Below are 226473 nucleotides of genomic sequence, written 5' to 3'. Positions count from 1 at the left end.
CGGTGCCTGTCTGCAAGAACATCTGGTGAATGCCCTTTGCATTTGCTGATCAGGAGGCAAGTGGTGAATAAAATAGCCTGGATTCTGGCGGGGGCCCTGCTGTTGCCATGGGCATACGTATCTGCCCAGCAAGGTGGCATCAGCGTGCAGCTTGATGCTTTCAAGGTAAGTGTCGCGGCTGGAGGAGGCAGAGAAGTCCTCACGCCAGCCGAAGCTGTTCTGCCGGGAGACACGCTGGAGTACCGCGCCGTGTACAAAAATAACGGCAAGACGCTGGCGCGCAATGTCGAAGCGACGCTGCCTATTCCTGCCGGCAACACGGCGTATCTCGCTGATTCCGCCTCGCCGCGCAATCCCTTGGCCAGCTCAGATGGCAACCGCTTCGAGGCCATGCCGCTGAAGCGCATCGTGATCGGGCAGGACGGGCAACGTCAGACCCAGATCGTTCCGCTTTCCGAATACCGGGCCCTGCGCTGGAAACTCGGCGATCTCGCTGCCGGTGCCAGCATGACCGTGACTACGCGCGTCCGCATCGCCACGCTTGAGAGTGCCGGATCGGGGCCCGCCGCCAGTGACGCGGGCAGGAAGGCGGGCGGCAATGTGGCAACGCGTTGATTCTTCCAGACGGTCTGGCGTGAGGCGCTTGTGCGCCATACTCCTTGTGCTCGCCCTGTGCCTGATGGCGCTGCCGTTTGCCGATGCGGCGCCGGTAGCCGGCACCAGCATCGGTAACCAGGCATCTGCAACCTACTCGGACAGTTCGGCGACCGTGCGCACGGTCACCAGTAATAGCGTGGTCACCATCGTGCAGCAGGTGGCCAGCCTGACGCTCGGCTCCAATGGCGCCAAGCAGGTGTCATTGGGTGGGCTCGTGACCTATCCCCATACCGTCACGAACACGGGTAATGGCAATGACAGCTTCAACTTGTCGACATCGAACAGCGGCACGTTCAGTTTCCTGACTGTCACGATCTATGCCGACGTCAACGGCGATGGTGTTCCGGATAGCACTACACCCATCACCAGCACCGGCAGCATCGCGCCGGGTGGCACATTCAACTTTGTGGTTGTCGGCGTGGTCCCGCCCACTGCCGTGGCAGGCAATACCAACAGCCTCGTGGTGACGGCGGCAAGTGCGCTGACCCCGGCGGTGACGGCAAGCAATACGGACACGACAACGGTTTCGGGCAACGCCGTCATCAACGTCACCAAGTCCATCGATCTTGCGGCCGGTCTGGCCGGCAGCGGGCCGCGCACGTTCACGCTGACCTATACCAACACCGGTAACTCCACGGCGACCAACCTCACGCTGACCGACGTGATTCCGTCCGGCATGACTTACGTGGGTGGATCGGGCCGCTGGAGTGGTTCGGGCGCTACCGTATTGACGGATGCCAACAGCGCCGACAATCAGAGCGGCATCGTGTACGACTACGCGATCACGCTGGCGACACGGGTTACCGCAGTGATTGCGTCCGTACCCGCCGGTGCGTCCGGTACCCTGAGCTTTCAGGTCAACATCAATGGTGGATTGGCGCCCGGCGCGAATCCGGCCACCTTGAACACGGCACAGTTCAGTTACAACGATGGCGCGGGCGTCATTCCGGCTGCGTCGACCAATGCCGTCCAGTTCGTCGTGACCTCGGTAGGTGCGGTCTCCGTGACTGGCGCAACGGTGGCGTCGGCGACGCAAGGCAGCACGGTCAGTTTCTCGAATCTGGTCACCAACACCGGCAACGGCTCGGATAGCTTCGACATCACGCTGGGCACCAGCACTTTCCCGACAGGCACTACATTCGTGTTGTATCGCGCCGATGGTGTCACGCCGTTGGTCGACAGCAATGGCAATGGCATTCCCGACACGGGGCCGCTGGCCGCTGGAACGAGCGTCACGGTCGTGCTGAAGGCCATCTTGCCGGCGGGTGTCAGCGGCGTCGGCCCGTTCAGCATCCCGAAGATCGCCACCTCGAGACTTGATCCGACGAAAACTGCGTCGGGCAATGACATCCTGACCGCCATATCGGCAAACACGGTGGACATCACCAACAATGCGCCCTCCGGTGTGGGTGCGCTGGGTGTCGGGGCCGGCCCTGAGGTCACGGCCGTCGCAACGAACACGGTCGTGCCGGGCGCGACGACGCGCTTCACCCTTTACGCCTCCAACGGCAGCACGACGGCCGATACCTTCAACCTTCAGGCCAGCACGAGCAGCAGCTTCGCGTCGGTCACGTTGCCGACGGGCTGGAGCGTGGTGTTCCGCGACCTCAATGGCGCGGTGATTACCAATTCCGGTGTCGTCAACGCGGGGGGCAACGCGCTTGTCTATGCCGATGTGACCGTGCCTGTCGGCAGTTCGGCGTCGACCACCGATCTGTACTTCCGCGCCCTCTCGCCCGTCTCGGGGGCGGCGGACACTGTGCACAATGCAGTCATCATCTCCGGCCTGCGCGGCATTACGCTGACGCCGAACAACAGCGGGCAGGCCTATCCGGGCGGGAGCGTGGTCTACCGCCACACCCTCACCAATAGCGGCAATGTTGTCGAGGGCAATGGCACGACCGGCCAGGTCTCCTTCGCCGTCAGCAATACCGCGCCAGGCTTTGCCGCCACTATCTACTGGGACAAGAACAACAACGGTGCGCTGGACGCGAGCGATCCGATCGTGACCAGCACTGCCGACTTCACCGGGGGCACGGGCGGCGCGAGCACTGCGGCTGGTCTCGATCCCGGTGAGAGCGCGGTCGTTTTCGTGAAGGTACTGGCCGCGGCAAGTGCCACGCCGGGGACCGTCGATACGGCCACCCTGGTTGCCACCGTGAGCGGCACGATCAGCGGAGTGAGCCCGCCCAGTGCCGTCAGCGCGACGGACAGTACTGCAGTCATTCCAGGGCAGCTGCGTCTGGACAAGCTGCAGGCGCTGGATGCGGCCTGCGACGGTACGGCAGATACGGCCTTCAGCAACGTCAACATCACCACCGGTGCGCTGCCCGGTGCCTGCATCCGCTACCAGATCACGGCGACCAATGCCGGCGTTGCAGACGTAACGGGTGTCATCGTCAGCGACGCAACGCCTGCGAATACGACGTATCACGCGACGATTGCAGCGGCGACGAGTCAAGGCAGCATCAGTGCCCCCTCAGGCGGCACGGCGGGCACCATACAGGCCACGGTGGGCACCATGACACCGGGCCAGGTCGTCGTGGTGAGTTTCGGCGTACGCATCAATCCGTGATGTCGCGGCGGATAGCTGACCGCCCGCATCGGCCCGGCCCTGATGATTGCCAACGACGACGAGGCCCGGTCTTTCCGCAAAATATGTCAACGGTATATATTCGACCGTGCGGCCGGGGCCCGGCTGAGTCGCTGCATGCTTCACATCATCGGCACACTCGCGCTGTTGCTGGGGGTGCAGGTTGCGAACGCAGCACTGCCGGCCGGTACGCGCATTGATAGTCAGGCGACCCTGCGTTACATCGATGATGCAACCGGCACGGCGAAGGTCCTGCAATCGAATGTCGTCACTGTCATCGTTCAACCGGTGGAGGGCGTCGCCCTGACCAGCAACCAGAGCATCTTCCGGCCGCCTGGCTTTGCTGTCAGCCTCCCGCACCGCCTGCGCAACAGCGGCAATGCGCAGAACACCTTCAGCCTGTCGGTGAGCAATCAGGCGGGCGATGACTTCGATCTCGGCGGCCTGCAGGTGATACGTGACCTCAACAGCAATGGCCAGGCCGACGCAGGTGAGCCTGCGATCGCGAGCATCAGCCTGGCACCCGAAGAGGCGGCTGATCTGTTGATCAGCGGTACCACGCCTGCGGTGAATACCGGTGTGGCCAGGCTGGTCCTGCGCGCCACGGGCAGCATGGGCAGCCATGCCGAGAACAGCGATAGCGTCACTGTCGTCGACGGTGCCGTGCTCAATGTCGTGCAGAGCGTATCAACCCACGCGCCCGCGCCGGGGCAAGTGGTGGCTCTGCAACTGGGTGTGCGTAACCTGGGGCGCGTCGCCGCGACCGGCATGGCCATCGACGTGGACGGGGCGCCGCATTCCATGGTGCTACTGAGTGTGCCGCTTCCCGCCAATACCAGCCTCTGGTCGGCGGACCCCGAGCCCGGCAGCCTGCTGCTGTACCACCGCATCGGGTCGCCGCAGCCGAGCTTCAGTGCCACGCCGCCGGAGGATCTGAGCCAGGTCGACATGATCGCCTATGCCTTCAGCAGCTTCTCCCCCGGCACCATCTTCAGCTTCAGGATGCTGATACGCGTCAATGCCAATGCGGCCGGTCCCATCGACACGACGGCACGCGTTCAGTACTACGATGGCATGAGCGCTCACGGCACGACGGCCTGGTCCAATACCGTCGTGATGTCCGTTGCGCCGCGCGTCAGCATAAATTACTTCACCACGCCTGAATTCAACACCGAGCAGAGCCGCACCACGCTGGGCTCGCCGATGTTCGTGCAGGCCGACGCGGCTGCATGCAACAAGGACATTGCTGTCGCCGAGACCGTGACCATCAAGCTCCAGTCGAGAATGAGCGGCGACATCGAGACCACGCGCGCCGTGGAGACCGGGCCCAACACCGGCATGTACCGGATCTGGCCACCCCTCTCCACGATCAACATGGCCACCCACAACGTGGCACCGGATGATGGCTGGCTGCAGACGGCGCGCGGCGACATCGTCACTGCGCTCCTGCCGGATTGCGGAGCGGGGCAGGCACAGGCCAGCTTGCTCATCGATCCCGCCGGCGTCGTCTTCGACAGCCGCTCCAACGCGCCGATTGCCGACATGCAGGTACAGCTGATCGATGTGAGCGGCGCCGCGAACGGCGGCGTTGCAGGCGGGCCGGCACGCGTCTTTGCGGCCGACGGCGTGACGCCGGCGCCCAACCGGGTCACCACCGGCGCCGACGGGCGCTACGAGTTCCCGCTGGTGGGGCCCAGCACCTACAGGCTGCAGCTGGAAGAGCCGGGCTATATCGTCCCCTCCGTCGTGCCACAGCAGAAGTTGCCGGCTGACCGCATCATCGATCCCGAAGGCTCCTACGGGCGCAACTTCCCCGTCAGCATGGCGACCGGCGCGGTGATGCTCGATGTGCCGGTGGATAGTCCCAGCGGTGGTCTGCTGGTCGACCTCACGGCGTCGCGTGCCATGGCCGAGATCGGCGACTTCGTCGACTACACCGTACGCGTCAAGAACGTCAGCGGCGTGGCGCTGCCGCGCCTGAGCATGCGTACGGCCTTGCCGCCCGGCTTCATCTTCCAGCCGGGCTCGGTACGGCGCGACGGCGAGACCGCCAGGGATCTGAGTGGGCCGAATACCGCACTTGCCGCGCCGCTCGGAAGCCTGGCCAACGACGCCACAACCCAGCTGACCTACCGCGCACGCATCGGCCCGGCGACCAGTACCGGCAATGCGGTAGTCAGCGCGCAGGCAGCCAATGCGAGACCGGCACTGGGTAGCAACCTGGCCACCGCCACCGTGCGTGTCGAAGGCGGAGTGTTCGACAACAAGGCCTTCGCCCTCGGCAAGATCTACGCAGATTGCAACAGCAATGGCCTCCAGGACGCAGGCGAGCCAGGCATTCCCGGCGTGCGCATCTGGCTGGAAGACGGTACCTGGGTCATATCCGATGGCGAAGGCAAGTACAGCTTCTATGGTCTTTCGCCGCGCACACATGTTGCGAAGGTCGACGCCACGACCTTGCCGATGGGGGCACAGCTCGCAGCGCTCGGCCACCGCAATGCTGGCGACGGCAACAGTCGTTTTCTTGACCTCAAGAACGGTGAGTTGCAGCGTGCGGATTTCGCCGTCGGCGGCTGCCTGCCAGCCGTCATGAGCGAGATCATGAACCGTCGTACGCGGGCTCAGACGGCAACCAGCGAGGTCGAAGCGGGCTCGCGCGCGCAGCTCACGCTTGACGCGCCCCAGCAGCCCGCACTGTCGGCGCTGGCGAGCGGTACGATCGGCATGGCGGGCAGCAACGCCAGCAACAATCCAAACGGCATGGCGTCGCGCCCGATCACCAGCCCGGCAACAGCAGACCCCGCGGCGCAGGGCGCAGCCAGATCGCCAGCACCGAGTCTGGTTGACGCCGTCGCGGTGCTCGACAACAAGCTTGACTTCGTCGAACTCGCGGATCGCCACACCACCTTGATGCTGCAGACCACGCTGCGCATCAAGGGGCCAATGGGCCCGCGGCTGCGCCTGCGCGTCAACGGTGAAGAGGTGGCAGAGTCGCGCGTCGGCATGCGCATCGAGCAGGCAGAGCACCAGCTGCAGGCGGCCGAGTATTTCGGTGTGAGTCTGCGACCCGGCGAGAACCTGTTGCAGCTCGAGCAACTTGGCGACGACGGTGTGCCGCAGGCCACGCGCCAGCTGACGCTGATTGCGCCGGGTGATCTGGCACGAATCATCATCGAGCCTCCCGTGGCTGCACTGGCCGACGGCAGCGACGTGACGAAGATCATTGTGCGTCTCGAGGACGCGCGCGGCGTACTGGTCAGCGCGCGCACCTCGCTGACGCTCGAAGCCAGTATCGGTGAATGGATGGTGACCGATCTGGACACGCTGGAGCCCGGCACGCAGGTCTTTCTCGAGGGCGGGCGGGGCGAATTCATCCTGCGTTCGCCGCAGACGCCAGGCGACGGGCAGGTGCGCGTGTCGAGCGGCAGTCGCAAGGCCGACGCCGTCGTCAGCTTCATGCCACCGCTGCGCGATCTGCTGGCCAGTGGCCTCATTGAAGGCGTGCTCAGTCGCAAGAAGCTCAGTGTCGGCGCCATGCAACGTGCCAATGGCAACGACGGCTTCGAGCAGGAGATCACGCATTTCTCGCGTACGGCCGGCGGCAACACGGCTGCTGCCCGCACTGCCCTGTTCCTCAAGGGCAAGGTCAAGGGCGAGTACCTGCTGACCCTGGGCTACGACTCCGACAAGGACACGCGGGAGCGCCTGTTCCGCGACATCCAGCCGGACCGCTTCTACCCCGTGTATGGCGACGCATCGGTCAAGGGTTTCGATGCGCAGTCCACCGGCCATCTCTATGTGCGCATAGACAAGGGCAGGTCGTGGTTGCTGTATGGCGACTACGTCACGAGCAACAGCCTGCAAGACCCGGCGCGCAATCTTGCTGCCTACAACCGCAGTCTCAATGGCTTGCGTCAGCACTACGAGAATGGCCGCCTTGCGGTGGATGGCTTCCTGAGCCGGCAGACGAGTCGCCAGCAGGTGCTGGAAGTCCGTGCCAACGGTACGTCCGGCCCGTTTCCGATTGCCGCGGGCAACCTTGTCGTCAATAGCGAACGCATCGAGATCATCACGCGTGATCGCAGTCAGCAATCGCAGGTGTTGAGCACGGTGCCGCTGGTGCGCTTCTCCGACTACACCCTCGAAGCACTGAGTGGCAGCCTGCTGTTGCGCCAGCCCGTGCCCAGCGTCGATGCAGACCTCAATGACAATTACATCCGCATCACCTACGAGGTGGATGAAGGCGGCAGCCAGTTCTGGGTGGGTGGTGTCGATACGCGTGTGATGATCGTCGACAACGAACATCTCAAGCTGCAAGCCGGTGTCGTGGCTGTGGAAGACCGCGACCCGAAAGATCCCAACCGGCTGAGCGGGGTCAACATCAGCGCGCGCAGCGGCGATGTAATCCTGGTCGGCGAAGTGGCGCGCACCGATCGTGACAGCATCGGTGCCGGCAACGCGCAACGCATTGAAGTCAAGAAAGAGAGTGGCGATCTGCAAGGCCGTCTGTACGTCGGGCGCTCCGACCAGGCCTTCAACAATCCCTCGTCAACGCTGACGCAGGGCCGGGCCGAGTTTGGTGGCAAGCTCGCCTACAGTCTCGACGAGCGAACACGCCTGGTGGGCGCTGCCATCAGCACGCGCGATGACTCGCGCGGCACCCATCGCAAGGAGCTCCTTGCCGGCGTCGAGCGCAACTTCGACAACAAGCTGAAGCTCGAAGTCGCGCTGCATGAATACGAGGAGAGCAGCGGTACGCGGCAAGTGCAGACGCAGGAGACGACCAGCGTGCGCGTCAAGCTGACCGCGCCCGTGCCGGGTGTGCCCGAGGCCAGTGTCTTCGGCGAGGTCGAGCAGGCCGTGGGTGACAGCGAGCGGCGCATGCTCGCCGTCGGGGGCGACTATCGCCTCGCCAGCAGGCTGCGTCTGTACGGCCGCTACGAATTCGTTTCATCGCTGGCCAGCTACACCGATATCGACACGCAGCGTCGCAATACGGCCGTGGTGGGCATTGACTCGGAGTACATGAAAGACGGCAGGGCCTTCAGCGAGTACCGCGCGCGCGATGCCATCACCGGGCGCGAGGCTGAGGCGGCAATGGGCTTGCGCAACCAGTGGAAAGTGGCCGAGGGGGTCGCGGTCAACACCAGCTTCGAGCGTATCAATTCGATAGAGGGGCGCGACAACGCCCAGCGTGTGGCCGCGACCGCACTCACGGGTGGCGCCGAGTACACGCGCAACCCGAACTGGAAGGTCACCGGCCGCGTCGAGTGGCGCACCAGTACGAGCAGCGAATCCTTTCTCAATACTCTCGGCTTCGCGCGCAAACTCAACGAAGCCTGGACCTTTCTCACGCGCAACATCTACAACCAGGTGGACAGCAAGACGAATGACGTTGGCGATCGTCGTCAGGAGCGCTTCCAGACCGGCTTTGCCTATCGCGATGTGGTCACGAACGTATGGAATGCGCTGGGCCGCTACGAGTACAAGAACGAGCGCGACACGACCTTGCTGAGCGGCTACCAGCGCAGCGTTCACATCCTCTCGACCCATGCCAATGCGCAACTCGCTCGCCCGCTGCTCGTGACGGGTCGCTACGCCGGCAAGATCGCGCGGGAAAGCTTCGCTGGCCTCGAGGGCCGCAGCATCACGCATCTGCTCAGCGCACGCTCGACCTACGACATTGGCCAGAAATGGGATGCCTCGCTGCAGGTCAGCCGCCTGTTCTCGCCCGGCAGCGGTAGTGCACAGTCCGCACTCGGGGGCGAGCTTGGCTATCTGCTGCAGGAAAGCCTGTGGCTATCCGTTGGCTACAACGTCCTCGGCTTCAATGACCGGGACCTCGTCAGCGAGAGCAGCGACACGGCGCGTGGCATCTACATGCGGCTGCGCTTCAAGTTCGACGAGAAACTGTTCGAGCAGTTTTGAGGAATCAGATGCACGACATCATGCACAGCGACAGCGTAGCAATGCCATGCGTGCCCGGCCGGGTGCGTAGCGTGCTGCGCGCCCTCTGCATGATCGTGCTCACCGCACTGGCCCTGTGCCACAGCCCGGCGACGCGCGCAGCCTGTACCGTCGGTGCATGCGTCACGGCGGGCGCGCGACTGGCCAGCGTCGACTCCACACGCGGCGCGCTACTCAACGCGCTGCTCGGCAACCTGCTCGGCAGCACCGTGAATCTCACTGTCGCTGACTGGAACTCGCTGGCGCAGACCAACCTCAATCTGGCGAACTTCATGAATGGCCTGCAGGCGCAAACGACGACGGGCAGCCCTGCTGCCGCGCTCGGCGCCAATGCCACCTTGCTCAAGGTTTTCAATGCCGCCGCGCTCGGTGCAAGCGCGGATGGCAGCACCGCAGCAGCCTCGATTCTGGGCGTGCTGGCGCCCCAGGTCAGCGCGCTCAGCGGCACCTTCATGCTGGGCGACATGCTCAAGCTCACCCTGCCAAGCGGCATGCTGGCAAGCAGCAGCATCAACGCACTCGACCTCGTGACCGGCACCGTCGAGCTGTTCAACTACAGCAATGTGGCGGCGACAAGTGTGCCCGTTGCGATCAATGTAACCGGCGCCGCGCTCGGCCTGTCCGGCACGCTGAGCAGCGTCAAACTCTCTGCAAAAGTCATCGAGGCGCCGGTAATCGTCTGCGGCGCGGCAGGCACGACCTTCCACACAGCCGCAATCCGCGTGAAGCTCGACATGACCCTGGTCAGCATACCGCTCAATCTGGGCGGCCTGCTGGGCCTCTCCGGCATCACCGCGATCAGTGCCGACATCGCACAGCTGGGTGTCTACGTCGAGGTCGCCCGTGCCGACGGCGTCATCCAGTCACTGAATGCGGTCGCCAATTCACTCGTCGTGCGCGCCACGCCGGGCGTGGCGGACATCTACATCGGCTCGATCACGGATGCCAATTTCTGGAATCGCAACCGCGCGCTCTCGTTCGCTGACGTGAGCTTCGGCACCATCGGTTCCTTGAGCGTGACGGTGCTCGTAGTCGTCCCGGTCATATCGAATACCAGTCTGCAGATCCGCACCTACGCCCGCGGGCAGTCACCGTTCTTCACCGACCTCAGTTTCTCGCCGCCGTGGCCGCAGACAAAAACCGCATCGACCTCCGCCCTGTTTCTCAACAACATGCTCAACGATCTGGTCGTCACCAATCTGCAGGTGCAGCTCTCTCCCAGCCTGCTGGGTCTCGATGCGGTCATCACCGTGCCCGCCAAGCCCCTGATCAGCGCCGCACTCAACACCACGCTGGGCAATCTGCTCCCCAATCTTGTCGATCCGTTGTTGCAGACGCTCGGTATCCGCATCGGCGCGGTCGACGTCACCGTGAGCGGCATGGGCAGCTTCTGCAGCCTGAGCGGCTACGCCTACAGCGACCTCAACCATAACGGCGGCAAGGATGGTGTCGAGGCGGGCTGCGGCACGGCGATATGGGCCAAGCTCGTACCTGCTTCAGCACCTTCGGGCCCCGCCACTGACGTGGTCAGCGTGAACACAAGCACCGGTGACTACAGCTTCTCGAATGTCATGACAGGGACCTACACGGTACTGATTGACAACAACGCAACGCTCAGCGACGTGACAGCCGGCAAGCCAACGGGCTGGCTCAATACCGAGACGCCGACGGGCGCACGCAGCGTCACCATGGCGACCGCCGATGTCAGCAACCAGAACTTCGGCCTGTTCAACGGCAGCCAGATCAGCGGCACGGTGTTCAAGGACAACGGCATCTCCTCCGGAACGGCCAACAACGTCGTCAAGGATGGCGGCGAGCAAGGGCTTGTCGGCGTCGCCATCAAGCTCACCGACAATGCCGGCACCACCACCTACGATGTGGCAACGACCAGTACGGCGGGCGCCTACACGCTGTGGGTGCCGCCTGCGGCCGGAGCAACGGCGCTGAAGATCACGGAGACAAATCCCCCGGTGTACATATCCACGGGTGGTAATGCAGGCAACACAGGAGGCACTTACGCGCGCGCTACCGATACGGTGAGCTTCACGCATGTCAGTGGCAGCACCTACACCGGGGTGAACTTTGCCGATGTACCCGACAACGCCTTCAGCGGCGACAACAGCCAGACCGTGCTGCCCGGCGCCGTCGCATTCCATCCGCACGTGTTCATTGCCGGCAGCGCCGGCCAGCTGACGCTGGCGCTCAGCGGCACGGCCAATCCGGTGCTGGTGTGGACGTCCTTGCTCTACCGCGACACCAACTGCAATGGCGTGCTCGACACGGGCGAGGTACCTGTGACCGGCGCCATCACCGTGGCCGCCGATGACAAGCTGTGCTTCATCGTGCGGACACAGGCGCCTGCCACGGCGCCGTACAACGCCCAGTACTCCCAGACACTCAGCGGCAGCTTCACCTACGCCAATAGCGTGCTGACCTGGGCCGGCGCGCGCGGCGACGTGACCCTCACCGGCTCCGCCACCGACTCAGGCCTCGTCCTCACCAAGAGCGTCGACAAGGCCACCGCCCTCCCGGGCGAGACGCTGACCTACACCATCCGTTACGAGAATCGCAGCAGTGGCGTGCTCAGCAGCCTGAAGATCAATGACATGACGCCGTCCTACACCGTCTATGCCTCAGCTGGCTGCGGCAGCCTGCCGGTCGGGATCAGCGCCTGCGTCGTCACGACCCATCCCGCTGTCGGGCTGACGGGGGCCTTGCTGTGGACCCTCACCGGCAACCTCACGCCGGGCGCATTCGGCCTGGTCAGCTTCAGCGTGGTGGTGCAGTGAGTTCGGCAGGCGGCTGGAGTGCCTGGTATTGCGCCACGTCGAGCAGCTACACTTCTTGACGGAGGGAGGGCCGCCACATGCCTATGCAGAAGCTCAAACCAGCAGAGAACCCGGATGCGTACGTTGCATCCTTGAGTGCCTGGCGACGTGATTACGTGGAGGCCTTGCGTGCCGCGGTGCTGGCTGCGGGAGTGCTCGACGAGCGCATCAAGTGGGGGCATCTCGTGTACTTTTCGAACGGGCCGGTGCTGCTCATCCGTGCGGAGGAAGAACGCGTGCTGTTCGGCTTCTGGCGCGGGCAGCGCTTGCGTGGCATCGAACCGCGCCTGAAGCCGGGTGGCAAGTACGAGATGGCGACCCTGGTGCTCGTGGAAGGTACGCCGCTGGAGCGCTCGACGGTGGTCGAGCTGGTTGATGCAGCTGTCGCCTTGAATGCGTCGTTGGGTGATCCGACGCAGATCGCCTCGTAGCCTGCTCAGCGTGGCGCGGGGGGCAGGCCGACGCGGATGTGCTCGGAAAAGTTCGCCTTGCCGTCGGCCTCGATGGCGCGCTGGGTGACGTTGCTCAGGCGCACCAGTTCGTCGCGCGGCAGGCTGGTATTGATGCTGCCTTTCTCGTACAGCAACTCCGGCAGATGGCTGTTGGCGTAGATGCGCCAGTCGCCGAGCACCGAGACGCCGAAGACTTCGCGCACGATGCCGAAGATGACGGTTGTGCAGTTGGTGGTGAAGGCGTTGTACCAGCGTGGCTTGTCGTTCAGCGCGTTGATCTTGGCGATGTAGCCATCTAGCAGACGCCGCGCCGAAGCAGGGTCGGCGCGCAGCGGGTAGAGGGACACATGTTCGCCGCGATGGGCGGCACGTACGCCGATCACGTCGCGCTCGTCGGCCACGACGTAGTAGAGCTCGAACTGGCGGAAGAAGCCACCGATGGCGGAATAGACCTCGCCTTTTTCCTTGCGCGTCTCGACGGAGATGGCCAGTGGCGGGCCGTCGGCGAAACGCCAGCTCATGATGGTGTGCACGATCGGTGGCGCGTCCCAGTCAGAGAGGAACAGGTCCATGCCGACGATCTTGTCCATGTCATATCGACGCGTCTCCCAGCGTGCTTCGTAGTCCGTGTCGCCGGGGCCGCGGTAGTGGAAGTCGCGCACGTTGTCGATGGTGAGGACCTTGCCTGCGACATGGGCACGCGGCAGGCGGGATACGTCTTCGAGCCAGTCGCGATCGTTGCTGGGCTTGAGAGACAGCCACCACACCAGCACCACGGCAAAGAGCAGCAAGACGGCGAGCACGCCGCGGCGGAAAGGGCGCACGAAGACCAGCAGGGCGGGCACTACCAGTGCATACGCCGCTGCCAGCAGCGGCAGGGGCGAGTCGTACCACAGGGCGGCGCAAGCCCAGAGCGTGGACGGGAGTACGCCAAACAGCAGGAACAGACCGGTAGCGAAGTAACCAAGCGCGCGCGCCATCATTGCATCCTGTTCTTGCGGGTCATGAGTTGAGTGGGCATGTGCGGGGTCCTCAGGCAATCTCGAAGATCGCGTCTACTTCCACCGCCGCGCGGCGTGGTAACGAAGCGACGCCCACGGCGGTGCGTGCATGCCTGCCCTGTTCGCCGAGCAGGGCGACGAACAGGTCTGACGCGCCGTTGATAGCCATGGGCACGAATTCATATTCCGGATTGCAATTGACGAAGCCGCCGACGCGCAGACAGCGCTGTACGCGATCCAGATCGCCTCCGCAGGCGAGCTTGAGGCAGGCCAGCAGGTTGAGGGCACACAGCCGCGCGGCCTTGATACCGTCGTCGAGCTCGTACTCACGACCGAGCTTGCCGACATAGGGCACCGTGCCGTTCCACTCGCAGACCTGGCCGGCGAGGAAGACTGTTGTTCCCTGTACGGTCCACGGCACGAAATTGGCAATGGGGCTTGGCGGCGTGGGGAGTTCGAGGCCCAGCTCGGCCAGGCGCTTTTCGATGCGGCTCATGTGCTTGATGCTCCGTGCAGACATTCAAGACGAGACCTTACACGCACCAGGCAGGCCCGGAAATGCGAAATGTGTTATCAATCGAGCCGGATATCCCTCTGAATCGATCCGCTTCCGGAAGCTGTCTTGCCCAATCCACCTCTTGACGATGCGCAGCACGACGCCGTAGCCGCGCCTGAAACCCTCGATGACTCCCTGCAAGACGCGGATGCGGGCCAGGCCGGCGAGGCCATAGCCGCGCATCTGGCACGTTTCAACGCACGCCTGATCCACGCCAACGAGAGCGTCGCCATCGAGGTGAGTGGTGAGTTGCCCGGTCTGCTGACGGAGGATGAGGCCTTGCCCTTCCGCCTCGTGCCCGAGCAGGGCGTGCTCGCGCGCATCGCCAAGTGGCGGCGCTTCACACCGGAGCAGCGCCTGGTCCTCGTGCAGGAGCGCCTCAACGAGACGACGCTGGACGCGCTGCATACACAGATCGCCGACTTCGTTGCGCACATCCAGCGCCGCGCATTCCGCGCCGGGCTCGACGCGACAGCTTTTCTTGGCGCCTTGCAAACCGGGCGCGAGCTGGTCGGCCGACGCTTCCGCGTGGTCGAGGACCGACTCGACGAAGCGATCCACCGCAAGCAGGAACAGACACATGCCGAGGCGGCCATGCAGTCCGTGCCGCTGGCGCGCTACCCGGAGTCGTTCGAGCTCGCGGCAGGCATGCGTCGACGCTTCGTCGCCATCCTCGGCCCGACCAATTCCGGCAAGACGCACCAGGCCATGGAGGCGCTGGCTCAGGCGAAGACCGGCGTGTACCTCGCACCGCTGCGCCTGCTGGCGCTGGAGAACTACGAGCGCCTCGCCGAGCAGGGCATCGCCGTGAGCCTTGTCACCGGTGAGGAGAGGCGAGTCACCGAAGGTGCGACCCACGTGGCGAGCACGGTCGAGATGCTCGACACGACGCGCGCCATCGAAGTCGCCGTCATCGACGAGATCCAGATGCTCGAAGACCTCGAGCGCGGCTCGGGCTGGACGGCCGCCGTATGCGGCGTGCCGGCGAAGACGGTGTACCTGCTCGGCGCGCTTGCTGCGCGTCCTGCTGTCGAAGCGCTGGCGCAACGCCTCGAATGCCCGCTGGAAGTCATCACCCTGCAGCGCAAGTCGCCGCTGGAAATGGAAGTCCAGGCCGTCGCCAGCCTTGGCCACCTGCGCCATGGCGATGCGGTCATCGCCTTCTCGCGCCGCGAGGTGCTGGACTGGGCGGCGAATGTCTCCAAGGCGGGCCTCAAGGTCGCGACCATCTACGGCAATCTTTCGCCCGAAGTGCGCCGCGCGCAGGCACAGCGCTTCCGCGATGGCGAGGCGGACGTCGTTGTCGCGACAGATGCCATAGGCATGGGCCTCAACATGCCGATCCGCCGCGTCGTGTTCACCACCGCGAAGAAATACGACGGCATCTCCGAAGACTTACTGCCGGCCTGGCTGGCGCAGCAGATTGCCGGGCGTGCAGGTCGCTACGGCATCCACGAAGCGGGCCACGTCGCCGGCTTCGACGACTCGACGCATCGCCACATCAGCCGGCTCATGAAGCAGCACCCGTCGGATCTGCCTGAACGGGGCTTCTTCGTCACGCCTTCACTCGAACAACTCGAGAACATCTCGCGCGCCACCCACGAGAAATCGCTGGCGAGACTGCTCGAACTGTTCTCGCGCAATATCGACCTCTCCGACGACTTCTTCCTGCCCGGCAATCTTACGGAGCAGATCGAGCGCGCGTACTGGCTCGACCAGTTGCGCCTGTCGCTGGCGCAACGCTTCACCTTCTCGCTGGTGCCGATCTCAAGCCGTGTCGCCATGCTCAATGACGCCTGGCAGGGCTGGGCGCGCAACGTCGCCAATGGCAAGGCATGCTGGCTGAGCGCCGACCTGGAAGGCTTCGAGCACGCGCGCTTTCCGCTGCAGGCGGCGGAAGATGCCTGCAAGAAATACTCGGCTTACGCCTGGCTCGGCTATCGCCTGCCGGACTTCTTCCCCGACGCGGAAGCTGCCGTGGCGATCGCGCGCGAGACCTCGGAGAAAGTGGACCGCATGCTGGCCAGCCAGAATAACAGCCAGCGGCGCGCGACCGTGCGCGATGACCGTTCGGCCCCGAAGCGTCGACATGTTCGGGGTAACGACCAGTCGCGCGGCGGTCACCTGCGCGCGCGGCGCGGGCGGTGATAAGCGGCGTCCCATCATGCCGTCATTCCCGCGAAAGCGGGAATCCAGCGTCGTTCAGCAGCCCTGGGTAAAGTCACTGGATTCCCGCTTTCGCGGGAATGACGGGGAGCCCGGTGTTTGCCAGGAGGCGTTACTGCGTGGCCGCCGCAAAGGCAGCGGCATAACGCGCAGAGAGTTCACCCAGAAAGGCTGTGTGCTCGCGCTCCATGCTGCGATAGGCGTCGATCAAGCCAAGCCCATACGCCGTCAGCCGCGTGCCGCCGCCGGCCTTGCCGCCCTTGGCGCGGATGACGACCGCCTCCTTTGATACGCGGTTCATCGCATCGACGGAATCCCAGGCGGCCTTGTAGGCCATCTTCATCGACTTGGCCGCTTCGCTGATCGAGCCGCTGTCGCGGATGCGTTCGAGCAGTTCGATGCGGCCACGGCCGACAAAGGCGTTGCCTTCGTGCTCGATCCAGAATCTGCCGCCGATGTTCATGTCCTTGCCTCCGTGCAATCTCATGTCGCGTCCTGCGATTGGAACACACGTGCGAGCCAATCCCGCCAGAGTTGGCGCGCGACGTGTTCGAGTGCGGGGCCGTAGCGGTAGCTGTCGGCACGAAGTTGCGCGACGTCGATGCCGGCACTGGCCAGTTCGCAGGCATGGCCGACGTACCAGCGCTCGAGGCCTCGCACCGTGACTTCGGGATGGAATTGCAGGGCCAGTGCGTGTTCGCCGAGAGCGAAGGCCTGGTTGGGATAGCGGTCCGTCGCCGCGAGCTGCGTCGCACCTTCGGGGAGCGAGAAGGTGTCGCCATGCCAATGCAATACCTTGAGGCCCGGTGCCAGCAGGGGGGCGAACCAGTCGTGCGCGGCGACGTCGGCACCCGCTGTCAGTGGAAACCAGCCCAGCTCCTTGCCCTGCGTGCCGGGATGCACGCTTGCGCGCAGCGCTGCAGCCATTAGCTGCGCGCCGAGGCAGATGCCAAGTGTCGGACGCCTGTCTGCGAGACGTGCGCGGATCATGGCGATCTCTTCGGCGATGAAGGGATAGGCCTCCTGCTCGTACACGCCGATCGGCCCGCCGAGGACGACCAGCAGGTCAGGCTCGTGCGCGGCCAGCGCCGGGAAATCCGCGGTGCAGGCATCGACCATGTCGATGTAGAAACCCGCCTGCAACAACTCCGCTTCCAGTGAGCCGAGGTCTTCGAAAGCTACGTGAGTCAGTACCAGCGCAGTACGCATCGCAATCCTTCTGTCATGTGTTGTTCTCCCTTGGGTGTCGTGCGCACGGCGGCAGGGCACCGCGCCTTCGACTGCCCTGCCACCGTGCGCGGGGACCTGCTTCGGCCCCTGAAACCTGCCATCGCGACTCCCACCTATTCCTTTTCTTATCAGTGACATAGATCTGGTCAAGCAGCCATCCGAGCCGATGGTCTGTGTTTTGCTTGGTAGACCGATATATGCGAACAAATATAACGCAACCTTCGTCAGGTCGGGTCCGATTACTTCGCACCAGCAAGCACATGCCTTGCCACGCGGGCGCCGCACGTGACGAACCGGCAGATCAAGTCAGTCTGCCCGTACTGCGGCGTGGGCTGCGGCATCGTCATGGAAGTGGCGGACAAGCGCGTCATCAAGGTCGTCGGCGACAAGACGCACCCGACCAACTTCGGCCGCCTGTGCACCAAGGGTTCGACTTGCGCGCAGGCCATTACCGAATCCGGCCGTATGGAAAGCGCGTACATGCGCAAGGATCGCAGCCACGAGCCGGTGCGCGTCGGCATGGATGCCGCCATCGGCGAGACCGCCCGACGCCTGCGCGCGATTCTCGATGCGCACGGGCCGGACGCGCTGTCGCTCTATGTCTCCGGCCAGATGTCGCTCGAGGCGCAGTACCTCGCCAACAAGCTGATGAAAGGCTTCATCGGAAGCAACAACATCGAGTCGAACTCGCGCCTGTGCATGGCCAGCGCGGGCAGCGGCTACAAGCTGTCGCTGGGTGCCGATGGCCCGCCCGGCTCGTACCAGGACTTCGACAAGGCCGACCTGTTCTTCGTCATCGGCGCGAACATGGCCGACTGCCATCCCATCCTGTTCCTGCGCATGATGGATCGCGTCAAGGCCGGCGCGAAGCTGATCGTCGCCGACCCGCGTCGCAACACCACGGCTGACAAGGCCGGGCTGTTCCTGCAGATCAAGCCCGGCACCGACCTTGCGTTGCTCAACGGCTTGCTGCATCTGCTGGTGAAGGACAGCCACACGGATGCGGCCTTCATCGCGCAATACACCGAGGGCTGGGAGGCGATGCCCGGCTTCCTCGAAGACTACCCACCGGAGAAGGTCAGCGAGATTACCGGCATTCCCGAAGCAGACATCCGCAAGGCCGCGCAATGGATCGGCGAGGCACCGGAGTGGATGAGCTGCTGGACCATGGGTCTCAACCAGAGCACTCACGGCACCTGGAACACCAACACGATATGTAATATGCATCTCGCCACCGGTGCCATCTGCCGGCCCGGCAGCGGCCCGTTCTCGCTGACCGGCCAGCCGAATGCCATGGGTGGCCGCGAGATGGGCTACATGGGGCCGGGCCTGCCGGGCCAGCGCTCGGTGCTGGCCGACGGCGATCGAGAGTTCATCGAGAACATGTGGAAAGTGCCGGCAGGCACGCTGCGCCGCGATGTCGGTGGTGGCACGGTCGCCATGTTCGACGACATGCGTGCGGGCAGGATCAAGGCCTGCTGGATCATCTGCACCAACCCGGTGGCGACGGTGCCGAATCGCGCCAAGGTCATCGAAGCGCTGCAGGCCGCCGAGCTGGTCATCACGCAGGACGCCTTCCTCGACACCGAGACCAATCGTTATGCCGACATCCTGCTGCCCGGCGCGCTGTGGGCCGAGGCCGAAGGCGTGATGATCAACTCCGAGCGCAACCTCACGCTCATGCAGCAGGCGGTCGAACCGCCGGGCGAGACGCTGCCTGACTGGCAGATCATCGCGCGCGTCGCCTGCGAGATGGGCTACGCGGAAGCGTTCACGTATGCCTCCGCCGCCGAAGTGTTCGAAGAGATCAAGCAGGCCTGGAATCCGAAGACCGGCTACGACATTCGCGGTGCGAGCCATGCGCGCCTGCGTGAAGGGCCAATGCAATGGCCGTGTGCGGATGCGGCGCAGGATCGCAACCCACTGCGCTACCTGAACGACGGCGTGAGCCAGAAACTCATGCAGCATGACGATGGCACGTGGCCGAAAATCGTCTTCCCGACCGAGCACGGCAGGGGCGTTTTCCTGCCGCGCCCGCATGTCGATCCGGCAGAGATGCCGGGCAAGCAGTTTCCCTTCGTACTCAACACCGGTCGCCTGCAGCACCAGTGGCACACCCTGACGAAGACGGGAAAGATCGCCACGCTCAACAAGCTCAACCCCGGCCCCTTCGTCGAGATTCACCCGGAAGACGCGGTGGCACTCGACGTGCGCGACAAGGATCGTGTCGAGATCCGCTCGCAGCGCGGCAAGGCGATCCTGCCGGCCGTCGTCACAGACCGCGTGCGCCCCGGAAACTGCTTCGCGCCGTTTCACTGGAACGATGTGTTCGGCGAAGACCTCGCCATCAACGCCGTCACCAGCGACGCCATTGATCCCATCTCGCAGCAACCCGAATTCAAGTTCTGCGCCGTCGCACTGACGCGCGTCGCGGCACAAGACATTGCATCCTCCGATATCAATACCAAGACCCGCGCGGACAACGCTGTCCCCGCATGCGCCAGCGCAGGCGCGTCGACCACTGCTTCACAGGAGCTCGACACCATGCAGATCAACGCATTTGCCCGCTTGCTGGGCCTCGACGCCGCCGCTGGCGTCACGCTGACCGCCAACGAACAGATCTACCTGCAGGGCTACCTGCTCGGCATGAACACTGATGAGGGCCGACGTGCCGGCGGCGTGCCAACCCTGCCCGCTACCGCACCGCTGGAGCCGGCCAAGCGCTTGTTGCTGGACGGAGTACTCGCTGGCTTGTTCGCGCGTACCTGGCTGCCCGAAGGCGCGCCACCCGCAGGCCTGCCCGCGCCGATGTCGACGCAGATCGCAAGCACCGCGCAGACCGTGCTCGTGCTGTGGGCTTCGCAGACCGGCAACGCCGAAGGCTTTGCCGCGCAGTGTGCAGACAAGCTCGCCGCGACTGACCGCAAGCTGCGCGTCGCCGGCATGGATACCGTCAAGGCTGGCGAGCTTGCCGACGCCGACAGCATTCTCGTGGTCACCAGCACCTTTGGCGACGGCGATCCGCCCGACAACGGCGCGGTGTTGTGGAACGCACTGCAAGCCGACGACGCACCGCAGCTGGCGGGCAAGCGTTTCGCCGTGCTGGCTTTCGGTGACTCGAACTACGACCAGTTCTGCGGTTTCGGTCGCAAGCTCGACGCACGTCTCGAAGCGCTCGGCGCACAACGCACCGCGCCGCGCGTGGATTGCGAACCGGAATTCGAAGAGTCGGCGAAACAATGGCTCACCGCTGTGAGCGCAGCCCTCGCAGCGAGCACGCAGACGGTATTGCAGCCCATCATGGCGCTTGCCGAGGGCGGCGATATCGCGGCGCCGGCCGAGATCGCGACGAGTAGCGCAGCGTGGACGCGCCAACGCCCCTGGCAGGCGCGTGTGCTCGTCAACCGCTTGCTGAATGGCGAAGGCGCCGAGAAGGAAACGCGCCAGTACGCGTTCGACCTGCAGGGCAGCGGCATCGAATACGAGGCTGGCGACGCGCTTGGTGTGTGGCCAACGAATTGTCCGGCGCTCGTTGGCGACCTGCTTTCGGCCTTGCGCCTGAGCGCAGCGAGCAACGTGAGCGTCAGGGACCATGGCGAAATGTCGCTGTCCGACGCACTGTCGCGCCACTTCGAGATTGCGCGCATCACGCCCGAGTTGCTGCGTTTCGTCTGCGAGCGCTCGCAGAGCCGGCAACTCGCCGCACTGCTCGCGGAAGACCGCAAGGAAGAGCTGAAGAAATGGCTGTGGGGCAGGCAGATCGTCGACCTGTTGCTGGCCTTCCCCTTCAGCGTCAGCGCGGGAGAATGGCTGGGTGCGCTCAAGCGCCTGCAACCACGTCTCTACTCCATTGCCTCAAGCCCGAAAGCGCATGTCGGCGAAGTGCATCTCACCGTGTCGACCGTGCGCTATGCCTGCGAAGGCCGCACACGCAAAGGCGTCAGCTCGACCTTCCTGGCCGATCGCAGCAGCGAGGCGCTAGCTCCGATCTTCGTGCAGAAGTCCGCGCACTTCCATCCACCGAAAGATCCGCAGGCGCCGATGATCATGGTCGGCCCCGGCACGGGCGTCGCGCCGTTCCGCGGCTTCCTGCACGAGCGTCAGGCCACCGGCGCAACCGGAAAGAACTGGTTGTTCTTCGGCGAACAGCGCGCCGCCACCGACTTCTACTATCGCGACGAACTGGAGGCCTTGCAGAAGCAGGACGTGCTGCATCGTCTCGACACCGCCTTCTCGCGCGACCAGACCGAGAAGATCTACGTGCAACACCGCATGCAGGAACAAGGCGCGGAGCTGTGGCGCTGGCTCGAAGACGGCGCCCACTTCTACGTCTGCGGCGACGCCAGCCGCATGGCCAAGGATGTGGACGCGGCCCTCAAGAGTGTCGTGCAGACGCATGGTGGTCTCGACGCCGAAGCGGCCAGCGCCTACGTCGCGAAGATGGCGACGGACAAGCGCTATCTGCGCGACGTGTATTGAACGAAGGCTACCAACGCAAACGGCACCCGAAGGTGCCGTTCATGGCCATTGCGGGGAGGTTTTACCCTTGGGCCATGCGCTGCTTGCGACGACGTGAAAGCTGCAGCGCGAGAAGGGCGATGCTCGCCAGGGCCAGGCTTTGCGGCTCAGGAACTTCGCTGTCGTCGACGACTCGAGCGAGGCTCCAGACGGCATACACCTGGGAATCGTTGGTGGTGGTGTCCACGAACGGCAGGAGGCCTGCGACCTGCTGGTATCCGTATTGGTGCATGCCGTAGGCTTCAGACAGGCGATAGGCATAGTTCACGACCGAGTTCTGAACGGTGCCAAACGCCGTAATGATGGAACAGCTGTCCGGGTATTCGCAGCCACTTATTGACGCTGGCGGAACGTAGAAACTCGGGTCGCCAGGATTGGTGAGGATGGAGAAGAGCGCTTGACTCGCCGCTTCGGCCTCTCCGAAATTCGCGAACGTGAAACTCGCGCAACCCGAGAACAGTGCGTTGCAGGAGCCATCTACAAAGCGGACGTCGTAGAGCACCCCCGAGACATCGACGCTGTTGGCGCCAATAAACTCCCCGCCCTGGGTCAGCAGCACGGGCGTTGCAAAACACGCTGGCGTCGTAAGGACGAGAAGAGCGAACAACAACTTCCGAAGATGAAACATGGAGCCCCCTGCAAGACGAGAAAGTGGAATACCGGGCCAAAGCAAATATGGTGCCCCGCTCAAAGCAGGTGTGCAGGAACGGCGAGAAGTCAGGCCTTCGCAAGAAGAGGCGATAGCGAGTTCGTGAGTCGCGCCCGATGAACGTAAAGATCGCCGACATCGCTCATGCAAACAATTCGGTCAGCGGGATTGGCGGGCGTGATCGCGCAGGCAAAGGGTTCCATATCGCGAACGGCCTCTGAGCACGACTGACTCAGGTGGAGTGCGTATGCTCGTGATGCGCGTCGGGAAAATGCGCGTGGGTGTGGCGCATCGGTTCGTGACGATGATGGTGGACATGCGGCGCATCGCCTTGTGGCATGTCCTCTTCAGCATGTGCGTGTTGATGATGTGCGTCATGAACATGCGGATGCGCGTGCGCCAGCGCCTCATGTGCATGCAGGTGCTCATGATGCTCCGTGAGGTGCAGCACGACACCGGCTGCCATGAGCCCACCTGCAATGGCCAGCGACATCGTCAGCGGCTCTCCCATGAGCATCGACAAAGCGGCACCCAGGAATGGAGCAACCGAGAAGTAGGCGCCCGTTCTCGCTGAGCCCAGATGCCGCAAGCCCACCACGAACAAGGTCAGGCTGATGCCATAGGCGCCCAAACCTACCGCCATCGCCGTGAGTGCAGACGACCATGGCGGCAGCGCCGCGCCGAGCCGGACCGCCAGCAGCAGATTGACGACGCCAGCGGCCAGGCCTTTGATGGCTGCGATCCACGTCGCATCATTGAGCGATACCTTGCGCGTGAAATTGTTGTCCAGCCCCCACGCCAGACAGGCGCCGATCACCGCGAGCGCGGGCCACATGCCGGACCACGAGAGTGTGCCGGGCCAGCTCAGCACCAGCGACCCGGCAACGATGGACAACATGCCGAGCACGATGCGGCGATCGAAGTTCTCCTTGAAGACGAACCATGCCAGCAGCGCCGTCAGCACGCCTTCCGCGTTGAGGAGCAATGAGACGCTGGCGGCCGGCATTGCGCTCAGGCCGGACATCAACAGCACCGGCCCGACGACGCCACCTGAAAGTATCGCAGCAGCCAGCCAGGGCCATTCGCCTGACGCCAGCCGCACGGGCGCCGCGCGGCGGAGTTGGCGGTATGCCAGCAGGCCCAGACCCGAGCCCAGGTAGAGAAGCCCTGCAAGCATCCATGGGTTGATGCTGCCCAGCAATTGTTTGGCAAGTGGTGTCCCCGCGCCGAACAGCAGGGCTGCGCAAAGTGCTGCCAGAACGCCGGGTTGTGCTTTCAGGAATTTCATCGCGAATCAGCCGAAAGTAAATGCGAAGGCCTGCACACCGGGATCGAGGAATTCGATCTCGAATGTCATTTCCTTCATGTCGCCGCTCTGCCGCACGAGCTGGTAGAGGCGCTGTGCAGTGACGGTGCCGGCGCCGTCCTTGTCGGTGTCGTCGCCATGACTGGCGCCCGGCGCAGCGCCGTCGAGCCGTACGCGGAAGCGCACCGGTTTGCCGTCTGCACCCGGGCCGAGGACGAGGTGCAGGTCGCGCGCCTTGAAACGATAGGTGATGCTGCCGGCATTACCGGCGAGGGTCGCGTTCTCGCTGCCGACCTTCCAGTTGCCGGTGAGGCTCCAGTCGTTCAGCGCGTAGGCCGTTGCGGGCGCATAGACGTGCGCCTGGTCCTTCACCTGTCCGCCGCGCGAAACAAAATTCTCGGCGCGCGCGTAGCCGACGTAGGTTTCGGGTGAGCGCACGCTCTTCCAGTCCGACTGCATGCCCACGCCTTCCGTGTCGGCGTTGACGTAGCCCTGCTTCACGTTTGCGTTGCCGGCTTCGGCCAGCAGTTTCTGGATCGCTGCTTCGGTCTGTTCGTATTCACCTTCGCCGACGTGGCGATGGCGGATGCGACCCTGCGCATCGGCAAGGTAGTGCGCGGGCCAGAAGTTGTTGTCGAAGGCGCGCCACAGCGCGAACTTGTTGTCGATGGCGACAGGATAGGTGATGCCGAGTTTCTTCACGGCAGCGCGCACGTTGTCGATGTCTTTCTCGAAGGCGAATTCGGGGGCGTGCACGCCGATGATCACGAGACCCTGATCGCGATACTTGTCGGCCCAGGCACGCAGGTAGGGCAGGGTGCGCAAGCAGTTAATGCAGGAGTAGGTCCAGAAGTCGACGAGCACCACCTTGCCGCGCAGGGCTTCATTGGTGAGCGGTGGCGAGTTGAGCCATTCCACCGCGCCGGCGATGGAGGGCAGCGTGCCATCGACGGGCAGGGCCTGGGCTGCATCTGCAGGTGGCTTGGCAGCCATCATCATCGAGCCACCCGCGCTCTCCGGGCTCTTTTCCGGCGCGATGCGCGCGACGAGGGCCTGCTCGATGCTGCTGGTGCGCGCCAGCGACAGCTCCGCCAGCACGCCCGTGTCGAGCCCCAGCGCGATGGCGACGACACCGGCCAGTACGGCGACACCCAGCCCGCGGCGGATCCACTCGCCGGCGCCGAGGCTGCGCTTGAGCGCCGCGAATACCTTGCCGCCGACCAGCAGCGCCAGCGCCAGTGACGTCGCAGCGCCGAGCGCATAGGCGAGCAGCAGTAGCGAGGTCTGCGTGTTGGCGCCCTGCAGCGCGGCACCGGTGAGGATCAGGCCGAGGATAGGGCCTGCGCATGGCGCCCACAGCAGGCCCGTGGCGAAGCCGAGCAATAGCGAAGGCACGACGGAGGAGCGACCCTCACGTGTCGCCTGCGATGAACGCTCGGAGAGGCGCGTGCCGAGCGCCACCAGCGGCCGCGTCAAGCGGTCGGAGAGCGTCGGGAACAGCAGCGTCAACCCGAAGAAGCCGAGCAGGATGATGGCCAGCACGCGGCCATACTGATTGACCTGCACCGCCCAGCCACCGCCTACCGCTGCCAGCGTCGCGATCAGCGCGAACATGATGGCCATGCCCAGCAGCAGGGGCAGGCTGCTGCGCATGAACGGCTGACCGGCGCGTGCGAAAACGAAAGGCAGGACGGGCAGGATGCAGGGACTGAGGATGGTCAGTACCCCGCCGGCATAGGCGAGCAACAGCAGGATCATGGAGCTTCCCGATTCAAGGATCGGCGCAGTTTAAACCCCCTGCCGGTCTCTACACCTGCAGATAGCCCCTGCCTGGAACGCGCTCTTCGTACAACTGCCGTTGTGCGCTACGCATTGCGTGAGCGCAGCTGGTCATCCCGTGTGGGCGGGATGGCTGTCGTGGCCCCGGCTGGAGCTCAGGCTCCGGTTTCTGCAGAGAGCGCCGCGCTGACCTCGGCCGGTGTTTCGAAATCGACGCGCGGCAGGCTCTTGAGCGCCTCGCGCATCTCTTCATCCGCTCCGGATTTTTCCGCCATGCGCAGTACGTCGTCGCGCGTGGCGGGGTAGTCGAGGTCCTTGATGTACTTCTGGATATCGATCGCGAGTGCTCTGCCCATGGGTGCTCCTTGTCAGGGTTCTCCGGGTGTTGCGCTGGCGCGCGGCGTCCTCTGTTGGGCGCTAGCCGCGCAGGGATTTCAGGGCGCCGCCCCACGCGACCACCTGATCGAGCATGGCCTTGACGTTGTTCTCGTGATGCGCCGCCGGCTTGAACACGCTGAAGTTCTCGAAGTCGGTGAAGAGCGACAGCATCACCTGGGCGCGCACATCCGCTATTTGTAGTTCACCCATCACGAGGCGCAAGTGCTCCACCGCGCGTGCGCCGCCGGCGCTGCCGTAGGAGACGAAGCCGGCGGCCTTGTTGTTCCATTCGGCATATATGAAGTCGAGCGCATTCTTCAGCGCGCCGGAGGTGCCGTGGTTGTACTCGGGTGTGACGAAGATGAAGGCGTCGAAGCCTGCGATCTTCGCGGCCCACTTCTTCGTGTGCTCCTTCGAGTACTGGCCCATGGAAGGTGGCACCGGTTCGTCGAGCAGTGGCAGATTGAAATCCAGGAGGTCGACCAGCTCGTAGCTGGCATCCGTGCGCTGGCTGGCGAGGCCATGTACCCATTTGGCAACGGCCTCACCGTTGCGGCCGGGGCGGGTACTACCGATGATGATTGCGACTTTGATCATGAACACTCTCCTGTGGGGTCCGGCTTGCCTGTATGCGGATGAGTCTGTCACCGCTGCGCCACTGCTTCGGTACGCAAACAAACACAGCAAGCTGCGGCACGTCGTGTGCTGCTATCACGGTATAGCTCAAACAAGGAGACAGTCATGGCACATCACGACACCAGCAATGCAGAAACGGCACACCACGACGCCCGGCTCGGCACGGCCATCGGCGCAGCGAGCGGACTTGCCTCCGGTGCGCTGGCCGGTGGCGTAGCGGCCGGCCCGGCAGGCGCAATCGCCGGCGCGACCGTGGGCGCGGTGGTAGGCGGCATAGGGACGCGCCTGCTCGCCGAGGACTTCGACGTCACCCCGGTCGACAGCCACTGGCGCGACCGTTTTGCGCGCGAGCCTTATTACGAAGACGGTCTGGCCTACGACGACTACGCGCCGGCCTACCACCTCGGCGCAGCGGCTCGCATCCGCCACCCCCAAGCCAGCTTCGAGGAAGCAGAGGCAGCCATGGAGGCCGAGTACATGGGCCTGCGCGGCGAATCGAAGCTCGCCTGGGAGCGTGCCAGCAAGGCCGCGCGCGCGTCGTTCCACACCACGTACTTCTGACAGCCCGTTCCCGATCCTGCCTGCGTTGCCGCGACCCGGTTGCGTGGCAGACCAGAACTTGCCGTCATTGCCGCGAAAGCGGGAATCCAGCGTCGTTTGGAAGCATTGGTAAAGCCACTGGATTCCCGCTTTCGCGGCAATGACGGTGCAGTGCGGTTCATAGCCCGGATGAAGCGCAGCTAGCAGTCCGGGCTTTCCGCCCTCGGCGATCGCAAAAATCCGTGTCGCCAGAGCGTTTCAGGTATCAGGGCGCTTGCGGGCAAGATCTCGTTTCTGATCTAATCATTAGATATCTAATGATTAGAGATCGTTTATGTCCACGCTGGAAGAACGTTTTGCGCGTGCCCTGCACAGCACCACCCGTGTCTGGCGCCTCGCGCTAGACCGCCGCCTGAAGGATCTGGGCCTCAGCCAGGCCGGCTGGATGACCATTGCCATCGTTGCCAAGGCCGAGGCGCCGCTCTCGCAGATCGAGCTGGCGCAGCGCGTCGGTGTCGAGGGCTCGACCATGGTCGCCATGGTCGACCGCCTCGTGAAAAGCGGCCTGCTGGAGCGTCAGCCCTCACCCAGCGATCGTCGTGTGCGCTTCGTCGTGCTCACCGAGCCCGGCAACCAGACTTACGCGCGCGTCAAGGCGGAGGCGGATGCGTTCCGCATGGAAGTCATGGCGGGCGTGGATGCGGACGCGCTGCGCGTCGCAGCCGAGCTGCTTGAACACATCGAACAGGTCGTGAGCGCAGCCGTATGAGTGATGTAGCGCTCGCTACTGGCGACGCAGCAAAGCCCGTCAATCGCGTCATGATCACCATCTCGATCATGCTCGCCACCATCATCCAGGCGCTCGACGGCACCATCGCCAACGTCGCGTTGCCGCACATGCAGGGCAGCCTGTCAGCCTCGGCCGACCAGATCACCTGGGTGCTCACCTCCTTCATCGTTGCTGCTGCCATCGCCACGCCACTCACCGGCTGGCTGTGCGATCGCTTCGGGCAGAAAAACATCTTCCTCGCCTCGGTCGCCGGTTTCACTGTCGCCTCGGTACTGTGCGGCCTCTCCATGTCACTCGGCGAGATCGTCGCCGCGCGCCTGCTGCAAGGCATCTTCGGCGCCGCGCTGGTGCCGCTGTCGCAAGCGACCCTGCTCGACATCAACCCGCGCGAGAAACACGGCTCGGCGATGGCCGTGTGGGGCATGGGGGTGATGATCGGCCCCATCCTCGGGCCCACGCTGGGCGGTTGGCTCACCGACAGCTACAACTGGCGCTGGGTGTTCTTCATCAATGTGCCGGTCGGCGCGCTGGCCTTCTATGGCATCTGGAAGTACATCCATGGCGTGCCGGCGGCGCGCAAGATGCGCTTCGACATGTTCGGTTTCGCTACGCTGAGCCTCGCCATCGGCGCGCTGCAGATGCTGCTTGACCGTGGTGAGCAGAATGACTGGTTCGCGTCGCGCGAGACCTGGATCGAAGCGATCCTGCTGGCGATGAGTTTGTCATACTTAATCGCCCACACGGCCTTCAGCCCGCCCGGCAAGTCCTTCTTCGACTACCGCCTGCTGAAGAACCGCAACTACGTCACCGGCCTGCTGTTCATTTTCATCGTCGGCATGGTGCTGTTCGCCACGCGCGCGCTCACGCCGACGATGTTGCAAGGCCTGATGGGCTACCCGGCGAAGATCGCAGGCCTCGTCACCGCACCGAGCGGGCTGGGCACCATGTTCGCCATGCTCATCGTCGGGCGGCTCGTCGGCAAGGTGGATCTGCGCCTCCTGCTGGCTACCGGTTTCGGCATTACCGCCTTCTCGTTATGGCAGATGAGCCAGTACACGCTGGTGCTGTCGCCGAGCAATATCGTGTGGCCCGGCGTGATCCAGGGCGTGGGTCTTGGCCTCGTCTTCGTGCCGCTCAGCGCGGCCACCTTCGCCACCCTGTCGCCAGAGATGCGCGCCGAGGGCACGGCCATCTACAGCCTGATCCGCAATATCGGTAGTTCCATCGGCATCGCTCTCGTGCAGACCCTGCTGGTGCGCAACACGCAGACGATGCACGCCTCGCTCGCCGAACACGTCACCAATGCCAACGTCGCCCTGCACGACCCCGGCATCGCACCGATCTACAACTTCGCCAGCGGCGACAGCATCACCGCGCTCAATGCGGAGATCACCCGTCAGGCCTCGATGATCGCCTACGTCGACGACTTCTGGCTGATGCTCATCCTCACCGTCTGCGTCATCCCGCTTCTCCTGCTGGTCAAGACGCCGGCGAAGAAGGGCCCGGTCGAGATCGATCATGCGGCCCTGGAATAAGCACCCGAAACGGAACACCTGTATGACAAAACCATTCATCAAGCGCTCTCTTGTCGCACTCTGCGTGCTGGCCGTTGTCGGCTGCGCGCAGATTCCCGAAGACAGCAATGCCTTGCCGCAGCGCGACGCCGCCAGCGCCCAGCTCGCTGCCGACATCAAGCTGGCGCGCGAAGGCTGGCCTGCCGCGCAGTGGTGGACGCGCTTCAATGACCCGCAACTCGATGCGCTCATGATGCGTGCCCTGCAGGATGGCCCTTCGCTGCAGGTCGCCGCTGCGCGCATCGCCAGCGCGCAGGCGTCCCTGCAACTCGACAATGCCAACAACGGCAACGACATCGCCTTCAAGGGCGGCGTCAATCGCCAGCGCTACTCCTCCAATGGATTGTTTCCTGCGCCCATCGGCGGCGCTTACTTCAGCGACTACAACCTGCAGCTGATGGCCACGCATGACTTCGACTGGTGGGGCAAGCGTCGCGCGCAGATCGCCGCCTCCCTCAGCGAGGTGAGCGCGCGCCGTGCCGAATACGCGCAGGCCGAGCAGACCCTCGCCGCCGCCGTTGCGCAGAGCTACTTCAACCTGCAGGCAGGCTGGGCGCGCCTCGACAACCTGCAGCAGATGAAGGTGGCGCAACGCGCCCTCGTCGCCGACCGGCAGAAGCTCATCGCCAACGGCCTCGCCACCAGCGACGAACAGCGCAAAGCCGAGAGCGACCTCAACGCGCTGAACCGCGAGAGTGTCGGCATCGAGACGCAAATCACGCGCGAGCGCGAAGCCCTGCGCGCCCTCGTCGGCGTCGACAACAAGGCGCTTGCCGACATCACGCCACGTCCTGTGCCTGACGAAACCGCGACCTTGCCGAGCTCCTTGGGTCTGGAGCTGCTGGCACGCCGCCCCGACCTGCAGGCGGCACGCGCGCGTGTCGAAGCGGCACTGAGCCGCATCGAGGTCAGCAAGGCGGCCTTCTACCCTGACATCAGCCTCACCGGTGCGATTGGACTCGATTCGCTCTCGCTCGACAAGCTGATGCAGTACACCAGCCGCACGCCCTTCATCGGCGCCACGCTGACCCTGCCCCTGTTCAACAGCAACACCCTGCAGGCGCAACTGGGCATCGTGCGCGACCAGCGCAACGAGTTGATCACGGACTACAACCAGTCCGTCATCAACGCCATCCGCGATGTCGCGCAAGCCGCTGCAAGCGTGCAAGGCATCGAGCAGCAGCAGCGCGAGCAGATGGAGGCCAGTCGTCTCGCGCGCGACAACCAGCGCAGCACGCAAGCCCGCTTCAACCAGGGGTTGGCCGCCAACAGCAACCTTACCAACGCGCAGCTCGCAGTATTCGAACAGCATGACCAGGACCTGCAGCTGCGCGCTCAGGCCGTGCTGGCGCAGATCAGCCTGATCAAGGCCCTCGGCGGCGGCTATCGCGCTGCTGACAACACCACAACCTCGCAACAGGCCGCAGCACCGCAAACCACGAGGTAAGCGAAAGCATCGACATGAGTACTCCAGACCCCATTCCGCAAAATGCGAAGCGCCGCATCGTCCTGATCGGCATCACCCTGCTGTTCATCCTCGCCGGCATCGCCTACGCGATCTACTACAGTCTCGTGCTGAGCCAGGAAGAAGAAACCGACAACGCCTACGTCGGCGGCAATCTCGTCACCCTGACTTCACAGGTCACCGGCAACGTGCAGGAGATCCGCGCCGACGAAACGCAGATGGCCACCGCCGGCGCCGAGATCGTGCGACTCGACGGCACCGATGCCGAAGTCGCCCTGCGTCAGGCCGAAGCGAAACTCGGCAATACCGTGCGCCAGCTGCGCAGCCGCTACGCCGACGTCTCGCAGTATGAGGCGGACATCGCGCGCAAACGCCTCGCCGTGCAGACGGCCGAAGACGATCTCGCGCGCCGCTCGCCGCTCGCTGCCGACCACACCGTCTCCGCCGAGAGCGTGGCCCATGCACGCCAAGCCGTCGCCGACGCGCAAGCCGCACTCGCCGTCAGCATCAAGCAGGCCGAAGCCTCACGCGCCGGTCTCAGCGGCGTCAACATTGCGCAGCACCCCAGCGTGCTCGCCGCCAAGGCCGACTTCGTACAGGCCTGGCTCGCCATGCGCCGCAACGCCATCCTCGCGCCCGTCTCGGGCTACGTCGCCAAGCGCAGCGTGCAGGTCGGCCAGCGCGTCACGCCGGGTGTCGCTCTCATGTCCATCGTGCCGCTCGACCAGCTATGGGTCGACGCCAACTTCAAGGAATCGGAGCTGCAGAACATCCGCGCCGGCCAGCCCGCCGAGATCGAAGCCGACGTCTACGGCAGCAAGGTGAAATACCACGGCAAGGTCGTTGGCATGTCCGCCGGCACCGGCAGCGCCTTCTCGCTGCTGCCCGCGCAGAATGCCTCCGGCAACTGGATCAAGGTCGTGCAGCGCGTCCCCGTACGCATCGCCCTCGATCCGAAGGAACTCGTCGAGCATCCACTGCGCATCGGCCTGTCGACGACCGTTACTGTCGGCACCCACGATCGCCAGGGTGCCATGCTCGGTGCGCCCATGCCTGCCACGCCGGTCTACGCGACGCAGACCCTGAGCCAGCCGGTGAAGGATGCTGACGGCATTGCCGACGGCATCATCGCGAAGAACCTTGCTGGCTAGTCAGGTCGAGCGTCACATCTCGCAAGCCGCCGCTTCGTCGACCGGACGCAGGCGGCCGTTCTCGAAGTGCAGCACGCGCTGCATATCGCGCAGAGAACGCGTGCGATGCGCGATGGCGATCAACACCGCGTCCGTGCGCATGCTCGTCAGGATGCCCTGCATCACACGGTCTTCCGTGCCGTCGTCCAGCGCCGAGGTTGCCTCGTCGAGGATCAGGATGTCGGGCTGCCGGTAGAGCGCCCGGGCGATGCCGATACGCTGGCGCTCGCCGCCAGACAGGGCGTGGCCACGCTCACCGAGCATCGTCGTCGCGCCTAGCGGCAAGCGGGCGAGCAGGGCGCCCAGATCGGCCGCGACACAGACCTGCGCGAACAGCGCTTCGTCGACTTCGCGCATCAACGTGATGTTGTCGCGTAGCGAGACATTGAACAGCTCGACATCCTGCAGGACGACGGCGATGTGTTTGTCGAGCTGGTCTGGTGCGACATCGGTGTTGCGCACCTCGTCAAACGTGATCGTTCCGGTCGCGGGTGCGTACAGGCCCAGCATCAGCTTGATCAGCGAAGACTTGCCGCTCCCCGAAGGGCCAGCGATGCCGATGCGTTCGCCGCGTGTCAGTGTGAAGCTTACGTCGCGCAAGGCTGGCCGGTCGTGCCAGTCGTAGTGCAGGTTGCGTACGTGGATGTGCTGCCAGTCCGGCGGGAACTGCGCGCTGCTCCGTGGCTGTGCCTCCTCCTTGTGATGAAAGAGTGGCATCAGACGCATCAGTTCTGCATAGCGCTCGACCATGGCCTGCAGGCGATCCGTCAGTGCATTGGTACTGGAGCGCAGGCTGTTGAAGTACTGGATGTAGGTTACGACGAAGCCCAGCGGCACGAGCGCGTGCAGGCTGGCCCATGAGACCGCACCGAGATAGACGCCGAACGAGATGCCCATGTGCAAGTGGAAGCTGAGCGCCTTGCGCGTGTTGATCGCCACGCGTTCATGTCCGAGCGCCTTGGCCGTCGCCTCTTTGCTGGCGACAGCATTGCGCACCATGCCGCTTGCACCGGTCGCCTTGATGGTGAGCATGTTCGTTGCACCTTCCACGATCACGCCGCTGGCGTTCTCCAGTCCGCTGTTGATACGCGAGCTGAGCTGCGCGATCTTCCCGTCGTAGTGGCGTTCGATCAGGAACATGCCGCTCACGAAGTAGACGCCGAACAGGATGAACCAGGGGCTGATGAAGGCGCAGGCCATGACCACGCCGAGCATTGCCGACAGTGGCGAAGCGATCTCGTTGTGGAAGTTTCCCCAGTCGCGCACGGCGTCCGAACCCGTGATCAGGCGCTGCACCTTGTTGCCGGCGGATTCCTGGTGATGCCAGCTCATCGAGAAGCCGACGAGGCGCTCGAAACCCCATACGCGTGCGCGATAGCGACAGTTCAGCGCGATCTGGCCGAGCACGCGTTTGCTGCGCAACCTGAACCACGCGACGATGCCGCGCGAGCTGGCGAGGGCGAGGATTAGCAGGACGATCGGCAGCACGCGGTCGCCCGGTTTCCAGGAGATCAGCATCGTGATCAGCACGCCATTTAGAAAGGGTTGCAGCAGCTCGCCGGTCTCGGTGATCAGCACGATGGGCACGTGGATGAAATAGCGCCGCCGGTCTTCGGCGAGGAAGAACAGCATGGCGTGCGCGATGCGACGTACGGGATTCTCAGTGTCCATGAATGATTTTGGAATGTCGTGAGGTGAATGAACGCCCTGCGCAGGACAACAAAAAAGTATCATTGCCCCTCCTGCCGGCCTTAACCGGAATTGCCCGGTTTGTGAGCCGGCGCGCGCCGGAACCGTCATGTCATGAGCATCAACATCGAACGACAGCTACGCCAGATCAGACGCTTCGGCACGCTGGCGCGCTACATCGACACGCACCTCGACGACGAACTGACGCTCGCGCATCTGGCCGAGGTGGCGAGCATTTCGCGTCATCGTCTCGATAGCGGTTTCCACGGCTACGCCGACGAGACGCCGATGAGTCGGGTCTGGCGTTTGCGCCTGTTGCGTGCTCGCCAGCAGATCATTGCGGAACCCACGCGCCCCTTGCTGGAGGTCGCCATCGATGCGGGCTATGGTTCGGCGCAGGCTTTCAGTCGTGCTTTCCGGCGCCTGCACGCGCAGATGCCATCCGCATTCCGTGAGCAGGCTTTGGCGACGCGGCCTGCCCTGCGCATCGAGACACTCCCCGAGATGCGCACGCAATGCGTGCCCTTCAGCGGGCAGAAAGTCGACATGAAGCATGCGTCGGATGAACTGCGCGCGCGGGCCATGGCATGTGGCATGGAACGGGACCGGCGGTTCGGCTGGGCCGTGAATGTCGAAGCCAATCTGTACGCCGCCGCGAGCGTTCACGTGGATGTCGAGGCGTCGCTGCTGCACGCGCCACTCGGCCAGAAGATCGCCGGGCTGGACGAAGGCAGGATCGCGGGTGGCGCCTATGCCGTCTTCCGCTTCCACAACGACATGCCGACACCGTCTGCCGCCGTGCTCACGGCGCGCATCGAAGAAGAGAGTGGCTGGCGCGTGAAGGAAGGTCCCTGGTTGCGCCGCTGCCGGAACCTGCAACACCTGCCCTCATTCCTCGATCGCCGTTTCGAGATCTACATCCCGGTTCGGGCCGGGCGCGGAAAGGCGGCCATGTCTGTGCAGGACTTCATCCTCGAAAGATAAGCGGGGTTACGTGGCAAAGAGAGAGCGACGCGTCATGCAGCCCGCTCGTCGCCCGCGACCCTCAAATGCGCCTTGTCATCCCAGCTGGTGACGGACCAGGCCGTGCCATCGTGCTGCAACCAGTTGAGCGCGCCATTGCCGAGGCGCCAGGTGCGTTCCACGTGGAAGGGGATGTTGCTTGCGAGGCGGTACAGCATGTCGAGCACACCGCCGTGCGTCACGATGAGCACGCTCTGTCCGGCGTGGTGCGCCAGCACTTCATCCAACACGGCACCGACGCGTGAGGCGAACACATCGACGCTTTCGCCGCCGGGTGGTTCGTAATCCGGGCGACGCGATTTGAGCCTGCCGTAGGCGGCCGGATACTGGGCGTCGGCTTCCGCGGGCGTGAGGCCTTGCAGCAGACCGAGGTTGCGCTCACGCAGACGCGGTTCTGACCGGATTGCCAGCCCGAGGCCAGCACTGATGGGCTCGGCCGTCATGCGCGTGCGTGACAGGTCGGAGCTATACAGGGCGTCGAAATGGCGCCCCTGCAGCGTGGCTGCAGCTGCTGCCGCCTGCTGCATGCCCAGTGAGTTGAGGGGGATGTCGATCCAGCCTTGCAGGCGGGCAATGACATTCCAGTCGGTTTCGCCGTGGCGGATCAGGCAGAGTCGGGTCAGCATGCGTGGCAGAGCGGTGAGTGTTGGTGCGGGCGGATGATTATGCCTCAAGCATCAGCCGTGCCCCGGCAACAGCTTCTGCACCAGCGGATGCAACACTTTCTTCTCCGTACCGATGGCGAAGAAATACTCTTCCACCCCCTCCGATTCGCCCACGCGTTTCACTTCGTACTTCTTGACCAGCTCCTCGTGCATCAGTGCCGCGACGGGGTAGACGCCCATGCCGCTGGCGCCGAAGGTGTTGAGCAAGGCGCTGTCTTCGAACTCGCCGACGACGCGCGGGCGGATGGCGTGGCGCTCGAACCATTGATCGAGGCGCAGGCGCACCGCTGCATGTTTGGTCGGCAACAGCACGGGCAACTCGGCGAGCGATTGCGGGAAGTTCTTCTGCGCAGCGGCTTGCAGCGCGGCGGGCGCGTACCAGGCGATCGGCGATGAGCCGAGGGAGTGGCTGTAGAGCTTGAGATTGGGGTTGGGGGGCGCGGCGCGGTCCGCAAGGACGACGTCGAGGCGGTGCAGGGCGAGGTCGCCGAGCATGTCTTCGAAGTCGTCTTCATGACACACGAGGCGCAGGTTGGGCTCCTGCATCACGGGCTGCAGCAGGCGGCGCACGGCGAGCTTGGGCAGGCCGTCCGAGATGCCGACGGCGAGGCGCACCGAGGGCGCGCTGATCGCGTCGTGGATTACGGCGGGGAGTTGCTCACCGAGCTGGAAGATCTGGTCGGCCTGACGCATTGTGGCGATGCCTGCTTCGGTCAGCACCAGGCCGCGCCCGACCTGCTTGAGCAGGGTGTGGCCCAGCTCGCGTTCGAGTTCACGCACCTGCGTGCTGACGGTTTGCACCGCCATGTCGAGGCGCGCGGCGGCACGCGCCATGCCGCCTTCCTTGGCCACGACCCAGAAGTAGTACAGATGCCGGTAGCTGAAGGGTTGGCTCATGGGCTTGCAGTCATTGTCAGGTTTATCGGAACGGTCGTTTCGCTATTCTCTGCTTTTTACGCAGGCGGCGACGCACTATGTTGCAACTGTGGTCCGGTAATGGAGATGTCAGGTGCTGGTGCTTTTCGAATCCCGTCACGCAGAGGGCGCGCAATGGCGTGAGTTGGCTGTGCGGCGCGTGAGGTTTGTCCTGCGCCGCCTCACATGGTTCATTCCGCGGGCGAGGGTGAAGTTGTTCAGCGCGAGCCCTCCGGCTGACAGCCAGCAGAGCGGCGACACCTTCTGCCATCTCGAGCTCAGGACCGGTCGCGGTGGCATCGTCGTGATCACGTCGCGCGCGGCGGACTGGCGTGCCGCACTCGACGCGGCTCTGGCAAGAGCGGCACGCGCAATGCTGCGTATCTGGAAATTCGGAATTACTTACACCCGCGCGCCGCGCTTGCGTGCACGTGGTCATGGCAAACGCTGATCAAGGCGTTTTTACTGCAGGAGAAACATCATGGACAACATCAGACGTATCAACCGGATCCGCTCCGCGACCGGTCGTGACATCGGCAGCAACGAGTGGGGCGGCGCGGCGGTCCTGCGCGACAACCGTGTGCTGCGCAATACCTATGGCCTGCTGGCGCTGACCCTGCTGTTCAGCGCTGCGGTGGCGGGCGTGAGCGTCGCCCTGGCCTTGCCTGCGCCGGGCATCATCATCACGCTGGTGGTGTACTTCGGCCTGCTGTTCGCCATCCACAAACTGCAGAACAGTGCGGGCGCCTTGCCCGCCGTATTCGCGCTGACCGGCTTCATGGGTTACACCCTGGGCCCGCTGCTGTCGCGCTCGCTCTCGCTGCCCGGCGGCAGCACGATCGTGGCGATGGCACTTGGCGCAACGGGCGTGACCTTCCTTGCGCTGTCGGCCTACGTGCTCACCACGAAGCGTGATTTCAGCTTCATGGGCGGCTTCCTGTTTGCCGGCATGATCATCGCGTTGCTGGCCGGTCTTGGCGCGGTCTTCTTCCAGATCCCCGCGTTGGGCCTCGCTGTCTCGGCCGTGGTCGCCTTGCTGTCCGCAGGCCTGATCCTGTTCGAAACGAGTCGTATCGTGAATGGTGGCGAGACCAATTACGTGCTCGCCACGGTGAGCCTCTACGTGTCGGTGTTCAACCTCTTCACCAGCCTGCTGCAGCTGTTCGGCTTCATGAGTTCGGACGACTGAGTGCAGTGATTCCGACGTGCGGGTGCCGCCGGCACCCGCATGCAGCGAACCAACAGGAGAGAAACCAGATGCGTAGCTACCCCCTTAACAGCCCCCAAGCCGCCGCCCGCATCGTTGCGCTGGCCATGCTTGCCGATGGCAATCTCAGCAAGGCAGAACTCGATGCCCTGGCCGAGTCAGGCGCGGAGGCGCAGCTTGGTCTGCGCGCCGGTGAATGGCATGACGTCGTCGATGCTTTCTGCGAGGACCTCATGTCGAACACGCATCAGACGCTAGGCGGTGCCTGCAAGATCGATCCACGTGCGCTGACTGCATTGATGGCGGAAGTGGAAGACGACGATTTGCGCAGGAAGGTGCTCGACTTGTGTGTCTCCGTCGTTGATGCCGATGCGGAGATCGTCGAAGAAGAAATGATCGTGCTGTGTGCCGCCGCAAAGCACTGGGCTGCGCGCAGTGAGATTGCCTGCGCCGCATGAAGCTCGCAGGCGTGCGCGGCGGGACAGCGTTGGTTAGGCGTTACTTGCCCATGAAATAGCGACGCCGGAGGTCCTTGCGGCTGTCCTTCTTGAAGTGCAGGGCCACCCAGTCGGAGTCTTCCTTCAGAAAGCCGGCATCCGGATCGTTCGTGCCGGCCTTCTTCATCTTCTCCACGATGTAGCGTGCGTACAGATGGTCGAAGATGCGCATGAACTCGCCGAAGTAGATATCGGCGACGCGCGTATTGCCGCGGATGACGACCATATTCTCGTCATTGGCGAACTGTGAGGCCCCGCTGAAATTGGCCGTGCCGGTGACGACCTTCGGATCCTTTCCCAGTGGATCCACCAACATGAATTTGTCATGTATATACAGATTCTTGTTGAAGCCGCTCAGCTTCTCTCCGATAAAGTTCGCCATGTCGCCGTCTTCAAGCTTTGCGCCTGCGGCGATCACGGTGTTGCGCGCCTGGTCGATCCTCGTTTCCTGTTCCTCCTCGATGTTCTTGTCGAACACCGCGTAGCGAAGGGTCTTGCCGGGTTGCTCCAGCACCTTGCCGAAAACCGGGTCGAGATTGAAGGCGAAGGTCATGCAGAGGATCTGCTGTGCTGAACCCATCAGATCGGCGTACCAGTGCAGGGTTTCCTGCGTTTCCTTGTCGTCACGCGGGCTGAACAGCGTGAGCATGCGGTCCGCCGGGGGCTCAGCCTGGGGCACGGGTGTTGGCTCGATGCGCAGGTTTTCCGCAACCAGCGGCGCGCGTGTGACATCCGGCGCGGCGAGTCGCTCCCAGTAGTCCAGATAACGCTGGGCCAGTACGTTGTCGCGTATGACGTGGCCAACATTGGAGTGACCGAAGATGCCGCCTGCGGAGATATTCGTCGAGCCGGTCCATACGGCGACCGGCTTGTTCTTGTGAATGAGCACGATGAACTTGTTGTGGCGGATGCCGGCGCGTGACTTCTGTGGTGTGCACAGCGTCTTGATGCCGGCCTTGGCAATCATGGCCTCGTTCTCGTCCTTGTAGCTCTGGGCTTCGTAGCGGATCGCCACGTCGGCGCCTGCGGAACTCGCAGCGGCGAAAGCCTGGCCAACCGGCAGGTAGCGGAATTCATACAGCATGGCGCGCAGCTTGTAGTCGGCTGCATCGGCTTTCGCTGCCAGACCGATGAAGTTGGTGAGGGCTTCGAACAGCCCTCGCGACAGCCATCGCATCTGCTCGGAGTCAGGCTTGCTCTCATCGGGTTTGGTCTTGCCGAACTTGCGCGCGTAGGCCTGTGACCCTGCTGCGCCGCGATTGAAGTAGATATCGTGCGTCGTCTTGCGCGAGGCAAGCTTGACCTGTTCGGCTTCCGTCGTAATCTGCACGGTCGTTGCAGATTTAGTGTCCAGCTCGAGCAATTTCGGTTTGCCATAGACGGGCACCACCTTGTAGCGATAGCTCGTGGCGGGCTTGACGGTGTAGTCACCCCACTGGAATGACTGCACGGGGTGTTCCGATGTCGGCAGCGGCGTACCCGGCGCGACCCCCTCGTCCTTGAACTTGAAGCGTTTGATGCCACGCAGGAAGTAGCGCTCGATGATCGCGCCGTTTCTCAACTCGGCGCGCTCTATCGCAAAGCCGATCAGCCCCTGGCGTTTGGCGCTCTGTCCCGCCACGAAGTCCCACGACAAGGTCACCACATGCAGGCCGCCGATGGCGCGCACGGCGAGTACGGATCCTTCCTTGAGATTGCGCATGCGTTTCCCCTTGTCGATGCAGCAGTCGGCGGCCGATCGTGTATGCCGGTCTGGCACTCAGCAGTCCAGCACGCATGCCGGCAAACGGCTCATGGAGTGCCCGCAAGGGCATGCGGACCTGCGCTGAGGTCCGTCGCGTGGCCGACGAGGAAGCTGCGCAGGGATGCGCTATGGCCAGCGAGGTGTGCGGAGGAGGGGGACGCCCCCGCAGAGGCAGGGGCGTGAGCCAGAAATCAGGCCTTGATCTCGAGCGGCGGAAAGGACTTCACCAGATCATCGACCGCCTTGACCTGCGTGAGGAAGGGCTCGAGCTTGTCGAGCGGCAGCGCACTCGGGCCGTCGCACTTGGCGTTGGCAGGGTCGGGGTGTGCTTCGAGGAACAGGCCTCCAAGGCCCAGCGCCATACCCGAGCGTGCCAGTTCCGCAACCTGCTCGCGACGGCCGCCGGAAGCCGCGGCACCAGCCTCGCGCTGCTGCAGGGCGTGGGTCACGTCGAAAATGACAGGCAGATTGCCGGTGACCTTCTTCATTACGCCGAAGCCGAGCATGTCGACCACCAGATTGTCGTAGCCGAAGCAGGTGCCGCGATCGCAAAGGATCAGCTGCTCGTTGCCGGCTTCCTGGAACTTCTCGACGATGTTGAGCACTTGCGGCGGGCTGAGGAACTGCGGTTTCTTGATGTTCACGACGCGGCCGGTCCTGGCCAGTGCCACGACCAGATCTGTCTGGCGCGCGAGGAAGGCGGGCAACTGCAATACGTCGATCACTTCGGCCGCCGGTGCAGCCTGCCACGGCTCGTGTACGTCGGAGATCACAGGCACGCCGAACTCATCCTTCACCGCTTGCAGGATCTTCAGGCCCTCATCGAGGCCCGGGCCGCGATACGAATGGATGGAGGAGCGGTTGGCCTTGTCGTAGCTGCCCTTGAAGACCAGCGGAATGCCCAGCTTGCGCGTGACGCGCACGTACTCTTCGGCGCAGCGCAGGGCGAAGTCTTTCGACTCCAGCACGTTGACGCCGCCGAACAATACGAAGGGCTGGTCGTTGCTGATATTGATGGCGGAAGTGATGGCAACGTTTTTCACGGGTGTTCCTCGCTATTCAAATCAGGTATCTGGAATTCTGGCGTCAGGCGTGACGGGCTGCGCTGACTATTGCGCGCGTAAAACCGGCGCGCAACGAATTCGATGGGCAGGTGTGCAGTGTACGGCCTCTCGTCTGCAGCACGAAACGGATTGCATCGGCCGTGATTCTACCGCTGTAACGCAGCGTCAAGTCTTTGCATACGTTACCAATCGTCTCTCGCGCGTCCCTTGCCATGCCGCCGGACAGCCCGCGTTTCACGTCCGGAAACGGTGCTTGCCCCGCCGCTCTGCTGCTGCCGCCGGGCTTCGCCGCCATGGCAGTCACGACCTTTCTGCCCACAAGGACATATCTCCCTCTGACCTTCTCTCCTATAGTCGGAGCACCCACGTCTGCCACCCTGTCCGTGGCACATCCACAATCCCGGAGACAAGCCCATGAAACTGTCAAAACCAACTGTCGGCCCCATCGTGGGTTACACGACGTCCAGCGATGCGCGCGTGTGGTTTCGTGGTCAGTTCGAGGCAGTCGTAGGCGGCTATCGACGTTGCTTTGGCGCCGTGCAGTGGGGCGAGAAGGGGAAGCCGGCTTCGACGAAGCAGGTGAAGGTGGGCAAGCTGTCGCCGAACTTCGACATGACCGGCGTGTACCCGCTGACCGGGCTCAAGCCCGACAAGGAGTACGAATACAAGGTAGGTTGGTTCCTCGCGGATGCCGATCTGGATTCAGCGCGGGCGATGCCGCAGTTCGACTGGGACGCGCTCGAGACCTACTCCTTCCGCACGGCGACGGACAAGGTGTCGGCCACGCGCTCTTACGCCGTAGGCTCCTGTCGCTATCTGCTGCGCCTGTTCGGCGGGCTGATCTTCGATGACCGCGGCGACAAGACCTTTGATTCCATCCTGCGCCAGCATGAGCAGAACCCCATCAGCGCGGTGCTGATGATAGGTGACCAGATCTATGCCGACGACCTGAACTTCGTCGCGCCGGACGAGACGCTCGACAAGTTCCTCGCGCGTTACCAGACCGTGTTCTCGCAGGAGCACGTCAGTCGCCTGATGAGTCGCGTGCCGACCTACATGATCCTCGACGATCACGAGATCGAGGACAACTGGCCGAACAAGGCAACCACCAAGGACATGACGACGACCTATCCGCATGCCATTCACGCGTACCAGGTGTATCAGGCCAGCCATAGTCCGGTATTCGAGATGGACAGCTCGGGCTGGATCACGGGCACGCCGACGCGCTTCTGGTACAACTTCTCCGATGGCTGTGCCGACTGGTTCGTGATGGATGTGCGTACCGAGCGCATCTGGAACACCGACCCGGCGCAGCGCCAGATGATCAAGAAAGGACAGATGGCCGCGTTGCTCGCCTGGCTGTCGGACGGCTCGGGGCGCGCCAAGATGGTGGTGTCGTCGGTGCCCTTCATCCCGGACCTGACCAGCGATGCTGACGACAAATGGGGCGCTTACCTGCCGGAGCGCACGCAGATCCTCGATCACATACTCAAGAACAAGATCCGCAAGGTGAGCTTCGTGTCAGGCGATGTGCATTGCTCGTTCACCGCGCAGCTGACCTCGCCGAGCGACCCGGACTTCAAGGTCTTCAGCATCATCTCCTCTTCCTTCTTCTGGCCCTATCCGCACATGGAGCAAAGCGACTTCGTGCTGAAGGGGGCCTTGACCGTGCCAGCCACGGCAGTGAATCAGTACGTGATCGGCAAGGCCTCGCAGATGTATTCCACCGACAACTTCGCGCGTCTCGATATTGCGCCGGACGGGGTGACGGTGAACTACTTCGGTCGCAAGGGCGAGTCGCTGGGCAAGGCGGTCAAGCTGGCGTTCTGATACGCGGTGTTCGCGTGGCGGGCCACTTCAACGAGAGGGTTGGTCGCCACGATCGGGCCCGTGCCATCTCCCCCGTTGCGCGGGGGCAAGATCGCATGACCTAGCGCGCGAATCGTTCGCCAGAGTAGCCGGTCGCGGTGACGAGTTTCGGCATGCCCTGCAGCATGCCTTCGTCGCGAATGCCATCATCACATCCGAAGCTGCCCCAGATGATGCCTCCAGGTGGGCTGACGGGTATGTCGGCGTCGGTCCGCATCGCTTCTTCGAAGCCCAGACCAATGGCGGCCACTTTCAGGCCGCTATAGATGACGTTCAATCCTGTGCCGCCGAAGGCGACGATGTTCTTGGCCTCCAGGCTTTCCCGTTTTGCAACCTGCCAGCGGGATTTCAGGTAGTACTCGGCATCGCGGCCGATCTCGTCATGAGGGCCTGTGCGGGCCTTCTCCGCCAGATCCTGTGCGGTCTCCAGTACATCCACGACGGTCGGGCTTCCTTTCGCACGAATGGCGCTCTGGAATGCGGCTTCGATGTACCGGTTGATCCGCTGCGTGACCAGGACATTGTGGGCCCTGAGGGATAGAAGCCAGGAGGCGGCAGAGTCCGCCGCGGCATTGCCAGGTTGCGTCATGTGCATTCTCTCGATGGGTGAAGAGGGCGGTGCTGGACACACGCTGCAATTGAAGCGCTTGCCACGCGTACCACCTGTGTCGACCGGAACAGCGATGAGCGGGTGCTCGATTACCTTTAACCAACATAGACGTCGGCCTGCACAAAAAGGTATTGCTGCCTGAAAGGGTGTATCAGGAGAGAACGATGGTGCGCATGCCGATGTCGATTCGACATCAGCAGGCGCGCGCCTTCGCGGGCATGACGGAACAAGGGGAGCTTTCGCTCCCCTTCCATCAAAGACCGGAGTCTGCGTCCGGGTCGGGCTTGCTCAGCGCGTGGCGCACGCTGACGATCTGGTAGACGCCGCCGAAGATGGTTTGCTTGCGCCAGGTGAAGCGTTCCGGGTGGCTGGCGAAGCTGGAGATTTCGCGTTTCCACAGGGCGTTCGCGAAAGGCTCGAGGGCGTGGTTCACCCAGCTCAGGATGTAGCGTATCGGTTGCCACAGCGCAGGGCGGTGATAGTCGATGAACAGCGCTTCACCATTCTCCGGCAGCTGGTTGAGCATATTGTCGATGATGCGATGCTTGCAGTCGTCCGGCACCTCATGCAACAGGAAGAAGCTGCAGATCAGGTCGTAATCCTTGTCGACACGGTAGAGGCCGGCATCGGCGTGGTGGGTGTGTGCCCAGTCCATATTGCGCAACTTGGCGTGGCCGTGCGCGATCTGGATCGGTGTGACGTCAGTCAGCGTGAACTCGCCGGCAGGGCCGACACATTCAGCGGCGCGGCGCACCAGATCGCCGTATACGTGTGCCAGTTGCCAGACACGCATGCCGGGCTGGATGCGCGACAGGTAGGCGCGGATCAGGCGCTGGTCGTTGCCGAACAGCAGTGTCTTGACGACGATGTTGCGGTCGAGCCAGCGCACCCAGCGCGGGTTGACGTAGGCCCAGTCATAGACCTCGGTCATGTAGGCGGGCAGGGGTGGCTTGCTTGTCTTCGTGGTCTTGCAGGTACCTTCGTAAGTTGTATCGGTCATTGCATTCCGGATGCATCAAACATCCGCCTGTAGTCTATGGAGTGCGCAAAGGGGTGACACCGTGCGCGGCGGCGGGGCGCTGCTCAGTGCCCGGCGGTTGATGGAGAGGCTGCTTCCTGCAGGCCTTCAGGGTTGAGGATCAGGACGTGTTTCTGGTTGATCTTGATCAGGCCGACGTCATGGAAGCGCGACATGACACGGCTGACGGTCTCGAGCTTGAGCCCGAGGTAGCTGCCGATTTCCTCGCGCGTCATGCGCAGGTGGAATTCGGTTGCCGAGTAGCCACGTGCGCGGAAGCGGCGCGACAGATTGACGAGGAAAGTTGCGACGCGTTCTTCGGCGCGCATGCTGCCGAGCAAGACCATCACACCCTGTTCGCCGACGATTTCGCGGCTCATGATGCGGTGGAACTGTTTCTGCAGTCCGGCGATCTCGCGTGAGACTTCTTCTAGGCGCGAGAAGGGGATGGCACACACCTCGCTGTCTTCCAGCGCGATCACATCGATGATGTGGCTGTTGGTGCCGATACCGTCGAGACCGATGATCTCGCCCGACATCTTGAAGCCCGTCACCTGGTCGCGGCCGTCTTCGGTGGCGATGCAGGTCTTGAACGAACCACTTCGTACAGCGTAGAGCGATTTGAACGGCTCGCCGGCATGCTGCAGGCTCTCGCCTTTCTTGACGCGGCGGCGTGTCGTGACCAGGCCATTGATCTTCTGTACCTCGTCCTGAGCCATGCCTTGCGGCAGGCAGAGTTCGCGCAGATTGCAGTTGGTACAGCGCACTGCGAGATCCCGTGAGGCGCACGATGCGTCGGTGTGGCGGGTGACGTCGATGGTGACTTGCATGATGTGTTCCTCGTTGGCTCGGGTCATGTTGATGGTCAGTGAGGACGGTGCAGTGGGAGCGCTTCCCTGATGCGCTCGAACTCTTCCGTCTTGTCGAAAAACCAGCGCGCACCTGCATCCATGTAGAAGCGGCGGTACTGGGGCGTAGCGTGATTGGTGAGTACGATGAATTCGATTCCCGGAGCCTGTGGATTGACCGCACGCAGCACCTCGATGCCGCTGCCGCCGATCAGCTGGATGTCCAGCACGACGCAGTCAGGCTGCGTCTCGAAGATGCCCTGGACCGCAGTGGCGGGCGTATCAGCCTCGCCGACGACATGTACGTCGTCGATGCTGTTGAGCAATTCCACCAGCCGGGCACGGATGGCCGGCGAGTCTTCGACGATGAAGACGCTGGTGCTTGCGCTGCGGGTTGGGCTACTTGAGTTCATGGCTGCAGTTTGGTCTGCAGCGGCTCCACCCACCATCAGGGACGGCTGGAATGCAGCGTCGGGAAAGGCTGATTCGAGATGGGAGATTGTCGGGCAGGGGGTAGGAATTGCCCTACACGCCGGCCCCGTGCCCAGCCATGCAGCGTCGGTGGGCGCACTGCACCAGCAGCCATCGCCATCCCGTCTTTCGCCTGGCTGACGAGCTCCGGGAAGCCATGCTTACCCGGACTGCATTGCTCCCGGCGCGCGGCCTGTTGATCCACGTCAAGGGCGTGCGGCCACTACGGCCTACCTTGAAGGCGTGAACAACATTTTCCGCTTTCAAGGAGCTCATCATGTACAAACATCTACTTGTCCCCACTGACGGATCCGATCTGTCGCAGGGCGCCGTCACCCAGGCCGTGCAACTGGCACGCACGCTCGATGCGCGCATCACCGTGCTCTACGTACAGGCCGAATGCCCCAAGCCCATGGGTGGAGAGGCCTTCACCATGGGGCCGTTCAGGGAGGAATTTCTGCGTGCGACGGCCGCAGCGACCAATGCCGTGTTCGAAAGCGCCAAGTCCGTGATCGCCGGCTCCGGCGTGAACTGCAAGTACGTCACCGCGACGAGCGATGCTCCCTGGGAGGTCATCATCTCGACGGCGCGTTCCGAAGCCTGCGACCTGATCTTCATGGCCTCGCATGGGCGGGGTGGCATCGCCGGCTTGCTGATCGGCTCGCAGACGCACAAGGTGCTCGCGCACTGCAAGGTGCCGGTGCTGGTCTGCAGGTAGAGCGGATGAGTACGCTGCATCAAGCCGCCTGAGGGCGGCTGGCGGAACCTCCGCAGGAGTTCCGCCCTACGCTTCTTCGCCCAGCGGCAACCACAGCTCGACGATGGTGCCGAGGCCGGGTGTGCTACTGATCTGCGACTGGCCGCCGAGCAGGTAGGCGCGTTCGCGCACGCCGAGCAGGCCGTGCGAGTTGCGCTTGCGCGGGCTCTCCAGCGAGAAGCCGCTGCCGTTGTCCTGCACGCGCAAGTGCACCTTGTCGGCACCGCGTTCTATCAGTACGTCGACGCGGCTGGCGTTGGCGTGCTTGGCGATATTCGTCAGCGATTCCTGCAGCACGCGGAACACGGCCGTGGCATAGGGGTCCTCGAGATCGAGTTCGCCCTGAATGACAACGTCACACTCGGCGGAAGAGCGCTGGGTGAACTCCTGGATCACCCATTCGACCGCGGCCGCCAGGCCCAGGTCGTCGAGCATCAGCGGGCGCAGGTCGGCCGAGATGCGGCGCGTGGCGGCTACCGTCTGGTTGAGCATGGACTCGATGCGCGCGATGCGCTCGGCCATGTGATGGCTTTCGGCCGGCACCTCGTGGCGTAGCGCAATCACATCCATCTTCAGCGCGGTCAGCGATTGCCCCAGCTCGTCATGCAGCTCGCGTGCGATGCGGCTCTTCTCCTGCTCGCGCACCGACTGTGCCAGTGCAGCCAGCTCGCGCAGCTCTTCCTTCGACTGGCGCAGCGCAGCCTCGGCGTGCACGCGCTCGGTCACGTCGCGCAGGATCACCGTGTAGAGCTTTTCCTCGCCTTCGCCGGAATGGGCAATCGACGCCTCCACCGGAAACTCCTCGCCATTGGCGCGCAGTCCGTACAGCACCATCGGGCCGCCCATGCGACGCGTCGTCGCACCGGTCTTGCCGAAGCGTTCGACATGCCCTGAATGCGTGGCGTGGAAGCGGCGCGGGATCAGCAGGTCGAGGGGTTGCCCCATGGCGCTCTCGCGTGGGTGCAGGAACACCAGTTCGGCCGCCTTGTTGTAGATCACGATGCGCTGGCGCGCGTCGACCGCCACGATGGCATCCATGGCCGACTCCAGCACACCGGATACCAGCAGATTCAGTTTCTGTTGGTCGAATTTATCCACGAAGACTCCAGCGAGAGGGATGGGCAACGAGCATTGGGAGAGTCGAAAACACTTGCAGGTGCACGATTATAGGCGGCGCTGCCGATTGCCCGTCAGCGTCGCGCTTCGCTATAGTCGGGACTGCCCTTCCGACAGTTCGCCATGACCGACATCAAACCCGCCCGCATTCTCGTTGCCGACGACCACACCCTCATGCGCGAAGGCCTGCGTCGCATCATCGAGGGCGCGCCCGACATGCTGGTGGCGGCCGAGGCCACCAATGGCCAGGAAGTCATTGCCCACGTGCGCAAAGGCGAGCTCGACCTGGTGCTGCTCGACCTGTCCATGCCGGGCAAGAGCGGCGTGCCCCTGATCAAGCAGATCAAGGAAGAGTTCCCCAAGCTGCCGGTGCTGGTGCTCACCATGCACCAGGAAGACCAGTACGCCGTGCGCTCCATCCAGGCGGGTGCCTCGGGTTATCTCACCAAGGAGAGCGCTGGCACCGAGCTGCTCAACGCCATTCGCCGCGTCGCCGGCGGGCGTCTCTTCATCAGCCCCGAGGTGGCCGAACAGCTCGCCATGAACGCAATGCCCGGCAGCAACAAGGAGCTGTCGCACAAGGCCTTGTCCGACCGCGAGTTCGAGGTCTTCCGCATGATGGTCGAAGGCATCTCGGTGACCGACATCGCCGAACAGCTGAACCTTTCTGCCAAGACCGTCAGTACACACAAGGCGCGCATCCTGCAGAAGATGAACATGCAGTCGCTGGCGCAGCTGGTGCGCTACGCGGTCGAGCATGGTATTGCAGGCGAGCGCAGCGCCAGCGAAGACTGAGTCGCTTCCCCTTTTTCCGGTCACGCAGAAACCCTCGCGAGAATCGCTGCGCCTTGATCTGGCTCAGATCCTTGCAGGGCCAGTAGTGCAAGATCAGTTGGCGAAAACTGCCGCGCATGCTCACTCTCGTGGGCGCGAGGCGACAGACCAACGCCCGGCGGCGCAGCACGTCCATGACTTGCGTGCGGAGCAAGGTCCGGGCTCTTGCAGGAGGGGACAGCATGACTTGCAAACTGAATGTCGACGCCTTGCTGGCACACACACCGATCTTTGGCGACCTCAATGTCGCGCGCCGCGTGCGGATCGCACAGACGGGGCGTGAGCTGCAGGTGGCCAAGCATCGCTTCGTGTTCCGTCGTGGCGATACGGCGGGGGGCTTGTACGTGGTGGCCAGCGGCCACATCAAGCTCTCCATACCTTCGCCGGGTGGCAACGAGAAGGTGCTGGAGTTCTTCGGGCCGGGCCAGCTCTTCGGTGAGTCCGGCATGTTCCTCGAGCGCCCCTATATGGTCGATGCGCAGGCGCTGGAGGACAGCGTACTGGTATGCATTGCGCGTGACGACATCTATGCCGCGCTGGAGCGCGATCCGGTGTTGTCGCGCTACATGCTGATGAACCTGGCACGGCGCATGGATGCGCTGGTGGAGGACATCGAGGCGGTCAATCTGCAGAGCGCCTCGCAGCGTCTTGCCTGCTTCCTGCTACGGCAGCCACGCGATGGCGCATGCACGCGCTTTCCCTATTCCAAAGGCATCGTGGCATCGAAACTCGGGCTCTCGCCGGAGACCCTGTCACGCCTGTTGCACCAGTTGTCGAGCGCCGGCCTGATCTCGGTGCACGGCCGCATGGTGACGATCCATCAGCCGGAGGCCTTGCGCCTGCAGCAGGTCGCGAGTTGAAGGGCTGCCCCACAGGCATGCAGGTCGGAAAAGCGCAGCGCCTTCCGACATTTCGGCCGTACCCGTATGCCCGAGCCTGGCCGACCATGAAGATGCCCGAAGGCGCTGCGCTTTTCCAGCCTACGCGCCGCTGAGCCACGCCGGGCGTTCAGTGGCGTCGAGCCAGTTCTTCACGATGAGGCCGAGGTCGGTGTCGCCGGAGATCTTCAGCCGGCGCTGGAAGAACAGGGTGTCGGCATCCATCGTGCCGCGCGCCAGGCTGGCGAAGTCGGCGAGGCGCGCGCCGATCTCGAGGTCCATGCTCTGTGTGTTGCTGGCGTGCCATTGCGGACGGAAGCGACCTTGACGGCAGCTGAAGCAGCAGCGCAGGCCAAGGTCTTCGATGCTGATGCCGAAGCTGCGCCCGTCGAGTTGGGGAGGCGGCTGCAACCACTGCATATGCCGGGCGAATTCGAGTGCGGCCACCAGATGCGCGGAGACGAAACCGGCGGGCAGGTGACGTCCAAGGCTGGCGAGGGGACGCAGCAGGTCTGTGCTGTCTGGCGGGCGAGGGGGCATGAGGCTCAGATGACTCCCAGTTGCTTGATGCCGGCGTCGCCATGCCAGTAGCCGTTGCAGCGGCCGATGCCGGCGGGTGGCGCGACGCGTTCGGCGGGCTGGCTGGCACGCAGTGCATCGAGTGCCGTGATGGCTGCGAACGTGCCTTGCGATTGCGGGCTGACACGCAGGACGTCTACGCCCAGTTGCGCCAGTGCGGGTGCCTGATCGAGCAGGTCGAGACAGGCGGCTGATTGCGTCTGCACGCCATTGATGGCGAGGAAGGCCTGTGACTCGCGCGTACGCAGATCAAGACCGTCTGGAAACTCGAGGCAGCGGAACTGGCAATCGTCCTTGTTGAGGCGGAAGTGGCGCGCCGTGAAGCAGCGCGCCGAGAACGCCAATGGCATGCGGCCCCAGACCATGGCTTCGATCTCGAGTCCGGGTGGGGTCTCGGCCATCAACTGGTTGAGGACGGCACGGCTGATTTCGAGCGGCACCACCGCGCGGGTGGCGCCGCAGCCCTGCAGCCAGCGCAGCGTGTCACCGTTGTAGGCGTTGAGGTGCGGTCCGGCCACGAAGGGCTGACCCTTGCGCGCAGCAACCGCGCCGGTCTCGCCCGCTTCGACGGCGTAACCGTCCTGCTCGCAGAGCAGGCGCATGGCGCTGGCCTCGGCCCCGGTTTCGATGAGGGTGCGCGTCGATAACACGACTTCCTTGCCGGCTTCGCGCAGCATTGCAGCGAGGTCGAGCCAGTCGGTGCTGCGCAGTTCGTGACGCCGGCTGCATACGGTCTCGCCGAGATAGACGATGTCGGCTGGCGAGCTGGCCAGTTGCAGGTAGAAGTCGAAGGTCTCCTGGCGTGACCAGTAGTACAGCAGCGGCCCCACCGAGATGCGGTAGGCGCAGGTCGGGTATGACTTGCGGGTGTCGTGTGGCGTCGTCATTTCCATGGTCGGTCGAATGCTCCCTGGGTGACTTGCGAGCCTTCGGCGTGGCGTGCCAGCGCGGCCTGCCATTCGGGGCGCGCCGAGAAGCGCGCCGGGTCGGCCTGCAGGCTGTCGAGTGCGGTACGCAGCGTGGCGGTGACCTGGCCGACGTAGGCCGGGCTGCGCTGGCGGCCCTCGATCTTGAGGGCGGCGACGCCCATCTCGTGCAGCCGTGGCAGCAGGCTCAGGGCGTTGAGGCTGGTGGGCTCCTCGAGTGCGTGGTCCATGGTGTGCTCACCATTGCTCGAGACCTCGAAGCGCCCCTTGCACAACGTAGGGTAGGCGGCGTGTTCGGTCGGCCCGTAACGGTCGATGAGAATGTCGCTGAGCCGCGCCTCGAGCTGGTTGCCGTCGTTGTACCAGCGTACGGCGTGGGCGGGCGAGCACACGCCCTTGTTGTTGGGCGAGTCGCCGGTCGCGTAGGACGACAGCAGGCAACGGCCTTCGGCCATCACGCACAGGCTGCCGAAACCGAAGACCTCGATCTCGACGCTGGTCTTGCGGATCAGCTTCTCGATCTCGGCCAGGGTCAGCACGCGGGGTAGCACCGCGCGGCGGATGCCGAACTCCGCGCGCATGAATTCGATGGCATCGGCATGCGTGGCCGAGGCCTGTACCGACAGATGCAGGCGCAGATCGGGATAGCGCTGGCTGGCGTAGGCGAGCAGGCCGGGGTCGGCGAGGATCACCGCGTCGGCACCGCTGTCATGGGCGACGTCAACGGCGGCGCGCCAGTCCGAGGAGCGCCCGGCTTGCGGAAAGGTGTTGATCGCGAACAGCACCTTGCGGCCCAGGCCGTGGGCCAGCGCGACACCGCTGGCGAGTTCGCCGGCGCTGAAGTTCAGGCCGGAGAAATTGCGCGCATTGGTCGCATTCTGCAGACCGAGGTAGACCGCGTCGGCGCCGGCGTTGAGGGCCGCCTTGAGCGCGGCAAGGCTGCCGGCAGGGGCGACGAGTTCGATGGGCGGGCGGGTGGCAGGGCTTGTCATGGTGTTGACGCTAGGCCCGTCGTGGCCACCCGGCCTTGTCCGGGATCAAGCTCTGGCGCGTTGTTGCAGCGGCTGGCCGGGCATTCCGGGTGTGGCGCACCCGCCACGACGGTTTGCCCGACAGCGGCAGTACCGCGCCCGGGTTTGATGCAGATCAAAGCTCGCGCCGCGCCCCGCGGTAAGGTGCGTTGGGGTGGTTTGCGTGTAATCCCCACGTCAGACTCTTGCTATAAATACTGAAACCATCGCAACGTCATCCAGCCAGCCAGTGCCAGCCGATACCGTTCTCGACCCTCCTCTGCTGAGCCGTGACGATGCCTCCCGGGCGCCCCTGACGCCGCGTGCGCCTGGCGCGGCGCCGGCCGGGGACTATCGCGCCCTCGATGTGGCCGAGGTACAGGCGCAGTTCAGCCGCCCTACCGGCACGCCGCACCAGATCGAATCCTGGCTGCTGGTCGAAGGCATGACCTGCACGAGCTGCGCGCAGGGTATCGAGCGTCGTCTGGCGGCGCGGCCCGGCGTGATCTCGGTCGATGTGAATGCGGCGGCAGGCCGTGCGCGTCTTGTCTGGGATGCGCAGCAGGTGCGCCTGTCCACCTTGTTCGCCGATATCGCCGCGCTCGATTACCGACCCTTCCCGGTACAACAGATCGGCACCGACCTGACGCGTCGCGACGAGCGCCGCAAGGCCCTGTGGCGCCTCTTCGTGGCCGGCTTCTGCATGATGCAGGTGATGATGTATGCCGCACCGGCCTACTTTGCGGAGCCCGGTGACCTCACGCCCGACATGGAGCGCCTGCTCAAGTGGGCGAGTTGCGTGATGAGTTTGCCGGTGCTGCTGTTCGCCGCCACACCCTTTTTCAGCAGTGCCTGGCGCGACCTGCAGGCGCGCCGCGTCGGCATGGACGTGCCTGTGGCATTAGGCATCGTCATCACCTTCGTGGCCAGCACGGCATCGCTGCTGCACCCCGGCGGCGAGGCCTACTTCGACTCGCTGACCATGTTCGTGTTCTTCCTGCTTGGCGGCCGCTATCTGGAGACGCTGGCGCGCGGCAAGGCTGCGTCCAGCCTCGAGAGCCTGACCACGCGCCTGCCCGACAGCGTCGAGCGTTTCGACGACTGGCCGACCGCGCATGCCGGCGAGCACGTGGTGCTGCACCAGTTGCGTGTCGGCGACGTGCTGCGCGTTGCCGTTGGCCAGGCCTTTCCTGCCGATGGCGTGGTGCTGGCCGGCAGCTCGGCCGTCGACGAGGCGCTGCTGACCGGCGAGGCCCGGCCGATTGCCAGACAGGCCGGCGATGCCGTCGTGGCCGGCAGCTACAACCTCGAAGCGCCGCTGGTGATGCGTGTCGAACGTCTGGGGGCCCAGTCGCGCTTTGGCGAGATCGTGGCGTTGATGGCGCGTGCTGCGAGCGAGAAGCCGCGCCTGGCGGCGCTGGCCGACCGGTATGCCAGCAGCTTTCTGATTGCCGTGCTGCTGCTGGCAGCGCTGGCAGGCATTGCCTGGTCCTTCGTCGATCCCGCGCGTGCCGTATGGGTTGCCGTGTCGGTGCTGGTCGTGACCTGTCCCTGCGCCTTGTCGCTGGCTACGCCGGCGGCGGTGCTGGCCACCAGCGGCCTGCTGGCGCGGCGCGGCGTGCTGGTGTCGCACCCCGCAGCGCTGGAGGCACTCGCAGGCGCCGGGCGCGTGGTGTTCGACAAGACCGGCACGCTGACCCACGAGCAGTTGGCCCTGGTCGCGCTGGAGTGCCTGCGCGAAGGCATGGGCCGTGACCGTGTGCTGGCCCTGGCGATGGCGATGGATGCGGGCTCGCTGCATCCGGTGGCGCGCGCCCTGCAGCGCGTGGCATTGCCAGAGTGCGAGGCTCCGGGCCTGACGGCTGTGCGCGAGGTGCGCGGGGCGGGCGTCGAGGCGGTTTCGGGCGAGCACGTCTATCGGCTCGGCTCGGCAGCTTTTGCATGGCCACAGTGGGCCGATCGTGCGACACATGCCCGCGGCGGCGTCACCGTGCTGCTGGCCGATGAGCGCGGGCCGATTGCCGTCCTGCGCTTCGACGAACATCTGCGTGACGACGCCTGCGCCAGCGTGGCGGCCCTGCGCGCGCAACAGGTCGAGGTGAGCGTCCTGTCCGGTGACCGCGATATCAACGTGCGTACGGTGGCGGCCTGGGCCGGCATCGACGATGCGCGCGGCGCGCAGACGCCGGAGGACAAGCTGGCCGTCGTCACCGCCTGGCAATCGGGCAGCGTGCCTGCGCAGTGCATCGTGATGGTCGGCGATGGCATCAATGACGGGCCGGTGTTGTCGCGCGCCGATGTCTCCATCGTCATGGGCAGCGGTGCGCCGCTGAGCCAGTCCGACGCCGACCTGGTGTTGCTCTCCAACCGTCTGGCTGATGTGCCGCTCGCCATTGCTGAAGCACGGCGCATGGGGCGCGTAATCAAACAGAATATTTTCTGGGCTGCGGGCTATAACTTGATCTGTGTGCCGCTGGCACTGTTCGGCCTGCTGCCGCCCTGGCTCGCGGGGCTCGGCATGGCCAGCAGCTCGCTGCTGGTGGTGCTCAATGCCTTGCGCCTGGCCCGACCTGCCGTGCCCCTCACTGCGAAGGAGTCGTGACGATGGACATCCTGTTCCTGCTGATTCCCGTGTCGGTGATCCTCGCGCTGTCCTTCGTCGTCGTCTTCTACTGGGCGCTCAAGGAAGGACAGTTCGAAGACCTCGACCGACCCGGTCGCGCGATCCTCGATGACGATGACGGATAGATGGTGCGGCGCGCGCCTGCGCGTATCGAGCCGGCCGCGACCATGACGCGTTGCATGAATTCCCGCACGCTTCACTTTGCTTGATCTGCATCAATTTCTTCACCCCCATGCATTGCGACACTGCGTGGGAATCTGGAAAAAGCTTCGGACAAAGCTTCACAAGGCTGACACATGACAAATACCGTGACCGCAGAGCAGTTCAACTACCGCGTCGTCAGGCAGTTCTCCATTGCCTCCATCCTGTGGGGTGTGGTCGGCATGCTGGTCGGCGTGATCATCGCCGCCGAGCTGACCTGGCCCGACATCAACATGGGCATCTCCTGGCTGTCGTACGGCCGGCTGAGGCCGCTGCACACCAATGCGGTGATCTTCGCCTTCGGCGGCTGTGCGCTGATGGCGACTTCCTTCTACGTCGTGCAGCGTACCTGTCAGGTGCGACTGTTCATGGGCAAGCTGGCGGAGTTCGTGTTCTGGGGCTGGCAGGCGGTGATCGTGCTGGCGGCCATCACCCTGCCGCTGGGCTACACCAGCGGCAAGGAATACGCGGAGCTGGAGTGGCCGATCGACATCCTCATCGCGCTGGTCTGGGTGGCGTATGCCGTCGTGTTCTTCGGCACCATCGGCATTCGCCGCGTGAAGCACATCTACGTCGCCAACTGGTTCTTCGGTGCCTTCATCCTTGCCGTGGCGCTGCTGCACATCGTGAATAGCGCGGCGATGCCGGTATCGTTCTGGCATTCGTATTCGGCCTACGCTGGCGTGCAGGACGCGATGGTGCAGTGGTGGTACGGCCACAACGCGGTGGGCTTTTTCCTTACCGCCGGCTTCCTCGGCATGATGTATTACTTCATCCCCAAGCAGGCCGAGCGGCCGGTGTATTCCTACCGCCTCTCCATCGTCCACTTCTGGGCGCTGATCTTCACCTACATGTGGGCCGGCCCGCACCACCTGCACTACACGGCACTGCCGGACTGGACGCAATCGGTCGGCATGGTGTTCTCGCTGATCCTGCTGGCGCCCTCGTGGGGCGGCATGCTCAACGGCGTGCTGACCATTTCGGGCGCCTGGCACAAGCTGCGCGACGACCCGATCCTGCGCTTCCTCATCGTCTCGCTGTCCTTCTACGGCATGGCGACCTTCGAGGGCCCGATGATGTCGATCAAGACTGTCAACGCCCTGTCGCACTACACCGACTGGACGGTGGGGCATGTGCATTCCGGTGCGCTCGGCTGGGTCGGCTTCGTCACCATGGGCAGTCTCTACTACCTGATCCCGCGCATGTTCGGCCGCGAGAAGATGCACAGCATCAAGGCCATCGAGCTGCACTTCTGGATCTCCACCATCGGCGTCGTGCTCTACATCGCCGCCATGTGGATCGCCGGCGTCATGCAGGGCCTGATGTGGCGTGCGGTGAATCCTGACGGCACGCTGACCTACACCTTCGTCGAGTCCGTGAAAGCCACCTTCCCCTTCTACGTGGTGCGTCTGCTTGGCGGTGCGCTGTACCTGTTCGGCATGCTGGTCATGGCGTGGAACGTGTGGATGACTGCACGCGCAGGCAAGGCAGTCGAAGCGCCGATTCCAGCCCCCCAAAAACTTGCGCACGCCTGAGGACCGACATGGCTTTCACACACGAGAAAATCGAAACCAATAACTGGCTGATGATTGCGCTCATCCTGGTGGTGATCGCAGTCGGCGGTCTCGTCGAAATCGTGCCGCTGTTCTTCCAGCGCTCGACCACGGCGCCAGCGCCCGGCCTCAAGCCCTACACCTCGCTGCAACTGGCAGGGCGCAACATCTACGTACGGGAAGGCTGCTACAACTGCCACTCGCAGATGATCCGCCCACTGCAGGCCGAGACCCTGCGCTACGGCCACTACTCGACCGCGGGCGAGTTCGTCTATGACCACCCCTTCCAGTGGGGCAGCAAGCGCACCGGTCCGGATCTGCAACGCGTCGGCGGACGCTACACGGACGAGTGGCATCGCATCCACCTCAACAACCCGCGCGACCTGGTGCCGGAGTCGAACATGCCGGCGTACTCGTGGCTGAACGATGCACCGCTCAAGCCGGCCGAGGCTGAAGCCAGCATGCGCGCCATGCGCCGTCTTGGCGTGCCCTATACCGATGCCGACCTGGCCGGCGCGGCAAAGGCTGTCGAGGGACACAGCGAGATGGATGCCGTTATCGCCTATCTGCAGGTGCTTGGCACCGCAGTGAAGTAAGGGAGGCTCTCACATGGACATCAACACACTCCGCGCCATCGCCACGCTCATCTGCTTCGGGCTGTTCATCGGCATCGTCTGGTGGGCCTATCGCGGCAAGAACGCCGAACGCTTCAACGAGGCTGCGATGCTGCCATTCGCGCTGGACGAGTTTCCCGAGCAGCGCACTGCAAGCCATGTCGAACAGAAGCGGGAAGGACAACAACGATGAGTGATTTCGTCAGTGATTTCTGGGCCTACTACGTTGGCGTCGCCGTCATCGTCAGCATCCTGGCCTGTGCCTGGCTGCTGTGGATCGTCAGCCGCAAATCACCCAAGCCCACCACCTGGGACGAGGTCAAGGCTGCGGGCGACGGTAGCGGTACGACCGGCCACATCTGGGACGAGGATCTGCAGGAGCTCAACAACCCGCTGCCGCGCTGGTGGGCCTGGCTTTTCATCATCACCATCCTCTTCAGCTTTGCCTACCTCGTGATCTACCCCGGTGTCGGCAGCTATGCCGGCAGCGCCGGCTGGTCGACGCAGAAAGCGTATGAGGCCGAGAAGCAGGCTGCGGATGCGGCCACGGCACCGCTCTATGCGAAGTTCGCCAGCCTGAGCACCGAGCAACTTGCCGCCAGTGGCGATGCCATGGCCATCGGCGAGCGCCTGTTCATGAACAACTGCGCGCAGTGTCACGGCTCGGACGCGCGTGGCAGCAAGGGCTTCCCCAATCTGGCTGACAAGGACTGGCTCTACGGTGGCACGCCAGAGAAGATCCACGAGTCGATTGCCAAGGGCCGGCGCGGCACCATGCCGGCGATGGGGGCGGCGGTCGGTTCGGCCGATGACGTCGTCAATCTCGCCAACTACGTGCTGTCGCTGTCGAAGAGCGGCAACGATTCGGCCAAGGCAGCAATGGGGCGTGACAGCTTCGCGCCTTGTGCGGCCTGTCATGGTCCCGAGGGAAGGGGCAACGAAGCGGTGGGCGCGCCGAATCTCACCGACAACATCTGGCTGCATGGCTTCGGTGCCGACAACATCATCTCGGCCATCAACAAGGGCCATGCCAGCAACATGCCGGCGCATGAGGGCAAGCTGACGGCGGCGCAGATCAGCATCCTCACCGCCTACGTCGGGCAGCTGTCGAATCCCGTCGTGACGACGGCTTCCGCGGCGCCGGCAAAGTAGGCGCTGGAGCCAGCATGGCGGTGCGCTCGAAACGCAAGGTAGTCCCCATCGTTCCGGTCGAGCCGGAGCAGGCGTCGCTGTACGAGGCGCATCAGAAGGTCTACCCGCGTTCGGTGAAGGGCCGCTTCGCATCGCTGCGCTGGCTGTGCGTGTGGCTCACGCAGATCGTCTTCTACGGCCTGCCCTGGCTCTACTGGAACGACCGCCAGGCGGTGGTCTTCGATCTTGCTGCGCGCAAGTTCTATATTTTCGGCCTCGTGCTGTGGCCGCAGGACTTCATCTACCTCACCGGCCTGCTGGTGGTGTGCGCGCTGTCGCTGTTCCTGTTCACCGCGGTGGCAGGGCGCGTGTGGTGCGGCTATGCCTGTCCGCAGACGGTCTACACCGAGATCTTCCTGTGGATCGAGCGCCACACCGAGGGTGACCGCGCGGCGCGCATCAAGCTCGATGCGGCGCCGTGGTCGGCCAACAAGTTCGCGCGCAAGTTCGCCAAGCAGATGGCATGGATAGGCTTCGCGCTGTGGACCGGCTACACCTTCGTCGGCTACTTCACGCCGATACGCCTGCTCGGCGCCGAGATGCTGAACTTCGCGCTCGGCAGCTGGGAGGTCTTCTGGGTGCTGTTCTACGGCTTCGCCACTTACGGCAATGCCGGCTTCCTGCGCGAGCAGGTGTGCAAGCACATGTGCCCGTACGCGCGCTTCCAGGGCGCGATGTTCGACAAGGACACGCTGATCGTTACCTACGATGCCGAGCGCGGCGAGCCACGCGGCGCGCGCTCACGCAAGGAGACGGAAGTGAGCGTCAGCGGTGCGGACTGCATCGACTGCACGCTGTGCGTGCAGGTCTGCCCGACCGGCATCGATATCCGTGACGGCCTGCAGGTCGGCTGCATCGCCTGCGCGGCCTGCATCGATGTGTGCGACACGGTGATGGACAAGGTCGGCACGCCGCGCGGCCTGATCCGCTATGCGACCGAGCGCGAGCTGAGCAACCACGTTGCACCGGCACAGCACGTCAGCGAGATGTTCAAGCGCCTCGTACGCCCCCGCGTGGTGCTCTACAGCGTCGTGCTCGGTGTGCTGAGCATTGCGCTGCTGACCAGCCTGCTGGTGTTGCGCAAGCCGTTCCGCGTCGACGTGATCCGCGACCGCGGCGCGCTGGCGCGCGTCACCGAGAGCGGCTTCGTCGAGAACACCTATCGCCTGCAGATCATGAATGCCAGCGAGCATCCGCAACGCTTCAGCATCGAGGTCAGCGGCGTACCCGGATTGCATGTCGCGTCGGACGACAGCATCCTCGTCGCGGCGGCCGACAGTCGCTCGGTTGCCGTGCGCCTGCAGACACCGCAGGACAAGGGCCGACCCGGTTCGAACCCGATCCGCTTCCACATCACCGCAGGGCCGCCCGACGATGCGGGTGCACCATCGATCAACGAGAAATCGGTATTCCTGGTGCCGCTGTAAGGCGCGCCACTGACACGGAGACAGACCATGAATTCCGCAGCTACTGACGAAGTACACGCGAACGGCGCACCGTGGTGGCGACAAGGCTGGTGCTGGCTGGTCATCGCCGGCCCGCTGGCGGTCGTCATCGCCGGCAGCATCACCATCGTGATTGCCTATAGCGATGCCGACACGCTGTCGCCGGTGTACATCAGCGAGCATGTGCGCATGCAGGCCGATCGCCGCGTCGCCAACAGCCTTCTGCCGGCCGAGGCTGTCAGCAAAGGCGCAGTCGTACATTCCGGCGCGACAAAATAAGCGCAAGCCTGACGAGAGGGGAGACGCAGATGCTGACACCGAGCAAACTGGCCCGTGCTGCATGGCCCGCTTTCCTGATGGCCTGCGTGCTGGAGCTGGTCATCTTCGCCATGGTCGATCCATCCGACGTGCAGTGGATGGGTCACCCCCTCGAGATCAGTCGCAGCAGCGTGTATTCGCTCGGCTTCTTCCTGTTCTGGGGCATCTGCTTCGCGGGCAATGTGCTGATGATGTTCCTCAATTGCTCGACCTGTCCGGAGGCCAGCCGCAACCCGCTACGCTAATGCCGTAAGCATTCTTCGAGATGCCTCTTGACCAGCATCAAGCCCTTCGGCGCGACTTTGCGCCAATGTCGGCATTGGAACAGGACGCGCCGAACGAGGGCTCCATCATGAAAGAAATCCGCAGCATGCAATCCTTGAGCACCACCGATGCCGAACCCCTGGCGGAACAGGCTCATCCGTCACGACTGGCCGCGCTCGACACCGGCCTGCTGCAGCGCTTTGACATTTCCGGCCCGCGCTACACCTCGTATCCGACCGCAGACCGCTTCATCGAGGCTTTCGACAGCCGCACGCTGGAGAGCTGGCTGCACGCGCGCAGCGTCGGCGCGCGCGCCACGCCTCTGTCGGTCTACGTGCATGTGCCGTTCTGCGAGTCGCTGTGCCACTACTGCGCGTGCAACAAGATCATCACGCGCGACCACGCCAAGGGCACGGCCTACCTCGACGATCTGGCGCGCGAGATCGCGCTGTACCGCGGGGTCTTCGCGTCCACCTCAGCCACGGCGGCGAAGCCCGTCGTCTCGCATCTGCATCTCGGTGGCGGTTCGCCGACCTTCCTCTCCGACGCGGAGCTGGCGCGCCTGATAGGGCTGATCGGCAATGCCTTCCAGCTCGACACGGGTGACGCGGGCGAACGCTCGATCGAAGTCGACCCGCGCACGGTCAGCCGCGAGCGCATGGCGGCGCTTGCCGCCCTCGGCTTCAATCGCGTGAGTTTTGGCGTGCAGGATTTCGATGCCGATGTGCAGCGCGCCGTGCACCGCGTGCAATCCACGCAGCAGGTGTTCGACCTCGTCGCGGCCTCGCGTGAACTCGGCTTCCGGTCCACCAACATCGATCTCATCTACGGCCTGCCCCGCCAGACCAGTGCCTCGTTCAAGACCACGCTCGACACGCTGCGCGCGCTGCGCCCCGACCGCATCGCCCTGTATGCCTACGCCCATCTGCCGGCACGCTTCAAGCCGCAACGGCGCATCGTCGATGCCGAGCTGCCGCGGGCCGAAGACAAGGTGCGCATGGTGCAGCAGGCCATGGAGGCGCTGCTGGCGGATGGCTACGTCTACATCGGCATGGACCACTTCGCGCTGCCCGATGACAGCCTCGCCATTGCCAAGGCGCAAGGGCGCCTGCATCGCAACTTCCAGGGTTACACCGACCAGCCCGATGGTGATCTGATCGGTCTCGGCGTCTCGTCCATCAGCAAGATCGGCCCGACCTACAGCCAGAACGCCAAGACCATCGCCGAGTATCGTGACTTCCTCGCACAGGAGCGCCTGCCCGTCGTCAAAGGCATCGAGCTGTCGGCCGACGACATCCTGCGGCGAAGCCTCATCATGGCCTTGATGTGCCAGGGGCGCGTCTCCATCGAGGCGATGGAAATCGCCCACCTCATCGATTTCCGCAAGACCTTTGCCAGCGAGCTGCAGGAGCTGGCACAGTTCGAAAACCTGGGCCTCATCGAATGCAGCGACGAGTGGCTGCAGGTCACCGAGCGCGGCTGGTACTTCGTGCGTGCCATCGCCATGGTGTTCGACCGCTACCTGCGCGCCTCGCAAGAGCACGCGCGCTTCTCGCGCATCCTCTGACAAAGCATGTGAAGGCCGTATGAACCTCGCATTGATCCTCTCCGGCGCAGCACTCGGCCTCGCCAGCGGAGGTCACTGCATTGCCATGTGCGGCGCGGGCAGTTCGTACCTGCTCGGATCAGGGGCGGCCCGTGCGCCGCGTGAGACCGTCTCACGTCTGGGCGCCTTTCATGGCGGCCGCGTGGCGGGCTATGCCCTCGTCGGTGCCTTGCTTGGCGGTACGGCAGCGGCATTCCATGCGCTCACCGAATGGGTGGCGCTGCTCAGGCCGCTGTGGACCATGGCCAACACGGTGATGTTCCTGCTCGGTGCAGCGCTGTTGATCACAGCGCGTCAGCCGCAGATCCTCGTCGCGATTGGTGAAAAGGCGGGGCGCTGGCTGCGCGGCGCGTCGGGCAAGGGCGAGCAGCGCGTCGTGCTGCATCCACGCCTGTCGCTCGCCGACTCTCCTCTCGCCGGCCAGCCTGTCTCGGGCGTGGGCAGCTCGTCGCGCGATACGCAGCGCTCCGCCAGGAGAGGGCTGGGGGTCGGCCTCAGCTGGGCCTTCATCCCGTGCGGGCCGCTGTACTCGGCCTGGACTCTGGCCCTGTTCGCGGGCGATCCGCTGTCAGGCGCGCTGACGGCCGTGGCCTTCGCCAGTGCCTCAGGCATGCAGCTGGCATTCGCGCAGTGGTGGCTGGCACGCTTCGGGCGTGCGCAGGGTGACAAGCGGGCCGCGCAAGGCAGCCGCTGGGACAAGCTCGGCATACGCTTTGCGGGTGCGGCACTGTGCCTGTCGGCGGGCTACTCCATCGCCATGCTGGCCCGCGGTGGCGAGGGCATGGGCTGGTTCTGCCTCTAGCCATGGCTCGCAATGCGCCGGCAGCCTGAAACTCCGTCATTGCCGCGAGCGCAGGAACGACAGACCAACCGCCGCGCAGCTGACACGCACGATTCCGAATAGCCCGCAGGCTGAACCGAAGAGCAAGAGCGAGTACCAGACATGAACACTATCAACACCGTAGTCATCCCTGGCTTTGAAGATCCGCGAGCCATGCTGTTGGCTTGTCACGACAAGGTGCGGCATTTCGCGCGCCTCGCCGCGCGGCTGGAAGCACATGTCGCCGACAAGGGCGCCGACAGCGAGGCCAGCCATGCCGCGAAAGGCATCCTGCGCTACTTCAATCTGGCCGCACCACTGCATCACGACGATGAGGAGCTGGACCTCTTCCCGGCCCTGCGCGGGCTTGGCAGCAGCGAACTCGACAGCGCCATCAACCGGCTCGAGTCCGAGCACGAAGAGCTGGCTGCACTCTGGGCCTCCATCCGTCCCTGGCTCGAAGCGACCGCACACAATGAACTCGTTGCGGCACCCGCCAGCGTCACCGAGTTCGCGCGGCGCTACGTGCTGCACGCCGGTGCCGAAGAGACCGAAGTGTACGGCGCCATGGCCGATCTGCCGCCCGAAGTCATCGCTGCCATCGGTCGCAGCATGTGCGCGCGCCGCGGTTTGAGTTGAGCCGGCGTTGGGCGTATCGCTCGCAAACTTGATCGCGGTCAAGGCCGCGTGACGTGAACCTCCGTAGCCTGTAGGTCTACTTCTCCCTACAGGCACTCGCCCATGTCGTTCAAACCTCTCGAAATCGTTGGCCGTAAGTTGTTGCCCATCGTGCAGGGCGGCATGGGGGTCGGCATTTCGGCACATCGTCTCGCCGGTGCGGTGGCGCATGAGAACGCCGTCGGCACCATCGCCAGCATCGACTTGCGTCACCACCATCCCGACCTGCTCGAGCAGACCCACAAATGCCGTGACGGCGCGCTGATCGACCGCGTCAACCTCACCGCGCTCGACCGCGAGATCAAGAGCGCCCGCGAAGCCTCGCAAGGCAAGGGCTTGATCGCCGTGAACGTCATGAAAGCCGTGCGCGACTACGCCAACCTCGTGCGTCAGGCCTGCGAGAGTGGTGCGGATGCAATCGTCATGGGTGCGGGCCTCCCCATCGACCTGCCGGATCTCACCGCGAATTTCCCCAAGGTCGGCCTCATCCCCATTCTCTCCGACTCGCGTGGCGTCGGCATCGTGCTCAAGAAGTGGTTGCGCAAGGGCCGCAAGCCCGACGCCATCGTCATCGAGCATCCCGCGCATGCGGGCGGGCATCTCGGCGCGAGCACCGTCGAGGGACTACGCGACGAGCGCTTCGAATTTGACCGCGTGCTCGGCGAAGTGCAGGAGCTCTACAAGGAACTCGAACTGGGCCAGGATGCACCACCGTTGATCGTCGCTGGTGGCATCGACAGTCACGAGAAAGTGCGCCACTGGCTCACCAACGGAGCCTCTGCCGTGCAGCTCGGCACCGCCTTCGCCGTGACCCTGGAAGGCGACGCCCACCCCGAATTCAAGCGGACGCTGATGGAAGCCACGCCGGAGAGCATGGTCGAATTCACCAGCGTCGCCGGCCTGCCTGCACGCGCCGTTGCCACGCCCTGGCTCACCAATTACCTGCGTCGCGAAGCCGACCTGCAGAGCAAGGCCAAGGCCGACCCGCGTCGCTGCACGCAGCGCATGGACTGCCTGACCCAATGCGGCCTGCGCGACGGCCTCGGCAAGATCGGCCAGTTCTGCATCGACCTCAAACTCGCCGCTGCCGTGCGCGGCGAAACCGACAAAGGCCTCTTCTTCCGCGGCGGCGGCCGCCTGCCATTCGGCCAGTCGATGCGCTCCGTCAGCGAGTTGATCGACTACCTGATGACGGGGCGCATGCCGATGCTGGCTGCAGAACCGTCGGGCGCCCACGCCCTGACCTGAACGACTGATTGCGCTGCGCCTCGCTGAAGCGGTGCCGGATGCGCCTGGTCCTGGATGGCGGCCACTCGGCCAATGCGGAAATTGGCTTAGGCGTCAGCGAGCGACCGCTCTTGGGGCCTGACCGGTCGCGTGGCCAGGGAGATCAACGTGGAGGTGAGGTGCGGCCGGAGCGAAGCACGGGGAAGTACAAGCGCAGCTTATGGCCGTCTCGCTCGACTGTAGAGTTAGGCGCATCTGTGGAAAAGTTGAGAAAGAAGTAGGATTCTTCCATGTGACACTTGCCCCAATTCATCTAGTTCTTCGTTGCCGACTGAAGCATGAAATATACAGTGTCTCTTATTTCATCATTTGAGAGAGACAACCCGCCTCTGGCTGGGTGGGCACCAACCCCAAGAATTGTGTTTTTTGTGAGCGTGGGCAGTCCTTTTTTCGCCAACTTTTGCCATGCTTTCCGGTCAGTAAGTTTTGGGGCACCCGCTGCTCCTATAGCGTGGCAGGCCTCGCAACTTTTCCCATACAGAGTCTGCCCGTTGGCGAAATTGAGCGGCCCTAAGGATGACTCTGCAGTAGAGAACACAACTGGCAACAGGTTGTTCTGACTAATACTCAAACTACCGGGGTCTGGAGGGAAGAAATACTGTTCGTTCATGCGCATGAAATCTGTACCTCCCGCGCCTCCGTTGGAGATATAGGCTTCCAACAGCTTACGAATTTTGGGAGTAAAAGTTTTCTCCTTGCTCGCGGACAAAACGTAAATCGCATATGCAGCCTCCGGTGAACCTTTGGCAGAAGCACTTTCCAGTAAGGCTAGCGCTTCCGTCTCGTTCTTCTGAACGTATTTTCCGAAGTAGAGCATGATCGCTAATTGGTACTGAGACTTAAGATCCCCTCGCTCTGTCGCTCGGCGCCATTCCATCTCGGCCCCTTCAAAATTCTTCTGTTTGAATGCATCTAGCGCATCTAGCGCATCTTCGTAGCTCGCATAGACCGATCCAGCGTGAATTAGAAGAAGTAGCGAAAGAAGCCGAAGAGCGTTCATCTTTAGATTGCCCAGAACATGTGTCTTCTGTGGTCGAGGAGCTAGTCGCCTAACGTAGAGGTAAGGGGCGAAGACTGCGCAGCAGGCGGAGTCCAGCGGAACGAAGTGGAGCGGCCTTGACCGCCGGGTTAGCGTGCTTCACGGCGCAACTCTTCTAGCATGTACTCACAGGCAGCTGCTTCGGTTGGGAACTGCCCCAAGATAGCCTCATTTCCTCGCTCGTAAAAAGAAACGAACCATTCATCTCCGCGCCTTTCAAGGCAAACACGCTCATTTTTTGTGCTGCCGTTCAGCGAGTACAGGCGGGACGGAATGCCCAAGCTTTGAAGTTCTTTCGAGAGCTGAAGTACATCCATCTCAGGGGTCACTCGTAAATCTTGCCGCAATAGAGAAAGCTCGCAAAGCGCTTCCATGGCGAAGCTGAGGCTAGACCTTGCGTCGCCCCAACATCTGTTGACTCGCCCCAAGCGGCGGCGGCTTCTAAAAAGCCGTCAACGGTGATGTTCTCCCAAGACTCCTTGTTCGCTTGGAAGTCCGCCTGAAGTTCGCGCACAAACTCCATGAACGACTTTTCATCATTGCCCCGGCCTAGTAGATCGTGAGGGTCCGTCATTGCACGCTAACTTGTAGTAGACGGACCCCTCGGTCCGTCTACGGTTAATAGTACGGACGGGGAATATCCGTATTAAATATATGATTTCATTGAAACATACCTTCGACCTGTCCGTCTACGGGCGCCAATAGTGCGGACAGCGCGGCGTGAGCTACCAAGGCTTCTCTGCCCGAATGGAGGCTTTGGATCGCTGGGCAGCCATTCGGCTTGCCCAAGGCATGTGACCGTTTTGGCCGAAACTGAGTCAGCTCGTCCCGGTTGGCGTCTACAGCCCATCACCTCGCCAGGCGGTTTTGCGTTTCACTACTTGCACACAGCCAGAGAAAGAGACTGGACACTGCTGCGTGAAATAGCACCGGATCTTTCCGGTCGTGGCTTGAGCAGACTCAAACCCACAATGTGTCGAACGAAGAGAATGTCCTCTCCTTCAAACATGTGCAGCGCGTATGTCCGCCGTAGAAATCGATTTCAGCAACCTCGAGTCTGTGCCGCCTCATCCAGAGAGGCTTGGTGTGGCTTTTCAGTGGGTGGCCTCGGGCGCTATCGTTTTATGCCTGATAGCTGGGCTGCTTTCGCTGCGGCCAGAGCATCGTGTGTGGTGGCATGCAGGCTCGGGAAGCGCGTCTGGCTGCAAACTGGTGACTTTCCCGAATGCAGGCGTGCCATACAAGGTTGCATACCAGTGCAGCGACGGCACCATCTATTTTCCGGCCAGGTAGCGTTCTGGCTGACGATGGCAATGCCATATCACTCCACTGCTTTGCGTGACAAAGTCAGTTTCACCATGGCGCAATCAAACTCAATTGTCTTCTTGCCAGTCGGAGCTCTAGCAAGCTGCAACTCGACAGACCGGTGCAGCGTCAGATCCACGAAGTCTTCGAATTTGAGGATTCGAACGCTCGTGATGTCCGGGTCTTGAACGAAGAAGAAGTAGTCATCTGCTTTGCCGATGAATCGTAACTCTGCGTCGGACGCCAGAGAGTTCGATTTTGGATGCTTCACTTGCGCCGGGCAGACAAATGAGAAATCGCCGCGACTGAAAATGAGCTTGTGCGCTTTTGCAATGCCGTGAGCGAATGAGAGAAGCGGTATGGCCAAAACGCAGATCGCCACAAAGACGCGCAACGGCTCATCCGGGACAAGCTCGCTCAAGATGCGGGACATCGCGATGTGCTTGCCAAGTGGGAGGGCAAGCATCAAGGCAAGAACGTAGAGGCCATACCACCAGCTGCTCGTCGTCAAAGCGTAGGCAAAGCAAGCCGTGGCGACCACGGCGAGAATTGCATAGATCTTGATCTTGATTCTTCGGGATACAGAACGCGGACGCTCGGTCAGCGGCGACGCGAGCGCAATTTCGTGCGTGTCGTCGTAGGTCGCGATAGCCCCGAAAAGCATGAGGTACAGGACTGCAGTTGCGACATATCCGAAGAGCGGATAGATCGATGTCCGAAGCATGTCGTCGAGCGAAAGGAACTCGAAGGGGTTCAAATCAAATGAACCCCAATAGGCGACCAGATAAAGCATGCTGGAGCCGAGCGCTACCGACGTTGCCACGACAGAGTGACTGAACGATTTTCCAGACATTGGCAGGCCACCTGTCTCGCTCGGCGATGGCTCATCATGACGAAGAAGATTTTGGCGGGCAAGTGACCTTTTCAAGCCAAGGTAAGGATGGTCGGTCCACCCGGGTGGATCAGGTCGGGCAGTTCAGCCCATACCGCCGGAATATCGCGCGCGCGAAATCCACTGACTCATTCGTAGGAGATTTTGTGTCGGCCAATTCGTACTTCATGCCGAGGGCTTCCCACTTGAACTTGCCGAGCTGGTGAAACGGCAGGACGTCGACGCGTTCGATGTTGCCGAGCGAGGCGGCGAACTTGGCGACGCCGTCGATGTTGTCGGTGGCGTCGGTGAGGCCCGGGACAAGGACGAAGCGTAACCACACGGGGTGCTTGCGTTCGGCGAGGCGTCGCGCGAAGGCGAGGACGGGCTCGACGGGCTTGGCAGTGGTGCGCAGGTGGGTCTCCGGATCCCAGCTCTTGATGTCGAGCAGGACGAGATCGATGGAGTTCAGGTCTTCGTCGCTGAGCTTGTCGCCGAGAAAACCATTGGTATCGAGTGCTGTGTGCAGGCCGAGTTCTTTGGCGCCACGCATGAGGTTCATGACGAAGCGGTCCTGCACCAGGGGTTCGCCGCCGGATACCGTGAAGCCGCCCTTGGCGAGCTTGAGGAAGCCCGCGTATTTCTTGAGATCGGTGAGGATGTCGTCGACGCAGACGAGCTGGCCGTGCTTGAGCTTCCAGGTGTCGGGGTTGTGGCAGTAGAGGCAGCGGAATTCACAGCCGGTGGTCCAGTAGACGACGCGCACGCCGGGACCATCTACCGAGGAGCCGGTCTCTTGTGAATGGATGAAGCCCCAACGTCCTTCGCGTGAGAGACGGTCGAGTTCATTCTCGTCGAGATTGACGTTGTCTTCTTCGGCACGCAGTTCGAAGCGGCTTCTGTGGAGGATGCTCTCGGTGGTCATGTCTGTTCTTCCATGAAATACGCAGGCCCGGTGACACTCCTGACTGGAGCGCCCCCGGGCCTGCGAGTCTGCGCTGTCCGGCAGCGGCTGACCAGTCCTTCCTAGAACTCTCCGTGGAAAGTACGGTTGACCACATCGAGCTGCTGCTCACGCGTCAGCTTGATGAAGTTGACCGCGTAGCCTGACACCCGGATGGTGAGTTGCGGGTACTTCTCCGGGTTCTCCATGGCATCCATCAGCATGTCGCGGTTGAGCACGTTGACGTTGATGTGGAAGCCCTCGGTGCCGAAGAAGCCGTCGAGCGAGCTGGCAAGATTGCCGACCTGGTCACCGCGTGTCGAACCCATGGCCGAGGGCACGATGCTGGACGTCATCGAGATGCCGTCCTGGCAATGCTCGTAAGGGATCTTGGCGACCGACATGGCGGAGGCAAGGAAGCCGAGCGTGTCGCGGCCGTGCATCGGGTTGGCGCCCGGTGCGAAGGGCTCACCCTTGCGGCGACCGTCCGGCGTGTTGCCGGTGGCCTTGCCATACACCACGTTGGAGGTGATGGTCAGGATCGACTGCGTGTGCAGCGCATTGCGATAGGTAGGGTGCTTGCGCAGCTTGTTCATGAAGGTCTCGGCCAGCCACACGGCGAATTCGTCGACGCGATCGTCGTTGTTGCCGAACTTCGGGAAGTCGCCTTCGGTCACGTAGTCGGTGATCAGACCCTTGTCGTCACGCACGACCTTCACCTTGGCGTACTTGATCGCCGACAGCGAGTCGGCGACGACGGACAGACCGGCAATGCCGAAAGCCATGGTGCGCAGCGGGTTGTAGTCGTGCAAGGCCATTTCGATACGCTCGTAAGCGTACTTGTCGTGCATGTAGTGGATGCAGTTCATGGCATTGACATAGGTGCGTGCCAGCCAGTCCATCGCTACGTCGAAGCGCGACAGCAATTCGTCGAGCGTCAGCGTGTCGCCTTCGATCGGGGCGAAGGCAGGCATGACCTGGTCGCCGGTGATTTCATCGCGACCGCCGTTGATGGCGTACAGCATGCACTTGGCGAGATTGACGCGTGCGCCGAAGAGCTGCATCTGCTTGCCGACGCGCATGGCGGATACGCAGCAGGCGATGGCGGTGTCGTCACCCCAGGCCGGACGCATCAGTTCATCGGACTCGTACTGGATCGAGCTGGTGTCGATCGACACTTGCGCACAGAACTTCTTGAAGCCTTCAGGCAACGCAGGCGTCCAGAACACCGTAAGGTTGGGCTCTGGTGCCGGGCCGAGGGTGTAGAGGGTCTGCAGGTAGCGGAAGCTGGTCTTGGTCACCAGGGTGCGGCCGTCGGTGGACATGCCGCCGAGCGATTCCGTGACCCAGGTCGGGTCGCCGGAGAACAGTGCGTCGTATTCCGGCGTACGCAGGAAGCGCACGATGCGCAGTTTGATGACGAAGTCGTCGATGATTTCCTGCGCTTCGGATTCCGTCAGCGTGCCTTCGGCGAGGTCGCGCTCGAAGTAGATGTCGAGGAAGGTCGAGGTGCGGCCCAGCGACATGGCGGCGCCGTTCTGCTCCTTCACTGCTCCGAGGTAGCCGAAGTAGAGCCACTGCACCGCCTCCTTGGCGTTGCTGGCAGGCTGCGTGATATCGAAGCCATACTTCTGCGCCATGACGACCAGCTCGTTGAGGGCGCTGATCTGCTCCGACAGCTCTTCGCGATCGCGAATGATTTCGTCGGTCGAGTGTGCGTGATCGATGCTGGCCTTCTCGGCACGCTTGGCTTCGATCAGGCGATTGACGCCATACAGGGCGACGCGGCGATAGTCGCCGATGATGCGGCCGCGGCCATAGGCATCGGGCAGGCCGGTGACGATATGCGAACGGCGCGCCTTGAGCACGTCTTCCGGATACGCATCGAAGACGCCTGCGTTATGTGTCTTGCGGTACTTGGTGAAGATGTCCCGGGTTGCCGGGTCGACAGGGAAGTTGTAGGCCTTGAGACTGCCTTCAACCATGCGCCAGCCGCCGTTGGGGAAGATCGCGCGCTTGAGCGGGGCGTCGGTCTGCAGGCCGACGATGACCTCGTTGGCCTTGTCGATGTAACCCGCTTCATGCGCGGTGATCGACGAAGGAATCGGCGATACGTCCAGCACGCCACGCGCGCGCTCGGCCACGAACAGCTCCGAGAGTTTTGCCCACAGTGCGGTGGTGCGCGGTGTCGCGCCCGCCAGGAACGCGGCGTCGCCGAGGTAGGGTGTTACGTTTCTGTGAATGAAGCTGCTGACATCCACGACCTGCTGCCATTCACCATCCTTGAAATTGCGCCATACAGTTGTTGCAAGGCGGTCAGCAGGGATTGTGTCCCGTTCTGCCATGATCGGTCTCCGATAAGTACCGTTATTGCCGTTTAAGGGGGCAGGCTTTGTTACAACCTGCAGTGACATACTAAGGCTGGGCGTTCCAGACTTGCTTGATGTGGATCAAGCGGTAGAAAACAGCTGTGCGTTGCAACGCGAACAGGGTTCGAGCCAGGCATCGTGCGCGTGGACAATGCGGGCGAAGCAGGCGCGCAGCTCCCGTTCAGCATAGACCGGCGCGCTGCTTTGGTGGGAGACTTTTCGCGATGGCAGGGCTTGCGCGCTGCACCATGGTTCTTGATCTCGGTCAGGAAAACGGTATGCAAAGCCGTTACGATGGAGTCGCTTCCAGTGACGGGCGTGATCCGCCGGTCATGGCTCGAGTCGAAGCGCCGAACTACGGCTACCCGCCCAATTCCAGGGAGCAAATTGATGAGTCATGAGAGCCCGCTGCGCTTCCTGCAGGAAGCTGCGCGTCTGCTACTGCAATACAACATGCGTACCGCCTTGCTGGAGCAGCGTTTGCGGCAAGCGGCCGTGTCGCTCGGGCAGGAAGTGCAGATCGTCCCCGGCTATCGCCAGCTCACCATCCATGCCGCCAATGGGGCCTATGCCCATGTGCAGGTGCATGAGCTGCGCATCAACATCGCCGTGAGTGCGCGGGTGAACCGGATCATCGACGAATTGTGTGGCGGCCTGCTGTCCCTGCCGGAGGCGCTACAAAGGCTCGACGAGGTCGAGCGCGTGGCCGAGAAACACCATCGCGGCGTGCTCGCTCTGATCTTCGGTTGTGCCGCTGCTGCGCTGGCCGCCTTGCTGTCGGCCGACGTGCCCGCCATGCTGGTCATCGGCGTGTCTTCTGCGCTTGGCCTGCTGGCGCGCCAGCAACTGGCGAAGCACCATGTCTCGTTGTTTGCCTTGCCTTGCGTTGCGGCCTTCATCGGTGCGCTGGCGGGTGGCCTGCTGATCCGCATGGGCGCGACGACGACGCCAGGCATCTGTCTGATCGTGCCGGCCCTGATGCTGGTGCCCGGCCCGCACTTCATCAACTCGTTGCACGACATCGTCGAGAACAACATGACGACCGGGCTGGCGCGTCTTGCGCTGGCCAGCGCCATCATGCTGTCGGCATCCATGGGCATCTTCCTGGGAGGCTGGCTGACGCTGGGCATGACGACGGTGGCGCCCTGGGACAGCAGCGTGGTCCATATTCCGCTATGGGCCGACATGCTCCTCGCCGGCATCGCGGCTTGCGGTTTCGGTGCGGTGTACAACGCACCCTGGCCGGTGCTGTGGACGTCCATCGTCGGCGGCATGCTGGGACACGGGGTGCGCTACCTCGGCCTGGAATACGGCGCCGGCCTGGTCCTGTCGACCTTCGCAGCCTGCGTAGTGATCGGTGCTTTCGCTGCAGGCTTCGTCGAGCGCCTGCGCGTGCCTTTTGCGGCCGTGGCTTTTGCTGGTGCGGTGACCATGATGCCGGGCGTATTGATGTTCCGCGCCATCGGTGGCGCCATGGAGATCTCGCTGGCAGGCACGCATGCGTCGCCGGCGCTGGTCTCCAGTGCATTCGCGAACGTCTTCACGGCGGGCTTTGTGGTGGGCGCGATGGGGGTCGGGCTATTGCTCGGTGCGCGCATCGCGCCGCTGCGGGCGCGGCCAGCCAAGGCGGCGTGAGCCTCGTCAGGTGATCAGCTGGCGCACCATGTAGTAGCTAGGTCCGGTATAGCTCGAGAGTTTGGCGAGCTCGTCGGCTGTCAGGGACTCCCATACCTCATAACCCAGCTTGCGCCAGAAGCGCTGCGAGTCTTGCACCGATACCAAGGCCGAGTACGCCAGCCCTTCGCGCTGTGCCAGTGACCAGGCGTGCAGCAGCAGGCCACGCGCCAGCCCGCTGCCTTGTGCGCGCGGGCTTACGGCGAGGTCATGCAGGTAGAGGCAGTCCGGCATGGCGGCAGGCGTGAAGGTGTCGCCGAGCAGGGTCAGCTTGCCGAGCCGCGAACGATAGCCCACCAGGTAGGCCAGTGCGCCCTGTGCGTCGGTGGCCAGCCATGCCGAGTCGGGCGCGGCGTCGAGACGGCTGCGGAAGACGGCTTCACTCTCGTTCATGCCGATGCCGTAGCATTCGGCCTGCAGGGCGAGTGCGGCGGGGATGTCTGCCTGCGTCATCAAGCGGATGTTGTGCATGGCAGGCATTGTCGGCGCCGTCTTGACTTGCGTCTAGTTTCGCCGCGCGAAGAGCTGTTAGGCTGAAGATGTCTGCCAAGGAATGCACAATGGATACCGATACCGTAGAGAAGGCCGTCACGACAGGCCGCCGGAAAATCAGCCTGCTCACCGACGATGCGCCGCGCTATTGGCTGCGCTCGGTGCTGGCCGGCATGTATCTCTCCATCGTCGTGATCGTTTTCTGGACGCTGACGCAAAACCTGCACGACAGCCCCTTCGGCAAGGTGATCGCCTCGGCCTTCTTCGGCGTGGGCCTGTCCATCATCGTGTTCACCAACTCCGAGCTGTTCACCAGCAACAACATGTACCTGGCGGCTTCGTCCGGTGCGCACCGCACCACCTGGCGGCAGACGGCATGGCTGTGGACGGCGTGCTGGCTGGGTAACTTCGTGGGCGCCTTGCTGCTCTCGCTGCTGCTGCTCGGCGCAGGCGTGCTCACCGATCTGCCTCCCGAGCATGCCTTGCATGCCGGCGCGCTGCATAAGGCGCACCAGACGGCGACGGTGATCTTCTTCAAGGGCATCCTCGCCAACTGGGTCGTGTGCCTGGCGGTGTGGATCGCTCTGCGTGTGAAGGAAGACATCACCAAGATCGTCGCCATGATCCTGGTGGTCTTCATGTTCCTCTATCTGGGCTTCGAGCACTCGATCGCCAACATGGGCACCTTCCTCATGTCGATGCTGGCCGGCGGCTCGCTGAGCGCAGCCGACGCAGCCTTCAATCTTGTCTTCAGCACGGCCGGCAATATCGTCGGCGGCGGGCTGTTCATCGGGCTGGCTTACCAGTACCTGAGCCCCGGCTCGGTGGAGGAGCCGCCCGCCATCGCGCCTGCCGCACAAGCTGGCAGCGTTCCGCCGCAGGAAACCCGCCGGGCCTGAGCGCGCCAGTCGCCAGGGAACCTGCCGGTTCAGAGGTGCTCCAAGCATCAGCAACGCCCATCTGGTGGCCTATGATGGAAATTGCCGACGGCGCCTTGTCGCGCCCTGCCTTGAACGGTCTTGCAGGAATTTCCCACCATGGCGGACGCCATAACTGCCCTGCCGAGTGCTACCGCCAGCAACGCGATTGCGGGCTTGCTGTCGACCGGGGCCAGCCGTGCTGTCCTGACGCCCGACGTATCGTCCGCCATCTCCCCTCTGACTGCGGCGCCGTCGTCGCAGGTCTCGCTGTCGCAATTCGCGCTGGGCGTGCTGGCACAACAGGCCAGTGATCCGACGCTCAGCATCGACTCGGCCGTAGCCGGGACGCTCTCCAGCCTGCTGTCGTCGGGCACGACCGGAACCGGGCCCCTCTACACCGCGACCGGTCAGCTGCAACAGTTTGCGGGGGCGCTGCTGCTGACGCAGACCCCGGCAGCGGAGATCACGCCTGACAACGCCAGCGCACAGGCACTGCAGTTGCCGACGACACCGGCGACTGATGCGCAACGCCTGCAAGACATCACTGACTCCGTACGTGAGTCCTTCCTCGCTACGCAGCTGGATGCGCTGGATACGCTTGATGAACAGATCAGTGAGTCGCAGGCGGCCCAGACCGCAGGCATCGAGAACAACAGCGCGACGCGTGCTGACGCGGCAGCTCAGCTGGTGGCACAACGCGAGTTGGCCACTGCTGCTGCGCCCGCAGCAAGTGCTGCTGTACAGGCTGCCGCGGTAACGCCCGCCAGCGACGTAGCCACGACGGACCTGACGGCCGTTGGCGCTGCGACCACGACTCCTGCCGTCAATTCCGTCATCGATTCCGTCCCCGCCAGCACGTTGAGCACCACAGACCAGTTGCCGACTACCGCTGACATCAATGATCCGTATCAGCAAGCGGCGCTGGCCAGCGGTCTCACAGCCTTTGGCAAGGAGCTGAACAGCTACCTGCCGGGCGAAGTTGCGGCGGATTTCCCGGCAGCGGTCAGCGCCACGCGCGCAGTCCGGCCGGTCGTGTCCAGAGAAGAAGAGGCGGCCGCCACCCGTTGACGCTGCCCGACCCCGGCATGCAGGTCGGGGTGCTCGTCACATTGCTGAAACATCCGCGAGTGTGGTGCCATTGGCATGGCCAGGTGCCCCGGATGTGCCGCCCGTCAATCGCGTGTCCGGGTATAGTGCGCAGACGTCAGGGCGTTGGCGTATGCCTGTGCCATCCTGCGTTGAGAAGAGATTGAGCCCCCTGTCATCCCGCTGCCTTGCGCGGCGCTTTTCTGAAACCCTAAAAGGAAGCAACTCCCATGCGTTCTATCTGCACACTCTCACTGCTTGCTGCCTGCCTTCTGGCTTCTCCTGCTTTTGCCGCTGATGCGCAGTCGGCACCTGTAGCCGCAGTGCCTTCGGGAAGGCTGATTGCAAATGGTGCCGAGTTCGAGGCCACCGTCGTCGCTGTCAATCTGAAGACACGTCTGGTTACGTTGCGCAGCAAGGACAACGAAACCTTCCAGCTGACCGCCGGCGAAGAAGCGCGCAATCTGGACCAGCTGAAGCCACACGACATCGTCAAGGCAAAGTATGCCGAAGCGATTGCGATGCAACTGAAGAAGGTCAAGGGCGAAGCCCACACGACGGTGGACACCATGGTCGGCCGCACACCCAAGGGCAAGAAGCCGGGTGGCCTGTTCGAGCGTGAAGTGAGTTTTGTGGCTGACGTCACCGCCGTCGATACGGCAGCCAAGGTCGTGACGATCAACGGTGCGGGTGGTCGCGTGGTCGACCTCACCGTGACCGATCCGGCCAACCTGGCGGCCGTGAAGGTCGGTGATCAGGTGGAAGGCGTTTTCGCCCAGTCGCTCGAGATCACCGTGACTGGCAAGAAGGAAGCTGCCAAGGCCAAGCCAAAGAAATAAGCACGACGCAGGACGAAAAAAAGGGGCGCTGCGGCGCCCCTTTTCCATGTACCAACCGGCTTAGAAGCTGACTGCCAGGCCGACCGAAGTGCCTCTCACGTTCTGCCCGAAACAGTAGCGGAAGACGAGGCGGGTGCGCGTGACGATCACGTTGTATTTGCTGGAGTCCAGCTCCAGGCCCGTGCCCAGCGAAGTCAGCTGGTTGAAGCCGAGCAAGCCACCCTGGTCGCCGAGATAGGTGGTGTGCGCAAACTCCAGTACATAGCGCACGGGGCGATCCAGCGCTGTCAGGCCGGTGGGCGCCCGCCAGCGTGCCCACAGGCTGGTCGATTCGCCAGAGGCGGTGCTCTTGATGGGGCTGTTGAAGCTGTGCAACTGGACGTTGGAATAGCGCCATTCGACATCGATCTCACGATCGGGCTTGTAGTCTTCGTAATCGAGCATCAGCGAACCGCCGAGTCCGTACGCACTCATGTGGCCGTCCTGCAGGAAGTCGAAATCAGAGCCGGTCTTGTGTTCGACAAACCATGATGCTGCGGTGATATCGCTGGCGATCTCGCCGAGCATGAAGTTGAAGATCGGGCGCAACTTCAGGTTCTCGGCAATCTTGAAGTCCCAACCGATGCCGCCGCTCCCGCTGACCGAAGTCCACTTCAGGGGGACGTCACGCTTGTCGATACCGTTGCTTGCGACGAAGGTCGGGTCGTAGCGCGAATAGGCAATGCCGCCTTCCAGGTAGAGCGGGAAAGTCTTGCTGATTGAATCGCCACCGGCCAGCTGCGACATGACCAGTGAGGAGCTTTGAGCGCTGCCGCTGCTGGCGCCCATGCTCAGGTTGCTGCTGGTCAGATCGGGCACGGCCGAGAAGCTCATCAAGGCCAGCATGCTGTTGGCACGTTTGCCAACGTCGGTGGTTTCTACTCTGTAGGCGCGAAGGAGTTGCGCGTGTGCGGCCCCCATGCACAGCGTACTGACCAGGCCAAAGCGACAGATTTGTTTCAAGACAGTCGTTGCCATTCGGGTTTCCTATGCGTTGCGCCGGACTTTCTGTGAGGGCCGGTCATCACCAGATGCTGCTCAGCGTAAGTCTATCGGACCTGCCCCGATTTGCGTCGCTGCGCGTTCACCTGCGTGTTCACATGATGTCGAACATATCACTCGATGTGTGGCGGGAAAAGTCATGGCCCGCTCCTATTCGTTGCGACGCTTGTTGAGCGCAGCCAGGTGCGCCTGCAATGCCGGGGGTGGCGGCAGCTTTTCGAGCAGCCACGTGAGGGCCCCCTTGAGACGCTCTGCCGAGAAATCCGGGCTGAATGACAACATGCTGGCACCGTGTACGACGATGCGCATGGCGAGCACTTCGGCATCGTCAGGATCGGCCGATGCGCCGAGCATCTGATTGAGGGCCAGGTCCATGATGGGGGTCATCAGGGCAGAGAGCTTGCTGTCTCCGCGGCACGCCATCCAAAGCTCGAGAAGTGCGACGGTGGGCGCCGAAGGCGGGGTGTCGCGCATGCTCATCAACACCAGATACAGGCGTTCGCGCGGCGGCAAGCTGCCAAGGGCTTCGAGTCGCTGCACCTGTCGTTCGACCACGCTGCTCGCAAAGGCCGGCAACAGGTCGTAGCGGCCGGCGGGGAAGTGATAACGCAATGCCCCACGCGTCACGCCGCTTTGCGCGCACAGGTAGTCCTCGTTGAGTGCGGCATAGCCTTCGCTGGCGAGGATTTCTCCGGTGACTTTCAGCAGGGTTTGTCGCGTGGCGTCTGCACGCGCTTGGGTGACGGGCATGGCGGGATTCTACTATCGCCGCACCGCGTGGCCGGGCACGGGCAGCGCCGTTGCAAGAGGTGCCGTAATAAAACATACATTTTTGTATGTTTTTATGCGGACCTTTCTGACAGCGGAGATTCCCGTGAAACTGAAGCATCTGGCTCTTGGCCTGTCGGCGTGTGCGCTGGCAACACCGGCATTCGCCCTCAACATCCTGCTGACCAATGACGATGGCCTCACCAGCAACGTCAAGGCGATGGTCGACACGCTCAAGGCCGCCGGTCACGACGTCGTCGTCTCGGTGCCCTGCACAGGCCAGAGCGGCCGCAGCTCCGCCATCGTGATGTACAGCACGACCGTCATCGTGGCTGACGACGACAAGACGCAGATCCAGGCGGAGGGCGGCTGCCACAACGGCGCGGCACTGACCGGCGAGCCGGCGGTAGGCAAGTTCACCAAGACCGGCTACACCGACGGCACCTACAACTACGTGCACGGCACGCCAGTGATGGCCACCATGTACGGTCTGGATGTCGTGGCCCAGGCGCGCTGGGGCAAGGCGCCAGATGTCGTGCTGTCCGGCCCGAATGAAGGCCAGAACGTCGGTTCGGTGGTGATCAACTCCGGCACCATCGGCAACGCGCAGTTCGCCGCTTCGCGTGGCCTGCCGGCCATCGCGCTGAGCGCTGGTTCTGACACCACCGACAACACCAACCTCGCCAGTCCCTACTCAACGGTGGTGGCCAGGCTGACCGTCAAGCTCCTGAACGAGCTGAAGGCCAAGGCAGGCACTGGCGCCTTGCTGCCGACCGGTGTCGTGCTGAACGTGAACTTCCCGAACGCACCGACCGAGAGTCTGGCTTTCGCCTTCTCGCGTATCGGCAGCTACAACGCCTACAACCTGGTCTTCAAGAACACGTCTCCCTATGGCCTGACGGCCTCGGTCAGCGGCACGGCGACTGCCGCGCAGGCGGAGGACGAATCGGTGGTCTATCGCAGCAAAGTGGCGATCACGGCGATGCAGGTCGGCTTCGAGCAAAGGCCTCAAGGCCAGGCCTGGTTGCGCCTGCGTCTGCGCGACCTGATCAAGTGAGGCTGGCTCCGATGAAGATCTCATTTCCGATAGTCGCCTTGCTGGGCCTCGCGCTCGCTGCTTGTGGTGGCAATGACAACGGCAACAGCGGCAACACCGCGACCAGCACCACCGAGGCGAAGGTCTCCGTAACTGCCCTGGGCGCTGGCAGCTACGACGTCGTGCTGGGCGACGAGAGCACACCCACGGTGGGCCACTACTATGCAGCGGCAGACGGGTCGCGCTACCTCATCGTCGATGACAGCAACGCGCTGGCCACCGCTGTGTACAAAGACGCGGCCGACGGTAGCTGGAAACGCGTGCCGGCCTCGGCCAGCGACGTCAGTATCAGCTTCCTCAGCAACTCGACCAGCACCACGCTCAAGGCCATCGACCTGAATGCGTTGGCGCGCAGTTACGTGGCGCTGGTGCAGGGCTCGGCTGTCGCCTTCAGCCTCAGCGCGGACGGCAAGATCGTCGCCAGCAGCAGTGCCAGCTGCAAGTTGAACGGCACGGTCGGGGCGGACGTGGTGCAGGGCGCGCGCAAGCTCAGCCTGAGCACGGCTGGTTGCGGTGCGTTGCCAGCGACGCTGCAGGGTTTGATGATTGCCGATGGCGACTACGCGCCAGCCGTACTGCGCTTCGTGCTGGATGATGGCAGCCAGATTACCGAGTTGTGGGCATACGCCGAGTAGGGCACATGTCCGGCCAGAAAAAAGCCCGCACGCGTGCGGGCTTTTTCATCGTCAGGCCAGCGGTCAGCGGGATGACGTATGCATCATCGACGGATAGATGCCTAGGTTAGGTCGAAAGCCTTCAGGACACGCACGCACTCGTCCATGATGGACGCGCCGAGCTCTGACTCGTAGCGAGGGTCGAGCGATTCCATGAGCTCGTGCGCGGTGTACAGACCTGCTTCGCGCGACAGGCTGTCCTTGATCTGTGCAGCCACACCCTCGCTCAGCACCGAACACGATTTGCGTTCGGAAAGCGACAGCTGCTTCTTCGAGCGTAGCAACCACTCCGAGCACAGCGCCTCGCCTTGTGCCTGAGTGAGCCAGTGACCGTGGTCGTAGTAGGTGGATAGGCGGTGGGCCACCAGCGCGTAGAGCGTCGCCGCACGGATGCCGACGGCGGGTTCGTCGCGCTTCGCGTCAAACGCCGGCTCGCGCGAGGGCGAATCGAGCGATTGCCTGCTGTATGTGTCAGTCATTGCGCGTTCGAGATTGCAGTTGGGTCAGACCGGGGCAGAAAAGCGCTGGCCCGGCTTACCCATACCGGGAATCTATTTGCGTGAGAACTTGTTCAGGAGCTGGTCGAGCTTCTGGGCGCGCTCCTGCTCCGCGCGTGCCTGCTTCTCCGCCGCGGCCTTCGCTGCCTTGGCGGCCTTGTGCTCTTCCGCTTGTTTTCTGAAACGCTCGATGAGCTCCTTGCTCGCCAGCGCGCGTTGCTCCTCGCTCACCTCACCCACGGCAGTACCTGCCAGATCGAAGCGCTGCGTAGCGGCCTGCATGGCCTTGAGGTAACGCACGGAATGCGTATGCACGCCCAGCGCTACGCGCAGCTGCTTGCGATCGGTCGCCGGACGCATCTCCAGCAATTGCTTGTCGATGCCGATGGCGAGGGGCCGATGTTCGGCGATGACGGGGAATGCATCCTGAAGTTGCTTCAGCAATGCCCTTGCAGACGAGGGTTGCGATTCGGTGCTGGAGATTTCGGTCATGTGTTGCGTGCTGAGGAAGTGCAATGCCGTAGTTTAGCGAACACCGGGCTTTGCCGGCGTTTTGTGACAACAAGTCCCGGCTCAGGCTGAACCTGTGCCGGCCCCGGGGTTTCAGAATGCCCGCGCCGCCGCCCGGAACATGCTGTTGCGGATGCCGCGATCGAGCAGCGGGCTGTCTGCAATCGCAGCGCCGAACCTGGCGCCTCTTTTCCGGCCCGGAAAGTACATCGCCGCACCATGAGGCATGGTGCGGCGATGAAGACCCTGCGAACGAACCGGTGGTTCAGATCGCTTGTGGATCCGGGACTCAGGCCTTCCTGGAGCGACGGCTCATGCCAAGCCCGACCAGTGCCAGACTTGCCAGTGCCAGACTTGCAGGCTCAGGGACCGAAGCCTGGAAGGTGAGGTTGTCGATGCTGAAATGGCTGCCAGTGGCTTCGAGGTGCAGACGGCTGATGCCGGTGAAGTTGGCGAAGGAGTTGACCGTGCCGTTGATGCTGCCATCCATTACGAATGTAGCCAGGAGGGCATTGCTTGCGTCAAAGGCGGTCCAGGTACCAACAGCACCGCCTGATTGGCAGCAGCTTACATCGACGGAGAGAAAATCAAACGCACCGCCAGAAAAAGTGAAGTTGAAGCCGGAGTTGTTGAAACCCGACGGATCCAGGTGCAGTTGCTGCCCGCTGCTGTAACCCCAGAAGTTGTTACCGCCCGTGCCCGTGACGGTGATGCCGGCTTCCTGGTAGTTGGCCAGGGTTTGACTGGACGGTGTGAGACCCGAGAAAGTCACGACCGTGGCCTGGGCGCCAGCCGCCGTCAGCGCAAGCGCTGCTGCCGCGACGATTGGGCGCAGGGTTTTTGCGAGATTCTGTTTTTTCATTATTTATTCCCTTTTTTGAGTAAAAACCTATCAGCGTCTCAACCTGATTGACGAGGCGCGATCAGGTCGGGAGGCTGACAAGCAAAACCCGGGCCGCATTATTCATATTTTTTATGAAACAGCGGGTTACAGAAAATATGCTGGCCGGGAAGTCTGGCCGGCTTGGCATTCGTAAGAGTTCCCGACACAACGACCGCAACTCACTCCACGGTCACGCTCTTGGCCAGGTTCCGGGGTTTGTCCACATCGGTGCCGCGTGCGCAGGCTGTGTGATATGCCAGAAGTTGCAGCGGCACGACATGCAATATGGGTGACAGCTCGCCGTAATGCTCGGGCAGGCGGATGACGTGCACACCGGCTTCGCTGTTGATGCGGCTGTCGGCGTCGGCGAAGACGTAGAGCTCGCCGCCGCGCGCACGGACTTCCTGCATATTGCTTTTGAGTTTGTCGACCAGCGCATCATTGGGAGCAACGGTGACGACGGGCATCTCGGCGTCGACGAGCGCCAGCGGGCCGTGTTTGAGCTCACCTGCCGCATAGGCCTCGGCATGGATGTAGGTGATCTCCTTGAGCTTGAGCGCGCCTTCGAGGGCGATGGGGTAGTGCAGACCACGGCCAAGGAACAGGGCATTTTCCTTCTTCGCGAAGTCCTCGCTCCACGCGATGATCTGCGGCTCCAGCGCGAGCACGGATTGCAGTGCTGCCGGCAGGTGGCGCAGGTCGCGCAGCCATTGCGTTTCCTGTTCGACACTGAGGTGGCCGCGCAGTTTGGCCAGGGCCAGCGTGAGCAGGAACAAGCCGCCGAGTTGTGTCGTGAAGGCCTTGGTGGAGGCGACACCGACCTCGACACCGGCGCGCGTGATGTAGGCGAGCTTGCTCTCGCGCACCATGGCGCTCGTCGACACATTGCAGATGGTCAGCGTGTGCTCCATGCCGAGACTGCGCGCATGCTTGAGTGCCGCCATGGTGTCGGCCGTTTCGCCGGACTGCGAAATGGTGACGACGAGCGTGCGCGGGTTGGGCACGCTGTCGCGGTAGCGGTACTCGCTGGCGACTTCGACCTGCGTCGAGATTTTCGCAATGGATTCGAGCCAGTACTTGGCGGTGGAGCCGGAGTAGTAGCTGGTGCCGCAGGCGAGGATCAGGACCGAATCGACCTCCTTGAAGATGCGATATGCATCGTCGCCGAACAGGTCGGGCTCGAAGCCTTCGACGCCTTCCAGCGTGTCGGCGAGTGCGCGTGGTTGCTCGAAGATTTCCTTCTGCATGTAGTGGCGATACGGGCCCAGATCGGCCGCGCCAGTGTGTGCATGTACGGTGCGTACTTCACGCTGTACGGATCTGAATTCCTGGCCGTTGCGCGCGACGATCCAGTGCTTGCCCATCTGCAGGTCGACCACGTCGCCTTCTTCGAGATAGACGATCTGGCTGGTCACGCCGGCCAGCGCCATCGCGTCCGATGCGAGGAAGCGTTCGCCTTCGCCGACGCCGAGGATCAGCGGCGAGCCGAGTCGGGCGCCGACGACGCGGTGTGGTTCATCGCGGCAGAACACGGCAATGGCATATGCACCATGCAGGCGGTGGGTGGCGTTCTTGACAGCTTCGAACAGGTCGCCATCGTAGAGATGATCGACGAGGTGGGCGATGACCTCGGTGTCGGTCTGACTGAGGAATTCGTAGCCCTTGCCCTTGAGCTCGGCGCGCAGCTCGTCGTGGTTCTCGATGATGCCGTTGTGAACCAGCGCGATGCGGTTGCGCGAGAAGTGCGGGTGGGCGTTATGCACAGCCGGTGCGCCATGCGTGGCCCAGCGGGTGTGGGCGATGCCCGTGCCACCGCTGACATCGTCGGCAGCGACCTGGGCTTCCAGCTCGGCCACACGCGAGGTGCTGCGTGCGCGGCGCAACTCGCCGCCCTGATGCACGGCCACGCCGCAGGAGTCGTAGCCGCGATATTCGAGCCGCTTGAGGCCTTCAACCAGGATGGGAACGATGTTGCGGGCGCTGACTGCGCCGACGATGCCACACATGTGGGACTCCGGGGTTCGGTTGGAATGTGCGGATCATAGGCGTAGCGATATGAAATTAACTTGCAATATTCTGCACAAATGTGAATATTATTTTTGTGCTGTATTGGTGTGCAACTTTATTTCATAAATTGACGATAAATGATCCATGAAAAGCGTAGCTGACAAGAATTCTTTGAGCCTTGATGCCATTGATCTGCGCATCCTCGAGCAATTGCAGCAAGACGCGGCGCTTTCCAACCAGGCGCTGGCCGAGAAAGTGCACGTCTCGTCAGCAACCTGCCTGCGGCGCGTCAAGCGCCTGACGGATGCCGGCCTGATCGAGCGGCAGGTGGCCATTCTGTCGCCGCAGCACCTTGGCCACGGCCTGACGGCCATCCTCGAGATCACGCTCGACCATCAGGCACTTGAGCATCTCGTGGCCTTCGAGACGCGCGCCGCGGCCGATGCTTCGGTGCAGCAGTGCTACCGCGTGTCCCCCGGGCCGGATTTCGTGCTGATCGTGCAACTGGCCGACATGGCCGACTACAACGCCTTCGTGCAGCGCATGCTCTCGCTCGATGCCAATGTCCGCAATGTAAGGACTTTCTTCGCCACCCATCGTGCAAAATTTGGCACGCAGGTGGTATTGCCTGCGCTTTAGCTCGGGCCCGTTCCGAGCGCTGTGCGGAGCCAGCATGCGGGTGACTTCTTTCCTTGTGAGCAGTGTCCGGCGCAGGGCCCTTGCACTCGTGCTGGGTTTGCTTGCTGGCTGTGCCAGCCCACCTAGAGGCGGCGACCAGGCGCCCATGTCCAAGGCCATGCCGCTGGCGGCGCGCGAGCAGATCCGGCACGTCGAGGTGCTTGTCGGCGTAGGGCAGAACGGCCCTCTGATTGGCGACAAGGAGGCCGTCTGGCAGCCTGCGGCGCCCGCGCTTGGCCTGGTTGTCGTCGCCGCACCACGTGTGGGGCAACGCCCCCGGACAGAAAATGGCTATGGCGATACCGTTTCGACGCGCGTGGGAAGTCGCGGTGACGTCATCGTGATGCTGGGTGTGCTGGTGCTCGTCGGCGCCGTCATGCTGGTGCAGGTGGCGGGCGAGATGGGCTACGACAACTACCGCTATTTCATGGCTGATCGTGCGTTGGCGCCGATCCGTCGCAACCTGGCCGACTATGACGTCGGCGAGCGTCTGCGTCAGTCTTTCGACGATGCCGTGCGTGGCACCGTTCCTGAAGCGCCGGGCAAGGTCGGGCTGGTGGCGCCTGCAACGCCGGAGCATTTCGAATCGCGCTATGCCATGGCAGGCGGAGATGCGGTGCTCCTCGTCGCGCTCAACTACGCCTGGTCGATGGATCTCAACACGCTCACCGTGGCGGCCGAGGCCAATCTCTATCCGAAGACGCCGGCACTCTGGCAGCTGCAGTACGACACCTATCGTCGCGGCACGCGCACGGACAAGCTTCCCGGCGCCTTGCTTACCGATGTGCGTCATTCGCTGTACCGACAGGTGATCTCGTACGGCATTTCCCTGCCGACACGTCAGGATGATCGCGACCTCGCCGCAGCCGCCTGGGCGGCAGACGATGGTGCACGCTTGCGTGGCGCGCTGGATGAAGGCGTGAACGTCATCTCGCGCCTGGTCTCCGCTGACCTTGCCAGCGCGCAGCAGAATGACTGGAGCCCCTCGGCGCGCAGCATGGCACTCGACGTGGGCGGCAAGCGCTTCAATGTGTCGCGCGATCTGCAGGGGGTGACAACGGTGACGCGTTTGCCGGTGATGCGGCCTTAACCGGAGAAGGGGTGAAGTCAATGCTCATGCTGAGCAAGTGGCCCGCAGCGTAGGTCGGAAAAGCAAAGCGCCTTCCGACGTCAGGGCATCAAATAGTCTGCAGGCTTTGAGTTGCGATCGGCATGTCGGAAGGCGCTTTGCTTTTCCGACCTACACACCCGAGGTGCCGGGCAGCAGATCCGCTCGGCCAAGTGTCTTGTGCAGGTAATGGCGCTCATGCTTGCCCGAGAATTCCGTGAGGCGACCAAACATCCTGGCGATGTTGCCGCATGCATCAAGGCGCGATCTGCACCTCGAAGTCCACCGCGTCCATCGTTTCGTCGCGCGGGCCGAGCAGGGTCAGGCGATGACGCCCTGCCGTCGGCTGCCAGACCACCTGCGCACCCTGGCCGATGATGTTGTCATCCATCTGCCAGCGTGTCGCGCGGGCGGTGAATGCTTGCAGGGTCCACGGCGGAACCGGTGAGTTCAGCGTGTAGATCTGGCCGCCCTGTGGCGTGCGGATGCGCGCGCCGGCGGGCAGGGCTTCGGTCATGACGCGATCGAGTTCGGTGCCTTTGATGAACCATTCGCGCCGTACGGGCTCGTCCGGCGGTTCGAAGACGACGATGCTGCTGGTCACGCCATCGGGGGCTGCGGGCGCACGCGAAGGCTCTTTCTGGATGGCGCCGACGATGTCCTTCCAGAGTTGTTGCGCGCTGCGTGCAATATCGTCGGGGTGATCGGCGCGCTCCGGGCGGTTCAGCGAGACGAGGACGGTGAAGCGGTCCGTATTGCCCATGACGACTTGCTGGCGACCGTCGGGCGAACTCGTCGTCCAGCTGCTGCGCCAGCCGCCGGCGTTATCAGCAAGCATGTCCTGCGTGATGAAGGCTGCCGCAGGGGTCAGTACGCGGCGCGCATTGGCGGCGTCGGGCGCAAGTGGTGAGACCGGCACGTAGCCAATGCCGCTGCTGAGGCTGTGCCAGGCGCCGGCAAGCTGCACCAGAGAAATGTCGCCTGCCAGCGCATCGGGACCGGGCGGTGCATCGAGCCCGAGCTGACGCATGCGTTCGTTGAAAGCGTCGTTGCCGATGGTGCGGATCAGCTCGCGCAATTGCTCGCGCAGAGCGCTGCTGTTACGCATCTGCATGGCCGTGCGCAGGGACGAGACGCTGGCGCTGTAGCCGGCGCGTGCATCCTTGGTGTCGAGCACGTTGTTGGCGTCGATGAGCAGGCTGGCGGCGGTGTGGCTGCGTTGCTCGATGCCGTATTCGACGCCATAGGGCAGCCACCACTGTGTCAGGGCCTGACGTGCCTGCAGGCCATCGGCGTCGCGTGCCTGCAGGGCACCCACCCAGGCCAGTACTTCGCTGCTGGCATTGTCCAGCACGATGACGGAGGCATTCTGCTGGCGGAGATGGGTGGCGATGCGCGACAGCGCGCCGAGGGCATTGCGTTGCGTGACGGCATCCAGCGTCGTCGTCACGCGCTGGCCGGGCTGGTGCAGCAGACCGCGTGCGAGATGAGGGGCCAGTGCGAAGCGCGGCACATTGCGTGGTGCATCGAGCCGGTTCTGCGCCAGCAGGTTGATCTGCGGGCAGAGCTTCTTGTCCTTGAGCAGGTCAGCAAGGATGCAGGCGCGTCGCGCCACAACGGGAACCTTGGCGTTGGGGCCGCGCAACAAGGCGGCGAGGATGGTGGCTTCGCGTCGTGTCAGGGACTGTGGCGCGACGCCGAGCAGGATCTGGCTGGCAGCGCCGATGCCTTCGAGGTCGCCGCGAAACGGCGCGAGGTTGAGGTAGGCCTCGAGAATCTGTTCCTTGCTCCAGCGCTTTTCCAGCTCCAGCGCGGCGAGACTCTGGTCCCACTTCTGCGACAGATTGCGGCGTGAGGTGCCGCGACCGGGCAATTGCAGTTCCGGCTCGAGCAGACCGGCCAGCTGCATGGTCAGTGTCGAGCCACCGCGCTTGGTCTGACCCCACAGGTTCTGCCAGGCGGCGCCGAGAAAGGCTTTCCAGTCGATACCGGCGTGTTCGAAGAAGCGCTTGTCTTCAGCGGCCAACAGGGCTTCGCGCATGGCGGGCGAGAGGGTTTGCACGTCGACCCATTGTAGGCGCCGCACCTCCGGGTTGAGGCGCAGATCGGCCAGCGGTTCACCATGACGGTCGAGAAGCTGCGCGTCGGACGGTACGTAGGCCGCTTTGACCTGTTCGAAGCTCGGCAACACTTGCGCCGCTTGCAATGGCGCAATCAGGAAACCGCCGCAGATGAGGCCTGCGTACAGCGCGGCGGTAAAACGGATCTTCATGAAAATGACGGCATGTCCTGCAGCAAGGACTCGCATTGTGCCGCAGCGTCGTGTTGCGCGCAGTACCCGGCCGGGCATGCCTGCCGGCGAGGGCATGAAAAAGCCGGCACAGGTGCCGGCTTTTCGTGGGCGCTGAGCGCGATCAGTTGCGCTTGCGACGGCTCAGACCAAGGCCGGCCAGGGCCAGGCCAAGAAGGGCGATGCTGGTGGGTTCGGGCACGTTCGTGCTCGCGGTGCTCACCGATCCTGCCGTCACCACTCGAGGCGAGCCACAGTTCATGCACTCCCATGAGCCGGTGTCCCATAGCCGGGGCGCGTCGGTCAGTTCCAGTGCAACCGTCCCGCCGAGCGCGGTCAGTGGCGCCACGAAATTCAGATTGATGTAACGAGAGTAATCGTTGGCAATCACCATGAATTCAGTTGGGCTCGACAGGAAGTAGGAGGCCGAGTTTGCTGTTGTATAGGCGTACCCCGCCAATGTGCCGGCCGTTGAGGTCAAAGACCAGTTCGAGTAGGTGCTGGTCGCGGCGTCGTAAAAGAACGAGCCGCTCAAGGTCGTGTTGTCATTGAAAGTGACGCCAGACAGGTTCCACTGGATCGGTGTTGCGTTGACGGTGCCAGCCAGCAGGAAGGCAGCACAGGCGAAAAGGGAAGCAGCAAGTTTTTTCATTTTTCTTGTCCGGCAGGGAAAACGATTGTTCTGGTGGTGGTGCGATGGCGTGTGCCAGTGCAGCCATTAATGCAATTGATGTGCCACTGCCGCGCAATGCCTGATTTTGTTGATTATGGCGTTTCTGCGGCAGGGCTGGATGGTTCGCCGTGTAAAGCATGGCGACACCTGCATGTGAACAATTTCACGCTCGCAACAGAACGAAGAACGTTTTCTGGCGCCGCTCTACGGGCGACGTCCGGGTGCGGGGCGAAGTAAGGGAAGGGCGGAATAATCCTGCCGATGACAGGTGTACAGGCAGAGAGACCGGGAGCGAATCCGGGTCTTGTCGATTATTGTTGTTTATCGAGCGCTGACTGTACTGCCTGGAGACGCGCTGCCTGGATCAGCGCGGGAATACGTGACTTGTCTGGCGCGCTGCGCGCAATAGCGCCGGCATCGACGCTGCTGAAAGCCTGCAGCGCGGTACGCAGGCGATCGGCCTGCGGATAGGCGACGTCTTCCAGCCCGGTGCGCCCGCGGGCATCGCACAGGCAGACGGCGATCAGTTGTTCGGCGCGCTCAGGGCGGCGCAATACATCGAGGCGGTCGAGAAACTTCGCGACAGTGTCGGGCCGCATCTGCATGAGCTGGTGCATGCTGCCGTGCTCGCGCGCGGCCAGCAGGGCCAGGTCGCGGCAATCGGTCGGCACCTTGAGGCGCTCGCAGACGGCTTCGACCAGCTTCGCGCTACGCGCTTCGTGGCCGTAGTGATGTGGCAACACATCGGCGGGCGTCGTGCCCTTGCCGAGGTCATGCAGCAGGGCTGCCCAGCGCACGGGCAGGCTTTCCTTGCGCCGCGCCGCCATGTCGACGACCAGCATGACGTGCACGCCGCTATCGACCTCCGGGTGGTGTTGCGGCGGTTGTGGCACGCCGAACAGCGCGTCGAGTTCCGGCAGCAGGCGTTGCAGAGCGCCGCATGCACGCAGCACTTCGAACATGCGCGAAGGCTTGTCGTACATGAGGCCGCGCGCGATCTCCTGCCAGACGCGTTCGGCCACCAGGTGGTCGACCTCGCCGGCGGCGACCATCTGCGTCATCAGGGCGAGGGTTTCCGGTGCGACCGTGAAGTCCCCGAAGCGCGCTGCAAAGCGCGCAATGCGCAGGATGCGCACGGGGTCCTCAGCGAAAGCCGGGCTGACGTGACGGAACACGCGTGCCGCCAGATCGCGCTGGCCGCCATAGGGGTCGATCAGGCTGCCATCGGGTAATTCGGCAATGGCATTGATGGTCAGGTCGCGACGGATCAGGTCTTCCTCCAAGGTCACATCGGGGCTGGTGTGGAAGGTGAAGCCCTTGTAGCCCTGGCCGCTCTTTCGCTCGGTGCGGGCGAGTGCGTATTCCTCGCGCGTCTGTGGGTGGAGGAATACAGGGAAGTCCTTGCCGACAGCCTTGAATCCGTGCGCCAGCATGTCTTCTGGCGTCGCGCCGACGACCACCCAGTCGTGATCCTGAACCGGCAGGCCGAGCAGGCGATCGCGAACGGCGCCGCCGACGATGTAGGCGCGCATGGGGTCTGGCAGCAGGTCAGGGTGGGGGCTCATGGTGCGGGAAACGGCTTCGCGGCGGGTGGTGGATGCAGGTGGATGCTACGCGACTTGTCCCTGCCCTGCAGGTCGTCAGCACGGGGCTGTAGTTTTTTCAAACCGTGCCGTAGATCAGAATATCGACGCCATAACAAGGAGCGTCCCGACACAGGAGTGGTGGGTGCAGGCGCTGTATCTGGCGGCTTTGGCCGATCTCACGCTGAGCGGTTTGATCTTCGTCATCTGGCGCGTACGCCCGGGTGACCGTCACGCTTTGTACTGGTCGTTCGGGTTCGCGTCTATGGCCGGAGGCGTTGCCCTCATTGGCCATTCCATCAGCAGCCAGACCTTCTATGCGCCTGTATTGTCCGCAGCCCTGATCGCCGTTGGCCTTTCTGCATTGTGGGGCGGCACGCGCTGGCGCCTTGGCAAGCCGCAGAGCTTGCTGCAACTCGGCCTCGTCAGTGCAGCGCTCTTCGCGCCGGCTGGCCTGAGCGCATCGCCCTTGCGCGAGCACATCGTGGTTGCCGAAATGGCGAGCGTGTTCCTGTGGTGTGGCGGCGTGTTGTGGCTGCGCGTGCCCGGCCTGCGGCTCGCCGCACTGACTTTCATTGCCCGCGCAGTTTTCGTGGCCGCATTCCTTGTCGGGCGCAAACCGGGTACTGACGATCCCTTCCTGTACCTCGCCATTCTTGCGCGCGGGGCGTGCGCCCTGGGGCTCATCCACAACCTGCTCAGCGAGGCGATGCAGCAATGGAAGGCTTCCGAGGCGCTGCGCCGTTCGGGCTCCGAAGCGGCTTCGGCACGCCTGGCCTCCGTCATCGAATCGCTGAGTGACAGCATTTATGTGCGCGACGCGACGGGGCGCATCGTCATGGCCAATAGTGCCTGCGCGCGCATGTTGGGGCGGAGCGAGACGAGTGAAGTCATCGGCCATTCCGTCAGCGAACTGATTCCGGGGATGACGGAGGAATTCATCGGCAAGGAGAATGCGGATGTCCTGGGCCGGCCGGATGGCAATGAATTGCGCGACGAGACTGAGCTCAAGCGCCACGACGACGTATCGTTCCCCGTTGAACGACGCGTGTCGCGCTTTCATATCGATGACGGTCTTGCGGCGGGTGACGGCGTACTGGTGCAGATGCGCGACCTGACCGAGCGCAAGCAGTACGAAGACAAGCTCGTGCAGCAGGTAACGGTGGACGAGATCACGCAGCTGCCCAACCGCCGCATGCTGATGGATCGCCTGCATCAGGCGCTGGCCATGGCGCGTCGTGGCGGCACGGCCTGCGCCGTGATGCTGATCGATCTGGATCATTTCAAACGCATCAACGAGACGCGCGGCCACACGCTGGGCGATGCCTTGCTGGCGCGCGCCGCACAGCGTCTGCGCAATACCATGCGCGAGGCCGACACGGTGGCGCGGTTCGGTGGCGACGAGTTCGTCGTGGTGCTCACCGAGGCCGACCCCGTCGCCTCGCCGCTGCGTGTCGAGTACGCCGCGCAACGTGTCGTCGAAGCTTTCCAGCATCCCTTCGTGTTTGACGAAATGCAGGTCGTGACGACAGCCAGCGTGGGTATCGCGGTGTGGCCGGTCGACGGCGACGATGCTGACACCTTGGTACGCAATGCCGATACGGCGATGTACGAGATCAAGAAGTCCACGCGTAATGGCTTCTGCCTGTTCAACCGCGAGATGAATGTGCGCGTGCAGAACATCCTGCGTATCGATGCGCAGTTGCGCGGCGCGCTGGATCGGCAGCAGCTGCGCGTAGTGTTCCAGCCCATTGTGGACGCCACCACGCATCGCATGATGAAGGTCGAGGCGCTGTTGCGCTGGCGCAGCGCAACGCTGGGCGATGTACCGCCCGACCAGTTCATCCCGGTGGCCGAAGAGACCGGCCAGATCAACGTCATCGGTGCCTGGGTGCTTGAAGAGTCGTGTCGCAAGCTGCTGCAGTTGCAGGCGATGCGACAGGACGGCGCGCCACTGACCATGAGCGTCAATGTCTCCGCGCGCCAGCTCGTGGAGCCGGATTTCGCGAGCACGGTGGATGCCATCCTGGCGCGCACCGGCATGCCGCCCGGCCAGCTCGAACTTGAGCTCACCGAGCGCATCCTGATCGACGACAACCCGGCCGTGCTCGAGACCATTGCACAGCTGCGCAAGCGCGGCATCAGCCTGTCGCTCGATGACTTCGGCACGGGCTATTCATCGCTGAGTTACCTCACGCGCTTTGCCCTCAACACCATCAAGCTTGATCGCTCATTCGTACGCGACATCGGCAGCAACCCACAAAGTCTGGATCTGGCGACGGCGGTGATTGCGATGTGCCGCAGCCTTGGCCTGGCGCTGGTAGCGGAAGGGGTGGAAAGCGCAGATCAAGCCGATCTATTACGTCAGCGTGGCTGCCGCTTTCTGCAGGGCTATTACTTTGGCCGCCCGGTGAGTGCTGACGAGGTTGCCAGCGTCTCCGGCTTTCAGCGCGAGACCATCGCCGGCTGATTCGTGGCGGCTTGAATCGCGGGGGATGGCGTGGACAACGGTCGGGCCTCGGCTTGCAGCTGGGGCTGCATGAGCGGTCCGCTGACACGCAGCGCCACGCTGCGACCACGTAGCGTGGCCAGTGCCTTGTCGTTGCCGGTGACGCGCGTGCTCAGCAAGAGATTCATCTGGCCGCTGGTGTAGGTGATCTCGCCACTGCCCGTCAATGCCAGAGCATCGTTGCGGGCTGTGATCTTGTCGGCCACCAGTCGTGGTCCCTTTACACCGAAACTTGCCGAGATCTCACTCAAGGGTGTCGCGGCTTGCGCGGTATTGACGGGTGGTTTGCCGGCTGCCACGGCCAGCATGTCTTGCGCCAGATCGCGGCCCTGCCAGCGTGCCTGCTTGGCATACAGGCGCAATGCGCCTGTGGCTTGTTCCGGCATGGCGCTCAGGCTGGCGCCGTTGCTGCGCACATCCAGCGTGGCGTTGGTAAGGCCGCTGAGTGGCAGGGTGGTTTTTGCGTCACGCTGCAGCTCGTCGAGCTGCACTTCACGCAGGGCTTCGAACAGTGTCAGCTCCTGCTTGCCGGCGTTGTAGCTGGCACTGCCATTGAGCTTGCCGCCGTACAGACGCAGCTCGTGGTTGGCCAGGGCGAGATTCCCGTCGCTCACCAGCAAGGGCGCATGCAGGGATGTGATCTGCATGCCACCCGCGTGCAGATTCTCGGCATGCACGAGACCATCCAGCGTCCAGCCTGTGAGGCTGTGCGCAGGGGGAAGGTGCAGCCCGCGCAGGTCGACGCTGAGCAGCCGATCCAGATCGAAACGCTTGCTGTCCATGCGCGCGGTGACGCGTGGTGTGCCGGCCGCATCGTTGGCGAGGCTCAGCGCGGCATGCACCGTGTCGCTGCCGAAACTGCCATCCAGATCCAGCGTTCCGCGTGCGGCAGCGGGAGCCTGAGGCGCGATAAACCAGCTGCCTTGTCCCTTGAAGCTGGCCAGTGCGTTGCCACCGCGCAGGACAGGGTGAATCAGGGAGAGCTCGCCGCTCAACTTGTCGAGACCAAGCTTGCCCTGCTTTGCGTCATGCAGCAGGCGCGCGCGCAGCTTTCCATAGGCTCCGTTCTTGCCGTCCTTGAGTTCCAGATTGCCATCGAGCTGTGCCGCGCTGCCGTTCTGCCCGTCCGCCTTCAGCTCGGGCGTGGTCAGGCGCAGCTCGCCCGTCATGCCGGCCGCGTCCGTGTTGCGCAGCTTGAGCAGCGTCGATATGCCGTTGGCCTGCAACCCGCCTTGCCAGCCAGCGTTCTTGAATGTGGCATTCCACTGCAGCTCGAGTGCGCCACGCTTGCCATGGCCATCCAGTTGAGCGTCTGCGAGTTTCCAGGTGTCGGCTTGCCAGTCGATCAGGCCAGCGCCGAAAGTTGTGTCGATTGACTGCATGCCGGTGGTGTCGCCGACATAGCGCGCCTGCGCACCCGTCAGCGAGCCACTCGCCAGCGTGTCGCCGAAACGATAACGTCCGGAGAAACTGAGCCGGCCGGCAAGAGCGGTCTCCGGCACCATCAGCTGTGCCATCAGGCGCACGCGCCCGCCATGCCCGGCCTGCAGCGCGTCCGTACCCAGTTCCAGGTCCCGCCAGAGCCAGGAGTTGTTGCTGATGGCGTCGTCGATCACGATCCGGGCCTGGCTGAGAGCAAGTCCGTCGAGTTGCAGGGTCAGCGGCCCGTCGGAATCGAGACTGGTGAGCAGGCTCGCGCCGTTCCAGACTCCTTTGCGGTCGCGTGCCAGACGCAGGGTGAGGCCGTCGATGCGCGCGCGGCGGATTACCAGGCGATGGCGCAGCAGCGCGAGTACATCGAGTTCAAAACTCGCCTTCTGCCAGCTGGCAAAGCTGTCCGAGCGACCGATCTCGGACAGGCTTACTGCTGCAGTCTCGAGACTGGGCCAGGGGAGCAGAGCAAGGTGGACGCCGTCCTCGGCGCTCAGGGTGCGGCTGTATTCGGCTGCGACGAAATCGCGCAGTTCGCTGCTGATCTGCCGATCGCTGAAGCTGATCGAGATGAACAACAGCATGGCCGCCAGAGCCGTCGCCAGCATGCCCAGCAGGAAGCCGCTGGCGCGAATCAACAGGGTGAGGCGTGCCAGCATGGGAGGGCGGGCCGCGGGTGCCGGCGCGGCCGCAGCGGGCGAGAGGGCCTGTGTGCTCAATTGCTCGCTCAGCTGTTCGGTCTCGGCGCTGCTATCGTGCATGGTCGAAATGGCTGGGCGGGCTGTTGTGAAGGAAAGTCGGGAAAGAAACCGGTTGCACCAGTCTCCTCCAGCAGGCTCACGTTAACAGCCGCGAATCCAGCGGGCAATGTCCATGCGCCGGACGGACCGTTTGCCGCGGGACGAATCCTGTTGATTCCCCGGCCAATGCTGGCCACACTGCGGCTGGACGTTTCAAGATTCATCAACCGACAGGAGGAGTTGGCATGGGAATGTGCTCGGAATTCAAGGAGTTCGCGCTCAAGGGGAATGTGGTCGATCTGGCCGTCGGCGTCATCATCGGCGCGGCCTTCGGCAAGATTGTTGACTCGGTCGTCGGCGATCTCATCATGCCTATCGTTGGCGCGGTGATCGGCAAGATCGATTTCTCGGCGCTCTACGTGGTGCTGGGCGCAGTGCCGGCGGGCGTCGAGAACAATCTCGCGGCGCTCAAGAAGGCCGGCGTGCCCGTGCTGGCGTACGGCAACTTCATCACCATCGCCATCAACTTCCTGATCCTGGCCTTCATCATCTTCATGATGGTCAAGCAGATCAACCGCCTCAAACGCGAAACACCTGCCGCGCCTGCGGCCGAACCGGCCACGCCGGAAGACGTGCTGCTGCTGCGCGAGATCCGCGATGGTCTCAAGGCACGGCAATAAGCCAGCCGTCCCATCGACAAAAACGCCGACCTGCAGGTCGGCGTTTTTCATTCATGCCGCGACGTGTCAGTCGGCTGCTGCTTCGGTGACCGTGCCGGCTTCGTTGATATCGACGCGTTCCAGGCGATAGCCGTAGTTGTAAGTAGGGGTCAGGCGGAAGCCGTTCTCCGGGCGCAGCTGCAGCTTGCCGCGTACGCGCGAGATGTGGGTGTCGACGGTGCGCGTCGCCAGATCGGGCGAGCGACCCCAGACCGATTCCAGCAAGTGACCACGCGACAGCAGACGGCCGATGTTGCGGAACAGGAACAAGGCGAGGTCGAATTCCTTCTCCGTCATATCGACGATGGCACCGTTGAGCATGAAGTGCTTGGCATTGGTGTCCACCGTGTAGGGTGGCAGGTCGATGACGGCGTCCGGCGTGCGCGGCTTGCTGCGTCGCATGACCGCTTCGATGCGCGACAGCAGTACGCGCTGGCTGGAGGGTTTGATGATGTAGTCATCGGCACCGGCTTGCAGGCCGGCCACGATGTCGTCCTCCGCCTCGCGTGCGGTGACGAAGATGGCCGGCGTGGCGTCATGCCGTTCCTGGCGCAACCAGCGCAGGAAAGTCTCGCCGGGCTGGTCCGGCAGATTACAGTCGAGCACGTACAGGTCCACGCTTTCGCGCGATGCAAAACGCGTCAGATCGCGCGTCAGGCCAAAGGCGTGAACGTCATGCCCCTCGCCTTGCAACCAGGCTGTGACCAGCGCGGTTTGTGTCGGGTCGTCTTCGAGTAATGCGATTCTCATGCAGAGATCCTTTCCGGAGCCTGGCTCAAATGTACCTCAAGCGCTGGAGTCTGTTGATAATCATCCGCCGGATCGTGTTGAAGAGTGCCGCAAGGCATATGCTTCAACCCGGAGGGCGCGCTCAAATGAACTCGCAGGGCGGTGTTGCAGCGCCTTGTCCTGCAAGCCCATCTGAACGAGCGCGACCGGCAAATGATTGTCATCAGGCCCCACCGACATAGGGATTGGTACGTCGCTCGGTGCCAAAGTTCGACATCGGGCCGTGGCCCGGGATGAACTCTATATCGTCACCGAGCGGGAAAAGCTTATGCCGGATGGCATGTAAAAGCTGTGCGTGATTTCCGCGGGGGAAGTCCGTGCGGCCGATCGAGCCGGCGAAGAGGACGTCGCCCACCACGGCAAGGTGCGAGGGGGCGTGGTGAAAGACGATGTGACCCGGCGTATGGCCCGGGCAATGGATGACGGACAGGGTTTCGCGGCCGATGGAGACGACATCCCCGTCTTCCAGCCAACGCGTGGGCTCGAAGGGCCGGGCGGGTGGAAAGCCGAACATGCGGCTTTGCTCGGCCAGAGCGTCGATCCAGAAAGCCTCTTCGCGTTGGGGCCCTTCAATCGGCAGCTGCAGTCTGGCAGCCATTTCGCCCGTGCCCCCTGCGTGATCGATGTGACCATGCGTGAGCAGGATCTTGACCAGGCTCAGATTGCGCGCGGCAATGGCGGCCTCGATCTTCGGCAGGTCTCCGCCCGGATCGACCACGGCACACTCCAGCGTTTCGTCGCACCACAGGATGCTGCAGTTCTGGGCAAATTGCGTGACCGGGATGATGTGATATCGCAATGACATTCACGTAGCTTTCAATGCAACAGGGCGAGGAGCATGAACAGCACGGCACTGAAGGCGCTCGCCAGTACGACGGGTTTGTCGCGCAGGCTGGCGTCCCAGAAGCCTGCAGGCGCCTTCTCTGCGACTTGCTGCTCCAGATAGACAAGACGCGGGCCATCCATCACGGCATTGACGCGATAACTCGAGCGCAGGGCGAGGCGTGAGGGCGCGCCGCACACGAGAAAAACGAAATACTGCAGTGGTGCGATGCATAGTAGCCAGACGCCGCCACCCAGCGTGAAGATCAGGATCAACGGGAGAGCAAACAGGCGGTCCAGTAGCGGGGCGCCCGGCGTGTGCCGCAAATGCCCGCCGAATACCAGGATCGGCAAGCCGGCCACCTGCAGGCAAGCGCCACAGTACTGGCGCGGGTCCGCAGCGACCAGGCCGGTGTTGCGGTCCATGCCGCCCCATGCGGCAGCAAAGATCGCGGTGGTCAGCCCGATGATGGGGCCGGCATGGCGATACCAGTCGAAATAGTCGATTGCCCACGCGGCGCGGAACAGTGCGTAGTTACCCGCACACAGGATCAGCAGGACAAGCAGCCAGGCCGTCGAGTGTTTCAGATCGGGGGCTGGGTTGGTGCTCACGCTCTGTCCGCTCGACATCCGTTACAGGTGCGCGCTGCGGCCGCCGTCGACTGCGAGGATCTGGCCGGTCACGTAGTGCGCTTCGAGCAGCAGGAAGCGCACGACAACCGCGATGTCTTCGGCACGGCCTTCGCGCTTGAGCAACACGTGGTCGACGATGGCGGCGCGCTGCTCAGCGGAAAACTGTTCGTCTTCCGGCCACATGATCGCGCCGGGCGCCACGCCATTGACGCGCACCTGCGGCGCCAACTCGATGGCCATCGCGCGCGTCATGCCGGCCAGCCCGGCCTTGGCCGTCGAATACAAGGGATAGCCTGCGAGCGGACGCTCGGCGTGGATGTCGATGATATTCACGATGCTTCCGCCCGCGGCGCGCAAATGTGGCGCGGCGGCCTGACACAGGAACAGCGGCGCCTTGAGATTGCTGCCGATCAGGTCATGCCAATGGGATTCGTCGATGCTGCCCAGCGCCGTCGGGAAAAAACTGGAGGCGTTGTTGACCAGGCCATCGAGCCGGCCGAAGTGTGTGACAACCGCTTCGACCAGTGGCGCGAGTTCGGCGGACTCGAGCAGGTTGGCCGCAAATGCATGGGCTGAGCCGGGGCGTATTGCGTTGAGTCGTTCGCACAGCGCATGCGCATCCCGGCCGGAGATGCGGTAATGCACGGCAATGCGGCAACCTGCGGCATGCAGGGCTTCGGCAATGCCTGCGCCGACGCGTCGTCCAGCACCGGTGACGAGGACGACCCGCTCATTGTTCGGCGGCGTGCTGCTCAACTCGCCTCCCAGGTGACGGCTTCCTTGTCACGCAAGGCGTACTGGAAGAGTTCGAGCAGAGGCGGGATGCGCTGCGCCAGAGCCACAGGTGCGGCCATGCCTTTCGGCGCATCCTCGTCCTCCTCTTCGTTGCTGGCGGGGGCCTTGGCGCGATCCGCCGTAGCGGCCGCGCTCAGCGCAGCAATGGCAGCGGGCAGTTGTTCGACCGTCACGATGCCACGAGGGTCTTGCGCGTCCTTGCCAATGAGTTCCAGCATCTGCTGGCCGATTTTGCCCAGCATCAGCACATCGGCTGCTGCGCGGGACGTGAAGGTAATCAACATGGGTTCGGACCTTTCGATGATGCGGAGTCTGGGCGAGGTTCATGGCCTTGCGGCACCACGAGCGCCCAAAGATAGCCGAGATTGCCGTACATGGGGCCGCGATGGGCGGTTTTGATCCGTGCGTGCAAGCAGCAGCCCGAAGCTAGTCGCACTTGTTCGCCTTGCGGTGGATCAGTACCGGCCAGACGTACTTGAAAGACTCGGCACTGGTGCACGACGTGTGGCATTGGGAGAACGATACGACGGCTGTCTCGCCCTGTTCCCACATGCGGGCGGTACAACCCGTGGCGCGGTTGACGAGTTCGACCGAGGGCGTGGACTTGGTCTGGACCATGCCTGACATCTCGAAAATGCAGCGCCCCTTGTTCGGGTCTGGAATGTCGACGAGTACGCGCATCTGGCGCACGACGCCTGCCTTGATCTCGATCACCGCGTCACCCTTGTAGCCGGTTTCGTTGGCGAAATTGCAGCGCGAATTGACTTCCAGCGGGCGGGTGGGAGGCAGGGAAATGGTCTTGCCGCCCAGCAGGCGCGAACGCACTCCGGCTACGCCCGCCGGCCGGCCGGCGACGTCTTGCCCCGAGCCCGGGGGCGGCGTAATGACGGTGGCAATAGGCACTTCCTTGCTTGCCACGGCCGGAGCGGCTACGGGTTCGACGGGCTTGACCGGTTCAGGCGTGCTGCTGCAAGCACTCAGGCACAGCAGCAATGCCGTGGTGAGAGGTTTGGCGCGGGCAAGAAATTCATGCATGTTCAATTGTCTCCATGGCTGAACAAACCGGTTGCGCACAGCTTCGGAGGCTGTTCTGCGCATGCAGAGCTTTACATCGGTAGATCGGGGCGCAATTGTCTGAGCAAGTCTTGTGGCAACTTACCGGCCAGCTCGCAGGAAAGCACGCTCCGATCGCTCTCCGGTCCGTCCGGACGGATGACCAGCCAGCGATGCGGTGTCGGGTCGGTCGGGAAGTCCTCGTCGGCGGTGCAGGCATGGTCGTGCCACTTGCCGTCCCGCCAGGTCTCCTCGATGCAGAACACGCCTTCCTTGGGCGCCGTGCTCGGTTGCAGGCGTTTGCCGATGGCCGGCGCGATGCGGACCATGGCGTCGCGGATATTCGCCGGACTGGCGGCGACGTAGAAACCCCAGCCGACAAAGCCAACGCCGGCATCAGCAAAGCGCGACCAGGCCGACAGGTCGGCATCGAACCAGCCTTCCAGCGGCAGGCCGCTGATCTGGGGCGGTTTTGCGAATTCGACGGCGGCCTTGGTGCTGTTGCCGCTGTACTCTTTCGGACTGCGATCCTCAACCTTGAAGCTGGCGAGTTTGCCGACGCGGATGAAGGAAGGCTCCTTTTTCCAGCGCGCCGCATCAGCGGTCAATGCCTTGAACAGACTGCCGTTGCAGGCCGAGTGGGCAGCGAGCACGGCGCGGCCGGTATCTGTGGCGGCGTGGGCTGGCGCACAGAACAGGCTGCAGACTACGAGCAGGGGGCGAAAACACAGCCGGAGACACATGTTCAAGGCTCCTCGATGTTCGTGCCCGGGGGCGGGCGTGGCGCTACTTGGGTTGCTGCAGATGCCAGTCTGTCGCTTGCTGCAAACGATGTGCCACGCCCAGCAGACGTGCTTCGGCGAAGTAATTGCCGATCAGTTGCAGCCCGACCGGCAGGCCTTCAGCCGAAAACCCCGCTGGCGTCGACAAGGCCGGCAGCCCTGCCAGATTGACGGCGATGGTGTAGATATCGGCCAGATACATCTGAACTGGATCGTCGGCCATCTGGCCGAGACCCCAGGCGGCCGTCGGCGCCACCGGGCCGGCGATGATGTCGCAGGATTGCAACGCTTGCTGGAAGTCCTGTGCGATCAGGCGGCGCAGCTGCTGCGCCTTGATGTAGTAGGCGTCGTAGTAGCCGTGCGACAGCACGTAGGCACCGACGAGAATGCGGCGCTTCACTTCGGCACCGAAACCTTCGGCACGACTGCGCATGTACATGGCATCTAGCGGCGAAGTCTTCGGGCCGACCAGATCCTTGTAGTCGGCGGCGCGGTGGCCATAGCGCACGCCATCGAAACGCGACAGGTTGCTTGAGGCTTCAGCGGGGGCGATAACGTAGTAGGCCGGAATCGCCAGATGCGTGTTCGGCAGGCTCACCTCGACCGTGGTCGCGCCGAGCTTGCGCAGCTCGGCCAGCGCGCCTTCGATAGCGGCGCGCACGTCAGCAGCGAGGCCCTCGCCGAAATACTCCTTGGGCAGACCGATGCGGAGGCCGTCGAGTGGCTTGTCCAAGTCGGCCGTGTAGTCTTCCTTGGCGCGCTCAAGGCTTGTCGAATCGCGCGTATCGAAGCCCGCCATGTGGTTGAGCAGCAGCGCGCAGTCTTCCGCCGTGTGGGCCATCGGGCCGCCCTGATCGAGCGAGCTGGCGTAAGCGATCATGCCGTAGCGCGACACCACGCCGTAGGTCGGCTTGATGCCGGTGATGCCGCACAGGCCGGCAGGCTGGCGGATCGAGCCGCCGGTGTCGGTACCGGTTGCTGCTGGCACCATGCCTGCAGCAACAGCCGCGGCCGAACCGCCCGAGCTGCCACCGGGTACACGGTCCAGTTTCCAGGGATTTTTCACCGCACCGTAGAACGAACTCTCGCTGGTCGAGCCCATCGCGAATTCATCCAGATTGGTCTTGCCGAGGCTGATCGTGCCAGCCGCCTTGAGCTGGCTGACGACGGTCGCGTCGTACGGGCTGACGAAGTTTGCCAGCATCTTCGAGCCGCAAGTTGTGAGCACGCCTTCGGTACAGAAGAGGTCCTTGTGCGCGATCGGCACGCCGGTCAGCGGCGACGCGTTGCCTGCAGCGATCGCCTTGTCGGCCACATCGGCAGCGGCCAGCGCACCGTCACGATCCACTGTGATGAAAGCATTCACCGAGGCGTTGGTCGCGTCGATGCGATCGAGGTACTGGCCGACCAGCTCGCGGCTGGAGACTTTTTTCTGCGCCAGCGCATCGGCCAGCGACTTGATGGTTTGCACGGTCATTTCGTCTGTACGTAGCCCAGCCCGATCTCGACGTGGTCGATCAAGGCGTGGATGAACTTGATGTGGATTTCCTGAATGCGATCGGCATAGCCGAAATGCGGCACGATTATCTCCGCGTCGGCGAGGCCCTTCATCTTGCCGCCGTCCTTGCCGGACAGCAGGATGACCTTCATCTGGCGTTCCTTCGCTGCCTTGATGGCGGCGAGGATGTTGCCGGAATTGCCGCTGGTGGAGATGCCGAGAAACACGTCGCCAGCGCGTCCGAGCGCTTCGACCTGACGCGAGAAAATGAACTCGAAACCATAGTCGTTGCCGACACAGGTGATGTGCGAGGGATCGGAGACGCACAGCGCGGCGAGGGCCGGGCGGTTGTCGCGGTAGCGGCCGGAGAGTTCTTCGGCGAAGTGCATGGCGTCGCAATGCGAGCCGCCGTTACCGGCACTGATGACCTTGCCGCCGGATTTCAGGCATTCGACGAGCAGATCTCCCGCTTTGGTGACCTGGCCCAGCAAGGCTTCATCCTTGACGACGCGGGCCAGCAGTTCGCTGGCTTCCTGCAGATGTTGGGAAAGACGGGACATGGGGACTCCTTTTTGCCGGGTTCCGGGCTGTCGGAACGCGGTCTTGATGTTTGTTTACTCGATGACCTTGGGGACGAGGTAGAGGCCGCGTTCGGCTTCCGGCGCCACGGCCTGAAAGGCTTCACGGCGGTTGGTTTCGGTCACGGCATCGGGGCGCAGGCGTTGCACGACATCCTGTGGATGCGACATCGGCGCGACGCCGCTGGTGTCGACAGCCTGCATCTGTTCGATCAGGCCGAAAATGCTGGAGAGCTTGGCCTGGGTGGCTTCTGCGTCTTGCGGGGTGAGTTCGATGCGTGCCAGGCGCGCAATGCGGCCGACTTCTTCGAGGGTCAGGGACATGATAGGCGGGCCAAAACTAGGTGATTGCGGGCTTATTTCACGTTGTCTATTAGGGTAACATAGCCGACTATTTTGATAGTCCGGCGCCTCGTATCCGCTGGCGCGACATCGGTTTTACCCGCGACGGTGCTCTCCGGCGAGGCTGGAAGACCAGATCAAATCAGCACCAAACTGCCCCAACTGTTATTGGACACTTCATGTTCGGACTCCTGCGCTCCTACTTTTCCAACGATCTGGCGATTGACCTGGGTACCGCCAATACCCTGATTTACGTGCGCGGCAAGGGTATCGTCCTCGACGAACCGTCGGTGGTGGCGATCCGCACCGAGGGCGGACCCAACCAGAAAAAAACGATCCAGGCCGTGGGCGCGGCTGCCAAGCAGATGCTTGGCAAGACGCCCGGCAACATCATCGCCATCCGCCCGATGAAAGACGGCGTGATCGCCGACTTCACCGTCACCGAGCAGATGCTCAAGCAATTCATCAAGCGCGTGCATGACACGCGCCTGTTCTCGCCCAGCCCGCGCATCATCATCTGTGTGCCGTGTGGCTCGACCCAGGTCGAACGCCGCGCGATCCGCGAATCGGCGCTCGGCGCCGGCGCCTCGCAGGTGTACCTGATCGAAGAGCCGATGGCTGCCGCCATCGGTGCCGATCTGCCAGTGTCGGACGCAACCGGTTCGATGGTGGTCGACATCGGCGGCGGTACGACCGAAGTCGGCGTGATCTCGCTGGGCGGCATGGTGTACGCCGGCTCGGTGCGCGTCGGTGGTGACAAATTCGACGAAGCCATCGTCAATTACATCCGCCGCAACTACGGCATGCTGATCGGCGAAACTACGGCCGAATCCATCAAGAAGGAAATCGGTTCGGCCTTCCCCGGCTCCGAAGTCAAAGAGATGGAAGTCAAGGGTCGCAACCTCGCCGAGGGCATTCCGCGCAGCTTCACGATCAGCAGCAACGAGATTCTCGAAGCGCTGACCGAGCCGCTCAATGCCATCGTTTCCGCCGTCAAGAACGCCCTCGAAAAGACACCGCCGGAACTGGGTGCCGATATTGCTGAACGCGGCATGGTACTGACCGGTGGTGGCGCTCTGCTGCGTGACATCGACCGTCTGCTGATGGAAGAAACCGGCCTGCCGGTGATCGTTGCAGAGGAGCCTTTGACTTGCGTGGTGCGTGGTTCTGGCATTGCGCTGGAGAAGATGGACAAGCTCGGTACGATCTTCGCGTCCGAGTAAGGAGCAGGGAGTGAGCCGCAAGGCGTTGAAATTCGGGGGCGGCGTTGCCGCCCTTGGTCGTCAGGGACTGCTGAAGGTGCGTGCTTTGACTCCTCTCCTTTCCCTTTTCACTCCTCACTGAATCAATGGCCACATCCACCGGACACCAGCCGCCACCCTTTTTCCGGCGCGGCCTGCCGCTCTCGGCCAAACTCACGATCTACGTTGCCCTGTCGCTGGCGCTGCTGGTGGGCGATCTGCAGATGAGCTACCTGACGACCCTGCGTCAGGGCGTGGCAATCCTGACCTACCCCTTGCAGATTGCCGCTGCGACGCCGGCGGAGTTTGCGCGCAATGTTTCCAACTACTTCAACGGGCTGATCTCACTGCAGCGCGAGAATGAGCGCCTGCGCGCGGATCGCCTGCAGGCCGCCAAGCAACTGCTGCGCAGCACCCAGCTGGAGCAGGAGAACACCGAGTTGCGTGGTCTGCTCGACATGCGCGAGCGGGTGAAAGTCACCTCCATTGCGGCGGAAGTGCTTTTTACTGCGCGCGATCCATTCTCGCGCAAGGTGATTCTCGACAAGGGTGGCAACCAGGGGGTGGAGCCGGGGCTGGCCGTGGTCGATGCGGCCGGGGTGCTCGGTCAGGTGACGCGGGTGTTCCCGTTGCATGCCGAGGTGACCCTGCTGTCCGACAAGGAGCAGGCGATTCCGGTGCTGATCGAGCGCAGTGGTCTGCGTGCAGTGATGTTCGGCACAGGATCAGGCCTTACCGAGCTGCGCTATCTGGCGGCGAACGCCGACGTGCGCGTGGGTGACCGCATCCTGACTTCCGGCCTGGATGGCGTCTTTGTGCCCGGCCTGCCGGTGGCGACTGTGATTCGCGCCAGCCGCGATGCGGCGGAATCTTTCGGCCGGATCTTGTGCCTGCCGATCGGTGGCGTCGAACGTAGTGGTGATGTGCTGGTGCTGGGGCGTGCCGGCGCTTTGCCGAAACGGCCGCAGGAAGAGGCGCTGGACCCGCGTCGTACGGCAGCGGGTCGCATCAGCCAGCGCCATGAGTCCGAGCATGGGCAGTCTGCGCCCGCTGCCGCGCAATCGGCGGCACAGGCTGCGCCTGCCGTTTCTCATTCCGCACCGGTCGCAGCGCCACGTCCGGCAGCGAGCGCACCCGTTGCGGCCAGTAGTGCAGCACGCGTCGTGCGACCCGCGTCGAGCAGTTCGGCTGCGCCGCACAGCGCGTCTGAAAGTGCACCGAAAGGAGGCAACTGATGATGCCAACCCATCGCTCCAGCCGCATCCTGCTGCCGGTGCGCGCAAATTTCATAACGATCTCGCTGATCGTCGCGCTGGTGCTGCACTTCATTCCGATGGGGCGCTTCTATGCGATCCCGGATTTCGTGGCGCTGGTGCTGGCCTTCTGGTGCGTACGTGAGCCGCTGCGTGTGGGCATGGGGACGGGGTTCGTTCTCGGTGTGATCGTCGACGTGGCGCATGGCGCCGTGATGGGCCAGCACGCGCTGGCGTATGTGCTGCTCGCTTACGCCAGCAATGTGATGTCGCGGCGCCTGCTGTGGTTTTCGCCGGGCGCGCAGGCGCTGCACATGGTGCCGTTGATCCTCATGGCGCAACTGGTGATGCTGCTGGTGCGCATGCTGGTCGGCGGCCGCTTCCCCGGTTGGGATTACTTCTTCTCCACGTTTACGACCGCCGCGCTGTGGATGCCCGTGCATTTCCTGCTGTTGATTCCGCAGATGCGCCCGATCGATCGCGACGACAACCGGCCTATCTGAGTGAAGAGTCCGCGCGAGACCGGTTCATTCACCCGCGCCGTTTTTGCTTCGCACTTTTCACTCCTTACGCGTCTCTAAGCAACAATGGAATTCAAGCCGCCAGAACAGGAACTCAACCGCTTCCGCGCCCGTGTGGCCGTGGCAGGTGTGTTCGTGCTGATCTGCTTCGGTCTGGTGCTGTCGCGTTTCGTTTACCTGCAGATCGTCAAGCACGACTACTACTCGACGCGCGCCGAAGAGAACCGCATCTCGCTGGTGCCCATCGTGCCGAATCGCGGCCTGATCGTGGATCGCAACGGCATCGTGCTGGCGCGCAACTACTCGGCTTACACGCTGGAAATCACGCCGTCCAAGGTGCGTAACCTTGAAGGCACGATAGACGAGCTGTCTGAAGTCATCGAGGTGCAGCAGAAGGATCGCAAGCGCTTCCGCAAGCTGCTCGACGAAAGCAAGAATTTCGAATCGTTGCCGATCCGTACACGCTTGACGGATACGGAGGTGGCGCGTTTCATCGCGCAGCGCTACCGTTTTCCCGGCGTCGAAATCAAGGCGCGCCTGTTCCGCCAGTATCCGCGTGGTGAGCTGGCATCGCATGCGTTGGGCTACATCGGCCGCATCAACAAGAAGGAGGCCGACGTCATCGAAGAAGATGACGAGATGGCGGCCAACTATCGGGGCACCGACCACATCGGCAAGATAGGTCTCGAACAGAGCTACGAGAACTATCTGCACGGCGTGACGGGGTTCGAGCAGGTCGAGGTGGACGCGTCTGGCCGCGCGGTGCGAGGCCTCAGCCGCACGCCCCCCATCCCTGGCGACAATCTGATCCTGACCATGGATGCCGAACTGCAGAAGATCGTCGACCAAGCCTTCGGTGAGCGGCGCGGGGCGCTGGTGGCCATCGAGCCCGGTACGGGCGGCATTCTCGCGCTGGTGTCGAAACCTACCTTCGACCCGAATCTGTTCGTTGATGGCATCGATCCGCAGAACTGGGATGCGCTGAACACGTCGCCAGACAAGCCGCTGCTACACCGCGCGATCTACTCGGCTTACCCGCCGGGTTCGACTTTCAAGCCCTACATGGCGCTCGCTGCGCTGATGACCGGAAAGCGCACGCCCAACCAGGCGATCTACGACCCGGGGTATTACGTTTTTGGCAACAACACCTTCCGCGACGACAAGAAGGGCGGACATGGCACGGTCGACATGTACAAGTCCATCGTGCAGTCCTGCGATACCTACTACTACATCCTGGCCAATGACATGGGCATCGACCTGATTGCCAGCACCATCGGACAGTTCGGTTTTGGCGCGAAGACCGGCATCGACATGCAGGGCGAGGCCGAGGGCGTGCTGCCGTCACCGGCATGGAAGAAACGACGCTTCAAGAAGCCTGAGCAGCAGAAGTGGTATGCCGGCGAGACGATCTCCATCGGGATCGGTCAGGGCTACAACTCCTACACGATCCTGCAGATGGCGCATGCCATGGCCACCGTGGCGGCTGGTGGCGTGATGTTCAAGCCCCACCTGGTGCGCTATATCGAGGATGCAAAGAGCGGCAAGCGGACACCGATCGAGCCGACACCGATCAAGACCATCCCGATTGCGCCCGAGCATCTGGCTGTCATCAAGCAGGCCATGGTCGGCGTGAACAAGGCGGGTACTGGCGCGCGTGCTTTCGCAGGGGCCGAATACGAATCCGCGGGCAAGACCGGCACGGCGCAGGTCTATTCGCTGAAGGGCGCCAAGTACAAGGAAGGCGATGTGATGATGCATCTGCGCGATCACGCGCTGTTCATCGCGTTTGCGCCCGTGGAAAACCCGAAAATTGCGCTGGCATTGATTGTGGAGAATGGCGGCTTCGGCGCTGCCGCTGCGGCACCGATTGCACGCCAGGTGCTGGACTATTACCTGCTCGGCAAGCGCCCGGCAGGTCCGGCCGCTGAAGTCGACGCGGAGGACGAGTAATGAATTTTGATCCCGTCGCGTGGATCCGCCGCTTGTTCGCGCCGATCGATCCTTGGTTGTTCGGCATCCTGACCGCGACGCTGGCTGGCGCTTTTGTCGTCATGATGAGTGCCTCGCCGGAGCGCTTCCAGTCGCACTGCATGAACATCCTCGTCGGTCTAACGGTGCTGTGGGTGACGGCCCACATGCGGCCGCAGAACCTCTACAACCTTGCCTTGCCGCTATACGTGGTGGGTGTGCTGCTGCTGGTTGCGGTGGCACTCGTCGGCGAGAGCTCAAAAGGTGCGCAGCGCTGGTTGAACCTCGGCGTGGCGCGTATCCAGCCGTCCGAACTGATGAAGATCGCCATGCCGCTGATGCTGGCCTGGTACTTCCAGAAGCGCGAGGGCAGTCTAAAGTGGCGGGACTTCGTGGTGGCGACCGCGTTGCTGGCGGTGCCCGTCGGCCTGATCGCCAAGCAGCCGGACCTCGGCACCGCGCTGCTCGTGCTGGGCGCAGGCATCTTCGTGATTTTCTTCGCGGGCCTGTCGTGGAAGCTGATTGTGCCGGTGACCTTGATCGGCGTTGCCGGCGTCGTCGGCATCATCATGTACCAGACGCAGATCTGCCAGCCAGACGTAAAGTGGCCGGGGATGAAGGAGTACCAGAAGCATCGCGTGTGCACCTTGCTGGATCCTTCCTCCGATCCCCTTGGCAAAGGCTTCCATACCATCCAGTCGACCATTGCGGTCGGTTCCGGTGGCGTGTTCGGCAAGGGTTGGCGTGAAGGTACGCAGGCGCATCTGGACTTCCTGCCGGAACGTCACACCGACTTCATCCTTGCCGTGCTGTCGGAGGAGTTCGGCCTGATCGGCGTCATCGTGCTGACCATCCTCTACGGCATGCTCATCGCGCGCGGCCTGGCGATTGCTGCCAACGCGCCGAACCTGTTCGGGCGCTTGCTGGCCGGCGCCATCACCATGACTTTTTTCTGTTATGCATTTGTCAATATGGGCATGGTCAGCGGCATCCTGCCCGTGGTCGGCGTGCCGCTGCCTTTCGTGAGCTACGGTGGTACCGCACTGGTGACGCTCTGTCTGGGCGTTGGCGTACTGATGAGTGTGCGGCGTTACCGCCTGCGCACCGCTGGTGGAGCCTGAGCGTGCGCGCACATTGTCGCAAGCTCCTGCCCGCCGCGATGACGATCCTGCTGGCCGCTTGCGCCGGAACGCCGACGACCGATGTCGACTCGCATGCCACCAGGCCGCCTGCTCCGACAGCACAGCCAGGTGACACACGACCCGTGCCAGCGGCGCCCGCGCCGATGCCCTCGGTAACCAGGAAAGGTGGCGGTTACTACAAGGACGATGGCCCCGGCGACAATCCGCCGCCGGACATGGCGAGCATTCCCGATGCCGATCCGAAGCTCGAGCCGCTGCACCGTTTTGCCAATCGTCCCTATGCCGCACTTGGGCAGAACTATGTGCCGCGGCAGGAGCTGACGCCTTACAAGGAGATCGGCATTGCCAGCTGGTATGGGCGGCGTTTTCACGGTGCGCGTACCTCTAGTGGCGAACGCTACGACATGTATGGCATGACGGCCGCACATCCGACCTTGCCGATCCCCAGTTACGCGCGCGTCACCAACGTGGCGAACGGCAAGACGGTGGTGGTGCGCATCAACGATCGCGGCCCATTCCACAATGACCGCGTGATTGATCTGTCTTACACGGCCGCCTGGAAGCTCGGCTACGTGTCGAAAGGTTCGACACGCGTCGAGGTCGAGGCCATCGTGCCGGAGGGGGTGACCGTGATCGGCAAGAGTGCGCCGCCCGCTCCGAACGTCGTGACAGCGACGCCGCTGCCGCAGGAGGTGGCTGTCGTCTCACCCGCGCCTGCGCCGACGGCATCTGGCACCGGGCAAGCCGTTCTTGCGCCACCGGTTGCGGAAGTTGCCGCCCCTCCCGTATCAACGCCACCCGCGGGGATCTACCTGCAGCTGGGCGCTTTCAGCAGCAATCGCAACGCTGAGGATTTTCGCGCCTACGCTCTGCAGGAGCTGGGCAATCTGAAGCAGCAATTGTTCGTGGTCGAAGATCAGGAACGATTTCGCCTGCAACTGGGTCCATTCAGCAGCGCTGACGCCGCGAGGGAAATGTCCGATCGCGTCGCGGGCCGACTCAAGCTGAAGCCCTTCGTCGTGCAACGCTGATTGCAGTCCGTATTTGACAGCCCTGACTGCTCCTTTCTTGAAGCTCTTCCCGATTTTCCGGTTCCTTTTCCATGAAGTCTCTGACCACTATTTCCCTGCTGCTGTGCCTCATGCTGGCAGTGCCTGCCGAAGCGGCACCGAAACACACACCGTCTGCCGACAAGAAGACCGCCGCGCGCAAGTCTGACGCCACGCCAGCTCCAGCCCCCGTGGCAGGCACAGCCCTCGCGGGTGTAACGCCACCGCTCCTCGCCGCACGTTCGTGGCTCTTGCTCGATACCGGCAGCAATCAGGTGCTGGCCTCGCTGAGGCCGGACGAACGCGCCGAGCCCGCATCCCTGACCAAGCTGATGACGGCCTACGTGGTGTTTGGTGCGCTGCGCGCCAAGAGCATCAAGCTCGACCAGCAGGTACCGGTTTCCGAGAATGCCTGGCGCATGGTCAAGTCCGGTTCGGCAATGTTCATCGAACCACGCAAACCGCTGACCGTCGATGAGGCCATTCACGGTGTCATCATCCAGTCCGGTAATGACGCTTGTGTAGCGCTGGCGGAGCTGGTGGCAGGCAGCGAACAGAATTTCGTTACGTTGATGAATCGTGAAGCGAAGCGCCTGGGCCTTACCAATACGCAGTTCAGGAATGCGACGGGGCTTACCGAAGACGGGCACTACAGCACGCCGCGCGACATGGGCAAGATTGCTGCAGCCATCATCCGCGACTTTCCGGAGTACTTCCCGATCTATTCGCAGAAGCAGTTCAGCTACAACAAGATCACCCAACCCAATCGCAACCGTCTGTTGTGGCTCGATCCGACAGTGGATGGCATGAAGACGGGCCATACGGACGCAGCCGGGTTCTGTCTCGTCGCCACTGCGCACCGCGGTCCGCGTCGCCTTATCTCTGTCGTGATGGGCACGGCTTCAGACAGCGTGCGTGCCGAAGAGTCGCAGAAGCTGCTCAACTTCGGCTTCATCGCCTATGACACGGTGCGCTTCTTCGCCTCCGGTCAGCCGATGCGCAGTTTGCAGGTATGGCAGGGCAAGACGGACACCGTGCCGGTCGGTTTCACGAGTGACGTGACGGCATCGGTGCCGAAGGACCGCGCCAATGACGTCAAGCTGCAGTTCGAATCGCGCCAGCCACTGAAAGCACCGCTGCCTTTCGGCACTGCTGTCGGCACGCTGCGCATGACGCTCGATGGACAGGCATTGGGCGACTTCCCGGCAGTGACGCTGGAAGACGTGGCGCAAGCCAACTGGTTCGGACGCACCTGGGATGCGATGCGCTTGTGGTTCAAGTAAAGAACAGCTGATACAAAAAAGCCCGCTGAAAGCGGGCTTTTTCATGCCGGTCAGCCGCCGGGCTCAGGGCGTACTTAGCGTGACCGAATCGAAGGTGCTCTGCGAGGTGATGGTCGTGCTGCCGGAGACACCGACAAGACCAACATAGATGCTGCTCTCCAGTGGGGTGTAGCCGCTTGCACTGAAGTCCTGCGACTTGGTTACGGCCCAGGTGCTACCGCCGTTGGTCGAGTAGGCGACGGTAATGACTTGCCCGACGCGTTGCAGCTTGAGCGTGACCGGCGTGGCTGCCGGGGACAGCGTGTAGGACGGGCTGAAGGCTGACGAGGAAATGTTCTCGTTGTCATTCTTGCGCTGCTCCCACTGCAGGCGCGGGATACCGCGTTCGAGAATGCCGTAATAGCGTGAGCCCGTCGCAAGGCTGTTGCGTACCATCAGGCCAGCACGCAGATTGCCGGTATTGGCACCACTGAACACCTCCTGATAGGTCAGGCGGGCAATCAGCGTGAAATCACCCGTCACCGGCGTGTAGACATACTCCATCGCATCGCCATAGACGGCGTTGGCCAGCGTGCTCAGACTGCCGGCACCGACCAGCGTGTAGACATTGCCGCCGCTACCGCTCGTGAAGCTGGCACCCGTTGCGGCGGGGAGGCCGCTGCTGGTGAAGGCATTGGTCAGTGGGCTTGCGCCGGTGATGACAACATCTGTCGTGCCCGCCGGAGTGGAGCTTGACGAGGAGCTGCTCGAACTCGAGGCTGCCGAAGAGCTGCTCGAGGACGTGCTGCTGGCGACCGAGGAGCTCGACGAGCTACTGGCAGGCGCGCTGGGGTCGAAAGTGATCTTGCCCGCTCCCGAGTTTGCCAGATTGTGCAGACGGACATCGTCGGCACTGCTGCCCAGCACGTAGCTATAGCCCGGCGTCCAGCCCAGCACATTGGTATATGGCGCAACGGTGAAGCCACTGCTCGTACCGGCCGAGACGGCACTGCTGTAGCGCGCGTTGAGCGCGGCAGCGGCTGCTGCCTCCAGCGCGCTCGACGCAGCGACGCCGTTGAACCATGAGCCGACATCCTTGAACTGGTAGCCGTTCAGGTTGGACATCACGCGTGACACGCTGGCCTTCGAACCGGTCATGTAGAAGGCGTTGCCTTCCGACAGGATCTTCGACTCCGCGCCCATGCCGATGTAATACAGGGTCGGGTAGATGGCGTCGTCGGTATTGCCCGTGTAGTAGTTGTTGTAGACGTGGATCTGGCCGAAGCGTGCGCGCGGTGCGCGCTGCACCGAGCTGTCCCAGATGTTGTTGCTGAAGGTGATGTGGTTGTAGGCGCGCTCCTTGGCGCCGTTGCCGTCACCCGAGCCACCCACCATGTTGGTCTTGTCGTGGTTCTTGAACAGTGAGTAGGAGATGGTGATGTAGTCGGAGCTGTCCTCGATGTCGAGCAGGCCATCGTGGCGCATCACCGGCAGGGTCACGCCATTGATGGTCAGGAACTCATTGTCGAGATGCGTGCCATCGGTCAGCGTGCAGTGGTCGAACCACAGCTGCTTGCCGGTGACGACCGAGATGGCCTTGAAGCGCGCATTCCACTCTTGCTTGCTGGTGTCATACGAAGTGGTCAGATCCTGTGGCGCCTGGAACTCGAGGTTGCGGATGATGATGTTGCTGGTGGCGTTGATGCTGAAATAGCCGTCGATGATCTTCGCATCTGCACCCACGCCGAGGATCGAGGTGTTGGAAGGGATGATGAACTGGATCTGCGCCTTCTGGATGTTGGACAGCGTGGTGCGGGCCGACGACAAGGCCTTGATCTTGTTGTTCTGCTCGATGGCTGCAGGGTCGCCCGCCGCCACCTGCGCTGCCAGATTACTCATGTAGGCCGTATCCAGACTCTGGATATAGAGGCTCCAGTCCCACTTGGCGGCGGTGGTGTTGGTTGACTTGTACCAGGCCTCGTCGGCAAACGTGCCGTTGCCGAGGTCCGTGCCCCAGATGCTGCCCAGCACATAAATGATCTTGGGTTCCAGCAGGGCCGCCGCAGGGCTGGTCGCGTAGGTTGGGCTCTTGGTATTCAGCAGTGCGGCATTCAGCTCGGCCCGGTTGCGCACAACATAGATGTTGCTCGCTGGCGCGTACGTACCGCCGACGGTACCTGCACCTTGCGAAGCCCAGCCATTGACATTCAGGACGAGGGGCAGTGTGCTGCTGGAGACGCTGGAAGACGCGCTCGACGCTGAAGACGATGAGGACGTGTTGCCCGTGCCGGTGATGGCGGTGGTGAGTTTGCCGCCACCCGCATTGAGCTGGGCGTAGAGTTTTACCAAGGATGCCGCGCGCGGGGTGAACGCATAGGGCACATTCCATGTCACGTTATCGGAAAGTGTGCAGCCCGCGAGCACAGCCCCATTGAAAATAGAGCCGGTATCTTTGATGGCACCCGCCGGTGTCGTGGAGTTTGGATTCGCAATCACGTCATTGCAGGTGCTGGCGCCTGTTACTTCGAAAGAATTCGCATTCGACTGGATTTTTGCGGATACGCCCGCGCCAACGCTGTAACTGTGTGGGTAAACGGGGTGTGACTTGCTGCCGACGAAAACATTGTTGAACAGATGTACCTTGCCGTAGCGCACACGCGGTGCGCGCATGGAGATATTGCTGAAGACGTTGTTGCTGTAGGTCACCCGCAGGTAGCCCTCGTCGCCGGTCGCTGTGTCGGATGCGCCAACCAGGCTGCCCTTGCCGTGCAGACTGAACAGGTTGTAAGACACGGTGATGTAGTCAGACGCATTGACGATGTCGAGCGCTCCGTCATGGCATTCCTTCACCGCACCGTTCTGCACCGGCAAGGTGTCGTTCGTTACCGGACTGTCGGTGACCGAGTTGTGATCGATCCAGACATGATTCGAGGCGCTTACCGAAATCGCCGGGAAGCTGCCGCTCCAGGTGCTGGTACTTGCGTCCCAGGTCGGTGCGATGTCGCAGGGCGCGACAATCTTCAGATTGCGGATGATGGCCTGCGTCACGCCGCTGAGCGACAGGTAGCCATTCACGATGCCGCTGTTCGTGCCGTCGCCGATCAGGGTGGTATTCGAGGGCAGGGCAATTGCAGCGCGTGTGGCCTGGTCGGCATGGCTGCTGAAGGCCACGCCTTCGCTCATGTCGATGACGCCGACGATCTTGATGATCTTTGGCTGGCCGCCGCCGTTGGCAATGGCGCCCAGCAATTGCGAGCGGTTGCTGACGGTGAAGATGTTGTTGGCCGCCGCTGCGGACCCGCCAATCGTTCCGCCGGCCTGGCTGGCCCAGCCATCGGCAGGTGCCGTCTGCAAGGCCGCATCCACGGCCTGCACAGCAGAGGGAAAAGCAGTCGCACCCAGCAAAGACAGCGCAATGGCAGCTGCCTGCATCGTTCTCTTCTGCATATCGTCTCCAATCATCCGGCCCGTCTGGGGACGTGCCTTGTTCTTATGTAATCTGCCCTCATTTCTAGGTGTGAGGGGCATGATCAAGCTGGATCGAAGTCTAGTCCGAGCTTGATCCTAACTGTTGAAAGCGCCTCAATGTTACCGGTATCTGCTGCAGATTCAATCAGGAAAACTGCAGCGTCCATAAAGTCCTTTGCGTTGTTATTGAGCATTTATTGCGCGAAAATGCGCGTTTCAAGTGCGCTCGCGAAGCTGGTTTAGAGCTGACCCCCCATGAAACTCCCTGAAGACAGAGAAACACTCCTCGAATTTCCGACCGACTTTCCCCTCAAGATCATGGGGCAGCGGGTGGACGGCTTCGCCCAGACGGTGCTTGAGGTCGTGCAGCGGCACGCGCCGGATTTCGACGGCAACAGCATGGAGATGCGCCCTTCCCGGGAGGGCAAGTACCTGTCGCTCACCTGCACCATTCGCGCTACATCAAAGCCGCAGCTCGATGCGCTTTACACGGAGTTGTCTGCGCACCCCATGGTCAAGGTGGTGCTGTAAGCGTGACCAGCGTGGCTGTTGAAACAGTGCCGCTGAACGTGCGTACGCGCGGCGTGCTGCCCTACGAACCGACATGGCGCGAGATGCAGGCTTTCACGGCTGAACGCGGCCCTGAAACCAAGGATGAGTTGTGGTTGTTGCAGCATCCGCCCGTCTATACACTCGGGCTCGCAGGCAAGGCCGAGCATCTGCTCGAGGCCAGCGAAATCCCGGTCGTGAAGATCGATCGTGGCGGGCAGATCACCTACCACGGGCCGGGCCAGGCAGTGATTTATCTGCTCATCGACCTGCATCGGCGCAAGCTCATGGTGCGCCAGATGGTCAGGCTGATGGAGCAGGCGCTCCTTGACGTGCTGGCCGACTGGGGCATCAGCGCCGAACGTCGCGAGGGCGCTCCGGGTGTGTATGTGGGCGAGACCAAGATTGCCGCACTGGGGCTCAAGATCAGTCGTGGTTGCAGTTATCACGGGCTCGCCCTGAATGTTGATATGGACCTGTCGCCCTTCGCGCGCATCAACCCTTGCGGGTACGAAGGCCTCGCATGCACCAGCCTGCAGGCTCTGGGTGTGCGGGTGAGCGTCGAGGAAGCACACGCAAGGCTGGCGGCACGGCTGGAAGCCTTGCTGCATGAGCTGCCACAAACCGCGCTTGCGCCGGTCACGGCACAGTAGAGATTTTTGAAACGCCGTCGCCTCCTTGACGGCCATGAAAGCAGAAGAAAATGGATCAGGAAGTCAAAGATGGCGCAGTGGCAGTTACGGCAGCCGACCCGCTGAAGAAGCAACGCGGCGAGCTCAAGACGGCACGCATCCCGATCAAGATCGTGCCTGCCGAGAAGCTGCGCAAGCCCGACTGGATCCGCATCAAGATCGGCAACTCCGAAGAGACGGCGCGCTTCAACGAGATCAAGGACACGCTGCGCGAGCACAAGCTGCACACCGTCTGTGAAGAAGCCTCCTGCCCGAACATTCATGAATGCTTCGGCAAGGGCACGGCGACCTTCATGATCATGGGCGACATCTGCACGCGGCGTTGCCCGTTCTGTGACGTCGGCCATGGTCGTCCCGACCCGCTCAACAAGGACGAACCGCGCGATCTGGCCAAGACCATCGCCGCCATGCGCCTCAAGTACGTCGTCATCACCTCGGTGGACCGTGACGACCTGCGCGACGGCGGCGCCCAGCATTTCGTCGACTGCATCCAGGAGACACGCAAGGCCAGCCCCTTCACCCAGATTGAAGTCCTCGTGCCGGACTTCCGCGGTCGTATGGACATCGCCCTGCGCATCTTCAACGAAGCCACGCCGGACGTGATGAACCACAACATGGAAACCGTGCCGCGCCTTTACAAGCAGGCGCGCCCTGGCTCCGACTACAAGCACTCGCTGATGCTACTGAAGAACTTCAAAGCAGCTCATCCCGAGGTGCTGACCAAGAGCGGTCTCATGGTCGGTCTTGGCGAGACCGACGAAGAGATCCTCGAAGTCATGCGCGACATGCGCGAGCATGATGTCGACATGCTCACGATCGGTCAGTACCTCCAGCCTTCGGCCGGCCATTTGCCGGTGTTGCGCTATGTGCACCCCGACGTCTTCAAGATGTTCGAGACCGAAGCGTTGAAGATGGGCTTCAAGAACGCAGCTTGCGGCCCCATGGTGCGCAGCTCGTACTGGGCTGACCAGCAAGCCCACGGCGCTGGCGTTTGAGCAGAAGGCGGATCTCGTCTCGAGGCTCCGCCGGCTGTCGCTACGTGGCTTCGCGCCGCGCGCTCCCGTGCGGCGGCAGCAAGCCGTATTTCGCCTGCCGCTGATGGACGTTTCCGTTTGAAGAACGTCCTTTTCATTTGCAGTCAGAACAAGTTGCGCAGTCCGACTGCCGAGCAGGTCTTCGCCGACTATCCCGGTATTGAAACCGCCTCTGCCGGCACCAATCACGATGCCGAAGAGCCGCTGACAGCCGAGCTGCTGCAATGGGCCGATCTCATCTTCGTGATGGAGAAGGCTCATCGCAACAAGCTCTCGCGGCGCTTCCGCGCGCATCTCGGCGGCAAACGCATCGTCTGCCTCGACATCCCGGACAACTACGCGTTCATGGATCCCGAGCTCATCCGCTTGCTGGAGATCAAGGTTAGCCGCTTCCTGTCTTGAGAGGCAGTCGGCCTGGCCCTGACTGCCCTGACGGAGCACGGTTGCTGTTCCGCGCGCCCGTCAATCTGACGCCTTGTGCGCGAAGTCACACATGTTGGCAATTTTGCCGAAAGCGCACTCCGCCAAGCCTTTCCTGCCTTGCCTGACGCCATCTTCAATGCCGGCGCGGGTCTCGCTGCGGGATGCTGCAGTGCACAGTGTTACCGGTATCACATCGACCGTTAACTAGCTTGTCAATTTTGCCAAATTCGCTATTGGCGGCATCCGGAAAACCGCTAGACTGCGCCCGCGGATCGCCAACCCCGAATGGCGGCCATGGAGAGATGGAGATGACAATGTTGGTTCGAGAGAGTCTGACCGCACTCGCGGTCGTTGCCTTGCTGTCTGCGTGCGGTGGTGGAGGCGGTGGTGGAAGTTCGTCTGCGTCGAGCGTGCCTGCCAGCTCGTCAAGCAGCTCCACTTCTTCATCTGCGTCCAGCACGGGCGCCGTGGCCACCCTCGGTTGGCACGCGTACGGGACAAACAATCTTGGCACTGCCGGTACGACGGGTGGCGAGGGCGCAACAGCCGGCAAGACCTACACGGTCACCAACCGCAACGAATTCATCCAGGCGCTGTATGGCAACGCGGCCACCATCAACAACGATGGCAGCGTCAGCGGCACGCTCGATAGCAGCAAGAAAATCATCTACGTGTCGGGCACGATCAGCCTCAACGTCAACAAGGCGCTGACCGAGCTGACAGAAGACAATTACGTGACCTATGCGACCGCGGCAAGTTGTTCCGGCGCCAGCACCTACGGCACGGCGAGCGCCATGTGGACGGCCTACTATGCAGCGTTCAAGCCCAGTGTGTGGGGCACCTCGGCCCAGCCTATCGGCTCCAACACGACAGTGAGTGGCGCGCCGGAAACCGCACGCGCTTGTTACGCCACACAGCAGAAGAAGGTCGTTTACGTCTCGATTCCGTCGAACACCTCGATCATTGGCGTGGGCAGCACGGCAAAGATCATCAACGGCAATCTCGTGGTCGGTAGCTCCAGCAGCAGTCCGGTCGACAATGTGGTCATCCGCAACATTGCATTCGAGGATGCCTTCGACTTCTTCCCGCAGTGGGATCCGACCGACTCGTCGACGGGTCGCTGGAATTCGGCCTATGACAATGTGTCGGTGATGTACGCCACTCATGTCTTGATCGACCATAACGAGTTCAGTGATGGCAGCGGCACGCGCTACGACGCCAACTATCCCTCCCCATTCAACGAAACTTACGCGGGCACCGACTACGGCAGCGCTGCAAACGCCCTGCTGTATCACGTCCAGCATCATGACGGTCTCTCCGACGTCACGAAGAATGCCAACTACGTGACCTTGTCGAACAACTACTACCACGACCATGACAAATCGATGCTGCTGGGCGGCACCGACACGGCTGCACTTGCCGCGGAGAATCCAGCTGCGCTGAAAGTCACCTTCCATCACAACTACTTCAAGAATCTGCGCCAGCGTCAGCCGCGCGTGCGTTACGGCATGGTTCACGTCTATAACAACTACTTCAAGGGTGATACCAACGCTACCAACTATCCGTTCTCGGCAGCCTGGGTGGCCGGTCAGGGTGCCAAACTCTATGTCGAGAACAACGTGGTGGATGTGACGGGCGCGACGGCGAGCCTCGTGTATAGCGGCTCCTCCAGCACCAGCAAGGTCACGCCTTGCGCGGCACTGTCGGGGATGTGGACCGAATATTGTTCAGCCTACGCATTCGGAGCGGGCAACGTGCTCAATGGCAGCGCGCTGGACATGAGCAGCGTATCGACGACTGGCGTTACCTGGAGCAGCACCCCGTGGATGGCGCCCGGCGCAACAAGTGGCGCGCCTACTGCAACCCCTTCCGCGTACTACAGCTACACGCTGGATGGCACTGGCAGCCTGGCGACGACCGTGCCCGCCAATGCTGGTGTCGGCAAGATCTGAGGTTCGTACATCAGCCCAAAAAACCCTGCCCAGCGGCAGGGTTTTTTCTTTTCCGACACCCACTCAACCCTGCCACCAGCGCCAGCAAAGCCACAGCGCAATAAGCCATACCAGTACGACCAGTGCTGCTCCCGCCCACATGCGCGGCCTGCGCAAATGACGCTCGGCCCATTCCTGCGCCTGTGCGCGGCAGGTCTGCAAGACGCGCGGCGGCAGCAGGCGCAGCGCCAGCCAGATCAACGCTGGCAGTACGATGGCATCGTCGAGATAGCCAAGTATCGGGACGAAATCGGGGATCAGGTCGATCGGGCTCAGGGCATAGGCCACTACGAACAGACAAAGCCCCTTGATCCAGCGTGGCGTCAGCGGGTGGCGCCAGGCGAACCACAGTGTCAGCGCGTCGAGCTTGAGGCGGCGCGCCCAGGCGCGGAGGGACCTGAAGATCGCCACGCGAACGAGGAGCGGTACTCAGTCTGCAGCAGGCAGGCTGGACAGCCAGCGCCGCATGGCTGCCGTGACGTCGGCGGGGCGCCCCAGCGTCGACAGATGGCCGCAACGGGCGATCAGCTGCAGGGTGGAGCCACGAATGCCCGCCGCCATCTCTTCATGGACTTCGACGGGCGTAATGAGATCTTCCCGGCCACAGAGCACCAGCGTCGGACAGCGGATGCGCGACAGTGTCGGCCGGCTGTCGATGCGGCCGATGATGGCTGTTTGCTGTCGCTTGAACACGTCCTTGCCCGCATCCGCACCCATCTGCATGTGCACGTCGGTGATGGATTTGTCATGCAACTGGTCGGGGTGAATCAGCTTGGGCAGCAAGTCGGTGAGCACGCCGGTGAAATCGTTCTCGGCGCGCGCCATCGCCTTGTGCCGGTTGCCGGTGGATTCCGGCGTGTCGGGGCGTGCCGTCGTGTCGAGCAGGGCGAGCCCCAGCACGCGTTCCGGCGCCTGGCGCATGATCTCGAGCGCGACGTAGCCACCCATCGACAGACCCGCCAACGCGAAACTGCCGGCAGGTGCGCGCTGGAGCACCGATGCGGCCAGTGCCTCCATATTGTCGGCGACGCTCAGGTCGCCCACCGAGGTGCTCGCAATATCCGCGAGCCCGGCGACCTGGGGGGCCCACATGCGCGCATCGCACACCAGGCCGGGCAGCAGTACGAGCGGCAACAATTCTTCAGGTTTCTGGCTCATGGCAACTCCTTGGAGATAACCAGTGCCAGTCAGCAATCAACGCGCCCGCAGGCTCACGTTCAGCTGGTCTACGGCAATGGCCCAGTCGGAGTCTGCCTTGAGGCTCTCGCGGATCATGTTTGCCTGCGCCACCGTCCAGAACGGCGCGCAGTGCAGATCGATGCTGTCATGCAGGGGTGAATGCTCCTGGATGAAGGCCTGGATCGACTCCTCGTCGTTGGCCAGCCCAAGCTGGGCAAACAGATTGGCGAAAGAATGTTCGGTCGTTTCCATGATGACTCCCTGTGAGAATTTCAACGGTACCCTGCAGCGTAGACCTTGCCGCCTGATCCTGACGCGCAGCTTGCACGCGTTTCATGACAGCAGCCGCACGCGCCCTTGTGTGTAGCAGGTCAGGCTCTCTCCGCGCGCAAAACCCACGAGCGTGATGCTTGCCGTCTGTGCCAGTTCAATGGCCAGCAAGGTTGGTGCCGAAATTGCAGCCAGCAGGCCGATGTTTGCACTGGCTGCCTTGTGCACCATTTCGTAGGAAGCACGTGAGGTCACCAACAGGATGCCCGTATTGAGGTCACTGCGCTGCATGGCACCGATCAGCTTGTCGAGCGCGTTGTGTCGGCCGATGTCTTCACGCACCAGACTGTGCTGGCCGTCGAACAAGGCCGCGGCATGCGCCGCACCCGTAGCGTGATTGAGCACCTGTTGGCGGGCCAGCTCGGCGAAGCCCTCGCGGATCATGGCCGGTGTGGCCACAAAGTCGGCCGTGACGTGCGTGACCGGGCGAATGGCTTGCTCCAGCGATTCCGCGCCACACAGGCCGCAACCCGTGCGGCCGGTGAGCGCTCGCCGGCGCTCACGCAAGGCCGTCATGCGCCGTTCGGTGATGCGCAATGCCAGCGTGATGCCTTGCGGCGAGACGTGCTGCGTGATGTCAGTAATCTCGGCCGCATGTTCGACGATGCCCTCAGACAAGGAGAAGCCAATGGCGAAATCCTCCAGGTCGCCGGGCGAGGCCATCATCACCGCATGCGACACGTCGTTGTAGCACAGCGCCACGGGCAGCTCTTCCGCCACCCATTCAGTTGTCGTCGTGCAACCACGAGCGTCGATGCGTTGCGCCGGGAGCGAGACATGGCCAACGTGCAGCGCTTCAAGCAGACCGGTCTCCGGAAAATCTTCAGGCTTCATCATTCATCTACCCTGAGAATCGGCGAGTGCGGCAGCAAGCGCACCACGGCCACGCGCATTGAGGCACAGCAACGTGCGTGCGCCGTCCTTGCGTTGTTCGACAAGATTCAGACCGCCCAAGCTCGCGTCGTCACCCAGCAAGGCCAAAAGACGCATCATCTCGCTCATCGACAGCCCCAGCTTCTTGCAGGCCTTGTGAATCGACAGGCCATCCTCACCCTGCAACAAGCTCAACAGTGCGGCGGCTTCCTGCATGGCTCACTCCACGTGCAAAGACAGGCGCACCGGGATCGATTTCGATGCCGGCGTGCGCGCCTCGTCTGCGAAGGCAGACAAGGGCACCAGCGCATTGGTTTCCGGGAAGTAGCTGGCGAGGCAGCCAGCGGGGATGTCATAGGGCACCAGCAGGAAGCGTCTGGCCGTGCGCTCGCCATCGGCCCACACGCTGGTCATGTCCACCCACTGGCCTGCGCCGAAGCCGAGCTTGATCAGGTCGTCGCGGTTGATGAAGCACACACGGCGGTGCCCCCAAACGCCGCGGTAGCGGTCGTCCATGCCATACACGGTGGTGTTGTACTGGTCGTGGCTGCGTACGGTCATCAACTTGAACAACTGGTTGGCAGCTTCCTCCTCCGGCAGGCGATGCGACTTGAACTGCGCCCGATTGTTGAGCGTCTGCCAGTTGCGCTCGCGCGCGCTATTGCCGAGATAGAACCCGCCGGGCGCTTTCAGCCGTGCATTGAAATCCGCAAAGCCGTCGACGACCTCGGCGATCTTGTCGCGGATGCGGCTGTAGTCCTCGACCAGCCACAGCCAGGGTGTCTTGCTGCGAGTCAGTGTCGCTGCTGCGAGGTGGGCGACGATGGCGGGTTCCGACATGAGCTGCGGCGATGCCGGCGCATTCATGCCCAGCGAGATGTGCACCATGCTCATGGAATCTTCGACAGTGACGCCTTGCGGCCCGGCCGCCTGCTGGTCGATCTCGGTGCGGCCGAGGCAGGGCATGATCAGCGCCTCCTTGCCATGCACGAGGTGCGAGCGGTTCAGCTTCGTCGTCACATGCACGGTCAGCGCGCAATTGCGCAGCGCCGCCCAGGTCGCTTCCGTATCCGGCGTAGCGGCCGCGAAGTTGCCGCCCATGGCGAAGAACACCTTGCCCGGCTCGCGCGCCATCGCCTCGATGGCTGCGACCACGTCATACCCATGCTCGCGTGGCGGCTCGAAATCGAAGGCCTTGCCGAGCTTGTCGAGAAAGGCCTCGGCCGGCTTCTCGTAGATGCCCATCGTGCGGTCGCCCTGCACGTTGGAGTGGCCACGCACCGGGCAGGCGCCTGCACCCGGCTTGCCGATATTGCCGCGCACCAGCAGCAGGTTCACCAGCATCTGTATCGTCGCCACCGAATGCTTGTGTTGGGTGATGCCCATACCCCACGTGCATATCGTCGCATTGCTGGTGATGTAGATGCGCGCCGCTTCCAGCAGCTGGCTGTGCGACAGGCCACTCGCCGCTTCGATGTCCGCCCACGGTTCGTCCAGCACGCCCTGCATGAAGCTCTCGAAGCCCTCCGTATGCTCGGCGATGAACTTGCGATCCTGCGCGCCCTGTTCCAGTACGGCCTTGATCAGCCCCTTCGCTGCAGCGAGATCGCCACCGATGCGCAGCTGGTAGTACTGCGACGCGATCTTCGTCTCGCCACCCATCAGCTCGACCGGATTCTTCGGGTCGGCAAAACGCTCCAGCCCGCGCTCGCGCAGCGGATTGAAGACGACGATCTTGCAGCCGCGCTTCGACGCCTCGCGCAACTCACCAAGCATCCGCGGGTGGTTGGTGCCGGGGTTCTGGCCGAAGATGAAAATCGCATCGGCCTTGGTGAAATCGTCCAGCGTCACCGTGCCCTTGCCCACGCCGATCTGTGGCCGCATGCCGACCCCCGAAGGCTCGTGGCACATGTTCGAACAGTCCGGCAGATTGTTCGTGCCGAACTCGCGGATGAACAACTGGTAGAGGAAGGCCGCCTCGTTCGAAGTGCGACCCGAGGTGTAGAAGATTGCGTCGTCGGGCGAGGGCAGGGCATTGAGGTGTTGCGCCACCAGCGCGAATGCCTCGGCCCACGCCACCGGCACGTAACGATCCGTCGCCGCGTCGTAGCGCATCGGTTCGGTCAGGCGGCCATGCGACTCCAGCGTGTAATCGTCCTGCGCCATCAGCTCGGTCACCGTCGCACCATTGAACAAGGCGGGCGTGACGCGGTGGCTCGTCGCTTCCGCAGCAACGGCTTTCACGCCGTTCTCGCAGTACTCGAAGCTCGAATGGTGATTGCGGTCCGGCCAGGCACAGCCCGGGCAGTCGAAGCCCGTCGGCTGATTGGCGTGGCTCAGCGTTGCAAAACCCTTGGCCACGATGCCCTGCCCCTGCAACGCGGCCAGCGAGGCCTTCAATGCATCAAGGCCGCCGGCGGGTTTGGGGTAGTAGGCGATGCGTTTGCTGCTCATGGCTTGGCTCTGGCGCGCTTTGATCGAACGTTGATTGTCCGGCGGCAGGATCGGGAGGGCAATACGTTATTTGCACACCTCTCAAATGTCTGCGGCGCATATTCCAAACGGTATATGCCGTCTGATGGGATGATTATCATATTCAGTGCCTAGGCACACCGCCCAAGCCGAGGGCCTCTTTCTCTAGGAGCCGCTAGATGTCTCTAACCATGGAGCCGCAATCTGCGATGGGCACGATTGCCGTTTTTTATTTTTCGCAAGACGAAAAAGCAGGGCACAGACTATGGAGCGACTTAGCGCGGCGTTACGACCCCTCATCCGTTGTTGAGTGGACGGAGTCTTCGTCTCAACTCTTCCTTCCTGCAGCGCGGACGATATGCCTTGCTCTCATAACTGAGAGGTGGCAGGAGGAGAAGTGGGAGTTCTTCAGGCGGGTTCTACGGGCAAAAGACGAAACGATCTTTGTAATTCCTGTTTTGTTCGCAGGAGCAATAGCTCCAGAGTCGCTCCGCAGTCTCTCTTCGGTCGAACTAGACTGGGACCACTGGGGTGCTGGAGTGGAAGCTGCTTTTGCAGTGATCCAGCGACTCTTCCCGGATGTGAGTACAGGCCAGGCAAGGATCCAGCTTGATGACACCGTTCTTTCTGCTCGTGCCTCAACATCATCTCCGCCTAAAGCTACTCCCAAGCGAGCTGCCAGAAAGCCCGATCCGAAGCCTAGCGCCAGAAAGTCCGAGACATTAAGTGGCCACCCGGAAGCGGTGGTCGCAAGTCAATTGTTCCGTGCAACTCTCCCAACGGCTTCTTCGGACGCCGTCGCGGAACGTGACGAACTTGATCGCAACAAGCTGACTGACGCACTAGAACACATGCTTCTTGAACGGAATAACGTTCGTCCATTCTGCATTGGGCTATTTGGGCACTGGGGAAGCGGAAAATCGTCGCAGATAGACTTCTTACGAAAACGTCTTGTCGAAGCCCATTCCAAGGGTAGACCTAGGGTGAAGGTCGCCGAATTCAACGCATGGCAGCACGAGAAAGCCGATAACTTGGCGGCGGCACTGGCGCAGGTAGTGGTCGAAGCATTGACGACAGGTTTGTCTTATAGCGAGCAACTCGCTTTAGCTTGGAAGATGGTCAAGAAACGGCATGCGGGAGAAGTTGCGGCAGTTCAGCGAGACATGCGTTTCGGCCGGACACGTTGGTTACGCATTCGTGTATGGATCGAGACCAGTTTGCCAGTTTGGTTGCCAATCTTGGCAATGCTGGCCGCATTTTCGATGATCTTGCTGCCCGTGAACAGCCCTTGGTCAATATCTTGGTGGGCTGCAATTCCTCTTACGACTGTGGGAACCATTTTCACTGCGCTAATCAGCGTGAAGAAGTTTGTCGCGGAGAATCTGACGCAATGGTTCAACAGGCTTAATGTGAAGGACTATGTTGGCAAATTACGCTTGCCGGATTACACGGCGCAACTCGGATTACTAAGCGAGATTCATCGCACTCTGCGGCAGCTATGCGGTTTGCGTCTAGGAGATGACGCACAGTCACAAGAAAATTATTTGTTACTCATCGTCGATGACCTTGACCGCTGTACGCCGAAGACCGTTAAGGAAGTCTTCGATGCTGTGCGGCTAGTCGCGGATGTTTCTCGAGTCATCACGCTAGTGGCGATTGATGAGCGAATGGCATTCGCAGCGGTGGAGAAGCATTACGATCAGTTTGCTCAGACAGGTAGAGAGCCTGCACTAGTGGCGCGGGACTTCCTTGCCAAGGTATTCCAGGTGGTAGTTACTCTGCCTGCCGTGAGTCATGCACAGATCAAGAAATTCGTTCTAACCGAAATATTCAAGGACTCTGCTGAGATTGCTAAGCCCGGGGACCACGAAGGGGCTGAAAAGGCAAAGGACATCCTTTCTCCAACTGCGAATACGCACGGGCCGACCAATAGCGGTGCACATCCTTCGGAGACACTCGGAGTTTCACCACAATCGGCATTCATCGAGAAGAAATACCTCGCGCAGTTTGCGGAGGAGCCAGAGATGTTCGCGGACTACGCCAATGGTTGCGGATTCGCAAACCCACGGTTGCTATGGCGCATGAAACAGGCGTGGATACTTCTCAAGCACTTGGCGCTGAAAGAGGGAGCGACGCTTGAAGAAGTGCGTGGTTGGATGGGAATTCTATTCGTGTGTGAGTGGTTACTCCAACAAACCTTGGATGAGCGAGAACAGCACCATTTGAAGCTTATTCAGCATGACGTGTCTGGATTTACTGCGGGGATCCCTGAGCACATCAAAAGCGCTATTTCCGATGATGTACTTGATACCTATGCTGATCGGCAACTGCTTGTATGTGCTGTTCTCTTGCCTGCTGGATCGTAACGAGCATCGGTCGTGAAGTGATACTCCGCCTAATATCTGACGACCTGCCGTGCAGTTTGCACTACGCCCTACGTGGCTCGCCATCGCCATATGGTTTTCGTCCGACTAGTGCGAATATCCGATGCGGCGTCAGCAAGGTCTCCTGTGGAAAGCGAGCTACTAACATCTCTGCATGCGCCGCATCGAATCGCGCCACTGCGTCCGCAGGCAAGCTCGCCGCAATCCCCGCACTCGCCCGAATCCGCCCGCGCCAGCTTTCGTGCGTGTAAGGCACATCCTCGTCGAAGCTGAACGATTGCAGCGCGTGGAAGCCGGCGCCGGTGAGGTCGGCGAATTCCTTGTAGTGGATGCCGTGGCCGCTGTGTGCCGTCCATGCCGGGTTGTGCTCGAGGATCAGCTTCTCGGTCGCCTCGACTACGCTGCCGGGCGCTGGCAGCCAGTCGAAATTCGTGCACAGCACGATGCCGCCCGGCTTGAGCAACCGGAAGCATTGCGCGGCGGCGCGCGGGCGGTCGAACCAGTGCCAGCACTGGCCGGCACTGACGATGTCGAAGCTGGCATCGGGCAAGGTGTTGTCTTCGATGCGCGAGGTCACGTAGTCGATGTTCACGCCGGCTTCACCATCCAGTTCACGTGCCTGTGCGGTGAGATTCGTCGATGGGTCGAGGCCAGTCACCTGACAGCCGCGTCTGGCGAAGCCGCGCGCGAGGCTGCCCGTTCCGGTGCCGATGTCGAGCAAGCGTTGTCCGGCAATGCCGACGCCATGCACGGCAAGGCGTGTGAACAGCGAGTCGGGGAAGCCGGCGCGATGGCGGCGGTAGTCGTCGGCGGTGCGGCCGAAATCGATGTTGCGTGCGGACATGTCCATGGCATCTCTCCGTGATGGGTGAGTGCCCATTGGAGAACTCCACGCTACGCAGCGTCAATCTTGATCGAGTAGATCAAGTTCATTCAGCTGCGAAGTTCAATCCGCCACGACCTCGTCGCTGACCTGGATGCGCCCGCTTTGTCGCGCCGCGCGCAGTGCCTCGTAGTCTCTTTCCGTCTGGTCGAGGTAGCTCATGGCGAATTCCGCAATGGCTTCGTCCAGCACTTCGCCGCTGCCGCAGTAGCCAGCGATCATGGCCGGGTCGCCGGATTTTGCATGCGCCAGTGCCAGCGCTCAGCCGCACAGCGCGCAGTAGGCGGGGAAGCTGTCGCGTTGGTCGCGGTCGTCGCTCGCGAGCTTGAGCCCGCCCTTCATGTCGGCCAGCTGGCGTACGTAGAAGTGCGTTTTGCCGACTTCGCCCCAGCCGAGAAAGATGTCCGGCGAGCCCTGCGTGAGGCGCTGCCCGATGATCACGCGGCGCCCTTGGTTGGTGACCGCCAGCTTGGCATCGACATACGGCGCCAGCACCGAGGGCTGGGCTTCCTTTACCTGCAGGAAGAGCGGGTCCCGGTGATCCAGTCCTTCCAGCAGGATGACCCAGCAGCCCGTACCGACGCTGCCGACGCCGACGACCTTGCGCGCCGAGTCGACGATGCGATAGCGCGACAGCAGGCGCTTGCGGTCGTGCGTGATCGATTCGAGATAAGAGGTCAGCATGCGATCGAGCGCCACCTTGGCGTCGATGCCGGAGTTGATTTTCGTCTCGCGCACGATCAGCGGAATGTCTTCAACGATGCGGTGCTCACCGTCGACCTGTTCCGTCATCTGGTCGAGCGTGCGGATGTGACCACGCGCGCGCGCCTTGCTCATCAGGCGCTCGGCCGAGTTGCGTTGCAGGGGCGAGACGGATTCGAGAATCCGCTGCTCGTCGATGCAGTCGTACCAGACCTGCAGGAAGCCCATCTCCGCATAGCGGCGGATGCGCTGGCGGTAGCTTTCCACCACCTTTCGCGCTGCCAGCCTTGCCGCGTTGCGGTTCTCGCCCATGAACACGGTGGCGACTGCGGCGCTGGCGGCGAGGCGCTTGAGGTCCCACTCCCACGGGCCAGGATGGATCTCGTCGAAATCATTGATGGCGAAAATGAGGTTGCGCTCGGCCGAGCCGAACAGCCCGAAGTTGGCGACGTGCATGTCGCCGCAAGCCGCCACGGGCAGGCCGGTGACCGGCGTGTTCGACAGGTCATTGGCCATCACCGTGGCCGAGCCGCGCAGGAAGGCAAAGGGCGAGGTCAGCATGCGGCCGAAGCGCACCGGCACCAGTTTCTGCACGCGCGTGCGGTTCTGCTTCTCCAGCATGGAGATCGGATCTGGCCGCTTGGGGGCGGGTGCGTAGTTCGCGTGCGACGTGCGCGGCACGCCTTGCCGAAGCGCCCGGCCGGCGCTCAGTCGCTCATCGAGCGAAGGACGTTTGGCGGTGAAACTTTCGAGCAGCTCCATCTCCTCGTCGGCCGCCAGCATCTGTCGGTAGCTATTGTCGATACCCGCATCCAGTTTCGCGACGGCCATGGTCATCTCCTCGTGAGGCATGAACTCATTGAATACCACCAGCATTGGATAGCAAGTCGCCCTGGCTGGTTCCATCGCAGGTTCCGTCGCAGTCAAGCTTGATTGGCCGGATCAAGCTGGCTGCGGCGATGCGTGGGTGCGATGATGGCGCCATGCGATCAACCGGCCCACGATTCCTTGACGCCAGCGCGGCGGCGCAGCTGCTTGGCGTAACCCGCCAGACCCTCTACAGCTACGTTAGCCGTGGACTGTTGCGCGCGCACGCTGCGCCAGCTGGCCGTGGCAGCGTCTATGCGCGTGCCGAAGTGGAGCGGCTTGCCTTGCGGGCGGTGCAGGGGCGCAAGCCACGCGCGGCGGCGCGGCGCAGCCTGGACTTCGGTCTACCCGTTCTCGAATCCTCCCTCAGCCTGATTGCAGACGGTGAGCTGTGGTACCGCGCGCAGCGCGCAAGCGTGCTGGCGGAGAGCAGTACTCTGGAAGAGGTCGCCGCATTGCTGTGGGGCTGTGGCGATGAAATTCCATTTGCATCCATGCCGCCGCATGTCGATACACCAGTGATCGCCGAAGCGTCGCCGCTGGAACGCGCCATGGCCGCCCTGCCTGCGATGGCGATACAACTGACACCCTTGCCGCACGAGGCATCGCCAGCGGAACGACATGCGCGTTGTGCGACACTGGTCCGCTGCATGGCGGCCGCCTTGCTGAACACACCTGTCTCGGCTGCGCCCCTGCACGAACAATGTGCTACCGCATGGGGCGTGGATGCGGCGAGCGCTGCGAGCCTGCGTGCCGCGCTGGTGCTGTGTGCCGACCACGAGCTGAACGCATCGAGCTTCGCGGCGCGTGTCGTGGCCTCCACGAACGCGCAGTTGCATGCTGCCGTGCTGGGCGGGCTGGCGGCGCTATCCGGACCACGTCATGGCGCGGCCAGCGAGGCCGTCGAAGTGTTGTGGGATCAGCTCGCGGCGGATACGACAGACGCACTCGTGGCGCGCGTCCTCGAAACGCGCAGCAGCGTGCCTGGCTTTGGCCATCGCCTGTATCCCTCTGGTGACCCGCGTGCCACCAGCATCCTCGCGCGCCTGCCGGTGCAGCCCGAGCTGGCCGCCCTGTGCGGAGCGGTGCAGGCACGTTGCGGCGAACTGCCCAATCTCGACCTGGCATTGGTCGCACTACGGCGTGCGCTGGGTCTGCCGCGCGGCAGCGCCAGCATCATCTTTGCCTTGGGCCGCACAGTCGGCTGGCTGGCACATGCGCTGGAACAGCAGGAGCAGGGTGCCTTGATCCGCCCGCGTGCCAGCTATGTCGGTGAGTTGCCGAGTCCGTCAGCAGCGATGCCAGTTGGGCGAATTGTCAAGATGAAACACCGCTGATGCAGGGCTACTCCACAGCTGAAGCGCATACTTTGACTAAATCATTCCTGTTTGCATGCCGCCGGATCGTGACTGTCAGAACCCCTCGCAGGTAATTTCATGCACAACAGAAGTACCCTCACGAATCTCCCTTTCCTCCTTCTCTTCGCGCTTGCATGGGCCTCCGCAGCACAGTGCGCGCCGGACACCAACGTCGCATCAAGAGTCGTGGATCTGGACGAAACCATCCTGGTGCGCGGCCTTGACTTCAGCCCTGACGGCACCTTGCTTGCAGCGGCATCGTCGTTTGAAACGATCAACATCTGGAACTGGCGAGAGAAGCGAGTCGTACGGAAACTCGAAAAGACGGCAGGTGCCTCCAGTGGTTTGACGACCAGACCCATGCGCTTCAGTCCCGACGGCACATATTTTGCGACGTGCCACGATGGAGGTAAAGGCGAAGTCGTGATACGCGTCTGGCGTACAGATACCTGGGCTATTGTCACTGACATCGGCGACCCGATCCTCGGCGGCTGCTCGGCCATCGACTTCACTCCAGACGGACAGTATCTGGTCCGTACAACGATGAGGAATCCGAACCGGCCGGCATGCACCCTGTGTATCTATTCAACGCGGGACTGGACGCTCAAGCGCGGCCTGAGCACGATACCGTTCTACCCCAGCGCATTGGCAATCAGCCCGGACGGGGCGCTGATTGCAATGGGTGGCACCTCCTTCCAACCGTCAGGTTCCCAGACCGAGGAGATCCGCATCGTAAACACCGAAGATACCGGCTCCGTTCGCGTCATCCCCGAGACAATGGCTCTCCATTTCGGACAGTTGTCATGGAGTCCTGACAGCAAGCGCCTGGCAGCCGCGGGACGCCGCGCTTGGGATGGAGGTGCGAATGGTGGGCACGGGCAATTCACCGGTGCGCCAGACAATTTCGCCATCTTCGAGGTTGCAACCGGCCGCAAGCTAAGTGGCGAGCAATGGGGCAAGCAGGTTAGCCGTTATTCGTTGGCGTTCAGCCCGGATGGCAGGTATCTACTGGAGGGCGGTACGGACGGAAGCGGCGTGAAAATATGGGATAACCAGCATATGCGCCTGCTGCAAGGCATAGACGTTAGCGCTGGAAGTGTCTCGGCAGCGCGAGGCGGACCGTATTTTGCCGTCGGAAGTGAAGGCAAGATCACCGTCTGGAAATTTGAATAGAAGCTGATGTTGCCAGTACCGGCAACAGGCACCACTTGAAATTAGAAAAATTTTTCTAGACAATTAGAAAAGATTTTCTATATTCAGCTCATGCCTTCCTCTAGCAAACAAACCGGCAAGCAGCCAGCGCAGAACGCGCCGGCCAACTACGCCATCGGGCATGAAACGCGCAGCGCCTTGCTGGATGCGGCGACCGAGGTCTTTCTCGAACATGGTTTTCGCTCCGCACGCGTGCAGGACATTGCCGAGCGCGCCAGCATTCGCCTCTCAGCCATCAACTATCACTTCGGTGGCAAGGAAGGCCTTTACCTCGCCGTGCTGCAGCAGCATGCGGACGCGGCCATCGAGCACCTGCCGCTGACGCCGCCCGATCCTGGGTTGCCACTGAAAGAGCGTTTCGCCTTCGTGGTGCGCGCACTGGCCTATCGCATGCTCGATACCACATCGCCCTCGCGTATCGGGCCGCTGCTGGTGCGCGAAGTCGTCAGCCCGACCGCTGCGCTGGATGTGATGTTCGAGCGTTTCACCAAACCGCAGGCGCAGGTGCTGATGGGCATCGTCAGCGAGATCCTGTCCGCTGACGGGAAGAGTGCAGCGACGTCTGACGTCCTGCTGCGCGCCATGCTCAGCGTGGTCGGGCAATGCATGATGTATCGCGTCGGCATGCCGCTGATCGAACGCCTGAATCCCGCTTTCCTGCAGCGCGAGCAGTGGCTCGACGAGGTCGTCACGCATGTCGTCGAATTCTCGTGGGCGGGTCTGCAATTCATGGCAAAGCAGCGAAGCAAGGTCGCAGCAGCAGGGAGTGCCCCCAAGGCAAAAAGGAAAGCATCATGAACGTACGGTATGCAATGGCGATATGCGTCGCGCTGGCGCTGGCGCTGGTGGCCTGCGAGAAACGCGATCCGGATCTGATCAATGGCTACGTAGAAGTCGAGCCCGTGCGCGTGGCGGCACCGCTTGCTGGTCGCCTCGTGAAGCTCTCCGTGCAGCGCGGTGACGAGGTCGCTGTCGGCAGGCCGCTGTTCGTGCTCGACACGGATCGCGAGGTGGCCGCCGTTGCGCAGGCGCAAGCCCAGGTCAGCAAGGCTGAAGCGCAGCAGGCCGATCTCTCCAAGGGCAAGCGGCGTGACGAGCTGGCGGCAATCGACGCTGGCATCGCGGCGGCGCGCGCGGCCTTGCGCCAGTCCGAAGCCGATCTCGCGCGTCAGCAGAAGCTGGCCGATGCGCAGTTCGTGTCGCCCAATGCCTTGTCCGCGTTGACTGCCAAGCGCGATGCCGACGCTGCGCAAGTGCGCCAGCTCGAAGCCGACCTGCGCAGCGCACGACTCGCCGCGCGTGACGATGAACGCGATGCCGCAGCTGCGGAAGCACGTGCCACACGTGCAGCCCTCGCGCAAAGCCAGTGGAGCGTCGACCAGAAATCCCTGAAGTCGCCGGTGGCTGCGCGCGTCGAGGACACGCTCTACCGCGAAGGCGAGTGGGTCAACGCGGGCAGCCCCATCGTCAGCCTGCTGGCGCCGGATGGAATCAAGCTGCGCTTCTTCGTGCCCGAGGTGATGCTGCCGCGTGTGAAGGCTGGCGCACGCGTGCAGGTGACATGCGATGGCTGCGACGGCGCGATTCCAGCGACGATCCGCTACATCGCCCGCGAAGCCGAATTCACGCCACCGGTCATCTACAGCCGCGAGAATCGCGAACGCCTCGTGTTCCTCGTCGAGGCCTGGCCCAGCGTGGCCGATGCCGCGCGCCTGCATCCTGGTCAGCCCGTCGAAGTGCGCCTCGGAGCTGCGCAATGAAAGTTGCCGAGGCTTCTCCCGACATCGTCATCGACGTCGAAGGGCTCACCAAGCGCTATGGCACGAAGACCGTCGTTGACGGCCTCTCGATGCAGGTGCGGCGCGGCGAGATCTACGGCTTCCTCGGCCCCAACGGCTCGGGCAAGACCACCAGCATCCGCATGATGTGCGGCCTGCTCACGCCGGATGGCGGCAGTGGTCACACACTGGGGCTGGACGTGGTGAAGGAGTCTGCCGACATCAAGCGCCGCGTCGGCTACATGACGCAGAAGTTCGGCCTGTATGACGATCTCTCCATCCGCGAGAACCTCGATTTCGTCGCGCGCATGTACAGCATGGACCGGCGCCGCGAACGCGTCGATCAGGCGCTCACGCGCCTCGGCCTCGACAGTCGCCAGAAGCAGCTCGCCGGCAAGCTCTCCGGCGGCTGGAAGCAACGCATGGCGCTCGCTGCCTGCATGCTGCACGAGCCCGAATTGTTGCTGCTCGATGAGCCCACCGCAGGTGTCGACCCGAGCGCGCGTCGCGATTTCTGGGACGAGATCCACGAACTAGCGGCAGGCGGCATGACGGTGCTGGTGTCGACCCACTACATGGACGAGGCCGAACGCTGCCACCGCCTCGGCTACATCGCCTACGGCAAGCTGCTGGCGATGGGCACGCCGGCCGAGCTGGTGGCGCAGAGCAACTTCGTCACGCGCAATGTCAGCGGCGCAGATCTCGGCGCTCTCGGGCACGAACTGGAAGCCCTGCCGCAGGTGGCGATGGTCACGCGCTTCGGCAACACGCTGCATGTGAATGGCACCGATGCGGCCGCGCTCGACGCCGCGCTTGCGCCTTACCGGGCACGCAGCGATCTGCGCTGGACAACAGGCGAGCCCTCGCTGGAGGATGTATTCATCCACCTGATGAAGACCGCAACAGACAACTTTGCTTGAGATTCACATGAAACAACACTACGACTTCCTCCTCTTCGACCTCGACGGTACGATCAGCGACCCCATCGAGGGCATTGGCCGCTCCATCAACTACGCGCTCGAACACTACGGTTACGCGCCGCTGCTGCGCGACGCACAATCGCCGTGGATCGGCCCGCCCTTGTTCCACAGCTTCCGCGCCTACACCGGCCGTGACGACGAGGCGCACCTGCATGAGCTGGTCGCCAAGTATCGCGAGCGTTATGCCGACGTGGGCTATGCCGAGAATACGATCTACCCCGGCATCGCCGAGGCGCTGCAGGCGCTCGCCGATACGGGTGTGCCGATGGCGGTGTGCACGTCCAAGCGCGCTGACTTCGCGCAGCGCATCCTCGAGCTGTTCGGCATTGCCCGGCACTTCAGCTTCGTCGATGGCGGCGACATCCACATCGAGAAGTGGGAACAGATGGCGAAGCTGCGCGAGCGTGGCATTGTCACTGAGCACGCGCTGATGATCGGCGACCGCGAGTTCGACATGCTCGCGGCACATCGTAACGGGCTGTCGGCAGCGGGGGTGTTGTGGGGCTACGGTTCGCGCGAAGAGCTGGCCGCACATGCGCCGGCGCACCTGCTGGCGGCGACGGCCGAGCTGCATGCGCTGGTGCCGTTGTGCGAGGGCAGTCGCTCGTGAGCATCGATCAACCCCGCTCCTCGTCATTCCCGCGTTCGCGGGCGTGACGGAGCAAGGATCCTTCAGTCATGCCATCCACCTTCAGTCTCTCCCGCCTCGTCGGCGTCATGCTCAAGGAGTTCATCCAGCTCAAGCGTGACCGCCTGACCTTTGCAATGATGATCGGCATCCCCATCATCCAGATGGCATTGTTCGGCTTCGCCATCAATGGTGACCCCAAGCATCTGCCGACGGTAATCGTGGCGCACGAGCAGGGGCCTTTCACGCGCAGCCTGGTACGTGCACTGGAAAATTCCGACTACTTCCGCGTCGTCAAGAATGATGCCAGCGATGAGGAGGCGAGCCGTCTGCTTGCCGAGGGCAAGGTGCAGTTTGCCGTAACTATCCCGGCCGGTTTCGCGCGCGACCTGCAACGTGGCGAACGCCCGGCGCTGCTGCTCGAGGCTGATGCGACCGATCCGTCCGCGACCGGGCCAGCCATCGGCGCCGTGCAGCAGCTCGCGAGCACAGCATTGCGTCGCGACATGAATGGTCCGCTGGCAAGCCTGCAGCCCGGGCCGCCGCCATTCGAGTGGCGCATCCAGCGTCGTTACAACCCGGATGGCATAACGCAATACAACATCGTGCCGGGGCTGATGGGCGTCATTCTCACCATGACCCTGATCATGATGACGGCGCTCGGTCTCACGCGCGAGGTGGAGCGCGGCACCATGGAGAATCTGCTCGCCACGCCGGTGCGGCCGGTCGAAGTGATGACGGGAAAGATCGCGCCCTACATCGTCATCGGCTACGTGCAGGTGCTGGTGATCCTGCTGGCAGCGCGCTTCGTGTTCGATGTGCCCTTTGTCGGCAGCTTCAGCCTGCTCATGCTGTGTGTGCTGATCTTCATCGCGACCAATCTCACGCTGGGCATCACCATGTCGAGCATTGCGCGCAACCAGACGCAAGCTATGCAGATGACGATGTTCTACTTCCTTCCCTCCATCCTGCTCTCCGGTTTCATGTTTCCGTTCCGCGGTATGCCGCAGTGGGCGCAGGTGATCGGCGAAGTGCTGCCGCTGACGCACTTCCTGCGGTTGATCCGTGGCGTGATGCTCAAGGGCAACGATGTGGTGGCGCTGTGGACCGACCTCTGGCCGCTGCTGCTTTTCATGACCCTCGTGATGGCTGTCGGACTCAAGCGTTTCCGGCGCACACTGGATTGAAGCCATGCACGTACTGATAGAAGCCGTCGGCAGTGCGGGCGATGTTCACCCATTTCTCGCCATCGGCCAGGCGCTCGTCGCGCGGGGCCACGAAGTCGACATCGTCACCTCTGCCTACTTCGCTGAACGTGTTGCGCAGGCAGGGCTTGGCTTCATCCCGGTCGGCACACTTGAGGACTACCAGCGCGCGATCGCGCAGACAGACCTGTGGCATCCGCGTCGTGCCTTCCAGGCCGTATGGCGCGAATCGAAGGACCAGATCCTGCCGGTTTTCGAGCTGCTGCAGCAGAACATCCGTCGAGACACGGTACTCGTCGGCAGCACGCTGGCCTGGTCCGTGCGCTTCGCACAGGAGCGCCTTAGCCTTCCTGCCGCAACCGTGCACCTGTCGCCGAGCTGCGTCTTTTCGGCCGACGCGCCCCCGCGCTTGCCGGGGCTGGGGCACTGGCTTGAGTATCTACCCGTCGGCTGGCGCCGCATGTTCCTGAACTGGATGGAGCGCAAGTTCCTTGATGGCGTGGTGCGCGATGATCTGAATGTCATGCGTGGACAAATTGGTCTGTCACCGGTCGAGAAAGTCTTCAGCCGCTGGCAGCATTCGCCGCAATCCGTGATCTGTGCGTGGCCCGAGTGGTTCTGCGCGCCGCAGGCGGATTGGCCGGTCAATAGCATCACGACGGGGTTTCCTTTGTGGCAGGCAGTATCTAATCCACCTGCCGCCGATATCGAGCCCGAAGTACCGTCATTCCCGCCAGCTTTACGTACAGCGAAGCTGCACGACGCTCCCCTCGCCCGCGTGCGGGAGAGGGGCTGGGGGAGAGGGTTGGAGCGGGAATCCAGCGGCGTTGACACCGGTTCGTTGACGCCACTGGATTCCCGCTTTCGCGGGAATGACGGATTGATAGAGCGGCACGTAAATAAACTCCCGAGGACTCTTGAAGAATTTCTGACCGCAGGCGAAGCCCCTATCGGTTTCACCCCTGGCTCGGCCATGGCCTTCGGCAAACCCTTCTTCGAGCGGGCACTGAGCGCCTGCGAGCAGCTGGGCAGGCGCGCTGTCTTCATCACGCCGTTCGACGAGCAGATGCCGTGGCACGGTGGCACCATGCCCGCGTTCGTGCATCACGCGCGCTACGTGCCCTTCGATGCGCTGGTGCCGCGCCTCGCCGCCTTCGTGCATCACGGTGGCATCGGCACGACCGCGCAGACCCTGCACGCAGGCGTGCCGCAATTGATCACGCCCTTCGCGCACGACCAGTTCGACAATGCTGCGCGTGTGGCGCGTCTCGGCTGCGGCGCGCAGCTTGCAGCCACCGCTTCTGCAGACAAGTGGGCTGCCGTGCTGGGGCGTCTTCTCGACGACGAGGGGGTGAGTGCGGCGTGCCAGCGCGTCAGGGCGTCGATGGCAGACGAAGCCGGCGTGCTTGCGCAGATCGTTGCGCGCATCGAAGCACTGCATCAGAACTGACGGCTCTGCGCGGTTGCCGATGGCAACGGGCAGCCGGTACCATCACGCGCAAACAGCAATCGTGGAGCCGTCCCGTGTCGCCCCCCAAAAGAACCGAAAACCCCGTAGTACGTCTCGTTGTGCTCTATCTCGTGATGCTGGCCTTCGCCATCATCGGTTACCTCGTGATCCGCGCGGGTGGCCTGACTTTGCCGGCAGGCATGCCGGCCGTTCTGCACGAGACGGCCGCCAAGGGCCTGACCACCGAACCGCTGGCGCATGTGCTGTTCGCGCTGGCCATCATCACCATTGCAGCGCGCGGCACGGGCCTGCTGTTCCAGCGCTTCCTTAACCAGCCGCCGGTGATCGGTGAAATCCTCGCCGGCCTCGCGCTCGGGCCGTCGCTGCTCGGTTTCTTTTCGCCCGAGCTGCAGAACTTCGTCCTGCCCGCAGCGGCCGCGCCGCTGATCGGCATCATCGCCAAGTTCGGCGTGGTGCTGTTCATGTTCCTTGTCGGGCTGGAGCTGGACCTGAAGATCCTCAAACAGAGCAGCCAGGCGACGGTCGTGATCTCGCATGCCAGCATCATCGCGCCCTTCCTGCTGGGCGCCGTGCTGGCGCTGGGCCTGTACCCGCTCTATGCGACGGCCGACGTGAGCTTCACCGTGTTCTCGCTGTTCATCGGCGTGTCGATGTCGGTCACGGCCTTCCCGGTGCTGGCGCGCATCCTCACTGACCGCCGCGTGCAGCGCACGCGCATCGGTACGCTGGCCCTGGCCTGTGCTGCCGTCGACGATGCAACGGCGTGGACCCTGCTGGCTTTCGTCGCCGGCGTGGCCTCTGCCAAGACGGCCGGCATCGCCTGGACCATCGGCCTGTCCATCGTCTTCATCATCGCCATGTTCTGGATCGCCCGCCCGCTGATGCGCAAGCTCGCCGAGCGTGAGGAGAAGAACACCGCGCCGATGTCGCAAGGCGTGCTGGCCGTCGTCTGCATCGCGCTGTTGCTGGCAGGCTCGGCGACGGAATTCATCGGCATCCACGCCTTGTTCGGTGCCTTCCTGCTCGGCGCGATCATGCCCCACCACGGCCGCCTTGCCGAACAGGTGCGCCTGCGCATGGAAGACGTGGTGGTCGTGCTGCTGTTGCCCGCCTTCTTCGCTTTCACCGGTATGCGTACCCAGGTCGGCCTGCTGCATACGACGGCCGACTGGCTGGCCGTGCTCGCCATCATCGCTGTCGCCACGGCGGGCAAATTTGGCGGCTCCTTCATCGCTGCCAGACTGGTCGGCATGGGCTGGCGCGAAGCGGGTGCCATCGGCATCCTGATGAACACGCGCGGGCTGATGGAGCTGATCGCGCTCAACCTCGGCCTCGAGATGGGCGTGATCTCGCCCAAGCTCTTCGCCATGCTGGTCATCATGGCGCTGGTCACAACCTTCGCCACCACGCCGATCCTGAATCTCATCATGGGCAAACGCGGTTTCGGTGACGAGCCCGCCGCACCGTTGCAGGATGTGCAGCGGGCGCAGCATTCCTGAGCTGACACGAGGCAATGGAAAAGCCCGGCGGTTGCCGGGCTTTTTTTTGTCTGTGTGAAAGGATCAGGGCAGTGCTCAGTCCTGTGGATACGCAGTGCCCGGCTCGCGCACGAGGAAGAAGTGTGTCGCGCTCTCCGACACCTGTTTGAAGCCATGGCGCAGGTAGAGGCTGCCCACCGGATTCCATTGCAGGTACTCGAGCCTCACTGGCAACGCCAACTCATCGGCGCGCCGCAGGGTGGCGCGCAGTAAATCCGAGCCGATGCCTCGACCTTGCCAGGCCGGCAGCAGGTAGAACTCGCCAAAACGCATGTGATCGGCGTGCTCTTCGACTGACAGCGTGCCGATCGGCAGTCCATCGATCTCGATGATGAACCACGGACGTTCCTGCCAGCGCTGGCCGTGGATCTCGCGCTGGAAGTCTTCGTTCCACGCCCAGCGCGCACGGATGTGCGGCCCCAGCGCTTCGCGTTTGGCTTCGAATGCAAATGCGAAGTCCTCAGGCGTAGCGGGCCGGAGGCGTGTCTGCATTTACGCCGCCTCGCGATTGGCCTCGCGCGCCGCTTCCGCCGCATCCGCCTCGAACAGCGAACGCAACTCGTCGGCCGCCTGCTTGACGGTCTGCACCAGCGCCTCTTCGTCCTGGTACACGGCGTGCTGGCGCTTCAGGTTGGACTCGTCGAATTCCACGAAGCGCGCGATGGCTGCGTCCACCTCGCCTTTGGGCAGTTTCATGCCCTGCAGTACCTGTCCTGCCAGCGCGAGGCTGCCGTGCCAGGTCTCGCGCACCAGCATCTTCACGCCGAGATCCATCAGCTTGTAGGCGTGGAAGCGGTTGCGCGCCCGTGCGTAGATGGGCAGGTTGGGGTAATGCCGGCGTACCAGTTCGGCCGTCTTGATCGACGCTTCCACATCATCGATGGCCAGCACGAAGATCTTTGCGTGTTCAATGCCAGCGGCATGCAGCACGTCGAGCCGCGAAGCGTCGCCGTAGTACGCCTTGGATCCGAACTGGCGTACGTAGTCGACGTGCGTGGCACTGGCGTCGAGCACGGTGAAGGTGATTTTCTTCAGAGCCAGCAGACGCGCGACGATCTGGCCGACGCGGCCGAAGCCGGCGATGAGCACCGCCTGGCTCGTCTCCTCCACCTTGTCGAAAGGTCGTTGCGCGCCCTTGTCGTCAAACTTCGGCGCGAGGAATTTGTCTTCGATGACGAACAGCAGGGGCGCGGCGAGCATCGACAGGGTGACGAGCACGATCAGCCAGTCGGTCTGCGTTCTGCTCAGCACATCATGCTGGCGCGCCAGCTGGAAAAGCACGAAGGCAAACTCGCCGCCTTGCGCCAGCGCCACGGCCAGTTTTCGCGAACTCTTGTTGGAGCAATCCGTGACGCGACCGAGCCAGTACAACACGGCGAATTTCACCGCCATCAACAGCAACACCATCGAGAGGATGGGCAGGGCTTCAGTGCGCAGCAGGCCGAGGTTGGCGCTCATGCCGACGGCGATGAAGAACAGGCCGAGCAGCAAGCCCTTGAAGGGCTCGATGTCGGCTTCGAGTTCGTGACGGTATTCCGAATCGGCGAGCAGCACGCCGGCGAGGAAGGCGCCGAGCGAGGCAGTGAGGCCGGCCACTTCCATCAGCAGGGTCGTACCGATCACCACCAGCAGCGCAGCCGCCGTGAAGGTCTCGCGACTGCCCAGCGTGGCAATCCATTTGAAGGCGGGCCGCAACAGGTGACGACCGCCGAAGATCACGGCAGCGATGATGGCGACTGCCTTGAACAGCGCGAGCACCTCGAAGTCCACATCGCTGCCGCCCGCCATCATTGGCATCAGCGCGAGGATGGGAATCACCGCCAGATCCTGGAACAGCAGGATGGCGAATGCATCGCGGCCGTGGCGTGCCGTGAGCTGCTGCTTCTCGGCCAGCGACTGCAGCACCAGCGCGGTTGATGACATGGCCAGCGCCAGGCCGACGATCAGGGCCGCCCGCCAGCCCAGCCCGAAGCCGAACAGCGCGATGCAGGCAATCGCCGCCATGCTGGCCAGCACCTGCGCACTGCCGAGGCCGAACACCTGACGCCGCAGCACCCACAGGCGCGAGGGTTGCAGCTCGAGCCCGATGACGAAGAGAAACAACACCACGCCGAATTCAGCGAAATGCAGGATGGCCTCCACATCGTCGATCAGGCGTAGGCCCCAAGGCCCGATCAGCACGCCCGCGGCAAGGTAGCCGAGCACCGCGCCAAGCCCCAGCTTGCGGGCGATGGGCACCATCAGGACGGCGGCGGCGAGGAAGATGGCAGTCTGGCTGAGCATGGTGGATTCCGTCGTAGCGTGTGGGTGTTGCGGATCGAATGCCATGCTAACAGCTGCGCCTGTGAAGGCGATCGTCGCACTCGATGAGCCTGGGTGGCGACCCTCTCCCCGGCGGGGGAGAGGGTCGCCCGAAGGGCCGGGTGAGGGTAAGCGGCTTCGCACGCGCGAAGTGATACGCCGCGAGTCCCCAGCTTCGCCCCCGCTGGGGAGAGGGAACGGCAAGCATCGCGCCTTGAACAGCATGCGCTATTGACCGCCGAGCTACTTTCCCCGCAGCATGCAAGTCCGGTTTCAGATTCCGCCCATCCATGTCACGACCTGCCGCACTGATGACGAGTATTGCCGACGCGCCGCTGGCGTCGCGCCCGCTCGCCGTCTGCGCATCTGTCGTCGCACAGATGGTCAGCATCCTGAAATCGAAAAAACGATCCCGCGTCTGACGGGTCGTTTCCCGTCGGGCACGCGCCGACGGGATCACACTCCACCGCTGTTCTGCATCACCCCCCGTTCGCAATGCCCGCCGGAAAGCCGCGCAGACGACTACGTTTGCGCACATTCCAACGCATCGAAACGAGGCATGACATGACAGCAGCAAATCCGGCAACAACCCGCAACTCCCTGTTCGAAGGCATATGGGTGCCCATCGTCACGCCGTTCAGGCACGGCGCCATCGACCATGAGGCGCTGCAAGCGCTCGCGCGCAGCCTGGCGGCAGACGGCATCAAGGGCCTGATCGCCTGCGCCACGACGGGTGAAGGCTCGTCGCTGTCGCAGGACGAACAACTCGCCGTCTTCCGCAGCCTGCGCGAAGCGCTCGGGCCCGACTACCCGATCGGCATCGGCATGGCCGAGATCGCCACTGCCCCTGCGGTTGCCTGGGCACGCGAACTGGCAGGCCTGCAACCTGCGGCGCTGCTCGTCGCTGTGCCGCCCTATCTGCGCCCCTCGCAGGACGGTATGCGCGCACACTTCGAAGCCATCACCGAAGCGGCTGACCTGCCGGTCATCCTCTACAACATTCCCTATCGCACTGGCGCCAGTATCGACCTCGCCACCGTGCAGGCGCTCGCGACCGATGCGCGCATCGTCGCGATCAAGGAGTGCGGTGCCAGTCTCGAACGGCTCCATGCCCTGATCACGCGGACGCGGCTCAAGGTGCTGGCCGGCGATGACGCTCAGATCTTCTCCGTGCTGTGCCTCGGCGGTCATGGCGCGATCAGCGCTGCCGCGCACGTGCGGCCCGATCTCTACGTGCGCATGCATGCCCTGCTCAAGGACCAGCGCCTCGACGAAGCACGCCTGATCGCGCAGCGCCTGCAACCGATGATCGCCGCCCTGTTCGCGGAACCCAACCCCGGCCCGATCAAGGCCTTGTTCGCTGCGCAGGGCAGGATGCGCGACGAAGTGCGGCTACCGCTGCTGCCTGCTAGTGCGGAATGCCTGTCGCGCGTGCAGGCGGCCTGGAAAGCCCTTGGCTGACCACGCAGTGCATTGCCATCTGCCGGGGTGGACGCACATGGGCGATAATCCCGCCCACACCGTTCTCCCGGCTGGTAGCGCGCCATGGCACACCACACCTTTACCCTCAACTCCGAATACATCGAACTCGACAAGCTGCTCAAGCTGCTTGCCATCGCCCCGTCGGGCGGCATCGCGAAGATGATGGTGGCGGAGGGCGCGGTGAGCGTGGACGGTGAGCTGGAAACGCGCAAGACGCGCAAGTTGCGCGCAGGTTGCGTGGTCGAGGTGGCGGCGGGTGAATTCGGCGCGGGCGAGACGATCAGGGTGGTGGGTGCCGATGGCGCTTGATGCCGTGGGAGCGACAATCGAACGGGAACGCCCCGGGCGGCTCGACGTGGCGGCGCTGGGCCAGGTGTTCACGCCGCCGGCCGTGGTCGCGAAGATGCTGGCGCTGCGTCGCAATCGTGGCCGCACGCTGGAGCCTTCGTGCGGTGATGGCGCGTTCTCGTCGCGTATAACGGGTTGCGTCGCCATCGAGTTCGATGCGCGCGTGGCACCCCAGGGCGCCCGCGTCATGGATTTCTTCGACTTTCCGGCGACGGAGGTCTTCGACACCATCATCGGCAATCCGCCTTACGTACGCTTTCAGGATATCGGCGCTGCGACGCGTGCCAAGCTCGACATGCAGTTGTTCGATGCGCGCAGCAACCTCTCGCTGTTCTTCATCGAGAAATGCCTGCGGCATCTCGCGCCCGGTGGCGAGCTGATCTTCATCGTGCCGCGCGACTTCATCAAGGCGACGGCGGCGCGCAAGCTCAATCGCGAGCTGTTCGAACAGGGCACGATCACGGATTTCATCGATCTGGGCGATGCGCGCGTCTTCGATGGCGCCTTGCCCAATACGGCGATCTTCCGTTTCGAGAAGGGTCGCATGGACCGCCGCATGCACGACGGCCGCCTGTTCGATTGCCACAATGGGCAGCTGGTTTTTCTCGGCGGCGACTACACGCTGCCGTTTGCCTCGCTGTTCAGCGTGAAGGTGGGGGCGGTGTCGGGGCGCGACGAAGTATTCGCCCACGCGGATGGCAATGTCGACTTCGTCTGCTCGAAAACGGCGACCACGGGCGAAACGCGACGCATGATCTACGACGTGCAGCACCCGCATCTTGTTGCGCACAAGGATGCGTTGCTGGCGCGCCGCATCCGCCACTTCGATGAAGACAACTGGTGGCATTGGGGGCGCGATCATCACAAGTCCGACGCGCCGCGCATCTATGTCAATTGCAAGACGCGACAGGCAAAGCCGTTCTTTGTGCACGATTGCAAGGACTACGATGGCTCGGTGCTGGCAATTTTCCCGCGCGATGCGGGAGGCGATGTGCGACGCGCGGCCGAGTTGCTCAATGCGGTCGACTGGGCCGAGCTGGGCTTTGTCTGTGACGGCCGTTTCCTGTTCGCCCAGCGCGCGCTGGAGAGCTGTTTTCTGCCTGCCGACTTCGCCCGGCAACTCGCTGCGCGCTGAGCTAGGCTGAAGAGGTGAGGGCGGTGCAAGCGAGCGGGCGCGAAGTTTGCGGCACATGCTTGTTCACCGACCCGGCCCCGCAGGAGCACATCATGAGCACTACCAAGCCCACTCCCGAACAAAGCGATAGCCCGTCTGCTGGCAGCGAACGTCCAAACGTTGGCTGGGGACAGGACGACGCCTACGCGACGGAGAGCAATCCAGAAGGTCTGCGCTATAACGAGAAGCCTCACAAGCCAGGCGAGTTGCCGAAGAGACCGGTAGGCGAGCATGGGACGCATCAGGATCCGCCGATCTCTGTGGGCGAGGAGTAGCCGCGGGGGCTGACTTCTCGCGAGGGGCTTCCCGTGTGCATTGCCCCCAGGCGCAGCGGCTGATTGTCCATCAGTCCGGTTGAATTCCCCGGTCCGGCTTCCTAACATCCGGTGATTCCGCTGCGCGTACCGGCCCTGCCGAGTCACGACAAGACGGCGGCTGCCGAGGACCGGGAGGTCGTGCCGCATGGAAAAGCAGAGCAAGACAGCGCAGCGACCGCCCATGAAAGGCGACGACGCACCGCGTGGCGGGCGCGTACGCACCACGCGGCCCGGTCCGATGAGCCGCAACGCGCCCCTGGCCGGTATTGTCGTGACCCTGGTTCTGTTGGTGGTGGCCGCTGTGCTGGCGCCACGCCAGGCTCCACATCCCGATATGTTGCGACCGGTTGCCAACTGGGATCTGGGCAATCCAGCATGGTGGGCCTACCCGCTTGAGCGCAATGCGTTCAAGCGCGACCTGATCCGCGGCAATCTGCGCGACGTGCATCGCCTGCCTGGCACGCAGCTGCTCTGGGCTGTCGGCGAGAGCGGGCTGATCTTGCATTCGGAAGACGCGGGTCTGCACTGGACGCAGCAACACCCCGAGCCACCTCCGCGACCCGCGAACGTTTCTTTCAGCCTGATCAGTTCCGCGCAGGCTGCTATCGCGCCGGACAAGTCCGCCTATCCCCTGAACAAGTCGCCGATGCAGCAGCAAGCTGCCGATGCGCAGCAGGTCGACCCGCAGGGGGCCGTGCCGCAAGCTGTCGACGTACCCAGGCGCCCGCCCTCCAAAGGCGTCGCACCCGTGCAGGCGCCCGCCCCGCCCCGGCCGGCCCTGCCGGAGTCGCCGCGCATCGCCCCGGAGAAGGCCGACCTGAATGCAGTGTTCTTCATCGATGCGGATCAGGGCTGGGCGGTTGGCAACGGTGGTGCGGTGCTCATGACCAAGGACGGCGGCCGCAACTGGAGCGTGGTCGATGCGGGCGCGAGCAATGACTTTGGCGGAGTCGTTTTCTCGGCCGATGGCAAACGCGGCTGGATCTTCCCGGCCAGCACCGCGCGTGGCGCTGCGGCTACGCGCGTCAGCGAAAACGGCGGGCGCACCTGGACGGAAAGCTCGCTCGGCAGTCTCGGCATGCTGGATGCGAAGCCGGCGTTGGGGGCCGATCGCGCCATCGCGTTTCGTGGCACTGCCCGGGGGCTGATGAGCAACGGCGGCAAGGACATCTGGTTCATCGAGAACAGCGCGTCAGGCGCTGCACTCAGCGTGGAGCGCGCGCCATCGAAGGATACGACGCAGCTCGTGCAATGGAGCGATTTCCGCCCGCAGGCCTTGCAGGTGTCGAGCGACAGCCAGCGCCTCGTGCTGGTCGGCAACAACGGCAAGATCCGCTACAGCACCGACCTGGGTAAGACCTGGCGCAACGTCGATAGCGGACGTCGCGCCGATCTGATGGCCGTGCAGTGCGACGACTCGCTCGACGACTGTCTTGCGGTCGGAGATGGCGGCACGGTGCTGCGCGGGCGGGGGCTCGCGAGCTGGCGCGCCATGACGCCAGGCGGTGGTGCCAATCTGTTGTGGGCCCGCTTCAAGGACAATGGCGAAGACGGTGATGCGGTCAGCTCCGCGAACATCCAGTTCGTGACGGATGATGGCGGCATCAGCTGGAGTTCCGTCGGTGAGACGAAGCTGCCAGCCAGCGAGGTGAAGAGTCCCTTCGGCTTCATGGACGGGAATTTCCGCTGGCGGGTGGGAATCGGCAAGGCCGAGCGCTCGGACGATGGCGGCAAGAACTGGCGCAGCGCGGCACCGAGCACGCAGGCCTGGCTGTTGTCTGCGTTCTTCCTTGCCGATCACCAGCGGGGCTGGATTTCCGGTGCGGATGGCAACATTTTTGCCACGCGTGACGGCGGCAATAGCTGGCAGCAGCAGAGCACGCAGACGCGTAGCTGGCTATGGCATATCAGCATGGACGCCAACGGCAAGACCGGGCGGGCCCTGGGCGCCTACGGCACGGTGCTGCTGACCGATGACGGCGGCGTGCGCTGGCGCGAGTCGGCCCTCTACAAGCGCTACCCCGCGCCGTGGTTCTGGTTGTTGCTGATACTCGGCGGCATTGCGCTCATCGTGCTGGTGCCGCGCCATATGCGCAGTCGCAATCAGGAACAGGATGTTGTGGAAGGCCCGGCCGCCAGCCTCAGTTCAGACCAACCTGTCACACATATCGAGAACGACCGCCTCGGCTATCGGCCTGCCATCGAAGCGCTGGCCGCCTTTCTCAGCAACGAGGCAACCGAGCCGCGTATCACGCTGGCCATCTCGGGCGAATGGGGCAGCGGCAAATCGTCGATGATGCGCATGCTGCAGACCGAGATGGCCAGCAAGGGTTATCGCACGGCCTGGTTCAATGCCTGGCACCACCAGCAGGAGGGGCGTCAGCTCACGGCCTTGTTCAACGTCGTGCGCAGGCAAGGTGTGCCGACCTTTTTCCGTCAGCCGGTTGCAGCGCTGCGTGTGCGCTCGAAACTGATCTGGGGACGCAGCGCGTTCTATCGTTTCGTGTGCATCGCGATTCCACTCGTCGTGCTGGTCGCTGTCGGTGACTTCTCGCGCCAGCCCGATCGCTGGGAGCGCTTCAAATGGTGGATCGCGCATCAGACGTTGCAATGGGAACGCGTGGTCATCACCGACAAGAGCATCGAGAAGCTCAAGGCCGTCGATGCGAAACCAGCGGCGGCGCAATCCGCACCGAAGGCGGAGCCCTCTTCCGTACCGTCGTCGCCTGCTGCACCCGCGCGCGCCCAGATTCGCCCCGAAGTGCTGACGTACATGCGCAATGCGTTGGTGTGGCAGTCAGATCAGGAGGAGAGTCAGCCACGTCATTGCGGCGACACACGCAATATCGCCGACGCGGACAGATGCGTCTTCAAGCAGCCGGAGCAGCTGCTGGTGACAATCGAGAAGGGGACGGGACTCACCTTGTGGCCAAGCGAACGCGAGGCGATCCTCAAGGCGGCCGAGCCCATTCCCGTGCCGCCACTATTTCCTGCGCTGGAGCATTTCATCGTGCCGCTGCTGGGCCTGCTCGGCATCCTGTTCACCAAGGGCATGACCGTGTACGGGCTGGAAGTCTTGCGCCCACTGCGCAATATCTTCGGTACGGCGCCGACTGCCGATGGCGGCAAGGAGGCGACAGGTGCGATCGAACACTACCGGCGGGAGTACTGCCTGCTCACCGAGGCTCTCGATGGGCGCCTCGTCATCTTCGTCGACGATATCGATCGCTGTAATGCAGACACAGTCAACGGCATCATGGAGCTGACCAACTATCTCGTCGACGTCGGGCGTTGCTTCGTCGTGCTGGGCATGGCGATGGAGCGCGTCAAGGCGAGTATCCGGGCGCCTGCCGGAAATTCTGCAACCAATGCCGAAAGCGACTACGCCGACAAGTACCTGCGCAAGCTCGTGCACATCGAGTTGCCGGTGCCGATTGCCAATGCCCAGGAGAGCCTCGGCCTGTTCATCCAGCGGGCGGAGGCGAAAAGTCGGGCCGCCGCACAGAAGGAGGCGGAGCGCCGCATGCTTGCGCAGTGGTGGAGCATGCTGCGCCCCTGGCTGGTCCGCGTCATCGTGGTAGCCGGTGTGATCGGAGCGGCGACGGCCGCCGTGAGCATGGGGAGGCTGCTCAACAACTATCGCCTGCCCGCAGCATTGAAGATTGCACCGGTGGAGAACGGTAGCGCATCACTGCTACCGCCCGGCAGCGACTCTGCGTCCAGGCCCCTTGCAACGCCTGCCGCGCCCAACGGCGCAGGCAATGCGCCGAGTGCAGGTGGCGATGTAGGCCTGGGCGTGTCGTCACCGACGGTATGGCCCTGGCGCGAGCTCGCGCTCGTCGTGACCATCCTGCTGGTGTTGCTTGCCGTGGGCAGCTCACGCGTACTGCAGGAGCGTGTCACGCTGGCGCTGGGTGGCGCCCTGCGTACGCGCGATTCCGAAGAGTTCCGCGAAGCACTGCAGATCTGGCTTGATGCCGTCCGCATGCACGACGAAACACCGCGTGGCATCAAGCGCTTCTGCAATCGGGCTCGCCTGTTCGCGATCTACGAGAAGGAAGATGTCGAGGCCCTGCAGCACGAAGGCCAGACCATAGAACCGACGCGCGACGTGCATGTCGTTGCACTGGCGGCGATTCATCACGTATCGCCCGACGCTCTCAAGCAGCTGCTGCTTCCCCTAGGCCCCGACATCATGACCGAAGGCGGCAAGGTGACCGGCACGGGGAGCGAGCTTGGCCGCTTCATCGAGGCACACAGGCAGCGCTTTGGTTGGCCCGAGGTCGATGCCATCGGCCGCTTCATCGAGCGCGTGCAGCGCATCGCGGTGCGCTAGGGGCGCAGGGCCCAATGAAAAGGCCGCATCGCTGCGGCCTTTTTCATTTACCTGTTTCGGCTTTGCGCCGCTCGATCTCGGCGACCTGGTCAATGCCCATGACGCGTAGCAGGGCGGCGACCATCGCGTTCGGACGGAACAGCAAGGTCTGCTTGCCCTGTCCCTGCAACTGCGCGATCTGGTTGAACAGCGCACCGGCACTGACGAATTCGAGGCGCTTGAGTTGCGTGCAGTCGACCTCGACGCGTGTGCGCTGCGAGGCATACACCGCGAGTTGGCGCAGGGCTTCAGGCTGGTTGCCAGAAACAACGCCGGTCATGGCAAACCGATCCACATCCGCTTCAGGCTCGGGCTCTGCCGCAGCAACTTCGGCCAACTCTTCCGGCGCGACCACAGGCGGTGGCTCGTAGGAAGGCGGTGATTCTTCGAAGGTGATGGCGTAATCCAGCGCGACCTGATCAAACCGATCTGCATCGGCCGTCTGCTGGATCAGGCTCAGGGCCAGCATCCAGTAAGGCTGGTCGGTCTTCTCACCCACCTTGAGTTTTGGTTCGATCAACGTGAGCGCGTGCGGGGCCCCGAACAGGACGACTTCAACCTTGGCACGTTTGAGGGCGGCCAGTGTTTCGTTGAGTAGCGCACAGCCGGTTTCGTCGATGCCCTTGAGGCGAGTCAGTTCGATGCGCAGCTTGCCCATTTTCTGGCCGATACGCGCGAGCTGCTCGAACTGCGGGCGAGCATTGCCCGACAGCGTGCCGGAGAGATTGACGGCCGGGGCGGAGGATTGCTTGCGCTCGACGGCTGGCGCCGGAGCGGTTTCATCCCAGATCGGGGGCGAGATTTCGAAAGTCTGCGTGAATGCCTCTGAGCGCGCATCGAACGATGCCTTCTGGCCCGTCAGGCGGTACAGATCGAAGAGCATCAGCCACAGCTCTTCCGAGGCTTTGCCAATGGCGCCGTCGATGGCCGCTTCCAGCACGGCGCAGGCGCCGTCGTCACTGGCATTGGCGTAGAGGATGGCAGCTTCTTCTACCGCTGCGTGCTCTTCGTGCGAGCCTTCGGAAACCTGGATCTTGCCGGCGGCGGCCTGCAGCGCCCGCCCCATGTCCCCCAGATTGGTGAGGTCCATGGTCGTCGTGATTTCATCCTTGTTGGCGCGACGCGCACCGGAGGTCGGGCTGCTATTGCCCTTTTCCGGGGGTTTCTTGCCAAAGAGAGACATCGCCATGACGTTGTACTGAGCCGATATGTCCGGTTACAGGGGGCACGCCGCCTGTGGCGTGCCGGGTACGATTTGCAGACTCTTCAGTCGGCGTACATCTTCTGCATGCGTTCGCGACGTGCCTGGGCTTCGACCGACAGGGTGGCTGTCGGGCGCGCCAGCAAACGGGCCAGGCCGATCGGCTCGCCAGTCTCTTCGCAGTAACCGTAGTCTTCGCGGTTGATGCGTTCGATGGCTTGATCGATCTTCTTGAGCAGCTTGCGTTCGCGGTCGCGGGTGCGCAGTTCGAGTGCGTGTTCTTCTTCAACGGTGGCACGGTCGGCCGGATCGGCAACCGTTTCCTGCTCGCGCATGTGTTCCACCGTTTCATCTACCTTGAGCTGCAAGTCGGTGCGCATTGCAAGCAGACGTTCCTTGAAGAACGTGAGTTGCTTGTCGCTCATGTACTCCGACTCCGGCATAGCCAGCAGCTTGGCTTCGGTCAGCGCCATGGACATTCCCCTATCTGTAGGTCCAACATAAAAGCGGCATTCTGCCCCAGTCTCTTCCGGTTTGACAGTAGCGTCATCATCCTTGCCGTAACGGTCTGTCTGGTGCCGGGGTTTAGCCTGAAAGTGGCTGCCTGTGGGCGCCGCGCCTTCAGGCAAGGTGAGGGAGGGTACAATACTTTCATGCGAAATCATGAAAACTCGGCCACCGTGTTCAGTTGGCCGGTCAGGGTCTACTATGAGGACACTGACGCAGCCGGGGTTGTCTACTACGCGAACTACCTTTGTTATTGCGAGCGGGCGCGAACCGAATGGCTGCGCGCGCTTGGCCTCGATCAACGCAATATGCGTGCCGAGACCGGCCTCGTATTTGTAGTAACACGTGTCGAGGCAAACTATCTGCGCGGCGCGGAACTCGACGACGCGCTTGAGGTTCAGAGTCAGGTCATCCGTCTGGGTGGCGCCAGCGTGACCTTCGAGCAGCGTATCCTGCGCGGCACGGAATGCCTGTTCGTTGCAAAAGTGACCATCGCCTGTGTCGATTGGAACAAGAAGCAGGCCGTCCGCCTGCCTGATCAGTTGAGAGAACTCCTGGAACCCGCCGCATGAATCTATCCCAAGACATGTCCATCCTCAGCCTGGTGGCAAACGCCAGTCTGGTCGTCAAATGCGTACTGGGCATCCTGATCGCAGTTTCTTTTTCTTCGTGGTACTGGATTTTTCGCAAGGGCTTCGCCATCCGCAAGGCACGCGCCGCCACGTCCACGTTCGAGCACCAATTCTGGACGGGTGGCGACCTGACGGCGCTCTATCGCAGTGCGTCACAGGACCGCGATGACGCAGGCCCGCTCGGGCGCATCTTCGAGTCGGGCTATCGCGAGTTCGCCAAGCTGCGTGGCCAGAGTTCGCTCGAGCCTTCGGACATCATCAACGGCGCGCGACGTGCAATGCGTGCCAACTTCCAGCGCGAGATCGATGATCTCGATGCGCATCTGGCCTTCCTCGCCTCGGTCGGGTCGGTCAGTCCGTACGTGGGTCTCTTCGGCACGGTGTGGGGGATCATGAATGCCTTCCGCGGCCTCGGCGACGTCGGTACGGCCACGCTGGCACACGTTGCGCCGGGTATTGCCGAAGCCTTGGTGGCGACCGCGATCGGCCTGTTTGCTGCGATTCCGGCGGTGGTGGCTTATAACCGCTATGCGCACGACATCGATCGTCTGTCGATCCGGTTCGAGAGTTTCATCGAAGAGTTCTCCAACATCCTGCAGCGTCAGTTGCGCTGAGCGGGACGAGGCCTGAGCCATGCGTCAGCGTCGCCTGAAGAACGAAATCAATGTCGTGCCGTATATCGACGTCATGCTGGTGCTGCTCGTCATCTTCATGGTGACGGCGCCGATGATGCCGACCGGTACGGTCGATTTGCCCAGCGTAGCCAAATCTTCGCAAACCAAGCAGCAACCCCTTGAGGTCGTGATTCGTAGCGAGCGCGAACTGGCACTGCAGAACCATGCGGAAACTGGCGGCGGCAAAGAGGCCAGCGTGAGTCGCGATGCGCTCGTAGAGCGTCTGAAGTCTGCACAGGCCGCGAATCCGGAGCAACCCGTAGTGATCTCGGCCAACAAGAACGTGCGCTACGAGGTTGTCATGCAGATCATGGATCTGCTCCAGCGTAACAACATCAACAAAGTCGGTCTGTTGGTGCAGCAGCAGGCCGGGAAATGAGGGTTCTGGTCGCGTGATCGCAGCGGACATCAACCCCGCATTCCATGGCCGTGAAGATCCCGGCAAATGGGGCTCGCTGGCACTGACCCTGTTCATCCATGGCGTACTGGCCCTGGTATTGTTTTACGGTGTGCAATGGCAGCATCGTTCGCCCGAGCCAGTGCAGGTCGAGCTTGTAAGAGCTTTGCCGCCCCCGGTTTACGAGCCGCCCGTGCCGGTGCTCAAGCCGGAGCCGCCCAAGCCAGCGCCCGTACCGAAAGAAGTTGAACCTCCGCCGGAGAAGAAGCCGGACATTGCCCTGCCGAAGGCGCCCGATAAGCCGGTAGAGAAAAAGCCGAAGCCGGAGGAGAGGAAGGCTGTCGAGCTACCGAAGCCGCCCGAAAAAGTCCCGCCCAAACCGCAGGAAAAGCCGGCGGAGCCGGTCAAACCGCAAGTCGAACCACGCAAGACGGAAGCCCAGCGCATGAACGAGATGCTGGCGCTGGAGTCCCAGAAAGCCAGTAATCAGGCCAAGGCCCAGGCCGATGCGCGCAAGAAGCAGGAGCAGGACGCGGTGTCAGGGCGAGCCAATGACAAGGCGCGCGACGAGTGGGCTGCGGCAATTGCGCAGAAGGTGCGTGGCCAACTCTCGGTGGCTATCATTCCGCCAGGCAATCCGGAAGCGGAGTTCGATATTGAACTGTGGCCCTCAGGTGAGGTCCGAAAAGTGCGACTGAGCAAGAGCAGCGGCAATAAAGCGCTCGATGAGGCCATGGAGCGCGCCATCAACAAGGCATCTCCCCTGCCAAAGCCCGGCCGGCCAGAGGTTTTTGTCACAGACTTGCATTTCGTTTTTAAGCCACGCGGCGATTAAGCTCGCGCAGACTGTTGCACCAACAATATAATTGGACTCCATGCTCCGCAGATACCCCATGCATCGCAGGCATTTTCTTCAGGCCAGTTCCCTTCTGGCACTGACACCGGCATTGGCCCGTGCCGAGCTGACCGTTGAGATTTCCGGTCTGGGCGATAACCGCATCCCCGTTGCCATTACCCCGTTCGCGGGTGAGCAGATCCTGCCCAAGTCCGTATCCGAAGTGGTTCGGGCCGACCTGGAGCGCAGTGGCCTGTTCCGCATCATCGATGCGGGTAGTCAGCCGCCGGCCGATATTGCGCGGCCAAGCTGGGACACCTGGCGCAGTCGCAGCGCCGACATCTTGCTGGGAGCGAACGTACGACGCTTGGCTGACGGCAACGTCGAGGCTACGTTCCGCCTGATGGATGTCGTCAAACAGACGGAATTGAAGAGCGCCGTGCTGTCTTTTCACGCCGAGCAGGGTCGCAATGCCGGGCACTGGATCGCTGACCGCGTGTACGAACAGATGGTGGGCGTGCCCGGGATTTTCTCGACGCAGATTGCCTATGTAGAGAAGTCAGGCCGCAATTACATGCTGCAGATCGCTGAATATGACGGGGCCAACCCCGTTTCGGCGTTTACGGATGACGAGCCGATCATTTCTCCGGCATGGTCTCCCGATGGCAAGCGACTGGCCTACGTGTCGTTCGCGCTCAAGAAGCCCGTCATCTATGTGCAGACGGTCGCAACAGGCCGGCGGCAGGTCGTTGCCAATTTCAAGGGCTCCAATTCGGCCCCTGCCTGGGCGCCTGATGGCAATCGCCTCGCCATCGTGCTAACGAAAGACGGCTTGTCCCAGCTTTACATCATCAATGTGGATGGCAGCGGTGCGCGGCGGCTGACGAAGTCGTCGGCGATCGATACCGAACCGTGCTTTTCTCCGGACGGCCGCACCATCTACTTCACGTCGGACCGCAGTGGCGGACCGCAAACCTATCGCATCCCCGTCGATGGCAGCGGTGAGCCGCAGCGTGTGACATTCGAGGGTAGCTACAATGTATCGCCGCGTGTTTCGCCGGACGGCAAAACACTGGCCTACGTCAGTCGCATTGATGGGCGTTTCCAGCTCATGGTGCAGGATCTGGCAACCCAGCAGACGCTGGCGCTGACAGATACCACGCGCGATGAATCGCCCAGCTTTGCGCCCAATGGTCGTCTCATCCTCTACGCCACCGAGGTGGGGGGGCGAGGTGTGCTGTCGGCCGTTTCGGTTGACGGCAAGATCCGCTATAAACCATTGCAAGGTGCCGGAAATATCCGGGAACCGGCATGGGGCCCGCTCGGCGGCTGATCTGCTGGTATCCTAGCGCCACTGTTCCAAGAAACCAGATATGGGAGTAGACATGAAAATCGCTTTGCCCTTGAGCATCCTGTTTGCCGCAGTGTTGTCCGCTTGCAGTTCCACTCCGACCCAGGAGCCAGCACCGACTGCACCTGCAGCCGCAGCACCTTCCGTCGCAGCCAAGCCGGTGACGCCTGCTGCACCTGCTGCACCTGCCGCAGCCAAGAAGGGCCCGTTTGATGATGAAAAATTCAAGTTGTTGTTTGGCAAGAAGGATATCTTCTTCGACTACAACAGCTTTGAAGTGAAGCTCGACTACTTCGACGTGGTCGAAGCGCACTCGAAGTGGCTGAAGGGCAACGCTGATTCGAAGGTCTTGCTGCAAGGCAACGCCGACGAACGTGGTTCCAGCGAGTACAACCTCGCTTTGGGTCAGAAGCGTGCTGAAGCTGTGAAGTCCATGTTGAGCACCCTGGGCGTCAAGGAATCGCAGATCGAAGCCGTCAGCCTTGGCAAGGAAAAGCCACGCAATGCCGGTCATGACGAAGCTGCATGGGCTGAAAACCGCCGTGTGGATATGGTCTACAAATAATCCTGGCGTCGTTCGCGCCTGATTAAACGGGGTGTCCGGTGCTTGCACCGTACACCCCGTCGTCCTTCTAAGTACGGAATCCTGCATGAAGACAAAATCTGCACTCCACGCTTCATTGCTCTGCCTTTCGCTGCTGGCAGCGCCCGCGCATGCTGGCCTGTTCGACGATGATGAGGCACGCAGACGTATCGATCAGCTGCGCGCAGACGTCGATGAGCGAACTCAACGCCTGGAAGAGGCGGCACGTGGCCAGGCCCTTCTGGTGAATCAGATCGACAGCCTGCGTGCAGAAATTGCCAAGTTGCGCGGTCAGCTCGAGGTCACGACCAATGACGTAGAGCAGTCGCAGAAGCGGCAGAAGGACTTTTACGTCGATCTCGACACGCGACTACGCAAGCTCGAGGCGAGCATTGCCGAAATGACCAAGAGCGCCGCGAGCGCGCCGCTTGCCACGCCGACACTGGACCCTGCGCAAGAGCCGCGCGATTACGAGCTTGCCGTCAATGCGCTACGCAACGGTAAATATGTGGATGCAGCTGTCGGCTTCCGTCAGTTCATCAAGAACTGGCCGAACAGCGTCAACCAGCCGGGCGCGAATTACTGGGCTGCCACGTCTTTGTTCCAGGCGCGGGATATCAGTACCGCGGCGGACTACTACAACAAGGTCGTGACGACCTGGCCAGACGACCCTCTTGCGCCGGATGCCATGCTTGGACTGGGTAATTGCCAGCAAGAGGCAGGCGATACCAAAGCGTCACGCAAGACTCTGGAAGTGCTGGTGAGCAAGTATCCGAAAAGTGATGCAGCGAAGACCGCCAAGCAGCGTCTGAGCAAGAAGTGAGCAATAGCAGCGGGAAATGTGACTGAAGTGACAAGTGTTGTGAATGATGTTCCGGGTGACGTTTCGAACGAGCAGATCCAGGGCACGGCCCGTGGCGAACGTCTGCGGATCACCGAAATCTTTTTTTCCGTACAGGGCGAAACAAGTCGGGCAGGCTTGCCGACGGTATTTGTGCGCCTGACGGGCTGTCCGCTGCGCTGTACATGGTGCGACACGGAGTATGCCTTTCATGGCGGGGCCTATCAGCACATTGACGACATCCTTGCCGAAGTTGCGCGCCATGGCACGCCCTATGTCTGCGTTACCGGTGGTGAGCCCCTGGCACAGAAGCCGTGCCTGACTCTGCTTTCCGCGTTGTGCGATGCCGGCTACAGCGTGTCGCTCGAGACCAGCGGCGCGCTCGACATCAGTGCAGTCGATGCACGTGTCTCGAAAATCATGGACCTGAAAGCGCCGGGTTCGGGCGAGGTCGACAAGAACCTGTGGGACAACCTCGCCCACCTTACGCCTCGCGACGAACTCAAACTGGTGCTGGCTCACGAGGCAGACTATCTGTGGGCGCGTGAGCAGTTCGAGACGCGCGCGCTGGCGAAGCTTTGCCCGGTGCTGTTCTCCCCGGTGCAGGGCTCACTGAAACCGGCCGATCTGGCGGAGTGGGTGTTGCGCGACAAGCTGGCCGTGCGCATGCAGGTGCAGTTGCACAAGGTAATCTGGGGTAACCAACAAGGCCGCTAGAACGCTAGCGAGAGGGCTGCGCACGTATCTGGCGGCATTTGGGTAGAAGAGGGCTCGCTCGCCGTGCTTGAGCACTGCTCTGCGCGAGCCGCCTAGCCGGCTACGCGCTCGCTCCTCTCGCTACACGTTCCAGGCCTGCTATGACGCAGGCTTTGCGCTTGAGCGTTCCTTCTCGTAATCCCGATAATCCTGCTTCTTCAGGCGCTCCAGGCAGCGCTGCATTTCATCGCCCGGCTTGCGGCGACATTCCGCTTCAGCGCCGGCCTGACCGCCTGCGTACCAGGACTGCGCGGTGCAGCCCGGCAAGGCAGTCAGCAGCGTGCAGGTCAAGAGCGCAATGCGCATGGCGCGAGGCTCACAGGTTGAGTATCGCTTCGTGCTCTTCGGGCAGCAGCTCGAAGCCACGCTTTTCATAGTGCTTGAAAATGGCGGCGACGATTTCTTCCGGCTCGTCGATCACCTGGATCAGGTCCAGATCCTTCGCACCAATCATCTTCTCGTCGACCAGGGTGGTCTTGAACCAGTCGAGCAGGCCGTTCCAGAACTTGCTGCAGACGAGAATCACGGGAATCTTGCGGCCCTTGTTGGTCTGGATCAGGGTCAGCGCTTCCGATAGTTCATCCAGCGTGCCGAAGCCGCCCGGCATGACCACGTAGGCCGAGGCGAAACGCACGAACATGACCTTGCGCGGAAAGAAGTGGCGGAAGGTCTGCGAGATGTCCTGGTAGGGATTGCCGCTCTGTTCGAAAGGCAGCTGGATGTTGAGGCCGACCGAGGGCGACTTGCCGTGGAAGGCGCCCTTGTTGGCCGCTTCCATGATGCCGGGGCCGCCGCCGGAAATCACCGAGAACCCCGAATCCGACAGCAGACGGGCGATTTTCTCGGTCAGCTCGTAATACGGATGATCGACCGGCGTGCGTGCCGAGCCGAAAATGCTCACGGCCGGCTTGATGGCCTGCAGGCGTTCAGAGGCCTCGACGAACTCTGACATAATGCCGAGGATCCGCCAGGCCTCACGGGCCACACGCGTTTCGGTCTCGACTGAAGGGGCTGTGAACGGCGGAAGTTTGTTTTTCAAGCTCATGTTTTTCGGTCGTTGGGTGAGTGACGGTGCTGCGTGTGCAGGTCTGGCATGCGCCCTGAAACTGGCGACACATCCTTCAGTCTTGTCATCCACCAATCAGTGATCTGTCATGCCAACGTTACTACTCGTCGACGGCTCTTCTTATCTCTATCGCGCCTTCCATGCCCTGCCGGACCTGCGCAACTCGCAGGGTGAGCCGACGGGCGCATTGCGTGGCGTGTTGAACATGCTACGCGTGCTGCGCGAGACCTACAAGGCAACGCACGCGGCCTGCGTGTTCGATGCCAAGGGCAAGACCTTCCGCGACGACTGGTACCCCGAATACAAGGCGACGCGCGCGCCCATGCCGGAAGATCTGGCGCTGCAGATTGCGCCCATCCACACCTGCGTCAAGGCTATGGGCTGGCCGTTGATCATGCAGGACGGAGTCGAGGCCGACGACGTCATCGGCACGCTGTCACGCATCGCCAGCGAGCAAGGCTACGAGGTCATCATCTCGACCGGTGACAAGGACATGGCGCAGCTGGTCAACGCCCATGTGCGCCTCATCAACACCATGAGCAACGAGACGCTGGACGAAGCGGGCGTGTTGGCCAAGTTCGGCGTGCCACCAGACCGCATCATCGACTACCTCGCGCTGATGGGCGACACCGTCGACAACGTGCCGGGCGTCGCCAAGTGTGGTCCGAAGACGGCCGTGAAATGGCTGCAGGAATATGGCTCGCTCGACAACGTCGTGGCCAATGCCGACAACATCAAGGGCGTGGTCGGCGAGAACCTGCGCAAGGCGCTCGATTTCCTGCCGCTCGGCCGCAAGCTCGTCACCATCGTCAACGATGTGCCGCTCGCGCAAGGTCTGGATGAACTGAACTGGACCGAGCAGGACAAGGCGACGCTCATCGAGCAATTCCGTCGCTACGAATTCCGTGGCTGGCTGCGTGAACTGGAAGGGAGCGCGCAGGCCGATGCAGCACCTGCGCCAAGCGCATCACCGGCGAGCATGCGTGCCGTGACCGCGCCCGAAGCGGCGCCGGTCGAGCGCGTCGAAAACGATCGCAAGAATTACGAATGCATCCTCGATTGGGCAGCATTCGATCGCTGGCTGGAGAAGATCAATGCTGCATCGCTGACGGCGTTCGACACCGAGACGGACAGCCTCGACCCGATGCTGGCGCAACTGGTTGGCTTGTCATTTGCCGTGACCGAGGGCGAGGCGGCATACATACCAGTCGGCCATCGCTATGCGGGCGTGCCTGATCAATTGCCTTTCGACGAAGTGCTGGCCAGGCTCAAGCCCTGGCTGGAATCGGCGACACATCTCAAGGTCGGCCAGAACCTCAAGTACGACATGCATGTGCTGGCCAATCAGGGCATCACCTTGCGTGGCGTGGCGCACGACACCTTGCTGGAGTCGGCGGCGCTGGAGAGCGACAAGAGCCACGATCTTGAATCGCTATGCAATCGACATCTCGGTTTGACGGTGTTGAGCTATGCCGACATCTGCGGCAAGGGGGCCAAGCAGATCGGTTTCGGCGAAGTGGAGCTGTCGCGGGCGGCGGAGTACGCGGCGGAAGATGCGGACGTGACTTTGCGCGTTCACAACGTCCTCACGCCGCAGCTGGGGCCAGAGCCCGGCCTGCAGCGCGTCTACCGCGATGTCGAAATGCCTGTGCTCGAGGTGCTGTGGGCAATGGAGCGCAACGGCGTGCTGATCGACACCTTCCTGCTCGCCCAGCAAAGTACCGAGCTGGGCAAGCGCATGATGGAGATCGAGCAGGAGGCTTACGCCGTCGCTGGCCAGCCTTTCAATCTCAATAGCCCCAAGCAGATCCAGGAGCTGCTGTTCGAGCGCGACAAGCTGCCCGTCATCAAGAAAACGCCGAGCGGCGCGCCGTCCACCGATGAAGAAGTGCTGGCGCAGCTGGCGCTTGACTACCCGCTGCCCAAGCTGATTCTCGAGAACCGCAGCCTCGCCAAGCTCAAGAGCACCTACACGGACAAGCTGCCGCGCTCGGTCAATGCGAAGACGGGCCGGGTACACACCAGCTTCTCGCAGACGGGTGCGATCACCGGACGTCTGGCGAGCACCGACCCCAACTTGCAGAACATTCCCGTGCGTACCGAAGAAGGGCGTCGCATCCGTGCGGCTTTCATCGCGCCGCGGGGTTGCCACATCGTGTCCGCCGACTACTCGCAGATCGAGCTGCGCATCATGGCCCACCTCTCCGATGACGCGGGCCTGCTCGATGCGTTCGCCAAGGGCGAGGACGTGCACCGCGCGACCGCTGCCGAGGTGTTTGGTGCGACGCTGGCCGAAGTCACCAGCGAGCAGCGTCGCTACGCCAAGGCCATCAACTTCGGCCTCATCTACGGCATGAGTGCGCATGGCCTGGCCAAGCAGATCGGTGTCGAGCGCAGTGCGGCGCAGCTCTATATCGACCGCTACTTCGCGCGTTATCCCGGCGTGGCGCGCTACATGGAAGAGACGCGCGCACTGGCACGTGAGAAGGGCTACGTCGAAACCGTATTCGGTCGTCGCCTCTACCTGCCCGAGATCAAGTCATCGAATGCCGGACGTCGCCAGGGCGCGGAGCGGGCCGCCATCAATGCGCCGATGCAGGGTACTGCGGCCGATATCGTCAAGCTCGCCATGCGCGCCGTGTATGACTGGTTGCCGCAGGAGAAACTGCAAAGCAAGCTGCTCTTGCAAGTGCATGACGAGCTCATACTCGAAGTGCCGGACGCAGAGCTGGAGCGTGTGAAAGTCGAATTGCCACAGGTCATGAGCGGCGTGGCGAACCTGAAGGTGCCACTGCTGGTCGAAGCAGGCTCCGGTGCCAGCTGGGATGAAGCCCACTGAGCGCACATTGAGCGCGTACGGATGGCGATTTCCCGCTCAGCGGGTAGCGGAAATTTCCTTCCGTCGTGTGAAGAAAGTTTGCGGCCGCAGGCCGCGCATGTACCGGGCGTGGTGTGACATCATGCTGGCGCCTGTTCAACAATCAAGTAGTGAATCGAGTCGTATATGTCTGATCTGATCGTCCATGGTGGTCGCCCGCTGCGCGGGAAAATCCTGCCTTCTGCCAACAAGAACGCGGTGTTGCCCATCCTCTGCGCCACTTTGCTGACTGAGAAGCCGTTGCGCTTGCTGGGTGTCCCGGAAATCACCGATGTGCGCAAGATCCTGGAGATCTTCGAGTCGCTCGGTTCCGACGTGAAGATGGACTATTCGACCGGTGTGCTGGAGCTGCACCACAGCCGCACGCATTTCGATCCACAGGTCAATCGCCTGCCGGAGGAGATGCGCTCCTCCATCATGCTGGTGCCGCCGCTGCTGGCGCGTTTCGGCGTGGCGCGTCTTGAAGATGACGTGAAGGGTTGCACGCTGGGCGTGCGCGAGATCGATCCGCACGTCGAGGTGTTCCAGCACTTCGGCGCGTCTGTGGAGCGCGGTGCCGGTTCGCTGATCGTGCGTACCGAGAGCCAGCTCAAGGCTGTCGATCACTGGCTGGACTACGCCTCGGTCACGACCTCCGAGAATTTCGTGCTGTGTGGTGCGTCGGCCAATGGTGTATCGACGCTCACCAACGCCGCTTGCGAGCCGCATGTGCAGGAGTTCTGCCGCTTCATGCAGATGATAGGCGTGCCGATCGAAGGCGTCGGTACCTCGCGTCTGCGCGTGCAGGGTGTCAGCAGTTTCCAGGGCGGAGAGTTCCGCTTTGATGAAGACTTCCACGAGATCACGACTTTCCTCGCGCTCGGGGCGATTACCGGCGGCGAGATCATCGTCAAGAATTCGGCACCGGAGCAGTTCCCGCTGATCGACCGCACTTTCGCCAAGTTCGGCATCACCGTCGAGCACAAGGACGGCTGGACGACTGCCACGCAGAATGGTGGCCTGCGCGTGAAGCAACCTTTCACGCCCAACATCCTCACCAAGGTCGAGGCGGCGCCCTGGCCATACTTCCCGGTCGACCTGTTGCCGATCTTCGTTGCGCTCGGCGTCAAGGCCGAGGGCAGCGTCATGTTCTGGAACAAGGTGTATGACGGCGCGATGGGTTGGACTAGCGAGCTGTCGAAATTCGGCGCACACGTCTTCCTCGCGGACCCGCACCGCCTGATCACCTTCGGTGGCGGCAAACTGCGCCCGGCCCAGGTCGAGAGCCCGTACATCATCCGCGTGGCCATTGCGCTACTGATGGTGGCGGCAAGCATCGAAGGCAATTCGCGCATCCGCAACGCCACGCCAATCCGCCGCGCGCACCCGCGTTTCGTGGAGAACCTGCGTACGGTGGGGGCGGATGTGGAGTGGATCGAGAGCGCCTGATCTCTCGAACACAAAATAGCCGTCATCCCGGCCTTCGCCGGGATGACGAACTGGTTTTGAACACGGGCTCAAGCACCTGGCGTTCCTTCGCCTGATTTCGTACATGGCTCTCTGCTGAGCCATCAATGGCTCTTCCGGCCGATGCGCCGGCTCCCTGACAGGCAGACACTGCGAACCTAGCTTCCTTCCCGAAGCGCTTCGATCTGTCAGGAGATGCAATGAGTGCAGCCGCCGATCTGTCGCGCCCGCGTCCGTCAGCCACAGGGCTGGACCGGATGTCGGCCACGCGCGCCGATCTCTATTCCAGTATTCACAAGGCGCTACGCCTGTTCATGAGCGATACCCTGGCCATGCTGGGGCGTGTCGATGCGGACGATGAAGCCTGCCTGCGCGACGCGCTGGAGCAGCTCGAGGCACTGCTTTCGCTGCTGCGCCGGCATATCAGCCACGAGACGGATTTCGTGCATGTCGCCATCGAGGCGCGCCTGCCCGGTGCTTCATCGCGTGTGGCCGATGAGCATCTCGACCAGCTGCACAGCATCAGCGAGCTGGAGGTCGAGGCACATACGCTGCGCCTGAGCCCGCTGGCGCAGCGGCGTCTGCTTGCGCACCAGCTCTACCTGCGCTTCGCACTGTTCGTTGCGGACAAGCTGCGCCATATGCACAGCGAGGAGATTGGCCTCAACGCCGCGCTGTGGGCCCATTACAGCGACGGTGAGCTCACCGAGCTGCATGCACGCATGGTGACGCACATGAGCCCACGCGAACTGGCTGCGGTGACACGCTGGCTGGTGCCCGCCGTCACGCCGCCAGAGCTGGTGAGCTTCATTGGCTGCATGCAGGGCAAGCTGTCCGCCGAGGCCTTCACGGCCTTCGAGGCGCATGCCCAACAAGGTTGTGACGCGGCGCGCTGGGCGCTGACCATGAGTCTCCTGCGGGCACGCCACGACGTGGCAGAGCCGGCCAGCGCGGGATCAGACAGGGGCGAAGGGGGGACATCATGAATCGTTGGATCAAGCGCGGCCTGCTGGCCATCTGCGTACTGTTCGTCTTGCTCATTCTCACGGTGTTCGGCGCGGTTCAGTACGGCAACACGAAGATGGCGCGCAGGCTGGACATTGCCGCCCGTCCTGTTGCCTTGCGCGATGATGCGGCGAGCATCGAGCGCGGGCGCTATCTCTACGAGTCGCGCGCCTGCACGGACTGCCACGCGCTCAACGGCGGCGGGCGTACGGTCATCGACGATGGCAAGGGCATGCGCGTTGCGGGCCCGAACATCAGCCCCGGTCCGGGCAATGTGGTGGCGCATTACAAGCCCGAAGACTGGGAGCGCAGCATACGCCACGGTGTGAAGCCGGACGGGCGCCCGGCGCTGATCATGCCGTCGGAAGACTACAACCGCCTCACCGACGACGACCTCGCCGCACTCGTGGCATACCTGCGCCACATGCCACCGGCGTCGGGCGGGGGCGCCGTGCTGGAGTTACCTGTGCCGGTACGCGCGCTGTACGGGCTCGGCGTGATCAAGGATGCCGCCGAGAAGATCGATCACAGCCTGCTGCCGCAGCAGCCCGTCGTCGAAGGCGTGAACCTGGCGCACGGCGAGTACGTCGCCAATATGTGCAAGGGGTGCCACGGTGATGGCTTCTCTGGCGGCAAGATCCCGGGGGCGCCGCCAGACTGGCCGGCTGCGGCCAACATCACCCCGGAGGAGGGTTCGGCCATGACGCACTATGCTGACGCCGAGCAGTTCCTTGCCATGTTCCGCAGTGGCAAGCGTCCCGACGGGACGGCCATCAGCATGGTCATGCCCTTCGAGGCGTTGGCCAAAGCCAGCGATACGGATGTGCGCGCCCTCTATCTCTACTTGCGAAGCGTGGCCCCACGCCCGGCGGGTGGTCGCTAGACCGGCCAGCGGATTTGCAGAATGCGCATGGCGTGGCAGGATGTTTGCATCGATGAGGGCAGCCGGGGAGCCGAGCTGCGCAGCCTGCCCACACCCCTGCCGCCAAAGAGCAGCCGCATGAACCAGCCCGCCGACGACAATCCGCCCGCCCGCAGCGTTGCAGCTGCCGCTCCTGCCGGTACCTGGAGCGGAGTTGCCGCGACCAAGTTCCGCGCACCGCGCCAGCGCCGCGATCTTGTGTCGCGCACCGCGCTGTTGCAACGTGCGCGTGGCCTGGTGCTGGACCGGCGGGTCACCCTGGTCTGCGCACCGGCCGGTTTTGGCAAGAGCACGCTGCTGTTGCAACTCCTCGCGTCGATAGCGGCCGATGCGGAGAGCGTGTGGTTGTCGCTCGACGAGGACGACAACGACATCAACCGCCTGTTCGTCTCCCTGCTCGGCGCGCTGCGTGACGTGGTGCTGGAGTGGGAGGTCGATCCGCACATCCTCGCTTCGCAGGTGCAGGTTGCAGGGCCGCAGTCACGCGCCGCCATTGCCGCCCTCATCAATGCATTGAGCAGCTATCAGGGCGAGCGCCTGTTGTTCGTTATCGACGACCTGCATCGCGTCAGCGACGCTGATGCCCTGCAACTTCTCGGTGAATTCATCGAGCGCTTGCCGCCCGAAGTGGGCGTGGTGCTCGGCTCGCGCACCAGCCCGACCTTGCCGCTGGCACGCTGGCGGGCGCGTGGCGAAGTGGGCGAACTTCTCACCGCCGATTTGCAGTTCGATGCTGGCGAGGCACGTGCATTGGCCGCGGCGCGGCAAGCTGCCGGTTTGTCGGGCGAGTTGTCAGCGGCGTTCCTCGAGCAGGCCTTGCAGCGCACGCAGGGCTGGCCGGCGGGGCTGCAACTGGTGCTGGGGGCCGTTGACAGCCAGGCCGTCGAAAGCATGCGGCCGGCGGTAGACCGTGCCGCGGGGCGACACCTCTTCGATTTCTTCGCGCAGGAGGTGCTGGCCGATCTGCCGGCTGACCTGCGCGACTTCGTCCTGCAATGCTCGGTGCTGCCCGAGTTGTCGCCGGCGCTGTGCAATGCCGTGACGGGGCGTGACGATGCACACGACGTGCTGGATACGCTTTATCGCAGCAACCTGTTTCTCACGGTGCTCGACGAGCACGTGCCCGTGCTGCGCTTCCACGACCTGTTTGCGGAATTCCTGCAGACGCGTCTTGCGCAGCGGCATGCGGGTCTTGTGCGCAGCCTGCATGCGCGGGCAGCACGGGCCGAGCAAGTGCCGCTACGCGCGGTCGCGCATTTCCTGAAAGCGGGCGAGTGGGCCGAAGCGATCGCCACGATGGGGCGCTGCGTCGAGCCACTTCTGGCCGAGGGAGGACAGGCGACGGTGGCACGCTGGATCGCGCAGCTGCCCGAAGCCATCGTGCGCGACAACGCCGATGTGGATTACCTGCAAGCCTTGTGCGCCTGGGGGCGCTGGGACTTTGCGCGCGCTGCAAATTTCCTCGAGCGTGCGGCGCTGGCGTTTCGTGAACAAGGCCGCATGGATGACTACATGCGCTGCTACGTGCTGTTGCCGCGCGCGTGCAATGCCGTCGGCCAGATCGATCGTGCCGCGGCCGCGCTGGTCGTAGCGGAGACACTGCCGCTGCCCACGCCCTTGCAGGCGATCCGCCAGGGTGCGCATGCGTGGCAGGCCGCAGCCTTCGAGCCGCATCGTTGTGCCGAGGCATTGCAGGCGATGGTTGAGCATGGCGAGCGTGATGTGCGCCTGCTGCTCCCGGCGATGGACGACATGTTCAACCCCTTCCTCTTTCCGATGCCAGGGGCATTGCCACCGATGCGGCGTTTGCGCAGTTTGTCGCGCGAAGCCTTGCAGGCAGGCGTGGTGCACTGGCAGTTCGAGGCGATGGCCAATGCGGCCTGGCCGGAGTTGTGGCATGGCGAACGCAAGGCAGCGGAAGAGGCCATCGAGCGTCAATACCAACTGACGCAGCGTCTCTCCGTCGTACCCATGCTGACGCTCAACGATCACACCATGCGTGCCTGGCGGGCTTGCCTGCACGGTGATTTCGCCCTGGCGGAGCAACTCATGCTGCGGAACATCGAGGTTTTCGCGAGCATGAACGAGGGGATGAAACAGAGCTGGCGTCGCTCCGGTCATCTCTGCCTCGCGCAGGTCTACTGGATGGCAGGCCGCGCCGCTGCGCTGGAAACGCTCGGCCCCCAGCTCGATGCCGCGCGCACGGCAGCGGAGTGGCCACTGGTCGACATTGGCCGCGAGCTGTTTCGCGGACGGCTCGCCTTGCTGCGCGAGCGCCTCGTAGATGCCGAAATTTCTCTGCAGGAAGCCGTGCGCCTGCAGGCGCGCGTGCGCGCACCGAGCCTGTTCGGCGATGCGCGGCTGTGTCTGGCCTGGGCCTGCCTCGAACAGGGAAAGCTGGGGGATGCATGGGCCTGTTTTGCTCCCGTCTTGCAGGAGGCGGCAGAAGAGGATTGCCTGGGGGCCTTGCTGTTCGAGCCTGCACACATCATCGAGAAATTGCTGCTGCTCATCCCGATCGAGGAACTTGCGCGGCCACGCGTGCGGGACCTGCTGGCACGGCTCGGCGCCTGGCACGCTGGGGCGCCGGACGAACTGCCGCAGACATGCCGGCCCGCACCCACGAACGCTTCCCTGCTGGATGCGCTGTCCGAGCGCGAACGCGAAGTGCTCGCACGCATCGCCGCAGGTGACAGCAACAAGCTCATCGCACGCGCGTTCGACCTGAGCCCGCACACCGTCAAGCGTCATGTCGCCAACATACTGACCAAGCTCGACTGCGCGACGCGCGGGCAGGCTGCGGCGGCGTGGCGCGCGACGCAGCCCTGATCCCTTCCTGATCGTTGCAATGCTGGCGTGATGCACGCGCGTGGCGCGGGGCCGCCTGCGCCATGCTGACTGCCCTTTCGAGCATGGCTCCCTGCGGTGTGGCGTACTGGCTCCTCCGGGCGATGTGAGCCACCCAGTCGATTGCCATAGTGCACGCATCCAGTCTCTTCACAGGAAGCGTGCAATGAAACCCATGAAAATGCTGCGGGCCGTATTCGCTGGCGCAGCTCTCTCGTTTTTGGCCAGCAGTGCCCAGGCCACCCTGTTCGATCGCGGCGCGGGTCTGATCTATGACGATGTGTTCAACGTCACCTGGCTGCAGGATCCTTACTACGCCCGCACCAGTGGCTATGACGCCGACGGCAAGATGGGCTGGGCGCAGGCGAAGCAATGGGTCGACGGCCTGAGCTATCACGACAGCGTGCGCGGCGTGGACTACTCGGACTGGCGCTTGCCGCAGATGCATCCGTTCCCTGCGCAATGCAACGACAGCTACAACGGCGGGCAGTGCGGGCTGAACGTGAGTCCCGCGAGTAGCGAGCTGGCGTACATGTACTACGTCACCTTCGGCAACATCTCGCCCTTCGATAGCCGAGGTCAGCAGCTGCCCTATGGCACGCCGTGGGGGCTCGTTGACGATCCCGCCCAGCCGGGTGACGAGAGCATGTTCGTCCACCTGCCATACGGCGGCGGCACAGCGAATTCGGCCTTCTGGATGGATGGCGCTTACAGCCAGAGCTTCGCGTGGTTCTTCGACCTCAGCAATGGCTACCAGGGCGTGACCTACAAGACTTTTGACTACCTCGTGCCCTGGGCGGTGCGCGACGGCGATGTCGCGGCCGTCAGCGCCGAATTACCCGAGCCCTCGACCCTTGCGCTCAGCGCCTTGCTACTGGCTGGCGTCGTCCACGGTCGCCGGCGTGCCAGGGCCGATTGATCCAGAAACCCCACTTCACAAACCGGAGAGAATCATGAAACTCAGAAAATTCCTGCGCACGCTCGGTGTCGGCGCAGCCCTCGTCACATCCATCCACAATGCTCACGCAACGCTCAGCTGGAGCTGGGACTTCGACGATATCCACCCCGTCGTCGGCCAGAGCGACAAGGTCGTGCTGCACGCCACGCTCTACAACTCACCCATCTCGAACGAGAAGATGACGCAGGCATCGATATCGAACGGCTTCCGCACGCCGAACGATGCCTTCCCCTATACCTTCTCGCTGGCGGATGGAGGCTTTCTCGCGCAGTTCCTCGGCATGGACCTCGACCCGGGCGAGGCCTTCCAGTTCATATTTGGCATCTACACGCCTGTCGGCGCACCACTTGAGCCCGGGGAATACCTGGCGGATGGCTTCGGTATGTCGGTGAAGGATCTGGGCGGGCAAGTCAGTGGCTGGACACCGGATCACGATCTGGTCATCTCGGTCGTGGCGGATGACACACAGGGCGGCGAGGTGCCTGAACCGGCTTCGCTGGGGTTGCTGGCACTGGGTCTGGGTGGGCTGTATCTGAGCCGCCGCAAGCGAGTGCTTTGACGCAGGCAGGAGGGGCGGTTCTGCAGCGTACAATCACAGGCTCTGCCACAGCCTGGAGAATGACGTCATGCAGTACCGCCGTCTCGGCCGTTCCGGCCTCAAGGTCAGTGCCCTGTCCTTCGGATCCTGGGTCACCTATTCCAATCAGCTCGACACGAAACTCGCGCGCGAATGCATGGCCGCCGCGCGCGATGCGGGCGTGAACTTTTTCGACAATGCCGAGGTGTACGCCAACGGCGAGTCCGAGCGCATCATGGGCCAGGCCTTGCGCGAGCTGGGCTGGTCGCGCGAGCAGTACATCGTCTCGAGCAAATTCTTCTGGGGCATCCACGAAGGCCCGAATCTCAAGAACACCCTCAACCGCAAGTACCTGCTGGCCGCTGTCGACGGCTCGCTGAAACGTTTCGGTCTCGAATACCTCGACCTCATCTTCTGCCATCGCCCCGATCCGGAAACGCCGATCGAGGAAACCGTGTGGGCGATGCACGACCTCATCAATCGCGGCAAGGCTCTGTACTGGGGCACTTCGGAGTGGAGTGCGGAAGAGATCCGCGCGGCCTGGCAGATCGCCGAACGCCACCACTTGCACAAGCCGGTGATGGAGCAGCCGCAGTACAACCTGTTTGCCCGCAAGCGCGTCGAGCAGGAGTACCGCCGCCTGTACGAAGACCTTGGTCTCGGCCTGACGACCTGGAGCCCGCTGGCGTCCGGCATGCTCACCGGCAAGTATCTCGATGGCATCCCGGCGGGGACGCGCGGCACCTTGCCCGGCTATGAATGGCTGCAGGAGCGCCTCAATGACGAGGCGAAAAAGCGCGCCGTGAAGAAGCTGCTGCCGATCGCGCAGGAGTTGGAGGTGACTCTGGCACAACTGTCGCTGGCCTGGTGCCTGCGCAACCCGCACGTGTCCACCGTCATCACCGGGGCGTCGCGCTCCGCGCAGGTGCTCGAGAACATGAAGGCGCTCGAAGTGTTGCCACGATTGACCGATGAGATTGCCGCCCGCATGAATGAGGCGTGCAGCGAGATTGCAGGCTAGGATTGAATGAATATGCGGAAACTTGTACTTGCATCCAACAACGCGGGCAAACTGCGGGAATTCCAGGCGCTGCTGGCACCGCTGGGCTGGGAGGTGATCCCGCAGAGCGCGCTGGGCGTGACCGAGGCTGAAGAGCCGTATCAGACTTTTGTCGAGAATGCGTTGACCAAGGCGCGCCACGCATCAGCCGCCACGGGTTTACCCGCGCTGGCTGATGATTCGGGCATCTGCCTTGCTGCATTGAAAGGTGCGCCGGGTGTGCATTCGGCGCGTTTCGCCGGTGAGCCGAAGTCGGATGCGCGCAACAATGCGTTGATGCTGGAAAAGCTGGCGGGCGTGACGGATCGCCGCGCGCACTATGTGTGTGTGCTGGTCTTCGTGCGCAGTGCGGACGACCCACAGCCCTTGATCGCCGAGGGGGAGTGGCATGGCGAAGTGGTGGAGAAGCCGAGCGGCGAAGGCGGCTTTGGTTACGATCCGTATTTCTGGTTGCCGCAGTACGGTATGACCGTTGCGCGTATGCCAGCTGAATTGAAGAATGCAGTCAGTCATCGCGGCGTGGCTTGCAAAGCACTCTTGCAGCGCATGACGGCGCTGGAGTGGTGATGTGTGTATGCGGAGGTGTGTCATGAAAGTCCGAACAAGCATGCTGGGCCTGTCGCTGGTGTTGATGGCTGCAACGAGTGGTCAGCTGATGGCCGCAGACGTTCCACCACCTCCGCCCCCTCCGAAGCTCGAACCGATTCCTGAGCCCATGGGCGCTTCGCTGCCCGGGGCCGATGATCATGAAGTGACGGTGTCGAAGCGCGGGGGCGATCGCATCGAGGAGTTCCGCTTCAAGGGGCGCCTCTACATGATCCGCGTGACGCCTGCAGTCGGGCTGCCCTACACCATGGTCGATGATCGGGGTGACGGCGTGTTCAATCGCAAGGACATCCGCGGCACACCCATGAAACCGGCGCAGTGGAACGTGCTTACATGGTGAGGTGTGCAGACGGGCGTATGCCTGCGGTAAATGCACCCTGAGGTAAGATTGCAGCACCCCGCAATCCAGCCCCGCGCTACGTCAGTAAAATAATGGAATTCAAGCGCCCACCTACGATTCGCGATGTTGCCAGCGCCGCCGGCGTATCGATTGCGACAGTTTCAAAATTCATAAACGGACAGCAGCGCTTTTCGCCTGAAGTCGAGCAGCGCCTGCGTGATGCGATTGCCACGCTGGGTTACCGCCTCAACCAGCAGGCGCGCAGCATGGTGACCGGCCAGACGCGCACCTTTGGTCTGGCGATCCTTGATGTCCGCAATCCGCATTTCGCCAATATCGTCAAGGGCGCGAATCGCATCGCCCTCGAGAACGATTACAACCTGCTGGTCGTCGACCTCGAAGAGCGGCCCAGCCATGAGCGGCATCTGCTCGAGGCCCTGTCTGGGCGCGTCGATGGCCTCATCGTCAGCTCACGCATTCCGGACGACTCCATCGAATGGTTGGGCGAGCTCGGCAAACCGGTGGTCTTCTTCGGCCAGCACAAGCGGCCGGGCGTGCGCTGCGTGCGCACCGATGGCTATCGCGCCGGCTACCTGATGGGATTGCATCTCGTCGAAGCCGGCCGCAAGCGGATTGCATATCTCGGATTCCCCAAGGCGCGCTGGAACAGTGAACGCCTCACCGGTGTGCGCGTCGCACTTGCCGAGTCGAACCAGACAGTGCAGGAGTATGCGGTCGAGTGGCCGACCCTGGATGGGGGTCAGCAGGCCGCAGCCGCCTTGTTGCGCAGCAGCCAGCGCCCGGACGCCATCGTCGCCTACAACGATCTCGTTGCCATCGGGCTATTGCACGAGGCTGCCAGCATGGGCATCAAGGTGCCGGATGAACTGGCGATAGCCGGTTTCGATGACATTCCGGTATCGCGCTTCATGCAGCCGCCACTGACGACGGTCAATATGCGGAGCGAAGAACAAGGCGAGGCCGCCATGCAGCTGTTGCTCGAGTCCGTGCGCAACAAGAGCAATATGGGGCGCGACATCCTGCTCGAGCCGCAGCTGGTGCCGCGCGCTTCAACGGCGCCAGCCGGCTCGCAAGGCTGAGCGAGCGCCTGCAGCAGCGCATGACGTCGGCGTGCGCTTGTGATGGGGCGTCCTTGTGACCGTGTCCTTGTAATCTTCCAGGCAAAAAAAGAGGGCCACCGAGGTGGCCCTGCAATACGACTTGGAGGAGAGACAAGACAACAAACGGACTACACCAGCAAAATCATGCAACCCGGGTAGCGGCGCCTGCACCTGGGACCAAGTGCCGCGCGCGTCCATGTGAGCTACCCGTGTTTGAATCAGCGTAGTGCATTTGGTTCCGGGCAGACTCGCAGGAATTCCCTTATCTGCCCGAACGTACGTATTTCTGCCCTTCGCTCAGTTGGTGGGCAGGGCGATGAAGGCCCGGCCTTCGCCACGCTGGATCAGCAGCAGAACCTTGCCATCCTTGGCGCTGCCGACCTGCTTGCGCAGTTCATCAACGGTGGTGACCGGCTCGCCATTGGCCATCAGCACGACGTCACCTGTACGCAGCCCGGCCTTCGCCGCTGCGCCATTGACGTCTTCCAGCACCAGGCCGCCATCGACATCGAGCTTGCGCGCTTCCTGAGGCTGCAGGGGGCGTGCCGAGATGCCCAGCTTGGCTGGCAGTTTCTCTTCGCTACCACCGCTGCCGCGCTTGCCGCCCTTGGCGTTCGACGGGCTGCTGGGGGCTGCGCCGAGCGTCGCCTTGATGGTTTGCGTGGACTTGTTGCGCCAGACCTTGAGAGTCACCGTTTCGCCTGGTGCGCGCTCGCCAATCAGGCGCGGCAAATCGCTCGGATCATCGATCTTCGTGTCGTCAACCTGCAGGATCACGTCACCGACCTTGAGACCGGCCTTGTCGGCGCCCGATCCCCTGGTGACATTGGTCACTGCGGAGCCCTGAGCCTTGTCGAGCCCCAGTGACTTGGCCAGATCCGCATCGACAGGCTGGAAGGTCAGGCCGAGAATGCCTCGCACTACCTTGCCGGTCTTGAGCAGCTGATCCTTGACCTTCATGGCGACGTCGATCGGGATGGCCAGCGAAATGCCCGCGAATGATGCTGCGCCGGAGTTGTTGATGAGGCGCGAGTTGATGGCGATCACTTCACCGTTCATGTTGAACAGCGGACCACCGGAATTGCCGGGGTTGATGGCCACATCGGTCTGGATGAAAGGCACGTAGCTTTCGTCCGGCAGGCGACGCGCCTTGGCGCTGATGATGCCGGCGGTCACCGTATTGTCGAGGCCCAGTGGCGAGCCCACGGCGATGACCCATTCGCCGACGCGTGCCTTGTCCGGATCTCCCATTTTCAGGAAGGGCAGGCCGGAAGCATCGATCTTGATCAGCGCCACGTCCGTGCGCTCGTCAGAGCCGATCACCTTGGCCTTGAATTCACGCTTGTCCGTGAGTTTGACGACCACTTCATCGGCGCCATCGACAACGTGATGATTGGTCATGACGTAACCATCGCTGCTGATGATGAAGCCGGAGCCCACGCCGCGCGAGATGCGGTCGGGGCGATTGCGTTGCTGGGGTTGTTGCGGCATGCCCTGGAAGCGACGGATGAAGTCGTAGAAGGGGTCCTCACCCATGGCGTCGTCGCCGCCTTTCTGCACGCTCGTGACGGCGATATTCACCACGGCTGGGCCGACCTGCTCGACCAGATTGGCGAAGTTCGGCAGCGTCACCGTGGTCGGCGCGTTTGGCGCGGCCGCTGCTGCGGCAACCACTACCGGTGCTGCGCCAGCGTGCGAGCTCTTGATGCCTGAATCCTGAAAGCAGCCAGCAAAAGTGACTGCAGCGATACCCGCGACAAGCATGCTGCGGGAAAGGGTCCACTTCATTTAAATCTCCTTGGAATCGTACGAAGCAAACAACAACAATGTGGAGCTAAGAACGGGCCGGTTTTGCGCTGGTTCCGACCCCTTACAAACGCTTACAAACTGGGGGCTGGGGCCCGTGTTTCAAGGGCCGCAGGGGCATATCTGCATTGCCCGGGCATGGCCGAACTTTTCATGTGCGCAACCACTACAATCAGACATTGCCGGAGCAGCCTGGACGTCCAGGCCAACACTCCGGTTCCGACCATTCCACGGAGTTGCTGCCATGACGCTAACGGATCTGCGCTACATCGTTGCCTTGTCGCAGGAGCGGCACTTTGGTCATGCTGCCGAGAAATGTCACGTCAGTCAGCCGACGCTGTCGGTGGCGGTCAAGAAGCTCGAAGAACAACTGGGGGTCATCCTGTTCGAGCGTAGCGCAGCCGACGTGAAGATTACCGAGATTGGTCGCGAAATTGTCACCCAGGCCGAGCGCGTCCTGCGCGAAGCCAGTCAGATCCGCGATATTGCCGAGGCGGGCAAGGATCCTCTATCCGGCCCGTTGCGACTCGGAGTTATCTACACCATCGGTCCGTACCTGTTGCCGGCCTTGATCCCGCAGTTGACCGAGCGGGCACCACGCATGCCGCTGGTGATCCAGGAGAATTACACGGCCAAATTGGCGGATGCCCTTAAACGTGGCGAAATCGATGTGGCCATCATTGCCCTGCCTTTCGATGAGCCGGGCATCGTGACGCAGCAGATTTATGACGAACCATTCCGTGTCGTCCTGCCGGCGAGTCACCCTTGGAGCGATGCCAAACACATCTCGACTGAACGCTTGCAGGAAGAACCCTTGTTACTGCTAGGTGCAGGCAATTGCTTCCGCGATCAGGTGCTGGCGGCTTGCCCGCTGTGCGCACACGGGACAGGACTGCAGAAGACGCTTGAAGGAAGTTCTCTGGAAACCATCCGGCATATGGTCGCCACCGGCCTGGGCGTGACCGTGTTGCCCAGCACGGCGGCAGATCCCCTGGTGGATAGCCAGAAGCTCGTGGCCGTACGCCATTTTTCCGCGCCGGAGCCATCACGCCGCGTGGCGCTGGCCTGGCGGGTGACCTATCCCCGCACCCGGGTAATTGATTTGTTGCGTGCTGCGATCCTTGAGAGTCACCCGCCAGGAGTCACCGTCCTGCGTGGCGGGCAAGAGCCTGTTTTGCAATGACTATTTGCATAAAACAGCAGCCCGTTTATTAGTTTGTCTATTGCTGGATAAATAAATTCGAAGAGCCGGATTTAAATAAAAAGCAAATTCTATATTTACATTCTGCTTGTTTATGGCTGTCTTAATTTATTGATTTTAATCAATAAAATGCGCTTCTTGGCGTCAAATAAAAACCACTTTTGTTGCATCGCAAAAATAGCTTATAGCAAGATCAAACACTCGAATTGGTCAGCCCGATTGCCGCTCGCTACGATTCAACCATGCGCAGAACACAGCGCTCTTGAATGTAGTGGTAGTTAGAAAGGCGGTTATCATGACTCCGAGTTTTGAATTCTTTGATGTTGCTTCCAGCCGTCGTGCTTATCTCAGCGCTGCTGATCAAGAGCGTGCGGGTTACATGGCTGAAATCACCAACGGCAGCGGCTTCCAGCCAGCGACTTATGACAATGGCGTTGATTTGGGTGCCGAAAGCGCAACCCCGCGCCTTGCTACCGTCGGCATGAGCTGAACATCGACCGGATGCCGGAGTTGCCCTTGCTGATGATGCAGGGCCACTCCGGGAGAAATCCGGTCGCGAGTGGCGGAAAGCCCTCATTTGCTTCTCGCAGTGCCGGCAGTACCTTGTCCATGTGCGTCGTATGACGTGCCCTTGTCCGACAAGGAGGTTGTCATGGTGTTGAATGTGGAAAGTTCCGAGGACGTGGCGGCAAGCCGGATTGGCCACCAGGTTTTTCATGCGGACGAAGAGCGTGAACTCGATGCGATGTTTGCCGAATTGAGTCACTCCGATGTCCATGTGCCCGGTTGGGAAGGTCCTGAATGGGCCGTGCCAATGGGAAGGGAACGACAGGCCATCGCTTTCGGCACATTCGGCTCGATCTGATTTCGCGCCCGGATTGTCGGGCGGCACATGCGCGTGAAAATTGAGACGGCAGCTCAGGCAAGTATCGCCTGAGCTGCCGTTTTGCTTTTCTGGCCATCAATGATTTCGGCGGTTACACCGATAAAGCCGGCTTCGGGGGACTTGCAGAATCCTCTGGTCCCACAAGCGCGCCATTTGAATGCGTTTGGCATCTGTAATGCGCTATTCACAAACAACTGTTCTCGCAAGGTTTCGCGCGTGGCGTGAGGTATCTCCGGGCTGATCCGGCGTCAGGTCGCGGACTTTGGATGGGCAGCCCGAATCTGCTTGGCAGGCCGGCCGCTGCCTCCTATCATGCTGCATAGCAGCACGACAGGAGTGCCAGGGTGACGCAGCTGACAGACGACGCAGTGATTCCGGAATCTGGCCGTAGCCTTCTGGTCGATCTGGCCTTGCAAGGGGGCGGGTCGCACGGGGCGTTTACCTGGGGCGTGCTTGATCGCTTGCTCGATGAAGAGTGGCTTCAGTTCGATGGCATTTCCGGGACGTCGGCCGGAGCAATGAATGCCGCCGTGATGCTGAGTGGTTTGGAGCGAGGCGGGCGTAATGGCGCTCGTGACGCCTTGGCGAGCTTCTGGCGCGCGGTGGCGGATGCTGCCTTGCTGAGCCCGCTGAAACGCGGCTTTCTCGATGTGTTGATGGGGAACTGGTCCTTGGTCAATTCTCCGACCTTCGTTGCACTCGATCTGGCTGCACGCCTGTGGTCGCCTTACGACCTGAATCCGGGAGGCAATAATCCGCTGGGCGGGCTGCTCGAATCCCACGTCGATTTCACGCGCTTGGCTGCTTCCAAGGTGAAGCTGTTCGTGACGGCGACCAATGTGCGGACGGGGCGTGGCCGCGTTTTCCGGAATGCAGAGCTCAGCCCGGCCGTGTTGCTGGCCTCCGCATGTCTGCCCAGCGTGTTCCATGCTGTCGAGATCGATGGGGAGAGTTACTGGGACGGCGGCTATGCGGGCAACCCGACCATCACGCCCTTGGTGCGGGATTGCGATTCCCGCGACACCATCCTCGTCCAGATCAATCCGGTCGAGCGCCACGACATCCCGCGCGATGCGCGAGCGATCAACAGCCGGATCAACGAACTGTCGTTCAATGCGCCCTTGCTGAAGGAGCTACGCATGATCGCGATGCTGCGTGGTGTGGTCGACGCGGGCCAGGCAGAGGGACGCAAATGGGCGCGCATGCGCATCCACCGCATCGGGACAGATGCCATGGAGCGCCTCGACGCAAGCTCGAAGATGCTCGCCGAGTGGGGCTTCTTCTGCATGTTGAAAGATGAGGGAAGGCGCGCTGCAGATGCATTTCTGCGCGCGCATGCAGCGGATCTGGGAGAGCGTTCGACGCTAGATCTCGATGCCTTGCTGGAGGGTGTCTGAATGGGCTTGCTCGGGACCGCGTTCGGGCTGGCCTTGCTGGTGGCATTGTCCTATCGAGGCTGGACGGTGCTCATCCTTGCGCCACTTGCTGCGCTGATCGCCGCAGCCTTCGCCGGCGAGCCTTTGCTGGCCAACTGGACGCAGGTGTTCATGGTGGCCGCTGCGGGATTTCTTGCGCAGTTCTTTCCACTGTTCCTGCTTGGCGCGATCTTTGGCAAGTTGATGGAAGACAGCGGCTCGGTGCAGGCCATCGCGCGGTTCATGATCGCGACGCTGAGCCCGCGGCGCGCGCTACTGGCCGTCGTGCTCGCGGGCGCGGCCGTGACCTATGGGGGTGTCAGCCTGTTTGTCGCCTTCTTCGTGTTGGCGCCCATGGCGCAGGCGCTGTTCCGTGCCGCCGATCTGCCGGTGCGACTCATGCCGCCGGCCATTGCGTTGGGCACCTCGACGTTCACCATGTCGGCCATGCCGGGCACGCCAGCCATCCAGAATGCAATCCCGATGCCGTTCTTCGGCACGACCGCATTTGCCGCGCCGGGACTCGGCTTGATTGCCTCGCTCATCATGCTGGGGTTCGGCATGTGGTGGCTGAATCGGGTCGAACGCTTGGCGCGTGACGCCGGAGAGGGGTATCAGCCGGTCGATCCGGAAGCGTCTCGTGACGTGGCGCATGACGCGCATCTGCGCGAGCGTGGAAACATGGCCGGACATTTCGATCCCGCAGAGCTGGGGCGTGGCGAACCGAGTCCAGTCCTGATGCCGACACTTCCCGGCAGTCTTGCCGCCGCTGCACCGCTTTGCACGGTGGTGCTCGTGAATCTGCTGCTGAGCCTTTGGCTATTGCCACGCCTAGATACAAGCTACTTGGCTGACGCTCGTTTCGGCAACACAGGGCTGGCTGCCGTGGGTGGCGTCTGGGCGGTGTTGATCTCTCTCTCCGTTGCCATTGTTTTGCTGCTGGTCCTGCATCGCGGGCGTTTGAGCGATCTGCGCGCCAGCGTTGATGCAGGCGCGAATGCGGCGGTGCTGCCGGTGCTATCCGTCGCCAGTCTTGTGGGTTTCGGTGCGGTGGTTGCCAGCCTGCCTGCATTCGGACTGGTGCGCGAATGGGTGCTCGGCATTGGCGGCGGCCCCCTGGTATCGCTGGCCGTGTCCACCAATTTGCTGTCTGCCCTCACGGGCTCGGCGTCTGGCGGGCTGACGATTGCGCTGGAAGCTTTGGGGCCGATCTTCATGGACCTGGCTCGACACACCGGGCTCGACCCCGCCTTGATGCATCGGGTTGCGGTCATTGGCGCTGGCACGCTGGACAGCTTGCCGCACAATGGGGCTGTCGTGTCGCTCCTTGCCGTGTGCGGCTGCACGCATCGCGACAGCTATCGCGACATCGTCATGGTAGGCATCGTCGGCGCGCTGATCGCGCTGATCGTCGTCATCCTGCTGGGTGGTCTGGTGGGCTGTTTCTAGTTCCAGTGCAGGGTGAGTGGCCCGGAAAATCGAGCCATGCAGTGGAGCGGGCGATGGGAATCGAACCCACGGCTCTAGCTTGGGAAGCTAGGGTATTACCATTATACGACGCCCGCATGCGGGCCCGATCAGCATCGGGCAGTGCGCTGGCGATTGTACGGGAAGTTGTAGCGTGGGCTCAATCGCTGCCTAGAAACCAGCGGTGACTCCGGTGAAAAGTATCGTGTCGGTACTCTTTTCTCCCTTGCCTACGTTCTGGCGATACTTGTTCAGGAACGAAATCTGTACGCCGATGCGGCCGGAGATTTTTACGTTCAGGTCGACCTGGAATACCGAGCGAACGCCGCCGTTGCCGACGGTGGTCGGGAAAAGGACCCAGCGCTCGGCGATCGAGGCCGTCTCCGAAATCTTGTAGGTGAAGTCATTGCCCAGCGTCGGCTCCCAGCCGCGCGCATCCTCAGCCGTCCTGCGATCTTCCAGCGTGTAGGCTGCTCCCGCGTAGATGTTCAGTTGCGTATCGTCCAGCCTGAGCAGCCGATACCCCAGGCCGCCTGCGTAACTCTGGCGCAGGTTCAGATCGCGGAAGGGGTCACGTTCGAGTGTGATGTCACCGTAACCGAATGCGGCTTGAGCGAAGTTGCGCTCATAGCGGAGTTCGCCCAGATCATTGTCTACCGTTGTGTCGCCCCCGCTGGTGGCATGGATGAGCAGGGTGTGGAAGAGGATGCGGCTATCGCGCAGCGTGCGCACGGCATCTGCAGACAACGAAGCCTGGGTTGATTCCGAGTTGCCGTTGTTAAGGGTCATGCCGAAGCCCAGAGTGCCTTTCCAGCGTCCATCACCGCTTGCGGGAGAGTTTGCGATGTACCTGAAAGCGGGGTCGTCCGGGCGACCCTGTGCGTGGACCACGCTGCTGGCGAGAAGACTCGTGAAGGCGGCAAAGAGAAGGCTGAGGCTGGATTTCATGAGGACGATTGAAGATCTGGTACGGACGGAGCTATCGCAAGAATTGGACCGTGGCCGCAAGATGCCTGAGCGCCGAGGGCTGCGGTGTGACATGTTGTGACTGACTGGCCGCTTAAGCGGCGAGAGGGTATCAGCGCGCATGTTAAAATTTCGCGCTTCAATACATCCTTTTGCACGCGCCGATTCCTGGCGGAAATGGAAAGACATGCTGCAGCTGACCATCAATGGAGAGCATCGCGAGTTTGCTCACGCCATGAGCGTCGCCGAATTGCTCGGTGAACTTTCTCTGGTGGGCAAGCGCCTGGCAGTCGAGTGCAATGGCGAAATCGTGCCGCGTGGACGACACGCCGAAACCGCACTGAACAACGGTGACCAGCTGGAAATCGTTGTTGCCGTGGGCGGTGGCTGATCTGTCTCCCGCTCGATAAATGAATGCAGATTCAGGAAGACACCATGAATGACCCGTTGTTGATTGCTGGCAAGGCTTATGGTTCGCGCTTGCTCGTTGGAACCGGAAAATACAAGGATTTCGACGAGACGCGCAGGGCCGTTCTGGCGTCCGGGGCGGAGATCGTAACTGTCGCGATCCGGCGCACCAACATCGGACAAGATCCCAAAGCGCCGAACCTGCTCGACGCGTTGCCGATGTCGGAGTTCACCTATCTGCCGAATACCGCGATGTGTTACACGGCCGATGAAGCCGTGCGTACCCTGCGCCTGGCGCGAGAGCTGCTGGATGGGCACGATCTCGTGAAGCTCGAGGTGCTGGGCGATCCGCACACATTGTTTCCGAACATGCCCGAGACCTTGAAGGCGGCCGAAATCCTTGTGAAGGATGGCTTCAAGGTCATGGTGTACTGCTCCGATGATCCGATCCAGGCGAAGATGCTCGAAGAAATCGGTGTTGTCGCCGTCATGCCCCTGGCATCTTTGATCGGGTCCGGTATGGGTATCCTCAATCCCTGGAATCTGAAGTTGATCATCGAGCAGTCGAAAGTACCGGTGATGGTCGATGCGGGCGTCGGGACGGCTTCTGATGCAGCCATCGCACTGGAACTGGGCTGCGACGGCGTGCTCATGAACACCGCCATCGCTTCGGCAAAAGATCCTGTCCTGATGGCAGGCGCGATGAAGAAGGCGGTTGAAGCAGGGCGCGAGGCGTTCCTTGCCGGGCGTATGCCGAAGAAGTATTACTCGGCATCGCCGAGCTCGCCTGCCTCCGGCATGATCGGTAGCTGAGCGTGTCTGGCATGACCGAGCTCGAAGCGCTCCGGCAGGAGATCGATGGCATCGATGCACGCATCGTTGCGTTGCTGGGTGAGCGTTTCGCCTGCACGGACAAGGTAGGCCATCTCAAGAGCACTCACCAGTTGCCCGCAGTGGACGCCGCGCGTGAAGCGCGGCAGATGGCACGTTTTGAAACGCTGGCCAATGAACACGCGCTCAAGCCAGAGCTGGTGCAGCGCCTGTTCCGTCTCATCGTCGACGAGGTTGTCGACAAGCACAAGAAACTCGGCGCAGCCGATTGACCTCATGCGCCCCGGCGATTTCCCGCCAGCCGCCTGCCACCTGACTCCATCATCATGACCGAATCGACCCCGCGCTTTTCCAATCAACCCATTCGCAGTTTCGTGTTGCGCCAGGGACGTATGTCCGACGCGCAGAAGCGCTATATCGATGAGTTGTTGCCGCGTTTCGGCATCACCTATCGCCCGGCCGTACTCGACTACGTCAGCGCCTTTGGTCGCAATGCGCCGGTCGTACTCGAGATTGGTTGCGGCATGGGCGACACGACCGCCGCCATCGCCGCCGCCAGACCGGATACCAACTTTATCGGCATCGAAGTGCATGGGCCCGGCGTGGGCAATCTTTGCAAGCTGATCGAAGAGCAGGGGCTGAGCAATCTGCGTGTCATGCAGCACGATGCAACTGAAGTGGTGCGGGACATGATTGCACCGGATTCACTGGCGGGCGTGCACGTGTTCTTCCCTGATCCTTGGCCGAAGAAGCGGCACCACAAGCGTCGTATCCTGCAGCCCGCTTTCGTCGCCGAGCTTGCCAGGCACCTTGCCCCAGGCGGCTATCTGCATTGCGCGACGGATTGGGAGGAGTACGCGCAATTCATGCTTGAAGTACTCTCTGCTGAGCCCTTGCTTGAGAATACGGCTATCGACTACGCGGTGAAGCCGGACTATCGCCCACTGACGAAATTCGAAGCACGCGGCTTGCGTCTGGGGCATGGCGTGTGGGATCTGGTGTTCAGGCGCAAGGCCTGAAGCCCCCGCGCTGATTGCCCGCAAGGGACGAGGCGCACCGTTTGTGGTGATTGTCGTGTATTGCTATCTGTCGGTAAAAACAGAAGAGGCACTGGGCTGCTCTAGACAAAGCGCGCGCTGCGTGCGGTGTGAAGATTCTCGATCCCTTGCCTTATTTCTGCCGCGATGGATTCTGCTACGGTAGCAAGGACGGTCGGCCGCTGTACTACGATTCAGATCATCTGAACGAGTTCGGCAACAAGCTTCTGGTGCCCATGTTCGCGGAAGTATTCGGGGCTCTCTGAAGCGGGCAGCCGCAGAAGCAGCCCGCGCTTAGAGTGGCAAGCCGCGCGGCTTGCGCCGGGCGCCCGCCAGCAACCTGTCGAAAACCCAGTTGGGCAGCAGCGTCATGGCCTTGGCGACGATATTCATTTGCCATGGAATCGTGGCCTGCGAACTGCCTCTTGCAATGGCGATGGCGAAGCGCCGCGCTGCTTCGTCGGGCTGCAGGATGAACGGCATGGCATAAGGATTGACCGCCGTCATCGGTGTGGCGATATAGCCGGGGCGGATATCGATCACTTGCAAGCCGCTGCCGCGCATCTCGATGCGCAGGCTTTCCAGATAGCGGCTCACGGCAGCCTTCGACGCGGAGTAGGCGCCTGCACCGGGCAGGCCGCGCACGCCTGCAACCGACGAAATGCCGACGAGCTTGCCACTGCCGCGGCGACGCATGGCGCGCGCAAACGGCATGAAGGTCCGCACCATGCCGAGCACATTCGTATCCAGCACTGTTTCGAATACCTCCAGGTCGGAGGATTCGTCCGTCAGCGAACCGGTCGAGATACCGGCATTGGCAATGACGATGTCAGGTAGCCCGAAGCGAGCCATGTATAACTGCGCAACAGCACGCATGGATTCTGCGTCATTGACGCTGGCCACCAGCGCGATATGCGCTTCCTCCCCGCCAGGTAATGAAGCACACAGCCTGGCGAGCTGGTCGCCGCGTCGAGCGACCAGACCGACATGGGCGCCTTGCGCGGCGTAGTGCCGCGCCAGCGCTTCGCCGATGCCGCTGGAGGCACCGGTCAGGAAAACGCGCAAAGGTGCGCGCAGCGGCGCAGAGCCCGGGGTTGGATCGTTCACGTCGCTGCTATGCCAGTCTGCTTACTTCTTGGGCTTCTCGGCACGTGCCTTTGCGACCAGTTGCTCCGAGTTGACGAGAACTCGTGAGTGACCGGCTTCTTCGCCTTTCACGCCGCTGTCCGACGGAACGTACTTGCCGTCGATGACCAGCATCGGCACGCCTTGCACGCGGTAGGTCTCGGCCATCTGGTCGGCACGGCGCGCGGCTGTCTCGATGCCGAAGGAGCGCCAGGTGTCGTTGAACTTCTTGACGTCGATGCCTTCCTTGGTCAGCCAGTCATTGCGCACCTTCTCGTCGTTCAGCTTCAGGTATTCCTTGTGTACGCCATCGAACACCTTGCTGTCGTACTTGTCGGAAAGACCCATCGCATTCAGCGTCAGGTACAGGCGACCCAGCGCGGCCCATTCCGGGCGACCGAAGCTCACGGGCACGCGCTTGAAGACGACATCCTTGCCTTGTGCAGCACGCCACTTGGTCAGCTTGGGATCAAACGCTGCGCAATGCGGGCAACCATATGAGAAGAACTCGATGACTTCGATCTGTCCGTTGGTGCCGCCGGGTTGCGCGGGTTGCAGCAGGTTGTAGTCCTTGCCGGCGTCGAGCGCGAAGCTCAGGGGGGCGGCTGCAATACAGGCCGAGGCGATGAGTAGTTTGAACAGACTGCGGCGCAGCATGGGTGATCTCCTGTTTTTATACATACGAACGGAAGTGGTGGTTAGCGACCGATGTCGTGAGCGCTTATTTACGCGGTTTTACACGCACGATGACGGTCTCGATGCCTTCCTGTGCCAGCTTGGCATGTGCGGTGTCGGCTTCGCCCGGGCCCGGGAACGGCCCGACACGCACGCGATGCAAGACACCCTTGTCAGCCGTGTCCACTTTCTGGACGCCAGCCTCCAGTCCCATCAACGCAAGACGCGCCTTGAGGTTGTCAGCTTCTGCCGGATCCTGGAAGGCACCCGCTTGCAGATAGAGCTTGTCCGGCGCGGCAGGTTCCCCGCTGGGGGCAGAAACAGGAACCGATGCGGCATCTCCGCCCGGCAGGATCTTGTAGAAATCGTAGCTCGGCTTGTCCGTGGGTTGCGTGACCGGCTTGTCGCCCGGCTTGCCGGGCAAGGCAATCGGCTCGCTCGAGGCGGGCGCGACGGGAGTCGCTACCGGGGCAGAAGCCTGGCTGGCCTTGTCTTCCTTCTGCGTGAAAGGCTTGCTGCCGAAGTTGATGTACAACGCAATGACGACGGCGATGAGGATGCCGATCAGAAGACCGATCGCAACACCGACGAAGGTGTTGCCGCGCTGTTTACAGCGGGCGTGGCGGGGAAAGCTCATGCGCATGTTCCGTGTTGTGCTGAGTGCGACGGCGAGTATAACTGCGGCATCAGTTCTGAAGGAGGCGCCACGCCGGAAGGACTCAAATGCGGGCCGTCAGGCTGTTGACTGCATCCAGATAGGCTTCCAGTGCTTCGGTTTCTTTCGAAACGCTGGATCTGAGATCGGTCAGCAAGCCATCGGCGACGCCGTAGATCCAGCCGTGTACGGCGATCTCCTGGCCGCGTGACCAGGCATCGCGCAGCACGGTTGTCTCGCTGACGTTGAGGACTTGCTCGATCACGTTGAATTCGCACAGCTTGTCCAGGCGCGCCTTGTCGTCATCCACCTTGTCGAGCTGGGTGCGGAACTTGTCGCGCACGTCCTGCACGTGGCGGATCCAGTTGTCAGCGAGGCCAAAGCGCAGGTTCTCCAGCGCGGCGCGCACACCACCGCAGCCGTAGTGGCCAACGACGAGGATGTGCTTGACCTTGAGCACGTCGACAGCGAACTGCATGACAGACAGGCAGTTCAGGTCGCTGTGCACCACCACGTTGGCGATATTGCGATGGACGAAGACTTCGCCCGGCGCCAGCCCAGTGATTTCGTTGGCAGGCACGCGACTGTCTGAACAGCCGATCCAGAGGTATTCCGGTGTCTGCTGCGCGACCAGTCGCGAGAAGAATTCAGGATCGCGTTCGACAGCGTTCTTTGCCCACGTCCGGTTGTTGGACAGCAGGCTGTTGGGAGAATTGTTCATGGTCGTGTGCCCCGTAGCATGTTTGCCCGCATTTTACCTCACGATGCACGTTTGCCTGATTCACATGCGTGCCATGCGCCTATGGGAAGAGCGGCGTTCCCTGCCACGCATCGTCGGCCTGTCGCACGTAGCGCTTGCGATCGTGAAGACGGAAAGGCTTGGCCTCCCAGAATTCGATGGTCGAAGGCACAACGCGAAAGCCTGACCAGAACTCGGGCCGAGGAATCTCGCCAATGTTGAAGCGCAATGCCTTCTCGGCAACACGCTTCTCCAGCTCGAAACGCCCTTGCATGGGTTGTGACTGTTTCGAAGCCCAGGCACCAATGCGCGAATCGCGCGGCCGGCTGGCGAAATAGGCATCGGCCTCCGCATTGCTGACCGGCTGTACCTGGCCCTGCACACGCACCTGGCGCTGCAGGCTCTTCCAGTGAAAGCACAGCGCAGCCTGCGGGTTGCCGTGCAGCTCCGCAGCCTTCTGGCTGCCGAGATTCGTATAGAAAACAAAACCCGCTTCGTCTGCGTGCTTGAGCAACACCATGCGGATCGATGGCATGCCATCCGCATCGACAGTGGCGAGCGACATGGCGTTCGGATCGTTGATTTCCGACTTGCCCGCTTCGCTCAACCAGAGCTGGAAGCGGGCAATCAGTTCAGCGGTGTTTGCGGGCTCACTCATCCTGTTCGGCACCATTACAGCAGGACGCGCTCGATACCACCCCTGTTGGCGCGGTCGACGTACTCAGGCATCCAGTCCTCGCCGAGAATGCGCTTGGCCATTTCGATGACGATGTAATCTGCATCGAGACCGCCCTGGATATCGTCTTCGTAGCGTTGCAGGCCTTGCATGCAGGCCGGGCAGGAAGTCAGCATCTTGACCTTGCCGGTGAAGCCATCAGCGCGCAGCTTCTCCTCGCCGAGCTTGATCGAGGCCTCCTTCGAGTAGCGCACCTGTGTCGAAATATCCGGGCGTGCAACGGCCAGCGTGCCGGCTTCGCCGCAGCAACGATCCGACTTGAGAACCTTGGTGCCGTCGTCCGTCGTGATCAGCTGGTTCACCGTCTTTGTCGCATCCTGCAGCTTCATCGGCGTGTGGCAAGGGTCGTGGTACATGTAGCGCGTACCGGTTACGCCCTCCAGCTTCACGCCCTTCTCCAACAGATATTCATGGATGTCGATGAGTCGGCAACCAGGGAATATCTTTTCGAATTCATACATTGCCAGCTGGTCGTAGCAAGTGCCACAGCTGACCACGACGGTCTTGATGTCGAGGTAGTTGAGCGTGTTGGCAACGCGATGGAACAGCACGCGGTTGTCCGTGCTGATCTTCTCGGCTTTGTCGTACTGGCCCGCGCCGCGCTGCGGATAACCGCAGCACAGGTAGCCCGGCGGCAGCACCGTCTGTACGCCGACGTGGTACAGCATCGCCTGTGTGGCGAGCCCGACCTGCGAGAACAGACGCTCCGAGCCGCAACCGGGGAAGTAGAAGACCGCTTCCGAATCCGCCTTGGTCTTCTGAGGGTCGCGGATCACCGGCACGATCTCGGCGTCCTCGATGTCCAGCAGCGCGCGTGCCGTCTTGTTCGGCAGCTTGCCCGGCATCTTCTTGTTGATGAAGTGAATCACCTGCGCCTTGATTTCCGGCTTGCCGAGCGAAGCGGGCGGATGCGCTGTCTGGCGCTTGGCGAAGCCCGACAGTACGCGATTGCCGAGACGCTGTGCCTTGTATGCCCATTGGATGCTCACCGTGCGCAGCAGCTTGATGCGCTCGGGCGAGGTGGTGTTCAGGAAAGCCATGGCCATCGTCTTGGCCGGATTGAAGCTCTGCTTGCCCATCTTGCGCAGCACGTTGCGCATGTTCATCGACACGTCGCCGAAGTCGATATCCACCGGGCAGGGGTTGTAGCACTTATGGCAGATCGTGCAGTGATCGGCGACGTCCTCGAACTCTTCCCAATGCTTGATCGAGATGCCGCGACGCGTTTGTTCTTCGTAGAGGAAAGCCTCCGTCAGCAAGGAGGTCGCGAGGATCTTGTTGCGCGGCGAATACATCAGGTTGGCGCGCGGCACGTGTGTGGCGCAGACCGGCTTGCACTTGCCGCAGCGCAGGCAGTCCTTGATCGAATCCTGGATGCCGATCAGGTCGCTTTGCTGCATGATCAGCGACTCGTGGCCCATCAGGTTGAAGCTTGGCGTGTAGGCGTGCGTCAGGTCGCCGCCAGCCATCAGCTTGCCCTTGTTGAAGCGGCCTTCCGGATCGACCTTGTTCTTGTAGGCGCGGAACGGCGCGACTTCCTCTTCGGTCAGGAATTCGAGTTTGGTAATGCCGATGCCGTGCTCGCCAGAGATCACGCCACCGAGCGAGCGAGCCAGCGCCATGATGCGCACGACGGCCGCATTGGCCTCCTGCAGCATTTCGTAGTGATCGGAGTTTACCGGCAGATTGGTGTGCACATTGCCGTCACCGGCGTGCATGTGCAGGGCGACGAAAACGCGGCCGCGCAGCACATCCTTCTGGATCGCTTCGAGCTTTTCAATCAGCGGGCGATACAGATTGCCTTCGAAGATTTCCTCGTTGGCCAGCTTGAGTTCCGTCTTCCACGAAATCCGGACGGAATAGTCCTGCACGCGGTGGAAGAGCGTGGGGTTGCTGGTGCGGTTGGTCAGCTCGCCCGCCTCGATGCCGAGTTCAGCGAACTGCGCCTCGGCTTGTGCAAGCGGCGTGTCGAGGTTGTCGAGAATCCACTGCCAGCGGCGGCGCACCAGCGATACCGTTTCGAGTGCGCGCGCACGACGGTCGCCTATCAGCACTTCCTTCTCGATGTTCGAATCATCGACGCGTAGCGGCAGATCGCCGTCGAGGAACTGCGCGATGGCGTCGGCGAGCTTGAGCTTGTTCTTGATAGACAGCTCGATGTTGATGCGCTCGATGCCGTCGCAGTAGTCGCCCATGCGCGGCAGCGGGATCACCACGTCTTCGTTGATCTTGAAGGCGTTGGTGTGCTTCGCGATGGCGGCGGTGCGGCCGCGGTCGAGCCAGAATTTCTTGCGCGTATCCGGCGTGACGGCGATGAAGCCTTCCGCGCCGCGCGCGTTGCAGATGCGCACCACTTCGGAGGTGGCGAGAGCCACGGCGTTCTCGTCGTCACCGACGATGTCGCCGATCAGCACCATCTTCGGCCGCCCATGGCGTTTGGCCTTGGTGGCATAGCCGACGGCCTTCACATAGCGCTCGTCCAGGTGTTCGAGACCGGCCAGCAGCACGCGGTTGTCGCCGGTCTTAGGCAGGCTGTCGATGTAGTCCTTGATCTCGACAATCGCCGGCACCGCTTCGCGCACCTGGCCGTAGAACTCCAGGCAAACGGTGCGCGTGTGCGCCGGCATCTTGTGCAGGATCCACACGGCAGAGGTGATGATGCCGTCCGTGCCTTCCTTCTGGATGCCCGGCACGCCACCGAGGAACTTGTCTGTGACGTCCTTGCCGAGGCCGACCTTGCGGAAGCTGGCACCGGGCAGGGTCAGCTTTTCCTCGGACAACAGCTTGTTGCCCGTGGTATCGAAACGCTTGACGAGGAAGTCGACGCTTTCCTGATCATGGATCTTTCCGAGGTTGTGATTGAGGCGCACCACCTCCATCCAGTTGCCATCGGGCGAGACCATCTTCCACGAAGCGAGGTTGTCGAGCGCGGTGCCCCACAGCACGGCCTTCTTGCCGCCGGCGTTCATGGCGACATTGCCGCCGATGCACGAGGCGTCGGCCGAGGTCGGGTCGCAGGCGAAGACCAGGCCGGCATCTTCGGCTGCTTCCATCACGCGTCGCGTGACCAGACCGGCGCCGGTAAACACGGTCGCGTACGGCTCGGTGACGCCGGGCAGGGTCTGATACACCACCTTGCCCATGTCGATCAGCTTCTCGGTGTTGATGACGACCGAGTAAGGTGAGAGCGGTACGGCGCCGCCGGTGTAGCCCGTGCCGCCGCCGCGCGGGATGATGGTCAGACCGAGCTCGATGCAGTCGCGCACCAGATGCCCGATCTCTTCTTCCGTGTCCGGGTAGAGCACTACAAATGGATACTCCACGCGCCAGTCGGTGGCATCGGTCACGTGGGCAACGCGGGCGTAACCGTCGAAGCAGATATTGTCCTTGCGCGTATGGCGCGACAGGAGCTTCTGGGCGCGACGGCGCAGGTCGTAAGTTTTTTCGAAGTGGCGCGCGAAGGTGTCGACAGCCTTATTGGCAGCTTGAACCAATTGCGCTACCTTCTCGGCGCGGACCGGGTCGGCGGCTTCCGATTCGCGGCGGCGCTTGTCGACGGCTTCGAGACGATGACGCAGGGCACCGATCAGCGCACCACGGCGGTTGCGATTGTCGAGCAGATCGTCTTCGAGGTAGGGGTTGCGTTGCACGACCCAGATGTCGCCGAGCACTTCGTAGAGCATGCGTGCAGAACGGCCCGTGACGCGTTCGTTGCGCAGGGATTCAAGCACGGACCACAGCGGTGCGCCGAGCAGGCGAATGACGATTTCGCGGTCGGAGAAAGAGGTGTAGTTGTACGGAATCTCGCGCAGGCGCGGAGCCTGGGCGGTGGGCGAGGTGGCGGCGAATTCTGGGCTGGCGTGCATGCGTGGCGACCGGACGGGTACAGCGCTCGTGTCGAGCGGAGCCCCCTATTTTAAGCCCCCCGGGGCAAGCGTGCAGCTTTTCCACACGCGACTGGCAAAAACCTTTGAAAACACTTTGCAATGGCCGTGCGATCGGATAAAACCCTCTCAGGCACAGGGCAATAGAAGCGCAGTGAAACAGGCCGCGTCGCGATCAGGTAGCTGTCAGATACTGCTGGCGCGTACGAAAATCAGTACAACGGGATGCCATGAAGCCTTCAGAGAAGCGCCAGCATAAATATTTCATTGCAGATGTGTTTACCCGCGAAACCTTCAGCGGCAACCCTCTGGCTGTTTTTCCTGGCGGCGATGGCTTGTCCGACGCGGACATGCAGCGCATTGCGCGCGAGTTCAATCTTTCCGAAACAGCCTTTGTTTGCGGGCCGCGTGAAGGCAATAGCTGCCGTGTCCGCATCTTTGCGCCGGCCAAGGAATTACCGTTTGCGGGTCATCCCACGCTCGGCACGGCCCATGTGCTGGCCAGCCAGGGCTTGATTCCGCTGACCGAGGGCATCAACGAGTTCACCTTCTTCGAAGGCGTCGGGCCAGTACCGATCCGCATCGAAGTACGCGATGGCAAGCCAGTGTTCTGCCAGTTCTCTACGGCCATCCTGCCGCAGTTCGGGCCGCCGCTATCGTCCGAAATCCTTGCTGGCATTGTGGGTTTGTTGCCCGAGGATGTGCTCGACGGCCCGACGGGGCCGGATGCCGTGAGCTGTGGCGTGCCATTCCATTTCGTGCCGCTCGAACGGCTGCCGAGCTTGTCCAACATCCAGCTCGACATGTCGTCCTACAACATGTGGGCTGCAAACAGCTGGGCCGGTTCGATTTGTGTTTTCGTCCGCGACCCGGTTGAGCGTGCGCGGCTGCACGTGCGCGTCTTCTCACCATCGTTCGGCTTCTATGAAGATCCGGCAACTGGCGCCGCCGCCGCCGCACTGGCGGGCTATCTTGCCGTGCGCGAGCCGGCGCGCGATGGCAGTTTCCGCTGGGAGGTCTGGCAGGGCTACGACATGGGGCGCCCGAGCCAGCTCTACATCGAGGCCGACAAGGCCAATGGCCAGATCACGGCCATCCGCGTGGGCGGCACGGCGGTGGTGATAGGTGAAGGGGCTTTGTACTTGTAGTGTTCAGGCGGTAGTTGCTGCTGTCGCCGCGATCTCCACACGCCAGCCGGGCCGCGCCAGTCCGGCCACTTTCACGCAAGCGCGTGCTGGCGCCGCGCCTGCCGGCAGCCAGCTTTCCCAGATCCGGTTCATGCCGTCGTAATCGGCCATGTCGGTCAGATAGACCGTGGCCATGAGCAGACCATCCTTGCCTGAGCGCGCGGCGATGAGCGTGCGCTCAAGTGCCGCGAGCAGGCTTTGCATCTGGCTGGCGATGTCGCCGTCCTCGCTCGCCGGGACTTCCACTGCGTGGACGAGTCCGTTGAAGATCGTCGCATCCGCGTAGCGCGGGGTGCTGCCGAGACGTTCGATCATTTTGTCTGCACCTGTGTCAGCACCTTGCTGAAGCGCTCCGCACGCTGGTAGCCGATCACGCGAACATCCTTGCGCTCCTGCCCATTGGCGTCGAAGAAAATGATGCCCGGCGGGCCGAACAGGCCGAAGCGCTTGAGCAGGGCGCGGTCATCGGCATTGTTCTTCGTCACGTCGGCGCGCAGCAGCGTGAAGCCTGCCAGCTGCGCTGCGACGCGCGGGTCGCTGAAGGTGTAATGCTCCATCTCCTTGCAGCTCACGCACCAGTCCGCGTAGAAATCCAGCATGACCGGTTTGCCGGATGCAGCAATACTGCTGTCGAGTTCTGCCACGCTGCGGACAGGCGCGAAGGGCGGTTCCTGTCCATTGCCATTCAGGCTGGACAGGGTGTTCGGGCGAAGCAGGCCACCAATCAGCACGGCTGCGCCAGTCACCAGCAAGGCGCCGGCGAGAAGCGCGCCCACCCGGCGGCCATTGGCGCCGCGCAAGCTGCGGGTGTTGCGCCACATCAGCCAGCCGGCCAGCACGATCAGGGTGGCCAGCAAGCTCCACGCTACGGCGGGGGGCAGGACCGGCGCGACCAGCCATAGCGCAGTGCCGAGCAGCACGATGCCGAAGAATTGCTTCACGCCATCCATCCAGGGGCCAGGCCTTGGCAGCCAGTGGCGGGCCATGACGCCAATGGCGATCAAGGGTGTGCCCATGCCGATGGCAAGCGCGAACAGCGCCATGCCGCCAAGCGAGGCATTGCCGGTCTGTGCGATGAACAGCAGGGTGCCGGCCAGTGGCGCGGCCATGCAGGGGCCGACGATCAGGGCCGACAAGGCACCCATGACGGCCACACCCCACGCCGAACCACTCTGCTGATTGGCGAGACCTGACAGGCGCGCTTGCAAGCCGGAAGGCAGTTGCAGCGTGAAGACGTCGAACATCGACAGCGCCAGTACGACAAAGATCAGCGCAAAGGCGCCGAGTACCCAGATGTTCTGCAGCCAGGTGCTCAACAGGGTACCGGACATGCCAGCCGCCACGCCTGCTGCGGCGTAGGTCAAGGACATGCCAACGACATAGGCGCTGCTCAGTCGAAGCGCGCGTTGGCGGCTGATGTCCTCGCCATGGCCGACGATGATGCCGGACAGGATGGGGATCATCGGCAGCATGCAGGGCGTGAAGGCCAGCAACAAGCCGAAGCCGAAGAAGCTCAGCAGGACGGGCAGGACATTGCCGGCGCGCAGCAGGTCGGCAATGCTTTCCGTATCGTCTTCGACGGCCGCTACTGCGGCGGATGTGTTGCCTTGTGGCGCGTCGATCGGGCGATCCATCCGGGCGTGTGCGTTGCCGTCAAGATCGCCGAGCAGGCCGCTGCGCGGGGCGCTGGCATCGGGCTTGATCACGCTCATATTGACGAGCTTGAGATCTGCCGCGAAGTCGTTGGGCGGATAGCAGACACCCAGTCGCTCGGTGCAGCCTTGGGCGGTCACGATGATCTGTGCTGTCTTGCCGCTGGCCTCGGGCAGATCGACCGGCAGGCGAATGACAAGTGCATTGCGGAAGATGGTTTGCTTGCCGAAGAACTTGTCTTCGTGCTCTTCGCCTTGAGGGTACTGCGGCGCGCTGCTGACCGGGCCGCCTGGCTCGGTGGCGTACTTGAACTTGTTCAGGTAGAGATAGTAGCCGGGCGCGATATTGAAGCGGATCTCGGCCGTGTGCTCGTCGATCAGCGACGCCGTCATGGCGAAAGCCTGTTCGGGCGGGAGCGGCTCTTCGGCGGCGGCGAGAGCGGCATGGCTTTGAAACAGCAGCCCCAGGCTGAGGAGACAGGCAAACAGGAAGCGTAATGCGGACATGTAAGGGATGAGCTGATAGCTGCGCAGACGGTCTGCGCCCAGGATCTGTATTGTTATTGGCGATGCAGACTCAAGTGTGTGCCCAATCCTGACGCCTCAGTCGGGCTGTGTTTCGGCAACCACCCAGCCAAGGTATTCCGGCAATCCGTGCGACAAGGGCAGGGCAACGATTTCCGGCACTTCATGGGGATGCAGTGCCGTGATCGCTGCTTCGAGCATGCCATAGCGCGCCGCAGTGGTCTTGATCAGCATCGGGATTTCGTTCGAGTCTTCCACCGAGCCCTGCCAGTTGTAGATCGACTGACAAGGCGCGAGGATGTTGACACAGGCAGCGAGCCGACGTTCCACGAGCGAGCGAGCAATTTTTTGTGCCGTGTCGGCATCCGGCACGGTGGTCAGGACCATCAGGACAGAATTGGGCAGCATCGACGTGCCTTTCTCCTTGGCGAGGGGCTGGCTGGATCGGGCTCAGCGTCCGGATTGCTGCGCGGGCGGCTGCATCACGCTGGGTGGGGGTGTGCCGGGCTGCGGTGGCTTGATACCGCCCTTGGTCAGCGCGACATCGACCCGCTCGCGGATCTCTGGCGCCAGGCCGTTGAGCCATTCCTGGCTGGCCTGGATGCTGCCGCGTGTGACGTCTCCCGACTGCGAGACCAGCTTCTTGCCCACGGCCGTGTTGTAGAAGGCCAGCAGCTGTTTGACCTCGGCATGCGTGAAATGCGCGCTGTAGATGGGGACTTGCCGATCGAGCAAGCCGCCGTCGCCGCGCATATGGCTTGCCAGCACGCTGCGGGTCTCGTTGCGCACGACGTCGGGAATCTTCGGCGAGCAGTTGGTGCAATTGCGCAATGACTGCATGTAACTCTGCGTCACCATTGTTGATAGGGAGTCGACGACGCGCTCGGTGCCGTTGGCACTCAGCAGCTTGAGGATGTCGGCTTTCTTTTCCGCAGTCAGCTCATCTGCGTGTGCCGGCGCGAGGTTGAGCAACAGAGCTGCCAGCAGGGTTGCCAGCAGCGCCGGGCGCAGCGGGCGAGAGGTCTTGGCGGTACGAGGCATGGCGTTCTCCGGTTGGGGGCTATGCGGGTGGAATGGTGTTCTGGAAGCTTGGACGTGCGGAGAGTGTCGCGACGAGGCGGCTCAGCGCCGGATGATCATCGCGCCACTTGAGCGTACTGACGCGGATATCGAGCCACAGCAGTACGCAACCGAGGGCGATGTCGGCCAGGCTCATCTCTTCGCCGGCGAGCCAGGTGCTCGCGCTGGCGCGGCTCTCCAGCGCTGCAAGGCCACGCAAGATCTTGCCGTGCTGGCGTGCGAGCCAGTTGGCGTCTTGATGGTCGACGGGGCGTTTAATCTCGAGGAAGACGGCAACACCTGCATCGGCGATGCCGTCGGCCAGCATGACCAGTTGCCGTATGCGCAGGGCTGCTGCGCGGTCTGCAGGCAGGAACTTCGGCGCATGAGGCGGCGCGACATCCAGCAGTTCGATGTACTCGGCGAGAATGTTCGAATCGAACAGGGTTTCGCCTTCGTCAGTCACCAGTGCCGGCACCTTGCCCAGCGGGTTGAAGTCGGACACGTGAGTGCTCGGCTCCCACGGCGAATCGATGACCAGATCGAAGGGCAGATTCTTCTCCAGCAGCATGACGCGGATCTTGCGCACGTAGGGGCTGGTCAGCGAGCCAATGAGTTTCATGCGGCCTGCTCCTCGTTGCGCATGGCACGATTGATGATGTCGCGGATGTTCTGCAGACGACCATGAAAGAAATGATCGGCACCGGCGACGACGACGACCGGCAACTCCAGCGGCTCCGCCCAAGCAAGCACGTTCTGCAGTGGCACGGTCTCATCCTTTGAGCCGTGGATGACCAGGGTGTCGGCTGCGACAGCGCCGGTGTCGTACTGTCGCGCACCTTCCACATGGCCTGCCGCAGTGCCGACCAGGATCAGCCGTCGGGCGGGCTGGCCTGCCTCGACCAGGCGCAGCGCGACGCGCGTCTGCACATAGGCACCAAACGAGAAACCGGCGAGCAGTACGGGTTGGCTCGCCAGCTCGGGCCAGTGCTGCTTCGCCCAGGCGAGCACGGCCAGCATGTCTTCGGTCTCGCCCTTGCCATTGTCGTGTTCGCCTGCGGTCTTGCCGACACCGCGAAAATTCGGCCGCAAGGCCACGTAGCCGAGGTCGCGCAGCGCGCGCGCCAGGGTGTAGGCAACCTTGTTGGTATTGGCGCCGCCAAACAAGGGGTGAGGATGAGTCACCAGCGCAATGCCACGGGGCGTGGAGGGTGTATCGATGATGACTTCGATGTTGCCGACAGGGCCGGCGACCAGTTGTGAGTTCGCCGCGCCCGGCACTGGTGCTGTTGTCATATCTTCAGCCGCTCCACGATGCGCCCGTGCTGCAGGTGTTCGCTGATGATCTCGTCGATATCTGCCTGGTCGACGTAGGTGTACCAGACACCGTCCGGGTATACCACGAGCACCGGGCCATCGTCGCAACGATCCAGGCAACCAGCCTTGTTGATGCGGATGTTGCCCTTGCCCTTGAGGCCGAGCGCCGAGATGCGACTCTTGGCGTAGGCCTGCAATTCGCTGGCGCCCTGGTTGTTGCAGCAGCTGTCGGGCGGCTGGCGCTGGTTGCAGCAGAAGAAAACGTGGTGCTTGAAATATTGGCTCATGGGCATCGGGGCGGGTGTGCGTGCGGGAAACCGCGAAAAGTGCAGCGCTTGACCAGTCGGCATCGGCCGGCAGGCCAGCCCTATTATAGGGTGTCGATGGTCGGCCAGCGTGCCAGGCGGGACATTGATTGAGCGCGGGCTCGCGCAATGCAGCAAGGCGCTGCATCGAGTGCTGCCCGAGCCATGAAGCTTGTAGGGTGCCTGTAAATGCTGCACCGCATGCTGAACGCGTAAGTTGACCGTAAGCCAGCGCTCCTAGGCTGCTGCTGGGGTTGTGCAGGATCAGCTCAACAAATCCTTCAATTGATCCGCAGCCCGATCGCAATACAACAAGGAGGAGATCTTTATGGCGCAAGCAGGCATCACCAAGGAGGAGCGCACGGTTATCTTTGCGTCCTCACTCGGTACCGTGTTCGAGTGGTACGACTTCTATCTGTATGGTTCGCTGGCGGCCGTCATCGCCAAGCAGTTCTTTTCCGGCGTGAATGACACGACCGCATTCATTTTTGCACTGCTGGCGTTCGCTGCCGGTTTTGCAGTACGTCCCTTCGGCGCGATCTTCTTCGGCCGCCTGGGTGACCTGATCGGTCGCAAGTACACCTTCCTCGTCACCATCCTCATCATGGGCCTGTCGACCTTTGTGGTCGGCCTGTTGCCCTCGTACGCCAGCATCGGCGTCGCGGCGCCCATCATCCTCATCTCGCTACGCCTGCTGCAAGGTCTGGCGCTCGGCGGTGAGTACGGAGGCGCGGCAACGTATGTGGCAGAGCATGCGCCGCAGGGCAAGCGCGGGTTCTTCACGAGCTGGATCCAGACGACGGCTACGCTTGGCCTGTTCCTGTCCCTGCTGGTGATTCTTGGTGTGCGCACCGTCTTGTCGCCGGAGGAGTTCGATGCCTGGGGCTGGCGCATTCCGTTCCTGTTGTCCATCGTGCTGCTTGGCATCTCGGTGTGGATCCGTATGCAACTCTCCGAGTCACCGGTGTTCGCCCGCATGAAGGCTGAAGGCAAGGCGTCCAAGGCGCCACTGACCGAGTCGTTCGGTCGCTGGAGCAACCTCAAGATCGTGTTGCTGGCGCTGTTTGGCGCAACAGCCGGTCAGGCGGTCGTCTGGTACACGGGGCAGTTCTATGCCTTGTTCTTCCTGACGCAGACACTCAAGATCGACGCGACTACGGCCAACCTGCTGATTGCGGCTGCGTTGCTTGCGGGTACGCCGTTCTTCATCGTCTTCGGCTCGCTGTCGGACAAGATCGGTCGCAAGCCCATCATCATGTTCGGCTGCATCATCGCGGCGCTGACCTACTTCCCGATCTTCAAGGGTATTGCCGCGGCCGGTAATCCGGACCTGCACGCAGCCCAGGAGAAGGCGCCGGTCTCCGTCGTGGCTGACCCGGCCAGCTGCTCCTTCCAGTTCGACCCCGTCGGCAAGGCCAAATTCATCAGCTCCTGCGATATCGCCAAGAGCACGCTGGCCAAGAAGTCGGTGAACTATGTGAACGTAGCTGCTGCGCCAGGCTCGGTTTCGCAGATCAAGGTGGGCGAGGTCGTCATCGAAGGCTACGAAGGCAAGGGTCTGTCGAAAGAGGATGCCAAGGCCAAGAGCGATGCGTTCAACAAGGCGCTCGGCACGGCCTTGAAGGATGCGGGCTATCCCGACAAGGCTGATCCGGCCAAGATCGACAAGCTGACCGTGTGGGTGTTGCTGACCGTGCTGGTGATCTATGTCACGCTGGTTTACGGTCCGATCGCGGCCTGGCTGGTCGAGCTGTTCCCGGCGAAGATCCGCTACACCTCGATGTCCCTGCCGTATCACATCGGCAATGGCTGGTTTGGTGGCTTCCTGCCTACCACCGCCTTCGCCATGGTTGCGGCGACCGGGGATGTGTATTACGGTCTGTGGTATCCGATCGTCGTAGCCGTTGCCACGGCGATCATCGGCACGCTGTTCCTGCCGGAAACCAAGGATCGCGATATTCATCACACCTGAACTATGGAGCCGCCTGCGGGCGGCAGCCGGTGACGGCGTAGCGCGATGGCCCGCATGTCCTGCGGGCCATTTCTTTTAGAGTCTTTTCCCTTTTCTCTTGCCGGGCCGTGTGCAGTGACGAAGTACGCATTGATTGCCGACATCCACAGCAATATCGAGGCGCTTGATGCCGTTCTCGCGCATGCCGCGGCGCAAGGCGCCGACCGTCACATATATCTTGGCGACCTCGTTGGTTACGGCCCGGACCCGGTTGCGGTTCTCGAGCGCATTCAGCAAGGTCTGGCGCGTGGCGATCTTGCCGTACTTGGCAATCACGATAACGCCATTGCCTTGAACCTCGCCGGCACCATGAACGAAGTGGCGCAGCAATCAGTGCTGTGGACGCGCGCCCAGCTGGATGTGCCGCAGCTACGCTTCCTTGCCGATCTGCCGCTTCTGCTGCAGGAAGACGACATGACCTGGGTGCACGCCAGCGCCGCTGCCCCCGAGAACTGGACCTACATCTACGACGGCGATGCCGCTGCACGCAGCCTGCGCGTGGCAGGTACGCACTGGGTATTCAGCGGACATGTGCACGATCCGGCGATCTACTACGCGGGCGAGCAGGGCTGTTTTTCGCCGATCCGGCCGCGCGAAGACGTGGCGATCCCCTTGCCTTCGCATCGTCACTGGCTGGCGATTGTTGGCTCCTGTGGCCAGCCGCGTGACGGTCAGGTCGGTGCGCGGTACGCCTTGTTTGACCGTGCGCGCTGCCGCCTGAGTTTTTTCCGCGTGCCATATGACTACGCGACGACGGCCGCAAAGATCCGCGGGGCTGGTTTGCCGGAGCGCCTGGCACGTCACGTCGAAGGCCTGGCCTAGGGCCAAGGGCAGCAAGGTCAGGGCCTTGAGGTCAGACCTGATCTACCCCGTGCGGCATCCGGGCTAAACTGGCGCCCACGCCATCCATCCTCCCAGACATGCGCATCCTGATTGCCGAAGATGACGAACTCATTGCGGACGCACTGACGCGAGCGCTCAAGCGTGCCGGGTACGCCGTGGATCACGCGGCCACGGGTACCGAGGCCGATGCGGCACTGGCCTCACAGCCCTACGATCTGTTGGTGCTGGACCTGGGCCTGCCGCGCATGTCGGGCATCGAAGTCCTGCAGCGTCTGCGCAACCGCAAGTCGACCTGCCCGGTACTTATCCTCACCGCACGCGATGCGGTGCAGGACCGGGTGACGGGACTCGACGCCGGTGCCGACGACTATCTCACCAAGCCTTTTGCCTTGCCCGAACTCGAAGCCCGGGTGCGTGCGCTGACGCGCCGTGGCACGGGGCAAGGGCGCGTCGTCACGCTGGGCGCCTTGCATTACGACCAGGCGGATCGCTCGGTGACGGTGGATGGCCATCTGCTGGATCTCTCAGCGCGCGAGGCAGGGGTGCTCGAAGTCTTGCTGCTGCGTGCGGGCAGACTGGTGAGCAAGGAGCATCTGGTGGATCACCTCTGTGGCTGGGGCGAGGAGGTGTCGTTGAACGCGATCGAGGTGTACGTGCACCGTTTGCGCAAGAAGCTCGAAACAAGCGGGCTGCGTATCACGACCGTGCGCGGCCTCGGCTATTGCCTTGAAAAACCGGATGCGGTCAGTGGTCTCTAGGCCGACCGTCGTTTGTCGGCCTTGCCATGCTGGATAACATGCGGCTGTCCCGCCTGCTCTATCGCCTGCGTGGCGGGCGAGGCGGGGCACGTACGCCCGACGGGTCTCCCTCTGCGTCTTACTCGCTGTTCGGAGAGATTCTTGACTGGATGCTCGCGCCACTGCTTTTCCTGTGGCCGATCTCCATCATCCTGACGTATGACGTCGCACTGCATATCGCCAACCAGCCCTACGACCAGGCCTTGGCCGATCAGGTGCGCGCGCTGTCACGGCAAGTGCTGATCGCGAGCGACGGCAGCGTGAATATCGAGCTGTCGAGCTCCGCCAGCCGGCTGCTGCGCTCCGATACCGAAGACACCATCTATTACCAGATTCTCGCGCCCGATGGCCGCTTGCTGGCGGGCGACAGCGAGGTGCCTGCGCCTGATGACGAAGTGGTCCGCAATGTCGGTCGCATTGTCTTTCGCGATGCCGACATTCATGGTGAAGATATCCGCGTGGCATCGCTGGCGCTGCGTGAATCAGTGACCCGGCGCGCGACCTCGGCAGAAGATGAGCGCTTTACGGTCGTACAGGTCGCCGAGACGCGCAACAAGCGCAGCTCGCTGTCTTCGCGCATTGTGTCGGGCGTGCTCTTGCCGCAATTCGCGATCATTCCGCTGGCGGTGTTGCTGGTGTGGTTCGGCTTGTCGCGCGGCATTGCGCCGCTGGGGGGCTTGCAAGGGCTTATCCGCGAACGACGTCCGGGCGATCTGTCTCCGATCCCGCCGGATAGCGTGCCCGAAGAAGTGCGGCCCCTGATCGTGGCTTTCAACGACATGATGGCGCGGCTCGATAGCCTGCTGCATGCGCAGCAGCACTTCATTGCCGATGCCGCACATCAGATGCGCACCCCGCTGGCTGGACTCAAGATGCAGATCGAGTTGGCTGCATCGGAGGTCGAGACTGATCAGATGCGCGCGGCCATGCAGCGCGCCTGGGTCGGTGCAGAGCGCGCTGCGCGCCTCATCAACCAGTTGTTGTCGCTGGCACGCGCCGAAGCCAGTTCGGAAAACGTGCATCGCTTTGATCGTATCGACATGGCGCAGCTCGTGCGCGAGTGCGTGTCGGACTGCGTGCCGCTGGCGCTCCGGAAGGGCATAGACCTGGGAGTGGATCTGGGCGGCGATCTCGTTGCAGCAAGCGAGCAGGGCGAGGGCAATATCTATCTGGAAGGCAGCGAAGTGCTGCTCCGTGAATTGCTGACCAACCTGGTCGACAACGCCATCAAGTACACGCCCGCCGGGGGGCAGGTAACGGTCTCCTTGCAGCGGGCGGGCTGGCAGCGCGAAGCCGAGGACGGGGTGCCCGGCAGCACCGTCGAGTGTGCCGTGTTGAGCGTGATGGACAATGGCCCCGGCATTGCCGTCGACGAACGCGAAAAGGTCTTCCAGCGTTTCTATCGCGTACTGGGCACAGGCGCCGAAGGCAGTGGCCTTGGCCTGGCCATCGTGCGTGAGGTAGCGGAGTTGCATGGGGGTGAAGTCAGCCTGCACGACAATCCCCTTGCCAGCGGGCTGCTGGTGCAAGTCGTGTTCCCTGTCCGGCATGTTGCTGCACTGCAGGCAACGGTCGATACCGAAGATCTGCCCGCTACCTGAGCGTCACCGCATATCAGGGCAGGTCCCTCTGCCCTCGACTTGAGCGCCAAAGCCCCCGATAATCGCGGCTTCCCCAATCCATCGCCCTTGCGGCGCCTGCCTCGATGCAGCAAGTCCTCCCTGAGCAACAGAGCTTCGATACCAAAGCGTTCCGTCGTGCGCTTGGCATGTTTGCCACGGGTATCACTGTCATGACTACCCGCGCTGCAGACGGGTCACCTGTTGGCCTGACCGTCAACTCATTCAATGCTGTATCGCTGACGCCGCCCATGATCGTGTGGAGTCTGTCACGACACCTGTCACAGCGGGACGCCTTCGAGCCTTGTCGGCATTACGCTGTGAACGTGCTTTCGGCTGATCAAGTGGAGCTGTCGCGTTTGTTTGCCGGCAAGGCTACGGACAAGTTCAGCACGCTGGAGTGGGATGAAGGCATCGATGGCGTGCCATTGCTGCGGGGGTGCTGTGCACACTTCGAGGTGCGTAACGAGATTCGGCATGACGGTGGCGACCATCTGGTGTTCCTCAGCGAAGTGCTGCGCTTCGAGCGTTTCGAGCGCGATCCCTTGCTGTATTTCTCGGGCCATTATCGTCATATGGCGCCGTTGCCTTGATGTCTCTGCCGCGTGCGTGCACGGGCGTGCCGGAGCGCTGTCAATACGCGCGGCTGGCCGTTTTGTAGGGCTATTCCGCCTCCCCCGGGTGTGGCAATCGTGGCATGATTCGCCCGGTTGCGTGGGCCTTTGCGAGGGTGTGGTGAAGGAACGGTATGGCAGATGATGACGAGTTGCAGTTCACCGACGACGACGTGCCGGATGGCGCAGCGTTGGCGTTGGAGCGCGCGCAGCTTGCAAGCTGGCGTGTGCTGATCGTCGACGACGATCCTGACGTGCATGCTGCGACGGAATTTGCATTGCGCGATGTACTCGTTCTCGATCGGCCCTTGCAATTCTTCCACGCCAATTCGGCCGCCAGTGCCCATGCCTTGCTGCAGCAGGAGCCGGACATCGCTGTCATCGTGCTCGACGTGGTCATGGAGCAGGATGACGCCGGCTTGCGGCTGGTGCGCATCATTCGCGATGAACTCAAGCTGCACGAGACGCGCATCATCCTGCGCACGGGTCAGCCCGGCTATGCGCCGGAGATGCAGGCCATCCGCGACTACGACATCAACGACTACAAGACCAAGTCGGAGCTGACGCGCACCAAGCTGTTCACGTCGCTGACGTCTGCGATCCGCTCTTACGACCAGATCCATTCGATCAACCGCAATCGGCGCTCGCTCGACAGCGTGGTGCGCTGGACCAGCGAGTTGATGGCCTTGTCGGGCATTCACGAATTCGCGGCCGGCGCCATCGAGCGCCTCGCCGAACTGCTGGGTGCGCGCGCCGATGGTCTGATCTGTGCGCAATACGCGCCGAGCCAGTACGGCAGCAATGATGGCATCGTCGTCATTGCGGCTGCGGGACGCTACGCCGACTATGCCAATCGTTCGCTCGCTGAAGTGGATGATGCGGCTGTGCGCGAGGCAGTGCTGCGCTGCGTCGACACCGAGCAGAACAGCTACACGCCGACTGGATCGGTGCTGTTCCTGCTGGGGCGTGAGCGTTGCCGCCTGGTGGCTTTCATCGACGCCGGCGCGCCTATCGATGCGGACAGCCGCGCGCTGGTCGATCTGCTGTGCGCCAATATCGCTGTCGGCCTCGACAACACTTTGCTGTTTGCGCGCCTGCACAGCCACGCCTATACCGATCCGCTGACCTCCCTGCCCAATCGCCTGAGCCTGATCGAACAACTCGATCAGCGTCTGGGCGCGCAGGACAGTGCGCGCTACACGCTGGCGCTGATCGACATCGATCATTTTGCCGAGGCCAACGATGCGTTGGGTCACGGTTTTGGCGACCAGTTGCTGCGCGCCGTGGCGCAACGTCTGCTCGCTGCGCTGGGTAGTCGCTGTCAGTTCTCGCGCATTTCCGGCGACACGTTTGCGGCGCTGGGCCTGGTCGAGGATCTGATGCCTGCGCATCTGCTGGCGCTGTTCAGCGATCCTTTCATCATCGAAGGTCAGGAAATGATGCTGACCGTCACCATCGGCGTCGCGCATCTTGCCGACATCGATGGCAATGGCATAGATGCGGTGAAGGGTGCCAACATTGCCCTGCGCCGGGCCAAGACAGGCAACCGCGGCGAGTACAGCTTCTACACGCGCGACATGGCGGTCGACATCCGTGAGCGCGTGCGCCTGTTGCAGGCCCTGCGCCATGCCATCGAACGGCAACGGTTGTTTCTCGTGTATCAACCGCAGCTCGAACTGGGCAGTGGCAAGGTCTGTGGCATCGAAGCGCTGTTGCGCTGGCGCACGGAAGATGGCCAGTTGATTCCTCCTGACCGTTTCATCCCGATCGCCGAACACTCCGGCATGATCGTCAAGATCGGCGACTGGGTCATGCGCATGGCGTGCTTCCAGCAGGCAGAGCTGGCGCGGCATGGATTCGGTCAGCTGCGTGTTGGCATCAATGTCTCTGTCATTCAGTTGCGGCACCCCAGATTCCTCTCCTCGCTGTCGATGGCACTGAGTGATAGCGGGGCTGACCCGGGATTCGTCGAACTGGAGGTCACCGAGTCGGTGGCCATGGAAGAGGCAGACTTCATCAGCCGTATGCTGGATCAGATCAAGGCGCTTGGCGTGCGCATTGCGCTCGACGATTTCGGCACCGGCTTCTCTTCGCTTTCCTACCTGCAGCGCCTGAACATCGATCGCCTGAAGATTGATCGTGCGTTTATCAACGACATCTGTTCGCAGGATCGCGCACGGCGTATTCCAGAGCTGGTCATCCAGCTTGGTCAGAAACTGGGCTTCTCGGTCATTGCCGAAGGGGTCGAGCTGCAGGAGCAGGTGGACGCCCTCAAGAGCATGGGCTGTGACGAAGCCCAAGGCTATTTCTATGCGCGGCCAATGGAAGTGCCGATGCTGATCGAATGGCTTTCGGCACGCAAGGCATGAGCGCTGCATCGCAGCGCTCCGTCAGAAGATCAAGATCCTAGTCGACTTCGGGAAGGGTTGAAGGCATGCGCAGTGCACCGTCGGGCCTGACAGTTCGTCGCGCCATCGTGGCTGCTGTGCTGTTGGGTGTCATGCTGCCCGCCATGCTGGTGGGGGCTCATCAGGCTCGCCAGCTTTACCGACGCCTCGGCGAAAGTATCGATGCAGTGCTTACGCGCGAGGCCAGCGTCGTTGCGCTCGGCGTACGCGAAAGTCTGTGGGCGCTGGACGTGGATAGCGCCCGGACGCTGGTCGAAGCAGTGGCAGACGATCCCGCTGTGGTCAGCATCGAGGTGCAAGATCTGCAACATGGCCGCTTTGCATTCGCCGAGCGTGCGGCGCGGCGCGGCGTGGCCAATGTACATTCTGTCGAGAAGGTCGTATCGCATCGCGGCGAGGAAATCGGTCGCGTGCGCCTGGAAATTACCGAAGAGCCTTTCCTGCAGCAGCTGCGTGGCCAGTTGCTGGCGCTTGGAAGTACGCTGCTGATCCAGATCGTCGGCAGCATCCTGTTGATTCTCGCGGTGCTGCACAAGCGCATTTCGTTTCCGCTGCAACGGCTGTCGCAAGAGGCGGCACGACTGGCGCATGGAGACTTGAACGACCCGATCGTGCCCCTGCGGCATGATGAGATCGGCGAGGTCGAATCCCAACTGGAAATCACGCGACGTGCCCTGAAGGGATTGATCGCCTCGCTTGAACAGAAGAACCTGGCGCTGGAACTGGATCTGCATGAACGCACCAAGGTCGAAGAAGCCTTGCGCGACAGCGAGCAGAAGTTCTCCTCGCTGTTCCACCTGTCACCCATTCCTCTGGCATTGATGCGACGGGCTGACTGGACCTATCTTGACGTCAATAGTGCACTCGCACACGAGTTGGGCGTAGCGGCCGAGGACATGATAGGCACGAACTCGGCGAGTCTCGATTTCTACGCCGATGCCGGCGAGCGCCAGAGGCTTTACGCGCAACTCGATCGCGACGGGCGGGTGGATGACTACGAGGCGCGCTTGCAGAAGCGTGACGGTTCCATCATCGACTGCCAGATTCATTTGCGCATCCTGCAAATGGATGAGCCATGCATCCTGGCGGCGACGGTAGACATCTCGCCGCTCCGCTCCGCGCAGCGCAAGGTTGAAGAGCTCAACCTGTCGCTTGAGCAACGCGTCGTCGAACGTACGCGCGCACTTGCCGACGCCAATCATGAACTCGAGACCGCTGTTGAACGGTTGCGGCGTACCCATACCGAGCTGGTGCAGTCGGAGAAGCTGGCTGCACTTGGCTCGCTAGTGGCGGGCATTGCGCATGAGTTGAACACGCCTATCGGCAACAGCCTGATGGTCGCCAGCACCTTGCGCGACATCGGCAAGGATTTCCGGCAAGGCATGGCGGGCGGGCTCAAACGCTCGACGCTGGATAATTTTGTCACGGAGACGGAGTCGGCAGCGGACATCATGGTGCGCAATCTCGTCGTGGCAGGCGAGTTGATCACCAGTTTCAAACAGGTCGCCGTCGACCAGACCAGTTCGCAGCGGCGCGGTTTTTCCTTGCGTGAAGTGGTGCGCGAGATCGTCGTGACGGTGCAGCCTACCTTCCGCAAGACGCAGTATGTGATCGAGGAGGAGATTCCCGAGGGGATCTGGCTCGATAGCTATCCCGGGCCTTTTGGTCAGGTTGTAACCAACCTGCTTAACAACACCCTGCTACATGCTTTCGATGGTCGTGAGCGGGGCGTCGTGCGCCTGACAGCGGAGATCGATGATGCCTTTGTCATCTTCCGGTGCGCCGATGACGGCGTAGGCATCAATCCGCTGCATCTGAACAAGATCTTCGATCCCTTCTTCACGACCAAGCTCGGCAAGCGCGGTACGGGTCTGGGACTCAACATTGCGCACAACATCGTAACGGGTGTGCTGGGCGGCGAAATCACCGTCGATAGCGAGCCGGACTTTGGCACCAGCTTCAGCTTGCGTATGCCTCTATGTGCGCCACGCCGCGGAGGCAGTGAGGTCGCTGGCGTCGAAGACAACGAGATCGTCTAGGACGGCGTTGCCTGCAGCAACGAACCCTGGGCATTGTCGGCATGGCCGGGCTGCGCCAGCCAGCGTTGCAGGAGCCGGTATTTTTCTGCATCGAACCGGCGCTCGGGCGCGCTCATGCAGGCAAGGGCTTCCTCATGCGTATTGAATGAGCCGAGGTGGCACCACTGGTCGAACACATGAAAAGCCGAACGCGAATGCGCTTCATCCTGTTCGGCGAAAATGGTCGGCCCAGGGTATGGCCAGGTGCGTAGCTTCAGGCCGGCAAGTGCCGTCAGCAGTCGCAGGTCGTGCTCGGCAGCGGTTTCCTTTCCCGCACACACGCCCGCGCATTTGCCAAGCGCATGTGAATGACAGGCGCCCTTGCCGATCTCGAGACCAACTCGGCGCGGACACAGCCGGTTCTTGGCCACCACGTCGCGCAGCAATTTCTTTGCTTCCAGCTCGCCTCGCAGGCAACCAAATGTGTCGCCCCAGTTCAGCGGGTCACTGGCACTCAACTCCTGTAGTTGCAGTGGCGGGTCGGCTTGCAGAGTGAAGCGCCAGCCCCATGCGGCCTCTTGCCTCGGCTTGAACCGTGGTTCATGACGTGCGAGCTGCAGCTCCCTTAGCGAGGCATCCAGCTCGCCTGCAGTCGGGAATGTCTCGACATGCTGTACGCCCGTGGTGCGTTTCTTCGTGCGTGCGTCGGCCTTGCGCGCGGTGAACAGGCCAAGTACGTCGGCGCGCAGGTTGCGCGAGTGGCCGATCTCGAGTGCATGGCCGTGCGCGTTACGGAACACGAAGACACCGGCGCACTCGGGCAAGGCCTCGAGATCGCCCGCTGGCAAGCGTGGCTGGGGGGCATCTGACAGGGCACGAGACCAGGCGCGTGTCACGGCTTCGGCGGATTGATCGCGGCGGCTTTCCTGCAGGAATTGCCAGACGATCTGTGCATCATCCAGCGCACGATGGCGCGAGGAGATCGCGTAGCCGTGACGTTCGATGATGGCGTCCAGGCCGTGACGCGGGAATTGCGGGTAGAGCGCGCGCGAGAATTTCACGGAGCACAAGGCGGGCGCGTGGAAGCTCTCGCCGATCTGTTCGAAAGCCGCTCGCAGGAAGTTGTAGTCGAAGCGCACGTTATGCGCGACGAATATGGCGTCGGCCAGGCGTTGTCGAACGGCAGTGGCGACGTTGGCAAAACCCGGCGCGTCGGCCACCATCTCGTCGCTGATGCCGATCAGCTCCTGGATGCGCCAGGGAATCGGTATGCCGGGATTGACCAGCGTGGACCATTGCTCGATCAGCGTGTCGCCTTCCGTGATGAGGATGGCGATTTCCGTGATGCGATCCCGTGTCGGGTCCGCCCCGGTGGTCTCCAGGTCAACAATGGCGAGGCGGGGATAGTGCATGGGTGCCGCGGTGACCTGGCACCGATTGACGAGAGTGTGGAGCGGGGCGCAGTGCATGCGCCCATGCTTGCCGTGACGAGGTCAGACTTCGCTTTGATAAGGGTAGGCCTTCTGGGCCACCGTTGATTCGCGCTGCGCTTTCTGTGTGGCGAGTTCCTGGGGCTTGTCCCACCAAAGCGCGCGACCCTTGCGTTGCTCTTCGCGCTCTTCGGGATGGGCCTCCATCCATTCGCGCATGAATTTGGTGTGTTCGGATTCGTAGATGGCCATGGTGGTTCCGGTGCTGGCTTGAGTTGCGTAAAAGGTCAGTTCTTGCGGTCGGTGGCCGGCTTGTCCGTTGGCTTGTCGGCGCGGATGCGGTTGATACGCACCACTTCCGGCGTGCGGCGCACGGCGCGCATGATACGCGCCAGGTGCAGGCGGTTATGCACTTGCAAGACGAAATTGATGATGGTGTGCGGGCCGCGCTCGCTGTCCATCGCTACCGACTGGATGTTCGACTCCTGATCGGCGATGGCGGCTGCGACGCGTGCCAGCACGCCACGACGATGCTCGACGAGCACACGGATGGTGACGTCGAACATGCGCTCGGTGCCGAGTTCCCATTCCACGTCGATCCAGCGGTCGCGGTCAGCAGAGTGATTGCGGGTCAGTACGGGGCAGTCGTTGACGTGCACCTCGAGGCCTTGCCCCTTGCGGATCATGCCGACGATAGGATCGCCAGGAATCGGGCGACAGCAGCGCGCCATCTGTACCGCCATGCCTTCGCCACCATGAATCAGGATCGGGCTGCTATTGCGCGGTTTGGCACTTTCGCCTTCAACGCTGCTGGCGGTGAGGCCTGCCTGCAGGTCTTGCAGTCGACGCGCTACAACGGCGGCGAGACGTTTGCCCAGGCCGATGTCGGTCAGGATGTCGTCGCGCTGCTTGATGCCATTTTCCTTGAGCAGCTTGTCCCACGCCGCCGTGCCCATGTCAGCGAGCACGTAACCATGAGGGCGCAGCGCCTGGACCAGCAGTCGCTCGCCGAGGCTTGATGCCTCTTCCTGCTGCGCGCTCTTGAGGAAGTGGCGGATTTCCGCGCGCGCCTTGCCAGTACGCACATATGACAGCCATGCCGGATTCGGGCTGGCGTGGCCCGCCGTGACGATCTCGACCTGATCGCCGTTCTTCAGCTCGGTGCGTAGCGGCAGCAGCTCACCATTGATGCGGCAGGCAACGCAGCAGTTACCGATGTCGGTGTGCACCGCGTAGGCAAAGTCCACCGAGGTGGCGCCACGCGGCAGGTTGTAGATCTTGCCCTTGGGCGAAAAGATGAATACGTCACCCGGGAAGAGATCAATCTTGACGTGTTCCAGGAACTCGCTGGAGTCACCCGAAGCAGTCTGCAGCTCGAGCAGCGACTGCAACCAGTTATGCGTCTTGCGTTGCAGGTCGGACAGCGATTGAGAGTCGTCCTTGTACAGCCAGTGTGAGGCGACCCCGCTTTCCGCCACCGTATGCATGTCGACGGTACGGATCTGCACTTCGACCGGCATGCCCATTGGGCCGATGATGGTCGTGTGGATCGACTGGTAGCCGTTCGCCTTGGGGATGGCGATGTAGTCCTTGAACTTGCCCGGAACAGGCTTGTATAGCTCATGCAGAGCGCCAAGCGCCAGATAGCAGCTCGGCAGATCCTTCACGAGGATGCGGAAGCCATAAATATCCAGTACCTGAGACAGCGACAGACGCTTCTCGACCATCTTGCGATAGATGCCGAACAGGTGCTTCTCGCGGCCGTAAACTTCGGCATCCACGTTCCAGGCCGGCAGGCGCTCCTGGATGCTGCGCATCAGGCGCGCGACGACTTCGCGGCGATCGCCGCGCGACTCCTTGAGCGCCTTGCTCAGCACGCGATAGCGTGTCGGGTAGCTGTTCTTGAAAGACAGCTCCTGCAGTTCGCGATAAAGCGTGTTCAGTCCGAGCCGGTTGGCGATCGGCGCATAGATCTCCAGCGTTTCGCGCGCAATGCGGCGGCGTTTGTCGGGACGAACTGCACCGAGCGTGCGCATATTGTGCAGGCGGTCGGCCAGTTTGATGAGAATGACGCGCACATCGCGCGCCATGGCCAGGAACATCTTGCGGTAGTTCTCGGCCTGGGCTTCCTCGTACGAACGGAACTCGATGCGGTCGAGCTTCGAGACGCCATCCACAAGATCTGCTGCGATCTTGCCGAATTCCTTGGCGATGTCGTCCTTGGTGATGTCGCAATCTTCCATGACATCGTGCAGCAGGCCACCAATCAAGGCATGCGCATCAAGGTGCCATTGGGCGAGGATTTCGGCGACGGCCAGCGGATGCGATACATAAGGATCGCCGCTGATGCGGAATTGCCCGGCATGGGCGCGCACTGACATCTGGAAGGCCGCTTCGAGCCGTTCCACATCTTCCGGTTTGAGATAACGCGATGCCTGCAGGCGCAGGCGAGAAAACTCGATGGCTTCGTTCGAGACCTGCTCAACGGAGGGCGCTGTGTCATCGTTGGCCTGTACCAGCGAGACAGCCGGCTGCAGGATTCTCGGGGAAGTGGGTTCGTGCGCGGCAGATTTCATGGCGCGCTCACTTCCATCCCCTCACCCGCAGGGCGAGGGGAACAGATCAGGCTTCGGGAGAAGGAATGCGGGCGGATACCCAAGCGAAGTCCTCCAGATGCCGGTCTACTGTCAGGACTGACTGCGTCCGAGAACTTCGCGGCCCACTTTGCCCGCTGCAATTTCACGCAGGGCGATAACCGTGGGTTTGTCGCGTTCTGCTTCCACATGCGGCGTGCTGCCGGAAGCCAGCTGACGTGCGCGATAAGTCGCAGCCAATGTCAGCTCAAAACGGTTGGAAAACTTCTGCAGGCAATCTTCAATGGTGATACGGGCCATGGTGTACTCCGGGAAAAACAAAAAAAAGCAAAAAACAGGCGGTAACAACCCAGACAACAGCGGCACATCAAGCATGTGCGCGGAAGGCGGCGCCAGCAAATAACAACGCCTCACGCCCATTTTGTATGGACATGAACCTGCTGCAAGAGTGCCTCTATTGACCGAGGTTGTCGACGAATACCTCGGGGTTGCGCGCTCGCGTCTGCGTCGTACGCAACCGGGCGGCGCGTACGACGACACGCAGATCGCTGAGCGCTTCCTGCAAGTCATTGTTAATTATAGCGTAGTCGAATTCCGTTACGCGGCGCATTTCGTCGCGCGCAGCAGACAGCCGGCGTTCGATGACTTCCTGACTATCTGTGCCGCGACCGCGCAGGCGGGTTTCAAGTACGGCAAAGGAAGGTGGCATGATGAAGATGCTCACTGGTTCGTCGAATTGCTTCCGCACCTGTTCCGCGCCCTGCCAGTCGATTTCGAGCAGCACGTCCTGCCCCTTGGCCAGTTGTTGCTGTAGCCAGGGACGGGAGGTTGCATAGAAGTTGCCATGCACTTCGGCCCATTCCAGGAATTCGCCCGCATCGCGCATGGCCTCGAAACGTGCCTGGCTGACGAAGTTGTAGGCCACGCCATCGACTTCGCCTTCACGCGGCGCGCGCGTTGTGTAGGAAACGGACAGGCGGATGGCGGAGTCGTTTCGCAGCAGGGCACGCACCAGAGTGGTCTTGCCAGCGCCCGATGGCGCAGAAACGATGAAGAGAATACCGGTCATAGTGGCTCGGCGCGGGCACGTGGTGCCCATGTCCAGGTCAGGTGCGAAAGACTCGCGGTGTGAGGAACAGTGACGCTCCCCGAAGAATTTCGGAAACCTACCCTCAAATGCCTGATTTCTCAGTTCAAGCCGTTGATCTTAAAGAAGATAGCGGCTGCTTCGAGGCTGTTCCCGCAATTTACTACACAAACCCGCAGCATTGCGGCTGCCGCAGCAATTTTAGCAAATCGGCAAGTATGGCCCTTTGCCCGTGAGCAGTGCTCGTGACTCTTTGTCTGGCGGCCCCATGCAGCTTGCGCAAGAATGAAGGCCCCGGCACGTTTTTTGAATGACGCGAGCGGTCTGCTTGTCAGCTTCATATCCGGTGTCATAATCGGGCCACAAAAAGAAACAATCATGCGTAGTCGCAACTCGCATGAATGATGGGTCTTGTGTCAGAGCCGCGTCGGCGGCATGGATCACCTTAAACGGGAGAAGTAATGTTCAGGCCCAGTTTCACGAATGGCCGCACTGCCTTGGCGCGATTTGCTGCGATCCTCGGTCTGGCTGCGGTTGCTACGCCGGCATCGGCATCTTTTCTTTCCGGTGATGCGCTCGATGCTGCTGCAACCGGCATAGCCTGGTTTGTCGTGGTGGTGGTTCCCATCGTGGCCGTCGTGCTGTTCTGGATCGTTCACGTCATGCCCGAGAAGATTGCGCACAAGCGCCATCACCCGCAGAAGGATGCGATCCACACGCTGTGTCTGTTGTCACTCGTATTCGGCGGCTTGCTGTGGCCGTTCGCATGGCTGTGGGCCTACACGAAGCCCGTGGCGTACCGGGTGGCGTATGGCACCGAGAAACATGACGACTACTACCACGAGATGGGCGCCAAGGCGAAAGCTGGCGAGATAGTCGCCGAGGAAATTGCCCACCTGAAGCACGAGCTCGACGAGATGGCCGCACGAGGTGTTCTGCCGGCAGGGCTCAAGACATTGCGCAACGAGCTGGCGGCCGTACGCGTCGAGCCTACCGAAAGCGGAAAGGCAGGGGACGCGTAATGGATCTGCTGATACTCGGGATTTACTCCTTCTTCGTCTGGCTGATTTTCATCAAGTTCAAGTGGCTGCCGTGGAACACCACGTCGCAGGTCACCGTTGTCATCATTCCGATCGTCGGGCTGGCCACAATGATCCTGACGCTCAACGTCGTCGCGCCGTCTTCAAACGATGTGCGAGTGATCAAGTACGTCGTGCAGGTCATTCCGCAGGTGAAAGGCCGCGTCATCGAGGTGCCGGTCGAACCCAATCGCCTGGTCAAGAAAGGCGAGTTGCTGTTCCGCATCGATCCGACGCCGTATCAGAATGATCTCAAGGCGGCCAAGGCCCGGCTCGCTGCGGATGAAGCCAAGCTTGAGCAGAGCAGCGCCGGGCTGGTTGATGCGTCTGCAGGCGCGCGTGAATTGCGCGAGCAACTCAAGGCGGCCAGCGGACAGGTTGCCGCCTTGCGGCCGAAGCTGGAGCTGGCGCGTTTGCGCGTGACGCAGAATCGCGAACTCGTGAGCACGGGTGCGGGCGACAAGTTTGCGCTGGAGCAAGCCGAAGCCAATGCGATCGAACTGCAGGCTCAGCTTGCAACGGCGACGGCCAACGAGGCGCAGGTCACGCAGAGGCTGTCGGGTCAGGTAAATGGCGAGCAGGCTACGGTTGCATCGGCACGGGCGCAGATTGCCACCGCCAAGGCGCAGGTGGATGCGAGCCGCGCTGATGTGGCGAGCAAGCAATGGGATCTGGACCAGACCTCGGTGTATGCACCGACCAGTGGTTATGCCATCAACGTACAGTTGCGGCCCGGCTCGTATGTCACCGCATTTCCCGTCGCACCGGCGATGAGCTTTGTCGAGGAGACCTACCAGGTCATCGCCCTGTACAACCAGAACGAACTGGTCGCGGTGGAGCCCGGCAATGAAGCCGAGATCGCGCTGGTCAGTCATCCCGGGCACGTGATCAAGGCGACGGTCGACTCGATCGTCTGGGCACAGGGGCAGGGCCAGGTCATGCAGTCGGGTGGGATACCACAGACGGGTTCTTATCCCCAGGCGCCAGGTCGCTTCCCCGTCAAGCTGAACGTCGCCGAGAAGGATCGCGACCTGTTCCTCGCGGCTGGAGCTACTGGTGACGCCGCGATCTTCACCGAGCATGTAGCCGCGTTGCACATCTTGCGCAAGGTGTTGATCCGCGTCGGCTCGATTACCAACTACCTCGTCCTGAAGCTGCACTGATGGCGACCGATTCGATCATGATCAAGCGCTTGTCCCTGCTGCTCATCGCAGGGGCCGTCGCTGCGTGCGTGACCAAGTCACCGCCTTCGGCTGTCGATATCCAGAAGGAGGCGATGCCGCATACGACCGTGCCTGCTGACTGGAAGGGGCGTGCGGGCGGTTCGCAACCGGTGGTTGACCGATGGCTTGCCTCGTTCAACGACCCGGTGCTGGCGGCCTTGGTCGATGAAGCACTGGCCTACAACGCAGACATCCGGCTCGCTGCCGCGCGTGTCGAGCAGGCGGGTGGCTACGTGAAAGTGGCAGGCGCAGCCTTGTATCCGGCGGTGAACATGCTGGCGCACGGCGGCGGCAAGATGGGGGGTGATGGCTCCGGCCTCACCGGGGTCTTCGTCAGTGCCTCGCTTGAACTGGATGTGTGGGGACGCGTGCGTTACGGCCGGAACGCTGCCCAGGCGCAGTACGCTTCGATCGAAGCCGACTATGCCTATGCGCGTCAGTCGCTCGCCGCGGTGGTCGCCAAGAGTTATTTCCTGGCGATAGAAAGTGGCTTGCAGAAGGGCGTCGCACAGGACATGGTGAAGGCGTCGGACGAGCTGCTGCGCCTTTCGCAGGAGCGCTTGCGTGTCGGCGCTGGTGACGAGAGTGCGGTAGTGGACGCGCGTGCAAACAGCAGCACCTTCCGTGACACCTTGCGCCAGGTCGACTATTCGCGAGATCAGGCTTTGCGAGCGCTCGAGCTGTTGCTGGGACGTTACCCGTCGGCTGAGGTTGCCGTCGCACCGCAACTGGTGAGCGTACCGGCTCCTGCGCCATTGGGCTTGCCTTCAGAATTGCTGGAGCGTCGTCCTGATGTTGTTGCTGCGGAACGGCGCGTGGCGGCTGCTTTCGACCGTGTCGAAGAGGCGAAGGCCGCGCGCTTGCCGCGCATCAGCCTGACCGCTTCCGGAAGCAATGTGTCGAGCGAACTCTTCGTGCTCAAGGACCATGACAATCCGGTGTGGAGTCTGGGTGCGAACCTCGTCGCGCCCCTCTATCAAGGGGGGGCTTTGCAGGCGCAGGTGGAGATTCGCAGTTCCGAGCAGAAACTGGCGGTCGCGGACTATGCCCGCATCGCCCAGCGTGCTTTCAGCGATGTCGAAGGCGCGTTGTCGGCGGAAGGGGCTTTGCGTGACCGTGACGCGATTCTCGTCGACAACGTCAAGAATGTTCAGCGGGCGCTCGATCTTTCGCAGATCCAGTACAAGGTCGGCAAGGCCGACCTGCGCACAGTCGGCCAGCGTCAACTGGCGCTGTACGCAGCGCGTACCTCGCAGATTCACGTCCGGAGCGAACAACTGGCCCAGCGCGTCAATCTGTATCTGGCACTCGGTGGCAGCTTCGAGGCCAGCGACAAAGCTGCGGACAAGACCGCCACGCGCTGATCGCGCGGCGAGCTCACTCCAGGTTCTGTACCTGCTCGCGCATCTGCTCGATGTAGACCTTGAGGTCCACCGAGATGCCGGTGAGTTCGGCTGACACTGACTTCGAGGCCAGCGTGTTGGCTTCGCGGTTGAGTTCCTGCATGAGGAAGTCCAGCCGCTTGCCGACGGCGCCGCCGGCCTTCAGCACGCGTTCCACTTCGTCAAGGTGCGTGGCAAGGCGCGTCAGCTCTTCCGCGACGTCCGCGCGCTGGGCGAACAGCGTCACTTCCTGGCGGATACGGTCGTCGTCCTGCGTCGCCATGGCTTCCTGCAGGCGTTGCGTCATGCGCTTGCGGTATTCCTCCACGGCGGCGGGAATCAGTGGCTCGGCAATCACCAGCTTGGCACGGATCGAGGTGACGCGTTCGCGCAAGGCCGTCACCAGTTTGGCGCCTTCGCGTGCGCGGCTGGCGCGCAACTCTTCCAGCGCTTGCTTGCCCAGCGCGTTCATGGCTTCGGCCAGCGTCTCCTGCGACAGCGTTTCTTCGGCCATGACACCAGGCCAGCGCAGCACTTCGCCGGTGGACAGCGGCTTGGCCTCCGGCATCAGCGCACGAACCTGGGCCTGGGCGCCGGCGAGGCGCTGCAGCATTTCGGTATTGACTGCAAGATCAGATGTTCCCTGAGCGGCCGCCTGTAAGTTGGCGCGGCATTCCACCTTGCCACGTGTTAGGCTCGCGCCGATAAGATCGCGCAACATCGGCTCGACAAAGCGGAGCTCTTCGGTGATGCGGAAGGTGGGATCCAGATAACGGGAGTTGACGCTGCGCAGCTCCAATTGCAACGACACGCTGCCAAGATTGCGGGTCAGCGCCGCGTAACCAGTCATGCTATATACCATTGGGATATTCCGTAAGGTGGTGGGATTGCTCAGATTGTCAGCTGCATCGATTGCGGGACTGCCGTGGCGCCAACCGTTTGTGCAATGCAGAACCAGCGGCGGATACTAACTCATGGCTATGCCGTCTCAAATAAATAGCCCCTTGCCACCGGGCTTCCAGCTCGAACAATACCGCATCGAACAGCAGCTCAGTCTCGGCGGGTTTTCCATCGTCTATCTGGCGACGGATGACCAGCAAGTGCCGGTTGCCATCAAGGAGTACCTGCCGAATTCGCTGGCCTTGCGCAAGGCCGGCGAGATCGAGCCGCAGATCACCGAGGAGCATCAGGCCGCGTTCCGTTACGGCATGAAGTGCTTCTTCGAAGAAGGCCGTTCGCTGGCCAAGCTGATGCACCCCAACGTAGTGCGCGTGCTCAACTTCTTCCGCGCCAACGGCACCGTCTACATGGTGATGCAGTTCGAGCGCGGTCGCACGCTTCAGGATTTCATCCACCGCAACAAGGGCCATATCAAGGAGCGCTTCATCCGCGGCGTGTTTACGCGCCTCCTGAATGGTCTGCGCGAAGTGCACGCCCACAAGCTGCTGCACCTCGACATCAAGCCTTCGAACATCTATCTGCGCAACGATGGCACGCCGGTCTTGCTCGACTTCGGCGCTGCACGCCAGACCCTGGCGCAGGACACGCCGATGCTCAAGCCCATGTACACGCCGGGCTTTGCGCCACCCGAACAGTTCAATGACCGCGACAATCTGGGTCCGTGGAGCGACATCTACAGCGTAGGCGCTTCGATGTATGCCTGCCTGTCCGGCTCTGCGCCGCAGCGTTCCGACGAACGCATCAAGAAAGATCTGCTGGAGCCGGCCACCAAGCGCTGGGCGGGCGAGTACTCCATCCACATGCTGGAAACGATCGACTGGTGCCTGCTGATCAATCCGCTGGAGCGGCCGCAAAGTGTTTATGCGCTGCAGAAAGCCTTGCTCACGCGCTCACGCCACATCGCCCCCAAGCCGCCGACCACCTTGATCGGCAAAGTCAGCACCCGTTTGCGCTCCTTACTCAAGAAGGCCTGACGCGCCATGAGAGCATCATGAAATTCACCATTTATCAGGAAAGCCGCGCTGGTGCCCGCCCTAATAATCAGGATCGCGTGGCCTACAGCTACTCACGGGAATCGCTGCTCATGGTCGTTGCCGACGGTATGGGCGGGCATCTGCACGGCGAGATCGCTGCGCAGATCGCCACCCAGTACCTGATTGAAGCCTTCCAGCAAGCTGCCCAGCCGCAGATCCGCGATGAGCTGATGTTCCTGTCGCGTGCGCTGACCAATGCACACAACGCCATCGTCGACTACGCCTACGACAAGCGCCTGCCCGACGCGCCGCGCACCACCATCGTCGCCTGCCTCGTGCAGAACAGCGTGGCCTACTGGGCGCATGCTGGCGATTCGCGTCTCTACCTGATCCGCCGCGGCCGTACAGCTGCACAGACGCGCGACCATTCGCGCTTGCAGCTGATGATCGATCAGGGCCTCATCACTGAAGAAGAAGCGCTACATCACCCGGCGCGCAATCGCGTCTTCAGCTGCCTCGGCGGCACGCATTCGCCGCAGGTCGAGTTTTCGAGCGCTACGCCGTTGTTCGCCAATGACCTCATCGTCATGTGCACTGACGGAGTGTGGGGCAACCTCGAAGGCGAGGAAATCGTCGACATCATGGGCGAGGCCAACATCCTCGAAGCCTCGCCGCGCATGCTGGCGCGTGCGGAATCCCGTGGTGGCCTGACCTGCGACAACCTCTCCATCATGGCGATGCGCTGGCACGACGACTACGCCGACGAGCATCCTTCGTCGATCTCGACCAACACCATGCCGATCGACACCATCACCACCAAGATGGACGGCTTCGGGCGTGGCGGGCGTGATGCCAATCCGCTGTCGGAGAACGAGATCGAGGCGGCGATCAAAGAGATCAACCAGGCGATCAAGAAATATTCCCGCTTCGATCCGGGTCGATAGCGTGTAAAGCTACTGCGCGGGCCGGGCTTGAAACTCCGGTGCTCGCTGTACTCGAGTACAGCTCCGCCTTAGTTGGCAACATCGGTTTCAATCGCGACCCGCTCGCTACGCTTTCCCCGCCATCGCCAGGTCTGGTTGAATGCGAAACCCAGCTCTGTCTTTTTCTGCTGCTTCTGTCGAAGATGCCGAAGCGCTTGTTGCGCTCCGCATCGAGGCCATGCGCGAGAGCCTTGAACGCATTGGTCGCTTCGATCCGGTTCGGGCACGCGAGCGTTTTCTGAATGGCTTCGAGCCTTCGCTGACGCGGCACATTGTGTTGGGTGGTGAGCGCGTTGGCTTTGTCGTGGTGAAGTCGCTGGATGATCATCTCTTGCTCGATCATCTCTATGTGCTTCCCGCCTTTCAGGGGCGGGGTATTGGCGCGCTGGTGCTGCGACAGGTTTGTGCGGAGGCTGCAACGAAGCGCCTGCCGATACGTGTCGGTGCCTTGCACGAAAGCGCTTCAAATCGTTTCTACCTGCGACATGGTTTCGTGAAAGTCGCGGAAGAGGAATTCGACATTTACTATCTGCGCGATTGGCAGTTGCCCTTTGCGTGACTGCATTTCATCAGGAATACATCATGACCAGACCTTCCGGCCGTACCCCCGATCAACTGCGCGAAGTGCGTATTACCCGTAATTTCACGCGCCACGCCGAGGGCTCGGTGCTGGTGCAGTTCGGCGATACGCATGTGCTGTGCACGGCCAGTGTGGAAGAGGGCGTGCCCGGCTTTCTGAAGGGCAAGGGACAGGGCTGGCTGACGGCGGAATACGGCATGCTGCCGCGTTCGACGCACACGCGCATGGCGCGCGAAGCGGCCAAGGGCAAGCAGAGCGGGCGCACGCAGGAGATCCAGCGCCTCATCGGCCGCAGCATGCGTGCGGTGGTCGATATGACTGCGTTGGGCGAGCGTCAGCTCATCATCGATTGCGATGTCTTGCAGGCCGATGGTGGTACGCGCACGGCATCGATCACCGGCGCCTGCGTCGCCGTGCATGACGCCTTGCAGGGATTGGTCACGCGTGGCGTGCTCGCAACCTCACCGCTGCGTGACTGGGTGGCGGCGATCTCGGTCGGTGTTTATCAAGGCGTGCCGGTGCTGGATCTGGACTACCCGGAGGACTCCGAGTGCGACACCGACATGAACGTCGTCATGACCGGCAGCGGTGGCTTCGTGGAAGTGCAAGGCACGGCTGAAGGCGCAGCCTTTTCGCGACAAGAACTGAACAGCCTGCTGGAGCTTGCCGAAGGCGGCATCGGCAAGCTGGTGGCGCTGCAGAAGCAGGCTGTCGGCAAGTAACTAGCGTTTGCCAGTCTTGTAGGCGGTGATGGCCGCCTTCAAGTCCTGATACTCCTCGCACTGGCTATTGCACAGCTTGGCCAGTGTGGCGAGGTTGGCTTCAGCCTTGTCGGGCTTGTTGGCCATCAGGAAAGCCTCGCCCTGGTACTCGTAGGCGCCACGATGCTTGGGGTCGAGGCTCAAGGCCTTATCGTAGTACTTGAACGCTGCATCGAGCTTGCCGTTCTTGCGATTGGCATACGCCAGCCAGTTCCAGGCATCCGCATTGCGCGGGTCCTGTGCTGTCACTTTCTCGAAGGCATTGACTGCTTCGGGCCAGTCCTTGTGCGTCAGCGCGGCGCGGCCGCGTGCCATGTCAGCAGCTCCCGGCGCGTTTGAGGCCTTTGCCCGCGGATCATCGTAGCTACCCACTGCCATGGCGCTTGCGCACAAGCTCGCCAGCGCCAGGCTGGCGACAAACTTTGCCGTTGTTCTCATGACGTTTCTCCTGGTGGGGTGAGGCAATAGCGCACCGCCATTGCCCTGTAACGAAAACAACCGGCGCAAGCGCCTTATTCCGGCCTTACTCCAGACCCTGGCTCGACAGGTACTCGTCGTAGGTGCCGCGGTAATCGACGATCTGGCCATCGGTCTTGATTTCGATGATGCGCGTGGCGATCGACGAGACGAATTCGCGGTCGTGCGAGACAAAGAACAGCGTGCCGTTGAAGTCCATCACGCCATTGTTGAGCGATTCGATGGATTCCATGTCGAGGTGGTTGGTCGGCTCGTCCATCAGCAGCACATTCTTGCGCTGAAGCATGAGCTTGCCGAACAGCATGCGACCTTGTTCGCCACCCGAGATCACCTTGACGGACTTCTTCACCTCGTCGCCCTTGAACAGCAAGCGACCCAAGGTGCCGCGGATCAACGTGGTCGCGTCATCACCGTCGTAGCCACCTTCGCGTACATAGCCGCTGATCCAGTCGGTGAGGCTTTCGCCCTTGGCAAAGTCTTCAGCGTGGTCCTGCGCGTAGTAGCCGGTCTTGGCTTTCTCGGCCCACTTGATCGCGCCCTTCTGTGGCGTGAGCTGGCCGACCAGCAACTTCAGCAGGGTGGTCTTGCCGACGCCGTTCTCGCCGATGATCGCGACCTTGTCACCTGCATCGATGGACAGCGTGAGCTTCTTGATGACGGGCTTGTCGGCCTCGTAACCAAAGGACAGGTTCTCGATTTCCACAGCCTGACGATGCAGCTTTTCCTTCTCGTCGTAGTCGAAACGCATCCACGGGTACTGACGCGAGGAAGGCTTGAATTCCTCGATCTTGATCTTGTCGATCTGCTTGGCGCGACTCGTCGCCTGACGCGCCTTCGACTTGTTGGCGGAGAAGCGGCGCACGAATTCCTGCAGTTCTGCGACCTTTTCTTTGGCACGGGCGTTGTCCTTGGCCTGCTGCTCGCGGGCTTGCTGCGAGGCTTCCATGTAATCGTCATAGTTGCCGGGGTAGGACTGGATGCGGCCGTAATCCAGGTCCGCCATGTGCGTGCACACCTGGTTCAGGAAGTGGCGGTCGTGAGAGATGATGATCATCGTGCTGTCGCGCCCGTTGAGCACGTTTTCCAGCCAGCGGATGGTGTTGATGTCCAGATTGTTGGTCGGCTCGTCGAGCAACAGGATTTCCGGATTGGCAAATAGCGCCTGGCACAGCAGTACGCGCAGCTTCCAGCCCGGCGCCACTTCGCTCATCGGGCCTGTATGTTGTTCAGTGGGAATGCCCACGCCCAGCAACAGCTCGCCCGCACGCGCCTCGGCCGTGTAGCCGTCGTACTCGGCGAACTTGCCTTCGAGCTCGGCGGCGTGCATGTAATCGTCTTCGGTCGCTTCCGGATTGGCGTAGATGGTGTCCTTCTCGTGCATCACCGCCCACATCTCGGCATGGCCCTGCATCACCACGTCGATGACGCGCTGCTCTTCGTAGCCGAATTGGTCCTGCTTCAGGAAGGCCATGCGCTCGCCGGAATCCAGCGCGACATTGCCGGCCGAGGGCTCAAGCGTGCCGGCAAGGATTTTCATGAAGGTCGATTTGCCTGCGCCGTTGGCGCCGATCAGACCGTAGCGATTGCCATCACCAAACTTGATGGAAACGTTCTCGAACAGGGGCTTGGCCCCGAACTGCATGGTGATGTTATTGGCGATGAGCACGGCGAAATCCTTATTGCGGACGGCAGGGGAGGCCGTCTTGACGCGAAGCCCCGGATTGTACCGTGCGGCCTTTACGTGCTCATAGCGCCGGGCTTCTATTCTTCAGCCGCACCCCAGCGTGCCATCAGCGCATGCGCAACGCCGAGCTGGTCGAGAATGCGCGCCACCACGAAATCCACCAGATCATCAATGGATTGTGGGTGGTGGTAGAAGCCGGGATTCGGCGGCAGGATCACCACGCCCATGCGAGACAGGCGCAGCATGTTCTCCAGGTGCAGAGTCGAAAAAGGCGTCTCGCGCGGCACCAGCACCAGTTTGCGGCCTTCCTTGAGGCACACGTCGGCCGCGCGCTCGATCAGGTTTGACGACAGCCCGGCCGCAACAGCGGCCAGCGTACCCATTGTGCACGGGCAGATCACCATCGCATCGGGTGGATTGGAGCCCGAAGCCAGCGGCGCGAACCACTCCTCGCGGCCGTAAACCTGCAACTGCTCGGCCGTCGCGCCGTAGCGCTCGGCAAACCAGGCCTGGGCGTCAGCCGCACGCGCCGGCAGCGCGAGGTCCAGCTCCTGCCGCGCAACGACCTGCGCCACCTGCGAGTACAACACCTGCACCCGGCTACCTGCCGCCAGCAGGCATTCGATCAGGCGCAAGCCATAGGGCATGCCGGACGCGCCGGTGAGTGCAACTGCGATTGTCTGGGTCATGAATGTCTCCGCATCAGCCCATGATCGCATCGTTCTGCGCGCCTGTCCCGCCCCTCAGCGTGTAGGAAAACGCGTCATGCCGGAAATTTTTGTTACCGGTACAACAAGAAACGGAGGTCATGACCTGCATGGCAGCCTTGCTTGAAAGGCCCGTGCTATCTGGGTTGCATTGAATACGAATGAAAAATAAGGGGAAACCCTTGTAAGACAAGTGCTTACTTTCTCACGCGGAAATGCCGAGAGCGCTTGTCCAGCAAAAAATCCTATGGCACCATCAATTTCACTGAGGGCGTCAAAAACATCAAACGCTCTACGGGGCCTCGCCGCCGGCGACGACGCAAAGCCGTCATACCAAAAAAATCAAGGAGTGGAGTCATGCAATCTAGTTTCAAATTGAGCGCGGCCGCCTCGGCTTGCGCCCTGGCCCTGTCGTTGTTGGTTACCGCGTGTGGCGGCGGAGATGATCCGGCGCCCAGCCCGACGCCAACCCCAACCCCAACGCCGACCCCAGCCCCAACGCCGACTCCATCGTCTTCGTCGTCCTCGGCATCGTCGGTGGCTGTAGTCACAACCACTTGGGGCTTCAACGATGCAAATTATGCAAGTGCTTCGGGCCTTTTCTCTGCTGCTTACAATGCAGCCTCTACTTCCGCAGCAGAGAACAACATTGCTCAAATCGAGCCCCAAACAGGGACGACCACTGAGCTTGCGGCGGCCGTTGCGGCAGGCACGAGCGCCAAGAGCGTGGATGGCCTGCTTTTCGAATCTTCGGCTGCTTCGGTTCTTCGCTACCGTACGCCGACTTTTGTGCCCTCCAGTGGCTCACCTCCCACGACATCCCTCTGGAATACCAACGGTTCGTTCTTTACCGCAAATACACCGGTGATTGCGACAGCTGCACTTGGTACAGATGTCACGACCTTGGGCAATATGCGGACCTGGTTGGGTGTTCCGGTTACTGCGGGCAGAGCGTTTACGGTCTCAGTAACCTTTAAGCCGACCAATGCCACGGCAGGTCAAGTGGCTTTGCTGGGAAGCAACAACACCATTCTGGCAATGGTCAACACGGGAACAGCCCAAGCTGAACAAACGCTTTCGTATAGTGGCGCAGCTTCTCATGCATTCACCAATGTCCGTGTGTTCTACAGCCGGGAAGGAGTAAGCAGCGGCGGTATCAATATCAGTGCTATTAGCCGGGTGCAGTAATCGCGCGGTGTTGTGTCTGATGAAAAAGCCCTCCCATTTGGAGGGCTTTTCTTTTTTTGAGTACTAGATGGAGCAAGGTGAGAGCCTGCTCTATATGATCTGCCGATGCCGCTACGCGCCAGACTTTCCAATCCCTACCTCCTTCTGACTCTTACCGTCCTGTTCTGGTCCGGCAACTGGGTCGTAGGTCGCGGTTTCCGAGGTGACGTGCCACCTGTGGCGCTGGCTTTCTGGCGCTGGGCGATTGCCTTTGTCTGTGTCTTGCCCTTCGCATGGCCGTACCGCGCCCAGCTCAAGCCGGCCTTGCGCGATCATTGGCGCATTCTCGGCGTGCTCGGCTTGCTGGGCATCACCGGCTACAACACCCTGGCATACGTGGGGCTACAGACCACCACGGCGACCAACGGGGTGCTGCTGAATTCCTTCATTCCCATCGTCATCATTGCCCTGTCATGGGCTTTCTTTGCTCAGCGTCTGGTATGGCGGGAGGGGCTGGGCATTGCCGTGTCCCTCGTTGGGGTCAGTGTCATCGTGGCGCATGGCGAGCTGGCGCGTCTGGCTGCCCTGAGCTTCAACCCGGGCGATCTGTGGATCATGGCGTCCGTGCTGGTGTGGGCGGCCTACACGGTGCTGTTGCGGTTCCGTCCGCCGGAGCTGCACGCAATGGCCTTGTTATGCCTGCTGACGGGGATTGGCCTGTTGGGGCTGGCGCCGTTCTATGCCTGGGAGCTGGCGCAGGGGCGCTTGATCCATGCCACGCCCGCAGCGCTGGCGGGCATGGCCTATACCGGGATCTTTCCCGCATTCCTCGGCTACGTTTTCTGGAATCGTGCCGTGGCGCAAGTCGGCGGCGCGTTGGCAGGCCTGTTTATCCACATCATGCCGGTAGCGACGCCACTGCTTGCAGCGATATTCCTCGGCGAGGCGCCGCATCTCTATCACTTCGTCGGCATGGCCTTGATCCTTGGCGGCATCGTGGTCGCCAGCCGACGTACCGCCAACTAGATGGCGTAGTCGATGATGAGTGGCGCGTGGTCGGAAAAGCGCTGCGCAGTGTAGATGGATGCAGACTGCGCCGCAGCGGCGATGCCGGGCGTGGCGAGCTGGTAGTCGAGGCGCCACCCGACGTTGTTGGCTCGCGCCTGACCGCGATTGGACCACCACGTGTAGCAGGTATCGGTGGCCTCCGGGTGCAGGCGACGATAGACATCGACCCAGCCCTGCTCGTCCTGTACACGCGTCATCCAGGCGCGTTCTTCGGGCAGGAAGCCCGAGTTCTTCTGGTTGCTCTTCCAGTTCTTGAGGTCGATTTCTTTGTGCGCAATATTCCAGTCGGCGCAGACGATGACTTCACGGCCGCTGGCGAACAGGGCCGCCATGCGGGGGTAGAACAGCTCCATGAAGCGGAATTTGGCCAGCTGGCGTTCTTCCGAGCTCGAACCGGATGGCATGTACAGCGAGACCACGGAAAGCGCTTTGCCCTTGTAGCTGAAGTCGGCCTGGATGTAGCGACCCTCCGCATCGAACTCGCCTGACTCGACGCCGCGCACGGTGCGTTCGAGCGCATGGCGGAAATAGATCGCCACGCCACTGTAGCCGCGTTTTTCTGCGCAGAAGAAATGCCCGCTGAAGCCTGCCGGATTGAGCATCTCGTCTGTCATGTCGACTTCCTGGGCTTTGACCTCTTGCAAGCAGACGACGTCGGCTTCCTGTGTGGCCAGCCATTCAAAAAAACCTTTGGTCGCTGCGGACCGGATGCCGTTGAGGTTGGCCGTGATGACGCGTAACATCGCTCGTTCCCGTCGGTAAAAAGTTATAAATCGTGCATTTTAGTCAGGAATTTCTCGCCCTCGCTGTCAGCAAAGGCGTCTTGCGCTTCGGCGAGTTCAAAACAAAAGCCGGGCGCCTGTCCCCCTATTTCTTCAATTCTGCGTTGTTTGATGACGGAGAATCCTTTGCGCAGCTGAGCAACTACTACGCGCAAGCCATTCGCAGTTCCGGCATTGCCGTGGATACCTTGTTCGGCCCGGCCTACAAGGGTATACCGCTGGTGGCCGGTGCGGCGATTCAGTTGGCGGCGCAGGGCGTGAATCTGCCTTTCTGTTTCAACCGCAAGGAAGCCAAGGACCACGGCGAAGGCGGTACCTTGGTCGGAGCGCCGCTCAAGGGCCGCGTGCTGGTTCTGGATGATGTGATCTCGGCGGGTACCTCGGTGCGCGAGTCGGTCGATATCATTCGCGCCAGTGGCGCGGAGTTGGCCGGCGTGGTGATTGCAATCGATCGCATGGAGCGGGGCACCGGCGAGAAGAGTGCAGTGCAGGAAGTGCGTGACAGTTTTGGCGTGCCGGTGATCGCAGTTGCGACGCTGGACGATTTGATGCGATTCATCACAGACAGCCCGCAGTTCGCCGACAAATTCGAGGCCGTGAAGCGCTATCGTGACACTTACGGTGTTTCCTGAGCCAGGCCGTATTACAACCAGGGAGTTGAGTGACTTGATCCTGACGCGCTTGCTGACCGTTGCTGCATTGTTGCTGGCCAGCCCGCTTGTGCTGGGCCAGACGCATACTTACTGCTGCACCGACGCGAGTGGCCGCCGTGCTTGTGGCGATACCTTGCCGCAGGTTTGCTACGAGCGCGCCTATCGCGAAGTGACTCCCGGTGGCCGTGTGGTGCGCGAGGTTGAGGCGCCGCTGACCTCGGAACAGCGTACCAAGCGAGATGCAGAGCTCAAGGTACAGCGTGACAAGGCCATCAAGGAGGCTGAGGCCAAGCGGCGTGATCGCGTGCTTCTGGATAGCTATGCGACGGTCACGGAGATCGATGCGCGACGCGATCGCGAGCTCGCCTCGATCACCGCAGACCTGAAGCGCGCAAAGACGCAAGAGGCCGATCTGCTGCAGGTGCGCGCCAAGCTCGAGAAGCTCAAGCCCGCTACGGGCGCCATTCCGCGCGACGTGGTGGAGGACTTGATGACCAACACCTCGGAGCTTGCTGCCGCGCGATCCATCATCGACAGCAAGCAGCGCGACATCGACGCGACGCGCGCGCGCTTTGAAACTGATCGCAATCGCTTTCTCGAGCTGTCGCAAGTGCCTGCCAATCCGCGCTGATTCGCGCTTGCGCTGCGTGGCCAGCCCCGGCTCACCCACGCATTATTCTTCCTTGAAATCCCGCCTGCCCAATGGTCTTCCCTGACCAGACTTCGGGGCAGGCGCGCGACGGATTTTAATATTCATTGACCATCATTTCATCATCCGGCCCCGGGGTGTTCCGGGGGCTTGGGAGGTGCTTGTCCGAGGTGTGTGACGCAATTTGCATCCCGCCACAGAAATGGCTTTCAACCTTTGACGGTTTGGTTCGTTATAGAGGGTGTGGGCAGTCGACGGAGCAGAGCTGCCCACAGCCGACCGGGAGCCCACAAAATGGTGAACATCATGGATATGACATCAGGCGCACGCCTCACCGATGCCGAGCGTTACGGCGAAGAAGT

Annotated in this window: 206 protein-coding genes, 1 tRNA gene and 2 pseudogenes (1 of these 209 running past the window's edge); 119 read left to right on the top strand and 90 right to left on the bottom strand. The window is 62.6% G+C overall.

Annotation, left to right across the window (positions count from 1 at the left end; all coding sequences use genetic code 11):
* Window positions 1–63 precede the first annotated feature (63 nt).
* From VVD49_RS04250 to VVD49_RS04230, 5 genes are all read left to right on the top strand, one after another.
* Window positions 64–615: a hypothetical protein gene (locus tag VVD49_RS04250; RefSeq protein ID WP_327597885.1), complete on the top strand. Its 552-nt coding sequence runs from the start codon at window positions 64–66 to the stop codon at window positions 613–615.
* Window positions 616–643: 28 nt separating this feature from the next.
* Window positions 644–3232 (top strand): beta strand repeat-containing protein, encoded by a 2589-nt coding sequence (locus VVD49_RS04245; protein ID WP_327597884.1) that lies wholly within the window; start codon window positions 644–646, stop codon window positions 3230–3232.
* Between the two features lie 135 nt (window positions 3233–3367).
* Window positions 3368–9178 carry an SdrD B-like domain-containing protein gene (locus VVD49_RS04240; protein WP_327597883.1) on the top strand — a complete coding sequence of 1937 codons (5811 nt, stop codon included), beginning with the start codon at window positions 3368–3370 and terminating at the stop codon, window positions 9176–9178.
* An 8-nt stretch (window positions 9179–9186) separates the two neighbouring features.
* Complete coding sequence (locus VVD49_RS04235; protein ID WP_327597882.1) at window positions 9187–12006, top strand: hypothetical protein; 2820 nt, start codon at window positions 9187–9189, stop codon at window positions 12004–12006.
* A 77-nt stretch (window positions 12007–12083) separates the two neighbouring features.
* Entirely contained in the window at window positions 12084–12476 is a 393-nt protein-coding gene (locus VVD49_RS04230) for a DUF1801 domain-containing protein (protein ID WP_327597881.1), read from the top strand.
* A gap of 5 nt (window positions 12477–12481) precedes the next feature.
* On the opposite strand, the gene VVD49_RS04225 is transcribed toward VVD49_RS04230, so the two are convergent.
* Together VVD49_RS04225 and VVD49_RS04220 are read right to left on the bottom strand one after the other, a co-directional pair.
* Window positions 12482–13480 (bottom strand): Lnb N-terminal periplasmic domain-containing protein, encoded by a 999-nt coding sequence (locus tag VVD49_RS04225; protein ID WP_327597880.1) that lies wholly within the window; start codon window positions 13478–13480, stop codon window positions 12482–12484.
* Window positions 13481–13529: 49 nt separating this feature from the next.
* Window positions 13530–13994, bottom strand: coding sequence for a RidA family protein (locus VVD49_RS04220; protein ID WP_327597879.1), 465 nt, complete (start codon window positions 13992–13994; stop codon window positions 13530–13532).
* A gap of 126 nt (window positions 13995–14120) precedes the next feature.
* Here VVD49_RS04220 and VVD49_RS04215 point away from each other — a divergent pair, with 126 nt between their 5' ends.
* The gene (locus VVD49_RS04215; RefSeq protein WP_327597878.1) at window positions 14121–16202 is read left to right on the top strand and encodes a helicase-related protein; all 2082 of its coding nucleotides are present in this window, start codon (window positions 14121–14123) and stop codon (window positions 16200–16202) included.
* Window positions 16203–16332: 130 nt separating this feature from the next.
* On the opposite strand, the gene VVD49_RS04210 is transcribed toward VVD49_RS04215, so the two are convergent.
* Window positions 16333–16707, bottom strand: a complete 375-nt coding sequence (locus VVD49_RS04210; RefSeq protein ID WP_327597877.1) for a winged helix-turn-helix domain-containing protein — start codon at window positions 16705–16707, stop codon at window positions 16333–16335.
* Window positions 16704–17429 carry a glutamine amidotransferase gene (locus tag VVD49_RS04205; RefSeq protein WP_327597876.1) on the bottom strand — a complete coding sequence of 242 codons (726 nt, stop codon included), beginning with the start codon at window positions 17427–17429 and terminating at the stop codon, window positions 16704–16706. Before VVD49_RS04205 ends, VVD49_RS04210 begins: the two co-directional genes overlap by 4 nt.
* Window positions 17430–17735: 306 nt before the next feature.
* On the opposite strand from VVD49_RS04205, the gene VVD49_RS04200 reads away from it, so the two are divergent.
* Window positions 17736–21929, top strand: a complete 4194-nt coding sequence (locus VVD49_RS04200) for a sulfite reductase subunit alpha (protein ID WP_327597875.1) — start codon at window positions 17736–17738, stop codon at window positions 21927–21929.
* Between the two features lie 61 nt (window positions 21930–21990).
* Here the strand turns inward: VVD49_RS04200 and VVD49_RS04195 are convergent, their stop codons facing one another.
* The 5 genes from VVD49_RS04195 to VVD49_RS04175 form a co-directional block, all read right to left on the bottom strand.
* On the bottom strand, window positions 21991–22596 hold the full coding sequence (locus VVD49_RS04195) for a PEP-CTERM sorting domain-containing protein (RefSeq protein ID WP_327597874.1): 606 nt from the start codon (window positions 22594–22596) through the stop codon (window positions 21991–21993).
* Window positions 22597–22849: 253 nt separating this feature from the next.
* Window positions 22850–23905 (bottom strand): DMT family transporter, encoded by a 1056-nt coding sequence (locus tag VVD49_RS04190; protein ID WP_327597873.1) that lies wholly within the window; start codon window positions 23903–23905, stop codon window positions 22850–22852.
* 6 nt (window positions 23906–23911) lie between these two features.
* Window positions 23912–25681 (bottom strand): cytochrome c biogenesis protein DipZ, encoded by a 1770-nt coding sequence (locus VVD49_RS04185; RefSeq protein WP_327597872.1) that lies wholly within the window; start codon window positions 25679–25681, stop codon window positions 23912–23914.
* 176 nt (window positions 25682–25857) lie between these two features.
* On the bottom strand, window positions 25858–26058 hold the full coding sequence (locus VVD49_RS04180; protein WP_327597871.1) for a DUF2795 domain-containing protein: 201 nt from the start codon (window positions 26056–26058) through the stop codon (window positions 25858–25860).
* A gap of 61 nt (window positions 26059–26119) precedes the next feature.
* Window positions 26120–26677 carry an NADPH-dependent FMN reductase gene (locus VVD49_RS04175; RefSeq protein WP_327597870.1) on the bottom strand — a complete coding sequence of 186 codons (558 nt, stop codon included), beginning with the start codon at window positions 26675–26677 and terminating at the stop codon, window positions 26120–26122.
* Between the two features lie 144 nt (window positions 26678–26821).
* Here VVD49_RS04175 and VVD49_RS04170 point away from each other — a divergent pair, with 144 nt between their 5' ends.
* The 5 genes from VVD49_RS04170 to VVD49_RS04150 all read left to right on the top strand — a co-directional run bounded on the left by VVD49_RS04170 (window position 26822) and on the right by VVD49_RS04150 (window position 32236).
* Entirely contained in the window at window positions 26822–27277 is a 456-nt protein-coding gene (locus VVD49_RS04170) for a hypothetical protein (protein WP_327597869.1), read from the top strand.
* Between the two features lie 313 nt (window positions 27278–27590).
* Window positions 27591–28025, top strand: a complete 435-nt coding sequence (locus VVD49_RS04165) for a MarR family winged helix-turn-helix transcriptional regulator (RefSeq protein ID WP_327597868.1) — start codon at window positions 27591–27593, stop codon at window positions 28023–28025.
* Window positions 28022–29581 (top strand): MDR family MFS transporter, encoded by a 1560-nt coding sequence (locus VVD49_RS04160; RefSeq protein WP_327597867.1) that lies wholly within the window; start codon window positions 28022–28024, stop codon window positions 29579–29581. The genes VVD49_RS04165 and VVD49_RS04160 overlap by 4 nt, the downstream gene beginning before the upstream one ends.
* A 22-nt stretch (window positions 29582–29603) precedes the next feature.
* Window positions 29604–31067: an efflux transporter outer membrane subunit gene (locus tag VVD49_RS04155; protein WP_327597866.1), complete on the top strand. Its 1464-nt coding sequence runs from the start codon at window positions 29604–29606 to the stop codon at window positions 31065–31067.
* Between the two features lie 14 nt (window positions 31068–31081).
* Window positions 31082–32236, top strand: a complete 1155-nt coding sequence (locus tag VVD49_RS04150) for an HlyD family secretion protein (RefSeq protein WP_327597865.1) — start codon at window positions 31082–31084, stop codon at window positions 32234–32236.
* 12 nt (window positions 32237–32248) lie between these two features.
* Here the strand turns inward: VVD49_RS04150 and VVD49_RS04145 are convergent, their stop codons facing one another.
* Window positions 32249–33946: an ABC transporter ATP-binding protein gene (locus VVD49_RS04145; protein ID WP_327597864.1), complete on the bottom strand. Its 1698-nt coding sequence runs from the start codon at window positions 33944–33946 to the stop codon at window positions 32249–32251.
* A gap of 132 nt (window positions 33947–34078) precedes the next feature.
* Between VVD49_RS04145 and VVD49_RS04140 the strand changes: the two genes are divergently transcribed.
* Complete coding sequence (locus VVD49_RS04140) at window positions 34079–34948, top strand: AraC family transcriptional regulator (RefSeq protein WP_327597863.1); 870 nt, start codon at window positions 34079–34081, stop codon at window positions 34946–34948.
* A 32-nt stretch (window positions 34949–34980) separates the two neighbouring features.
* Here the strand turns inward: VVD49_RS04140 and VVD49_RS04135 are convergent, their stop codons facing one another.
* Together VVD49_RS04135 and VVD49_RS04130 are read right to left on the bottom strand one after the other, a co-directional pair.
* A complete protein-coding gene (locus VVD49_RS04135; RefSeq protein WP_327597862.1) occupies window positions 34981–35613 on the bottom strand; it encodes a histidine phosphatase family protein in 633 nt (210 codons plus the stop codon).
* A gap of 51 nt (window positions 35614–35664) precedes the next feature.
* Window positions 35665–36549 (bottom strand): LysR family transcriptional regulator, encoded by an 885-nt coding sequence (locus VVD49_RS04130; protein ID WP_327597861.1) that lies wholly within the window; start codon window positions 36547–36549, stop codon window positions 35665–35667.
* A gap of 112 nt (window positions 36550–36661) precedes the next feature.
* Here VVD49_RS04130 and VVD49_RS04125 point away from each other — a divergent pair, with 112 nt between their 5' ends.
* The 3 genes from VVD49_RS04125 (at window position 36662) to VVD49_RS04115 (ending at window position 38232) form a co-directional block, all read left to right on the top strand.
* Window positions 36662–37018: a hypothetical protein gene (locus VVD49_RS04125; RefSeq protein ID WP_327597860.1), complete on the top strand. Its 357-nt coding sequence runs from the start codon at window positions 36662–36664 to the stop codon at window positions 37016–37018.
* A gap of 30 nt (window positions 37019–37048) precedes the next feature.
* The gene (locus VVD49_RS04120) at window positions 37049–37756 is read left to right on the top strand and encodes a Bax inhibitor-1/YccA family protein (protein ID WP_327597859.1); all 708 of its coding nucleotides are present in this window, start codon (window positions 37049–37051) and stop codon (window positions 37754–37756) included.
* 68 nt (window positions 37757–37824) lie between these two features.
* Window positions 37825–38232 (top strand): TerB family tellurite resistance protein, encoded by a 408-nt coding sequence (locus tag VVD49_RS04115; protein WP_327597858.1) that lies wholly within the window; start codon window positions 37825–37827, stop codon window positions 38230–38232.
* A 40-nt stretch (window positions 38233–38272) separates the two neighbouring features.
* Here VVD49_RS04115 and VVD49_RS04110 read toward each other — a convergent pair whose 3' ends face one another.
* Complete coding sequence (locus tag VVD49_RS04110; RefSeq protein ID WP_327597857.1) at window positions 38273–39973, bottom strand: phospholipase D-like domain-containing protein; 1701 nt, start codon at window positions 39971–39973, stop codon at window positions 38273–38275.
* A 233-nt stretch (window positions 39974–40206) separates the two neighbouring features.
* A complete protein-coding gene (gene kdsA / locus VVD49_RS04105) occupies window positions 40207–41058 on the bottom strand; it encodes a 3-deoxy-8-phosphooctulonate synthase (protein WP_327597856.1) in 852 nt (283 codons plus the stop codon).
* A 435-nt stretch (window positions 41059–41493) separates the two neighbouring features.
* Between kdsA and VVD49_RS04100 the strand changes: the two genes are divergently transcribed.
* A complete protein-coding gene (locus VVD49_RS04100; protein ID WP_327597855.1) occupies window positions 41494–42909 on the top strand; it encodes an alkaline phosphatase D family protein in 1416 nt (471 codons plus the stop codon).
* Window positions 42910–43009: 100 nt separating this feature from the next.
* Here VVD49_RS04100 and VVD49_RS04095 read toward each other — a convergent pair whose 3' ends face one another.
* The 4 genes from VVD49_RS04095 to VVD49_RS04080 all read right to left on the bottom strand — a co-directional run bounded on the left by VVD49_RS04095 (window position 43010) and on the right by VVD49_RS04080 (window position 45837).
* Window positions 43010–43537 carry a hypothetical protein gene (locus VVD49_RS04095; protein WP_327597854.1) on the bottom strand — a complete coding sequence of 176 codons (528 nt, stop codon included), beginning with the start codon at window positions 43535–43537 and terminating at the stop codon, window positions 43010–43012.
* A 274-nt stretch (window positions 43538–43811) separates the two neighbouring features.
* Window positions 43812–44558 (bottom strand): rhodoquinone biosynthesis methyltransferase RquA, encoded by a 747-nt coding sequence (gene rquA / locus VVD49_RS04090; protein WP_327597853.1) that lies wholly within the window; start codon window positions 44556–44558, stop codon window positions 43812–43814.
* 83 nt (window positions 44559–44641) lie between these two features.
* On the bottom strand, window positions 44642–45406 hold the full coding sequence (fnr, locus tag VVD49_RS04085; protein WP_327597852.1) for a fumarate/nitrate reduction transcriptional regulator Fnr: 765 nt from the start codon (window positions 45404–45406) through the stop codon (window positions 44642–44644).
* Window positions 45407–45441: 35 nt separating this feature from the next.
* Window positions 45442–45837, bottom strand: a complete 396-nt coding sequence (locus VVD49_RS04080; protein ID WP_327597851.1) for a response regulator — start codon at window positions 45835–45837, stop codon at window positions 45442–45444.
* Between the two features lie 335 nt (window positions 45838–46172).
* Here VVD49_RS04080 and VVD49_RS04075 point away from each other — a divergent pair, with 335 nt between their 5' ends.
* Window positions 46173–46613, top strand: coding sequence for a universal stress protein (locus VVD49_RS04075; protein ID WP_327597850.1), 441 nt, complete (start codon window positions 46173–46175; stop codon window positions 46611–46613).
* A gap of 66 nt (window positions 46614–46679) precedes the next feature.
* Here VVD49_RS04075 and VVD49_RS04070 read toward each other — a convergent pair whose 3' ends face one another.
* A complete protein-coding gene (locus tag VVD49_RS04070) occupies window positions 46680–47750 on the bottom strand; it encodes a PAS domain-containing sensor histidine kinase (RefSeq protein WP_327597849.1) in 1071 nt (356 codons plus the stop codon).
* A 141-nt stretch (window positions 47751–47891) separates the two neighbouring features.
* Here VVD49_RS04070 and VVD49_RS04065 point away from each other — a divergent pair, with 141 nt between their 5' ends.
* The gene (locus tag VVD49_RS04065) at window positions 47892–48563 is read left to right on the top strand and encodes a response regulator transcription factor (protein ID WP_327597848.1); all 672 of its coding nucleotides are present in this window, start codon (window positions 47892–47894) and stop codon (window positions 48561–48563) included.
* A 221-nt stretch (window positions 48564–48784) separates the two neighbouring features.
* Window positions 48785–49462, top strand: coding sequence for a Crp/Fnr family transcriptional regulator (locus VVD49_RS04060; protein ID WP_327597847.1), 678 nt, complete (start codon window positions 48785–48787; stop codon window positions 49460–49462).
* Window positions 49463–49582: 120 nt separating this feature from the next.
* On the opposite strand, the gene ubiT is transcribed toward VVD49_RS04060, so the two are convergent.
* From ubiT to ubiU, 3 genes are read right to left on the bottom strand one after another with little or no spacing between them, the layout of a single operon-like run.
* The gene (gene ubiT / locus VVD49_RS04055) at window positions 49583–50020 is read right to left on the bottom strand and encodes a ubiquinone anaerobic biosynthesis accessory factor UbiT (protein ID WP_327597846.1); all 438 of its coding nucleotides are present in this window, start codon (window positions 50018–50020) and stop codon (window positions 49583–49585) included.
* 5 nt (window positions 50021–50025) lie between these two features.
* The gene (locus VVD49_RS04050; RefSeq protein ID WP_327597845.1) at window positions 50026–50952 is read right to left on the bottom strand and encodes a U32 family peptidase; all 927 of its coding nucleotides are present in this window, start codon (window positions 50950–50952) and stop codon (window positions 50026–50028) included.
* Window positions 50943–51977 carry a ubiquinone anaerobic biosynthesis protein UbiU gene (gene ubiU / locus VVD49_RS04045; RefSeq protein ID WP_327597844.1) on the bottom strand — a complete coding sequence of 345 codons (1035 nt, stop codon included), beginning with the start codon at window positions 51975–51977 and terminating at the stop codon, window positions 50943–50945. Before ubiU ends, VVD49_RS04050 begins: the two co-directional genes overlap by 10 nt.
* Window positions 51978–52245: 268 nt before the next feature.
* On the opposite strand from ubiU, the gene VVD49_RS04040 reads away from it, so the two are divergent.
* The 13 genes from VVD49_RS04040 to VVD49_RS03980 all read left to right on the top strand — a co-directional run bounded on the left by VVD49_RS04040 (window position 52246) and on the right by VVD49_RS03980 (window position 64556).
* Window positions 52246–54597: a heavy metal translocating P-type ATPase gene (locus VVD49_RS04040; protein ID WP_327597843.1), complete on the top strand. Its 2352-nt coding sequence runs from the start codon at window positions 52246–52248 to the stop codon at window positions 54595–54597.
* A 2-nt stretch (window positions 54598–54599) separates the two neighbouring features.
* Window positions 54600–54743 (top strand): cbb3-type cytochrome oxidase assembly protein CcoS, encoded by a 144-nt coding sequence (ccoS, locus tag VVD49_RS04035; protein WP_327597842.1) that lies wholly within the window; start codon window positions 54600–54602, stop codon window positions 54741–54743.
* Window positions 54744–54914: 171 nt separating this feature from the next.
* Complete coding sequence (ccoN, locus tag VVD49_RS04030; protein ID WP_327597841.1) at window positions 54915–56354, top strand: cytochrome-c oxidase, cbb3-type subunit I; 1440 nt, start codon at window positions 54915–54917, stop codon at window positions 56352–56354.
* A gap of 8 nt (window positions 56355–56362) precedes the next feature.
* The gene (gene ccoO / locus VVD49_RS04025) at window positions 56363–56968 is read left to right on the top strand and encodes a cytochrome-c oxidase, cbb3-type subunit II (RefSeq protein WP_327597840.1); all 606 of its coding nucleotides are present in this window, start codon (window positions 56363–56365) and stop codon (window positions 56966–56968) included.
* A 13-nt stretch (window positions 56969–56981) separates the two neighbouring features.
* Entirely contained in the window at window positions 56982–57179 is a 198-nt protein-coding gene (locus VVD49_RS04020; protein ID WP_327597839.1) for a cbb3-type cytochrome oxidase subunit 3, read from the top strand.
* Complete coding sequence (ccoP, locus tag VVD49_RS04015; RefSeq protein ID WP_327597838.1) at window positions 57176–58138, top strand: cytochrome-c oxidase, cbb3-type subunit III; 963 nt, start codon at window positions 57176–57178, stop codon at window positions 58136–58138. The genes VVD49_RS04020 and ccoP overlap by 4 nt, the downstream gene beginning before the upstream one ends.
* 14 nt (window positions 58139–58152) lie before the next feature.
* Window positions 58153–59604, top strand: coding sequence for a cytochrome c oxidase accessory protein CcoG (gene ccoG / locus VVD49_RS04010; RefSeq protein WP_327597837.1), 1452 nt, complete (start codon window positions 58153–58155; stop codon window positions 59602–59604).
* A 27-nt stretch (window positions 59605–59631) separates the two neighbouring features.
* A complete protein-coding gene (locus VVD49_RS04005) occupies window positions 59632–59901 on the top strand; it encodes a hypothetical protein (protein ID WP_327597836.1) in 270 nt (89 codons plus the stop codon).
* Between the two features lie 29 nt (window positions 59902–59930).
* Window positions 59931–60185, top strand: coding sequence for a hypothetical protein (locus VVD49_RS04000; RefSeq protein ID WP_327597835.1), 255 nt, complete (start codon window positions 59931–59933; stop codon window positions 60183–60185).
* Between the two features lie 107 nt (window positions 60186–60292).
* A complete protein-coding gene (gene hemN, locus VVD49_RS03995) occupies window positions 60293–61771 on the top strand; it encodes an oxygen-independent coproporphyrinogen III oxidase (protein WP_327597834.1) in 1479 nt (492 codons plus the stop codon).
* Between the two features lie 19 nt (window positions 61772–61790).
* Window positions 61791–62612, top strand: a complete 822-nt coding sequence (locus VVD49_RS03990; protein WP_327597833.1) for a sulfite exporter TauE/SafE family protein — start codon at window positions 61791–61793, stop codon at window positions 62610–62612.
* 141 nt (window positions 62613–62753) lie between these two features.
* Window positions 62754–63269 carry a hemerythrin domain-containing protein gene (locus tag VVD49_RS03985; RefSeq protein WP_327597832.1) on the top strand — a complete coding sequence of 172 codons (516 nt, stop codon included), beginning with the start codon at window positions 62754–62756 and terminating at the stop codon, window positions 63267–63269.
* A 102-nt stretch (window positions 63270–63371) separates the two neighbouring features.
* On the top strand, window positions 63372–64556 hold the full coding sequence (locus tag VVD49_RS03980; protein ID WP_327597831.1) for an NAD(P)H-dependent flavin oxidoreductase: 1185 nt from the start codon (window positions 63372–63374) through the stop codon (window positions 64554–64556).
* Between the two features lie 292 nt (window positions 64557–64848).
* Here VVD49_RS03980 and VVD49_RS03975 read toward each other — a convergent pair whose 3' ends face one another.
* The 6 genes from VVD49_RS03975 to pflB form a co-directional block, all read right to left on the bottom strand.
* Complete coding sequence (locus tag VVD49_RS03975) at window positions 64849–65595, bottom strand: c-type cytochrome (RefSeq protein WP_327597830.1); 747 nt, start codon at window positions 65593–65595, stop codon at window positions 64849–64851.
* Between the two features lie 128 nt (window positions 65596–65723).
* Window positions 65724–65963: a hypothetical protein gene (locus VVD49_RS03970; RefSeq protein ID WP_327597829.1), complete on the bottom strand. Its 240-nt coding sequence runs from the start codon at window positions 65961–65963 to the stop codon at window positions 65724–65726.
* On the bottom strand, window positions 65960–66208 hold the full coding sequence (locus VVD49_RS03965) for a DUF7660 family protein (protein WP_327597828.1): 249 nt from the start codon (window positions 66206–66208) through the stop codon (window positions 65960–65962). Before VVD49_RS03965 ends, VVD49_RS03970 begins: the two co-directional genes overlap by 4 nt.
* 747 nt (window positions 66209–66955) lie before the next feature.
* A complete protein-coding gene (locus VVD49_RS03960; protein WP_327597827.1) occupies window positions 66956–67792 on the bottom strand; it encodes a hypothetical protein in 837 nt (278 codons plus the stop codon).
* A 109-nt stretch (window positions 67793–67901) separates the two neighbouring features.
* Window positions 67902–68735: a pyruvate formate-lyase-activating protein gene (gene pflA, locus VVD49_RS03955; protein WP_327597826.1), complete on the bottom strand. Its 834-nt coding sequence runs from the start codon at window positions 68733–68735 to the stop codon at window positions 67902–67904.
* A gap of 101 nt (window positions 68736–68836) precedes the next feature.
* Entirely contained in the window at window positions 68837–71098 is a 2262-nt protein-coding gene (pflB, locus tag VVD49_RS03950) for a formate C-acetyltransferase (RefSeq protein ID WP_327597825.1), read from the bottom strand.
* 414 nt (window positions 71099–71512) lie between these two features.
* Between pflB and VVD49_RS03945 the strand changes: the two genes are divergently transcribed.
* On the top strand, window positions 71513–72757 hold the full coding sequence (locus tag VVD49_RS03945) for a threonine/serine exporter family protein (protein ID WP_327597824.1): 1245 nt from the start codon (window positions 71513–71515) through the stop codon (window positions 72755–72757).
* 6 nt (window positions 72758–72763) lie between these two features.
* On the opposite strand, the gene VVD49_RS03940 is transcribed toward VVD49_RS03945, so the two are convergent.
* A complete protein-coding gene (locus VVD49_RS03940; RefSeq protein ID WP_327597823.1) occupies window positions 72764–73276 on the bottom strand; it encodes a GNAT family N-acetyltransferase in 513 nt (170 codons plus the stop codon).
* An 80-nt stretch (window positions 73277–73356) separates the two neighbouring features.
* On the opposite strand from VVD49_RS03940, the gene VVD49_RS03935 reads away from it, so the two are divergent.
* The 3 genes from VVD49_RS03935 to VVD49_RS03925 all read left to right on the top strand — a co-directional run bounded on the left by VVD49_RS03935 (window position 73357) and on the right by VVD49_RS03925 (window position 76133).
* Entirely contained in the window at window positions 73357–74187 is an 831-nt protein-coding gene (locus tag VVD49_RS03935) for a formate/nitrite transporter family protein (RefSeq protein ID WP_327597822.1), read from the top strand.
* A 138-nt stretch (window positions 74188–74325) separates the two neighbouring features.
* Window positions 74326–75276, top strand: a complete 951-nt coding sequence (locus tag VVD49_RS03930) for a hypothetical protein (protein WP_327597821.1) — start codon at window positions 74326–74328, stop codon at window positions 75274–75276.
* A 248-nt stretch (window positions 75277–75524) separates the two neighbouring features.
* Window positions 75525–76133, top strand: a complete 609-nt coding sequence (locus VVD49_RS03925) for a hypothetical protein (RefSeq protein ID WP_327597820.1) — start codon at window positions 75525–75527, stop codon at window positions 76131–76133.
* Between the two features lie 60 nt (window positions 76134–76193).
* On the opposite strand, the gene VVD49_RS03920 is transcribed toward VVD49_RS03925, so the two are convergent.
* Together VVD49_RS03920 and VVD49_RS03915 are read right to left on the bottom strand one after the other, a co-directional pair.
* Window positions 76194–77150, bottom strand: coding sequence for a hypothetical protein (locus VVD49_RS03920; RefSeq protein WP_327597819.1), 957 nt, complete (start codon window positions 77148–77150; stop codon window positions 76194–76196).
* A 174-nt stretch (window positions 77151–77324) separates the two neighbouring features.
* Entirely contained in the window at window positions 77325–77924 is a 600-nt protein-coding gene (locus VVD49_RS03915; RefSeq protein WP_327597818.1) for a TetR/AcrR family transcriptional regulator, read from the bottom strand.
* A gap of 124 nt (window positions 77925–78048) precedes the next feature.
* Here VVD49_RS03915 and surE point away from each other — a divergent pair, with 124 nt between their 5' ends.
* Both surE and VVD49_RS03905 read left to right on the top strand, forming a co-directional pair.
* Window positions 78049–78999 (top strand): 5'/3'-nucleotidase SurE, encoded by a 951-nt coding sequence (surE, locus tag VVD49_RS03910; RefSeq protein ID WP_327597817.1) that lies wholly within the window; start codon window positions 78049–78051, stop codon window positions 78997–78999.
* 11 nt (window positions 79000–79010) lie between these two features.
* Window positions 79011–79673, top strand: coding sequence for a hypothetical protein (locus VVD49_RS03905; protein ID WP_327597816.1), 663 nt, complete (start codon window positions 79011–79013; stop codon window positions 79671–79673).
* A gap of 101 nt (window positions 79674–79774) precedes the next feature.
* Here VVD49_RS03905 and VVD49_RS03900 read toward each other — a convergent pair whose 3' ends face one another.
* From VVD49_RS03900 to glmS, 4 genes are all read right to left on the bottom strand, one after another.
* Window positions 79775–80191 carry a hypothetical protein gene (locus tag VVD49_RS03900; RefSeq protein ID WP_327597815.1) on the bottom strand — a complete coding sequence of 139 codons (417 nt, stop codon included), beginning with the start codon at window positions 80189–80191 and terminating at the stop codon, window positions 79775–79777.
* A gap of 72 nt (window positions 80192–80263) precedes the next feature.
* A complete protein-coding gene (locus tag VVD49_RS03895) occupies window positions 80264–80701 on the bottom strand; it encodes a ProQ/FINO family protein (RefSeq protein WP_327597814.1) in 438 nt (145 codons plus the stop codon).
* Between the two features lie 307 nt (window positions 80702–81008).
* Complete coding sequence (locus tag VVD49_RS03890) at window positions 81009–81581, bottom strand: PEP-CTERM sorting domain-containing protein (protein ID WP_327597813.1); 573 nt, start codon at window positions 81579–81581, stop codon at window positions 81009–81011.
* Between the two features lie 200 nt (window positions 81582–81781).
* Window positions 81782–83608, bottom strand: a complete 1827-nt coding sequence (gene glmS / locus VVD49_RS03885; protein ID WP_327597812.1) for a glutamine--fructose-6-phosphate transaminase (isomerizing) — start codon at window positions 83606–83608, stop codon at window positions 81782–81784.
* 145 nt (window positions 83609–83753) lie between these two features.
* On the opposite strand from glmS, the gene VVD49_RS03880 reads away from it, so the two are divergent.
* Entirely contained in the window at window positions 83754–84248 is a 495-nt protein-coding gene (locus tag VVD49_RS03880) for an Lrp/AsnC family transcriptional regulator (protein ID WP_327597811.1), read from the top strand.
* Between the two features lie 145 nt (window positions 84249–84393).
* Window positions 84394–85377 (top strand): hypothetical protein, encoded by a 984-nt coding sequence (locus tag VVD49_RS03875; protein ID WP_327597810.1) that lies wholly within the window; start codon window positions 84394–84396, stop codon window positions 85375–85377.
* 274 nt (window positions 85378–85651) lie between these two features.
* Here the strand turns inward: VVD49_RS03875 and VVD49_RS03870 are convergent, their stop codons facing one another.
* From VVD49_RS03870 to VVD49_RS03860, 3 genes are all read right to left on the bottom strand, one after another.
* Window positions 85652–87667: a transglycosylase domain-containing protein gene (locus tag VVD49_RS03870; protein WP_327597809.1), complete on the bottom strand. Its 2016-nt coding sequence runs from the start codon at window positions 87665–87667 to the stop codon at window positions 85652–85654.
* 142 nt (window positions 87668–87809) lie between these two features.
* Entirely contained in the window at window positions 87810–88337 is a 528-nt protein-coding gene (locus VVD49_RS03865) for a PEP-CTERM sorting domain-containing protein (protein WP_327597808.1), read from the bottom strand.
* 332 nt (window positions 88338–88669) lie between these two features.
* Complete coding sequence (locus VVD49_RS03860; protein ID WP_327598941.1) at window positions 88670–89890, bottom strand: multifunctional CCA addition/repair protein; 1221 nt, start codon at window positions 89888–89890, stop codon at window positions 88670–88672.
* A gap of 196 nt (window positions 89891–90086) precedes the next feature.
* Between VVD49_RS03860 and VVD49_RS03855 the strand changes: the two genes are divergently transcribed.
* On the top strand, window positions 90087–92411 hold the full coding sequence (locus tag VVD49_RS03855; RefSeq protein ID WP_327597807.1) for a putative bifunctional diguanylate cyclase/phosphodiesterase: 2325 nt from the start codon (window positions 90087–90089) through the stop codon (window positions 92409–92411).
* Here the strand turns inward: VVD49_RS03855 and VVD49_RS03850 are convergent.
* On the bottom strand, window positions 92387–94642 hold the full coding sequence (locus VVD49_RS03850) for an AsmA family protein (RefSeq protein WP_327597806.1): 2256 nt from the start codon (window positions 94640–94642) through the stop codon (window positions 92387–92389). The genes VVD49_RS03855 and VVD49_RS03850 overlap by 25 nt on opposite strands.
* A 224-nt stretch (window positions 94643–94866) precedes the next feature.
* On the opposite strand from VVD49_RS03850, the gene mscL reads away from it, so the two are divergent.
* Complete coding sequence (mscL, locus tag VVD49_RS03845) at window positions 94867–95301, top strand: large conductance mechanosensitive channel protein MscL (protein ID WP_327597805.1); 435 nt, start codon at window positions 94867–94869, stop codon at window positions 95299–95301.
* A 66-nt stretch (window positions 95302–95367) separates the two neighbouring features.
* On the opposite strand, the gene VVD49_RS03840 is transcribed toward mscL, so the two are convergent.
* From VVD49_RS03840 to gatC, 10 genes are all read right to left on the bottom strand, one after another.
* Window positions 95368–96090, bottom strand: coding sequence for a response regulator transcription factor (locus tag VVD49_RS03840; protein WP_327597804.1), 723 nt, complete (start codon window positions 96088–96090; stop codon window positions 95368–95370).
* Window positions 96091–96292: 202 nt separating this feature from the next.
* Window positions 96293–96934 carry an MBL fold metallo-hydrolase gene (locus VVD49_RS03835; RefSeq protein WP_327597803.1) on the bottom strand — a complete coding sequence of 214 codons (642 nt, stop codon included), beginning with the start codon at window positions 96932–96934 and terminating at the stop codon, window positions 96293–96295.
* A gap of 11 nt (window positions 96935–96945) precedes the next feature.
* Complete coding sequence (locus VVD49_RS03830; RefSeq protein WP_327597802.1) at window positions 96946–97563, bottom strand: hypothetical protein; 618 nt, start codon at window positions 97561–97563, stop codon at window positions 96946–96948.
* A 21-nt stretch (window positions 97564–97584) separates the two neighbouring features.
* Window positions 97585–98340 carry a pteridine reductase gene (locus tag VVD49_RS03825; RefSeq protein WP_327597801.1) on the bottom strand — a complete coding sequence of 252 codons (756 nt, stop codon included), beginning with the start codon at window positions 98338–98340 and terminating at the stop codon, window positions 97585–97587.
* Window positions 98337–98663 carry a DUF1840 domain-containing protein gene (locus VVD49_RS03820; protein ID WP_327597800.1) on the bottom strand — a complete coding sequence of 109 codons (327 nt, stop codon included), beginning with the start codon at window positions 98661–98663 and terminating at the stop codon, window positions 98337–98339. Before VVD49_RS03820 ends, VVD49_RS03825 begins: the two co-directional genes overlap by 4 nt.
* A 142-nt stretch (window positions 98664–98805) precedes the next feature.
* Window positions 98806–99414 carry a hypothetical protein gene (locus tag VVD49_RS03815; RefSeq protein WP_327597799.1) on the bottom strand — a complete coding sequence of 203 codons (609 nt, stop codon included), beginning with the start codon at window positions 99412–99414 and terminating at the stop codon, window positions 98806–98808.
* A gap of 71 nt (window positions 99415–99485) precedes the next feature.
* A complete protein-coding gene (locus VVD49_RS03810; RefSeq protein ID WP_327597798.1) occupies window positions 99486–100175 on the bottom strand; it encodes a hypothetical protein in 690 nt (229 codons plus the stop codon).
* 43 nt (window positions 100176–100218) lie between these two features.
* The gene (gatA, locus tag VVD49_RS03805) at window positions 100219–101691 is read right to left on the bottom strand and encodes an Asp-tRNA(Asn)/Glu-tRNA(Gln) amidotransferase subunit GatA (RefSeq protein WP_327597797.1); all 1473 of its coding nucleotides are present in this window, start codon (window positions 101689–101691) and stop codon (window positions 100219–100221) included.
* The gene (gene lpcA / locus VVD49_RS03800) at window positions 101688–102272 is read right to left on the bottom strand and encodes a D-sedoheptulose 7-phosphate isomerase (protein ID WP_327597796.1); all 585 of its coding nucleotides are present in this window, start codon (window positions 102270–102272) and stop codon (window positions 101688–101690) included. Before lpcA ends, gatA begins: the two co-directional genes overlap by 4 nt.
* Window positions 102273–102326: 54 nt before the next feature.
* A complete protein-coding gene (gene gatC, locus VVD49_RS03795; RefSeq protein WP_327597795.1) occupies window positions 102327–102614 on the bottom strand; it encodes an Asp-tRNA(Asn)/Glu-tRNA(Gln) amidotransferase subunit GatC in 288 nt (95 codons plus the stop codon).
* Between the two features lie 197 nt (window positions 102615–102811).
* Between gatC and VVD49_RS03790 the strand changes: the two genes are divergently transcribed.
* From VVD49_RS03790 to VVD49_RS03760, 7 genes are all read left to right on the top strand, one after another.
* Window positions 102812–103855, top strand: coding sequence for a rod shape-determining protein (locus VVD49_RS03790; protein ID WP_327597794.1), 1044 nt, complete (start codon window positions 102812–102814; stop codon window positions 103853–103855).
* 125 nt (window positions 103856–103980) lie between these two features.
* The gene (mreC, locus tag VVD49_RS03785; RefSeq protein ID WP_327597793.1) at window positions 103981–105108 is read left to right on the top strand and encodes a rod shape-determining protein MreC; all 1128 of its coding nucleotides are present in this window, start codon (window positions 103981–103983) and stop codon (window positions 105106–105108) included.
* Window positions 105108–105629 carry a rod shape-determining protein MreD gene (gene mreD, locus VVD49_RS03780; protein WP_327597792.1) on the top strand — a complete coding sequence of 174 codons (522 nt, stop codon included), beginning with the start codon at window positions 105108–105110 and terminating at the stop codon, window positions 105627–105629. The genes mreC and mreD overlap by 1 nt, the downstream gene beginning before the upstream one ends.
* Before the next feature lie 84 nt (window positions 105630–105713).
* Entirely contained in the window at window positions 105714–107597 is a 1884-nt protein-coding gene (gene mrdA / locus VVD49_RS03775; RefSeq protein WP_327597791.1) for a penicillin-binding protein 2, read from the top strand.
* A complete protein-coding gene (rodA, locus tag VVD49_RS03770; protein WP_327597790.1) occupies window positions 107597–108736 on the top strand; it encodes a rod shape-determining protein RodA in 1140 nt (379 codons plus the stop codon). Before mrdA ends, rodA begins: the two co-directional genes overlap by 1 nt.
* Before the next feature lie 2 nt (window positions 108737–108738).
* Entirely contained in the window at window positions 108739–109788 is a 1050-nt protein-coding gene (locus tag VVD49_RS03765) for a septal ring lytic transglycosylase RlpA family protein (protein WP_327597789.1), read from the top strand.
* A 71-nt stretch (window positions 109789–109859) separates the two neighbouring features.
* Window positions 109860–111089, top strand: a complete 1230-nt coding sequence (locus VVD49_RS03760) for a D-alanyl-D-alanine carboxypeptidase family protein (protein ID WP_327597788.1) — start codon at window positions 109860–109862, stop codon at window positions 111087–111089.
* A gap of 63 nt (window positions 111090–111152) precedes the next feature.
* Here VVD49_RS03760 and VVD49_RS03755 read toward each other — a convergent pair whose 3' ends face one another.
* Entirely contained in the window at window positions 111153–114515 is a 3363-nt protein-coding gene (locus tag VVD49_RS03755; protein ID WP_327597787.1) for a pectate lyase family protein, read from the bottom strand.
* A gap of 276 nt (window positions 114516–114791) precedes the next feature.
* On the opposite strand from VVD49_RS03755, the gene VVD49_RS03750 reads away from it, so the two are divergent.
* From VVD49_RS03750 to VVD49_RS03730, 5 genes are all read left to right on the top strand, one after another.
* Window positions 114792–115067: a YbeD family protein gene (locus tag VVD49_RS03750; RefSeq protein ID WP_327597786.1), complete on the top strand. Its 276-nt coding sequence runs from the start codon at window positions 114792–114794 to the stop codon at window positions 115065–115067.
* 11 nt (window positions 115068–115078) lie between these two features.
* Complete coding sequence (gene lipB / locus VVD49_RS03745; protein ID WP_327597785.1) at window positions 115079–115738, top strand: lipoyl(octanoyl) transferase LipB; 660 nt, start codon at window positions 115079–115081, stop codon at window positions 115736–115738.
* 50 nt (window positions 115739–115788) lie between these two features.
* Window positions 115789–116772 carry a lipoyl synthase gene (gene lipA / locus VVD49_RS03740; protein ID WP_327597784.1) on the top strand — a complete coding sequence of 328 codons (984 nt, stop codon included), beginning with the start codon at window positions 115789–115791 and terminating at the stop codon, window positions 116770–116772.
* 117 nt (window positions 116773–116889) lie between these two features.
* On the top strand, window positions 116890–117213 hold the full coding sequence (locus VVD49_RS03735; RefSeq protein ID WP_327597783.1) for a low molecular weight protein tyrosine phosphatase family protein: 324 nt from the start codon (window positions 116890–116892) through the stop codon (window positions 117211–117213).
* A gap of 329 nt (window positions 117214–117542) precedes the next feature.
* A complete protein-coding gene (locus VVD49_RS03730; protein WP_327597782.1) occupies window positions 117543–119186 on the top strand; it encodes a pectate lyase family protein in 1644 nt (547 codons plus the stop codon).
* A 63-nt stretch (window positions 119187–119249) separates the two neighbouring features.
* On the opposite strand, the gene VVD49_RS03725 is transcribed toward VVD49_RS03730, so the two are convergent.
* The 6 genes from VVD49_RS03725 to VVD49_RS03700 form a co-directional block, all read right to left on the bottom strand.
* On the bottom strand, window positions 119250–119636 hold the full coding sequence (locus VVD49_RS03725) for a YkvA family protein (protein WP_327597781.1): 387 nt from the start codon (window positions 119634–119636) through the stop codon (window positions 119250–119252).
* Window positions 119637–119654: 18 nt separating this feature from the next.
* Window positions 119655–120383, bottom strand: a complete 729-nt coding sequence (locus tag VVD49_RS03720) for an alpha/beta fold hydrolase (protein ID WP_327597780.1) — start codon at window positions 120381–120383, stop codon at window positions 119655–119657.
* A gap of 36 nt (window positions 120384–120419) precedes the next feature.
* Window positions 120420–120656, bottom strand: coding sequence for a DUF2789 domain-containing protein (locus VVD49_RS03715; RefSeq protein WP_327597779.1), 237 nt, complete (start codon window positions 120654–120656; stop codon window positions 120420–120422).
* A gap of 81 nt (window positions 120657–120737) precedes the next feature.
* Entirely contained in the window at window positions 120738–121571 is an 834-nt protein-coding gene (gene fdhD / locus VVD49_RS03710) for a formate dehydrogenase accessory sulfurtransferase FdhD (protein ID WP_327597778.1), read from the bottom strand.
* Window positions 121572–121823, bottom strand: a complete 252-nt coding sequence (locus VVD49_RS03705; protein ID WP_327597777.1) for a hypothetical protein — start codon at window positions 121821–121823, stop codon at window positions 121572–121574. It abuts the gene before it with no gap.
* 3 nt (window positions 121824–121826) lie between these two features.
* A complete protein-coding gene (locus VVD49_RS03700; protein WP_327597776.1) occupies window positions 121827–124061 on the bottom strand; it encodes an FdhF/YdeP family oxidoreductase in 2235 nt (744 codons plus the stop codon).
* 197 nt (window positions 124062–124258) lie between these two features.
* Between VVD49_RS03700 and VVD49_RS03695 the strand changes: the two genes are divergently transcribed.
* Window positions 124259–126445, top strand: coding sequence for a KAP family P-loop NTPase fold protein (locus VVD49_RS03695; RefSeq protein ID WP_327597775.1), 2187 nt, complete (start codon window positions 124259–124261; stop codon window positions 126443–126445).
* 61 nt (window positions 126446–126506) lie between these two features.
* On the opposite strand, the gene VVD49_RS03690 is transcribed toward VVD49_RS03695, so the two are convergent.
* The gene (locus VVD49_RS03690; protein ID WP_327597774.1) at window positions 126507–127313 is read right to left on the bottom strand and encodes a class I SAM-dependent methyltransferase; all 807 of its coding nucleotides are present in this window, start codon (window positions 127311–127313) and stop codon (window positions 126507–126509) included.
* 96 nt (window positions 127314–127409) lie between these two features.
* Window positions 127410–128669 (bottom strand): annotated as a pseudogene (locus tag VVD49_RS03685) (DUF2252 domain-containing protein).
* A 362-nt stretch (window positions 128670–129031) separates the two neighbouring features.
* Here VVD49_RS03685 and VVD49_RS03680 point away from each other — a divergent pair.
* From VVD49_RS03680 to VVD49_RS03640, 9 genes are all read left to right on the top strand, one after another.
* Entirely contained in the window at window positions 129032–130252 is a 1221-nt protein-coding gene (locus tag VVD49_RS03680) for a citrate synthase family protein (RefSeq protein ID WP_327597773.1), read from the top strand.
* A gap of 99 nt (window positions 130253–130351) precedes the next feature.
* A complete protein-coding gene (locus VVD49_RS03675; protein ID WP_327597772.1) occupies window positions 130352–131446 on the top strand; it encodes a WD40 repeat domain-containing protein in 1095 nt (364 codons plus the stop codon).
* A gap of 90 nt (window positions 131447–131536) precedes the next feature.
* Entirely contained in the window at window positions 131537–132283 is a 747-nt protein-coding gene (locus VVD49_RS03670) for a TetR/AcrR family transcriptional regulator (protein WP_327597771.1), read from the top strand.
* Window positions 132280–133245, top strand: coding sequence for an HlyD family secretion protein (locus VVD49_RS03665; protein WP_327597770.1), 966 nt, complete (start codon window positions 132280–132282; stop codon window positions 133243–133245). The genes VVD49_RS03670 and VVD49_RS03665 overlap by 4 nt, the downstream gene beginning before the upstream one ends.
* Window positions 133242–134183, top strand: coding sequence for an ABC transporter ATP-binding protein (locus tag VVD49_RS03660; protein WP_327597769.1), 942 nt, complete (start codon window positions 133242–133244; stop codon window positions 134181–134183). Before VVD49_RS03665 ends, VVD49_RS03660 begins: the two co-directional genes overlap by 4 nt.
* Window positions 134184–134190: 7 nt before the next feature.
* Window positions 134191–134853, top strand: coding sequence for an HAD hydrolase-like protein (locus VVD49_RS03655; protein WP_327597768.1), 663 nt, complete (start codon window positions 134191–134193; stop codon window positions 134851–134853).
* Between the two features lie 68 nt (window positions 134854–134921).
* Window positions 134922–136058, top strand: a complete 1137-nt coding sequence (locus VVD49_RS03650; protein ID WP_327597767.1) for an ABC transporter permease — start codon at window positions 134922–134924, stop codon at window positions 136056–136058.
* Window positions 136059–136062: 4 nt separating this feature from the next.
* Window positions 136063–137526 (top strand): glycosyltransferase, encoded by a 1464-nt coding sequence (locus VVD49_RS03645; RefSeq protein ID WP_327597766.1) that lies wholly within the window; start codon window positions 136063–136065, stop codon window positions 137524–137526.
* Between the two features lie 74 nt (window positions 137527–137600).
* Complete coding sequence (locus VVD49_RS03640) at window positions 137601–139046, top strand: cation:proton antiporter domain-containing protein (protein ID WP_327597765.1); 1446 nt, start codon at window positions 137601–137603, stop codon at window positions 139044–139046.
* A gap of 75 nt (window positions 139047–139121) precedes the next feature.
* Here the strand turns inward: VVD49_RS03640 and VVD49_RS03635 are convergent, their stop codons facing one another.
* On the bottom strand, window positions 139122–139577 hold the full coding sequence (locus VVD49_RS03635) for a GNAT family N-acetyltransferase (RefSeq protein ID WP_327597764.1): 456 nt from the start codon (window positions 139575–139577) through the stop codon (window positions 139122–139124).
* Window positions 139578–141368 (bottom strand): monovalent cation:proton antiporter-2 (CPA2) family protein, encoded by a 1791-nt coding sequence (locus VVD49_RS03630; protein WP_327597763.1) that lies wholly within the window; start codon window positions 141366–141368, stop codon window positions 139578–139580. It lies immediately after the preceding gene.
* A gap of 582 nt (window positions 141369–141950) precedes the next feature.
* Here VVD49_RS03630 and dapA point away from each other — a divergent pair.
* From dapA to VVD49_RS03605, 5 genes are all read left to right on the top strand, one after another.
* Window positions 141951–142847, top strand: coding sequence for a 4-hydroxy-tetrahydrodipicolinate synthase (dapA, locus tag VVD49_RS03625; protein ID WP_327597762.1), 897 nt, complete (start codon window positions 141951–141953; stop codon window positions 142845–142847).
* Window positions 142848–142931: 84 nt separating this feature from the next.
* Window positions 142932–143177 (top strand): RNA-binding S4 domain-containing protein, encoded by a 246-nt coding sequence (locus VVD49_RS03620; protein WP_327597761.1) that lies wholly within the window; start codon window positions 142932–142934, stop codon window positions 143175–143177.
* Window positions 143167–144351: a class I SAM-dependent methyltransferase gene (locus VVD49_RS03615; RefSeq protein ID WP_327597760.1), complete on the top strand. Its 1185-nt coding sequence runs from the start codon at window positions 143167–143169 to the stop codon at window positions 144349–144351. The genes VVD49_RS03620 and VVD49_RS03615 overlap by 11 nt, the downstream gene beginning before the upstream one ends.
* A gap of 92 nt (window positions 144352–144443) precedes the next feature.
* Window positions 144444–144665 carry a hypothetical protein gene (locus VVD49_RS03610; protein WP_327597759.1) on the top strand — a complete coding sequence of 74 codons (222 nt, stop codon included), beginning with the start codon at window positions 144444–144446 and terminating at the stop codon, window positions 144663–144665.
* 187 nt (window positions 144666–144852) lie between these two features.
* Window positions 144853–149043 (top strand): P-loop NTPase fold protein, encoded by a 4191-nt coding sequence (locus VVD49_RS03605; RefSeq protein WP_327597758.1) that lies wholly within the window; start codon window positions 144853–144855, stop codon window positions 149041–149043.
* Between the two features lie 43 nt (window positions 149044–149086).
* Here VVD49_RS03605 and VVD49_RS03600 read toward each other — a convergent pair whose 3' ends face one another.
* Both VVD49_RS03600 and dksA read right to left on the bottom strand, forming a co-directional pair.
* Window positions 149087–150271: an STAS domain-containing protein gene (locus VVD49_RS03600; RefSeq protein ID WP_327597757.1), complete on the bottom strand. Its 1185-nt coding sequence runs from the start codon at window positions 150269–150271 to the stop codon at window positions 149087–149089.
* 77 nt (window positions 150272–150348) lie between these two features.
* Window positions 150349–150756, bottom strand: coding sequence for an RNA polymerase-binding protein DksA (gene dksA / locus VVD49_RS03595; RefSeq protein ID WP_327597756.1), 408 nt, complete (start codon window positions 150754–150756; stop codon window positions 150349–150351).
* 180 nt (window positions 150757–150936) lie between these two features.
* Here dksA and ybgC point away from each other — a divergent pair, with 180 nt between their 5' ends.
* The 8 genes from ybgC (at window position 150937) to queE (ending at window position 156820) form a co-directional block, all read left to right on the top strand.
* A complete protein-coding gene (gene ybgC, locus VVD49_RS03590; protein WP_327597755.1) occupies window positions 150937–151362 on the top strand; it encodes a tol-pal system-associated acyl-CoA thioesterase in 426 nt (141 codons plus the stop codon).
* Window positions 151359–152036, top strand: coding sequence for a protein TolQ (tolQ, locus tag VVD49_RS03585; RefSeq protein WP_327597754.1), 678 nt, complete (start codon window positions 151359–151361; stop codon window positions 152034–152036). The genes ybgC and tolQ overlap by 4 nt, the downstream gene beginning before the upstream one ends.
* Window positions 152037–152055: 19 nt before the next feature.
* The gene (gene tolR / locus VVD49_RS03580; protein ID WP_327597753.1) at window positions 152056–152475 is read left to right on the top strand and encodes a protein TolR; all 420 of its coding nucleotides are present in this window, start codon (window positions 152056–152058) and stop codon (window positions 152473–152475) included.
* 13 nt (window positions 152476–152488) lie between these two features.
* The gene (gene tolA, locus VVD49_RS03575; RefSeq protein ID WP_327597752.1) at window positions 152489–153328 is read left to right on the top strand and encodes a cell envelope integrity protein TolA; all 840 of its coding nucleotides are present in this window, start codon (window positions 152489–152491) and stop codon (window positions 153326–153328) included.
* A gap of 58 nt (window positions 153329–153386) precedes the next feature.
* Window positions 153387–154661 (top strand): Tol-Pal system beta propeller repeat protein TolB, encoded by a 1275-nt coding sequence (gene tolB / locus VVD49_RS03570; protein ID WP_327597751.1) that lies wholly within the window; start codon window positions 153387–153389, stop codon window positions 154659–154661.
* A gap of 52 nt (window positions 154662–154713) precedes the next feature.
* Window positions 154714–155244 (top strand): peptidoglycan-associated lipoprotein Pal, encoded by a 531-nt coding sequence (gene pal / locus VVD49_RS03565; protein WP_327597750.1) that lies wholly within the window; start codon window positions 154714–154716, stop codon window positions 155242–155244.
* 85 nt (window positions 155245–155329) lie between these two features.
* Complete coding sequence (gene ybgF / locus VVD49_RS03560) at window positions 155330–156085, top strand: tol-pal system protein YbgF (protein WP_327597749.1); 756 nt, start codon at window positions 155330–155332, stop codon at window positions 156083–156085.
* 75 nt (window positions 156086–156160) lie between these two features.
* Window positions 156161–156820, top strand: a complete 660-nt coding sequence (gene queE, locus VVD49_RS03555; protein WP_327598940.1) for a 7-carboxy-7-deazaguanine synthase QueE — start codon at window positions 156161–156163, stop codon at window positions 156818–156820.
* 138 nt (window positions 156821–156958) lie between these two features.
* Here queE and VVD49_RS03550 read toward each other — a convergent pair whose 3' ends face one another.
* Both VVD49_RS03550 and VVD49_RS03545 read right to left on the bottom strand, forming a co-directional pair.
* Window positions 156959–157165 (bottom strand): hypothetical protein, encoded by a 207-nt coding sequence (locus tag VVD49_RS03550; RefSeq protein WP_327597748.1) that lies wholly within the window; start codon window positions 157163–157165, stop codon window positions 156959–156961.
* A 10-nt stretch (window positions 157166–157175) separates the two neighbouring features.
* Window positions 157176–157904, bottom strand: a complete 729-nt coding sequence (locus VVD49_RS03545; RefSeq protein ID WP_327597747.1) for an LOG family protein — start codon at window positions 157902–157904, stop codon at window positions 157176–157178.
* Between the two features lie 109 nt (window positions 157905–158013).
* Between VVD49_RS03545 and polA the strand changes: the two genes are divergently transcribed.
* The 11 genes from polA (at window position 158014) to VVD49_RS03490 (ending at window position 171664) form a co-directional block, all read left to right on the top strand.
* Window positions 158014–160764: a DNA polymerase I gene (gene polA, locus VVD49_RS03540; RefSeq protein ID WP_327597746.1), complete on the top strand. Its 2751-nt coding sequence runs from the start codon at window positions 158014–158016 to the stop codon at window positions 160762–160764.
* A 165-nt stretch (window positions 160765–160929) separates the two neighbouring features.
* On the top strand, window positions 160930–162231 hold the full coding sequence (locus VVD49_RS03535; protein ID WP_327597745.1) for a UDP-N-acetylglucosamine 1-carboxyvinyltransferase: 1302 nt from the start codon (window positions 160930–160932) through the stop codon (window positions 162229–162231).
* Window positions 162232–162449: 218 nt separating this feature from the next.
* Window positions 162450–163235 (top strand): hemerythrin domain-containing protein, encoded by a 786-nt coding sequence (locus VVD49_RS03530; protein WP_327597744.1) that lies wholly within the window; start codon window positions 162450–162452, stop codon window positions 163233–163235.
* Window positions 163232–164137: a cytochrome c gene (locus VVD49_RS03525; protein ID WP_327597743.1), complete on the top strand. Its 906-nt coding sequence runs from the start codon at window positions 163232–163234 to the stop codon at window positions 164135–164137. Before VVD49_RS03530 ends, VVD49_RS03525 begins: the two co-directional genes overlap by 4 nt.
* 117 nt (window positions 164138–164254) lie before the next feature.
* A complete protein-coding gene (locus tag VVD49_RS03520; RefSeq protein ID WP_327597742.1) occupies window positions 164255–167005 on the top strand; it encodes a winged helix-turn-helix domain-containing protein in 2751 nt (916 codons plus the stop codon).
* A gap of 184 nt (window positions 167006–167189) precedes the next feature.
* Entirely contained in the window at window positions 167190–167942 is a 753-nt protein-coding gene (locus tag VVD49_RS03515) for a PEP-CTERM sorting domain-containing protein (RefSeq protein WP_327597741.1), read from the top strand.
* 34 nt (window positions 167943–167976) lie between these two features.
* Window positions 167977–168540, top strand: a complete 564-nt coding sequence (locus VVD49_RS03510) for a PEP-CTERM sorting domain-containing protein (protein WP_327597740.1) — start codon at window positions 167977–167979, stop codon at window positions 168538–168540.
* A 67-nt stretch (window positions 168541–168607) separates the two neighbouring features.
* A complete protein-coding gene (locus tag VVD49_RS03505) occupies window positions 168608–169579 on the top strand; it encodes a potassium channel beta subunit family protein (RefSeq protein ID WP_327597739.1) in 972 nt (323 codons plus the stop codon).
* A 12-nt stretch (window positions 169580–169591) separates the two neighbouring features.
* Entirely contained in the window at window positions 169592–170185 is a 594-nt protein-coding gene (rdgB, locus tag VVD49_RS03500; protein WP_327598939.1) for an RdgB/HAM1 family non-canonical purine NTP pyrophosphatase, read from the top strand.
* 22 nt (window positions 170186–170207) lie between these two features.
* Window positions 170208–170564, top strand: a complete 357-nt coding sequence (locus tag VVD49_RS03495) for a DUF2782 domain-containing protein (protein WP_327597738.1) — start codon at window positions 170208–170210, stop codon at window positions 170562–170564.
* A 92-nt stretch (window positions 170565–170656) separates the two neighbouring features.
* Complete coding sequence (locus VVD49_RS03490) at window positions 170657–171664, top strand: LacI family DNA-binding transcriptional regulator (protein ID WP_327597737.1); 1008 nt, start codon at window positions 170657–170659, stop codon at window positions 171662–171664.
* 318 nt (window positions 171665–171982) lie between these two features.
* On the opposite strand, the gene VVD49_RS03485 is transcribed toward VVD49_RS03490, so the two are convergent.
* Complete coding sequence (locus VVD49_RS03485; RefSeq protein WP_327597736.1) at window positions 171983–173473, bottom strand: DegQ family serine endoprotease; 1491 nt, start codon at window positions 173471–173473, stop codon at window positions 171983–171985.
* A gap of 262 nt (window positions 173474–173735) precedes the next feature.
* Between VVD49_RS03485 and VVD49_RS03480 the strand changes: the two genes are divergently transcribed.
* The 5 genes from VVD49_RS03480 (at window position 173736) to VVD49_RS03460 (ending at window position 178442) form a co-directional block, all read left to right on the top strand.
* Window positions 173736–174674, top strand: a complete 939-nt coding sequence (locus VVD49_RS03480; protein WP_327597735.1) for a hydrogen peroxide-inducible genes activator — start codon at window positions 173736–173738, stop codon at window positions 174672–174674.
* A 313-nt stretch (window positions 174675–174987) separates the two neighbouring features.
* Window positions 174988–175182 (top strand): hypothetical protein, encoded by a 195-nt coding sequence (locus VVD49_RS03475; protein WP_327597734.1) that lies wholly within the window; start codon window positions 174988–174990, stop codon window positions 175180–175182.
* A gap of 162 nt (window positions 175183–175344) precedes the next feature.
* The gene (locus VVD49_RS03470; protein ID WP_327597733.1) at window positions 175345–175557 is read left to right on the top strand and encodes a hypothetical protein; all 213 of its coding nucleotides are present in this window, start codon (window positions 175345–175347) and stop codon (window positions 175555–175557) included.
* A 365-nt stretch (window positions 175558–175922) separates the two neighbouring features.
* Entirely contained in the window at window positions 175923–176975 is a 1053-nt protein-coding gene (locus tag VVD49_RS03465; RefSeq protein ID WP_327597732.1) for a patatin-like phospholipase family protein, read from the top strand.
* Entirely contained in the window at window positions 176976–178442 is a 1467-nt protein-coding gene (locus VVD49_RS03460; protein WP_327597731.1) for a GntP family permease, read from the top strand. It begins immediately after the preceding gene.
* A 42-nt stretch (window positions 178443–178484) separates the two neighbouring features.
* Here the strand turns inward: VVD49_RS03460 and VVD49_RS03455 are convergent.
* Together VVD49_RS03455 and VVD49_RS03450 are read right to left on the bottom strand one after the other, a co-directional pair.
* A tRNA-Gly gene (locus tag VVD49_RS03455) sits at window positions 178485–178558 on the bottom strand.
* Between the two features lie 73 nt (window positions 178559–178631).
* A complete protein-coding gene (locus tag VVD49_RS03450; RefSeq protein WP_327597730.1) occupies window positions 178632–179408 on the bottom strand; it encodes a DUF481 domain-containing protein in 777 nt (258 codons plus the stop codon).
* Between the two features lie 205 nt (window positions 179409–179613).
* On the opposite strand from VVD49_RS03450, the gene thiS reads away from it, so the two are divergent.
* From thiS to VVD49_RS21795, 5 genes and pseudogenes are all read left to right on the top strand, one after another.
* Window positions 179614–179817: a sulfur carrier protein ThiS gene (thiS, locus tag VVD49_RS03445; RefSeq protein ID WP_327597729.1), complete on the top strand. Its 204-nt coding sequence runs from the start codon at window positions 179614–179616 to the stop codon at window positions 179815–179817.
* Between the two features lie 44 nt (window positions 179818–179861).
* The gene (locus tag VVD49_RS03440) at window positions 179862–180647 is read left to right on the top strand and encodes a thiazole synthase (protein WP_327597728.1); all 786 of its coding nucleotides are present in this window, start codon (window positions 179862–179864) and stop codon (window positions 180645–180647) included.
* Between the two features lie 11 nt (window positions 180648–180658).
* Window positions 180659–180937: a chorismate mutase gene (locus VVD49_RS03435; RefSeq protein ID WP_327597727.1), complete on the top strand. Its 279-nt coding sequence runs from the start codon at window positions 180659–180661 to the stop codon at window positions 180935–180937.
* A gap of 54 nt (window positions 180938–180991) precedes the next feature.
* Entirely contained in the window at window positions 180992–181684 is a 693-nt protein-coding gene (trmB, locus tag VVD49_RS03430; RefSeq protein WP_327597726.1) for a tRNA (guanosine(46)-N7)-methyltransferase TrmB, read from the top strand.
* 104 nt (window positions 181685–181788) lie between these two features.
* A pseudogene (locus VVD49_RS21795) lies at window positions 181789–181968 on the top strand (SGNH hydrolase domain-containing protein); the annotation flags it as partial.
* 28 nt (window positions 181969–181996) lie between these two features.
* Here VVD49_RS21795 and VVD49_RS03425 read toward each other — a convergent pair.
* From VVD49_RS03425 to VVD49_RS03400, 6 genes are all read right to left on the bottom strand, one after another.
* Entirely contained in the window at window positions 181997–182809 is an 813-nt protein-coding gene (locus VVD49_RS03425) for an SDR family oxidoreductase (protein ID WP_327597725.1), read from the bottom strand.
* Window positions 182810–182830: 21 nt separating this feature from the next.
* Window positions 182831–183484, bottom strand: a complete 654-nt coding sequence (locus tag VVD49_RS03420) for a thiol:disulfide interchange protein DsbA/DsbL (protein WP_327597724.1) — start codon at window positions 183482–183484, stop codon at window positions 182831–182833.
* A gap of 64 nt (window positions 183485–183548) precedes the next feature.
* Window positions 183549–184139 carry an SPOR domain-containing protein gene (locus VVD49_RS03415; RefSeq protein ID WP_327597723.1) on the bottom strand — a complete coding sequence of 197 codons (591 nt, stop codon included), beginning with the start codon at window positions 184137–184139 and terminating at the stop codon, window positions 183549–183551.
* Window positions 184140–184221: 82 nt separating this feature from the next.
* A complete protein-coding gene (gene can / locus VVD49_RS03410) occupies window positions 184222–184878 on the bottom strand; it encodes a carbonate dehydratase (protein WP_327597722.1) in 657 nt (218 codons plus the stop codon).
* A 79-nt stretch (window positions 184879–184957) separates the two neighbouring features.
* Entirely contained in the window at window positions 184958–185554 is a 597-nt protein-coding gene (pdxH, locus tag VVD49_RS03405; protein WP_327597721.1) for a pyridoxamine 5'-phosphate oxidase, read from the bottom strand.
* A 14-nt stretch (window positions 185555–185568) separates the two neighbouring features.
* Entirely contained in the window at window positions 185569–189498 is a 3930-nt protein-coding gene (locus tag VVD49_RS03400) for a DUF3683 domain-containing protein (RefSeq protein ID WP_327597720.1), read from the bottom strand.
* 248 nt (window positions 189499–189746) lie between these two features.
* Here VVD49_RS03400 and VVD49_RS03395 point away from each other — a divergent pair, with 248 nt between their 5' ends.
* Complete coding sequence (locus tag VVD49_RS03395) at window positions 189747–190664, top strand: PhzF family phenazine biosynthesis protein (protein ID WP_327597719.1); 918 nt, start codon at window positions 189747–189749, stop codon at window positions 190662–190664.
* Between the two features lie 3 nt (window positions 190665–190667).
* On the opposite strand, the gene VVD49_RS03390 is transcribed toward VVD49_RS03395, so the two are convergent.
* The 7 genes from VVD49_RS03390 to VVD49_RS03360 all read right to left on the bottom strand — a co-directional run bounded on the left by VVD49_RS03390 (window position 190668) and on the right by VVD49_RS03360 (window position 195543).
* Window positions 190668–191018 (bottom strand): RidA family protein, encoded by a 351-nt coding sequence (locus tag VVD49_RS03390; protein ID WP_327597718.1) that lies wholly within the window; start codon window positions 191016–191018, stop codon window positions 190668–190670.
* Window positions 191015–192862 carry a protein-disulfide reductase DsbD gene (dsbD, locus tag VVD49_RS03385; protein WP_327597717.1) on the bottom strand — a complete coding sequence of 616 codons (1848 nt, stop codon included), beginning with the start codon at window positions 192860–192862 and terminating at the stop codon, window positions 191015–191017. The genes VVD49_RS03390 and dsbD overlap by 4 nt, the downstream gene beginning before the upstream one ends.
* A 96-nt stretch (window positions 192863–192958) precedes the next feature.
* Window positions 192959–193288 (bottom strand): divalent-cation tolerance protein CutA, encoded by a 330-nt coding sequence (gene cutA, locus VVD49_RS03380; protein WP_327597716.1) that lies wholly within the window; start codon window positions 193286–193288, stop codon window positions 192959–192961.
* 42 nt (window positions 193289–193330) lie between these two features.
* The gene (locus tag VVD49_RS03375; RefSeq protein ID WP_327597715.1) at window positions 193331–193921 is read right to left on the bottom strand and encodes a DUF2059 domain-containing protein; all 591 of its coding nucleotides are present in this window, start codon (window positions 193919–193921) and stop codon (window positions 193331–193333) included.
* Window positions 193922–193940: 19 nt separating this feature from the next.
* Window positions 193941–194561, bottom strand: a complete 621-nt coding sequence (locus VVD49_RS03370) for a glutathione S-transferase (protein ID WP_327597714.1) — start codon at window positions 194559–194561, stop codon at window positions 193941–193943.
* Complete coding sequence (locus VVD49_RS03365) at window positions 194558–195235, bottom strand: alpha/beta hydrolase (protein WP_327597713.1); 678 nt, start codon at window positions 195233–195235, stop codon at window positions 194558–194560. The genes VVD49_RS03370 and VVD49_RS03365 overlap by 4 nt, the downstream gene beginning before the upstream one ends.
* Complete coding sequence (locus VVD49_RS03360; protein WP_327597712.1) at window positions 195232–195543, bottom strand: (2Fe-2S) ferredoxin domain-containing protein; 312 nt, start codon at window positions 195541–195543, stop codon at window positions 195232–195234. The genes VVD49_RS03365 and VVD49_RS03360 overlap by 4 nt, the downstream gene beginning before the upstream one ends.
* 346 nt (window positions 195544–195889) lie before the next feature.
* On the opposite strand from VVD49_RS03360, the gene VVD49_RS03355 reads away from it, so the two are divergent.
* From VVD49_RS03355 to VVD49_RS03325, 7 genes are all read left to right on the top strand, one after another.
* Window positions 195890–197533 carry an MFS transporter gene (locus tag VVD49_RS03355; RefSeq protein ID WP_327597711.1) on the top strand — a complete coding sequence of 548 codons (1644 nt, stop codon included), beginning with the start codon at window positions 195890–195892 and terminating at the stop codon, window positions 197531–197533.
* A 114-nt stretch (window positions 197534–197647) separates the two neighbouring features.
* Window positions 197648–198394: a metallophosphoesterase family protein gene (locus VVD49_RS03350; RefSeq protein ID WP_327597710.1), complete on the top strand. Its 747-nt coding sequence runs from the start codon at window positions 197648–197650 to the stop codon at window positions 198392–198394.
* Between the two features lie 98 nt (window positions 198395–198492).
* Entirely contained in the window at window positions 198493–199173 is a 681-nt protein-coding gene (locus VVD49_RS03345; RefSeq protein WP_327597709.1) for a response regulator transcription factor, read from the top strand.
* Between the two features lie 38 nt (window positions 199174–199211).
* Window positions 199212–200813, top strand: a complete 1602-nt coding sequence (locus VVD49_RS03340; protein ID WP_327597708.1) for a sensor histidine kinase — start codon at window positions 199212–199214, stop codon at window positions 200811–200813.
* A 104-nt stretch (window positions 200814–200917) separates the two neighbouring features.
* Entirely contained in the window at window positions 200918–201424 is a 507-nt protein-coding gene (locus VVD49_RS03335; protein WP_327597707.1) for a flavin reductase family protein, read from the top strand.
* A 155-nt stretch (window positions 201425–201579) separates the two neighbouring features.
* Window positions 201580–203814 (top strand): putative bifunctional diguanylate cyclase/phosphodiesterase, encoded by a 2235-nt coding sequence (locus tag VVD49_RS03330; protein WP_327597706.1) that lies wholly within the window; start codon window positions 201580–201582, stop codon window positions 203812–203814.
* A 65-nt stretch (window positions 203815–203879) separates the two neighbouring features.
* Window positions 203880–205892, top strand: a complete 2013-nt coding sequence (locus VVD49_RS03325; protein ID WP_327597705.1) for an ATP-binding protein — start codon at window positions 203880–203882, stop codon at window positions 205890–205892.
* Here VVD49_RS03325 and VVD49_RS03320 read toward each other — a convergent pair.
* The 5 genes from VVD49_RS03320 to gmk all read right to left on the bottom strand — a co-directional run bounded on the left by VVD49_RS03320 (window position 205889) and on the right by gmk (window position 210964).
* Window positions 205889–207283, bottom strand: a complete 1395-nt coding sequence (locus VVD49_RS03320) for an exonuclease domain-containing protein (RefSeq protein ID WP_327597704.1) — start codon at window positions 207281–207283, stop codon at window positions 205889–205891. The genes VVD49_RS03325 and VVD49_RS03320 overlap by 4 nt on opposite strands.
* An 81-nt stretch (window positions 207284–207364) precedes the next feature.
* Window positions 207365–207553, bottom strand: a complete 189-nt coding sequence (locus tag VVD49_RS03315; RefSeq protein ID WP_327597703.1) for a DUF3460 family protein — start codon at window positions 207551–207553, stop codon at window positions 207365–207367.
* A 35-nt stretch (window positions 207554–207588) separates the two neighbouring features.
* Window positions 207589–209877, bottom strand: coding sequence for a RelA/SpoT family protein (locus VVD49_RS03310; protein WP_327597702.1), 2289 nt, complete (start codon window positions 209875–209877; stop codon window positions 207589–207591).
* 111 nt (window positions 209878–209988) lie between these two features.
* Window positions 209989–210270 carry a DNA-directed RNA polymerase subunit omega gene (rpoZ, locus tag VVD49_RS03305; protein WP_465188761.1) on the bottom strand — a complete coding sequence of 94 codons (282 nt, stop codon included), beginning with the start codon at window positions 210268–210270 and terminating at the stop codon, window positions 209989–209991.
* A gap of 79 nt (window positions 210271–210349) precedes the next feature.
* Window positions 210350–210964: a guanylate kinase gene (gmk, locus tag VVD49_RS03300; protein WP_327597701.1), complete on the bottom strand. Its 615-nt coding sequence runs from the start codon at window positions 210962–210964 to the stop codon at window positions 210350–210352.
* A gap of 479 nt (window positions 210965–211443) precedes the next feature.
* Here gmk and VVD49_RS03295 point away from each other — a divergent pair, with 479 nt between their 5' ends.
* From VVD49_RS03295 to VVD49_RS03285, 3 genes are read left to right on the top strand one after another with little or no spacing between them, the layout of a single operon-like run.
* Window positions 211444–212004: a DUF3302 domain-containing protein gene (locus VVD49_RS03295; protein ID WP_327597700.1), complete on the top strand. Its 561-nt coding sequence runs from the start codon at window positions 211444–211446 to the stop codon at window positions 212002–212004.
* On the top strand, window positions 212004–213224 hold the full coding sequence (locus VVD49_RS03290) for an HlyD family secretion protein (protein WP_327597699.1): 1221 nt from the start codon (window positions 212004–212006) through the stop codon (window positions 213222–213224). The genes VVD49_RS03295 and VVD49_RS03290 overlap by 1 nt, the downstream gene beginning before the upstream one ends.
* Window positions 213224–214648 (top strand): TolC family protein, encoded by a 1425-nt coding sequence (locus tag VVD49_RS03285; protein WP_327597698.1) that lies wholly within the window; start codon window positions 213224–213226, stop codon window positions 214646–214648. Before VVD49_RS03290 ends, VVD49_RS03285 begins: the two co-directional genes overlap by 1 nt.
* Before the next feature lie 13 nt (window positions 214649–214661).
* Here the strand turns inward: VVD49_RS03285 and VVD49_RS03280 are convergent, their stop codons facing one another.
* Window positions 214662–215528: a YicC/YloC family endoribonuclease gene (locus tag VVD49_RS03280; RefSeq protein ID WP_327597697.1), complete on the bottom strand. Its 867-nt coding sequence runs from the start codon at window positions 215526–215528 to the stop codon at window positions 214662–214664.
* Window positions 215529–215646: 118 nt separating this feature from the next.
* Between VVD49_RS03280 and VVD49_RS03275 the strand changes: the two genes are divergently transcribed.
* The 4 genes from VVD49_RS03275 (at window position 215647) to rph (ending at window position 218885) form a co-directional block, all read left to right on the top strand.
* On the top strand, window positions 215647–216600 hold the full coding sequence (locus VVD49_RS03275; protein WP_327598938.1) for a serine/threonine protein kinase: 954 nt from the start codon (window positions 215647–215649) through the stop codon (window positions 216598–216600).
* Window positions 216601–216617: 17 nt separating this feature from the next.
* On the top strand, window positions 216618–217544 hold the full coding sequence (locus VVD49_RS03270) for a PP2C family protein-serine/threonine phosphatase (protein WP_327597696.1): 927 nt from the start codon (window positions 216618–216620) through the stop codon (window positions 217542–217544).
* A gap of 139 nt (window positions 217545–217683) precedes the next feature.
* Window positions 217684–218142 carry a GNAT family N-acetyltransferase gene (locus VVD49_RS03265; protein ID WP_327597695.1) on the top strand — a complete coding sequence of 153 codons (459 nt, stop codon included), beginning with the start codon at window positions 217684–217686 and terminating at the stop codon, window positions 218140–218142.
* Between the two features lie 23 nt (window positions 218143–218165).
* Entirely contained in the window at window positions 218166–218885 is a 720-nt protein-coding gene (rph, locus tag VVD49_RS03260; RefSeq protein ID WP_327597694.1) for a ribonuclease PH, read from the top strand.
* On the opposite strand, the gene VVD49_RS03255 is transcribed toward rph, so the two are convergent.
* The 3 genes from VVD49_RS03255 to VVD49_RS03245 all read right to left on the bottom strand — a co-directional run bounded on the left by VVD49_RS03255 (window position 218886) and on the right by VVD49_RS03245 (window position 221774).
* Complete coding sequence (locus VVD49_RS03255) at window positions 218886–219362, bottom strand: tetratricopeptide repeat protein (protein ID WP_327597693.1); 477 nt, start codon at window positions 219360–219362, stop codon at window positions 218886–218888. It abuts the gene before it with no gap.
* 85 nt (window positions 219363–219447) lie between these two features.
* Window positions 219448–221067, bottom strand: coding sequence for an ABC-F family ATPase (locus tag VVD49_RS03250; protein ID WP_327597692.1), 1620 nt, complete (start codon window positions 221065–221067; stop codon window positions 219448–219450).
* Between the two features lie 95 nt (window positions 221068–221162).
* Complete coding sequence (locus tag VVD49_RS03245; RefSeq protein ID WP_327597691.1) at window positions 221163–221774, bottom strand: flavin prenyltransferase UbiX; 612 nt, start codon at window positions 221772–221774, stop codon at window positions 221163–221165.
* Window positions 221775–222149: 375 nt separating this feature from the next.
* On the opposite strand from VVD49_RS03245, the gene VVD49_RS03240 reads away from it, so the two are divergent.
* Both VVD49_RS03240 and VVD49_RS03235 read left to right on the top strand, forming a co-directional pair.
* Window positions 222150–222980, top strand: a complete 831-nt coding sequence (locus VVD49_RS03240) for a hypothetical protein (protein WP_327597690.1) — start codon at window positions 222150–222152, stop codon at window positions 222978–222980.
* A 105-nt stretch (window positions 222981–223085) separates the two neighbouring features.
* A complete protein-coding gene (locus VVD49_RS03235) occupies window positions 223086–223985 on the top strand; it encodes a DMT family transporter (RefSeq protein WP_327597689.1) in 900 nt (299 codons plus the stop codon).
* On the opposite strand, the gene VVD49_RS03230 is transcribed toward VVD49_RS03235, so the two are convergent.
* Entirely contained in the window at window positions 223982–224770 is a 789-nt protein-coding gene (locus VVD49_RS03230) for an exodeoxyribonuclease III (protein WP_327597688.1), read from the bottom strand. The genes VVD49_RS03235 and VVD49_RS03230 overlap by 4 nt on opposite strands.
* 32 nt (window positions 224771–224802) lie before the next feature.
* Here VVD49_RS03230 and pyrE point away from each other — a divergent pair, with 32 nt between their 5' ends.
* From pyrE to VVD49_RS03215, 3 genes are all read left to right on the top strand, one after another.
* Window positions 224803–225441, top strand: a complete 639-nt coding sequence (gene pyrE / locus VVD49_RS03225) for an orotate phosphoribosyltransferase (protein ID WP_327597687.1) — start codon at window positions 224803–224805, stop codon at window positions 225439–225441.
* A gap of 25 nt (window positions 225442–225466) precedes the next feature.
* Complete coding sequence (locus tag VVD49_RS03220; protein ID WP_327597686.1) at window positions 225467–226093, top strand: hypothetical protein; 627 nt, start codon at window positions 225467–225469, stop codon at window positions 226091–226093.
* Between the two features lie 324 nt (window positions 226094–226417).
* Window positions 226418–226473: the 5' portion of a hypothetical protein gene (locus tag VVD49_RS03215; RefSeq protein ID WP_327597685.1), read on the top strand. The gene runs 148 nt beyond the window's last position; 56 of the gene's 204 nt are visible here — the first part of the coding sequence; its start codon is at window positions 226418–226420; the stop codon falls past the right edge of the window.

The organism is Uliginosibacterium silvisoli (assembly GCF_036017035.1).
GTDB lineage: Bacteria > Pseudomonadota > Gammaproteobacteria > Burkholderiales > Rhodocyclaceae > Viridibacterium > Viridibacterium silvisoli.
Note: the sequence above shows the minus strand (reverse complement) of the source record. Positions and strands in the feature narration are given on the sequence as shown.

What these genes read in the sequence shown, in the direction of transcription:
- VVD49_RS04230 (WP_327597881.1), top strand. Translation starts at nt 12,084, where the DNA reads ATGCCTATGCAGAAGCTCAAACCAGCAGAGAACCCGGATGCGTACGTT.
- pal (WP_327597750.1), top strand. Translation starts at nt 154,714, where the DNA reads ATGAAAATCGCTTTGCCCTTGAGCATCCTGTTTGCCGCAGTGTTGTCC.
- VVD49_RS03920 (WP_327597819.1), bottom strand. Translation starts at nt 77,150, where the DNA reads ATGGCAACGACTGTCTTGAAACAAATCTGTCGCTTTGGCCTGGTCAGT.
- VVD49_RS03810 (WP_327597798.1), bottom strand. Translation starts at nt 100,175, where the DNA reads ATGTGTCTCCGGCTGTGTTTTCGCCCCCTGCTCGTAGTCTGCAGCCTG.
- VVD49_RS03870 (WP_327597809.1), bottom strand. Translation starts at nt 87,667, where the DNA reads ATGAAGATCCGTTTTACCGCCGCGCTGTACGCAGGCCTCATCTGCGGC.
- VVD49_RS03985 (WP_327597832.1), top strand. Translation starts at nt 62,754, where the DNA reads ATGAACACTATCAACACCGTAGTCATCCCTGGCTTTGAAGATCCGCGA.
- VVD49_RS03510 (WP_327597740.1), top strand. Translation starts at nt 167,977, where the DNA reads ATGAAACTCAGAAAATTCCTGCGCACGCTCGGTGTCGGCGCAGCCCTC.
- VVD49_RS03645 (WP_327597766.1), top strand. Translation starts at nt 136,063, where the DNA reads ATGCACGTACTGATAGAAGCCGTCGGCAGTGCGGGCGATGTTCACCCA.
- VVD49_RS03895 (WP_327597814.1), bottom strand. Translation starts at nt 80,701, where the DNA reads ATGACCGAAATCTCCAGCACCGAATCGCAACCCTCGTCTGCAAGGGCA.
- VVD49_RS03240 (WP_327597690.1), top strand. Translation starts at nt 222,150, where the DNA reads ATGCAATCTAGTTTCAAATTGAGCGCGGCCGCCTCGGCTTGCGCCCTG.
- VVD49_RS04140 (WP_327597863.1), top strand. Translation starts at nt 34,079, where the DNA reads ATGAGCATCAACATCGAACGACAGCTACGCCAGATCAGACGCTTCGGC.
- VVD49_RS03715 (WP_327597779.1), bottom strand. Translation starts at nt 120,656, where the DNA reads ATGGAAACGACCGAACATTCTTTCGCCAATCTGTTTGCCCAGCTTGGG.
- VVD49_RS03915 (WP_327597818.1), bottom strand. Translation starts at nt 77,924, where the DNA reads ATGCCCGTCACCCAAGCGCGTGCAGACGCCACGCGACAAACCCTGCTG.
- VVD49_RS03255 (WP_327597693.1), bottom strand. Translation starts at nt 219,362, where the DNA reads ATGAGAACAACGGCAAAGTTTGTCGCCAGCCTGGCGCTGGCGAGCTTG.
- VVD49_RS03325 (WP_327597705.1), top strand. Translation starts at nt 203,880, where the DNA reads ATGCGCAGTGCACCGTCGGGCCTGACAGTTCGTCGCGCCATCGTGGCT.
- VVD49_RS03990 (WP_327597833.1), top strand. Translation starts at nt 61,791, where the DNA reads ATGAACCTCGCATTGATCCTCTCCGGCGCAGCACTCGGCCTCGCCAGC.
- VVD49_RS04020 (WP_327597839.1), top strand. Translation starts at nt 56,982, where the DNA reads ATGGACATCAACACACTCCGCGCCATCGCCACGCTCATCTGCTTCGGG.
- VVD49_RS03945 (WP_327597824.1), top strand. Translation starts at nt 71,513, where the DNA reads ATGAGTCATGAGAGCCCGCTGCGCTTCCTGCAGGAAGCTGCGCGTCTG.
- ybgC (WP_327597755.1), top strand. Translation starts at nt 150,937, where the DNA reads ATGCGAAATCATGAAAACTCGGCCACCGTGTTCAGTTGGCCGGTCAGG.
- VVD49_RS03375 (WP_327597715.1), bottom strand. Translation starts at nt 193,921, where the DNA reads ATGCCTCGTACCGCCAAGACCTCTCGCCCGCTGCGCCCGGCGCTGCTG.
- VVD49_RS03285 (WP_327597698.1), top strand. Translation starts at nt 213,224, where the DNA reads ATGGCGACCGATTCGATCATGATCAAGCGCTTGTCCCTGCTGCTCATC.
- VVD49_RS03730 (WP_327597782.1), top strand. Translation starts at nt 117,543, where the DNA reads ATGACAATGTTGGTTCGAGAGAGTCTGACCGCACTCGCGGTCGTTGCC.
- VVD49_RS03650 (WP_327597767.1), top strand. Translation starts at nt 134,922, where the DNA reads ATGCCATCCACCTTCAGTCTCTCCCGCCTCGTCGGCGTCATGCTCAAG.
- VVD49_RS03475 (WP_327597734.1), top strand. Translation starts at nt 174,988, where the DNA reads ATGACTCCGAGTTTTGAATTCTTTGATGTTGCTTCCAGCCGTCGTGCT.
- VVD49_RS04175 (WP_327597870.1), bottom strand. Translation starts at nt 26,677, where the DNA reads ATGATCAAAGTCGCAATCATCATCGGTAGTACCCGCCCCGGCCGCAAC.
- VVD49_RS03270 (WP_327597696.1), top strand. Translation starts at nt 216,618, where the DNA reads ATGAAATTCACCATTTATCAGGAAAGCCGCGCTGGTGCCCGCCCTAAT.
- VVD49_RS03935 (WP_327597822.1), top strand. Translation starts at nt 73,357, where the DNA reads ATGGATACCGATACCGTAGAGAAGGCCGTCACGACAGGCCGCCGGAAA.
- rquA (WP_327597853.1), bottom strand. Translation starts at nt 44,558, where the DNA reads ATGACCGATACAACTTACGAAGGTACCTGCAAGACCACGAAGACAAGC.
- lpcA (WP_327597796.1), bottom strand. Translation starts at nt 102,272, where the DNA reads ATGTCCCGTCTTTCCCAACATCTGCAGGAAGCCAGCGAACTGCTGGCC.
- VVD49_RS03535 (WP_327597745.1), top strand. Translation starts at nt 160,930, where the DNA reads ATGTCTGATCTGATCGTCCATGGTGGTCGCCCGCTGCGCGGGAAAATC.
- VVD49_RS03235 (WP_327597689.1), top strand. Translation starts at nt 223,086, where the DNA reads ATGCCGCTACGCGCCAGACTTTCCAATCCCTACCTCCTTCTGACTCTT.
- VVD49_RS03930 (WP_327597821.1), top strand. Translation starts at nt 74,326, where the DNA reads ATGGCGGACGCCATAACTGCCCTGCCGAGTGCTACCGCCAGCAACGCG.
- VVD49_RS03345 (WP_327597709.1), top strand. Translation starts at nt 198,493, where the DNA reads ATGCGCATCCTGATTGCCGAAGATGACGAACTCATTGCGGACGCACTG.
- VVD49_RS04210 (WP_327597877.1), bottom strand. Translation starts at nt 16,707, where the DNA reads ATGAGATTGCACGGAGGCAAGGACATGAACATCGGCGGCAGATTCTGG.
- VVD49_RS03875 (WP_327597810.1), top strand. Translation starts at nt 84,394, where the DNA reads ATGTCCAAGGCCATGCCGCTGGCGGCGCGCGAGCAGATCCGGCACGTC.
- VVD49_RS04190 (WP_327597873.1), bottom strand. Translation starts at nt 23,905, where the DNA reads ATGAAATTCCTGAAAGCACAACCCGGCGTTCTGGCAGCACTTTGCGCA.
- VVD49_RS03420 (WP_327597724.1), bottom strand. Translation starts at nt 183,484, where the DNA reads ATGCTGCGCCGCAGTCTGTTCAAACTACTCATCGCCTCGGCCTGTATT.
- VVD49_RS03660 (WP_327597769.1), top strand. Translation starts at nt 133,242, where the DNA reads ATGAAAGTTGCCGAGGCTTCTCCCGACATCGTCATCGACGTCGAAGGG.
- VVD49_RS03310 (WP_327597702.1), bottom strand. Translation starts at nt 209,877, where the DNA reads ATGAAATCTGCCGCGCACGAACCCACTTCCCCGAGAATCCTGCAGCCG.
- rdgB (WP_327598939.1), top strand. Translation starts at nt 169,592, where the DNA reads ATGCGGAAACTTGTACTTGCATCCAACAACGCGGGCAAACTGCGGGAA.
- VVD49_RS04135 (WP_327597862.1), bottom strand. Translation starts at nt 35,613, where the DNA reads ATGCTGACCCGACTCTGCCTGATCCGCCACGGCGAAACCGACTGGAAT.
- VVD49_RS03435 (WP_327597727.1), top strand. Translation starts at nt 180,659, where the DNA reads ATGACCGAGCTCGAAGCGCTCCGGCAGGAGATCGATGGCATCGATGCA.
- VVD49_RS03670 (WP_327597771.1), top strand. Translation starts at nt 131,537, where the DNA reads ATGCCTTCCTCTAGCAAACAAACCGGCAAGCAGCCAGCGCAGAACGCG.
- VVD49_RS03360 (WP_327597712.1), bottom strand. Translation starts at nt 195,543, where the DNA reads ATGAGCCAATATTTCAAGCACCACGTTTTCTTCTGCTGCAACCAGCGC.
- gatA (WP_327597797.1), bottom strand. Translation starts at nt 101,691, where the DNA reads ATGACCGTGCAAACCATCAAGTCGCTGGCCGATGCGCTGGCGCAGAAA.
- VVD49_RS04130 (WP_327597861.1), bottom strand. Translation starts at nt 36,549, where the DNA reads ATGAGCCAACCCTTCAGCTACCGGCATCTGTACTACTTCTGGGTCGTG.
- VVD49_RS03925 (WP_327597820.1), top strand. Translation starts at nt 75,525, where the DNA reads ATGCGTTCTATCTGCACACTCTCACTGCTTGCTGCCTGCCTTCTGGCT.
- VVD49_RS03265 (WP_327597695.1), top strand. Translation starts at nt 217,684, where the DNA reads ATGCGAAACCCAGCTCTGTCTTTTTCTGCTGCTTCTGTCGAAGATGCC.
- VVD49_RS03370 (WP_327597714.1), bottom strand. Translation starts at nt 194,561, where the DNA reads ATGAAACTCATTGGCTCGCTGACCAGCCCCTACGTGCGCAAGATCCGC.
- VVD49_RS03835 (WP_327597803.1), bottom strand. Translation starts at nt 96,934, where the DNA reads ATGTCATTGCGATATCACATCATCCCGGTCACGCAATTTGCCCAGAAC.
- VVD49_RS03940 (WP_327597823.1), bottom strand. Translation starts at nt 73,276, where the DNA reads ATGCCTGCCATGCACAACATCCGCTTGATGACGCAGGCAGACATCCCC.
- rodA (WP_327597790.1), top strand. Translation starts at nt 107,597, where the DNA reads ATGAATTTTGATCCCGTCGCGTGGATCCGCCGCTTGTTCGCGCCGATC.
- VVD49_RS04240 (WP_327597883.1), top strand. Translation starts at nt 3,368, where the DNA reads ATGCTTCACATCATCGGCACACTCGCGCTGTTGCTGGGGGTGCAGGTT.
- VVD49_RS04180 (WP_327597871.1), bottom strand. Translation starts at nt 26,058, where the DNA reads ATGGGCAGAGCACTCGCGATCGATATCCAGAAGTACATCAAGGACCTC.
- VVD49_RS03485 (WP_327597736.1), bottom strand. Translation starts at nt 173,473, where the DNA reads ATGAAGTGGACCCTTTCCCGCAGCATGCTTGTCGCGGGTATCGCTGCA.
- VVD49_RS03530 (WP_327597744.1), top strand. Translation starts at nt 162,450, where the DNA reads ATGAGTGCAGCCGCCGATCTGTCGCGCCCGCGTCCGTCAGCCACAGGG.
- VVD49_RS03320 (WP_327597704.1), bottom strand. Translation starts at nt 207,283, where the DNA reads ATGCACTATCCCCGCCTCGCCATTGTTGACCTGGAGACCACCGGGGCG.
- VVD49_RS03655 (WP_327597768.1), top strand. Translation starts at nt 134,191, where the DNA reads ATGAAACAACACTACGACTTCCTCCTCTTCGACCTCGACGGTACGATC.
- can (WP_327597722.1), bottom strand. Translation starts at nt 184,878, where the DNA reads ATGAACAATTCTCCCAACAGCCTGCTGTCCAACAACCGGACGTGGGCA.
- VVD49_RS04115 (WP_327597858.1), top strand. Translation starts at nt 37,825, where the DNA reads ATGCGTAGCTACCCCCTTAACAGCCCCCAAGCCGCCGCCCGCATCGTT.
- VVD49_RS03230 (WP_327597688.1), bottom strand. Translation starts at nt 224,770, where the DNA reads ATGTTACGCGTCATCACGGCCAACCTCAACGGCATCCGGTCCGCAGCG.
- pflB (WP_327597825.1), bottom strand. Translation starts at nt 71,098, where the DNA reads ATGGCAGAACGGGACACAATCCCTGCTGACCGCCTTGCAACAACTGTA.
- ccoP (WP_327597838.1), top strand. Translation starts at nt 57,176, where the DNA reads ATGAGTGATTTCGTCAGTGATTTCTGGGCCTACTACGTTGGCGTCGCC.
- VVD49_RS03610 (WP_327597759.1), top strand. Translation starts at nt 144,444, where the DNA reads ATGAGCACTACCAAGCCCACTCCCGAACAAAGCGATAGCCCGTCTGCT.
- VVD49_RS04205 (WP_327597876.1), bottom strand. Translation starts at nt 17,429, where the DNA reads ATGCGTACTGCGCTGGTACTGACTCACGTAGCTTTCGAAGACCTCGGC.
- VVD49_RS03330 (WP_327597706.1), top strand. Translation starts at nt 201,580, where the DNA reads ATGGCAGATGATGACGAGTTGCAGTTCACCGACGACGACGTGCCGGAT.
- VVD49_RS03365 (WP_327597713.1), bottom strand. Translation starts at nt 195,235, where the DNA reads ATGACAACAGCACCAGTGCCGGGCGCGGCGAACTCACAACTGGTCGCC.
- fdhD (WP_327597778.1), bottom strand. Translation starts at nt 121,571, where the DNA reads ATGATGAAGCCTGAAGATTTTCCGGAGACCGGTCTGCTTGAAGCGCTG.
- VVD49_RS03490 (WP_327597737.1), top strand. Translation starts at nt 170,657, where the DNA reads ATGGAATTCAAGCGCCCACCTACGATTCGCGATGTTGCCAGCGCCGCC.
- VVD49_RS03690 (WP_327597774.1), bottom strand. Translation starts at nt 127,313, where the DNA reads ATGGACATGTCCGCACGCAACATCGATTTCGGCCGCACCGCCGACGAC.
- VVD49_RS03680 (WP_327597773.1), top strand. Translation starts at nt 129,032, where the DNA reads ATGCGATCAACCGGCCCACGATTCCTTGACGCCAGCGCGGCGGCGCAG.
- VVD49_RS03860 (WP_327598941.1), bottom strand. Translation starts at nt 89,890, where the DNA reads ATGCGCGCCTACATCGTCGGCGGCGCCGTTCGCGATCGCCTGCTCGGC.
- dsbD (WP_327597717.1), bottom strand. Translation starts at nt 192,862, where the DNA reads ATGTCCGCATTACGCTTCCTGTTTGCCTGTCTCCTCAGCCTGGGGCTG.
- VVD49_RS04235 (WP_327597882.1), top strand. Translation starts at nt 9,187, where the DNA reads ATGCACGACATCATGCACAGCGACAGCGTAGCAATGCCATGCGTGCCC.
- VVD49_RS04145 (WP_327597864.1), bottom strand. Translation starts at nt 33,946, where the DNA reads ATGGACACTGAGAATCCCGTACGTCGCATCGCGCACGCCATGCTGTTC.
- VVD49_RS03720 (WP_327597780.1), bottom strand. Translation starts at nt 120,383, where the DNA reads ATGAGCCAGAAACCTGAAGAATTGTTGCCGCTCGTACTGCTGCCCGGC.
- VVD49_RS03480 (WP_327597735.1), top strand. Translation starts at nt 173,736, where the DNA reads ATGACGCTAACGGATCTGCGCTACATCGTTGCCTTGTCGCAGGAGCGG.
- VVD49_RS04095 (WP_327597854.1), bottom strand. Translation starts at nt 43,537, where the DNA reads ATGACGCAACCTGGCAATGCCGCGGCGGACTCTGCCGCCTCCTGGCTT.
- VVD49_RS03400 (WP_327597720.1), bottom strand. Translation starts at nt 189,498, where the DNA reads ATGCACGCCAGCCCAGAATTCGCCGCCACCTCGCCCACCGCCCAGGCT.
- VVD49_RS04050 (WP_327597845.1), bottom strand. Translation starts at nt 50,952, where the DNA reads ATGGAAATGACGACGCCACACGACACCCGCAAGTCATACCCGACCTGC.
- mscL (WP_327597805.1), top strand. Translation starts at nt 94,867, where the DNA reads ATGGGAATGTGCTCGGAATTCAAGGAGTTCGCGCTCAAGGGGAATGTG.
- VVD49_RS03755 (WP_327597787.1), bottom strand. Translation starts at nt 114,515, where the DNA reads ATGCAGAAGAGAACGATGCAGGCAGCTGCCATTGCGCTGTCTTTGCTG.
- VVD49_RS03905 (WP_327597816.1), top strand. Translation starts at nt 79,011, where the DNA reads ATGAAGATCTCATTTCCGATAGTCGCCTTGCTGGGCCTCGCGCTCGCT.
- ccoG (WP_327597837.1), top strand. Translation starts at nt 58,153, where the DNA reads ATGGCGGTGCGCTCGAAACGCAAGGTAGTCCCCATCGTTCCGGTCGAG.
- cutA (WP_327597716.1), bottom strand. Translation starts at nt 193,288, where the DNA reads ATGCTGCCCAATTCTGTCCTGATGGTCCTGACCACCGTGCCGGATGCC.
- lipA (WP_327597784.1), top strand. Translation starts at nt 115,789, where the DNA reads ATGGATCAGGAAGTCAAAGATGGCGCAGTGGCAGTTACGGCAGCCGAC.
- VVD49_RS04100 (WP_327597855.1), top strand. Translation starts at nt 41,494, where the DNA reads ATGAAACTGTCAAAACCAACTGTCGGCCCCATCGTGGGTTACACGACG.
- VVD49_RS03630 (WP_327597763.1), bottom strand. Translation starts at nt 141,368, where the DNA reads ATGCTCAGCCAGACTGCCATCTTCCTCGCCGCCGCCGTCCTGATGGTG.
- VVD49_RS03295 (WP_327597700.1), top strand. Translation starts at nt 211,444, where the DNA reads ATGTTCAGGCCCAGTTTCACGAATGGCCGCACTGCCTTGGCGCGATTT.
- VVD49_RS04075 (WP_327597850.1), top strand. Translation starts at nt 46,173, where the DNA reads ATGTACAAACATCTACTTGTCCCCACTGACGGATCCGATCTGTCGCAG.
- hemN (WP_327597834.1), top strand. Translation starts at nt 60,293, where the DNA reads ATGAAAGAAATCCGCAGCATGCAATCCTTGAGCACCACCGATGCCGAA.
- VVD49_RS03280 (WP_327597697.1), bottom strand. Translation starts at nt 215,528, where the DNA reads ATGGTATATAGCATGACTGGTTACGCGGCGCTGACCCGCAATCTTGGC.
- VVD49_RS03820 (WP_327597800.1), bottom strand. Translation starts at nt 98,663, where the DNA reads ATGTTGATTACCTTCACGTCCCGCGCAGCAGCCGATGTGCTGATGCTG.
- dksA (WP_327597756.1), bottom strand. Translation starts at nt 150,756, where the DNA reads ATGGCGCTGACCGAAGCCAAGCTGCTGGCTATGCCGGAGTCGGAGTAC.
- VVD49_RS04195 (WP_327597874.1), bottom strand. Translation starts at nt 22,596, where the DNA reads ATGTTTCATCTTCGGAAGTTGTTGTTCGCTCTTCTCGTCCTTACGACG.
- VVD49_RS03850 (WP_327597806.1), bottom strand. Translation starts at nt 94,642, where the DNA reads ATGCACGATAGCAGCGCCGAGACCGAACAGCTGAGCGAGCAATTGAGC.
- ccoS (WP_327597842.1), top strand. Translation starts at nt 54,600, where the DNA reads ATGGACATCCTGTTCCTGCTGATTCCCGTGTCGGTGATCCTCGCGCTG.
- VVD49_RS04080 (WP_327597851.1), bottom strand. Translation starts at nt 45,837, where the DNA reads ATGAACTCAAGTAGCCCAACCCGCAGCGCAAGCACCAGCGTCTTCATC.
- VVD49_RS03415 (WP_327597723.1), bottom strand. Translation starts at nt 184,139, where the DNA reads ATGAGCTTTCCCCGCCACGCCCGCTGTAAACAGCGCGGCAACACCTTC.
- VVD49_RS04065 (WP_327597848.1), top strand. Translation starts at nt 47,892, where the DNA reads ATGACCGACATCAAACCCGCCCGCATTCTCGTTGCCGACGACCACACC.
- trmB (WP_327597726.1), top strand. Translation starts at nt 180,992, where the DNA reads ATGACCGAATCGACCCCGCGCTTTTCCAATCAACCCATTCGCAGTTTC.
- VVD49_RS04165 (WP_327597868.1), top strand. Translation starts at nt 27,591, where the DNA reads ATGTCCACGCTGGAAGAACGTTTTGCGCGTGCCCTGCACAGCACCACC.
- VVD49_RS03880 (WP_327597811.1), top strand. Translation starts at nt 83,754, where the DNA reads ATGAAAAGCGTAGCTGACAAGAATTCTTTGAGCCTTGATGCCATTGAT.
- VVD49_RS03275 (WP_327598938.1), top strand. Translation starts at nt 215,647, where the DNA reads ATGCCGTCTCAAATAAATAGCCCCTTGCCACCGGGCTTCCAGCTCGAA.
- mrdA (WP_327597791.1), top strand. Translation starts at nt 105,714, where the DNA reads ATGGAATTCAAGCCGCCAGAACAGGAACTCAACCGCTTCCGCGCCCGT.
- VVD49_RS03340 (WP_327597708.1), top strand. Translation starts at nt 199,212, where the DNA reads ATGCGGCTGTCCCGCCTGCTCTATCGCCTGCGTGGCGGGCGAGGCGGG.
- VVD49_RS03600 (WP_327597757.1), bottom strand. Translation starts at nt 150,271, where the DNA reads ATGGCGATGTCTCTCTTTGGCAAGAAACCCCCGGAAAAGGGCAATAGC.
- VVD49_RS04000 (WP_327597835.1), top strand. Translation starts at nt 59,931, where the DNA reads ATGCTGACACCGAGCAAACTGGCCCGTGCTGCATGGCCCGCTTTCCTG.
- VVD49_RS03840 (WP_327597804.1), bottom strand. Translation starts at nt 96,090, where the DNA reads ATGAGAATCGCATTACTCGAAGACGACCCGACACAAACCGCGCTGGTC.
- VVD49_RS04225 (WP_327597880.1), bottom strand. Translation starts at nt 13,480, where the DNA reads ATGATGGCGCGCGCGCTTGGTTACTTCGCTACCGGTCTGTTCCTGCTG.
- glmS (WP_327597812.1), bottom strand. Translation starts at nt 83,608, where the DNA reads ATGTGTGGCATCGTCGGCGCAGTCAGCGCCCGCAACATCGTTCCCATC.
- rpoZ (WP_465188761.1), bottom strand. Translation starts at nt 210,270, where the DNA reads ATGCTTGATGTGCCGCTGTTGTCTGGGTTGTTACCGCCTGTTTTTTGC.
- VVD49_RS03635 (WP_327597764.1), bottom strand. Translation starts at nt 139,577, where the DNA reads ATGCAGACACGCCTCCGGCCCGCTACGCCTGAGGACTTCGCATTTGCA.
- fnr (WP_327597852.1), bottom strand. Translation starts at nt 45,406, where the DNA reads ATGCAAGTCACCATCGACGTCACCCGCCACACCGACGCATCGTGCGCC.
- VVD49_RS03615 (WP_327597760.1), top strand. Translation starts at nt 143,167, where the DNA reads ATGGCGCTTGATGCCGTGGGAGCGACAATCGAACGGGAACGCCCCGGG.
- VVD49_RS04220 (WP_327597879.1), bottom strand. Translation starts at nt 13,994, where the DNA reads ATGAGCCGCATCGAAAAGCGCCTGGCCGAGCTGGGCCTCGAACTCCCC.
- ccoO (WP_327597840.1), top strand. Translation starts at nt 56,363, where the DNA reads ATGGCTTTCACACACGAGAAAATCGAAACCAATAACTGGCTGATGATT.
- VVD49_RS03335 (WP_327597707.1), top strand. Translation starts at nt 200,918, where the DNA reads ATGCAGCAAGTCCTCCCTGAGCAACAGAGCTTCGATACCAAAGCGTTC.
- VVD49_RS03315 (WP_327597703.1), bottom strand. Translation starts at nt 207,553, where the DNA reads ATGGCCATCTACGAATCCGAACACACCAAATTCATGCGCGAATGGATG.
- VVD49_RS03750 (WP_327597786.1), top strand. Translation starts at nt 114,792, where the DNA reads ATGAAACTCCCTGAAGACAGAGAAACACTCCTCGAATTTCCGACCGAC.
- VVD49_RS04155 (WP_327597866.1), top strand. Translation starts at nt 29,604, where the DNA reads ATGACAAAACCATTCATCAAGCGCTCTCTTGTCGCACTCTGCGTGCTG.
- dapA (WP_327597762.1), top strand. Translation starts at nt 141,951, where the DNA reads ATGACAGCAGCAAATCCGGCAACAACCCGCAACTCCCTGTTCGAAGGC.
- VVD49_RS03605 (WP_327597758.1), top strand. Translation starts at nt 144,853, where the DNA reads ATGGAAAAGCAGAGCAAGACAGCGCAGCGACCGCCCATGAAAGGCGAC.
- VVD49_RS03665 (WP_327597770.1), top strand. Translation starts at nt 132,280, where the DNA reads ATGAACGTACGGTATGCAATGGCGATATGCGTCGCGCTGGCGCTGGCG.
- VVD49_RS03395 (WP_327597719.1), top strand. Translation starts at nt 189,747, where the DNA reads ATGAAGCCTTCAGAGAAGCGCCAGCATAAATATTTCATTGCAGATGTG.
- ccoN (WP_327597841.1), top strand. Translation starts at nt 54,915, where the DNA reads ATGACAAATACCGTGACCGCAGAGCAGTTCAACTACCGCGTCGTCAGG.
- VVD49_RS03290 (WP_327597699.1), top strand. Translation starts at nt 212,004, where the DNA reads ATGGATCTGCTGATACTCGGGATTTACTCCTTCTTCGTCTGGCTGATT.
- VVD49_RS03450 (WP_327597730.1), bottom strand. Translation starts at nt 179,408, where the DNA reads ATGAAATCCAGCCTCAGCCTTCTCTTTGCCGCCTTCACGAGTCTTCTC.
- ybgF (WP_327597749.1), top strand. Translation starts at nt 155,330, where the DNA reads ATGAAGACAAAATCTGCACTCCACGCTTCATTGCTCTGCCTTTCGCTG.
- VVD49_RS03700 (WP_327597776.1), bottom strand. Translation starts at nt 124,061, where the DNA reads ATGAGCAGCAAACGCATCGCCTACTACCCCAAACCCGCCGGCGGCCTT.
- VVD49_RS03245 (WP_327597691.1), bottom strand. Translation starts at nt 221,774, where the DNA reads ATGACCCAGACAATCGCAGTTGCACTCACCGGCGCGTCCGGCATGCCC.
- gatC (WP_327597795.1), bottom strand. Translation starts at nt 102,614, where the DNA reads ATGTCCCTGACCCTCGAAGAAGTCGGCCGCATTGCGCGCCTGGCACGC.
- VVD49_RS03675 (WP_327597772.1), top strand. Translation starts at nt 130,352, where the DNA reads ATGCACAACAGAAGTACCCTCACGAATCTCCCTTTCCTCCTTCTCTTC.
- mreD (WP_327597792.1), top strand. Translation starts at nt 105,108, where the DNA reads ATGATGCCAACCCATCGCTCCAGCCGCATCCTGCTGCCGGTGCGCGCA.
- VVD49_RS03960 (WP_327597827.1), bottom strand. Translation starts at nt 67,792, where the DNA reads ATGTCTGGAAAATCGTTCAGTCACTCTGTCGTGGCAACGTCGGTAGCG.
- VVD49_RS04110 (WP_327597857.1), bottom strand. Translation starts at nt 39,973, where the DNA reads ATGCGCAATCTCAAGGAAGGATCCGTACTCGCCGTGCGCGCCATCGGC.
- mreC (WP_327597793.1), top strand. Translation starts at nt 103,981, where the DNA reads ATGGCCACATCCACCGGACACCAGCCGCCACCCTTTTTCCGGCGCGGC.
- VVD49_RS04150 (WP_327597865.1), top strand. Translation starts at nt 31,082, where the DNA reads ATGAGTACTCCAGACCCCATTCCGCAAAATGCGAAGCGCCGCATCGTC.
- VVD49_RS03515 (WP_327597741.1), top strand. Translation starts at nt 167,190, where the DNA reads ATGAAACCCATGAAAATGCTGCGGGCCGTATTCGCTGGCGCAGCTCTC.
- tolQ (WP_327597754.1), top strand. Translation starts at nt 151,359, where the DNA reads ATGAATCTATCCCAAGACATGTCCATCCTCAGCCTGGTGGCAAACGCC.
- VVD49_RS03865 (WP_327597808.1), bottom strand. Translation starts at nt 88,337, where the DNA reads ATGAAAAAACTTGCTGCTTCCCTTTTCGCCTGTGCTGCCTTCCTGCTG.
- VVD49_RS03705 (WP_327597777.1), bottom strand. Translation starts at nt 121,823, where the DNA reads ATGCAGGAAGCCGCCGCACTGTTGAGCTTGTTGCAGGGTGAGGATGGC.
- pflA (WP_327597826.1), bottom strand. Translation starts at nt 68,735, where the DNA reads ATGACCACCGAGAGCATCCTCCACAGAAGCCGCTTCGAACTGCGTGCC.
- VVD49_RS03790 (WP_327597794.1), top strand. Translation starts at nt 102,812, where the DNA reads ATGTTCGGACTCCTGCGCTCCTACTTTTCCAACGATCTGGCGATTGAC.
- ubiT (WP_327597846.1), bottom strand. Translation starts at nt 50,020, where the DNA reads ATGCCCCCTCGCCCGCCAGACAGCACAGACCTGCTGCGTCCCCTCGCC.
- VVD49_RS03390 (WP_327597718.1), bottom strand. Translation starts at nt 191,018, where the DNA reads ATGATCGAACGTCTCGGCAGCACCCCGCGCTACGCGGATGCGACGATC.
- VVD49_RS03965 (WP_327597828.1), bottom strand. Translation starts at nt 66,208, where the DNA reads ATGACGGACCCTCACGATCTACTAGGCCGGGGCAATGATGAAAAGTCG.
- VVD49_RS04120 (WP_327597859.1), top strand. Translation starts at nt 37,049, where the DNA reads ATGGACAACATCAGACGTATCAACCGGATCCGCTCCGCGACCGGTCGT.
- ubiU (WP_327597844.1), bottom strand. Translation starts at nt 51,977, where the DNA reads ATGACAAGCCCTGCCACCCGCCCGCCCATCGAACTCGTCGCCCCTGCC.
- tolB (WP_327597751.1), top strand. Translation starts at nt 153,387, where the DNA reads ATGCATCGCAGGCATTTTCTTCAGGCCAGTTCCCTTCTGGCACTGACA.
- VVD49_RS03760 (WP_327597788.1), top strand. Translation starts at nt 109,860, where the DNA reads ATGAAGTCTCTGACCACTATTTCCCTGCTGCTGTGCCTCATGCTGGCA.
- VVD49_RS03495 (WP_327597738.1), top strand. Translation starts at nt 170,208, where the DNA reads ATGAAAGTCCGAACAAGCATGCTGGGCCTGTCGCTGGTGTTGATGGCT.
- VVD49_RS03355 (WP_327597711.1), top strand. Translation starts at nt 195,890, where the DNA reads ATGGCGCAAGCAGGCATCACCAAGGAGGAGCGCACGGTTATCTTTGCG.
- VVD49_RS03975 (WP_327597830.1), bottom strand. Translation starts at nt 65,595, where the DNA reads ATGAACGCTCTTCGGCTTCTTTCGCTACTTCTTCTAATTCACGCTGGA.
- tolR (WP_327597753.1), top strand. Translation starts at nt 152,056, where the DNA reads ATGCGTCAGCGTCGCCTGAAGAACGAAATCAATGTCGTGCCGTATATC.
- VVD49_RS03815 (WP_327597799.1), bottom strand. Translation starts at nt 99,414, where the DNA reads ATGCATGAATTTCTTGCCCGCGCCAAACCTCTCACCACGGCATTGCTG.
- rph (WP_327597694.1), top strand. Translation starts at nt 218,166, where the DNA reads ATGACCAGACCTTCCGGCCGTACCCCCGATCAACTGCGCGAAGTGCGT.
- VVD49_RS04170 (WP_327597869.1), top strand. Translation starts at nt 26,822, where the DNA reads ATGGCACATCACGACACCAGCAATGCAGAAACGGCACACCACGACGCC.
- VVD49_RS03460 (WP_327597731.1), top strand. Translation starts at nt 176,976, where the DNA reads ATGGGCTTGCTCGGGACCGCGTTCGGGCTGGCCTTGCTGGTGGCATTG.
- VVD49_RS03550 (WP_327597748.1), bottom strand. Translation starts at nt 157,165, where the DNA reads ATGCGCATTGCGCTCTTGACCTGCACGCTGCTGACTGCCTTGCCGGGC.
- VVD49_RS04185 (WP_327597872.1), bottom strand. Translation starts at nt 25,681, where the DNA reads ATGATCCTGCTGTTGCTCGCCTATGCCGGCGGGGTACTGACCATCCTC.
- thiS (WP_327597729.1), top strand. Translation starts at nt 179,614, where the DNA reads ATGCTGCAGCTGACCATCAATGGAGAGCATCGCGAGTTTGCTCACGCC.
- VVD49_RS03470 (WP_327597733.1), top strand. Translation starts at nt 175,345, where the DNA reads ATGGTGTTGAATGTGGAAAGTTCCGAGGACGTGGCGGCAAGCCGGATT.
- VVD49_RS03525 (WP_327597743.1), top strand. Translation starts at nt 163,232, where the DNA reads ATGAATCGTTGGATCAAGCGCGGCCTGCTGGCCATCTGCGTACTGTTC.
- VVD49_RS03620 (WP_327597761.1), top strand. Translation starts at nt 142,932, where the DNA reads ATGGCACACCACACCTTTACCCTCAACTCCGAATACATCGAACTCGAC.
- VVD49_RS04005 (WP_327597836.1), top strand. Translation starts at nt 59,632, where the DNA reads ATGAATTCCGCAGCTACTGACGAAGTACACGCGAACGGCGCACCGTGG.
- VVD49_RS03900 (WP_327597815.1), bottom strand. Translation starts at nt 80,191, where the DNA reads ATGACTGACACATACAGCAGGCAATCGCTCGATTCGCCCTCGCGCGAG.
- polA (WP_327597746.1), top strand. Translation starts at nt 158,014, where the DNA reads ATGCCAACGTTACTACTCGTCGACGGCTCTTCTTATCTCTATCGCGCC.
- pdxH (WP_327597721.1), bottom strand. Translation starts at nt 185,554, where the DNA reads ATGAGTGAGCCCGCAAACACCGCTGAACTGATTGCCCGCTTCCAGCTC.
- VVD49_RS04160 (WP_327597867.1), top strand. Translation starts at nt 28,022, where the DNA reads ATGAGTGATGTAGCGCTCGCTACTGGCGACGCAGCAAAGCCCGTCAAT.
- VVD49_RS03695 (WP_327597775.1), top strand. Translation starts at nt 124,259, where the DNA reads ATGTCTCTAACCATGGAGCCGCAATCTGCGATGGGCACGATTGCCGTT.
- VVD49_RS03440 (WP_327597728.1), top strand. Translation starts at nt 179,862, where the DNA reads ATGAATGACCCGTTGTTGATTGCTGGCAAGGCTTATGGTTCGCGCTTG.
- VVD49_RS04060 (WP_327597847.1), top strand. Translation starts at nt 48,785, where the DNA reads ATGACTTGCAAACTGAATGTCGACGCCTTGCTGGCACACACACCGATC.
- VVD49_RS03890 (WP_327597813.1), bottom strand. Translation starts at nt 81,581, where the DNA reads ATGAAAAAACAGAATCTCGCAAAAACCCTGCGCCCAATCGTCGCGGCA.
- gmk (WP_327597701.1), bottom strand. Translation starts at nt 210,964, where the DNA reads ATGACCGGTATTCTCTTCATCGTTTCTGCGCCATCGGGCGCTGGCAAG.
- VVD49_RS03980 (WP_327597831.1), top strand. Translation starts at nt 63,372, where the DNA reads ATGTCGTTCAAACCTCTCGAAATCGTTGGCCGTAAGTTGTTGCCCATC.
- VVD49_RS03545 (WP_327597747.1), bottom strand. Translation starts at nt 157,904, where the DNA reads ATGAGCTTGAAAAACAAACTTCCGCCGTTCACAGCCCCTTCAGTCGAG.
- VVD49_RS03505 (WP_327597739.1), top strand. Translation starts at nt 168,608, where the DNA reads ATGCAGTACCGCCGTCTCGGCCGTTCCGGCCTCAAGGTCAGTGCCCTG.
- VVD49_RS03520 (WP_327597742.1), top strand. Translation starts at nt 164,255, where the DNA reads ATGAACCAGCCCGCCGACGACAATCCGCCCGCCCGCAGCGTTGCAGCT.